The sequence below is a fragment of the Bradyrhizobium sp. LHD-71 genome (assembly GCF_031157255.1).
Taxonomy (GTDB): Bacteria; Pseudomonadota; Alphaproteobacteria; order Rhizobiales; family Xanthobacteraceae; genus P52-10.
Genome location: NZ_JAVIFX010000015.1, coordinates 1 through 178635 on the forward strand (window position 1 = coordinate 1; position 178635 = coordinate 178635).

The window sequence follows — 178635 nt, forward strand, 5'->3', positions numbered from 1 at the left end:
GAAAACGCCACTTCTGCAGGTAGTTGCGTTCGATCGTCCGGTCATAGCTGTTATCGCGCATCGGATCGTCCTCCAGCGGAGCGATCCAATCACCGATTTAGTGAACATGCACAATTGCGCTGATTGCGGTCGTCACGCTCAACGAAATCGTCTGGTTCAGCCTGGTGTCGCTGTTCTTTGGGGCTTCGCCGGTGCGCCGCTTCTACCTCGTCGCCAAACGCTGGATCGATCGCGCCACAGGCGCCTTCCTTGGCGCTCTCGGCGCCCGCCTGCTCTGGCGGGTCGGCGACGCCGCGTGAAATCGTACCCTTGCGGGTCCGGCCCGATGGGCCGTTGCCAGGAAATCTGCTCGTCGCTTGCGATGTCCCTTGCCCGGGATATCGGTTGACCACCGTGCCTCGCAGTCATACATCTTGAGCCGCGGTGCAAGCCGCCCCCGGGCCCGCGGGAAGGGTTGAACCCACTTGCAGCGTAGACTTGGCGCTTAGAGCCTTTGTGCAGCCGGTATTGCGGGCCGTCGGCGATCCCATGCACGGAGGTTTCGATGAACCGCTTGCCCGACCGGTCGAATCTCGACCATCTCAAGAAACAAGCCAAAGACCTGATCCGTCTGTACCGAAACCGCGATCGCGACGCGTTCGCGCGATTTCGTCATGCGCTGCCAGCGGCCATTGACCGGAGCGACGAGGAGATCGCCTCACTCAAACTCCGGCTACACGACGCGCAATCATGCGTGGCGCGCGAATATGGATTTGCATCCTGGTTGGACATGCGGACGTATGTCGAACTGCAAGCGGCGGCGCGCGACGACGGGGCAGACCGCGTGCTTCAGTGGCTCAGGCTCGTATATTCCGGCGAGATCGCCGGCGGGCTCAATCGCGAAAATCCGCGCATTGCGGCTCGAATGCTGGTTGAAGATCCGAATGTTGCAGCGGGCGGTCCCTATCTCGCCTGTGCAGTCGGGGATGAAGGCGCGCTGCGGCAGGCCACGCGGGCCGACCCCGCATGGGTCAACCACCCGGGCGGACCGCTGCACGTGCCGCCGCTGCTCGCAATCACTCATTCGAGCTTGCTGCGACTGCCGGAGTTTCGTGAGCGTCTTCATCGTAGCGCGCGGTATCTGCTGTCCGCCGGCGCCGATCCCAATCAGAGGACCGGCAATCGCTGGCCGCCGGGATCCTTGAGCCAGCCGGATGACGAGCATCCCTTGTCCGCGCTTTATGGCGCTGCCGGGAAGAACCACGACGTCGCGCTGACGACGATGCTGCTCGATACCGGCGCCGATCCAAATGATGGGGAATCGCTCTACCACTCTTTGGAAAGCCTCCCCTGCACCCGCGCGCTATTGGAGCACGGGGCCCGTATTGCCGAAACCAACGCGTTTTATCGCGTGTTCGATTTCGACAACCCGGACATGCTCGAACTGCTGCTGCAGAACGGCGCAGACCCGAACGAGCCCGCGCGCAATCCGCCCTTGACCGACTGGGGTTCGCCGCTGTTGTGGGCGATCAGGCGGCGGCGCTCGCGCCGGCACATCGAAGCGCTCTTGCAGGCAGGCGCCGATCCATCGGCGCGGACGCCGAGCGGTCTCAGCGCCTACAGGCTGGCGCTGCAGTTTGGTCTGACTGACGTGGCCGACCTCCTGCAAGCGAACGGCGCCGCAGAACCGACCTCGGAAGGCGAGCGCTTCATCGCGGCATGTGCGCGGAACGACGAGGCGGAGGCGCGACGCATTCACGCCCACCGCCCCGACCTGCCCGCTTCACTGCCGGACACGAGCCTGCGGATACTGCCCGACATGGTCGCAGAGGGCGGCGACGACGGGGCGAAGCTGATGGTCAGGCTCGGCTGGCCGATTGCGACGCGCGGCGGCGACTGGGACGCATCGGCACTCAATCTCGCGGTCTTTCGCGGCAACGCCGGATTAACGCGATTTCTTCTGGAACACGGCGCAAGCTGGACGGAAGAGCACGGCTATGGCGGCAATGTCTGCGGCACACTGGGATGGGCTTCGTGCAACGAACCGGTCGAGGGCGGAGACTGGGCGGAGTGCGCCCGGGCGCTGCTCGAGCATGACATGCCGGCAGCGAAGGCCGATCCCGACGCTCCGGAATGGCTTCTGCTGGACGGGCGACGGATGCGCTTTTCCGACGAGGTCACCGAGATCTTGCTTGGCGCTCGCAACCGCCCCTGAGCGGCGCGGCCCCATGACCGCGCCATCGCAAGCAGGCACCGCTTTCCCGAACATTGCGGCCGTTCCGGAAGGTCGCCTTGACAGGGAAAGCCTCGCCAGCGTCAATTTTCAGCGCGCCGCAAGTTGCTCATGCCGCTGACACGTTACACCTGCAGCATGCATGCTTCGCCAGAGGTGGAGGGGCCGCAATGCCGGAAGATGCGGAGAATGCGCGACTGCGCCGATGGCGAAGGCTGGCGATCGGGACATGGGCCGCCATGGCGGCCCTCGCCGCAGTCTCGTTCATGGCGATGTTCGTCATGGCCGCGACGGATCCCACCGAGAACATCGCGCTCAGCCGCAACGACGTGGTGAGCGCGCCTTCCGGCGAGCGCACCTGGCGCGGAACGTTCTGGAATCACTCCGACAGCCTCTACACGAACCTCGACGCGGTCATCCTGTTTCTCGACAAGGACGGTAACCCCGTGGGTCAGGCTCGCGGCGGCGCCGAGCGTCTCGAGCCCGGCGAAACGTTCAACCTGCAGGCCACGCTGCCTGCCGATGCGGTGAACATGCGGATCTATCAGCTGCGGTGGACGAGCGACGGCGGCCATCGCGCCGTGCTCGGACCTTATCGACCATGGCCGTTCGGTTACGTCATGGACACCGAATGCGGCGAGCTGCGGCTGAAGATCGGATCGTGCGTGCCGCAACGTGAACGTAGCTGAGAGACGGCGGCTTTCATGCGGCACAGCGCCCGCTCTTTAACTCAACGAGGATCTCTTCCAACCGAACGTCGCGCGAGTCGAGGCTGAAGAAACCCTACAAGGCTCTCAATCTCTGCGCCCAGACATTGGCCGGCCCATATGCCGTCTCGATCGATCGCGTCAGCCAAGCTCTCTGCTCAGGCGTAAGCAAAGGGAACGCGGCTTCGAAATCCAACTCGTCTTTCGCTCGCGGAGACTTGGCCTTGTAGAAGAGCTGAACCTCGGGGGCCAGAAAACGCACTCCTTGATCGTTGGCCGCTGCCAATTGCAGAAGCGGCTTCCTGACCTGCGAACAGCGACGGGACCGCCATTCCAAACCGTCGCCTTCATCCAGCATGATTTGAAAAGCCCATGCGGAGGACCTGTCTTGCCGGCACCAAACGTCGTGGACGTTCCCACCTAGCACTTCTTCGATGCGCCAGAACCGCAACTGGCCAGGCGGATCGGCGACCCAACAATCCCAGCCGGAGAGATAGCGTCGCAGTGTCGTGGAATCACTGCGAAGCGCAAGGATGTCCGTGTCCGCATGCGACCGTACCTGTCGTCCCACAAAGTGGTCGATGGCTTGCCCGCCGGCAATCCACCAGGGAAAAGTCGCGCCCCTGAACACTGTGGCAACTTCAACCGGTTTCAACGGCTTCCACGGCTTTTGATGTTCGTACAGCATGGACGTCAATGTAGCAGCAGTCCGCAACGGGAGCGCGCGGACTGTGGGATGGTCTTGCTCGATCGTCGCCGACCAGGCGCGCGAGCGTGCCGGAACTCAAGGCGGCGACCTCGGCCGCTACCTCACCGCGATCGGCGACACCGTTGAGCCGGAACCGCCCTGAATCTTGAGCGGCTGCATCACGAAGGCGAATTCTCCGACGCCCTTTTGCGCAAGCTCATCAAGCTTGAGGTTCTCCAGGAGGTGGATGCCGTTCACGACGAGAGCGATCTGGTGCACGGGAAGCGACAGTTGCTTATCGGGGTTGGGCGAAACCTCGACCGGCCAGTTGTCGGCGCCGAGCAGCATCGGGTCTTTTGCGGCAAGCCAGAGTGCGGCCTGGACACCGATCCCCGGGCAGGATTTCACATAGCGCGGGTTGTCCTTGCCGTAGAGCTTGCCCCATCCGGTGTGGATGATCACCGCGTCCCCGGGCTGCAGCGTCAGGTTTTGTTTTTTCAGGGCGCCCTCGAGGTCGTCCACAGTGATTTCGTAGTTGTCGCCGAGCATGTCGACGCCCTTGAACCCCGCGACATCGATCAGGACGCCGCGCGTGAACAGCGCGCCCACGTTATGGATGCCGAATTTCTTGAATCCGGAGCGCTCGACGTTCTCGTCGACCTTCTGGCAGTTGTACCAGCTGTTGAGATGGGTCTGGTGCGCAAAGCCGTCGAACTGTGTGCCGACCTGGCCGATCTCGGTGATGACGACTTCCTCGTTCGAGCCTCGCATGTTGGAGAACTGGTTCATGAAGGTGGGTTTGGCATGCACGTCGAAGCGACGCGTCCCAAAGAATGCCATGCTGGGGCCGAGCACATGCGCGAGCTCGATCACCTCGCCGGCCTTGATCAGCTTTGCGGCGTTCAACACCGCTGCAGACTTCTGATGATTCGCGGACCCCCGCTCGTCGGAGGCGCCCCATTTCGACGGACAGCGCTGGTTTTCCGCCGGCACGGTCCAGCTCGGGGCTTGCGCATTGGCAGCAGCGGAACACGCAAGCATGATCATCGCGCCCAAAGTGAGAGCTTTCATCTTTTGTCCCTCCCAAGAGAAGGTGCTCTGGAAACGGCACCTTGCGACGAATAATGCGGGCTCCATCCGAGCTGTTCAAGCTGCGGCGACATGCCTGAGACAATGCGCAGCGGGCATCAGGCTCGTTTGTTCATCTTACGCATGATCGCCGGGCTGGCTCGGATCGAGGGATCTCGAACGTCTCAGCTCGTGGCCGAGCACAAGTGTTTGCCTCTCATGCCGGGAGCATCTTGTTATCCGATCGGATAGCTGACCCGACTTCACGTCTGTCGACGCCTGCATACATGGATTGTGAAGCTCGCCGATGGCTCCCAGCTCTCTGGCAGCCGATAAATTATCGTGCTAGGACATGACCTTAAGCAGGATTTGGACGATGACCGCGCCGCTGAAAGCCATTGACGGCTCTGACGATCTTAACCTCCTGATGCACGACATCGGCCGGCGTGCGAAGGCCGCGGCGCGAATCCTAGCGCTGGCTGCGCCCGCGCAGAAGAACCGGGCGCTGGCGGCAATCGCTCGCGCGCTCCGCGCAGATGCGGCGGCCATCCTTGCCGCCAACGCCGAAGATGTTTCCGAGGCACGCGCAAACGGCACCACGGCCGCCTTCCTGGATCGACTGACGCTCGATCAAAAGCGCGTCGACGGTATCGCCGAGGCAATCGACACCATCCGCGAGATCGAGGATCCGGTCGGCAAAGTCACCGAACGCTGGACCCGGCCGAACGGCATGACGGTCGAACGCGTCCGCGTGCCGCTCGGTGTGATCGGCGTCATCTTCGAGAGCCGACCGAACGTCGCGGCGGACGCCGGCGCGCTGTGCCTGAAAGCCGGCAATGCCGTGATCCTGCGCGGCGGCTCCGACAGCTTCCGATCCTGCCGGGCCATCCACGACAGCATCGTCAAGGGCCTGCGCGAGGCGAACCTGCCGGAGGACGCGATCATCCTCGTGCCGACGCGCGACCGCGCGGCCGTCGGTCAGATGCTGGCAGGCCTCGATGGCACCATCGACGTGATCGTGCCCCGCGGCGGCAAGAGCCTTGTCGCGCGCGTGCAGGCGGAAGCGCGTGTGCCGGTGTTCGCGCATCTCGAGGGCTTGTGCCATGTCTATATCGACTGCGCGGCCAATCTCGATATGGCCAGATCCATTGTCGTCAACGCCAAGATGCGGCGCACCGGCGTCTGCGGTGCGGCCGAAACGCTGCTGGTCGATCGTGCCGCGGCAGACACCCATCTGAAGCCGCTGATCGATGCGCTGATCGCCGCCGGCTGCGAGGTGCGCGGCGACGCGGCGGTGCAGGCCGCTGACGCGCGCGTGAAGCTGGCGAACGAAGACGACTGGTCCACGGAGTATCTCGACTCCATCATCGCGGCCAAGGTCGTCGACGGCATAGGTCAGGCGATTGCACATATCGAGCGCTACGGCTCGCACCATACGGATTCGATCGTCACCGAAGACGCCGCGGCGGCGCAGCGCTTCCTGACCGAGGTCGACTCGGCGATTGTGCTGCACAACGCATCCACCCAATTCGCCGACGGTGGCGAATTCGGCTTCGGCGGCGAGATCGGCATCGCCACGGGCAAGTTCCACGCGCGCGGACCGGTCGGCGCCGAGCAGCTCACCAGTTTCAAGTACCGTGTGCTGGGAAGCGGCCAGACGCGCCCGTGAGTTCGAACGAACGGATCGCCTTTCCACCCGTTGCCGATGGGCTTCGCATCGGCCTTTTGGGTGGCTCGTTCAATCCACCGCATGATGCGCATCGCGCGCTCAGCCTGTTCGCGCTGAAGCGTCTGCGGCTCGACCGCGTGTGGTGGCTGGTCTCTCCCGGCAATCCGCTCAAGGACACGCGCGACCTGCCCAGCCTCGACAAGCGGCTCAGGGCTGCGCGCGCGGTCGCCGACCATCCGGCCATTCACGTCACCGGCATCGAAGCGGCGATCAAGACGCGATACACCATCGACACGATAACCGAGCTGCGACGCCGCTTCCCGAATGTGCGCTTCGTCTGGCTGATGGGAGCCGACAACCTGTCCCAGTTCCACCGCTGGCGCGACTGGCAGAGCATCGCCCGACAGGTTCCACTCGCGATCGTCGATCGCCCGTCCAACAGCCTGCGCGCACTTGCGTCGCCCGCCGCGCAGGCGCTGGCCAGGTATCGCCACCCTGAGAACGCGGCACCGAACCTGCTCGATTTCGGCACACCGGCCTGGGTGTTCCTGCACGGCCTGAAATCGCCCCTCTCCTCGACCGAACTCAGAAGCCACACAAAGCGGTCATCCTGATCTGGCAGATTGAAACCGTTAACCCTACATGAGTAGGATCACACAGGGGCGCTTTAAGGATTCGGCGTCCCCAGGATGAGGAAAGGAAAGGTCCTGACAACATCACCTGGTGCTTCTTCGGCTTTGAGCAAATCCGCAGTCACCCGGACCGGCACACCGCCCGCGTCCGCCACGGTCTCGAAATCCCGGCCTGATGCCGCTGAGACCCTGAAAATTGTCCTCTCGCGCCTCGATGACATGAAGGCGGAGGACACCGTCACCATCGACCTGCGCGGCAAATCCACCATCGCGGACTACATGGTTGTCACGACCGGCCGGGCAAACCGGCATGTCGGCGCGATCGCGGAAAACGTGGTGAAGGAACTCGGTGAAGCCGGCATGAAGGGCGTTCACATCGAAGGACTGCCGAACTGCGACTGGGTTCTGATCGACACGGGCGACGTCATCGTCCACGTCTTCAGGCCGGAAGTGCGCTCGTTCTACAGCCTCGAGAAGATGTGGGCACCGCTGCGGTCCAAGGCGAGCTGAGTCACGCCCGAGGTCGCAGCGAGCGGGTTGCCCGGATAAAGAAGGAGTCTATGCGCCTCCTTGTGATCGCGGTCGGCCGCTTGAAGAGCGGCCCGGAACGAGACCTTGTCGAACGCTACCGCGAGCGTTTCACCGACATGGCGCGCAAGCTGGGCTTCCGCGGCCTGACCATCAACGAAATTCCGGAGAGCCGCGCGCGCGACGTAGCGGCCCGCATGGCGGAAGAAGCCGCTGCAATCGCAACCCTTATTCCTGAAGGCGCGCTCACCGTCGCCCTCGACGAACGCGGCAAGGCAATCGATAGCGCGGCGTTCGCCCGGCAACTCGGCCGTTGGCGAGACGAATCGATCGCAACCGTTGTATTTGTGATCGGCGGAGCAGACGGACTTTCGCCTGAATTGCGGCGCACGATCAAAACCGTATTCGCCTTCGGCGCAATGACCTGGCCTCATCAACTCGTGCGGATCATGCTGATGGAGCAGATTTACCGGGCGGCGACGATCCTGGCCGGCCATCCCTATCACCGCGCGTGAGTTCCTGACCGTCTTGAGAGCCGACCTGAATGCTTGAGCTGAACCGATCCGCGGCAGAACGGCAATCGGACGCGCAACATGGCGCAAACCATCTGCACTTGGTCTTCGTTGCGCTGACGAGCCTGATCGCCATCGCTGCGGCGCAGGGTGCCAACGCGCAAGTGCCCGATCCCGCGCCAGCTGCGCAGGCCGCCCCGTCCGACCCCGTGACTGATGCCAAAAGCGATGCGAAGACCGATGCAAAGCCCGACGCCAAATCCGAAGTCTCGTCGATCGAGGACGTCATCAAGAAGCACGAGCAGGAGCTCGAACAGGCGCGCAACAGGCAGCGCGACGCGATCGAGGCCGAAAACAAGCTGAAAGCGGAGATCGCGTCGATCGGGCAGGATCGCAACAAGCTCAATCAGCAGCTGATCGACGTCGCAGGGCGCGTGCGCGCCGTCGAGGGCCGGATCGCCGACTCGGAGAACCGGTTGCGCACGCTCGACACCCGCGAGACGACGATCCGCAACTCGCTGGACGCGCGCCGCGCCGAGACCACCGAAGTGCTCGCGGCGCTCCAACGCGCCGGGCGGCGGGCGCCGCCGGCGCTGATGGTGCGGCCCGAGGATGCGCTGCAGTCGCTGCGCACGGCCATGCTGCTCGGCGCGGTGGTGCCTGAGATGCGTGCGCGCGCCGAGCGCCTGATCGCCGACCTCGGCAATCTCGTCAGCATCCGAAAAGAGGCCGGCGAGCAGAAGAACCGGCTGCTGGCCGACCGCGACAGCCTGACGAACGACCAGCGACGCCTTGCGGCGCTGATCGAGGAGCGCCAGCGGCAGCAGGCAAGTGCGGAAAAGGACATGGAGGCGGAACGCAGCCGGGCCGCTGAGCTGTCGAAAGAGGCCGACAATCTGCGCGACCTGATCGCGAAGATGGAACAGGATCTCAAAAGCGCAGCGAAAGCGGCTGCAGCGGCGAAACTCGCGGAAGCTGCAAAAGCGAACGCGAAAAGCAACGCAAAGGATCCGGGACGGCTCACCCCGGCGATCGCTTTCGCCTCGGCAAAGGGCCTTCTGCCGATGCCGGTTAACGGCCCCAAAATACGCAGTTTCGGGAGTTCCGACGGGACCGGCGGCGTGGAAAGAGGCATTTCGGTGGCGGCGCGGGCCGGCGCGCAGGTCACAACTCCGTGCGATGGCTGGGTTGTGTATTCAGGCCCGTTTCGGAGCTATGGACAACTCTTGATCCTCAATGCTGGTGGCGGGTATCATGTCTTACTTGCCGGCATGGAGCGAATTTCGGTCAACATCGGTCAGTTCGTACTGACGGGCGAACCGGTGGGGACGATGGGAACGGCATCTCAGGTTGCCTCGATGCTGGCGGCCGCTCCCAGTCAGCCAGTCCTCTATATCGAGTTTCGGAAGGACAACGCTCCTATCGATCCAGGCCCATGGTGGGCCGCAAGTGAAGGCGAAAAGGTTCGCGGATGATGCGCAAGACTTCCCTGGTTCTCCTCAGTGCGGCCGCCGGTGCCGCAGCCACGCTGCTGGTCACGCAGCCGCGGGTGACGCTGATCGGCTCATCGGCGCGCGCGGCGGCCTCGGACACCTACCGCCAGCTCAATCTGTTCGGCGACGTGTTCGAGCGCGTGCGCACCGACTACGTGGAAAAACCGAACGACTCAAAGCTGGTCGAGTCGGCGATCAGCGGCATGCTGCAGGGCCTCGATCCGCATTCGAGCTATATGGACGCCAAGAGCTTCCGCGACATGACCGTGCAGACGCGCGGTGAATTCGGCGGCCTCGGCATCGAGGTCACCATGGAGGACGGCCTCGTGAAGGTCGTCTCGCCGATCGACGACACGCCGGCATCCAAGGCGGGCATCCTCGCCAACGACCTGATCGTTTCGCTCGACGACGAAAACGTCCAGGGCCTGACGCTCAACCAGGCGGTCGAGAAGATGCGCGGCCCGGTCAACACCAAGATCAAGCTGAAGATGATCCGCAAGGGCCAGGACAAGCCGATCGAGGTCACGCTCACCCGCGAGAACATCCGCGTTCGTCCGGTGCGCGCGCGCGTCGAGCAGGACGACATCGCCTATATCCGCGTCACCTCGTTCAACGAGCAGACCACCGAAGGCCTGAAGCGCGAGATCAGCGCCCTGCAGACCCAGCTCGGCGACAAGCTGAAGGGCTTCATCATCGACATGCGCAACAACCCCGGCGGACTGCTGGAGGAAGCGGTGACCGTTTCCGACGCGTTCCTCGAGCGCGGCGAGATCGTGTCCACGCGCGGCCGCAACACCGAAGAGACGCAGCGCCGCGGCGCTAAGTCCGGCGACCTGACCAAGGGCAAGCCGATCATGGTGCTGATCAACGGCGGTTCGGCATCGGCGTCGGAGATCGTTGCGGGCGCCCTGCAGGACCACAAGCGCGCGACGGTGATCGGCACGCGCTCGTTCGGCAAGGGTTCGGTGCAGACCATCATCCCGCTCGGCCAGGGTAACGGCGCGCTGCGACTGACCACGGCGCGCTACTACACGCCGTCGGGCAAGTCGATCCAGGCCAAGGGCATCATCCCGGACATCGAGGTGCTGCAGGACGTGCCGGACGAGCTTAAGGCGCGAACCGACACCAAGGGCGAAGCCTCGCTGCGCGGCCACCTGAAGGCCGACGGCGACGAGCAGACCGGCTCGCAGTCCTACGTGCCGCCGGATCCGAAGGACGACAAGGCGCTGAAGATGGCCGCCGACCTGCTGCACGGCGTGAAGGTCAACGCCTCAACCGACAAGGCAGCGAACTAGGGATCGTTTCTACCTGCGATTGAGGGCGGCCGTTCGGCCGCCCTTTTTCGTTGGCGTATCGGTGCGCCACACGGCAAAGCCGCCTGCGCGGTCAGGAAATGCTCGTGATATTGTGCGCGGCAGCTGATTCGCGCACATTTTCAGGACGCCTTTGTCGACCGACGATTTGAGCACGCCTCTTGGACAGAGAACGGCGCGCAAGCGACGTTTTTCGCTGTCCTTCAACGCCAGGCATGCTCTCGCAGCAGTGCTGTCCGTGTTCCTCGTGGGCTTTCTCGGCGTCGCGATCTTCAACGACGATCCGCTGGGCGGCGAGCCGATGGCGCGGGTCGTGATCGATGCCGGCGCCTCGACAGCGGCGGCGAAGGCTGCGCCGGTCGCCATAAGCGATCGAAGTGACGCCGTTCTTCGAGCGGCGGCTATGACGCCACCACCAGCCACTGAGCCGGCCGCCGTCAAGCCGCCGGCATCGCCCGCCGAACACCGTACCGTCACCATCATCGACGGCTCGAGCGGCGCGCGCAAAGACTACAAGGTGCCTGGCACTGCGCAGGACGCGGCGCCTGCGGCCGAGCCGGGAACGACGCTGGCGGCGATCAATCCGCGGCTGCTCGAATCGTCCCGCTACGGGATGATTCCGGTTGCCGCTGACGGGCTCAGGCCCTCGTCGGTCTACGCTGGCGGCAACGACATGATGCGCGTACACGCCGCGACAATGCCGGCGATCGCCATCGTCGTGCAGGGCCTCGGCGTCGGCGCCGCGAAGACCAACGAGGCCATCGTCAAGCTGCCGCCGGCAGTGACGCTCGCCTTCACGCCCTACGGCACCGATCCGGCGAAGCTCGTCGAACGCGCACGCACCCAAGGACACGAGGTGCTGCTGCAGGTTCCGATGGAGCCGTTCGACTACCCCGACAACGATCCAGGCCCGCAGACGCTTCTGACGACCGCCAATGCGGAGCAGAACCTCGACCGCCTTTACTGGCATCTCAGCCGCTTCCAGGGCTACGCCGGCCTCGCCAATTTCATGGGCTCCCGCTTCGTCGCAACCGATGCGGCGATGCAGCCGGTGCTACGCGAGGCGGCCAAGCGCGGCCTTGCCTATTTCGACGACGGCTCGGCGGCGCGCAGCCTCGCAGGCAGCCTCGCGCAAAGCCAGGCGGTGCCGTTCGCAAAGGCAGACCTGACGATCGACGTGGTGCCGACTGCGCTCGAGATCGACCGCGCGCTGGGACAGCTGGAAACGTTCGCCCGCCAGCACGGCCTCGCCGTCGGTGTCGCGTCCGCACTGCCGATCTCGATCGAGCGCATCGCGTCCTGGGCCAAGGCCCTCGAAGGCCGCGGCATCCTGCTTGTGCCGTTGACAATGGCGATGCAGAAATCAAAATCGAGTTGAGATGCGATGCGTGAGTGATTGGCTACGAAGCTACCGGCAACTCTGACGCCGGGAAGATGAGAGGCGCCCGCGATGACTCGCTACGAGGACCTGCCTTATCGCGCTTGCGTCGGCGTCATGCTGATCAACAAATCCGGACTGGCGTTCATCGGCCGTCGCGCCGGCGGCATCGAGCATGTCGACGACAAGCATGTCTGGCAGATGCCGCAAGGCGGCGTCGATCCGGGCGAAGACACCTGGACCGCAGCGAAGCGCGAGCTGATGGAAGAAACCAACGTGCACTCGATCGAGAAGCTCGCCGAGCTTTCCGAGTGGCTGACGTATGATATTCCCCGCACCATCGCCGGCCGCGCGTGGAAGGGCCGGTATCGCGGACAGAAGCAGAAATGGTACGCGATGCGCTTCACCGGCGCGGATGACGAGATCAACGTCGTCAGCCCTGCCGGTCACAAGCAGGAGTTCATCGCCTGGCGCTGGGAGCCGATCAAAAACCTGCCCGAGCTGATCGTGCCGTTCAAGCGGCCGGTCTATGAGCGCGTGGTGAAGGAGTTCGCCCGGTTTGGCTGACGTGAAGGACGCTGGAGAGCAGCATGGATGAAGACCGGTTCAACATGGCGATCCGCAAGTTCCTGAAGGAGGTCGGGGTCACCTCGCAACGGGAGATCGAGCGCATCGTGCGCGACCAGGCGATTCAAAAAGGCAGCTTGCGGCTGCGCATGACACTCACCTCAGAGGATGTGCCCTCGTTTCAGCATGTGGTCGAGACGACGGTCGACCTTCGCTGAAACGACGCGCGTGAGGCCTCACTCCAGCGCCATCCGCAGAATGTGTTCACAGTAGGCGCGGCGGGTGTGATGGGCGAACACGTGCTCACGCGCGGCTGTCGCCATTCGCTGCAAGCGCTGCTTGTCGGCCAGCGCCGCGACCACAGCGCGCTCGAGCCCACCCGGCTCCACGTCGTAATAGATGCCGTGCACGCCCTCGCGCAGCGGCGCATGACGGATGATGGTCGGATGGTTCATCACCGGCACCGATTGAGCGATCGCCGCCTCATAATGACGATTGCAGTCCCATCCCATGCCTTCCGGCGACCAAGCCAGCCACGACCGTGACATGCGCTCGAGAAACGCATCGTAGGGCAGCCGCTCGTTCGGCTGGTCGATCCGATAGCCGAGCGCCTTCAGCCGCTCCAGCTCCGGCAGCCCGGCGTTGCGCACGGTCGAGTTCCCGCGGATGGCGCCGGAGAAGAAGATGTCGTGGGTCTTCTCCGGGAACGGCGCCGTGCGCCAGCTTTCGGCGTAGCGAAACTGCGGCAGCGAGATCGGCTGCAGCGTATCCATACGGCGCAGCCATGTGGCGCTGTTGCGGTATCGCAGCGTCGGCAGGTGCGGGTGGACCGAGCCGTAGAGCACCTGCCACTTATCCACCGGCAGCTCGCGCTTGAAGAAGATCTTCGCCTTGTCGAGCAGGAACACCGAGCTCTTGCCGATGCCGAACGCGTCGTCCATGTCGATGGCGACCAGCGGCACCGGAATCTTTGCCCAGCGCAGCATGCTGACGCCAAACGGGCGCGCGATCGACGCCCATGGATGGCGCGGCGTGTAGAACGGGCCGCGCGCCCAGTAGCGCGGATGCCATGGCGAGTAGCGCAGCGTGTTTGCGACGATGACGTCGTATTTGCCGGCGCGCGCGGCCTTCAGCTCCCGCAGAATCCGATCCGGGGTCGAGAAGCCGTCGATCGGCTCCCCCTCCTGCGGCAGCCGCGGCGTCGACCAGAGCGACGTCGTCTGCTCCGGATATTCAAGCTTGAAGTAGCTGCCGCCGATCTCGAGGATGCGGATGTGGGAGATGTCGACGGGACTGGCCATGAACGGGTTTCGAGCGGAGGGAAGGCGCCATTTCCTAACACTTCGACGGCGCCTGGCAAAATGCGGTCAGCCGCGCGAAGTGTCCCAATTTTGACGTTGGTATCAGCTTGCGGCGGCCTTGTGTGCGGACGTTAGAACCGAGACACTCGCGCCATGAGCAACGAAAAACCCTACCGCGCGAATGTCGGCATCGCCCTGTTCAACAGGCAAGGCCGCGTGCTGATCGCGCGACGTTTCCAGGACGACGGCCCGGAGATCATCCTGCCCGGGCACGAATGGCAGATGCCGCAGGGCGGCATTGACCCGAACGAGGACCCGCGCAAGGCGGCTTTCCGTGAACTGTGGGAAGAGACCGGCGTCGTCAGCGCCGAGTACCTCGGCGAGACCGACTGGCTGACGTACGAGTTTCCGCCCTATGTCGGGCCGGCGCATCGGCTCGGCATCTTCCGCGGCCAGCGGCAGAAGTGGTTCGCCATGCGCTTCACCGGCGACGAGCGCGAGGTGGACCCGCTGACGCCACGCAACGGTCAGCCGCCCGAATTCGACGCATGGCGATGGGAGCGCCTGGACCGCGTCGCTGACCTGGTGGTGCCGTTCCGCCGCGAGGTCTATCTTGGCGTCGCACATGCATTCGAAAGGTTCGCCCGGCAGGAGGCAGGCTGATGGCAAAGCTTCGCGCGGTTTTCTTCGATGTCGGCGAAACGTTGATCGACGAGACGCGGCTGCTGCACGGCTGGGCGGACGCGCTGGGCGTCGATCGCAACGAATTTCTCGCGGTGCTCGACGACGTGATCATGCGGGATGAGCCGATCCGCCAGGTGTTCGAGCGATTGCGGCCCGGCTTCGATGTCGCCGCCGCAAGAGCACAGCGCAAGCGCGACGGCACCGACTTCCTGATCGAGGTGCGCGACCTCTATGCCGATGCGCGGCCAAGTCTCTCGACGCTGGTGCAGAGCGGGCTGTTCGTGGGCATTGCCGGCAACCAGCCGCCGACGGCAAAGGCCGCGCTGCAATCATTCGGCCTCGATGCGCATCTGATCACCACATCGGCCGAGCTTGGCGTGACGAAGCCGTCTGCAGACTTCTTTCGGCAGATGCTCGAGCTGGGAGGCTTTCGACCTGACGAATGCGCGTATGTCGGCGACCGCGTCGACAATGACGTCATCCCGGCGCAGGCGGCCGGCATGACTGCCATCTTCATCGAACGCGGTCCGTGGGGCCGCGTGCATACGCGGCGCGGCGACGCCGCGCGCGCCGATATTCGTGTGACCGAGCTTTCGCAGATCGCAGCCGCCATTGCGGCATGATTTAGACCGTTCCGGACGCGGCGGTGCTGCGCCGCATGACATTCCGCCGCAGCTTTCGGTGTTGCGATTGCGCGCCGAAACACTGAATTAAGCCTGTCTACCCCACAGCTCAAAAAGGCTTGTAAATCATGTTCGATGCGAAGCGCCTGCTTGACCAGTTCCTCGGCAGCCAATCCTTCGGCAGCAATGCCGATCCGAGAAACCAGCAGCCGGGATCCTCGTCATGGGGCGACCTTGCGCGCGGCGCTGGCGACGCCTTGAACCGTGGCACCGGCGGCAATCTCGGCGGCGTGCTCGGCGGATTCGGAGGCGGCGCGCTTGCGGGCGGACTGGCATCCGTCCTGCTCGGCTCCAAGCAGGGGCGCAAGCTCGCCGGCAATGCTGTGATGCTTGGCGGCGTGGCCGTGGTCGGCACGCTCGCCTATCAGGCCTACAAGAACTGGCAGGCGGGCCAGGCTCCGCAGCCGCAGCAGTCATCCGTTCCGATGCTGCCGCCGCCGCGCGAGACGCCGTTCAATCCATCCAGCGAGGCGGATCAGCAGTCACTCAGCCGCAACCTCCTGCGCGCGATGATTTCCGCGGCCAAGGCGGACGGGCATGTCGATGCGACGGAACAGGCCAACATCTTCGCTCAGATGGACAAGATGACGCTGGACGCCGCGGACAAGGCGTTCGTGATCGACGAGCTGCGCAAGCCGCTCGACATCGACGCGGTGGCGGGTGCGGCGCGCACGCCGGAGGAAGCCGCCGAAATCTACGTCGCCTCATTGCTTGCGGTCGATGTCGACAACGCCTCGGAGCGCGGCTACCTCGACATGCTTGCGGCGCGGCTCAAGCTGGATCCGAAGCTGGTCGCGCATCTGCATGCGACCGTCGAAGGCGCGACGGAGAAGGTATCGGCGGCCACGAGCGGTTAGGTCTTCCCTAGCCCGGATAGAGAGCTGTAGCCCGGGTGGAGCGAAGCGCAGCCATAGCCGTTCGAAGAACGGCGTCGCCTTCGCTCGCCCGTAGCCGTTCGAAGAACCACACAGTCAATCCGTGTCGAGACGGCACCCGGGCTTCGCTCCGCTCCACCCGGGCTACGGGTTTGGCAATAACTCTCAGTGCAGCGCGGTGCCTTCGAGGTTCTGCAGCACAGCTTTGAAGTGGTCGAGCCGGGTGATTTCCTTGTCGAGCTCGCTGCCCTGCGCGAGTCGCGCGATGCCGGCTTCCATATCCTTGATGGTCTTCGCAAGAGCCGCGCGGTCCAGGTCCTCGACCGAGCTCGCGACGTCGGCCAGCACGGTCAGGCCCTTCGCCGACACTTCGGCAAGGCCGCCGAGCACCACGATCTTTTCCTGCTTGCCGCCCGAAAACACCGTGACGATGCCGGGCCGGATCGAGGCCACCAACGGTGCGTGGCCAGCCATCACGCCGAAATCGCCCTCGGTGCCGGGAATATCGACCTGATCGACCTCGCCGGAAAACACCAGCTTCTCCGGCGAGATGAGATCGAATTGAAAAGTGGCCATGGAAAACCTGCGAATAGCGAATGGCGAATAGCGAATGGCAAGCGGCGAGTGGAGCAGCGAACTATCCCTATTCGCTACTCCCTATTCGCCGTTCGCCTCTTAGGCCGCTTCGGCGGCAAGCTTCTTACCCTTCTCGACCGCCTCTTCGATGGTGCCGACCATGTAGAAGGCTGCTTCCGGCAGGTGGTCGTACTTGCCTTCGCAAAGGCCCTTGAAGCCCTTGATGGTATCGGCGAGATCGACGAACTTGCCCGGCGAGCCGGTGAACACCTCGGCGACGAAGAACGGCTGGCTCAGGAAGCGCTCGATCTTGCGGGCGCGGGCGACCGCGATCTTGTCCTCTTCCGACAACTCGTCCATGCCGAGAATGGCGATGATGTCCTGCAGCGCCTTATAGCGCTGGAGGATCTGCTGCACCTGGCGCGACACCGCGTAGTGCTCCTCGCCGACGACCAGCGGCGACAGCATGCGCGAGGTCGAGTCGAGCGGATCGACCGCCGGATAGATGCCCTTTTCAGCGATCGAGCGCGACAGCACCGTGGTGGCGTCAAGGTGAGCGAACGAGGTCGCCGGCGCCGGGTCAGTCAGGTCGTCGGCAGGCACGTAGATCGCCTGCACCGAGGTGATCGATCCCTTGGTGGTCGTGGTGATGCGCTCCTGCAGCGCGCCCATGTCGGTTGCGAGCGTCGGCTGATAGCCCACGGCCGAGGGGATACGGCCGAGCAGCGCCGACACTTCCGAGCCGGCTTGGGTGAAACGGAAGATGTTGTCGACGAAGAACAGCACGTCCTGGCCCTGATCGCGGAAGTGCTCGGCGATGGTCAAGCCGGTGAGGCCGACGCGAGCGCGGGCGCCCGGCGGCTCGTTCATCTGGCCGAACACCAGCGCGCACTTGGAGCCTTCGCCGCCGCCCTTCTTGTTCACGCCCGATTCGATGAACTCGTGATAGAGGTCGTTGCCTTCACGCGTACGCTCACCGACGCCGGCGAACACCGAGTAACCGCCGTGCGCCTTGGCGACGTTGTTGATCAGCTCCTGAATCAGCACCGTCTTGCCGACGCCAGCGCCGCCGAACAGGCCGATCTTGCCGCCCTTTGCATAGGGCGCGAGCAGGTCGACGACCTTGATGCCGGTGACGAGAATCTCGGCTTCCGTCGACTGATCGGTGTAGGACGGCGCGGGCTGGTGGATGGCACGCAGGCCTTCCGACTTGACCGGACCGCCTTCATCGACCGGATCGCCGACCACGTTGACGATACGGCCGAGGGTGCCGATGCCGACCGGCACGGCGATCGGCTGGCCCGTGTCGGTGACCTCCTGGCCGCGAACCAGACCTTCGGTCGTGTCCATCGCGATCGCGCGCACCGTGGACTCGCCGAGGTGCTGGGCGACCTCGAGCACGAGACGGCTGCCGCCGTTCTTGGTTTCCAGCGAGTTCAGGATCGCCGGCAGCTCTCCTTCGAACTGCACGTCGACGACGGCGCCCATCACCTGCGTGACGCGACCCACCTGATTTGCGGCTGCGGCCATTGATACGTTCTCCTCAACAAATGCGATCAGACGACGGTCAACGTGACAGGCACGTTGTTGCGCGTCGCCCGCGAATACGGGCAAATTCTGTGGGCGTCCTCGATCAGCGCCTTCACCTTTTCCTTGTCGGCGCCGGGGATCGCGACCTTCAGCTCGGCCTTGAAGCCGAAGCTGACATCATCCTTGTCCATCGTCACGGCGCAGGTGATGCGCGCGTCCTGGCCGTCGAGGCCGTGCTTCTTCGCCAGCGCCAGAATTGCCTGGCCAAAGCAGGCGGACCAGCCGAGCGCAAACAGCTGCTCGGGATTGTGTCCCTCGCCGTTGCCGCCGAATTCCTTCTGCAGACCCATGGCGAGCGCAAGCCCGTTATTATCCAGGATCGCACGCCCGTTGCGGCCGCCCTTGGTGGTAGCAGATGTGACGTAAGCCATCGCGAACCTCCTCTTGCTGTTAAACGGCCTCGGCGCCGGAGATGATCTCGATCAGCTCCTTCGTGATCATCGCCTGACGAGTACGGTTGTAGGTCAGCGTCTGCTTGCGGATCATCTCGCCTGCATTGCGCGTCGCGTTGTCCATCGCGCTCATCTGCGCGCCGTAGAACGAGGCGTTGTTCTCCAGCAGCGCGCGGAAAATCTGCACCGCGATGTTGCGCGGCAGCAGGGCGCCCAGAATCTCGTCTTCGTCAGGCTCGTAGTCGTAGGACGCGGCGGGCTCTTCCGCCTTGGTCTCGACCACCAGCGGAATAAGCTGTTGGCCGGTCGGGACCTGTGAGATCACCGACTTGAAGCGCGAGAAGAACAGCGTACAGACATCGAACTCGCCGGCATCGAAGCGCGCCAGCACCTTCTGCGCAATTTCTTCCGCGTTAGTGAAGCCGAGCTGGCGCACGCCGCGCAGATCCATGTGCTCGACGATCTGCTTCTCGAACAGGCGGCGAAGCTGCTCGTAGCCCTTGCGGCCGACGCAGAAGAACTTCACCTCCTTGCCTTCGCTCATCAGCTTCAGCGCACGATCGCGCGCCAGACGAACAATCGAGGAGTTGAATGCGCCGGACAGTCCGCGCTCGCCGGTGCAGACGAGGAGCAGGTGCACCTTGTCGTTGCCGGTGCCGGCAAGCAGCGGGCTGGCATTGCCGGAGGTGGCCGCCGCGGCCGCGATGTTGCCGATCACGGCTTCCATCTTCTCGGCATAGGGGCGCGCGGCTTCCGCCGCCGACTGCGCGCGACGCAGCTTCGAGGCTGCGACCATTTGCATCGCCTTGGTGATCTTCTGCGTCGCCTTGGTGGAGGCGATGCGGACGCGCATGTCCTTAAGTGACGCCATTCGGGTAGGGCCTTAACGCGCTCGTCAAAACGTGGATGGCCGGACGACTGCGCCCGGCCATGATGGAAATTTATGCGAAGCTCTTGGCGAAGCCGTCGACGACGTCCTTGAGCTTGGCTGCGGTCGCATCGTCCAGATCACGCGAGTCGCGGATGGTGTTGAGGATGTCGACATGCTTGCCGCGGAAAAGCGACAGCAGGCCGTCCTCGAACGCACGAACACGGCTGACCGGCAGCGGATCGAGATAGCCGTTCACGCCGGCGTAGATCACGACCACCTGCTCTTCCATCTTCAGCGGCGAGAACTGCGGCTGCTTCAGGAGTTCGGTCAGACGGGCGCCACGATTGAGCAGGCGCTGGGTCGAGGCGTCGAGGTCCGAGCCGAACTGCGCGAACGCCGCCATTTCGCGGTACTGCGCGAGCTCGCCCTTGATCTTGCCGGCGACCTTCTTCATCGCCTTGGTCTGCGCCGCCGAGCCGACGCGCGACACCGACAGGCCGACGTTCACCGCCGGGCGAATGCCCTGATAGAACAGGTCGGTCTCGAGGAAGATCTGGCCGTCGGTGATGGAGATGACGTTGGTCGGAATGTAGGCCGAGACGTCGTTCGCCTGCGTTTCGATCACCGGCAGCGCGGTGAGCGAGCCTGCGCCTTCGCTGTCATTCATCTTCGCGGCGCGTTCGAGCAGGCGCGAATGCAGATAGAACACGTCGCCCGGATAGGCCTCGCGGCCCGGCGGGCGGCGCAGCAGCAGCGACATCTGGCGATAGGCGACGGCCTGCTTGGACAGGTCGTCATAGATGATCACGGCGTGCATGCCGTTGTCGCGGAAGTACTCGCCCATGGTGCAGCCGGTGAACGGCGCCAGGAACTGCATCGGCGCCGGGTCCGAAGCGGTCGCGGCGACGACGATCGAATATTCCAGCGCACCCTGCTCCTCGAGCACCTTCACGAACTGTGCCACGGTGGAGCGCTTCTGGCCGACGGCGACATAGACGCAGTAGAGCTTGACCTTCTCGTCGCCGGTCGCATTCAGCGGCTTCTGGTTCAGGATCGTGTCGAGCGCGATCGCGGTCTTGCCGGTCTGCCGGTCGCCGATGATCAGTTCGCGCTGGCCGCGGCCGATCGGGATCAGCGCATCGACGGCCTTCAACCCGGTCGCCATCGGCTCATGCACCGACTTGCGCGGAATGATGCCGGGCGCCTTGACGTCGACGCGCTTGCGCTCAGTCGCCTGAATAGGACCCTTGCCGTCGATCGGATTGCCGAGCGCGTCGACCACGCGGCCGAGCAGGCCCTTGCCGACCGGCGCATCGACGATGGCGCGCGTGCGCTTGACCGTCTGACCTTCCTTGATCTCACGGTCGTTGCCGAAAATGACGATACCGACGTTGTCGGTTTCGAGGTTCAGCGCCATGCCGCGCACGCCGTTCTCGAACTCGACCATTTCGCCCGCCTGGACGTTGTCGAGCCCGTAGGCACGAGCGACGCCGTCGCCCACCGCGAGCACCTGGCCGACTTCCGTGACCTCGGCCTCCTGCCCAAAATTCTTGATCTGCTCCTTGAGGATCGCGGAAATTTCCGCGGCGCGGATGTCCATCAGCCTGCCTCTTTCATCGCGTGCTTGATCGAATTGAGTTTGGTGCGAAGCGAGGAATCGACCATTCGGCTGCCGACCTTTACGACAAGCCCACCGATGATCGCCGGATCGACCTTCACCTTCAGGTCGACGTCCTTCCCCGTAACTGACTTCAGCGCGCTCTTGAGCGCCTCGAGATTCTTGTCGCTGAGCTGCTCTGCAACCGTGACCTCGGCAGTGGCCTCACCCTTGAAGCGGGCGACCAGTACGCCGAACGCGCGGATCACATCCCGCACGGTGAACAGGCGGCGATTGGCTGTCAGCACTTTCAGGAATTTTGCACTCGTACCGCCGATACCCGCCTTGTCCAGGACGGCGGAAACGGCCTTCAACTGTTCATCCGCCGTGAACACCGGACTGCGGACGAGCCGGGCCAGATCGGCATTCTCGGCGATCATCCGATCGAACACATCGAGATCGGCCTTGACGGTATCGACGGATTTTTCGTCACGCGCCAGCTCGAACAGTGCCGTCGCATAACGACCGGCTACGCCCGAGACATTCGGATTTTCATCTGCCACGAAAGCGCTCTTTTAAGCTTGTCGAATTCGCAAGGAAAACGCCGCCGGGAGGCGACGCCAAGCCCTTGGAGTTCAATCGGAACTTCGATTTTGGGCTGGCCTGCGAGGATCGAGGCCAAAAATCGCCGGTTTGCTAACATAGTGAACGCGCAGGCGCAACATGACCATATCGCACAGGCACTTGCGTCATGACCGCGCGCAACGCGCGCTGCACGATCGACTCCGCGCACACAATGCACAATCATCTGCGATGTGCATGGCGCGCGAGATGAGCAACTCCCGCACCTCACGGTCACGAACACGCCGAAAGGTTCACTCTGAGCTGCCCGTTCAGATCAGGCAGACCGGCGCGAGGCGCATAGCGAGCGCCGGGAACGAATTCTTATGCCTGGGTGACGATAACTTCGTTTTACAGTAATCGCAGGAATCTAGTGTTTAATTATTCCTTAAAATCAAGCAATCGAAAGTAATTAAAGTACTTCCACAATCTTCGTCACAATTCGACAGATTCGAGTTTTCGCTAAACCTGTCACTTTTCAGCCCAATTCTGACGCGAACCCGCAAAGGCTTCGGGCACGGGGCGCATCTATTCAGTCGGGCTGACTGAAATACATAATAAGGGACAGGTGGATGCACCAAACAACTAGCCGCGCTCGCGCGCGGAAGCTTGCAGTTCGCTCAATGCTCACCATCGCCGCTGCGACTGCCATCATCGCATCGGGAGCGACAGCAGGCGAAGCCAAGAGCCGCAAGAGCTGGCGCAGCGCACATGCCGCAGCCCCGGCTTACGGCGGCAACTTCGCAGGCAAGGCGTCCTATTACGGTTCGGAATCCGGCCGGCGCACTGCATCCGGCGCCCGCTTCAACCCCATGGGGCTCACTGCCGCCCATCGCAGCCTGCCGTTCGGCACCAGGCTGAAGGTCACCCACGGCGGCCGCAGCGTCGTCGTGACGGTCAACGACCGCGGCCCGTTCATTCGTGGCCGTGTGCTCGACCTCTCCAAGGGCGCGGCCCACGCGATCGGCCTGACCGGCCGCGGCGTTGGTCATGTGGTGGCCGAGGTTCAGTAAGCGTTGCGTTCTTGAGTTACGAGTCGCGTTTCTGAGTTAAAACAAGAAGCCGTATGCGTACGGGCGAAAGCCCGAGAACTGCCGTGTCGTTCGAAAGGACGGCACGGCGTTTTCTTGAGAGGTGAGTAGTGAGCACCGCGACACTCACTTCTCTCTCCCTATGCGCCTCACACAAAGCTCTGCGGATCGACGTCAACCTCAAGCTTGAGGTTGCCTTTGGTCTTGGGTCCTGCCGCAAGCCAGTCACGCAGATAACCTGACAGGTCATAGCCACGCGCCGATTTGACCAGCAGGCGATAGCGGTAGCGGCCGCGCACCACCGCGAGCGGCGCCTCGGCAGGTCCCAGCACCTTCACCTGATCGTCCAACGGCGCTGTCGACGCGAGCTTCCGCGCGAAGCCTTCCGCCGTCGCCCGGTCGCCGGCCGAGACGATCAGGCTCGCAAGCCGGCCGAATGGCGGATAGCCCGTTCGCTCACGGGACTCGATCTCGCTCTGGTAGAATGCTTCGCGGTCACAGGCGATCAGCGCACGCATCACCGGGTGCTGGGGCTGATGGGTCTGCAGATAACCCGTCCCGTGCCCGCTCTCACGCCCGGCCCGTCCGATCACCTGATTGAGCAGTTGAAAGGTGCGCTCGGCCGCGCGTGGATCGCCGTTGCCAAGGCCCAGGTCGGCATCGATCACCCCAACGAGGTTGAGGCGCGGAAAATGATGGCCCTTGGCGACGAGTTGCGTGCCGATGATGATATCGACCCGGCCTTCGGCGATCTCGTTCAGTTCGCTGCGCATGATCTCGATCGAGGTGATGAGATCGCTCGACAACACCATCGTGCGCGCCTGCGGAAACAGCGCGGCGACCTCTTCCTGCAGGCGCTCGACGCCGGGACCGATCGCCGCCAGCGACTCCTCAGCCTGGCATTGCGGGCACACATGCGGCCGCGGCATCGAGAAGCCGCAATGGTGACAGACGAGCCGCTGCCGAAAGCGGTGATCGACCAGCCAGGCGTCGCAGATGTTGCAGGCGAAGCGATGGCCACAGGCCCTGCACAGCGTCAGCGGCGCATAGCCGCGGCGATTGAGGAACAGCAGCGCCTGCTCGCGGCGCTCGATGGCGTGACGAACGGCCTCGGCGAGCCGCGGAGCGATGAAGCGCCCGCGAGGCGGGCCCTCGATGCGCAGATCGATCGGTTCGATGTGCGGCATGTGCTGGCCGCCGAAGCGCTGCGGCAGCGGGATGCGCTGGTAGCGGCCGCGCCGCGCATTCACCTCGGTTTCGACCGAGGGCGTCGCCGATGACAGCACTACCGGAATCTTGGCAATGTGGGCCCGCACCACCGCCATGTCGCGGGCATGATAATGGGCGCCCTCATCCTGCTTGTAGGCCTGGTCGTGCTCCTCATCGACGACGATGAGGCCGAGATCGGCATAAGGCAGCATCAACGCCGAACGCGCACCGATCACCACACGCGCCTCGCCTGAAGCGATCGCCGCCCAATTTCGCGCGCGCGTGCGTGGTGTCAGCTCCGAGTGCCATTCAAAGGGACGGACGCCGAAGCGAGCGGCGAAACGATCGAGGAATTGCCCGGTGAGCGCGATCTCCGGCATCAGAATGAGCGCCTGCCTGCCCTTGCGCAGGACTTCGGCGACGGCTTCGAAGTAGACCTCGGTCTTGCCGGAACCGGTCACGCCGTCGAGCAAGGCAGCGCCGAACGCGTCCTTCTTTGCGAATGCGCGCATTGCCTCCACGGCCGCCTGCTGGCCCTGCGAAAACTCAGGGACCGCAAAGTCGGGATCAGGCGGCGGGGCCGGCATCGCCTTCGGCAGGGGCAGGACTTCCAGCGTACCCTCGTCGACCAGCCCGTCCACCACGCCGGTGCTGACGCCCGCCTCGGCGGCCGCCTCCGATTTCGGCCGCAGCATGCCGTCCGACAACAGCGCGATCAGCCGCCGCCGAGCCGGTGTCATCCGCTCAGGCGGCGGGCCGGAAAGCCGCACGCCGAGCCGGAGGCGTTCGGGACCCAGATCGCCCATGCGCAGTGTCATGCGCAAGACCATGCCGCGCGACGAGAGGGTATAATCGGCGATCCAGTCGACGAAGCTGCGCAATTCCTTCTTAAGCGGCGGGAAGTCGAGCTTCTCGTCGACATCCTTCAGGCGATTGTGCAGCCGCGGTTCCGGTTCCGCGTCGTCGGCCCAGACCACCGCCATGACGTCGCGCGCGCCCAACGGCACTGACACAATGTCGCCCGCCTTGAGATCGAAAGTCTCAGGGATGCGATAGGAGTAGGTACGATCGAGGGCGACCGGCGCGAGGACATCGACAAAGCGCGTGGGCATGCTCGCTAGATGCCTGAAGGGCCTGAATTAAGCTAGGTGCAAGGAAGGGGTGCGATAAAGCTCACCATGTCAAGCACCTCTCGATCACGGCCGGCACCTTCGGAGAACAGTGACGCCTTGGATGGCGAGGCTCTGGATGGCGAGGCTCTGGACCTCGTCTGCGTGGCTGCCGATCTTGCCGCAGAGATCCGTCGCTGGCTGTTGCACTTGCGCAGTGAACGCCGTCTTTCAGCGAAAACGCTCGAGGCCTATGAACGCGACCTGCGGCAATGCTTAAGGTTCCTGAGCGAGCATTGGGGCGGACGCGTTACGCTCAAGCAATTCGCGAAGCTGGAGACGACGGATATCCGCGCCTTCATGGCGATGCGCCGAAGCGACGATATTGCGAGCCGCTCGCTGATGCGCACACTCGCAGGCCTGCGTTCTTTCGGCAAGTTCCTCGAAGCCGAAGGCAAGGGAAAGCTTGGCGCGCTGGCGGCAATTCGCGCGCCGAAGGTCGGCAAGACGCTGCCCAAGCCGCTGACCGTCGAGAACGCCAAGCGAATGGCTGACGCCGATATGCGCGCAGGCGAAGCCCGCGAACCGTGGGTGCTGGCGCGCGACGCCGCCGTGATGGCGCTGCTCTACGGCTCGGGCCTGCGCATTTCCGAAGCGCTCGGCCTGAAACGTCGCGACGTGCCGGCGCCGGGCGCAGGCGACGTGCTGGTCGTCACCGGCAAGGGCAACAAGACGCGCATGGTGCCGGTGCTGCAGAATGTGCTGGCGCTGATCGCCGAATACGTCGCGATGTGTCCCTATGACCTGACCGCCGACAGACCGATCTTCGTCGGTGCACGCGGCGGGCCGTTGAGCCCGCGCATCATCCAGTTGGCGATGGCACGGTTGCGCGGCGCACTCGGCCTGCCGGACAGCGCCACGCCACACGCGCTTCGGCATTCCTTCGCCACGCACCTGCTCGGACGTGGCGGCGACCTGCGCGCGATCCAGGAACTGCTCGGCCACGCCTCGCTCTCGACCACCCAGATCTACACCGCCGTCGACACCGAGCGCCTGCTCGACGTCTACAAGACTGCTCATCCGCGCGCCTGAGCCTCGCCCGCGTTGGTTCAGTCTCTACACACCATGGCTGCTGATCCGAAGCCTGCCGACGGGATTGCTTCGCTTCGTTCGCAATGACGGGTATGATTTCGACGCCGTGGAACAACAAGGGAGCGACCCATGATCATCGCCATCGACGCCAGCGGCAAGGTTAGCTTGAACGAAGCCAGCGACTTCAAGGGCTTCAAGGTGACGGCGCCGAACAATGATGCAGCTTTCCTCACCGAGGCGCTTGCGCCTGCCGGCCGCTACGACGGCTCGCATGCGTGGATTTCGCAGGAATGGCTGATCAGCCAGGGCGTGGCGCATGGCGACGCATGGCGCGAAGGCTTTGACAAGATGGCGGCTTTCGCTCAGTCGAAAGGCTGGGTGGAGAACGGCGCAATCCGCGCCCATGTGGAGACGGTGGGCTGATCGCCTCGACAAAGCACGAGTCGAAACAGCATCGTCATTGCTGTGCGAAACCCCAGGCTCGTCATTGCGAGCGCAGCGAAGCAATCCAGTCTGAGTCTGCAGCAACCGCCGCGCTGGATTGCTTCGTCGCTGCGCTCCTCGCAATGACGGGTCACACCTCGATGATCCGCCCCGGATTGAGAATGTTGTGTGGGTCGAGCGCGCGTTTGAGTGTGCGCATGGTCTCGATCTCTTCTGCTGTACGGCTCATCTTCAGATACGGCCGCTTTGAAATGCCGATGCCGTGCTCGGCGGAGATCGAGCCCCCGAATTCACCGGTGATGCCGTAGACCAGCTTCTCGAACTCCTCGCGTCGCTCCGGCGTATGCTCGTGGTGTACGCCGATGTGCAGGTTGCCGTCTCCGGCATGGCCGAACACGATGGCAAACGCTTCCGGGTCGATCTTCTTGATGCGCGAGGCGATCTGGTCTGCGTAGTCCTCCATCCGGTCGATCGCGAGGCTGACGTCGAAGCCGATCCGCGCCGCGTAAGGAAAGCTGCGCCCCAGCTCGACGCTGGAATCGCGGATGCGCCAGATCGCGGCCGCCGAGGCATTTGAGGTCGAGATCGTCGCATCGAGGATCTGCCCCTCGCCCATCGCCATCTCCAAAAGCGCCTCGAGATCGGCACGGATGCGCTCCGCGTCGCCACCCGAGGCCTCCAGCAACACGTAGAATGGATGATGCGTCGGCAACGGTCCGGTGACGCCCTTCACACGCTCCACCGTCAAACGGTAATACTCGTTCCACATCACCTCGAACGCGGTGAGTTCGCCGCCGAGTTTGGCTCGCGCGAGCTTCAGGAACGACGCCACCTCGGAGAACGACGGCAGTGCGCACAGCGCGACCTGCTGCTCCGCCGGCGCCGGAAAAATCCGTAGCGCCGCACGCGTGACGACGCCGAGAATACCTTCCGAACCGATGAACAGATGCTTCAGATCGATACCGGTGTTGTTCTTGATGTATTTGCGCAAACCCTTCAGCACCGTGCCGTCTGCCGTGACGACCTCGAGACCGAGGATCATGTCGCGGGTCATGCCATAGCGGATCACACGGTTGCCGCCGGCATTGGTGGAAATGTTACCGCCGATGGTGCAGCTGCCGCGCGAGCCGAGGTCGAGGGGAAACATGAAGCCATCCTGCTCCACCCGCTCCTGGATCTTCTGCAGCGGCGCGCCGGCTTGGGCGACGGCGACGCCGGTTGCGACGTCCACCTCCTCGATGGCGTTCATTCGCTCCATCGACAACACGATCTCACTGGCGTTCGGCAGTGCACCGCGTACCAGCCCGGTCATACCGCCCTGGGTCGTCACCGGCACCTTCGCGCGATGGCACAGCCGCAGCAGCGCGGAGACGTCCTCAGTCGTCTTCGGCCGCACGACAGCGCGCGGCTTCGGCACGGGACTGCCTGCGAGATCGTGGTGATAGCGCGCGTCGATGTCGGCGCCGGCCAGCACCGAGCCCTCTTCCAGCGTGCTGCGCAGTTCTTCGATGAAGCCGTCCGCCATGTCCCTCCCTCTCCGCGCCTTGGAGACCAGAGCATTTTCCGGAAAGGTGGATACCGGCTTTCCGCAAGAAAATGCGCCCCTAGAAGAAATCTGGAACGTATTCCGTTCGACCTGAACGGAATACGTTCCAGGGACCAGCTTTACATATGAATGGCGCGCTTGGCGACGTTCATCGCGGCTTCCTTGACCGCTTCCGAGCGCGTCGGATGCGCATGGCAGGTGCGCGCGAGATCCTCTGAACTGCCGCCGAACTCGATCAGGACCGTGCATTCGTGGATCATCTCGCCGGCCTCGACGCCGACGATGTGGGCGCCGAGCACACGGTCGGTCTTCGCATCCGCCAGGAATTTCACGAAACCGTCGGTCTGCTGGTTCGACTTTGCGCGGCCGTTCGCCGTGAACGGGAATTTGCCGACGTTGTAGGCGATGCCCGCGGCCTTCAGCTCTTCCTCGGTCTTGCCGACCGAGGCCACTTCCGGAGAGGTGTAAACCACGCCCGGAATCGCGTCATAGTTCACGTGGCCCGCGTGGCCTGCGATGATTTCTGCGACCGCGATGCCTTCATCCTCGGCCTTGTGCGCGAGCATCGCCCCCCTGACCACGTCGCCGATGGCGTAGATGCCTTTCACATTCGTTGCGAAATGCGCGTCGATGTCCACCCGCCCGCGTTCGTCGAGCGCGACACCCGCTTCCTTCAAGCCGAGGCCCTCGGTGTAGGGTACCCGGCCGATGGCGACGAGCACGACGTCGGCCTCGATCGCTTCCACAGGCCCGCCCGCTGCCGGCTCAACGCTCACTTTGAGCATCTTGCCCGACGTATCGACTCCGCTCACCTTGGTGCCGAGCTTGAAGGTCATGCCCTGCTTTTCAAGCAGACGCTGAAACTGCCGCGCCACCTCACCGTCCATACCTGGCAGGATGCGGTCGAGAAACTCGACGACGGTGACCTGCGCGCCGAGCCTTCGCCAGACCGAGCCAAGCTCGAGCCCGATGATGCCGGCGCCGACGATCAAAAGCTTGCCCGGCACCTTCGGCAGCGTCAGCGCGCCGGTGGAGGATACGATCCGCTTCTCATCGATCTCGACGCCCTTGAGTCGTGCGACGTCCGAACCCGTGGCGATGACGATGTTTTTCGTCTCAAGCACCTGCGTCTTGCCTTCGCCGCTCTTCACCTCGACCTTGCCGGCCGAAAGGACGCGGCCCGTGCCCTGATACGCGTCGATCTTGTTCTTCTTGAACAGGAAGGCCACGCCCTTGGTGTTGCCGTCAACCGCCTGGTCCTTGAACTTCAGCATCGTCGGAAGATCGACCTCGGCCTTGCCGATCTTGATGCCCATCTTCGGAAAGTGATGCGCAACTTCCTCGAACCGCTCCGAGGCAAAGAGCAGCGCCTTCGACGGAATGCAGCCGACGTTGAGGCAGGTGCCGCCGAAGGTCGGCAGTTTCTCGACCACAGCCACCTTCATGCCGAGCTGCGCCGCGCGGATCGCACAGACGTAGCCGCCGGGACCAGTGCCGATGACAACGAGATCGTAGGACATGATGATGAACTCCAACTTGTTCGTAGTCGTGGCCACGCTTGTCCCGGCCACCCCGATCAGGACGGCACTGCGCCCTGAGCGGGATGGCCGGGTCACAGGCGAGCGAAGCGGCGCCTATGCCCGGCCATGACAATGGAAATCAAAGATCGAGCACCAGGCGTGCCGGGTCCTCGAGGCTTTCCTTCACCCGCACGAGGAAGGTCACCGCCTCCTTGCCGTCGATCACGCGATGATCGTATGACAATGCCAGATACATCATCGGCCGGATCTCGATCTTGCCGCCGACGACCATCGGCCGTTCCTGGATCTTGTGCATGCCGAGGATGCCCGACTGCGGCGCGTTCAGGATCGGCGTCGACATCAAAGAGCCATAGACGCCACCGTTCGAGATGGTGAACGTGCCGCCCTGCATTTCGTCGATCTTGAGCTGACCATCGCGCGCTCGCCGCCCGTAGTCGGCGATGTCCTTCTCGATCTGGGCGATGGATTTCTGATCGCAGTCGCGCACCACCGGCACGACCAGGCCTCGGTCGGTACCGACTGCGACGCCGATGTGATAGTAGTTCTTGTAGATCAGGTCGGTGCCGTCGATCTCCGCATTGACTGCCGGAATGTCCTTCAGCGCCTGCACGCACGCGCGCACGAAGAAGCCCATGAAGCCGAGCTTCACCCCGGTCTTCCTCTCGAACAGATCCTTGTATTGCTTGCGAAGCTCCATCACCTGGCTCATGTCGACCTCGTTGAAGGTCGTCAGCATCGCCGCGGTGTTCTGCACCTCCTTGAGCCGGCGCGCGATGGTCTGGCGCAGCCGCGTCATCCGCACGCGCTCCTCGCGTGAGGCATCATCGTGCGGCGACGGGGCGCGCACCTGAACGGCGGCCGCCGGCTGATTGACAGGCGTCGGCTGCGATGCCGCTTTTTCGATCGCCGCCAGCATGTCGCCCTTGGTGACGCGACCATCCTTGCCGCTTCCCGGGACAGTCGATGCGTCGACGCCACTCTCGGCCGAGAGTTTGCGCACCGATGGAGCAAGCGGCGCATCGGCAGCGACCTTGGCCGTCGAAGGCTGCGGCGCCGCCGGAGCCTGCGGTGCCGCAGCCGGCGCCGCGGCTTTCGCGGGAGCCGCGGGGGCGGCCGGCTTCGCGCCGCCGGCACCATCGGTGATCTGCCCAAGCAGCGCGCCGACCGCGACTGTCTCGCCGTCCTTGGCGACGATGTCGCCGAGCACGCCCGCAGCAGGGGCCGGCACCTCGATCGTGACCTTGTCGGTCTCGAGCTCGACCAACGGCTCATCCACGGCGACGGCATCGCCGGGCTTCTTGAACCACTTGCCGATCGTGGCTTCGGTGACGGATTCGCCGAGGGTCGGCACGCGGATTTCGGTCATGACATTTTCCCTGATCGCGTCATAGCCGGGCTCATCCCCGGCTGTTCACGCGTTGTTGGCTTTCCAAGTTCGAGAAGGCGTGAACGCCCGCGCATGGGCGATCGAAGGGAAGCACCGTTCTTCGAGACGGCCGTGCGCGGGCATGAGCCTTCCAAAAATTAACCCAGCGCTTCCTCTAGGAACGCCTTGAGCTGGGCGAGATGCTTCGACATCAACCCGGTCGCTGTCGCCGCCGACGCAGGACGTCCGGCATAGCGCGGACGCTTGTGCGTGGCGTGGATCTGGTTGAGCACCCATTCCAGATACGGCTCGATGAAGTGCCACGCGCCCATGTTGCGCGGTTCTTCCTGGCACCACACCATCTCGGCCTGCTTGAAACGACCGAGGTCCTGCACCAGAGCCTTCATCGGCACGGGATAAAGCTGCTCGACCCGCAGCAGATAGATGTCGTCGATGCCGCGCTTCTCGCGCTCCTCGTAGAGGTCGTAATAGACCTTACCCGAACAGAGCACGACGCGGCGGATCTTGTCGTCTGCAACGAGCTTGATCTTCTCGTTCTTGAGCATCTCCGCGTCGTCATAAAGGATGCGATGGAACGACGTTCCCGCGCCGAACTCCGCGAGTTGCGACACTGCACGCTTGTGTCGCAGCAGCGACTTCGGCGTCATCAGGATCAGCGGCTTGCGAATCTCGCGATTGAGCTGGCGGCGCAGGATGTGGAACAGGTTCGCGGGCGTGGTGAGGTTGGCCACCTGCATGTTGTCTTCCGCGCACATCTGCAGGAAGCGTTCAAGCCGTGCCGAGGAGTGCTCGGGGCCCTGCCCTTCGTAGCCGTGCGGCAGCATGCAGACGAGGCCCGACATGCGCAGCCACTTGCGCTCGCCCGACGAGATGAACTGGTCGAACACCACCTGCGCGCCGTTGGCGAAGTCGCCGAACTGCGCCTCCCAGATCGTCAGCGCGTTCGGCTCGGCCAGCGAATAGCCGTATTCGAAGCCGAGCACCGCCTCTTCCGACAGGCTGGAATTGAGCACCTCATAGTGCGCCTGCTCGCCGCCGAGATGATTGAACGGCGTGTAGCGGTTCTCGTCTTCCTGGTCGAACAGCACCGAGTGGCGCTGGGTGAACGTGCCGCGCTCGGAATCCTGGCCCGAGAGACGGACGCGATTGCCCTCTTTCAGGATCGTGCAGAACGCCAGCGCTTCGGCGGTCGCCCAATCGATGTCGCTGCCGGTCTCGACCGCCTTGCGGCGATTATCGAGAAAGCGCTGGATCGTGCGGTGAACGCGGAAGCCTTCGGGCACGGCGGTGATCTTCGCGCCGATGTCCTTCAGCTTGGCGATATCGACGCCGGTGTTGCCGCGGCGCGGATCTTCGAGCAGGTCGGCAGCCTTCAGCCCGGACCAGCGGCCGTCGAGCCAGTCCGCCTTGTTCGGCTTGTAGCCGCCGCCGGCCTCGAATTCCGCCTCCAGGCGCGCCCGCCAATCCGCCTTCGCCTTGGCGATCTCGCCTTCGCTCATGGTCCCGTCGACGATCAGCTTCTTGGCATAGATGTCCAGCGTCGACTGATGCGAGCGAATCTTCTTGTACATCAACGGCTGGGTGAAGCCGGGTTCGTCGCCCTCGTTGTGACCGAAGCGACGATAGCAGAACATGTCGATGACGACCGGCTTGTGGAATTTCTGCCGGAATTCCGTCGCGACCTTGGCGGCGAACACCACTGCTTCCGGATCGTCGCCGTTCACATGGAAGATCGGCGCGTCGATCATCTTCGCCACATCGGAGGGATAGGGCGAGGAGCGCGAGTAGCGCGGATAGGTGGTGAAGCCGATCTGGTTGTTGACGATGAAGTGCACCGAGCCGCCAGTGCGATAGCCCTTCAGGTCGGAGAGACCGAAGCACTCCGCCACGACGCCCTGACCCGCGAAGGCCGCGTCGCCGTGCAGCAGCAGCGGCATCACCGAAATGCGCATGTCCGGCGGATCGCCATGCTGGTCCTGCTTGGCGCGCACCTTGCCGAGCACGACCGGATCGACGATCTCGAGATGCGAGGGATTCGCCGTCAGCGACAGGTGGACGTTGTTGCCATCGAAATCACGATCCGACGATGCCCCGAGGTGGTACTTCACGTCTCCGGAGCCCTCGATTTCATCCGGCGTCGATGAGCCGCCCTTGAATTCGTGGAACAGGGCACGGTGCGGCTTGGCCATCACCTGCGTCAGCACGCTGAGCCGACCGCGATGCGGCATGCCCATGACGATCTCTTTCACGCCGAGATTGCCGCCGCGCTTGATGATCTGCTCCAGCGCCGGAATGAGCGACTCGGCGCCGTCGAGACCGAAACGCTTGGTGCCGGTGAACTTCAGGTCGCAGAACTTCTCGAAGCCTTCCGCCTCGACCAGCTTCTGCAGAATCGCGCGCTTGCCTTCCGGCGTGAAGCTGATCTCCTTGTCCGGACCTTCGATCCGCTCCTGAATCCAGGCCTTCTGCTGCGGATTGGAGATATGCATGAACTCGACGCCGAGCGTCTGGCAGTAGGTACGCTCGCAGATAGCGACGATCTCGCGCAGCGTACCGAAGTCGAGCCCGAGCACGTGGTCGAGAAAGATCTTTCGGTCGAGGTCCGCGTCGGTGAAACCGTACGACCGCGGATCGAGTTCCTCATGATCACGCGCCGGCTCGAGGCCGAGCGGGTCGAGCTTGGCGTGGAAGTGTCCGCGCATGCGGTAGGAACGGATCAGCATCAATGCGCGAATCGAATCGCGCGTGGCCTGCTGGATATCGGTTGAGGAAAGCTCGACGCCCTTCGCCTGGGCCTTTGCGCCGAGCTTGGCGCCGACCGACTTCTCGATCTCCACCCAGTTGCCGTCCAGCGCCGAGACGAGGTCGTCGCGGGGCGTGACCGGCCAGTTCGGCTTCGCCCAGGAGGGGGCTTCGGCGCACCGCTTCACGTCGGCCGGCTGATCCTTCAGGCTCCTGAAGAATTCCTGCCATTCGGCGTCGACCGCGCCCGGGTTCTGTTCGAACCGGGCGTACATTTCTTCAATGTAGGGGGCGTTGGAACCGTAAAGAAAGGAGGAAAGAGCGAAAGCTGCATTCGCGTCCTGACGAGACATGAGCACGTCCTGATTTTGGCTTTTACGTCGCGGCTAACGGCGACTCTCCCGGATTTGGGGAGCTCCGGGTGCTTCGGGACCCTCTTTAACCTATTTTTTTCAGGACGGGTGAGGAAACGACACAACAAATGAATTAGGACTTCAAAACTTCGGCAAGAGTCTTTCCGAGGCGCGCCGGCGACGGGGACACCCGGATGCCGGCCTCTTCCATTGCCGCGATTTTGGATTCAGCCCCACCCTTGCCGCCGGAAATGATTGCGCCAGCGTGGCCCATGCGCCGTCCCGGCGGGGCAGTCCGGCCGGCGATGAAACCGACCATCGGCTTCTTGCGGCCGCGCTTGGCCTCGTCCTTCAGGAACTGCGCAGCGTTTTCCTCGCCGGAACCGCCGATCTCGCCGATCATCACAATCGATTGAGTCTTGGGGTCGGCCAAGAACATCTCGAGGATTTCGATGAACTCGGTTCCCTTGATCGGGTCGCCGCCGATGCCGACAGCCGTGCTCTGGCCGAAGCCTTCCTGGGTGGTCTGGTAGACCGCCTCGTAGGTCAGGGTTCCCGAACGCGAGACGATGCCGACATTGCCCGGCTTGAAGATGTTGCCCGGCATGATGCCGATCTTGCATTCGCCGGCAGTCATCACGCCGGGACAGTTCGGTCCGATCAGCCGCGACTTCGATCCGGACAACGAGCGCTTCACCCGCTCCATGTCGAGAACCGGAATACCTTCCGTGATGGTGATGATCAGCGGCACCTCGGCGTCGATCGCCTCGCAGATCGCGTCCGCAGCGCCTGCCGGCGGCACGTAGATCACGCTTGCATCCGCGCCGGTCGCTGCCCGCGCCTCGGCCACCGTGTCGAACACCGGCAAGCCCAGATGCGTCGAGCCGCCTTTGCCCGGCGACGTCCCGCCGACCATCTTGGTGCCGTAGGCAATCGCCGCCTCGGAATGGAAGGTGCCGTTCTTGCCGGTGAAGCCCTGGCAGATGACCTTCGTGTTCTTATCGATCAGGATAGACATTACGCGACGTCCTTCACGGCCTTGACGATTTTCTGAGCGGCGTCGTCGAGGTCATCGGCGGGCACGACGTTCAATCCGGATTCCTTGATGATCTTCTTGCCGAGCTCGACATTGGTGCCTTCCAGACGCACCACCAGCGGAATCTTCAGGCCCACCTCGTTCACTGCGGCCACCACGCCTTCAGCGATGATGTCGCACTTCATGATGCCGCCGAAGATGTTGATCAGGATGCCCTTCACCTTCGGATCGGCAGTGATGATCTTGAACGCGGCCGTGACTTTCTCCTTCGTCGCGCTGCCACCCACATCGAGGAAGTTCGCCGGCGCGAGCCCGTAGAGCTTGATGATGTCCATGGTCGCCATCGCCAGCCCTGCGCCATTGACCATGCAACCGATCGAGCCGTCGAGCGCGACGTAATTCAGATCGTACTTCGAGGCCTCGATTTCCTTCGGGTCCTCTTCGGTTTCATCGCGCAGCTTGGCAATGTCGGGGTGGCGATAGAGGGCGTTGTCGTCGAACGCGACCTTCGCATCGAGGCAGAGCAGCTTGCCCTGGCGTGTGACGATCAGCGGGTTCACCTCGAGCATCGCCATGTCCTTGGCAACGAACGCGGTATAAAGCTTTGTCACAAGATCCTGCGCCTGCTTCGCAAGGTCGCCGGTCAGGCCAAGCGCCTTGGCAACCGTGCGGCCATGATGGCCCATGATTCCGGTCGCCGGATCCACGGAGAACGTCACGATCTTTTCCGGCGCGCTGTGCGCGACCTCTTCGATGTCGACGCCACCCTCGGTCGAGACCACGAACGAGACGCGGGAGGTTTCGCGATCCACCAGTGCCGAGAGATAGAACTCCTTGTCGATGTCGGAGCCTTCCTCGACGTAGAGACGGTTGACCTGCTTGCCGGCAGGCCCCGTCTGCACCGTCACGAGCGTCGCTCCGAGCATCTGCTGGACGAACGTCTTCACCTCGTCGACCGACTTGGCAAGGCGCACGCCGCCCTTGTCGCCGGCGGACGCTTCCTTGAATTTTCCCTTGCCGCGGCCGCCGGCGTGAATCTGGCTCTTCACGACCCAGAGCGGACCACCGAGATCCTTCGCGGCAGCTTCGGCGTCCGCCGCCATGAGCACCGGCACGCCGCGCGACACCGGCACGCCGAATTCCTTCAGGACAGCTTTCGCCTGGTACTCATGGATATTCATTGATCACCCCTCTTGCCCCGCATTTGCAACGCCAGAGCTCAAATCTGCCGTCATTTTCCGAGCAGGTCGGGCGCAATCTTCTTACAAGCATCGATCAGGCCGCGCACTGAATCGGCCGATTTCTCGAAAGCTGTGCGATCCGCACCGGCAAGCTCGATCTCGACGATACGTTCGACACCCTTCGAGCCGATCACGACCGGCACGCCGACGTAGATGTCCTTCATGCCATACTCGCCGTTGAGCCAGGCGGCGCAAGGCAGCACCCGCTTCTTGTCGCGCAGATAGCTCTCGGCCATCGCGATCGCGGAAGCCGCCGGCGCATAGAATGCCGAGCCGGTCTTCAGGAGGTTGACGATCTCCGCGCCGCCGTTGCGCGTGCGGTCGACGATCTCGTCGATGCGCGCCTGCGAAGTCCAGCCCATCTTGACGAGATCCGGCAGCGGAATCCCGGCGACCGTCGAATACTTCGTCAGCGGAACCATCGTATCACCATGACCGCCGAGCACGAACGCGGTCACGTCCTCCACCGAGACGTTGAATTCGTCTGCGAGGAAATAGCGGAAGCGCGCAGAGTCCAGCACGCCGGCCATACCGACCACCTTCTTTGCCGGCAGACCGGACGCCTTCTGCAGCGCCCACACCATTGCATCGAGCGGGTTGGTGATGCAGATGACGAACGCGTCCGGGGCATACTTCTTGATGCCTGCGCCGACCTGTTCCATCACCTTGAGGTTGATGCTGAGCAGATCGTCGCGGCTCATGCCCGGCTTGCGCGGCACGCCGGCAGTGACGATGCAGACCTTCGCGCCGGCGATCGCCTCATAGGAGTTTGCACCGGCATAAGCGGCATCGAAGCCGTCGACCGGCGACGATTGGGCAATGTCGAGTGCTTTTCCCTGCGGAACGCCTTCCGCGATATCGAACATCACGACGTCACCGAGTTCTTTGAGGCCGACGAGATGAGCGAGCGTGCCGCCGATCTGACCTGAACCAATCAAAGCAATCTTGTCGCGCGCCATGGGGGGACTATCCTTCTAAACCTGCGGGAAAACAGGGCGGTGGGAAGCGAAAACCTGCCCGGTCGATAGCCCTTTCAGGGGGCTCGTTCAAGTCGGCTGTGGCTCAATAATTGGACGCAACCTGAAACTGCTCAGGTTTCGATCAAACCTTCGCGCGAACCCATGCCGGGCTGCTGCTCACGGCCGCCATGAGGCAGCGCCAGATAGGATTCGGAGCTCATCTCGATCAGCCGCGAGGAGGTCCGCTTGAATTCGTTGGCCTCCACGCCCTCGGTGGCAAGGTAAAGCGAAAGCGGATCGGCGTCGGCGGAAGCCACGAGCTTCACGCAATTGTCGTACAGCGTATCGATCAGCGTTATGAAACGCTTGGCGAAGTTGCGGTGCTCGTAGTGCATCACTGGCACGCGATCGAGCACCAGCGTGTGAAAATCGTGCGCCAGCCGCAGATAGTCCGAGGCGCCGAGCGGCACCTCGCAAAGCTCCTTGAAGCTGAAGCGCGCAACGCCGCGGGCTGCGCGCGGCACGTGCAGCTTGCGTCCCTTGACGAGAAGGTCCCGCGGCTTGCCCGGCGCCCCGCCGGTCAACTTCAGCCACGCCTTGTCGAGGGCTGCGTCCGCCTGCTTGTTCGCCGGCACGTGCCACATCGTGACGCCAGCGAGTTTCTCAAGACGGAAGTCCGTGCGCGCATCGAGCCGCAGGATGTCCATCCGCTCCTGCAGCAGCTTGATGAACGGCAGGAACAGCCCCCGATTCAATCCACCCTGGTAGAGGTCGTCCGGCGCCACGTTGGAGGTCGCCACCACCACCGTGCCAAGTTCGAACAGCTTCGTGAACAGCCGGCCGAGGATCATGGCGTCGGCGATGTCGGTGACGTGAAATTCGTCGAAGCAAAGCAGCCACGCCTCGTCGAAGATGGTGGCAGCGGTGAGGATCACCGGATCGGTGTCGGAGATCGCACCGCTGGCGATCTTCTGGCGAAAGCCGTGCACGCGCTCGTGCACGTCCGCCATGAACTCGTGGAAGTGCGCGCGACGCTTGCGTCGGATCGGGCTGGACTGAAAGAACAGGTCCATCAGCATGGTCTTGCCGCGGCCGACCTCACCGTGGATGTAGAGTCCTTTGATCTGTTCGGTCTGCTTACCATTGCGAAGCAGACGACCAAGCAGTCCGGCCTTGCGCGCAGCCGGACGATAATGGGCAAGCCGCGCCTCGAGCGCGGCGAAACGATCGGCGGCCGCGGACTGCGCCGCGTCGGCTTCGATTTCGCCGGAGGTTACAAGCGTCTGATATTGGGAACGGAACGAGGCGGGCTTGGCAGCAGACATACAGCCTTAACGGCCGAAAATCGCGCCGAATGCAAGGGGCATCCGCCCGGCTCGTCTCGCAGTCTTAACGTCCGCATCACCTTGCGGTCGCCTTCGTCTGCGAACCTTGGAGCAAGAGTGACACCAGCAACTTTATGAAGCTAGTGCGCTTTTTTGGATTCGACGCTCGGTTACGGACGTCGTGGCGGATGCCAGCGCAAACGTCAGATCGAGCGCCAGCAGGCCGCTCAGGCGCTCAGCGCATAGGCGTCTTCGACGATATACGGCCCGCCGCCGACCGAGGCGCGGGAAGAGAACAACACGAAACGGTCCACCGTGAAGCTGCGGGCAGGGAAGTAGCCGCGCACGGACAGGTAATCGGCAACGTCCTGGTTTGACGCAGCACGCAGTCGCGCCAGTGTCACATGCGGTGTGAACTTGCGGCCCTCCGGATCAAGGCCCACCCGCTGCATCAACCGCTCCAGTTCCGCCTGCAGCTCCATCAACGGACGGCACGGCGCAACGCAGGCGACGACCGCACGCGGCTTCTTGCCGCCGAACGACGACAGGCCCTGCAGCTTGACCTCGAACGGCCTGCGCTTGATGCGAAGCAGCATCGACGCGATTTCGTTGGCCGAAATGCCGTCTATGTCGCCGATGAAGCGCAGCGTGACGTGATAGTTTTCGGGATCGATCCAGCGCGCCCCCGGCAATCCCCCGCGTAAGGTGGCCAGCGAATCGCTGATGTCCTCAGGGAGTTCCAGACCGGTGAACAGGCGGGGCATCGCACACTCCTCGATGCTGAAAAGCGACGAATCGCCGGTGAGTCTTTGATAACAAAACAGAGCCCCGCTGCGAAGCGCCCGCGACACCCGTGCGGTGGATTTGACGTTCGTACCGGCATTTGCGGCGAAGTCGCGCGCGCGAACGTCAAACCCAAAAAGCGCACTGGAAACATAACGTTGCTGGTGCTCCTCAGGTTTCCGAGCTTGCATATGAGGGTGCCCGCAAATGATGCAAACATCGGAAACGGCGCACGAGTTTTATGACGCTTTTTTAGCCGAAACTTTCGCCAGAAACGCTTCGACCGAGGGCAGGATGCGGGCGACGATAGCGTCGATCCCTTCGGCGGTCGGATGAATGCCATCCTGCAGGTTGAGCTTCGCGTCCCCCGCGACGCCGTCAAGAAAGAACGGATAGAGCGGCACGTCGTAGGCCTTCGCGAGATCGGCATAAATGGGATCGAACTTCGCCGCATAGTCCGGCCCGAAGTTGCGCGGCGCGTACATGCCCGCGAGCATCACCGCGATCTTGCGGGCCTGCAGCCGCTTGATGATGTCTTCCAACGCGGCCCTCGTCACCTTGGGATCAAGCCCGCGCAACGCATCGTTGGCGCCGAGCTCGACGATCACCGCGTCCGTCCCGTCCGGGATCGACCAGTCGAGACGATCGCGGCCGGCGGACGCGGTATCTCCGGAGACGCCGGCGTTCAGGACATCGACCTTGATGCCCTTCTGCCGCAGCGCCTTCTGCAGCCGTTCGGGAAACGCCGCATCGGCCGGCAGACCGTGACCTGCCGTCAGCGAGTCGCCCAGCACGGCGAGCTTGATCGGCGCCTGCGCCCACGCGGCCGTGATCATGCTGGACGACATCAGGACCAATCCTGCCACGATTGCGAGCGACAACATTTGTGTGAGCCTCTCGACCAACACCCCGAATGTCCCATATGACGGTTGCATGGATAGTCTCATCGATCCTCAATTGCGTGCCGGCGTGAGCGCCGACGCCATACACCTCGCCAACGTCAACCTGTCCCTCGGCTCCGGCGCGGCGCGCGTGCATATCCTGAAGGATATCAGTCTGCGCATCGCCTCGGGGAGCGCAGTCGGCCTGATCGGGCCGTCCGGCTCCGGCAAGTCGACCTTGCTCATGGTCATGGCCGGACTTGAACGCCCCGACGGTGGCGAAGTGGTGGTCGACGGCACCTCTTTCAATGCGCTGGACGAGGACGCACTCGCACGTTTTCGTGGGCGTAACGTCGGCATCGTCTTCCAGTCGTTTCACCTGATCCCGACCATGACGGCGCTGGAGAACGTCGCGGTGCCGCTCGAACTCGCCGGAAACGCTGAGGCCTATGCGCGCGCCGAACATGAGCTTGCATCCGTCGGCCTCGGTGGACGACTGCATCACTATCCGTCCCAGCTTTCAGGCGGCGAGCAGCAGCGCGTCGCGCTGGCACGCGCGCTCGCACCCGATCCGGCGATCCTTCTCGCCGACGAGCCGACCGGCAACCTCGACGAGACGACCGGCAAACAGATCATCGACCTGTTGTTCGCCAAGCATGCCGAGCGCGGCATGACGCTGGCACTGGTCACGCACGATCATGGGCTCGCGCAGCGCTGTGACCGCGTGGTGCGACTGCGCTCGGGCCGCGTCGACACGGAAACGGCCGGCACGCTCCGCGCGGGCGCAGCATAGCGATGACGACGCTCGCATCGGACGCCTCGCCATCTGCGCCTTCGCCGGCGCGCGACCGCGCCTCGTCGCAGGCGTTCCGTTATGCGATGCGCGAACTGCGCGGCGGCCTGCGCGGATTTTACGTGTTCGTCGCCTGCATCGCCCTTGGCGTTTTCGCCATTGCAGGTGTCGGCGCGTTGTCGGCGAGCCTCTCCGACAGTCTCGATCGCGAAGGCCGCACGCTGCTCGGCGGCGATCTCGCATTTTCGCTGATACAGCGCGAGGCTTCGCCGCAGGAGCGCGCCGTCCTTGGCGCGCACGGCCAGGTGTCCGCGGTCGCCACCATGCGCGGTATGGTGCGGGCGGCCGACGGACAGCTGGCCCTGGTCGAGTTGAAATCGGTGGACGGCGCCTATCCGACGCTGGGCAAGATCACCGCCGAACCGCAGTTGCCGATGAACGAGTTGCTGGGCGAACGCGACGGCGCATTCGGGGCCGCGGCTGATGCCGTGCTGCTGGCGCGTCTCGGACTGAAGGTCGGCGATCGCGTCAGCGTCGGTGCGGCATCGTTCAACATTCGTTCGGTCATCAGCGCCGAGCCCGACAAGCTCGCGGGCGGTGTCGGGCTCGGACCGCGCTTCCTGATCAGTGAAGCCGGATTACGGGCGACCGAGCTGTTGCAGCCGGGCAGCCTGGTCCGCTGGATCTACCGCGTGAAGCTGCCCGACGCTGCTGCGAGCGAAGCCGCCGTGCTGGCCGTTGCCGACGCGGTGCGCAAGCGGTTGCCGGACGCCGGCTGGGAAATCCGCAGCCGCGGAAATGCCTCGCCGCAGCTCGAGCGCAATGTCGATCGCTTCACCCAGTTTCTGACGCTGGTTGGTCTCGCCGCGCTGCTGGTCGGCGGCGTTGGCGTCGCCAATGCAGTCAAGAGCCATCTCGATCGCAAACGTGACGTGATCGCGACGCTGAAGGCGCTCGGCGCGACCGGCGACGGCGTGTTCACGATCTATCTCGTGCAGATCGTGATCCTGGCCTTGATCGGCTCGGCGATCGGGCTGGCATTCGGCGCGGCCCTGCCGTTCGCTGTGGTTGGCGTCCTGGGCAATCTGCTGCCGCTGCCGATACAGCCCGCCGTACACCTGAGCGACCTCGCGATGTCGCTCACTTACGGACTTTTGACGGCCCTCGCCTTTGCCTTGTGGCCGCTTGGGCGCGTGCACGACATTCCGGTCGCGACGCTGTTTCGCGAGACGACAGGGACGGAGTGGCGGTGGCCAAGGCGGCGCTATCTGGTGATGATGGTCGTGGTGATCGCGCTCTTGATGGCGGTCGCCGTCGGGCTTGCCTACGACCGGCGGGTGGCGCTCATCTTCATCGGCGCTTCGGCTGCGGTGTTTGCGCTGCTGCGGCTGATTTCCTTCGGCGTGATGGACGGCGCGCGGCGGCTGCCGCGGCCGCGCATGACCATGCTCCGTCTCGCGATCGCCAACATTCACCGCCCTGGCGCGCTGACGCCGTCGGTCGTGCTGTCGCTTGGGCTGGGGCTGACGGTGCTGGTGACGATCACGCAGATCGACCGCAACCTGCAGCGCCAGTTCATGGCGTCGCTGCCGGAGAAGGCGCCGTCGTTCTTCTTTGTCGATATCCCCGCCGCCGATGGTGAACGCTTCGATGCGTTCCTTCGCGAGCGCGTTCCGGACGGCAATGTCGAGCGCGTGCCAATGCTGCGGGGGCGCATCGTCGAGGCGCGGGGCCTCAAGCCGGACGAGCTGAAGCCGTCACCGGACGCAGCCTGGGTGCTGCAAAGCGACCGTGGTCTCACCTATACCGCCGAGATCCCCTCGGGCTCCAAGGTCGTCGAGGGTGACTGGTGGGGCGCAGACTATGCCGGCCCGCCGCTCGTCTCATTCGAGAAGAAGCTCGCCGACGGCCTCGGCCTGAAGGTGGGCGACAGCATCACCGTCAACGTGCTCGGCCGCAACGTGACCGCCAGGATCGCCAACATGCGGACGGTCGACTGGCAGAACCTCGGCATCAACTTCGTGCTGGTGTTCTCGCCGAACGCGTTCCGCGGAGCACCGCACACCCACATCGCGACCCTGACGGAACAGAACTCGAGCCCGGACGGCGATGCCCAAATCATCAAGGCGGTCGCCGAGGCGTTTCCGAGCGTCACGAGCGTCCGCGTCCGCGAGGCACTGCAGACGGTCGGTACGATGGTCGGCAACCTGGTGCTGGCGATTCGCGCCGCGAGCGCGATTACGCTCGTCGCCGCGATGCTGGTGCTCGGCGGCGCGCTGGCGGCCGGTCACCGCCACCGGCTCTACGACGCCGTCATCCTGAAGACGCTGGGCGCCACACGCGGCCGCCTGATCGGCGCCTACGCCCTCGAATATCTGATGATCGGACTCGCCACCGCCGTCTTCGGACTGCTCACTGGAACGATCGCCGCATGGCTGATCGTCTCGCGGCTCATGACTTTGACGTTCGTCTGGGACGGGCCGAGCGCGGCGGCAGTGGTTGCCGGCGCGCTGACCGTGACGATTGGTCTCGGCCTGATCGGCACATTGATCGCGCTGAACCAGAAACCCGCGCCCGTGCTGCGGAATTTATGACAAAATGTAGCAGCGGAATCGCGGCTTCGCGACATTCAGCCGCGCGTGGACCGTTGCAGCGAATGTGTTAGTTTCCCACATGTTCTTTCGGGTCGGATACCGCTTGAACTAGCCCGCAAGGGCGACGCAATCGGGGGTATTCGGGACAAATATCGGGCCGGCGACGCAGACCCTGCGCCATGCCGGACAACATTCGAGGTTTCGACCATGTCGGACTTGGACCGTAACTACGCATCTCCTTTCGGCCGGGCTGCCACCCGCGCGGATGCCGCGACCGTCGATGCCGGTCTGCGCGCCTACATGCTCCGCATCTACAACTACATGGTGATCGGCCTTGCGATCACCGGCTTCGCCGCGCTCGGCGTCTATATGGCCGCCGTGACCGGTGATCCGGCGGCGGCGGCCGGCCGGATCGCCAACACGTATCTGACGTCGTTCGGCGTTGCGATGTTCGTCAGCCCGCTGAAGTGGCTGTTCATCCTCGCGCCGCTGGCGATGGTGTTCGTCATCTCGTTCGGCATCCAGCGGCTGCGCCCGGCAACGGCGCAGATGTTGTTCTGGGTGTTCGCGGCGCTAATGGGCATCTCGCTGTCGTCGATCTTCCTCGTCTACACGCACACCTCGATCGTGCGCGTGTTCTTCATCACGGCGGCGGCGTTCGGTGCGCTGAGCCTCTACGGCTATGCCACCCAGCGTGACCTCACCGGCATGGGCTCGTTCCTGATCATGGGCCTGTTCGGTGTCATCATCGCGAGCTTGGTCAACCTGTTCCTCGCCTCGTCGATGCTGCAGTTCGTCGTCTCGGTGGTGGGCGTGCTGGTGTTCGCGGGCCTCACCGCCTGGGATACGCAGCGGCTGAAGAACGAGTACATCTACGGCTACGCCGGCGAAGGTGACGTCGCGGAACGCTCGGCGATTCTCGGAGCGCTGTCGCTGTACCTGAACTTCATCAACCTGTTCACGCTGCTGATGCAGCTGCTCGGACAGCGCGAGTAAGTAACCGGTCTCGCAATCAAGCGAACGACAGAGCCCCGGCCCAACGGCCGGGGCTTTTGTTTCTGTCGTCCCTGCGAAAGCAGGGATACACCTCGGCGGCGTGAGAGCGACGGGCGCCAGTCATCTTCACGAAACATGTGGATGCGCCCGACTTCATGATAGATACGAAGGCTATGGATCCCTGCTTTCGCAGGGACGACAGAGATTTCGCGTCACGCCATGTCCCCGCATATCAGACCCGCCACGCCGGCCGACCTTCCCGCCATTACCGCAATTTACGGCCACGCCGTTCGCACCGGTACCGCCACTTTCGAACTCGACCCGCCCGATCTCGCCGAGATGACGCGGCGGTACGATGCGCTGATCGCGGGCAACTTCCCCTATCTCGTGGCAACCGCCGACGGCGGCATCCTCGGCTATGCCTATTCCGGACCTTACCGGCCGCGGCCGGCCTACCGTTTCACCGTCGAAAACTCGGTCTATCTCGATCCGGAAGCGCAAGGGCGGGGCGTCGGCACGCAGCTGATGCAGGCGCTGATCAAGGAATCCGAGGCGCGCGGCTACAGGCTGATGGTGGCGGTGATCGGCGATTCGGCAAACGCCGCCTCGATCGGCATGCACGTGCGCACCGGCTTTCAGATGGTCGGCACCTTCAGCAACGTCGGCCTGAAGTTCGGCCGCTGGCTCGATACGGTGATGATGCAGCGGCCGCTCGGCGAGGGTGCGAGCACCATTCCGCTCGATAGTGAGCGGTGAACAAGGATTTCCCCTTCACTGCTCACTGAGCTCACACGACCGACAGCTTGCGGTCGATCACCAGCAGCACGCGGTCGAGTTCATGGCCGCGGCGCAGGATGTGGCCACTGGCCGAGATGACGCTATAGGCGCCCTGCTTGCGCGCAAGCCGTGGATCCTTCTCGATACGATAGAGCGGCATCTCCGAGGCGCGACGAAAGATCGAGAATACGGCGCGGTCTTTCAGGAAGTCGATCGCGTAGTCGCGCCATTCGCCGTCGGCGACCATGCGGCCATAGAGATTGAGGATACGATTGAGTTCGAGGCGATTGAAGGTGACACGTCCAGGAGCGGATGCGCTTGCGAGGCGCTCCGCCCCCCGGCTCTCGCTGGGATCACCATCGCCGATCGTCAAGCTCATGCGGCGCCTCCTGTCAGGATCTGGAGATTACGCCGGGCGTACGCCGCTGCAAGCATTAGTGACGGCGGCATGAAAATTGTCCGCAATCGGCGCCATTCCGAGCCGTCACGGGATCGTTAGGCCAAACCATAATCATGCCCAATTTCGGCCAACCCCCCGCCGCCCTGATTTGCGAAACAACAATCTCTGCGTTGGCCCGATTCTTTTGGCTTCGGATTCCTCAGCCCCCAGCCCCCCGGGGCTTTAAGGATCGGGCCCTTCGCAGAGACCTCAATGATCTCGAATATGATGACTGCGACTATGAACCGGCGCGAGCCGGTTTTTTGTTGCTTTGCGCAAACTTCGCAGACAATTGACGGGATTTTCCTGCGTCGGCGGAGCGGCCGTCCGGGGCGCCGGCCAGAGGCCGACTGTCAATCAGCGTAACGCCGAATAGGCGGCACCGAGCATCGCGCCAGGCCGTTCGCGGCTGCCTTCCTGAATGTAGACGACGGCGCCATCGACGCCCTGACTGTTGAGGTTCTCGATCGGCACGGTCCATGTCGCCGGCTTGCCGGTCCAGTCGCCGACCTTCAACCAGTTGCGCACAACGTTATGGTAGGTGATCTCCTTGCCGCGGTTCTCGCCGCGGCCGATCGCAACCGGCACCTGCTCCGCGACTGAGCAGATCCAGACCTCGCCCGCACTATCGCCGGATGGGGACTCCGGCACCGAAACCTTGATCTGTCCCTTTGCCACCGACACCTTGACCGGCACCGACATGACCCCGGATTTTCCGGAGCTCTCACTGATGGCGCGATCGATGCTCGCCCGATCGTTTCCCAGCGCATGCAGCTGGCCATTGACGACGACCTGCGGCGTGTAGATCTGGCGGTCGCCCCGAACCTTCGAATACGCCTTCTGCCGCGCCGTGAATTTCGGATCGGCGAGCGTGTCCTTCCAGCCGAGATAATCCCAGTAGTCGATCGGCAGGCTGATTGCGATGACGGTTGGATCCTTGGCAATCTCGCCGATGAGCTTGTCGGCCTCCGGACAGGACGAGCAGCCCTGCGCGGTGAACAGCTCAAGCACCGCGCGCGGCTCGGCGGCCGCCGACGGAGTAGCGAAGAGCAGACCCACGCCGGCGGCGACCGCGACCGACATCGGCGAGACGGACCCTGTTCGCTCTTTCAATTGCGGGAGTCCCTCCTGCATTGCACCGCTCATATTGGCGCCCCCGGCTAGTGTCCCGATTCTAACGTTCGAATCATCTTGCGACGACCTCGCATGTGATCGTTAGAACCAAGAGGGACTAGAACTCTATGATGCTGGTCCACTTTTGCATTTGACGTTCGTACGCTGGTACTCGCGGCAATGTTGGTACGAACGTCAAATCCAGCGCACCAGCGCAAGCTGCCTGTTGAAAAGGCGGCCTACTCATAGGCCGCCTTTCAATCACTGGCACCTCACATCGCAGTGAGACATCCAACTCTCACGCCGCCAGCTGCCGCAACACGTAGTGGAGAATGCCACCGTTGCGGAAATATTCGAGCTCATCGAGCGTGTCGATGCGGCAGAGCAACGGAACCCGTGTCAGGGACCCGTCACTGGAAACGATTTCGGCCGAAAGCATCTGCCGCGGCTTGAGATCACCCTGCAGGCCGCGAATGGTCACCTGCTCGTCACCCTTCAGGCCGATCGATTGCCACGACGTGCCTTCCTCGAAGGTCAGCGGCAGGACGCCCATGCCGACCAGATTGGAACGATGGATGCGCTCGAAGCTCTGGCAGATCACCGCGCGGACACCGAGCAGACGCGTGCCCTTCGCAGCCCAGTCGCGCGACGAACCGTTGCCGTATTCCGCGCCTGCGAACACGACCAGCGGGACCTGCTCCTGCTGATACTTCATGGCCGCGTCATAGATCGACATCTCCTCGCCGTCGGGCCAGTGCTTCGTCAGGCCACCCTCGGGGATGTTGCCGTCCGCGCCCTTCAGAATGAAGTTCTTGATGCGGATGTTGGCAAAGGTGCCGCGCATCATCACTTCATGATTGCCGCGCCGCGTGCCGTACTGATTGAAGTCGGCCGGGCGAACCTGCCGCTCGGAGAGGTAGCGTCCCGCCGGCGACGTGAGCTTGATCGATCCCGCGGGCGAGATGTGGTCGGTCGTGATCTTGTCGCCGAAGATGGCAAGGATGCGCGCATCGACGATATCGGTCACCGGCTCCGGCGTCTTCTTGATGCCTTCGAAGTAAGGCGGGTTCTGCACATAGGTCGAGCTCATGTTCCAGCGATACGTCTCGCTGTCGGTGGTCTTGATCTTGCGCCAGTTCGGATCGCCCTTGAACACGTCGGCGTAACGGGTCTTGAACACCTTCGAGGTCACGTACTTCTTGATGAAGGCGTTGATCTCCTTGGTCGTCGGCCAGATGTCCTTGAGGTAGATCGGCTTGCCATCCTTGCCCGTTCCGATCGGTTCGATCGCGAGGTTCTTCCGCACCGATCCGGCGAGCGCGTAAGCGACGACGAGCGGCGGCGACGCGAGATAGTTCGCCTGCACGTCCGGGCTGACGCGTCCCTCGAAGTTGCGGTTACCCGACAGCACGGCCGCGGCGATGATGCCGTTGTCGTTGATGGATTTCGAAATCTCCTCCGGCAGCGGACCGGAATTGCCGATGCACGTCGTGCAGCCGAAGCCGATCAGGTTGAAGCCGACTTTGTCGAGGTCCTTCTGCAGGCCCGAATTCGCAAGATACTCGGCGACCACCTGGCTGCCCGGCGCGAGCGACGTCTTCACCCACGGCTTCGCCTTCAACCCCTTGGCGGCGGCATTGCGTGCGAGCAGGCCGGCACCGATCAGCACGCTGGGATTCGACGTGTTGGTACAGGAGGTGATCGCCGCGATCACCACGTCGCCATGGCCGAGGTCGTCGGGACGCCCCTCGACGGCGTAGCGCTGCGACAGCTCCATTGCCTTCTTGTACTCGTTCTCCATCGCGGTCGTGAAGCCTTCCGCGACCGACGGCAGCGCGACGCGCCCCTCCGGCCGCTTCGGCCCTGCGAGCGACGGCACGACGTCGGCGAGATCAAGCGTCAACGTCTCGGTGAACACCGGATCCGGCGACGCCGAGGTGCGGAACATGCCTTGCGCCTTGGCATATTTCTCAACCAGTGCGACGCGCGCGGCAGCACGTCCGGAGGTCTTCAGGTAGTCGATCGCTTCCTTGTCCACGGGGAAGAAGCCGCACGTCGCGCCGTATTCGGGCGCCATGTTGCCGATCGTCGCCTTGTCGGCGACCGAGAGGTTGTCGAGACCGGGGCCGAAGAACTCGACGAACTTGCCGACCACGCCCTTCTTGCGCAGCATCTGCGTCACGGTGAGCACGAGGTCGGTCGCGGTCACTCCCTCCTTCAGCTGGCCCTTCAGCTTGAAGCCGATCACTTCCGGCAGCAGCATCGACAGCGGCTGGCCGAGCATCGCCGCCTCCGCCTCGATGCCGCCCACCCCCCAGCCAAGCACGGCGAGGCCATTGACCATGGTCGTGTGCGAATCAGTACCGACCAGGGTGTCGGGGTACGCCACCTCGAAGGTGCCGGTCTTCTTGCCGATGGTAAGCTTTTCCTTCTTCGTCCAGACCGTCTGCGCGAGATATTCGAGATTGACCTGGTGGCAGATGCCGGTGCCCGGCGGCACCACGGAGAAGTTGGAGAACGCGCGCTGGCCCCACTTCAGGAACTCATACCGCTCCTGATTCTGCTTGTACTCCTCCTCGACGTTCTTCTTGAACGCCTGGTTGTTGCCGAAGAAGTTCACGATCACCGAGTGGTCGATGACGAGATCGACCGGCACCAGCGGATTGATCTTCTCCGCGTCGCCTCCGAGCACCTGCATCGCGTTACGCATCGCGGCGAGGTCGACGACCGCAGGCACCCCGGTGAAATCCTGCATCAGAACGCGCGCAGGACGGAACGCGATCTCATGCTCGAGCTTGCGGGTCTTCAGCCATTTCGCCACCGCAACGATGTCGTCCTTCTTGACGGTGCGACCGTCCTCATTCCGCAGCAGGTTCTCCAGCAGCACCTTCATCGAGAACGGCAGCCTGGAAATGCCTTTCAGACCGTTTTTTTCAGCCGCAGGCAGGCTGTAGTAGACGTAGGTCTTGGCGCCGACCTTGAGGGTCTTGCGGGATTTGAAGCTGTCGAGCGAGGTCATGTAGTGGAATCCCCAAGTAAAGTCAGTTAGTTACCTCGGAGGAGAGGCATCTTGAAACCGCGAGCGCAGGCGAGGCAAGAGGCACTTCTGCGGAGAAGCGGTGCGGCATCCGGTTCCGGTTTATAGTCATTTTAAACTTCCCGCCAATCCGCAAATTGAGTTTCTGGGATGCATTTCAAACTGCATTCCCAAGCATTTGCAGGATAGAAGGCCCGCGAGAGGGTTGAGCGAAGATGCGGCTTGCGGGCAGCGACGTGACGTGCATTCGCGGGGGGCGCGAGGTTTTTGCCGCTCTCAATTTCACCGTGGGTGCCGGTGAGGCGCTGGCCGTCACCGGCCGCAACGGCGCCGGAAAATCCTCACTGCTGCGGCTGATCGCCGGACTGCTTCTGCCTGCCGGCGGATCAATCCAGTTGCACGGCGCCGAGACGGCCGGCCCGCTTGCCGAACAATGCCACTTTCTCGGCCACCGGGACGGCCTGAAACCATCGCTGACGGTGACGGAAAATCTCGAATTCTGGCGCGACTTTCTCGGCGGCGAGCGCGGCCTGTCGACAGAGGAAAGCCTCGACGCATCCGACATCGCCAATCTCGCCGACCTGCCGGCTTCCTATCTCTCCGCCGGACAGCGGCGACGGCTGGCGCTCGCGCGGCTGGTCGCCACGCGGCGGCCGATCTGGCTGCTGGACGAGCCGACGTCGACGCTCGATTCGCATGCGCAAGAGCTGCTCGCCGGGCTGATGACGAAGCACCTTCATTCCGGCGGCCTCATCGTGGCGGCCACCCATGACACGCTCGGCATCGCCACCCGCGAACTGCGAATCGGAGGCGGTCGTTGAGCGCGCTCGCAGCCCTGATACGACGTGACGTCCTTGTGTCGCTGCGGGTCGGCGGCGGGGCGCTGATCGGCGTGCTGTTCTTCCTCAGCGTCGTGGTGCTGATGCCGTTCGCGGTCGGACCCGACCTGGCGCTGCTGAAGCGCATCGGCCCCGCGATCCTCTGGCTCGGAGCGATGCTGGCGAGCCTGCTGACGCTCGATCGCCTGTTCGCCGCAGATCACGACGACGGATCGCTCGACCTCATCGTCATGAGCAGAACACCGCTGGAACTAGCGTGCATCGCCAAGGCGCTGGCGCACTGGGTGGCATCGAGCATTCCACTGATCGCCGCAGCGCCGGCCCTGGCGTTGATGCTCAATCTCGATGCGGCAGCAACGATCGGCGTCATGCTGACTTTGCTGGCCGGAACGCCCGCCCTGACCCTCATGGGCATGATCGGTGCCGCGCTTGCCGTCACGCTGAGGCGGGGCGGGCTCCTGCTCCCCGTGCTGGTGCTGCCGCTGTCCATTCCGACGTTGATCTTTGGCGTGATCGCCGCCAATGCCGCAGCCAGCGGACAGTCGCCGTTCGGGCCGCCATTCTCGATCCTTTGCGCGCTTTCATTGTTCGGCCTCGTGGTCGGGCCGTTGGCGGCGGCGGCGAGCCTGCGACAGGGGCTGGACTGATGCACAACGGCGGTAAGATAGCATCGCGCGAAATTGAGTTCCGCAACCGGGGGCCTGCATTGCCTGCATCGCCGCCCGCCTCTATCAGGACCCCATGAGCCTCATCGACCTCGCCAACCCATCGCGCTTTCTTAAGTTCGCCGAGCGCGTGCTGCCGTGGCTCGCAGCGGCGACCGCAGTGTTGATGCTGGTCGGCCTGCAACAGGTGTTCGCCGCGCCGGACGACTACCAGCAGGGCGCGACGGTGAAGATCATGTTCATCCATGTGCCGAGCGCGTGGCTGTCGATGTTCGTGTGGGGGGTGATGAGTCTCGCGGCACTGGGCACACTGGTGTGGCGGCATCCGCTCGCCGACGTGTCGGCGAAGGCCGCGGTGCCGATCGGCGCGGCCTTCACCTTCATTGCGCTGGTGACCGGTTCGCTGTGGGGACGTCCGATGTGGGGCACCTATTGGGAATGGGATGCACGGCTGACATCGGTGTTGATCCTGTTCCTGATGTATCTCGGGCTGATGGCGCTGTGGCGCGCGGTCGACGATCCCTCGCGCGCGGCCCGCGCAGCGGCGATCATCACCCTGGTCGGTGCGATCAATCTGCCGATCATCAAGTTCTCCGTGGACTGGTGGAACACGCTGCATCAACCTGCCTCGGTTCTTCGGATCGGCGGTCCGACGATTCACCCATCGTTGCTCGTGCCGCTGCTGATCATGGCCGTCGCGTTCTCGCTGCTGTTCCTGACCCTGCACCTTGCAGCAATGCGCAACGAGATCCTGCGCCGGCGCGTGCGCACGCTCCGCCTGTTGCAGGCCTCCGCGGCGCGGGCTTGACGAGGCGCGCATGACACTCGGTCAGCATGCGACCTTCATCATCGCCGCCTACGCGATCGCCGCAACCGTCGTTGCCGGCTTGATCGTCTGGGTCGTCGCCGATTATCGGCGCCAGCGCGCGATCCTGCACGATCTCGAGATCGCCGGAATGAAACGCCGCTCGGCGCCGCAGGCCAGCCGCTCATGAGCGCACAAGGCGATCCACACACCGTCACCCGCGCCTCGCGCAATCGTCACTGGCTTGCGCTGATACCGCTCGTCGTGTTCGGCGGCCTAGCCGTGCTGTTCTTCTTCCGGCTCGGCAGCGGAGACCCCGCGCAGATTCCGTCGGCGCTGGTCGGCCGTCCGGCGCCTGCAACGACGCTGCCTGCGCTCGAGGGACTAACCGACAACGGCCGCGTCATTCCCGGCCTGACGCCCGAGACGCTGCGCGGCAAGGTCAGCGTCGTGAATGTGTGGGCCTCCTGGTGCGTGCCATGCCATGAGGAAGCGCCGCTGCTGCACACGCTGAGCGCGGACAAGCGCTTCCAGATCGTCGGCATCAACTACAAGGATGCGACCGACAATGCGCGGCGTTTTCTTGGCCGCTACGGCAATCCGTTCAGCGCTGTCGGCGCCGATGCCAACGGTCGCGCATCGATCGAATGGGGAGTCTATGGTGTACCGGAGACTTTCGTCGTCGGCCGCGACGGCAACATCTCTTACAAGCTCATCGGTCCGATCACGCCGGCGAATTATGAGACAGTGCTGAAAGCGGAAATCGAGAAGGCCTTGCGCGCAAGCCCGTGAACGTCCGTTCATTAACTCCGCGACATCATCTCACGAAAATTTTTTGCGCGTTTATCTGACGTTCATTCGCCGAACAATTCTCCGCCACGAAGCGCGCGCTCAATCGCGCACGTCGTCGGTCGACGACAGCCATGACTGTCTCTGGAGGGACATACCTATGCGTCATCTTACGCTCGCAGCCTTGACCGCAATCGGACTCGTCGCAGCCACCCCGCTGCTCGCACAGACGCCCGCGCCTGCCACCGGCGGAAGCAGCGCGATGCACAAGTCGGCGCCTGCACCCGCGTCAGCGACGAAGGGGCCGACAACGACGGACGTCATGCACGCGAAACACGCCGAGCAGATCGACATCAACTCGGCGACCGAAGCTCAGCTCACCACGCTGCCGGGTATCGCCAAGGCGCGCTCGGAAGCGATCATCAAAGGCCGTCCCTATAAGGGCAAGGACGAGCTCGTGAGCAAGAAGATCGTGCCCGAGAACGTCTACAACGGGATCAAGGACAAGATCGTCGCCAAGCAGAAAAGCTGATCGCAATCGATGCTGAGGGGGTGCGAACGCGGGAGAAGTACCGGCTTCCGTGTCAGCTCCCCGCAAGATTGCACGGCTGAGTATGCCGACGGCGCACCGGTTTCCCCGGCCGGTGCGCCGGTTTTTCTTTGAGCCTCGTCGTCGATCGACGGCTACACATCGCCGCGCCGGGCGTCGCTGGTCTCGGCGGTTGCGGGCTGAATGCTGTGGCGATTGATTAGCGGCATCTGCAGCATCGCGAACACGGCCGTGATCGGCACTGCTCCGAAAGCTTTGAACGCGACCCAGAAGTCGGTCGATTGCGTTCGCCAGATGATTTCGTTCAACGCCGCCATCGCGAAGAAGAACATGGCCCAGCGAAACGTCAGCGCGCGCCAGCCCGCAGGCGTCAGGTTGAACATCTGGTCGAACATGATGGCGATGAACGACTTGTGGAACAGCAGACCGACGCCGAGAATCAGTCCGAACAGGCTGTAGATGATGGTCGGCTTCATCTTGATGAAGGTCTCATCGTGCAGCACCAGTGTCAGCGTACCGAACACGAGCACGATCACGGCCGAGACGATCGCCATCAGCGGCACGTGACGCACCACTGCATAGGAGACGGCGATCGCGACGACGATGGCAACCATGAACGCGGCGGTCGCCACGAACAGGTCGAACCTCGCGTTCGCGACGAAGAAAACGACCAGCGGCCCAAGCTCGGTCGCAAGCTTGAACAGCGGATGCGGCGCGGCCTTGTCCATGCGATCTCTCGTCCCTTGATCTTTTGTCAAATCGAGGCCTGCAGCTACTCGATGCCAGCAATGGCTCTCGCGAAATCCTTCGCCGTGAACGGAGCGAGATCATCGATCCCTTCGCCGACGCCGATGAAATGCACCGGCAAGGCATACTTTGCCGATAGCGCGACCAGGATGCCGCCGCGCGCGGTGCCATCGAGCTTGGTCATCACCAACCCGGTGACGCCGGCCGTCTTGCGGAAGGCATCGGCCTGCGACAACGCATTCTGGCCGACGGTGGCATCCAGCACCAGCAGCACGGCGTGCGGCGCCTCCGCATCCACCTTCTTCATCACGCGAACGACCTTTTCCAGCTCGTTCATCAGCTCGGCCTTGTTCTGCAGCCGGCCGGCCGTGTCGATCAAGAGCACGTCGATGCCGTCGGCCTTCGCCGCGATGAGCGCATCGAAGGCAAGGCCGGCGGCATCGGCGCCCTGCCCCCGCGCTATCACCGGCACGTTGGTGCGCTCGCCCCAGATCTTCAGCTGCTCGACGGCGGCGGCGCGGAACGTATCGCCCGCGGCCAGCATCACCTTGCGGCCCTCGGCGCGAAACCTTGAGGCAAGCTTGCCGATTGTGGTCGTCTTGCCGGAGCCGTTCACGCCGACGACGAGAACAACGAACGGCTTTCGCGCGTCGTCGATCGCAAGCGGCTGTGCGACCGCCGCCAGCACCTTCTCGACCTCGGTCGCAACGACCGCCTTGACCTCGTCGGCGGAGATCGACTTGTCGTAACGACCTTCCCCAACCGCCGCGGCGATCCGCGCCGACACGTCCGTGCCGAGATCGGCGCGCAGCAGCACATCCTCGATGTCGTCGAGCATGGCGCGGTCAAGCTTGCGCTTGACGACGAGATCGGCGACCGCGGAACCGAGCGAACTCGAGGTCCGCTTCAGGCCATCGGAAAGCCTGCGCCACCAGCTCCGTTTCGGTTGTTGCTCAGTGCTGTCGTTCATCTGGGGCGTGTGATAGCCGTTTCATCACCATGACGAAAGCGGCGAATGAACCGGGAACAAGCACAATCGGCCCCGGCGCGATCGATATAGTGTCGCGGGTGCTGCATCGCGACGGGCTGATGCTGGTTATCGACAAGCCCGCCGGCATTCCGGTTCACCGCGGACCGCGGAACAGTCGCGACAAGAGCGGCGCGGCGCTGGAGGATTACTTCGACGCACTTCGCTTTGGTCTGCCCCGCCAGCCGGTCCTCGCGCACCGGCTGGATCGCGACACGTCAGGCTGCCTTGTGCTCGGCCGGCATCGCAAGGCGACCGCATCGCTCGGCCTTTTGTTCAAGCACAACAAGATTTCCAAGAGCTACTGGGCCGTGGTCGAAGGCGGTCCCGAGGGCGATACCGGCACGATCGACATTCCGCTCGGCAGATTGAACGAAGAACGCGGCTGGTGGCAGAAGCCCGATCCGAACGGTCTCCCATCGACGACGAACTGGCAGGTACTGGGACGTTCCGCTGATCCGGACATGAAGCTCACCTGGCTCGCACTCGAACCGGTGACCGGCCGCACGCATCAACTGCGCGTGCACTGCGCGGCGATGGGCTGGCCGATCACAGGCGACAGCATCTACGGAACGGCACCACGCGAGGGCGGCGCCATGCTGCACCTTCACGCGCGCCAAATCTCGGTGCCGCTGTCGAAGAACAAACCGCCGGTCACGGTGGTCGCGCCGGTGCCGAACCATATGCGGCAGCGGTTGAAGCTGTGCGGCTGGCAGGACATGTCCGAAAGTGCCTAGGCCTCTGAGCGAACGGCAACTGCGCGCGACCGCGGGATCTTGTATCTGATATATGAGTACCGTAAGATGGGTGCATGTCCGTCCGAAGCCGTCAACTGCGCCGGCCGAAATCGCTCACCGAACAGGCGGCCGATGAAATCCGCCAGCGTATTGTCTTTGGCGATATTGCGCTCGGCTCCTCACTCTCTGAAAACATGCTCGCAGCCGAACTCGGCGTCAGCAAAACTCCGGTCCGCGAAGCGCTGCTGCAACTGAAGAACGAGGGTCTCGTTTCCATCCAGCCGCAGCGCGGCAGCTTCGTGTTCGACTTGAGCGCGTCCGAGATCGTGCATCTTGGCGATCTGCGGGAAACGCTTGAACTGGCGGCGCTTCGACTAGCGGCAAAATGCGACGCGCGCGGGCTGGTCGGCGACCTCGGCGCCATCCTCGACAAGATGACAAGGGCGCTCGATCGCAACGACGCCGCAACGTACCGCAAGCTCGACGCCGAATTTCACCGAGCGATGTTCGAACGCTCGGCCAACAAGTATCTGCTCGCCGCCTATCTCGGCATCGCTTTCCGAATACAGGCGTTGCGCACACGGCTTTCCACCAATCCCGTGCTCAACCGCTCGTCCTTCGAGGAGCACGCGAAACTCTGCAAACTCGTCGACACAGGCCGCGCCGAGGAGGCCGCCGCCCTGCTGTCCTCTCACGTGCGAGGCACCACGGAGAACTACGCAGCGAGCATCGACGCCCATCGCACCAAGGCATCCTGACGGACGTTGCGCGCGCCGGCCGCCTGTCGCCCGATCGCCGGCACGAAGACAGAAAGTCGACGGGATGGAATGCAAAGCAAGACGCTAACAAAAAAGACCGGGAGGACGACATGGCGAGGTTCAGCAAAGCACTCACGCTGCTCGGCACGTTGGTGGTGCTGACACAGTGGCCGATGCCGGCAGCAGCGCAGGACAAATTCACGCTGCGCTTCAATCACGTACTCGGACCCAGGGAGCCCTATCACGCAGGCTTCCTGAAATGGGCAGAGCGCGTGGACAAGCGCACCAACGGCCGTCTCAAGATCGAAGTCTTTCACAGCGCGCAGCTGGGCGTGGAGGAAGACATCGTCGAGCAGATCCGTCAGGGCGCCAATAACGGCCAGAACACCGACTCAGCGCGCCTCGGCAACTACATTCCCGCCATCGCGGTGATGAACGGTCCTTATTTCGCGGAAACGCTCGAAGACGTCGCCAAGCTCGCCAAGGCGCCAACCGTGCAGAAATGGGACCAGGAGCTTGCCGAAAAGCACGGCCTCAAGATCGCGTGCTTCAATTGGGTGCAGGGCTATCGACACTTCTTTACGAACAAACCGGTGCGCACGCCGGATGACTTGAAAGGCCAGCGCATCCGCACGCCGCCCGCGCCGATCTGGCAGGAGTCGGTTCGTGCGCTGGGCGCCGCGCCTGTCGCCATGGCCTTTGGCGACATGTATCCGGGATTGCAGCAGCGCGCGATCGACGGCGTCGAGCTCGTCTACAACAACATTCCCGGCCCACGCTTCTACGAGGTGCTGAAATACGTCAGCGAGACCGGCCACATCATGCTGATCAATTTCCAAGTCGTCAGCGCGAAATGGTTCAACACACTGCCGGGCGACCTTCAGGCTGCGCTGGTTGAGGAATGTCAGGCCGCGGGCAGCGAAACGTCGCAGCAAATTCTGGCTTCGGAGCAGGCCGTCAAGGCTGACCTGGTCAAGCGCGGCATGACGGTGGTCGACAAGGTCGATCTCGCCGCCTTCCGCAAGGCCGGCGAGGAGGCCTATCGCAAGCTCAACATCATCGAGGCCAAGCAAGCCCTGCACAGGGAAATCGGCAAGTAGATCCGGTTCGAGCGCGAGGCGGAAGATGCTGAAACGCTTCTATACCTTCGTTTGCGGCACAGAGGTCCTGGTCGCCGCTGTGCTGCTGATCGTGATGGTGGTTCTGATCTTTGTCGGCGGCGTCGCCCGCATGCTCGGCGAGCCGCTTGGCTGGACCACCGATTTTGCGACGTGTGCCTTTGCCTGGGCGTGTTTTCTCGCCGCCGACGTGGCCTGGCGAAGGGATACCTTGATGTCGATCCGGCTTGTTGCCGACCGACTATCTCCGCGCGGCCAACGCTGGCTCGCGGGACTGAACTATCTCATCATCTCGCTCTTTCTCCTGCACCTGATCGTTGCAGGCCTCTGGCTCTCCTGGATCAGCCGCGCCCGCAGCTTCCAGGGAATTCCGGACATCAGCTATTCCTGGATCACGCTGAGCCTGCCGGTAGGCGCCGTACTCCTGCTCATCACCACCCTGATCAAGGCGCATGCCGAGTTCAGCAACCGCCGCGCGGAGCCGGGATCAGAGCAGGTGATCGGCACATGAGAGGGCCAGCGAGCCGTGCAGCAGGCGTCACGCGCATGACAGCGGAGAGCGCATGCTCCTAGTCGCGATTGCCTTCACTGTCTTTCTGCTGATGGGTATGCCGGTCGCCTTCGCCATCGGCATCTCGGGCACGCTGTTCTTCTTCCTGCATCCGGAACTGCCCTTCACCATTCCCGTGCAAGTGACCGTTTCGCAGACCCAGAACTTCGCGCTGCTCGCGGTCCCGCTCTTCATCGTTGCCGGAAACGTCATGAACAAGTCCGGCATCACCGAACAGCTTCTCAACCTGGCGTCGGTCTTGACCGGCCGCTTACGCGGCGGCCTCGCGCAGGTGTCACTTGCGCTCGCCACCCTGATGGGAGGCGTCTGCGGCTCGGCGATCGCCGATGCGGCGATGCAGACCCGCATGCTCGGCCAAGGCATGATCAAGCGCGGGCTTTCGCGCGGATTTGCGGCGGGCATCCTGTCATTCGGGTCGCTGATCACCCCGATCATCCCGCCCGGCATCGGCTTTATCATTTACGGCACGATCGGCCAGGTTTCGATCGGCCGGCTGTTTGCTGCAGGGATAGCGCCCGGCCTGCTGATCTGGCTGGCGCTGGGCACCGCCGTGTGGATCGCCGCCGCGCGGCGCGGCTATGCGCCCGAGCGCACAACCCGTCCTTCGATCGGCGAAGTTGTCTCAGCGCTACGCGCCGGCATCTGGGCCATTCTCTTTCCGGTTCTGCTCCTGGTCGGCCTGCGGTTCGGCATTTTCACGCCGTCGGAGATCGGCGCGCTGGCGGTGATCTATGCGTTCGCCATCGGCTTCCTGGTCTATCGCCAGTTGACGCGACAGAGCTTCATGGAGGCGCTCGAGGGCAGCGTCATGGATGTCGGCGCGGTCATGTTCCTGATCGCGATCTCAGCGATCTTCAGTTACGGCATCGTGCTCGAACGCGTGCCGGAAATCATTTCAAGCTGGATCCTCGGCGTCACCGATAACCTGAACGCCGTCATGCTGCTGGTCGTCGCCTTCGTCGTGGTCGCAGGCTTCTTCATCGATGCGACCGTGCTCATCATCATGCTGACGCCGATCTTCCTGCCCCTCGTCCGGGAGCTGGACGGCGATCCGGTCCATTTCGGGCTCGTCTTCATCGTTGCCTGCACGATCGGCAACTTCACGCCACCGGTGGGAGCGGCGATGTATGCCGTGTGTTCGATCCTGAAATGCCCGATCGGCGAGTACGCACGCGAATCCGTTCCCTTCTTCGTCGCTGCGATGGCGGTGCTGCTGGTGCTGATCTTCGCGCCGGGCTTTGTGCTGTATGTGCCGGACCTGATCTTCGGCCCGTCGTAGCTGTCGCGGCCATAGGCCGCCGCGCTACGCCGGGATCAGGCGTTTCGCATCGTAACCGCCGATACCCAGCCGCTGCACAGAGCCGGGCACGCCGCCCGAAATGGCGACCGGCAGATAGTGCTCGGTCCTGCCCAACCGTTCGCTTTCGATCAGCACGTCGCGCGTCTTGCCGACTTCAGCTGCAAGCCTGCCGCTGAGCGCTGCCGCGCCCTTCTCGCGCAGGCTGCGCACACGCTGCCTGATGGCAGCGCCATTGACCTGCGGCATGCGCGAAGCCGGCGTGCCCGGCCGCGGGGAATAGGGGAACACATGCAGGAATGTGAGGCCGCATTCGTCGACGAGGTCGAGCGAGCGTTTGAACATCTCGTCAGTTTCGGTCGGAAACCCGGCGATGATGTCGGCACCGAACGCAACATCCGGTCGCAACCGGCGCACCTCGCTGCAGAACGCGATCGCATCAGCGCGCGCGTGGCGCCGCTTCATGCGCTTCAGCACGAGATCGTCGCCCGCCTGCAACGACAGATGCAGGTGCGGCATCAGCCGCGGCTCATTGGCGATCACATCCATGAGGTCGCGGTCAGCTTCGATGGAATCGATCGACGACAACCGCAGCCGTTTCAATTCCGGCACGTGCTTCAGAATCTGCTTCACCAGCAAACCGAGCTTCGGCGCGCCGGGCAGGTCGCCGCCGTAGCTCGTGAGATCAACGCCCGTGAGCACGATCTCGGCGTGGCCCGCCTCGATCAGTGCGCGCACTTGATCGACCACCGGGCCCATCGCCAGCGAGCGCGAATTGCCGCGGCCATAGGGGATGATGCAGAAGGTGCAGCGATGGTCGCAACCATTCTGCACCTGCACGAAGGCGCGCGACAGACCGCTCTGGAAGCCGTCCACCAGATGCGGCGCCATCGCCTTCACGGCCATGATGTCGGAAATGGCAAGCTTGCTCTGGGCCGATCCGAACGCTGCGCGAGTGTCGGCCCATGCGTCGAGGCGCAGCTTGTCGTCATTGCCGAGCACACGATCGACTTCATCCATCGCGGCAAACATGCCGGCTTGCGTCTGCGCCGCGCAGCCGGTGACGACGATGCGCGCCGTCGGGCGCTCACGCTTCAGTTTGCGGATCGATTGGCGCGCCTGGGCGACCGCCTCGCCCGTAACCGCACAGGTGTTGAAGATCACCGCATCGTCGACGCCGGCGGCCTCCGCCTTGCGACGGACGATCTCCGATTCGAACGTGTTCAGCCGGCAGCCGAACGTGATGACATCAACGCTCATGTCTTAAGCACGCTTTCAGGCGACGTCGGCAAACAGCGCCGGATCGAAGCGGCCTTCATATTCGAGCTCGGTCGGGCCGGTCATCAGCACATGGTCGTCGCTCGCGCGCCATTCGATCATGAGATCGCCGCCGGGTGGGGTGATCGTCACCTTGCGGCTGGCGCGCTTGAGCCGTGCAGCAGCGACGGCCACCGCGCAGGCAGCGGAGCCGCACGCCTTCGTCAGACCAGCGCCACGCTCCCAGGTGCGGATGACGATGTGGCCGGGATCGACGATGTGCGCCAGCGAGATGTTGGCGCGATCGGGAAAGATCGGGTGGTTCTCCAGCAACGGGCCGAAACGCGCGAGATCGTAGGCGCTCACGTCGTCGACCCAGAAGATCGCATGCGGATTGCCCATGTTGACGGCGGACGGCGTGTGCAGCACCGGCGCATCGATCGGGCCGATCTGCAGCTCGATCGCACGGGTGTCGTGAAATTCTTCGGCGAGCGGGATGTCCTGCCACCCCAGCTTCGGCTTGCCCATGTCGACTGTGAACGTCTCGGGCGTCGGCCCGCGCCAGCAGTTCAACAGCCCGGCCCTGGTCTCGAAGGTCAGGGCTCCCTCGAGGGATGTCGCGAACACCTGCCTGGCGACGCAGCGCATGCCGTTGCCGCAGGCGCCGGCTTCTGATCCGTCGTTGTTGAAGATGCGGATAAAGGCTTCGGTTCCGGCGAGCTTCGGCGGATAGAGTGCCATCAACTGATCATAGGGCACGCCCGTGGCGATGGCGCGCGCCTCGCCTGCGCTGATCGCAACCGGCGACGCACGCAGATCGACGACGACGATCTCGTTGCCGGCGCCGTTCATCTTGGCAAAGTTCTGGTTTGCGAGTGCACTCATCCTTCGGGCCCGTATGCCCGACTTATATGGCCAATGCCTTGCATTTTACCAGTCTTCTCCATTCGCACCGCGCCGCCTTCAAACATCCATGATCGCCGCCAATCATTTGCAACGAAGCGGCGCACGCTGTGTTACAGGTGCCGTGACCAGTGTACCCTTACTAAATTTTGGAGAATCCGATGATCCGCCTCGTGCCTCGCTCGTCGCGGTATTTTGCGGTTGGTCGCCAGCTTGGCGCGGCGCTGGCGATCTCGGTGACAGTGGCCACCTCCGCATGGGCTCAGACGCCACCCCCCGCAACACCGCCCAGCCCCGCAACGCCTGCGCCGCCGGCCACAACGCCGGCGCCAGCCGAGACCCCTCCCGCCGCTCCGGCTGCGCCGCCGGCAGCTCAGGCGCCCGCGCCGACCGTACAGGCCGCAGACCCGTTCGGCGAGGAACTGACGCTCGTGTCCAAGCCCGTCGTCTACATGAAGGGCAGTGCCAACTGGGACGTCGCGTTCGACACCATCACCAATTCGCTGAAGGCGCTGCAGGCGGCCCTCGACAAGCAAGGCATGAAGGCCACGGGGGCGCCGCTGATCGTCTATACGTCCACCGACGACACCGGCTTCGTGTACCAAGCCGAGCTTCCGGTCGCTGAAGCGCTAAAATCGTCGCTGGGCAAGGACGTCTTGAGCGGCAAGTCCCCCGAAGGCAAGGCGCTGAAGTTCGTCCATCGCGGCAGTTACGACAACATGGACAACACCTACGAAGCGATCACCAACCATCTCGACGAGAAGAAGCTGGAAGCCAAGGACTCGTTCATCGAGGAGTACGTCACCGATCCGTTGACGACGGCGGAAGACAAGCTCGTCATCAACGTGTATGTACCGCTGAAATGATGATTCGCAGAACAACTGCAGCGGCATTCGCCGCCATGCTTGCCACCAGTGTCGCAGCATCCGCACAAACCGTTCCGCCGCCGATGATTTCGGTCAGCGGCGAGGCGCAGGTTTCGGTCGCGCCCGACCTCGCGCAAGTCGACGGCGGCGTCACGACCGAGGCGAAGACTGCCCGCGAGGCAAGCGAAGCCAATAACCGTGCGATGGCCGCTTTGCTGCCAGCGCTGAAAAGCGCGGGCGTCGCTGAAGCCGACATCCAGACCTCGCGTCTGTCGCTGTTTCCGCAAAGCACGCAAGCGCGGCCGAACGGCCCGATGCAGATCACCGGCTATCGTGCCAGCAATCGCGTCACCGTCCGCATCCGCGACATGGCGAAGGTCGCGAGCACGATCGACGCGCTGGTGACGGCCGGCGCCAACGAGATCGGCGGCATCAATTTCATGGTGTCAAAGGAATCGAAGGCGCTGGACGAAGCGCGTGTGCGCGCGCTCGAGGATGCGCACCGCAAGGCCGAAATTTATGCGAAGGCCGCGAATGTCCGCCTCGGAACACCGGTCCGCATCAGCGAAGAAGGACACGGCGCGCCACCGGTGCCCATGCGGGCGACGTTCAAGGCCGACGCTGCAACACCGATCTCGCCCGGCGAAGAAATTTTGCGGGTCTCGGTGAACGTTTCGTACGAGATCGTGAAGTAGCGGACCGGGCCGTCATTGCGAGGCATAACCGTTCGAAGAACGGCATCGCTTTGCTCGCCCCTAGCCGTTCGAAGAACGGCGTCGCTTCGCTCGCCTATAGCCGTTCGAAGAACGGCGTCGCTTCGCTCGCCTATAGCCGTTCGAAGAACGGCGTCGCTTCGCTCGCCTATGGCGACGAAGCAATCCAGTCTGAGGCTGCGGCAAATGCCGCGCTGGATTGCTTCGCTCCGCTCGCAACGACGCTAAATCACGAACACCTCGCCGGGCTTTAGCACGCGGAACTTGTCGTGCGAGACATCCGCGGCCTTGAGCGCAGCGGCAAGGTCTTTGACCGGTGCGTCAATCGCCTCGTTGGTCAGCTGGAAGGTGCCGTGGTGATGCGCGAGCGCCCGCTCTGCGCCGCAGTCAGCCAGGGCTTTCACGGCCTCTTCCGGATTCATATGCTGGTCACCCATGAACCAGCGCGGCTCGTAGGCGCCGATCGGCAGAATTGCCGCCCGAAACGGACCATGCTTCTCGCGCGCGCGGCGGAAGTGAACGCCACTGCCGTAACCGGAATCGCAGACGATGTAGATTTTGCCTGCAGGCGTTTCGAGGACGAAGCTCGCCCACAGCGCCTTGTTGCGGTCGAGCAGCCCGCGCGCCGACCAGTGCCGCGTCGGCACCAGCGTCACTGCGACGCCGTGGCCGAGTTCGATCCGATCGTCCCAATCGAATGCATTCGCGCGAATTGCGCTGTTGTGGGCCTTCATCGTCAGGTCGTTGCCGAGCGGCGTGATCACGCGCGGTGAGAATCTCGCCTGCAGCCGCGACAGCGTCACGACGTCGAGGTGATCGTAGTGGCCGTGCGACACCAACGCTGCGTCGATCGATGGCAGTTTCTCAAACGCAATGCCCGGATCGTTGACACGCTTCGGGCCTGCGAATGCGAACGGCGACGCCCGCTCCGACCAGACCGGATCGACGAGAATGTTCATGCCGGCCACCTGGATCAACCAGGAGGCGTGGCCGACGAAGGAGAGGCGTATGCCGCTCGTCACGCGCTCGGGCGGTGTGTCCGCAAACGGTGATGGCACCCATTGTGGCCACGGGACACGGCCTCCCTCCCGCTGCCAGCGCAGGAGCTCGCCGAAGCCCTTTGGCGGGGATCCGTCGGGGTCGAAGAAGCGAACGCCGTCGAAATGATCGGAAACCGGACCCGTGTAATGAGGCATGTACCTTGACCAGAGCGCAGGGATGCCGGCCGCAGCCGCAAGGCCGGCAAAAACACCAAGAAAGCCACGGCGGGAAACTAACATCGAGGTGATCGGGGAACCGTAAAGCGGTCACAATAAGGCCGCCCCAGGCCGGTGTCCCGGCGATACGCGGCCTCCTTGCCGACGGATGCCTCCCGCCCCATTTCTTGACTTTCGGGACCTAAGAGGCTTTAAGTCCGTCCGAAATTCTCGGAAAGGCTTTACTTTTCCACCCGCCGACCGGTCCATCGAGGCCGGAGGTCAACGCCCGACAGCGCTGTGCGCCCTCGGGCGCAAACGTGTTTGGCAAAGGAAGACAGCGTTGTTCGACAATCTGTCGGAAAGGCTTGGCGGCATTCTGGATCGGCTGACGCGCCGCGGCGCGCTCACCGAGGCCGATGTCGATGCGGCCATGCGCGAAGTCCGCCGTGCGCTGCTTGAGGCAGACGTCGCGCTCGAAGTGGTGCGCTCGTTCACCGACAAGGTGCGCGAGCAGGCCGTGGGTGCGACCGTCGTCAAGTCGGTGACACCCGGCCAGATGGTCGTCAAAATCGTGCACGACCAGCTGGTCGAGACGCTCGGCTCCGACAGCCAGACCATCGATCTCAACGCGCCGGCGCCGATCGCCATCATGATGGTCGGCCTGCAGGGCTCGGGCAAAACCACGACCACCGCCAAGCTGGCCCGCCGCCTGACCGATCGCGACAAGCGACGGGTCCTGATGGCATCGCTCGATACCCGCCGCCCGGCGGCGATGGAGCAGCTCGCTGTGCTCGGCCGCGACGTCAATGTCGAGACGTTGCCGATCATGCAGGGCCAGACGCCGCCGCAGATCGCGCAGCGGGCGCTGCAGGCAGCTCGGCTTGGCGGTTACGACATCGTGCTGCTCGACACCGCCGGCCGTACCACGCTCGACGAAGCGATGATGGCGGAAGCCGCCGAAGTCAAAGGCGCCGCCAACCCGCACGAGGTGCTGCTGGTCGCCGACTCACTGACCGGTCAGGACGCCGTCAATCTCGCCCGCGCGTTCAACGAACGCGTCGGCCTCACCGGCATCGTGCTGACGCGCGTCGACGGCGACGGCCGCGGTGGCGCGGCCCTGTCGATGCGCTCGGTCACCGGCAAGCCGATCAAGCTGATCGGCACCGGCGAGAAGACCGATGCGCTGGAAGACTTTCATCCCGGCCGCATCGCCGGCCGCATCCTCGGCATGGGCGACGTGGTGTCGCTGGTCGAGAAGGCGGCGGCCAACATCGACGCCGAGAAGGCCGCGCGCGTCGCTGAAAAGATGCGCAAGGGCAAGTTCGATCTCGCCGACATGCGCGAGCAGCTCCTGCAGATGCAGAAGATGGGCGGGCTCGGCGGCCTGATGGGCATGCTGCCCGGCGTCGCGAAGATGAAAAACCAGCTCGCCACGGCCAACCTCGACGACAAGGTTCTCAAGCGTCAGGTTGCGGTGATCGATTCGATGACGCGTGAGGAACGGCGCAATCCCGATATCCTCAAGAACAGCCGCAAGAAGCGCATTTCCTCCGGCTCCGGCGTCAAGGTCGAGGAGATCAACAAGCTCCTGAAGATGCACCGGAACATGGCCGACATGATGAAGGCGATGGGACAGGGCAAGCGCGGACCGATGGCGGCGCTCGGCAACATGATGGGTTTTGGCGGCGGCGGCGGCATGCCGAGCCCGGAGCAGATGAAGGAGCTTGCCGAGAAGATGCCGGGCGGACTGCCGAAAGAGTTTCCAGGCACGCTTCCGCCAGGTGGCCTGCCCGGCCTTCCCGGTCTCGGCGGCAAGCCGACACTACCGGGCCTCGGCGGTTTCCCGGGATTGGGGAAGAAGAAGTGAAGAATTCGTCACGGCTGGCCGGGAGCGATGTCGCTTCGCTGGCAATGGCGGCTGAAAATTTGTGAACGCAACGAACTGACCAGGAGAACCAAATGTCCGTCGTTATCCGCCTCGCACGTGCAGGCACCAAGAAGCGTCCTTTCTACCATATCGTCGTCGCCGACTCGCGGTTTCCGCGCGACGGCCGTTTCATCGAGCGGCTCGGTTTCTTCAATCCGCTGCTGCCGAAGGACAACGAGACCCGCCTGAAGCTCGATTTCGAGAAGGTAAAGGCGTGGATGGCGAAGGGCGCCCAGCCGTCCGATCGCGTGATGCGATTCCTCGATGCAGCCGGCATCGCCAAGCGCACGCCGCGCAACAATCCGCAGAAGGCGGTTCCGCGCAAGCAGCGTGGCAAGGAAGGCGGCGCTGCGCCGGCGGCTCCCGCGGCGTAATCTGCAAGGAACGGCGTCGTGGGCAGTCGGATTTGCATCGCGAAATTCGGCGCCGCCCACGGCGTGCGCGGCGAAATCAGACTTTGGCCGTTCACCGAAGACCCGCTCTCGGTCGCGGATTACGGCCCGCTCGAAACGGAAGACGGCAAGCGGCGCTTTGAGATCGCTCACCTGCGAGCGGCCAAGGATCATCTCGTTGCCCGCATCGAGGGCATCGACAGTCGCGACCAGGCCGAGCAACTCAACGGGCTCGAGCTCTACGTTTCGCGCGAGAAGCTGCCGGCAACCGACGACGACGAGTTCTACCACGCCGACCTGATCGGCCTCGCCGCTGTGAGCGTGCAGAATGCCCCGCTCGGCCGCATCGTCGCGGTACACAACTTTGGCGCCGGCGATATCATCGAAATCGCTCTGGCTGGCGGTGGCGAGACGAAACTGCTGCCCTTCTCCAATGCGGTGGTGCCGACGGTCGATCTTGCGAACAGGCACATGGTCGTCGTGCTCCCCGATGAGGTTGACGGCGAGGAGTCCGAGAGCCCGCCGAACAGCGTGAACGTTTGACCATGTGGACCGCGACCGTTCTCACGCTTTTTCCCGAGATGTTTCCAGGACCGCTCGGCGCGAGCCTCGCGGGCAAGGCGCTCGCGGCCGGCCTCTGGCAACTGGAAGCGCGCGATATCCGCGATGCCGCCACCGACCGGCATCGCAGCGTCGATGACACACCGGCCGGCGGCGGTGCGGGGATGGTGCTGCGCGCGGACATCGTTGCGCGCGCGTTCGATGCCGTGCCGGCCGTGCAAGGCCGGCCGCGGCTACTGATGAGCCCGCGCGGCACGCCGCTGACGCAGGCGCGGGTTCAGGAACTGGCGGCGGGACCGGGCCCTGTCGTGATCTGCGGCCGATTCGAGGGCGTGGACCAGCGCGTCATCGAGGCGCGCAGCCTCGAGGAGGTCTCGGTCGGCGACTACGTGCTGTCAGGGGGTGAAATCGCCGCCCTGGTCCTGATCGACGCCTGCGTGCGGCTGCTGCCCGGCGTCATGGGCAATGCAACCTCTTCAGATTATGAGAGTTTTTCAGACGGACTGCTCGAATACCCGCAGTATACGCGTCCAGCCGAATTCGAGGGCCGAACCATCCCTGAGGTCCTGACGTCCGGTGATCACGCCAAGGTCGCTGCCTGGCGCCGCGCCGAGGCTGAAAAGCTGACGCGCGCCCGCCGCCCGGACCTCTGGACGCGGCATAAAGCCAAAACCAGCCCATCCAGGCCACCAAAAAACGCGACGGACGGGTGACAACGGCGATCCGATCCCTTATAGGAGCGCCAGCAATCCGCATTGAGCGCATTCCGCAAAAGTGGATTTACGGTTTTGCGCCCGGAAAGCGTACCGCTTCACCAAGGACACGACGTTTGCGCAGCCTCTTTGGCGCGCCGCCGATGGAGATTTCGATGAACCTCATTCAGACGCTCGAGCAGGAGCAGCTTGAGAAGCTGTCCGCCGGCAAGAACATCCCCGCTTTCGGCCCCGGCGATACGGTGATCGTTAACGTCAAGGTGAAGGAAGGCGAGCGCACCCGCGTGCAGGCCTATGAGGGTGTCTGCATCGGCCGGTCCGGCGGCGGACTCAACGAAAGCTTCACCGTCCGCAAGATTTCCTACGGCGAGGGCGTGGAGCGCGTATTCCCGCTGTATTCGCCGATGATCGACAGCATCAAGCTGGTGCGCAAGGGCAAGGTGCGCCGCGCCAAGCTCTATTACCTGCGCGGCCGCCGCGGCAAGTCCGCGCGTATCGTCGAGAAGCAGGACAAGCCGCAGGCCGCCACCGCGGAATAAGGGCGGCACGCGACGCAGGCCCCGTTGTCATGAAGATATTCGCCGGCGTCGAAATCCCTGAAAGCTTGCAAGACGCCGTCCGGCCAGACCGGGCGGCGCTTGTCGTTTACGACATGCAGGTCGGCATTCTGCGGCAGCTTCCGGACGGCGCGGCCGTGCTCGGAAAGGTGCTGACCGTCCTTGAAGCCGCGAGGTCCGCCGGCGTGCGCGTGATTTTCATGCGGCACATGTCGCTGCCGAAACGGCTTTCCGGCGCCTTCCAGCTGCGACAGATGATGGGCTGGCAGCGCAAGACGTCGCCGGACGACGTGCATCCCTGGTTCTTGCGCGGCAACCCGGCGTTCGAGCTCGCACCCGAACTCGGCGTCCGTGAGGATGAGGCAGTGCTCGACAAGATCACCATGTCGGCCTTCGAAGGGACGCCCCTGTCGATTGCGCTCCGCGATCTGGGCCTGACGAGTTTCGTTATCGCCGGCATCGCCACCGAAATCGGCATCGAACCGACGGTGCGGCATGGATCTGATCTGGGCTTCATCCCGGTCGTGGTGACCGACGCCTGCGGCGCCGGTCACGCCGAGGCCGGCGAGCGCGCCCTGGCCAACATGCGTTTCATGGGCGACGCCGTCCTGTGCACGGCCGACGAACTGAAAGCGGCCTGGGCGGGCTGAGGCTTTCCCCCGAAAGGCACGCCGAAGCCGCACGCATATCCGCTCCGACGGCAGGCTCGATTGTCGCTGCCTGCGGCCTTATGTTACAAAGTGGAATGGTTCCAGATTGCCATGAGATAGCGCGCCACCGCGCGATGAGGGTCGTCCTCGACGACCGCAGCCGTCTGCCGTGGCGCTTCTTCGGCCGGCTGACCACGGCTGCGCTCGCGGCCTGATTTTCTGCGCGGCACCCGCGGCCGTTCGCTGAACCTTTTCACGTTTCATAATTCCAAGGCCAAACACCAATGTCCGCACAAAAATCGTCCGCACCTACAACGTTGTACGACAAGATCTGGAACGACCATCTGGTCGATGAAGCGCCGGACGGCACCTGCCTGCTCTATATCGACCGTCACCTCGTACACGAGGTGACGTCGCCGCAGGCGTTCGAAGGTCTGCGTACCTCGGGCCGCAAGGTGCGCGCACCGGAGAAGACGCTCGCCGTGGTCGATCACAACGTGCCGACGACCGACCGCACGAAGCCGAATCCCGATCCGGAGTCCGCCGAGCAAATCAAGACGCTGGCGGAGAACGCCCGCGACTTCGGCATCGAGTACTATGACGAGTTCGACAAGCGGCAGGGGATCGTTCACATCATCGGCCCCGAGCAAGGGTTCACCCTGCCCGGCACGACGATCGTCTGTGGTGACAGTCATACCTCGACGCATGGCGCATTCGGCGCGCTGGCACACGGCATCGGCACCTCCGAGGTCGAGCATGTGCTGGCGACGCAGACGCTAATTCAGACGAAGGCGAAGAACATGCGCTTCACCGTCGACGGCAAGCTGCCCGACGGCGTCACCGCGAAGGACATCATTCTCGCCATCATCGGCGAGATCGGCACCGCCGGCGGCACCGGCCATGTGCTGGAATATGCCGGCGAGGCATTCCGAGACCTGTCGATGGAAGGCCGCATGACCGTCTGCAACATGTCGATCGAGGGTGGTGCGCGCGCCGGCCTGATCGCGCCAGACGAGAAGGCGTTCGAATTCCTGAAAGAGCGGCCGAAGGCGCCGAAAGGCAAGGCATGGGACGACGCGCTGCGCTACTGGGAGCGGCTTCGCAGCGACGATGGCGCGCATTTCGACACCGAGTACCGGCTCGATGCGGCCAAGCTGCCGCCGATCGTCACCTGGGGCACAAGCCCCGAGGACGTGATCTCGATCACCGGCAAGGTGCCGAACCCGGCCGAGATCGCCGACGAGGCGAAGCGGCTGTCGAAGGAGCGCGCGCTCTCCTACATGGGGCTGACCGCGGGCACGAAGGTCACCGACATCAAGCTCGATCGCGTCTTCATCGGCTCATGCACCAACGGCCGCATCGAGGATCTGCGCGCCGTGGCGAAGATCGTCGCCGGCAAGACCGTCAACGCCAACGTCAATGCGATGATCGTGCCGGGAAGCGGTCTCGTGAAGGAGCAGGCGGAAGGCGAAGGCCTGGACAAGGTCTTCCTCAAGGCCGGCTTCGAGTGGCGCGAGCCGGGCTGCTCGATGTGCCTCGCCATGAATCCGGACAAGCTGAAGCCGGAAGAGCGCTGCGCCTCGACGTCGAACCGCAACTTCGAAGGGCGCCAGGGCTTCAAGGGCCGAACACACCTCGTCTCACCGGCGATGGCAGCCGCAGCAGCGATCGCCGGGCATTTCGTCGATATCCGCGAGTGGCGGTAGGGAGCCAAGCTCTCCCGTCATTGCGAGGCATAGCCGTTCGGAAGAACGGCGTCGCTTCGTTCGTAGTCAACTTGGACTGGATTGCTTCGCTTCGCTCGCAATGACGGAGTGCTACTCATAGTCCCTGCTCTCCTCAACGGCAGACTATGGTGGCGTGATCCCACCATGGGTTGATGGCGAGCTTGGCATCCAGCACGTCAAATCCCGCATCAGTCAGTTCGCGGCAGAGTTCGGGCAACGGTTTCAGCGTTCGATAGGGATAGCCGCCTCTCAACAAACAGAGCGAGCGCGCATCGCAGCTGGCCTTCGCCTCTTCGGACTTCGGTTCTCCGCACATGCTGCTGACGACGAAAATGCCTTCCGGCGCCAAAATCCGTCGAATCTCCTTCAAGCACATCCCTCGATCATGCCCGATAGGCAGTGGAGACACTGTCCGTCCATCACGATATCAAACGACGCATCATCGAAGACCGACATGTTGCAGACGTCGCCCTGTCGGAACGTGCCCTCCAGGCCGGCTTCTGCAAAGCGCTCCCCGGCCCAGTCGATCGCGGCTTGCGAGATATCAACGCCGCAGACCTCATAGCCTCGTCGCGCGAGCAGCATGGCGAGAACGCCGTTGCCGTAACCGATTTCCAGCACGCGCGCCTCCGGTTGAGGCAGGGCGCCGCTCTGCGCGAGATTGTCGAGACTCGCCGTCAGGCGCGCGAGCGCTCGACGGAAGTCCCGTCCCTGCCACTCCGGCAGACCGGCCCGCTCTGAGCCGGAGATATTCAGCATCGTAGTCGTACATAGGTGCCGGCCCCGGCGCTTCAGCCTGGAATTATTTCAGTTCGAAAGACAAAGCTTGAAAGACTTCTAACTTGGGCCTGGATCCGGCCATTCGGCTTGATCGCACACGAACGCTCCTCCACAGACGTTAGACCAAGAAAATGTCCACATCGATGGGGCTTCGATGAACGATACGATCTCGCTACGTCAGCAGCTCACAGCTGCTCCTGACCGTGTGCTGGCGCGACTGCCGTCGATGGGCAAGGTCATGGTGGTGACGCAGGGCGGCGGCGTCACGCACGAGCGCATCGGGGTCGTCGAGAGAATCAAAAAGGACGAAAGCCGGATCACGTTCGCAGGCTCCGCACACGACTGCACCGTCGACATGGCGCATGTGGCCTCCGCGATTGCCGACCGGTCCGGGCGAATGAAGGACAAGGTCCTGCCAAAACTCGAGTTCGCAGATACCGACGGCAGGCTGATGTTCAGCGTCGTCGGCCTCGACGGCCTCGAGAAGTTCGACGACGCGCTGGCGCGGTTCGTCGGCGTCGCGGTGGCGCCGACGGTCAAGGAACAAGGCCCCTCGGTGACCTTGGACGGGCGGGACCCGGGCCTTGCACCGCTGGTGGCGGCGCACAAGGCCGGCGAAGAGATCGCGATCGAATTGCAGAAGCCAGGCGTGGTGCAGCGCTGGCGCGGGTTTGTGCCGCCCGTTAATCCGGCGATGGGCTTCATCAACGTCATCACCTCGGACTTTCACTTGCACTTGCGCGGCGGCACCGTGGCGCGCTGGGAATGTCAGGAGACCAACGTCATCGGCCACGTTCGCCTGAGAGCTTTCGATGCCGATGGAAACCCCGTCGGCCTGACCCTGCAGGGCCCGCAAAACGCCTTTGAAGCCTCATGACGGCCGATCCCGCTGCGCTGTCAATGATCGCGCAGGCGCGCGGCACCTGGCTGGACCCGTCGACCGGTCGTGCCATCAAGCAGCGCGAACTGCTGCGCACGCTCGCGGGATATCAGGTGGTCCTGCTCGGCGAGACACACACGGTCTACGAGATTCATCGCTGGCAACTGCATGTCGCAACCATGCTGCACGCCCTGCATCCGAAGATCGCCGTCGGCTTCGAGATGTTTCCGCGAGCCAAGCAGGACGTGCTGGATGAGTGGGTCGCCGGCAGGCATTCAACCGACACCTTCCTGCACGCCGTCGACTGGCCGGCAGTCTGGGGCTACGACGCAAATCTCTATCTCCCGCTGTTTCATTTCTGCCGCCAGCAACGCGTGAAGATGCTGGCGCTGAACTGCCGCCGACCGCTGGTGACGCGCGTCGGCAAGGAAGGCTGGGCCGCCGTTCCTGAACGCGAACGCGACGGCCTGACGCCGGCCGCGGAGGCAACTCCTGCTTATCGGCAGCATCTGTTCGAGATCATGGGCGGAACGGCGGCAGCAATGCAGCCCAAATCCCAGGTCAAGTCCGCCGGCGATCCGGCGCTCGACCGCTTCATTCGCGCGCAGCAAACCTGGGATCGCGCGTTCGCCTGCAACATCGCGCGGGCGCTGGAGCAGCCCGATCCGCCGCTGGTGATCGGCATCATCGGCTCCGGCCATCTGCGATATGGCCATGGTACGCCTTACCAACTGTCCGATCTCGGCATCGAGAGGGTATCCGTGCTGCTGCCGACCTCCGATGCTGAACACGATCCGCGCAGGATCGCAGGTCTCGCTGACGCGATCTTCCGTCTGGACGAGGTCGAACCGCAGGCGCCGATGCCGCCGCGGATGCAAGCGGCCATGACCGCGCGGCGCACTGATGCGCCATTGCAAGAAGAGCGCAGCAACCCAGTCTGAGCTTGAACGCGCTCGATTGCTTTACGCTTCGCTCCCCCAAAGGCGAGCAAAGCGACGCCGCTCTTCGAACGGCTATGCCTCGCAACGACGCACTTAGAATTCGACCAAGACAAAATACAAAAATTCTCCTTCGATGGGTTCTACTCGCGCCATGCGCGCAAACGCCTCACAATTGAGGCGTTTTAATTGACGATGGGAAACACGCCCGAAAAGAGTTCCCACCATCGATGGGTGGCATTGGGGACTGAAATGCGTCGTACACATAAGAACACTCGCGCGCCGCGTGGCCGCGCAGCGGTGCTCGCGTTGGCACTGCCGGTGGCCTTGAGCGCTTCTGCCGAAGCGCAAACCGCGACTGAACGGCAACAGCCGCAGCAGACGGAGCAAGAGCAGCGCGACGCCGCCGGACGGCGCGTTGCGGCGAGTTACGGCGTAACGCTCGAAGAGATAAGCGTGTATGCTGATCGCGGTCCGCAACCGTTCCTCGAGCAGACCCAGAACGTGACGGTGATCGATCGCAAGCAACTCGAAGAGCGCCAGGTGCGCGACGTGCAGGATCTCGTCCGCTATGTACCGGGCGTCACCGTGTCGAAGACGACGTCCAGCACCGACCCGTTCGGCAATCTTGCCGGCTTCACCATACGCGGCGTCTCGAACAATCGCGTGCTGCAACTGGTGGACGGCGCGCGCGTGATCGAAAGCATCGTCGACGGCAACCGCGATTTCGTCGGCATGGGAAACCTCAAGGCGGTCGAGATCATTCGCGGCCCGGCCGGCGTGCTCTATGGCGCGGATGCACTGGGCGGCCTCGTTGCCTTCGTGACCAAGGATCCGGAAGATTACCTGAAAGGCCGTAACTTCGGCGGCCAGATCGACACAGGCTACGACTCCTACGACAATACCTGGTCGAAAAGCGGCACCGCCGCCTTCCGCTGGGGCGAATGGTCCGCACTCATCGGCGCGTCGCAACGCTCCTACAATGAGGGCACGCTGAGCAATGCCGATCCGAATGGCGGCATCTGGCCCTGCCCGCGCAATCGGGAGGCTATCCGCTGCAACGAGCTCAATCCGCTCGACGGCAACGACTACGACCTTCTGGGCAAGGTGGTGTGGAATCCGAATGCCGAGCACGAGGTCAAGTTCATCACCCAGGTCTACAGGAGCGACAAAACTGTCGATCAGCGGGCCGACCTCGGCCTGCAGGCCGGCGGCATCCGCAACCTGAGCTACATCCGCAATCAGGTGCAATCGAGTGAGCGCTACCAGCTGATCCACCGCTACACGCCGCAGCTTGGCTGGATCGATCAGATCCGCTGGTTCGTCTCGCATTCGCCTTTTGAACGCGACTTCACCGGCGACCGTCGACGACGACTCGCGAACGGCCAGCTCGACCGGCTGGATTTCCTGCTGAACTACAAGGAGCAGTTCACCGAAGGCGACATCCAGTTCAATTCGTCGTTCGCCACACCATTTGCGACCCACAAGCTGACCTATGGCGCCTATGTCAGCGTGACCGAGACTGACTACCAGCGGCGCGATACCACCACGAATCTCGCCACCGGTGCCGTGACGACCGTCAACGCCGGCGGTTTCAATTTCGCGGACGCGACGACGAGGCGCGCTGATGGATTCCTCCAGGACGAGATCGGGCTGTTCGACAATCGCTGGATCCTGACGCCCGGCCTTCGCTACGCGACCTACGAGCTCGATCCACGGCCAAACCCGTTTTACCGGGCGGTACCAGGCAAGGAGCCACGCGAGACCCACAGCGAGGAACTGGTCAAACAGCTGGGATCGGTGTGGAGGATCAACGAAAACATTTCATTGGTCGGACGCTACGCTGAAGGATTCAAGATGCCGACCTCTCAGCAGCTGTTTACGTCGCTGCCGAACGGCGGCGGCACAAACAGCGACCTTATTCCCAATCCCGACCTCCGCCCTGAGCGGGTCAAGAGCTACGAAGCCGGTGTCCGGATCCAGGGGCCGTCAGGCTTCTTCTCGGTCACCGGCTTCCGTGCCGACTACACCGACTTCATCCAGAACTTCGTTCAAGTGCCGAGCGCCACCAATCCGGGCTTCTTCGACTTCACCTACCAGAACCTGTCGAAGGTGAACACCTGGGGTGTCGAGGTCGAGGGCGAGTATCGCTTCCTGACCAACTGGATCGTCTCGGCCTCGCTTGCCTTCATCGACGGCACACAGGTCGCAACGCCGGACGCCCAGGAAACCGCCTTCGATGGGACGACACCGTTCTCCGGCACGTTCGGCATCCGCTACGTCGACCCGGAGATCGGCTTCGATGCGCAACTTCTGACCACATGGGCGAGCCAGGTTCTGGAGCGCTCCAGCCCGGCGCTCTACCGGCCCGATGGCTATGTCGCCTTCGACGCGATCTTCGCCTGGTCGCCGCGCTGGGTGCCGGGGCTGACACTGCGCGCGTCGGTCCTGAACATCGGCGACGCACGCTACTTCCGCTCGTTGAACGGTGCCACGAGCTACCCGATCGTTCCGACGACCGCGGTGGCCAGCGCCAATCCGCTCGAGCTGCAAATCGCGCCCGGGCGAACGTTCAAGGTCGGTGCGAACTACCAGTTCTGAAAGCGCGAATCCCTCCAGCGAGCTGGACCGGATGCGTGGCGTTCGAAGAAAGACGTTGCTTCGTTCGTCGATTCCCGCATCCGGTCCAGCGTGCTTTCAGGGAGGCGGCATGACTGACGCGAAGGTGTTGAACCCATGCGTGACATCCTGAAACAGATCTGGCGCTTTCTGCGCATCGCAGCGAGCGGACCTGGAAAATGGGTGAGCCTTCTGCTGCTGGTCTTCGTGATCGGCTGTCAATATGCCGCCATCCAGGTCACCGTCCGCTCGATCCAATGGTACGCTGATTTCTACAATGCGCTGCAGAAGCTCGATGTGCCTGTCATCACTGGACAGATCGGCGTCTTCTTCGCGCTCGCCGGCGCTTCCGCCGCGCTCTACCTCGTCGGCCGATACGCGCGAAAGGTGCTGCAGATCCGATGGCGGCGGCGGTTAACCGACACGCTGGTCGACGGATGGTTGGCAAACAAAGCGTATTGGCTTCTCAGTCCGCCCCTGGTCGAACGGGCAATCGACAACCCCGACCAGCGGATCGCCGAGGACTGCAACTTGTTCTGCGAATTCATTCTTGGCAGAGACGAAGGCTTACGTTCCGGCGTTCTCGATTTCGTCATGAAACTCGTCGGACTCTACACCTACGCGACGCTGCTGTGGCAGCTATCGACGTTCACGCTGTCGTTCAACGCCTTCGGAATCGACGTCGAAATCCCAAAATACATGTTCTGGCTCGCGCCCGTGTACGTTGCTATCGCGGTCGGGCTGACTCACGCGCTCGGCCGTCCCCTGTCCGGCCGGCTTGCGGAAGAACAGAAGCGTGAAGCCGATTTCCGTTCTGCGCTCATTCACGTGCGTGAGAACGCACCGGCTATCGCGCTTTTGCGCGGCGAAGCAGCAGAACGACATCTTCTGTCAGGTGGTTTCGAGCAAGTTGCCCGCATCTGGTATCAGGTGATCCGGCGCGAATTCATCTTCGGACTGTTTCAACGCCCGTATTTCCAAACCGTGCTGCGGATTCCGATCTTCATCGCGCTGCCGGGATTTCTCGCCGGAAAAGTCACACTTGGCGGGCTGATGCAGCTTGCGAACTCGTTCCAACAGGTGGTGACGGACCTGTCCTGGTTCGTGTTCAACTACAAATTCCTTGCCGATCTCGTCGCAACGACCCGACGCATGCAGAGATTTCTCGACGCAGCGCAATCAGTGCCGGCAGACCCCGCAAATGTTGTGCGGCCGGCTCCGGCCGGCGACGAATTACGGGTCGGAAACCTCACGCTCCGTGCGCCGGATAACCGCGTGCTTCTGAAGATCAATGACCTGACGATCCGACGCGGCCAAACGGTCTGGCTCAGTGGCGCTTCGGGCCTCGGCAAGAGCACGCTCTTCAAAACGCTCGCCGGACTGTGGCCGTACGCGAGCGGCAAGCTCGAATTGCCGGCCGGACGCCTCTGCTTCCTGCCCCAGCAGGTCTACCTTCCGCTGGTTTCACTCGGCGCCGCAGCGATCTATCCGGCGCTGCCGGACTCGCTGCCGCGGCCCGAGATCGAGGACCTGCTTCGCAAGGTTGGTCTGGGCCACCGGCTCGGTGCCGAGGCGGATACGGCCGGCGGCCTTTCCGTCGGCGAGCAGCAGCGGCTCGCGCTCGCGCGCGTGCTGGCGGCAAAGCCGGACTGGGTGTTCCTGGACGAGGCCACCAGCGCACTCGACCTCGATTCCGAGCGCAAGTTGATGACGCTGCTGCGGACGGAGATGCCTGATGCAACGTTCATTCTCGTTGCCCATCGCGAGCCCCAAGGTCTCAGCAACGTGGTGAGGATCGAGCTGCCGGAGGCGAGCGTGGATACTGTAACACCGGCTGCGGAGGGCATAGTGCAAGGCAACCTTGCGCTTCGAATGGGTTAATATCGGGGCCGATCGCGGTAACGCTCAGAAAATTTTCAGATCGCCTTGCCGCTTGCCTTGTGCTAGCCACGACGCATGTCGGCACGATTCTGCGCGCAACTGTTCGGCTTCGTGGTCCTGGTGACCGCGCTGTTCGCGCTGCCGCAGATGGCCCAGGCGCATGCGGGTCACGCTCATACAATGCACGCCCATACGATGCACGTGCACACAGCGCATGGCCATGCAACACAGCCCGCGGAGATGGCTGGCGTCGACTATGAGGTCGTCGAGCAATCGCTGCACGCGGCAACCTCGAACGTACCCGGCCAGGCGGACGATCCGCCCTGCTCTGATCGCGACTGCTGCACCCTGGGCTCGTGTGCCGCATGCTTCAGCATCGTCGCCCCGCTGCCGCCGCTGATCGCGCCACCATCGCTGACATCCGAAATCAGCCTCCTCGCAAATCCTCCACCGCCCGGCATCGTCGGTGCGGCACTGCGCCGGCCTCCCAGATCCTTCGCCTGACCCGCGGTTCGCAGCGATGACGCCCGACGTGGCGCGCCGTTGCGGGCGTTGCCCGTTGTCTCGCGAAGGATACCATCCATGTTGTCGTCTCTGGCTTCCGCGCTCGCAGCGGGAGTATTGATTGCCGGCCTGCTGCTCGGCGGAGCATCCGCGCACGAGGGTCACGATCACGGCGAACCTGCCGTATCAGCCCCGGCCAGCGTCGCCATGCGCGGCGAAGCCACATCCGAAAATATCGAGCTTGTCGCTGTCGCGCAGGGCGAGGAGCTGATCGTCTATCTCGATCGTTTCGATACCAACGCGCCGGTTGCCAATGCCGTGATCGAGGTCGAAACGCCTGACGGCCCGGCGAAAGCCGAGGCGAAAGACGACGGCACCTATCGCCTGAGCGCACCTTGGCTCGCAAAAGGCGGTCACCTCGACCTGATCTTCACCGTCACCGTTGCTGGTGCCACCGACATTCTGCCGCTCGCCATCGACGTTCGCGCTGCCGAGGCGGGCGCCGAGAAAGGCGATGTGGCAGGTGGCCTTAAAGCTCGTGGTCTCCTGTCGTCGAATGTCGCAGGCGCCGCCCTTCTTGGCATCCTGATCGGCGCGTTCGCGATGGCGCTGGGCCGGCGACGCCGCACGACGGCAATGCTGGCGATCACCGCGGCGGTGGTGCTCGTCGCCCCTTCCCTCGCTCACGAAGGCAACGATAGCGACGAGTCGAGAATGGAAGCGCCGGCGACGGACGGCACCAAGCTGCCCGCGCCAGTCCTGGGCGACCGCGCCGCACGACTGCCGGACGGCACCATTTTCATTCCGAAATCCGTGCAGCGCATCTTCGGCCTTCGCACGGCGATCGCGGCGAAGCGCACGTACAAACCGTCGATTGAATTGCCCGGCCGCATCATTCCCGACCCGAACGCCAGCGGCTTCGTGCAATCCGCCATCGGCGGGCGGCTTGCTCCGCCGCCCGGCGGCTTTCCACAGCTGGGCCAGCGGGTGAAGCGTGGAGACGTGCTGGCCTATGTCACGCCCCCGATGCAATCCATCGACGTCTCTGACATGCGCCAGCGCCAGGGCGAGCTCGATCAACAGATCGCCATCGTCGAGCGCAGGCTGAAGCGGCAGGAGACGCTGGCCCCGAGCGGCGCCGTGGCACAGGCGCAGGTCGAAGAGACCAGGCTGGAGCTGCAGGGCTTGCGCGATCGCCGCGTCTCGCTCGACAGGATCCGTCGCGAGCCCGAGGAGCTCGTTGCGCCCGTCTCCGGCGTCGTTGCCGAAGGCCGGCCGGTCGCAGGCCAGATCGTGCAGAGCAACGCCGTAATCTATCAGATCGTCGATCCGGCCAAACTGTGGATCGAGGCGCTGAGCTTTCAGTCACTGCGCGACGTGAAGGACGCGTCCGCGCGAACTGGAGCGGGCACTGCACTGACGATCGCCTTCAAGGGCTCGGGCTTCGCCGACCGCAGTCAGTCGATTCCTGTGCACTTCGCCGTCGAACGCGGCGCGGAAGGCCTGCGCGCCGGAGAATTCGTGACCGTGTTCGCACATGTCGGGACGGGCAAGGAGGGCATCGCGCTGCCGCGCAGCGCGGTGATCCGCGCCGCAAACGGACAGGATTTCATCTATGAGCATGTCAGCCCCGAACGGTTCGAGGCACGGCCGGTGCGCACCGAACCGCTGGATGGCGATCGCGTGTTGATCGCAGCCGGCATCGATGCCGGCAAGCGCGTCGTCGTGCAAGGCGCCGAATTGGTTGGACACGTGCGGTGAGACGTCATTGCGAGGCATAGCCATTCGAAGAACGGCGTCGCTTTGCTCGCCTATGGCGACGAAGCAATCCAGTCTGAGCCGGACGCGGATGCCGCGTCTTTGTTTTGCGCGCTTCGCGCGCGGCTGGATTGCTTCGCTTCGCTCGCAATGACGGAACGCTGAGGAGCGATAATCGATGTTCACTTTCCTCGTCACCCAGTCGCTGCGCAACCGCCTGCTGGTGCTGGCGCTTGCTGCCAGCCTTATGGTGTTCGGCGCCTTCGCCGTCACCCGCCTGCCGGTCGACGTGCTGCCCGACCTGAACAAGCAGGTCGTCACCATCATGACCGAGTCCGAAGGGCTCGCGCCGCCCGAAGTCGAGCTTCTGGTCACATTTCCCATCGAAACGCAGATGAACGGCGTGCCCGGCGTGACCCGCGTGCGCTCGGTATCCGGCGTCGGACTGTCGTTCGTCTATGTCGAGTTCGAATGGGGCGGCGACGTCTACCGCAACCGCCAGCTCGTCGCCGAACGGCTGAACCTCGCGCGCGAGCAGCTGCCCGCCAACGTGCTGCCGAGACTCGGCCCGATCAGTTCGCTGATGGGACAGATCGTCATGGTCGCCGTCACCAGCGACAAGGCCTCGCCGATGGAGCTGCGCGAGGCGGCGGATTTCACCATTCGCCCGCGTTTGCTCAGCATTCCGGGCGTAGCCCAGGTGATTCCGATGGGCGGCGAAGTGCGGCAATATCGCGTCGCGCCCAATCCTTCGGCGCTCCGGGCGCTCGGCGTCACCTACCAGCAGGTGGAACTGGCGCTGCAGCAGTTCGGCACAAACGCCGGCGGCGGCTTCACCGATCTCGACGCGCGCGAGTATCTCATCCGTAACATCGGCCGCACCACCAGCCTGGACGATCTGCGCAACATGGTCGTCGCCACCATCGAGGGCCGGCCCGTGTTTCTGCACCAGGTCGCGTCGGTGGAGTTCGCCGCACGGGTCAAGCGCGGCGACAGCGGCTACATGGGCAAGCCGGCGGTGGTCGTAGCGGTCGAGAAACAGCCGAATGTTGACACCATCGCGCTGACGCACACCATCGAAGAAGCCTTGCAGGAGCTCAACCGCAGCCTGCCGCAGGGAATCAAGGCGGACAGCCTGATCTTCCGGCAGGCCAACTTCATCGAAACATCGATCGGCAATGTGCGCGTGGTGCTGCTGGAAGCAGCAGTCGTCGTCGCCGTGGTGCTGTTCGCGTTCCTTCTGAACTGGCGCACCACCGCGATCTCGCTGACGGCGATCCCGGTGTCGATCCTCGCGACTGCGGTCGTATTCTATTTCGCCGGCATCTCCATCAACACCATGACGCTCGGCGGTATTGCCATTGCCATCGGCGAGCTGGTCGACGACGCGGTGGTCGATGTGGAGAACATCTTCCGCCGGTTGCGCGAGAACCGTGCGCTGGGCAATCCACGCTCGACTTTCGACGTGGTGGTAAGCGCCTCACAGGAAGTCCGCTCCGGGATCGTCTATGCTACCGGCATCATCATCCTGGTGTTCGTGCCGCTGTTCGCACTGTCCGGTATCGAGGGCCGGCTGTTCGTACCGCTCGGACAGGCCTACATCATCTCGATCCTGGCGAGCCTCGTCGTATCGATCACGCTGACGCCGGTGATGGCCTACTACCTGCTGCCAAACTTGAAAGGCCATGCCGATCAGGAGAGCGGGCTGGTACGCCTGCTCAAGCGCGCCTACCGCTCCGGCCTCGAAGGCAGTTTTCGGCGCAGCCGCGGCATCCTCGGCGTCACGGCCCTGCTCGTCGCCGTGGCGACGTTCGCCGCGCTGCAGTTGCCGCGCTCGTTCCTGCCGCCGTTTAACGAAGGCACTTTCACGATCCTGGTCAACTTCAACCCGGGTATCTCGCTCGCGGAATCAAATCGCGTAGGCGCGATCGCCGAGCGCCTCGCGATGGAGGTGCCGGAGGTGAAAACCGTCGGCCGCCGCACCGGACGCGCGGAACTCGACGAGCATGCCGAAGGCGTGCACGTCAGTGAACTCGAGATCGATCTCAAGCCATCGAGCCGATCGAAGGCGGATATCGTCGCTGACATCCGCGCGCGGCTGTCGGTGCTGCCGCTGTCGATCAATGTCGGCCAGCCGATTTCGCACCGCCTCGACCACATGCTGTCCGGCATCCGTTCCGAAATTGCGCTCAAGGTGTTCGGGGATGATCTGGATGCGATGCTGCGCAAGGCCGAGGAGCTGCGTGAGAAGCTCACTCAGGTCGGCGGGCTGACCGACCTTCAGGTCGAGAAGCAGGTGCGAATTCCGCAGCTTGAGATCCGCATCGACTACGGTCGCGCGGCGCTCTACGGGATACAACCTGCCGCCGTGGTCGACCAGCTCAGCCGGCTGTCGAACGGTCGCGCCATCTCCCGCGTCGTCGACGGCTACCGCCGTTTCGACGTGGTGTTGCGGCTGCCTGACAATCTGCGGACCGCCCAGGGGCTTGGCGATCTGTTGATTGAAACGCCAAGCGGCTGGATCCCGGCGCGGCAGGTCGCGACCATCCGCGAGACCGATGGACCGAACCAGATCCTGCGCGAGAACGGACGGCGGCGGATCGTCGTGCTCGCCAATTCGGACGGCCGCACCGACATGGCGGCCATCATCCAGAAGATCCGGGAGGTGGTGCGAGATACGCAGGTGCCGGAGGGAATGTCGATCAGCGTAGAGGGCACATTCCAGGCACAGGAACAGGCTGCTCGCACCATCGGTCTTCTCTCGATCGTCTCGCTGCTGTTGATTTTTGCGATCCTCTATAGCCGCTACCGGTCGGCGGTGCTGGCGTTGATCATCATCGGCAGCGTGCCGCTGGCCCTGATCGGCTCCGTCGCGGCACTGTGGATCTCAGGCCAGCCGCTCTCGGTCGCGAGCATGATCGGCTTCATCACCTTGACGGGGATCGCTGCACGCAACGGCATCCTGAAGATCAGCCACACGATCAATCTGGCGCTGCACGAGGGGCTGCCCTGGGGCCGCGACCTGGTGACGCGCGGCTGCCTCGAGCGAATGACGCCGGTGCTGATGACCGCGCTCTCAGCCGGCGTGGCGCTCGTGCCGCTGCTGATTGACGCGGCGAATCCGGGAAAAGAGATCCTGCACCCGGTCGCCGTGACGATCTTCGGCGGGCTGATCAGCGCGACGCTGCTCGACGCCTTCGTAACGCCGCTTCTGCTGCTTGCCTTCGGCCGCAACGCCGTCGAGCGGCTGCGCCAGGCGGACGGCGAGACGACGCCTACGGCCGCGCCAACCCCCTCATACTGATTACCCCAACTGGAGAATGACCATGAGACTGAAGGCCTTGATCGCCGCCGCGGCGCTGGTTCTGGTAACGCCGGCCCTGGCTCACGCGCCGAAGAGCAAACACGGAGGGCGGATCGTCCTTGCGGGCGCCTTCCATGTCGAAATGGTGGCGGCGAATGGCGGGGTCGACGTCCACCTGCTCGATCACAACGACAAGCCGGTCGCGGTGAAAGGTTACAAGGGTGTCGCGATTCTCGCGGTCGAGGGCAAGAGCCAGCGCATCATGCTGGAGCCAGTGGGCGACTTGCGGCTGTCGGGCAAGGCGGCAGTCGCACTCCCCAATCAACCGAAGGGCGTGATCCAGATCATCCCGCCCGACGGCAAGGCGGTGAGCGCCAAGTTTGACTGATAGCGGCTCGCCGCGCGCCCACCTCCCTGCAATGCGCCGCTCTGCAGGAGAGGGAGCGCGGTCGGGAGCTGCTGCGCCAGCTGTTGAAACTGGCGGCTGCTGCCACCCTGAGACACGAATTCCGCTAAACTGGCGGCGCCATGTTGTCCCGCGCCGCTACCCTGCCCCTGACCAGCGCTGAGGCCCGCCGCATTTGGCTGCGGGCGCAGCGGCTCGATGTGCGCGAGCCGTTCGGCTCAGGCAGCGACGCCGTGGCCGCGGCAGTGAACCAGCTGGGCTACGTGCAGATCGACACGATCAACGTCGTCGAGCGTAGTCACCACCACATCCTGTTCTCGCGCATACCCTCCTATCGACGGACGGACCTGCGGCATGCGCAGACGGTCACCAAGAGCGTGTTCGAGTACTGGGCGCATGCGCTCGCCTATCTGCCGACGGAGACCCTGCGCTTCTTCATCGCCGACATGAAGCACTACCGGCTCAACCCCGGCAGATGGTTTGCATCCGTACAGCCGAATGATCTGCGAAGGGTGCTACGACTTGTCACCCGCGACGGCGCCCTGACCATCCGCGACATCGAGGACGATGTTCTGCAGGACAAGTTACACCCGTGGGCCAGCCGCAAGCCATCGAAGCGCGCGCTGGAGTACGCCTTCTTTCTCGGCAGGCTGGCGATCAGCGAGCGCAATGGCATGCTGAAGACCTACGAGCTGATGACGCGACATTTCGGCTGGGAGAAGCCGCCGAAGGCGGCATCCGCAACCGAGATCGCGGCCTACCTGCTCGATCGGGCCTTGCGCGCGCAGGGTATCGTCAGCCTCGATTCGGTCTGCCACCTCGATGCGCCGCGAAAGCCCGCCGTCGCGAAGCTGATCGGCGCACGCGTCCGGCGCGGCGAGCTCATCCCAGTCGCCATCGACGGCGCGGGCAAGCAGGAGCACTGGACAGCACCCGGGACGCTTGATGCCAGCGGAGGCATCGCACCCGAACTGGTGCATATCCTGTCGCCGTTCGATCCGCTGATCATCCAGCGCAAGCGCACAAAACTGTTCTTCGGCTACGACCACAAGTTTGAGGCCTACCTGCCGAAGGAGAAACGGCAGTTCGGCTACTTCGCGCTGCCGGTGCTGGTCGGCGACGGCATCGTTGCCGCCCTCGACATCAAGACCGATCGTCAGAACAGGCGGCTGCTGATGCAGAAATGGACCTGGGTCGGCAACGGAACGAAGAGGAGCGCGCGCAGGGAGCTGAAGCGCAACATCGAGGAGGAACTCGATCGCTTCGAGAAGTTTCAGCTCGGGGATTGAGGGTGACAGGGAAAATCGTCATTGCGAGCGAAGCGAAGCAATCCAGTCCGAGGTTACAGCAAATGCCACGCTGGATTGCTTCGTCGCCATAGGCGAGCGAAGCGACGCCGTTCTTCGAACGGCTATAGGCGAGCGAAGCGACGCCGTTCTTCGAGCGGCTATGCCTCGCAATGACGATAGGCTTAGCGCATCAACGTCTCAGGTCTTCAATTTGAGCCGTCCCATGAAATCGCGTTTTCCGAGCGGCACGCCCTTGTGGCGGAGGATGTCGTAGGCCGTGGTCGCATGGAAGTAGAAGTTGGGCAGCGAGAACGACATCAGGAAACCTTCCGCGGTGAACGGTAGCGTACGCTCGCCGATCTTGAACATGACGTCGCGGCCGATGAGTGCGTTGACGGCCTCGGGCGTCAGGCCTGAGAGCTCGCTGCGCGCCTCGGTGATCAGCGCCTGAAGCGCCGCGTAGTCGAGGCCGGGCTTGACGGTCGGAGGAACGAATATCCCGTTCCTTGCTGCCTCGATCGCGCCGCGCGAGTGGTGCGCGACCGAGACGATCTGGAAACGCAAGGGATGCATGTCGGCGAACAGGCGCGTCTCGACGATTTCCTCCGGATCGGTGCCATTCTCGCGGAAATGCGAGAGGCCTTTCTCAAGGAAACCGCTGACTGCACCGAGAATCTGCAGGTAGTGCGCGACGCTCGCATCGTAGAGTGAAAAAGCCATGCGGTCCTCCCGTCTCAATGTGTGTTGGACTTGTGGCGACACAGTTCCCAAAAATATTGCCGATTGCAATGACAGAAACTTTCGAAACGCGGCCTCGACCTTGTGTTTGCCGTCCCGACGCTCCATATTCCTGATCGTCGTCAACAACGAAAGGAGGTGATCCAGTGTCTCATTCGAAGCGCTGTCACCTCGCTGGGGTCGCCTGACAGCTTGACTTGAAGCTTTGGCGCCTCAGCGCCAGGACCAGCGAGTTCAAAGGAAAGGCGCACCGGAGGTTTCCGGTGCGCCTTTCTGCTGCTGGGGATGCCGGTTCTAGCGCTCGCATCCTCTTGCGGCGACCTCGTCTGAAAACCAAAAAAAGACACCGGCACCTCATAAAGCGAGCGGCGCTTTTCCATTTGGCGTCTGTGCGCAGGATTTTGGCGGCAAAACTGGTACGAACGGCTAATCCAGCGCAAGCGATACAGCAAATCTCGCGCGATACAGGCCTTCCACTTTCCCAATTCATGGCCTAAAACGCGCGCCCTCGGAGTTGGTTTAGACTTCGAGTCTCATATGTCTCGAAAGCTCTGGAGGAGCAAAGCTTGGCCAAGGCGAAAGCAAAAGCCGCCGTGAAACGCAAGCCTGCGACAACGCAGGCGCGCGCCGCTGCAACGCGTGCAGCGAAAGCGCCGAAGAAGGCTGCGGCCAAGCCCGTAAAGTCAGGCGTTGCGAAGCCGGTCAAATCGGCCGCCAAGACGCCTGCTGCCAAATCATCTGTCGTCAAGGCGGCAGCTGCAAAGACATCCGCTGCCAAGTCGCCTGCCGCCACCGCCGCCAAACCGGGCAAGGTAACACCCGTCGTCGCTGCGGAGCGAAAGGCCGAACAACTGACCCTGCCGATGGCGAAGCCCGTCGAAGCGCCGACGAAACCGGCTGCCGTGCCCACGAAGCAGGCTCAAACGCAGCCTGTAGTGGCGACAAAGCCGCTATCGATCGTACGCAAGCCACATGCTGCTTCGCCGCGTGCGGATCTTCCGCCGGACGCTGGATTCACGCTGCTGGTCGACGGCCATTTCAAAAACCAGTTCGACGATCTCAAGGACGCGAAGGCAGCCGCGTCTGATCTCAAGGGCAGGTTTCCAATGCTCAAGATCGAGATCTACGACGCCGCCACGAAGACAAGACTGCCGGCCTGACGTCGGCGATCGTGATCGCGGATGACGGCGTTTTCAGCGCTTCACGCCGCCGCGCTCTTTTTCGCCAACATCCACCGCTTCCTGCAATACCCCGAACAGCCACGCCAGGCCTGCATCCATCATGGCTGCCCTGGTCGCAATGGCGCGGATCGCATACTTGCGGAGGCGAAGCGGCACCTCCCGGCTCACCAGCCCGAAACGTCGTGCCTGCATCGCAACGAAGCGTCGTGGCATTGCCGCAATCAGATCAGTTTCCGCGACGGTAGCCAGAGCCATTGCGAAGTCCGGCACGGTCAGCGCGACGCGGCGCGCGAGGCCCTGCCCTTCTAACGCGCTATCGACAAAGCCATGCGCATCGCCGGTGAGCGAGACCACGAGATGCCGCGCCTTGCAGAACCGGTCCAGCGTCGGCCGGACGGCGAACGGGTGCCGCGGCCGGGCGACGACCACAAAGTCCTCCTCAAAGATCGTCCGACCGACGAAGCGCGTCGGCACGCTGTCGATAGGGGCAATGGCGATGTCCATGGCACCGGCTTCGAGATCACTCAGCACCGGCTCCCAGGCGCGGTCCGGCGAGCGACCTCCCTGTGGCGGCAGCAACTGGCGCAGCCCGATATCGATGCCAGGCGCGCGGCTCTGCAAAATCGACAGCAGCGGATACAGGATCACCGACGAGATTCCGTCGGGCGCGCCAATGATGAAGCGGCGCGACGATCTTGCCGGATCGAACGCCTCGGCAGAGGAGATGACGTGGCGCACGCGCGCCAGCACATCACTTATCGGCTCGGCCAACTGCGCAGCACGCGCGGTCGGCACCACGCCCTTCGGGGTGCGCAGAAACAGCGGATCATTCAGCAACAGTCGCAGCCGTCTCAGGCCGTGACTGACGGCGGACGGCGACAGGTTCAGTTGCGCAGCGGCGCGGCCGACGTGGCGTTCACGCAGCACCACTTCGAACAACGTCAGCAGGTTGAGGTCGGCGCGGGATAAATCAATTTCATTCAGCATAATCCTGAAATCATATCACTGGATTCATCATGTCCCAAGTGGGATCGGTTGGCGGCGGGCAGGCAGCATCAAGCATTCTGGAGAAAGACCCATGTCGTCCCCGACTTATCCGACCCTGGCGGCTACGAGCCGCGAAGCCTTCATCGAACAGGAATTCCACCTCGGCCGCGACCGACTGGCCCACCACCCGTCCGGCGACGCACTGGCTTCGGCGCAAGCCTTCAGCGTCGTCGAGTTCTGGCGCGAGGCCGGCCCGTCACTCTGGTTCGCGAAGGACAAGGACTTCGATCGGCGCTTTCGCGAACGCCTGCTGTCCACGCACGAGGCGGCGGCGCAGGGCCAACTTGACGGTTGGCTGGCGACGCCCTACGGCGCGCTCGCGCTAGTCCTGCTGCTCGACCAGTTTCCACGCAACGCCTTTCGCGGAACGCCGCGCATGTACGCGACCGACGCGCGGGCGCGCACCGTAGCCGCCGTCGCGATCGAGGCGGGTCACGATCAGGCGGTGCCGAAAGACCTGCGGCTGTTCCTCTATCTGCCGTTCGGGCATTCGGAAAATCTGGCGGATCAGGCGCGTTCGGTCGCGCTCGCCGAGGGCCTGGGCGAGCCCGACCTTTCACACGCAAAAAGGCACTGCGACATCATCCGGCGCTTCGGACGCTTTCCACATCGCAATCCGATCCTCGGGCGCAGAATGACGGCGCAGGAACAGGCCTATCTCGATCACGGCGGCTATGCCGGGTGACAGGTCCTCGTCATACTTCGCGCCGGCCTCAGGAGCGAATTCCAATTCGAGAAGGACACCAACAAAGTTACAATTCTCGCGGCGTTTATGGTCGCGGCAAAATGATGGAGCGAATTCTGAACCACGACACTGGTTCACGCATGGACGAATGCGCTGCGGCATGAGAAAATACGATACGAAGCTGGTGCACTTCTGCTTGACGTTCGCACGCAGGATTTGCGGCAATGAACATCAAGTCCAGCGTGCTGGCCGGCGCAGCGTGTCATGCTGGCGAGAGGGTCGATGCCTCAAACCGTCACCAGGCCTAGTACCAAAGTCAAGACGAAGGTCGAGCGGCCGCGGCTGCACAAAGTGATCCTCGTCAACGACGACTATACGCCGCGCGAGTTCGTCGTCATGGTGCTCAAGGCCGAGTTCCGCATGACTGAAGATGAAGCCTACAAGGTGATGATCACCGCGCATCGCCGTGGTGTGTGTGTGGTCGCCGTCTACACGCGCGACGTTGCGGAGACCAAGGCCACACGTGCGACGGACCTCGGCCGCGCCAAAGGCTATCCGCTGATGTTTACCACCGAGCCGGAAGAATAGCGGCGTCGGGTCCAGTGGCGCCTGCGGATGACGCTTTCTCCAAATTCCAGAAGCAGCGCAACGATTTGCGGAACTTTTCGTTTCCACATTCGTTGATCACAATATCTGCTTTGGATTGGATTTTGTCATGGCCGATGCGATCGAAATTGCCACGCGGCGGGTGCTTGAGACCTACACGCTGATGTTCAGTGCGGCGAAGGCGGAAGACGCGCGCGAAAGCTTGGTGGATTACTTGCAGAAGGTGTTTTCTGCCGGAGAAACCGATGAAGGTCGGCTCGCGGTCTGCGGCCTCGTTTACCTGCGCGAGCGGGAAGGACGCAGCGATCCTGTGGCCGAGGGATTCACCGGGCTGTAACGGAGCCCGCTGCCGCAGCTCCATTCCCTTCGCTTTCCGTCGGATAAACGCCGCTCAGCACCGCCTCGAAATGTCCCTTGACCTGCTCGTTGCAAAGGCACGACTTTGCCTCGAGCGCGCTTCTGTTCGTCACCAACAACGCGCCTCGGCGCGTTTGCAAAAGCCCTTCCCGCCGAAGCGACTGGATCACGCGACTGGCATAGGAGCGCCCGACACCGAGCATGGCCGCGAGTTGCTCCTGCGTGAGCGGCACGGCCGTATCGCCGGTGCGCTCCAGAGCCGAGACGATCCATTTCGCCGTGCGCTGCTCGATCGAATGGGTGGCGTTACAGGCCGCCGCCTGCATCATTTGCGCCAGCATGCAGTCGGCATAGCGTGCGAACATTCCGCTCAGCGTTGTCGATCTTTCCTTCGCGGCCTCGAGCACATCGAGACGCAGATGCATGAAGGGGCCGGCGAATTGCACGACCATCCGTGTAAAGGCCGGCAGGTTGCCGCGGCTGACGACGCCGCCCACCGCGCCTTCACGACCGACCAGCATTGTTTCGACTTCGCGACCGTCCTCGCTCGCCACGACGTAGGAGACGAGACTTGGCCCGCATGGAAAATACACGGTGCCGACGTGATCGCCCGGATTGTAGAGCAGATGCCGGGCAGGATAGTCCGCCGCTTCAAGAGCGGAAGCAATCAGGGCGTAGTCGACCGGCCGCAATGCACGCAATAGATTGTTCTGCGGCCGAGCGGCTGCGGCAGTCGATTCGGCAAATATCATCTTTTCCAAAAGATCGGTCCCCGTGGTGAATTTCACTACCAAATGCGGAACCGGCCTGTATGTTCACTCGTGCACACTTGTACTGGTGAAAGTTCCTTGCGCGCGGTTGATTTGCAAGGAGAAAATGGCGCCAGTGCATTTCTCTCGCCCCACGGATAGTCCATGACCACACCCCTCGCGCAGAAGATTGCCCGCGAATACGGCACGCCGGCCGCCGTGATCGACATGGATCGCGTCGAGCGCAACATCGCTCGCGTACAGGCCCAGTGCAATTCGGCCGGGCTCGCCAATCGCCCGCACATCAAGACGCACAAGAGTCCGCTGCTAGCGGCTCTGCAACGCGACGCTGGCGCGAAAGGCATCACCTGCCAGAAGCTGGGCGAGGCCGAAGTGATGGCTGACGGCGGTCTCGACGACATCCTGATCAGCTACAATCTCCTGGGCGAGGAGAAGATGGCACGGCTTGCCGCCCTGATGCGGCGCGTCAACGTCACGGTCGTGGCCGACAACCCTACCGTGATCGCCGGGCTGCCACGCGCCGCCGCGCAGGCAGAACGCACACTCTCCGTCGCCGTCGAGTGCGATACGGGCCGCAAGCGCGCCGGCGTGGAGACGCCGGCCGAGGCCATCACCCTTGCAAAGGACATTGCCGGCGCCAAGGATCTCTCGTTTGCAGGCTTCATGATGTATCCAACCGAGAGCGGCTGGGACGAGGCGCAGGCCTTCTATGACGCGGCACTGAAGGGCGTGCGGGAGGCGGGACTCGAACCGAGGCTGGTCTCGACCGGCGGCTCACCGAACCTGAAGAACCTCGGCAAGCTCAAGGGAGCGACCGAACATCGACCAGGGACCTACATCTACAACGACCGCATGCAGGTTGCGGCCGGCGTCGCCACGCTCGACGACTGCGCACTGCACATCTACTCGACCGTAGTCAGCCGCGCTGCCGCCGATCGCGGCATTCTCGACGCGGGGTCAAAGACACTGACGTCGGATCCTGGAGGCGGCCTCGACGGCTTCGGCCTGATCATCGAGCATCCGGAGGCGAAGATCGCCCGCTTTGCGGAAGAACACGGCATGCTCGATCTCTCGCGGAGCAACACGCGACCGAATGTCGGCGACGTCGTGCGGATCGTTCCCAATCATGTCTGCGTCGTCGTCAATATGGTCGACGAAGTCGTCATGGTGCGCGGCGACGAGATCGTCGGCACGCTGCCGGTCGCTGCGCGCGGCAAGCTGCGGTAGCGGATCGCGGCTCAAACGAGCGTCGAAGTCAATAACCTCCTCCGTCATTGCGAGGCGCAACGCGACGAAGCAAACCAGCGCAACAACTGTGGCCAATTCAAATTGGATTGCTTCGTCATGGGCGAGCGAGGCGACGCCGTGCGTCGAACGGCTATGACTCGCAATGACAATCATCGACTCATTGCCAAGAGCTAGTGACCCATGCGCGTTCCTTTCTTCTACGGTTGGATTGTCGTCGCCGTCACCTTCGTGACGATGGGGATCGGCGTCAACGCGCGGACCTTCTTCTCGCTGCTGCTGTCGCCGATCGTTGACGAGTTCGGCTGGCATCGGGGCGTGACCGCAGGCGCATTCTCGTTCGGCTTCCTCATGTCGGCGATCTTCAGTCCGCTGATCGGGCGACTGATGGACCGCACAGGACCACGAACCGTGATGGAATCAGGCGTCGCGCTGATGGCGGCGGGCCTGCTGCTCGCGCCGCTGACGAGCGAGCCGTGGCATCTCTACCTGACGATCGGCGTGCTGGTCGGCGCCGGCAGCGTCTGCCTTGGCTATTCCGGCCAGTCGCTGTTCCTGCCGAACTGGTTCGTGCGCAAGCGCGGGCTGGCGATCGGCATCGCCTTTGCCGGGGTCGGCATCGGTTCGATCACACTGTTACCCTGGATGCAGGTGTTGATCGAGCGGGCGGGATGGCGGACCGCCTGCTGGACGCTGGGCCTGTTGATTCTCGTCGTCCTTGCACCGATCAATCTGTTGCTGCGCAAACGGCCCGCGGACCTGGGATTGCAGCCCGACGGCGATGCCGCGCCGACGCTGGATTCTCAGCGCCCGACCAACATCGTCGATCGCGCCTGGGCATCGGTCGAGTGGACGCTGTCGCGCGCGCTGCGTACGCAGCGCTTCTGGTGGCTGGCGCTCGCGTACTTCTCCGGCCTGTACTCCTGGTACGCGGTGCAAGTCCACCAGACCAGATATCTGATCGAGATCGGATTCTCGGCGAGCGCTGCGGCCTGGGCGCTCGGCGCCGTCAGCCTCATCGGCATTCCCGGTCAGATCTGGCTCGGGCATCTCTCGGATCGGATCGGCCGCGAATGGATCTGGACCGTGAGCTGCCTCGGGTTCGCCATCTGCTTTCTCATGCTGATCGCGCTGAAGCACGCACCGTCCATGCCGCTGCTTTATCTGATGGTGATTGCGCAGGGCTTCCTCGGCTACGGCCTCACATCCGTCCTTGGCGCCATCGCGATGGAAATCTTCGAGGGCAAGCACTTTGGCGCCGTTTACGGCACGCTCACGCTCGCGGGGCTGGTGGGCGGCGCAGCCGGTCCATGGATCACCGGCGTGATCCACGACCAGACAGAGAGCTACGCGCTTGCGTTCTGGATCGGCATGATCGTTTCCGTCGTGTCGATATTCTCAATCTGGCTGGCGGGCCCGCGCCAGATCCGCGCGGTGGCAGGGCAGATGCACCGCGTGAAGCCGTCGTAAGGCCCGTCACTGCGAGGCCAGCCGTTCAACGCGCGACGTCGCTTCGCTCGCTTATGGGATGTGCCTTTCACAATGACGCCGCGCTTCCTCAGCGCCGCGGCGGCGGCGTGCCGGCGGGCGGCGGACCGACAGTCTGGTTCTGACCGGTCAGGAGCGGCGTGATGCGGCGGATGGTCGAACGACGGTTGGCGCGCTCCGGACCGTCCGTCGCCACCTTCAGATATTGCTCACCGTAGCCTTGCGACGTCAGATTCTCCGGCGGCACCTGGAATTGCTCGGTGAGCACTTGCGCCACGGCTTCCGCACGCCGATCCGACAGCGACAGGTTGTCGACATCGGGGCCGACCGCGTCGGTGTGTCCTTCGATCAGGAACACTTCTCGCGGATTGCGAGAGATCGCCTGGTTGATGCCCTGGGCGATGGCGGCAAGCTTCTGCGCCTGGTCCTGCGTGATCTCCCATGAGCCGGTCTCGAACGTGATCGTGTCGAGATCGATGCGCGGCATGCGATCACGCACCGCGGGGCTATAGCGGATCTCGTCGAGCGTATAGCGGCGATCGATGCGCTCGACCGGTGGTGCGATCAGCGTTTCGTAGATCAGCCCCGGATCCGCCTCTTCCGCCTCGACGATGTAGCGCTCTTGCGGGATGCGAACGACCGGCGGCGGCAGATCGACATAGTAGCCGCCGAAACCAGGCGCGAACCCCGGCCGCGGACGAGGCCGGAACGAGTTGTCGATGATGATGACTTCGCGCCCACGGTCGTCGCGGCGAATGCGACGAAGCAGCTGACCGTCGCGGTCGTTGACCGTGATGATTTGCGTACCGTCGGGACGAACGACGATCGTGCGCGTCTCAGCGCCGTGCTGGCGCACCTGCACATCGCGCGCGCCGTAGCGGAAGCGGTCGATTTCGTTGTGGCGCACAAACGATTGCCCGCTCGGATCGCGAATGATGACACGCCCGGGTTCGCGGATGATCGTGCGACCGCCTTCCTGCGTCTCGCGGCGTTCTGAGCGGAACCGCTCGATCTGCCGCGGCTCCGGCCTGTCGCTGCGCGAGATCGGCGCAACCGCAGTCGCAGGAGGCGGTGGCGGCAACGGAGCAGCGACCGTGGGCGGCGGAGGACGTCTGACTGCGTCGGGCGCCGCACGTGTGGCGGATGGCGCCTGCATGGCTCCCGCCGGAGCGCCAGGTGCTGCAGGCGGCGTCCCCGGAGCAACCTGCGGCGGCACCGCGGATGGCGCTGGCGCGCCCGGGGCATCCGGACGGGGGCCACCATCGCGCCGTTGCATTTGCCCGGAGGGTTGTCCCGCCGGCGGCGTGGTCGAAGGCGAAGGGGCCGCTGCAGGCGGCGGTGCTGCGGGCGCCGCAGCTGGGGGAGCCGCCGCCGGTGGCGCGGACGGCGCGGATTTCGTCGCAGGCGGTGGTGATGGAGGTGCCGATGGTGCGGACTTCGTCGCAGGCGCAGGCGGTGGCGGCACTGACGGTGCAGATTTCGTGGCCGGTGACGGCGCTCCCTTCTGCTGCTCCGACGGCGCGGATTTCTGAAGTTGCTGCTGTGGCGCCGGTGGTGGCGCTGACTTCTGCTGCAACGCGGGAGGCGGCGTCGGCGCAGGCCTCGGCTGTCGAGGCGCATCAGACGGCGGCGCCTTCGGTTGCTGAGGTGGCGGCGGCGGAGCTGCCTTCGGTTGTTGCGGCGGAGGAGCCGCAGCCGGCGGAGGCGCCGGACGCGGCGCAGGTGCGGCTGCCGGCGGAGCTGAGGGTGCCGGACGTGCAGGCGGAGCTGCAGTCGGTGGCGGCGGCGTGGCAGGCCGCTGCGGGGCGGCCGCGGGCGGCGGCGCAGGCCGTGCAGGCGCGGCAGCTGGCGGCTGTTTTGGCTCCGGCCTCTTCTGTTGTCCTGGAGGGCCCTTTGCGTCATCCGGCCCAGGCGCTTGGGCGATGATGCGACTTGTCTCCGCGCGGACGTGTTCGTGGGTCAACGCTAGTGTGGAGATCGCAGTCGTAGCCAACAACAGAAGACGAATTTTGGTCATAGAGTTTTCGGACCCCGGCAGCTTTTCGATATTTGGTTCCACTTAAGGAAACCGACGTATAGCCATGAATGGCAGTGTTGAGGGCCGGAATAAGGCGCCGCGCCTGCTAAATTTCGCGCTTGGCGATGCAACATTCAGCGCACATTCACACGCGACGCGGGTTGACATGGCCGTCCGTTGACGTTGACAGGCGCACAACGCGCCCGCACCGAGAAAGTCGATGCGGGTCACCGCTTTTGAGGGAGGACTTCATGCCGTTCGCTTACTGGTGTGTGCTGATCGCCGCACTGATGCCGCTCGCTCTTGTCAGCTACGCGAAATTCGGCTCGTACGACAACCACCATCCGCGCGACAACATCAGCGAGTTGCCGGACATGAAGCGGCGGGCCTATGCCGCGCACCAGAATGCCTACGAGAACTTTCCGTTCTTCGCGGTTGCTGTGATCACCGCCACGTTGTTCGGCGCATCCATCTCGACGGTGAACATCCTGGCGGCGCTCTACATCGTGCTGCGCGGCATACACGCGGTGCTCTACATCGCCGATGCGGCAACGGCGCGCTCGGCCGTCTATACGGCGGGCCTGCTGGTGACCATTGCCATCTTCGTGCTGCCGGCATTCGAGTGATTCTGTCTCGTCCTGTGGAGCGAAGCCGCGCATCTCGAAGGATGACTTTCGGGCCCCCACATAACCACCCCCCTGGCCTCATGGTTCGAGACGCCGCTTCGCGCTCCTCAGCATGAGGGTCAGGGACCCGGCTTGTGGCAGACGGCCTCGATGTTGTGGCCGTCCGGGTCCAGCACGAACGCGCCATAATAGTTGGGATGATAGTGCGCACGGATGCCGGGCGGACCGTTGTCTTTCCCGCCGGCGGCGATTGCAGCCGTATAGAACGCGTCCACGGCGGCGCGGTCGGTAGCGAGGATCGCGACGTGTACCGCCTTTTCGAGGCCGCCCTCGCCGCCAATCCAGAAATCCGGCTTGCCGTTGCGACCAAAGCCCGCAGCCGGTGCATCATGTTCGTGCTGCTGGACCTCCATGATCAGCGTGTAACCCAGCGGGGCGAGCGCCTGCGCATAAAAGGTCTTGGCGCGGTCATAGTCGGAAACCGGGAAACCGATGTGATCGATCATGCGACGCTCCAGGATGAGTTAGAGGCGCTAGTGTCCCGAATCCGACGTTCGCAATACTTCGCGGCACCCTCGGTGCGAACTTCGGATTCGATAAGGACACTAGCAAAATCATAATTCTAGTGTCGTTTATGGTTCAGAAATTCGCTCCTCGGAATGGCCGCACGCGATGGAGCGAATTTCTGAACCACGACACTAGTGTAGCGCAACCGGCGGTGAGCGGGTCCGCCGGGCGCCGCAAAACTGGACAAATCTCCTGACAGAAACTGACAGCATCCATGCTAGGGTAGTTCATCACAGGAGCCCCCGTGTCGCGCGCCGAACGCCTGCTCGAACTCTTGCAAGTCCTGCGCCGCTACCGGCAGCCGGTGAGCGGGCAGACGCTTGCCGACGAGCTTGGGGTCAGCGTCCGCACGCTCTATCGCGACATCGCGACCTTGCAGGGTCAGGGCGCAGCGATCGACGGCGAAGCCGGCCTCGGCTACGTGCTGAAGCCGGGGTTCATGCTGCCGCCGCTGATGTTTTCAGAGGAAGAGATCGAGGCGCTGGTGCTCGGTTCGCGCTGGGTGGCGAAGCGCTCCGATGCGCAGCTGGGCGCGGCGGCACGCAATGCGCTCGCCAAGATCGTCGCAGTGCTGCCGCCGGACCTGCGCGACGATGCCGACAACTCACCGCTCCTGGTGGCACCGGGCCAGATGATCTCGATCGGCGAGAACGAGCTGCCGACGATCCGGCGTGCGATCCGCGCCGAACGGAAGATCGCCATCGACTATCGGGACGACAAGGGGCGCGACTCGAAGCGCACGATCTGGCCGTTCGCACTTGCCTATTTCGATCGCGTGCGCGTTGTCGCAAGCTGGTGCGAGCTGCGTCGTGACATCCGCCATTTCCGGGTCGACCGCATCGTCGCGTTGAACGTGACCGACGAGCGCTATCCCCGCCGCCGCCACGCGCTGCTGAAGGACTGGCGCGATGCTGAAGGCCTCGCCGCGCCGTAGACCGGATTGCCGGCTTTAGACGCCGTCCGGCTTCGCCGCGCGACTGGCGCGTCATCAAACGATTGAGGCTCACAAACCGTCGCGGCCAGGCAAGCGCCATTCGGATGGCGCAGCGGCGATATCTTTGATGCTGACACTTTCTGGCAGCACTCCACTGGCTACTGCCACTTCCTGTCAGCATGATGCGCTATATCAATCTTCAAGATTGGGGAGATTGATATGAGAAAGCTGAACTTCATCCTGCTTTACATCTGGAGCGCGCTCGCATTCGCAGCCGCAAGCAAGGCCCAGGTCAACAAGCCATATGGCGAGTGGTTCAAGGTGGGCGTGCGCGTCGTACAGCAGCAGCCTTTACCGTTCGACCTCGGCCATGCGCTGCTGGCGCTGGATTCGGACGGGCGATGGCTGCACGCGGCCACCTCTATGGTGGCATGAGCGCCCAGCAAACCTTCGGAGATTGACAATCTGCCGCTTTGCTTGCCACTAGTGCCCCGGTTCTAACGTTCGCAGAACCTTGCGGCGACCTCGTCTGCGAACGTTAGAACCACAAGGGGCACTACCGACTTTATAAGCTCGTGCGCTTTTTGGATTTGACGTTCGCACGCAGAACTCGCGGCAATGCTGGTACGAACGTCAAATCCAGCGCACGAGTGCCGACGAGCAAGATCCAAGGGAGGCAAGCGGCCGATGATCGGATTCCAGATAATCCAGTGTACGCGCAAGGTCGACGCATCGACCGTCGCAAAGTTCCGCAACCTGCCGGTCGCCAACATCTCAGATTCGATGTCGCGGATGACCGCCGGTGGTGCGCGCCTGCGGCCGATGCATGCGGGCGGCGTGCTCGCGGGTCCGGCGTTGACGGTGAAGACGCGGCCCGGCGACAATCTGATGATTCACAAGGCCTTGGACATCGCTGCCGCCGGCGACGTCATCGTCGTCGACGGAGGCGGCGACCTGACCAACGCTTTGATCGGCGAGATGATGGTCGCACACGCAGAGCACCGCGGCATCGCCGGCCTCGTACTCAACGGTGCGATCCGCGACTATGACACCATCCATGCCGGCTCGTTTCCGGTATTCGCCGCGGGCATCACCCATCGTGGTCCGTACAAGGACGGCCCCGGCGAAATCAACGTGCCGATCGCGATCGATGGAATGGTGATCGAGGCGGGCGATCTCATCATCGGCGATGGTGACGGGCTGCTTTGCGTGCCCTACGCGCAGGCCGAGGACATCTACAAGGCCGCGAAAGCGAAGAACGACGCGGAACTCAAGCAGATCGCGGCGATCCGCAGCGGCACCAGCGACCGGGCCTGGGTCGACGCCACGCTGAAGAAGCTCGGTGTGATCGGCTGAGACAGGGTCTCTCGCAGTGACCGGTCGCCTGGGTGGCATAGGCGGCCGCAGGGCGCCGTTCTTTTCTTAAGAACGCCGATGCTTTGCATCGGCTATGGCGCAGCCCGGATGGCGCCTCGACACGGATTGACTCTGTGGTGTGCCGAGGAGCGGCCCATAGGCGAACGAAGCGACGCCGTTCTTCGAGCGGCTATGGCTTCGCGCCGCTCCACCCGGGCTGCCGCTACTGCGGCTAGACCTGCCGTTCGACCATCTTGAACTTGAGGTCGGCGATCGCCTTCGACGGGTTGAGTCCCTTCGGGCAGGCCTTCGCACAGTTCAAGATGGTATGGCAGCGGTAGAGGCGGAACGGATCCTCGAGGTTGTCGAGCCGTTCGCCGGTTGCTTCGTCGCGCGAATCGTTGACCCAGCGGTTCGCCTGCAGCAGCGCAGCCGGACCGAGGAAGCGGTCACTGTTCCACCAGTAGCTCGGGCACGAGGTCGAACAGCAGGCGCAGAGAATGCACTCGTAGAGCCCGTCGAGCCGCTGCCGATCCTCGTGGCTCTGCCGCCATTCCTTCTGCGGCGTCGGCGAGGTCGTCTTCAGCCACGGCTCGATCGAGGCATACTGCGCGTAGAAATTCGTCAGGTCCGGGACCAGGTCCTTCACCACCGGCTGGTGCGGCAGCGGATTGACCTTGATCGGACCGTCGCCCACCTCGTCCATCGCCCGCGTGCAGGCAAGCGTGTTGGTGCCGTCGATGTTCATCGCACAGGAGCCGCAGACGCCTTCACGGCAGGAGCGACGGAAGGTCAGCGTCGGATCGATGTTGTTCTTGATCCAGATCAAGCCGTCGAGAATCATCGGCCCGCAGTCGCTCAGATTCACATGATAGGTGTCGACGCGCGGGTTCTTTCCGTCATCGGGATTCCAGCGGTAGACACGAAACTCGCGCGTTTCGGTCGCGCCTTGCGGTTTCGGCCACGTCTTGCCTTCGGTGATCTTCGAGTTCTTTGGCAGTGTAAATTCGGCCATCGGACGTTCCTGACGAAAAAAGGCGCGCTTCAGTACACCCGCGCCTTCGGCGCGATGTACTGGATTTCATTGGTCAGCGTATAGCTGTGCACGGGACGATATTCGATCGTCACCTTGCCGGTGTCCTCGAACCACGAGAGCGTGTGCTTCATCCAATTGGTGTCGTCGCGCTCGGCGAAGTCCTCGCGCGCATGCGCGCCGCGGCTCTCGGTGCGGTTCGCTGCCGAATTCATCGTCACCACGGCCTGACCGATCAGGTTGTCGAACTCGAGCGTTTCGACCAGGTCGGAATTCCAAACCAGCGACCGGTCGGTGGTGGCGAGATCGCCGACGCCTGAATAGACCTCGTTGATCAACTTCACGCCTTCGGTCAGCACCTCGCCGGTGCGGAACACGGCGCAGTTATTCTGCATCACCCCCTGCATGGCCGCGCGCAGCTTTGCGGTCGGCGTGCCACCATGGGCATGGCGGTACCTGTCGAGACGGCTGAGCGCAAGATCGGACGCGCCAGCGGGAAGGTCCGGCTGCTTGGCGTTGGCCTCGAGCCGCTCGGCGCAGCGCAGCGCAGCCGCGCGGCCGAACACGACCAGATCGATCAGCGAGTTGGAGCCGAGGCGATTTGCGCCGTGCACCGAGACGCAGGCCGCCTCACCCACCGCCATCAGTCCCGGCACGACGAAGTTGTCGTCGCCGTTCTTGCGGGTGACGACTTCGGCATGGAAGTTGGTCGGGATGCCGCCCATGTTGTAGTGCACGGTCGGCACGATGGGGATCGGCTCGCGCGTCACGTCGACTCCGGCGAAAATCTTCGCCGATTCGGAGATGCCCGGCAGCCGCTCGTGCAGCACCGCCGGATCGAGATGATCGAGGTGCAGGAAGATGTGGTCCTTGTTCTTGCCGACGCCGCGGCCCTCGCGGATCTCGATCGTCATCGCGCGCGAGACCACGTCGCGTGACGCCAGGTCCTTCGCTGACGGCGCATAGCGCTCCATGAAGCGCTCGCCCTCATTGTTGACGAGGTAACCACCCTCGCCGCGCGCACCTTCGGTAACGAGGCAACCCGAACCATAGATGCCGGTCGGGTGGAACTGGATGAATTCCATGTCCTGCAGCGGCAGGCCGGCGCGCAGCACCATTGCATTGCCGTCACCGGTGCAGGTGTGCGCCGACGTGCACGATGCGTAGGCGCGGCCATAGCCACCGGTGGCAAGGATCACCGTCTGCGCACGGAAACGATGCAGCGTGCCGTCGTCGAGCTTCAGCGCGATGACGCCGCGGCAAGCGCCCTCCGAATCCATGATCAGATCGATGGCGAAGAACTCGATGTAGAATTCCGCCGAATGACGCAACGCCTGGCCGTACATCGTGTGCAGCATGGCGTGGCCGGTGCGGTCCGCAGCGGCGCATGTGCGCTGCGCCTGAGCCTTGCCGTAATCGATCGTCATGCCTCCGAACGGCCGCTGGTAGATTCGACCGTCTTCGGTGCGCGAGAACGGCACGCCCCAGTGCTCCAGCTCGTACACGGCTTCCGGAGCGTTCTTCACCATGTATTCGATCGCGTCCTGGTCCCCGAGCCAGTCCGATCCCTTGACGGTGTCGTACATGTGCCAGCGCCAGTTGTCCTCGTGCATGTTGCCGAGAGCTGCCGAGATGCCGCCTTGCGCCGCAACCGTATGCGAGCGAGTCGGGAAGACCTTGGTGATGCACGCGGTGCGCAGACCCGCCTCGCTGCAGCCGACGGTGGCGCGCAGGCCTGCGCCGCCGGCGCCGACCACCACGACGTCGTAAGTGTGATCCTCGAAGGTGTATGCGCCGCCGTTGATATGTGGCGCGCCGTTGCCTTGAGCCATGAGACTAGACTCCGAAGGATAGTTTCAAGATGGCGTAGATCGCAGCCAGCGCCACCGCCACCGAGAAGAAGTTGTTGCCGATGATCAGAGCCAGCTTCAGCTTCTCGTCATGGACGTAGTCTTCGATGATCACCTGCATACCGATCTTCATGTGCCAGACGCTGGCGATCGTGAACAGGGTCATGACAATAACGACGAAGGGCGAGCCGAGAATCTGCGTCGCCGCCGCATGATTGCGACCGAGCAGCATCATCACGACGACGATTACAGGTATGATCAGAACGATCATCGCGACGGCGGTTACGCGCTGCCGCCAGAAATCGCTGGTGCCCGAGCGCGCCGAGCCGAGGCCGCGTACGCGGGCGAGCGGCGTGCGTATCGAAGACATCGAAGAGTTGGGACCGCTCATCGCAGGCCTCCTGCGGCAAAGGCAATGATCCACAGGACGATCGTCAGAGAGACCGAGCCGATCAGCGCCGCGCGCGTCAGCCACTCGCGCTCGGTCGGGCCGAAGCCGTAGCCAAGGTCCCAGATCAGGTGGCGCACGCCACCCAGCAGATGATGCACGAGCGCGAAGGTGTAGCCGAACAGGACGAGCCGGCCGAACCAGCTGCCGATGAAGCCCTGGAATGTCGCGTAGGCCGCAGGTCCGGATGCGGTCGCCAGCAGCCACCAGACGAGCAGCAGGGTCCCGGCATACAGCACCATGCCTGTCCCACGGTGAACGACGGACATGGCCATCGTCAGAGTCAGGCGATAGGTCGACAGATGAGGAGAAAGCGGACGTTCGATATGCTGTGCCATCGGGTCTTCGTCTGCGGATCTTGGTCCGGCGTGATTCCGGCTGTGAAAAGCATTTTCTGGCCGCCGGGGGCGCCAAAAGCCGTGCCGAAGCGGCAGTTTGCCCTCCGAAACGGCAACCATCTCTTACGAATTCGAGGTAATCAGTGCAACGGCGATTTGAAGCCGTCTAAAGTCTGCCGGACCTGCAAATTCGCAAGGCCTGACGAGGCGTTGACAGCGCGTCGGCAAACGGGCACGGCGCGCCATGGTTTCTCTTCCCACCTCCGAATTGATCTGGCTGGGCCTCACACTGGTTGCGGCCGGCGTCGTCATGGGCCTGTTCGCGGGCCTGTTCGGCGTCGGCGGCGGGGCCATCGTCATCCCGGTTCTGTACGAGGTGTTTCGCATCGCCGGCGTGCCGGACGACGTCCGCATGCCGCTGTGCGTCGGCACCTCGCTTGCGATCATCGTCCCGACCTCGATCAGCTCATTCCGCTCGCACAACGCGCGCGGCGCGGTTGATCTCGACGTCCTTCGCCGGTGGGCGCCGCCCGTGGTGATCGGCGTCGCACTCGCAAGCGTGGTCGCCCGTCACGCGCCCGAACAACTCTTCAAGGCGGTGTTCGTCGGCATCGCCGGCTTCTCCGCCTTTCGCCTGCTGTTCGCGCCGGACGGATGGCGGTTTGCCGACACGTTGCCGGGGACGCTGCTGATGAGCGTGTACGGGCTGATCATCGGCGCACTTTCGGCGCTGATGGGTATCGGCGGCGGCCAGATCGCCAACCTGTTCATGACATTCCATGGCCGATCGATCCATCAGGCCATCGCGACGTCGTCCGGACTTGGGGCCGTGATCGCGGTCCCGGGTGTGCTGGGCTACATCTACGCGGGCTGGCCCCGCGCCGCGGAGTTTCCCGAGGTGGCCGCGCTGCAATTTCCGTTCGCGCTCGGCTATGTCTCGCTGATCGGGACGCTGCTCGTAGTCCCCACCAGCACGCTGGTCGCGCCGCTCGGCGCCCGCCTTGCGCACAAACTGACGAAGCGTCAGCTCGAGGTTGGCTTCGGACTATTCCTGCTGGCGGTGAGCCTGAGGTTTCTGGTGAGCCTCGCGATAGGCTGAGGCAGCCCTACTTTCCCGCATAGATCTTCGCGTAAGTGTCACGCAGGATATTCTTCTGCACCTTGCCCATCGTATTGCGCGGCAGGTCGTCGACGAAGATCACCTTCTTTGGCATCTTGAACTTGGCAAGGCGCCCATCCAGTGCCTTCATTACTGCGGTCTCGTCGAGTGGCGCTTGCTTGTCCTTGACGACGACCGCCGTGACGCCTTCACCGAAGTCCGCATGCGGCACACCGATCACGGCGCTCTCGATCACGCCAGGCAGCGCGTCGATCTCGCTTTCGATTTCCTTTGGGTAGACATTGAAGCCGCCGGAGATCACCAGATCCTTGCCGCGACCAAGGATGTGCACGTAGCCGCGCGCGTCGATCTTGCCGAGGTCGCCGGTGACGAAAAAGCCGTCGTCGCGGAATTCGGCTTTTGTCTTGTCCGGCATACGCCAGTAGCCCTTGAACACGTTCGGTCCCTTGACCTCGATCATGCCGATGGACTCGCGGCCGAGATCCTTGCCTGTCTCCGGGTCGGAGATCCGCACAGAAACGCCGGGTAACGGGAAGCCGACCGCGCCGGGCACGCGATCGCCCTCATAGGGGTTCGACGTGTTCATGTTGGTTTCGGTCATGCCGTAGCGCTCGAGGATGCCGTGACCGGTGCGCGCCGACCACTCGCGATGCGTATCTGCAAGCAAGGGTGCCGACCCCGAGATGAACACCCGCATGTGCTTGGTCGCCTCGCGTGTCAGCCCCGGTTGCTGCAGCAGGCGAACGTAGAACGTCGGCACCCCCATCAACGCGGTGGCACGCGGCATCAGGCCCAGCACCTGCGCTGCGTCGAACTTGTCGAGGAAGATCATCGAGGCGCGCGCGAACAGCGTGACGTTGCTCGCAACGAACAGGCCGTGAGTGTGATAGATCGGCAGCGCGTGGATCAGCACGTCATTTTCAGTGAAACGCCAGTAGTCGACCAGCATGAGCGAATTCGACGCCAGATTGTCGTGCGTCAGCATCGCGCCCTTGGAGCGGCCGGTCGTCCCGGACGTATAGAGAATGGCGCCGAGATCGCCGTCGCTGCGCTGAACCGTGGCAAACTCGTGCCCCTGCGTCGCGGCGCCGTCGGTCAGCGAACCCTTGCCCGTGGCATCGAGCGTATCGACCTTCGCATTGACCTTGGCGGCGATCGCGCCGATGCCATCGGCTTTCGACGGATCGCAGACGATCAGCGACGGCTCTGCGTCGGTGATGAAATACTCGAGCTCATTGAGCGTATAGGCCGTGTTGAGCGGCAGATAGACTGCGCCGGCACGGACCGTGGCGAGGTACAACACCAGCGCCGGCACCGACTTCTCCGCCTGGACAGCGACCCGGTCGCCGGTCTTGACGCCTCGCGCGACCAGATAATTCGCCATCCGCCCCGACTGCGCGATCAGGTCAGCATAAGACGCGCGCCGACCGTCGGAGGTCTCGATCGCGAGTTTGTTCGGGTCTTTCAGATCGGCGAACAGGCGGGAGAACAGATTGGCATTCATTGCAGGTTTTCTTCGAAACGGCGGCCACAAGGAAAGGCTGTGAAAGACGGAGCCGATTTTGTCGCGCATTCCTTTCGCGAGGGCAAGACACGTAAAGCGTGCGCGAAAGTTTCAGGTCTCACAAAAAATTATCGCCGAAACCGCGCAGGTGCCCGTGCCGTAGCTCCGCCATCGATCGCGCCTTGCCCAAGGGAAAGAGCGTGGCCGTGACCAGCCGGTGGATGGCCGCCGGCGCCAACCCTGTTTCGGAGACGATCCATGTCAAAACGCAATCGCCTGTTGTCAGCGGCCATGGTCGGCGCGCTGTTCCTCACCTCCGCAGTGATCGGCCCCGTGATCGCCCAGGACTCGAAGATGAGCGGCCAGAAGACGGTGATGGTCGGCGGCGCGCCGATGTTCCCATCCAAGAACATCGTGGAGAACGCGGTGAAATCCAAGGATCACACGACGCTGGTCGCCGCGGTGAAGGCTGCCGGTCTCGTCGACACGCTCGCCAGCACCGGTCCCTTCACCGTGTTTGCGCCGGTGAATGCCGCGTTTGCGAAGCTGCCGGCCGGTACGGTCGATACCCTGCTGAGACCTGAGAACAAGGGCACGCTGACCACCGTGCTCACCTATCACGTCGTTCCCGGGCGCCTCACCGCGGCAAACTTGATGAAGGCAGTCAAGGACGGCGGCGGCCAAGCGACGTTCAAGACGGTCGCAGGCGGCGAAATCACCGTGAAGTCGCCAACGGCCGGCAAGCTCACCATCACCGACGCGAAAGGTGGCTCCTCGACCGTCACCATCGGTGACGTGCTGCAGTCGAACGGGGTGATCCATGTGATCGACACCGTGCTGCTACCGAGTTGATACGATCAGGGACCGTTCAAGAGATACGAGCCGCAGGCCGGCTCGTATCTCGCCCGCGGCCTGCAGCACCGTCACGGAATTCTGATCCCCGCCAATGACTGATGGATGTGCGGTTCCCCGTAACAAGTGTAAATTCCGGCTCGTATCACTAGTATGAGCCGGTGCCCTTTCGGACTTGCCGTTCGTACGCGGAATTCGCGGTCACGAACGTCAGATCGAGCTCACCAGGTAGCAGATGGACACAGCGCAGCGGACGAAACCAATGTCGAGCCTCACAGCCGGTGAGCGGCAACACGGCGTCGCCGCCGATAGAACGGCAGGGAGAGTCGTTCATCCAGCGTGGGTCCGCATCTGCCATTGGATCAATGCCGTGGCGATGATCATCATGATCATGTCCGGCTGGCAGATCTACAACGCCTCGCCGCTGTTCGAATTCGTCTTTCCCCGATCCATCACCCTCGGCGGCTGGCTTGCCGGCGCACTGCTCTGGCATTTCGCGGCCATGTGGCTCCTGGTCATCAACGGGCTTGTCTACGTCATTCTCGGCTTCGCGACGGGGCGCTTTCGTCGCAAGCTGACGCCGATCACGACCGCCGATGTGATCGCTGATACCAGGGCGGCGTTCACCGGCAAGCTCAGCCACGACGATCTGGCCACATATAATGCGGTTCAAAAGCTGCTCTACGCCGGCATCCTGCTGGTCGGCGTGCTGATCGTGCTGTCGGGGCTCGCGATCTGGAAGCCGGTACAGTTCCAGTATCTCACCGCGCTGTTCGGCGGTTACGACTTCGCACGCTACGTTCACTTCTTCGCCATGGCGGCGATCGTGCTCTTCCTGATCGTTCATGTGGTGATGTCGCTGCTCGTACCGAAAAGCTTGCGCGCGATGCTGACCGGTCGCTGAGGAATGTGGGACCTGAAGCCATGAGCCTGTTTCGCAAACCCATCATCGGCGTCGACAAGCGGTTGCTTGTGAAGGACGCGACCAAGCTGATGCCGGAATTGTCGCGCCGGCGCTTCCTCTCCGGTGGCGCAAGCCTCGGGGCACTGACGCTGCTTACGGGTTGCGAGGTGTCCGAGAGCATGTCGGCGGAGAACCTTTTGACGCATATCTCAAAGTTCAACGACAAGGTTCAGGCAGCAATCTTCAATCCGAACGCGCTTGCGCCGACATATCCGTCGAGCGCAATCACCCGGCCGTTCCCGTTCAACGCTTATTACACCCTCGATGATGCGCCCGAGGTGGAGGAGAAGGACTGGCAGCTGGAGGTCACCGGCCTCGTGGAGAACACCAGACCCTGGAAACTCGACGAGCTTTATGCGCTGCCACAGGAGACACAGATCACCCGGCACATCTGCGTGGAGGGCTGGAGCGCGATCGGCAGCTGGACAGGCGTGCGCCTGAGCGAGTTCCTGAAGCGCGTCGGTGCGGACACCCGTGCCAAATATGTCTGGTTTCGCTGTGCCGAAGGTTACACGACGTCAATCGACATGCAGACTGCGCTACACCCTCAGACGCAGATGACATTCAAATTCGACGGCGAAATCCTGCCGAAGGCCTATGGCTATCCAATGAAGGTGCGGATCCCGACGCGATTAGGCTTCAAGAATCCCAAATATGTCGTCTCGCTGGACGTGAGCAACGATTACAAGGGTGGGTACTGGGAAGACCAGGGCTACAACGACTACAGCGGCCTTTGACCGAAGCCGCCGCGAAACGAAACCGGCGCGAGCGCGTTGATTTGCAACATCGTCTTCGCCGGGAGTTTACAATGCGCCTTTGGGTTCTGGCCACATCCGCAGCCGTGCTGACCACGGCGTGCTCAGCGGCGGTCGCGCAGGTGGCCAATCCGCCGGCGCCAAAATCCGATCTCGTCGCACGCGCCGTCATGGAAGACGCGACCGGCAAGAAGATCGGTCGAATCGATTTGAAGGAAACCTCGCGAGGCGTGCAAATCAAGCTCGATATCACAGGTCTGCCGCCCGGCGAGCATGCGATCCACGTGCACACATTCGGCACTTGCGAGCCGCCGTTCAACTCGGCGGGAACACACTTCAATCCCGGCGACAAGAAACATGGCACCAAGGCGCCGGACGGTCCGCATGCCGGCGATCTTCCGAACATCACGGTGACGGCGGCGGGTGAAGCCAAGTCCGAGCTCACAAGCAAATTCATCACGCTCAGGCAGAACCAGCCGAATTCGGTGTTCAAGCCGCAGGGTACGTCATTCATCATTCACGCCGCCGCCGACGATCACAAGACCGATCCGTCCGGCAATTCGGGCGATCGTATCGCCTGCGGCGTGATCGCGCCGATTGAGTGAGCTTACGCCTTCTCTCGCACCACCAGCGGCCTTTGGCAGGCTGCGACGATCGCGCCAAGCGCCAGCATCGCCGACGAGACCACAAGCATGTGACTGAGATTGCCGGTCGCATCCGTCACGGCGCCGGTGACGATCGGCCCGAGCATCGAGCCGACGCCAAATGCCATGGTGAGAATGCCGATCGCCTTCGGCCAGGCCTGCGGAGGGTAGTTGAATCGCACGAACGCAGTGGTCGACGAGGTGACCGCGAAGAACGCGCTGCCGAAGATGGCCGCTGACATCACAAGCGCGGCGGGCGAACTCGCAAAGAAGGGGATCAATGCGCCGACACTGGTGACGGCGTTGACGATCGCGGTGGCGCCGCCGGCGCGGCTGACGCCGATCACACGACCCCAGAGCCAGGGCGAAATGAACGAGCCGAGCGCGATGATCGTCCAGAACGCGCTTTGTGTAACGGCGCCGCCGCCGGCATCGCGCACGAACGCGATCATGAAGGTCATGTAGGCGATCGAACCGGCACCAGAGAGAAAGTATCCGATCAGGTAGACCAGCATCGGCGAGAGCGGCGCGTTCGCCGCGCCACCAAGCTTAACGCTGTTGTCCGGCGCAGTACGCGCCAGCGGCAGCACCACGGTCAACGCAAGCGCGATCGCCGCGAGCACGCCCCAGACGATCCACCACGATCCCGGACCAAGCCACTCCAAAAGGAATGGCGCGGTGAGGCCGGAAATGAAGATGCCGATACCCGGACCGGTGTACAGCAGGCCGGTCAGAAAGCCGAGACGCGCCGGATGCGCCTGCGCGATATTGGTGGCAAGCGCCGATGCGGCCACGAAGGCGACCGCCCCGGCAAAACCTGAGATGACCCTGGCCGTGCTCAACACGAGCATGTTTGGCACCATCGACAGGACCAGCGTCACGACGCAAATGGCTGTGGCGATCAAAACCGCGCGGAACAGGCCGATGCGGCGCGCGATTAGACTCGCGGCAAGAGCGCCCGAGAGGTATCCCGCGGCATTGACCGTGTTCAGGAAACCCGCGGTCGCATAGGACCAGGCCAGGCTCTCGCGCATGTCCGGCAGCACCAATGAATAGGCGAAGCGGCAAAGGCCGACACCAACCGCTGGTGCCAGCGCCAGCACAAGGATCAGCCGCGCGGCGCGCTGTTCCGGCGATTCGGGGCGGGACGAGTCCATCTCGACCTTGTGCCAGCGCACGGCATGCAAAGCCACCCGAATGGCGAACACCCGAGGTCCGACACGGGGTGCATTGCAACTCGCGCCCGGCCGCATCTTGCCAAGCCCGCCCGCGGGCTTTAGCAATCCGCGCAACCTTTCCTCTGCCCTGCCCCCGCCCTGGGGGCGTCTCGCAACAAGGCATTCGATTATGGCGACCCACAAATTGCTGCTTCTCGCCGGCGACGGCATCGGCCCCGAGGTGATGGCGGAGGTGAAGCGCATCATCGCCTGGCTCAACGAAAGCGCAGCCGCGCGCTTCGAGTATGAAGAAGGCCTGGTGGGGGGCGCCGCTTACGACGCGCACAAGGTCGGCATCACCGAGGAGACCATGGCGCTCGCGCACGCCTCGGATTCAGTGATCTTCGGCGCGGTCGGCGGGCCGAAGTGGGACAGCATCCCCTATGAGGTTCGGCCCGAATCCGGCCTGTTGCGGTTGCGCAAGGATCTCGGCCTGTTCGCCAACCTGAGGCCCGCGGTGTGCTACCCGGCCCTTGCGGAGTCCTCGAGCCTGAAGCGCGACGTCGTCGAAGGTCTCGACATCATGATCGTGCGTGAGCTCACCGGCGGCGTCTATTTCGGCGAACCGAAGACGATCACCGATCTTGGCAACAACCAGAAGCGTGCGATCGATACCCAGATCTACGACACCTACGAGATCGAGCGCATCGCCCGGGTCGGTTTTGACCTCGCACGCAAGCGCCGCAACAAGCTGACCTCGATGGAAAAGCGCAATGTGATGAAAACCGGCGTGCTCTGGCACGAGGTGGTCAATCAAGTGCACCAGCGCGAGTACAAGGACGTGACGCTCGAGCATCAATTGGCCGACGCCGGCGGCATGCAGCTCGTACGCTGGCCGAAGCAGTTCGACGTGATCGTCACCGACAACCTGTTCGGCGACATGCTGTCGGATGTCGCCGCAATGCTCACCGGCTCGCTTGGCATGCTGCCGTCCGCTTCTCTTGGCGACGTCGACCCGAAGACCAAGCGGAGCAAGGCAATGTATGAACCGGTACATGGCTCCGCCCCGGACATCGCAGGCAAGGGCGCCGCCAATCCGATTGCCATGATCGCATCGTTTGGCATGGCGCTACGCTATTCGCTCGACGAAGGCAAACTCGCCGATCTGGTCGATCAGGCGATCGCCGCCGTGCTGGCGAAGGGCCTGCGCACCGCCGACATCAAGTCGGAAGGCGCGACCATCGTGAACACGCAGCAGATGGGAGCGGCCGTGCTGAAGGAAATGCAGACGCTGGCAGGCTGACGGCGCCTCCACGTCATTTGCCTGCCGAGGCGGATGACGCTGGAAATGTCAAAACGGGCGCGCTCGACCTGAGCGCGCCCGTTTTTTATGCGGCCGGAGCGGCGACGCTTACCAGTAGCGCGGGCCGAAGCCGAAGTTGATGAACGGCCCCGGACCGTACGGTCGATAGTGGGGGCGATAATAATAGGGCCGCGGACGATAGTAGCCATACGCATACGGATGCCGGTACGGATATGGCCGGGCGTAGGGGTAGCGCCGCCAGTAACGGCGTTGCGAGCTCATTTCCGTGTCGCTGGCGACGTGATTCGTCTGCACACCGCTCGACGCATTGGCGGCGGCGCTGTTTGATGGCGCCGCCGTGGCAGGCGTCAACGTGATGCCGCCGGCGAAAGCCAAAGCCGCCGCAACGGCGATAGCGCCAAGGGTGTGCGTGCGGGGCATCTGCTTCATATTCGTCTCCTCACAGAGTTGGGGCCAGCGCAATAACGCGGCAACTGCACAGAGGTTTCGTCAAATGATCAGAAGTAGCCGCGATCCTGTGCGAACGGAAAGAAGGGTGGCACCGGATGATAATATGGACGGTTCGCGTCCGGCGGTTCCACGGCTCGGCGCGACAGTCTCGACACGCGAAGGCTGGTGCCACGATAAGATTTTGTTGGACGCCTGCGCGCAGAGGAGATTTCCACTGCTGCTTGCGTTGCTCGCGCCCGAAGGTCTTGCTCGGATGCCGCCGCCGGCGCACTCGCTCCCAACGTTCCGGCGACAACGGAAGCCGCGACGACCGCCGTGCCGACGATGATCTTGGTCGATAATCGCATGACCTGACGCTCTTCCAGTTGAACAACCGACTCAAGGCGCTTCGACGCGAAGCGCGATCTGCGCCACGGTTCTTAAGTGTCGCGCAGATCAGATAAGCCGCGATCCCAGAGCCGGCAAGTCAGCCGCAGCCACACCACGGTCGATCATATCGACTTCGCGGCGCAGTGGGATGTCAGCCCTCCTCAAACCCACCAGGGCCGATAGCGGCAGATGCGACGCGGGCCAAAGTCCGTCCAGACGCGGCGACAGAACAACCGCGGCTGGGCGTAGTAACGCGGATAAAAGATCGGGCGCGGCCGCCAGTAATGACGGTGAACGAAACGCCGATGAAAGTACGGGCGGTGGAAGTGCGGGCGATGGAAGTGCGGGCGATGGAAGTGAACGTGGCGATGGCCAAAGTGGCGATGGCCAAAATGACGGTGTCCAAAATGCCGATGCCCGAAATGACGGCCGCCGCCGCGGAATCCGCCTCGAAATCCACCGCCGTGACGGACTTGGACGACCAGATCGTTGGACAGGTACCCGGTCTGCGCTGCAGTCGTTGGATTGATCAGCGGCACGGCTTCGGCACGCTCGGTCGGCAACGCGAGTAACATCAGCCCCGTTATGGCGAGGAAGCCAAACAGTTTCGTCATCGGTTTACCCCTCCCGCGATCCAGGTCGCCCCGGTCCGACCACGACGTCCGGTTGCGACGGATTTCTACGTGTCGCGGAAAGGCTAGGAGCGACGACGTGAACACGCCATGAATGGTCGCGCCCCAATGATGAATGCGCAAACGCGAACGAGCTTCGCGCTTTCCGCCCGGTGCTTCGTGCGATTATCCGGCCACCCAGCGGCAACGCATGCGCGGGACGATCACGGTGCCGCTCGGGCGGAATTCCTGCTCATACCAGGCGTCGCACGCTCGCACGGCGGTCGGCGGCAGATACCTTTCGCGTTCGATACGAAGCCGGGTCGGTGCCCGGCGCCGCGACTGGGCCGAGGCTTCGATCGGTTGCGCCGCACCGACGCGCACGCTTGCGTCTCCTGCTTCAGCCGGAAGGCTGCCGAAAAGGCAAGTCGCGAGCAGTGCACCTGCGGCGCCCGCAAAGATCGCCAGCCTTGGAGTCTGCATCGCCCTCATCCTCATGCACCGCCGTTTTGCATCCGTACGCTCCCGCATCGCACGCTCAAGGTCAAGGCGTCCAGCCACCCCTTGGCCCGGCGCTTCCGTTCCCATAAACAAGTTCGAATGAGTAGAGCACCCGATCCGGACTGGGCCGACCTCAAGGCGCCGACGCTTGCCGACATGGAGGCGCTGGCGCATGCCGTGTTCGAGCGGCTGCCCACGACCTTCCGCAAGCTTTGCGAGGGTCTCGTTATCCGCGTCGACGACTTTGCCACCGACGAGGTGCTGGACTCGATGGGGATCGAAAGCGAGTTCGACCTGCTCGGCCTGTTTCAGGGCGTCGGCTTGCCGTTCCAGAGCCACACCGATCCAAGCCCGATGCCGAACATGATCTGGCTCTACCGCCGACCGATCCTCGACTACTGGGCGGAGCACGACGAGACCATAGGCCATATCGTCCGCCATGTGCTGATCCACGAAATCGGTCACCATTTCGGGCTTTCGGACGAAGATATGGAGCGGATCGAGGCCAGTGTTGCGTAGCACGCGGCCTCAACAGGCTTTCCCGCCGCCCGCAGCCGGGATAAACATGCCCGCAGCAAAGGACAACGGAACCCGCGTGATGGACAAGTTCACCGTGCTCGAAGGCGTCGCCGCGCCGCTAAAGATCATCAATGTCGACACCGACATGATCATCCCGAAGCAGTACCTGAAGACGATCAAGCGCACCGGCCTCGGCAAGGGCCTGTTCTCGGAACAGCGCTACAAGGACGACGGCAGCGAGAATCCGGATTTCATCTTGAACAAGCCGGCCTATCGCAACTCCAAGGTCCTGGTCGCCGGCGACAATTTCGGCTGCGGTTCGAGCCGCGAGCATGCGCCGTGGGCGCTGCTCGATTTCGGCATCCGCTGCGTGATCTCGACCTCATTCGGCGACATCTTCTACAACAACTGCTTCAAGAACGGCATCCTGCCGATCCGCGTCTCGCAGGAAGACCTCGACAAGCTGTTCGACGATGCAGACCGCGGCGCCAACGCCACACTGACCATCGATCTGGTGAACCAGGAAATTCGCGGCCCCGACGGCGGCAAGGTCAAATTCGACATCGACCCGCACCGCAAGCACTGCCTGCTCAATGGCCTGGACGACATCGGCCTGACGATGGAGAAGAAGAAGTCCATCGATACGTATGAGAGCAAGGCAAAAGAGTTGATGCCGTGGCTGTGACGGCCTAGGCCGGAGGCGCTCCCCGTCATTGCGAGCGAAGCGAAGCAATCCAGTCTGAGTCTGCCGCAACCGCTGCGCTGGATTGCTTTGTCGCCTCAGGCGAGCGAAGCGACGCCGTTCTTTCGAACGGCTATGCCTCGCAATGACGCTGACAGGCGCTTACGCCGTCATCGCCTCGATCGCATCGGCAATCTCCACCGTGCGCCTGGCGATTTCCGCATGCAGCCGCTCCACCATCTGTCCCTTGATCTGGATGGCGCCGCGGCCGTCGTTCTCAGGCTTGGCAAACTCAGCGAGAATTTCGCGCGCGGCGGCAACCTCGTCGGCCGCCGGCGTGAAAGCGGCATTACAGGGTTCGATCTGGCTCGGATGAATGAGCGTCTTGCCGTCGAAACCCATCTCACGCGCCTGCGCGCATTCGCGCGCAAAGCCTTCGGTGTCGCTGAAGTTATTGTAGACGCCGTCGAGAATATCGAGTCCATGCGCGCGCGCGGCGAACACGCATTGCATTAGCGCGGGCACCATCGGCGCGCGGCCGGCTGTCATGCGCATCCGCGTTTCGCGGGCGATGTCGTTCGGACCAATCACCAGCCCCGCAAGCCGCATTTCGGTGTCATGCGCGGCAGCGGCGAGTTCTTCGACACGCAGCACCCCGAGCGGGGTCTCGATCATGATCCAGATGCGGATGGTGTGGTCGGCGCCGATGTCGCTCAGGCGATCGGCGATCGCCGCCAGATCCGCAACGCTTGCAATCTTCGGCACCAGGATGCCGTCCGGCCGCGCCCTCGCCGCCATCCCGATGTCATCGAGCCACCACGGCGTATCGAGCCCGTTGACGCGCACGAGCACCTCTTTGCGCCCGAAGCCGCGGTCGGCGACCGCGGCCGCCACCTGGTCGCGCGCCACGGCCTTCGCATCGGCCGCCACCGAATCTTCCAGATCGAGGATGATGCCGTCGGCCGGCAACGTCCTCGCCTTCTCCAGCGCACGCGCGTTGGAGCCCGGCATGAAAAGGAGGCTGCGGCGGGGACGGATCATGACCAATCCTTCGAAAATCGTTATTGCCGGGCTTGTCCCGGGCTTCCACGTCTTCTAGTTCATTCACATCGCAGGACGCGGATGGCCGGGTCAAGCCCGGCCGTGATCGCCAACCCAGTTCATAGTCGAGTGCTCATGACCTCCTTTCCAGAGCGGCTGATCTCGGGCTACCGGACCTTCGCGACGCAGCGCCTGCCGACCGAGCAATCGCGCTATCGCGAACTGTCGGAGCGCGGACAGTCGCCGGAGGTGATGGTGATCGGCTGCTGCGATTCGCGGGTATCGCCGGAGGTGATCTTCGACGCAGAGCCCGGCGAGCTCTTCGTCGTCCGCAACGTCGCCAATCTGGTTCCGCCCTATGCGCCCGACGGCGCAGCGCATGGCGTCTCCGCGGCGCTGGAGTTCGGCGTGCAGGTTCTGCGCGTCAAGCACATCGTCGTGCTCGGCCATGCCCAGTGCGGCGGCGTGAAGGCGCTGGTGCAGGACGCCGCACCGCTGTCGCCCGGCGATTTCATCGGTAGATGGATGTCGCTGTTGACGCCAACGATGGAAGCGACGCCGCGCGTTGCAGGCGAGGCGGAGCACGAGTTCATCACCCGCATCGAGAAGGCCGCGGTCAAGCGCAGCCTCGCCAACCTGATGACGTTTCCGTGCATCAGCATCCTGGCGGACCGTGGCTCGCTGTCGTTGCACGGCGCCTATTTCGGCGTGGCGCAGGGATCGCTATCGGTCCTGAACGAGGCGAGCGGTGACTTCGACCAGGTGAACGGCGCGGGCTAGTCACTAGCCCGCACGGAGTGCGCGCGGGCCGGAAGGAAGAATGAAGATTATGCTGCCTGGCGCTTCGGCCGCAGCAGCTTGCGGTTGTTCAGGCACTCGGCGATCTGGATCGCATTCAGCGCGGCGCCCTTGCGCAGGTTGTCGGACACGCACCACAGCACGAGACCGTTCTCCACCGTCGCGTCTTCACGGATACGGCTGATGTAGGTCGCGTCCTCACCGGCAGCCTCGTACGGCGTCGCGTAGCCGCCGTCCTCGTGCTTGTCGATGACGAGACAACCCGGGGCCTTGCGCAGGAGGTCACGCGCTTCATCCGGCGTGATCGGCCGCTCGAACTCGATGTTGACGGCTTCCGAGTGGCCGATGAACACGGGCACGCGCACGCAGGTCGCCGTAAGCTTGATGGCGGGATCGAGAATCTTCTTCGTCTCCGCCATCATCTTCCACTCTTCCTTCGTGTACCCGTCCTCCATGAAGACATCGATGTGAGGAATCAGGTTGAAGGCGATGCGCCGCGGAAACTTCTTCGCCTCGATCTCGCCGGTCGTGTAGACGGCCTTGGTCTGCGCGAACAGTTCGTCCATGCCTTCCTTGCCGGCGCCCGACACCGATTGATAGGTCGAGACAACGACGCGCTTGATCTTTGCCGCATCATGCAGCGGCTTCAGCGCGACCACGAGCTGGGCCGTCGAGCAGTTCGGGTTGGCGATGATGTTCTTCTTCGTGAAGCCCGCGACCGCATCGGCGTTCACCTCCGGCACGATCAGCGGCACGTCGGCGTCATAGCGCCACGCCGACGAGTTATCGATCACCACCGCACCGGCCGCGGCGATCTTCGGCGACCATGCCTTGGACCCGGCGCCACCTGCCGACATCAGGCAGATGTCGATGTCGGAGAAATCGTAATTGTCGATCGCTTTGACCTTGAGCGTTTTGTCGCCGAAGGACACGTCCGTGCCCTGGCTCCGGCGGGATGCAATTGCCACGACCTCGTCCGCCGGAAACCGGCGTTCGGCCAGGATATCGAGCATTTCCCGGCCCACATTGCCGGTCGCTCCGACCACTGCGACCTTGTAACCCATCGTTGACTCTCCGGACGAAAATCCCTTTGCCGGCCACGGAGGGGCCCAGCCAAAAGCGTGCGTGCTTCTATGCGAGAACCCGGCGCAAGACAACGCCGGCGCTCGTCGCGACGCTCCGTAGACGTGAGTTGTTACCGCTTCGAGCCGAATGCAACTTTAAGCCGTTCACGTCATTATGTTTCAAGGTGTGGCCCGAATGACCTTGTGGCGTTGGGAGAGCACCTTGTATGGTGCCCGACGATTAGGGCTAATCCCTTGAGAGGATAAGATGAATTCGAGAATCGTGGCCACCGGCTTGAGACTTGCCGGCCTCGGGCTTGCGGCGATGTTGCTCACCATTAGCGTCGGCACGAGCCCGGCCGACGCCCAGAGCCGGAACAGCGTTCTCACCCGTAACCAGGTATCGCCCAACGTTTCCTTCCAGCAAGGTCCGCGCACCCGCATCTACGTCACCAAGCGCAGCTGGCTCGACGCCGGGACCGAGGTGTTGCCAGGCGAACGCAAGTACACCGACTACGCAATTCCGCCGGCCTATACCCAGACCACGATCGACCAGCTCACCGGCCGGCCCTGGACGCGCCAGCCGTTGATCGATCCCTGGGATCTGCCCGGCTATCCGAAGAGCGGCTTTGGCGGCTACTGAGCGTAAGCCACTGCTTTGGCGTTTTGACAGAGCGGTTCACGCCTGCGCTTGCGAGGACGCAAGCTGGCGCGGGTCATAGAAGAACCGCTCCTCGACCAGCTCCTCTCCGCGCCAAGTCTGCAGCGCAAGCTCCTCCATCACCCGCACCGGCCCATTCTCTGGCGTGAACTCGAAACGCCAATGAAGAACGGAGGTGTCGCCGTCCACGAGGATGGGACTGAGTCGCGTGGTCTTCACCGACTTGTACGACGCCAGCACCTTGCGCTCCTTGGCGATCAGCACGTCCTTGCCGACGGTGGGTGGCGCCAGGTTCTCACGGGTCGAGGCGTCCGGCGCGTAGTATCGCTCGATCGCGCCGACGTGGTCATTCGATTCCACTGTAATAACAAAGGCTTCGATCGTCTCCCGGCTTGGCATGGCGGCCCTCCTTAAATTACCGACTGACAGTCGATATTTATCCGACTAGCGGTCGGTAAGTCAATTCGATACAAGCCCCGGATGGCGACACAGGCGGATCGGCGAGCCGCGACGCAGGCAGCGATTCTGAAAGCGGCCCGCGCACTGTTTGGTAACGGCGGCTTTCAGGCAACGACGATGGATGACATCGCGGCGGCTGCGCGCGTCGCGAAGGGAGCGGTCTATCATCACTTCAAAACTAAGGAGGCTGTCTTCGAAGCGGTGTTCGAGGAGGCCTCGCGCGATCTCGTCGCGGAAATCGACAGCTTGCTGCGCGCGGAAAAGGACGTGCTGACGCGGATCGCGATCGGGACGCAGCACTATCTCGCCGCTTGCGCGAAAGGGCCGACCGGCCAGATCATTCTGCGCGATGGCCCGGCCGTGCTCGGCTGGGAGCGCTGGCGTGCGATCGACGCGCAGCATTTCGGTGGCAAGATCCCGCGCGCTCTCGAAGCAGCGATGGAGCGGGGCCTGATCGCCCGCCAGCCGGTGCAGCCGCTGGCGCGGCTCCTGCTCGGGGCGATGACGGAAGCAGCGGTTGCGTGCGCGGGCGCCGCCGACATCAGTGAAGCCGGCGCCGGCTATTCACGCGCGTTCAGCTCGCTGCTCGAGGCGATGCGGGTGAAGTGACTCTGCGGGTCACTTCCCCAGGCTCTTCTTCCGCTGACCGAGCGTGCGCAGGCGCAGCGCGTTGAGCTTGATGAAACCCGCCGCGTCCCTGTGGTCGTAGGCGACCGCGCCTTCTTCAAACGTCACGAGGTCCTGATCGTAGAGCGAGTTCGGGCTTTCGCGACCGATCAGGATGACATTGCCCTTGTAGAGCTTCAGCGTCACCCGGCCCGACACCAGTTGCTGACTGTGATCAATCGCCGCCTGCAGCATCTCGCGTTCGGGCGAGAACCAGAAGCCGTTGTAGATCAACTCCGCATAGCGCGGCATCAGTTCGTCCTTCAGATGCCCCGCACCGCGGTCCAGGGTGATCTGCTCGATGCCGCGATGCGCCTGCAACAGGATCGTTCCGCCGGGCGTCTCGTACATGCCGCGCGACTTCATGCCCACGAAGCGGTTCTCGACCAAATCAAGCCGGCCAATACCGTTGGCGCGGCCGAGTTCGTTGAGCTTCGTCAGCAATGCGGCCGGCGATAGCTTCTTGCCGTCGATGGCCGTCGCATCGCCACGCTCGAAATCGACGGTGATGATGGTGGGCGTGTCGGGCGCCTTTTCCGGATCGATGGTGCGCGAGTAAACATAGTCCGGCACCTCCTGCGAAGGATCCTCCAGCACCTTGCCTTCTGAAGACGCGTGCAGAAGATTGGCGTCGACGGAGAACGGCGCTTCGCCACGTTTGTCCTTGGCGATCGGAATCTGGTGCTGTTCGGCGAATTCGATCAGCTTTTCGCGCGACGGAAAGTCCCACTCACGCCACGGCGCGATGATGGTGATGTCGGGCTTCAGCGCGTAGTAGCCGAGCTCGAACCGCACCTGATCATTGCCTTTGCCGGTGGCGCCGTGCGAGACCGCATCCGCGCCAACCTTTTCGGCAAGCTCAATCTGCTTCTTTGCGATCAGTGGCCTGGCGATCGACGTGCCGAGCAGATACTGGCCCTCGTAGACCGCATTGGCGCGGAACATCGGAAACACGTAGTCGCGCACGAATTCTTCGCGCAAATCCTCGATGAAGACGTTCTCCGGCTTGATGCCGAGCATCAGAGCTTTCTTGCGCGCGGGCTCCAGCTCCTCGCCCTGGCCGAGATCGGCAGTGAATGTCACCACTTCACAGCCATAGGTGATCTGCAGCCACTTCAAGATGATCGAGGTGTCGAGCCCGCCCGAATAGGCCAGCACCACCTTCTTCACGTCGCCCTTGCTCATGGAAACCTTAGGGGTTTGCGCCGCGCCTCGCGCGGCCCTTGGAACTCGAAAATGCTCTACAGGCACAACGCCTTCGCGCGCAAGCCGCATTGCGCCCACCGGCAGCACCGCGTCTGTCCTTGGGCGGCCGACGACAGCCGGCCATCTACCTGGCGCATGGGCCAAGCGGCATGATGGGCCCGGCGGAGGCGCCCCGCCCTCCAAGCAGAAAAGCCCGGTAGACGCGCTGCGACGTCGGCCCGCTGCGGACGGTAAAATCACCCAGCGGCTTCACGTCCGGGAACTCGCGGACCAGACGCGCTTCGAATGGACATCCGGTGACGTACAGGATGGGCTCGGACGCGGTTCCCGTCAGCGGATGGCTCATGTCGAACTGGTTGTCGGGATTGTCGCCCACCGGCCATGAGCGGACCGGCTGCGGCGCATCGCGCAGATAGTAGACGAGCGATGCAAGCTCGTGCCGGCCGTCGGCAGCCACTGTTTTCGCACCCACGTCGCGCGCCTGTCGTTGCACGGCTTCGCCGAGCCCGCGCCAGCCGAGCGTCCGGCGGTAAAGATCACCTTTCTCGCCAAGGCCGGGGATCGCGGCCTGATAGGCGACGACGTCACCTGCCAGCAGCGCGACTTGCGCGACGAGGCCTATGGCGAGCGTCACGCCGAGCAGACGCATCCGGCCCTGCCTGATCCAGATAGCGACGACGACGATGGTCGCAGAAACGAACGCTGCGGCGGCCCAGTTCGCGTTGACGTTCCGCAAAAAACCCAGCGCCGTGATTGCAGCCAGTGGCGGAATCGCGAACGCCAGCATCAGCCTGTCCTCGCGCGTCACCATGTCGCTGCGAAAGCGCACGAGGGCAACAAGGAAGCCGCCGAACAGCAGCGGACCGACCACGCCGAACTGCGTTCCGATGAATTCAAGCGCGCCGAGTGGCGAAAGCCTGAAGCCGGAGCCCTGGATGTTGTCACCCGTGTGCTTCAGGGTGACAAAGCCATTCAGCATGTTCCAGAGCACGTTCGGCGACAGGATCAAGAGTGCCAGCGCCAGCGCAACCCAGGTCTGCCGCCGTCCAAGGACGTCGCGTGAGGCGCGATCAAACAGCGCAGCGATGGCGACACCGGCCAGGAAATAGGCCATGGCGTATTTTGCCAGCATGCCGACACCGACGGCCGCGCCGAGAATCACCGCCCACCGCCGGTCCGGCCCGCGCAACAGCTTTACCCAGGCCAGTAGCGCCAGGGACCAGCAGAACAGCAGCGGCACGTCGGTCGAGATGATGCGGCTGGAAAACACCACGCCCGGCAGCAACGTGAAGATCAGCGCCGACCAGAACCCGGTGCGCGCATCATAGAGCGTCTCAGCGATTGCATAGACCAACAGCGACGTGCCGAAATAAAGAATCGGACTCGCCGAACGCACGCACGATTCAGCGTCGCCGCAGACCGAGCTGGACCCGGCGATGATCCACGCCAGCAGCGGTGGCTTGGAAAAGTAACCGAACGCAAGATCGCGGGACCAGGACCAGTACTGCGATTCGTCAAAGAACAGATCGACGACGGAGTAATGCAGGCCGATCGTCCGAATGACCGTCAGTCCGCCGAGCAATAAGGCTGCAAGCGCGAGACTTGGCGCGAACGTTCGGTTCGATGCGGAAGCCGCGAGGGTCATTTCTCCGTCATGGCCTCATCATCAAGCCATCACGACATCCGCTGTTCCGCCTGAACGGCAGATGTTGCACTGGAAGCTCGCGGTGCCGGTTCCCGGCCCAGCAGCCTTTGGATGAACGCGTAACCCGGCCATGCCACCCACGCCAGCACCGCCTCTACGCGCTCGTCTGTCGTGCGCGTGGACGGCCAGCGATACAACAGGCCGTGCACCAGCCAGATCAGCAGGAACGTCACGAGACCGGCAACGAGCACGTCGCTGACGAAATGGCCGCCGAAAGCCACGCGCAAGCCGCCGGTGGCGAGACCGAACACCGTAGCGCCGAGATATGCGAGCGGCCGCCAGGCCGGCGGCGCGAGCGAGGCCGGCGCATAGGTCCAGAATGCGGTCGACGCCTCGCCCGAGAAGAACGAGCAGTTCTTCGGGCACTCGCCGCCCGGTTGCCACCAGTGCTTGAACTGCCACTGACCATTGAACTCGACGACAGACGCGGGCCTCGGCCGGCCCCACGTGCTCTTGAAAGTCAGATTGGTGACGATGCCGGCCGTCAGCACCATCGTGATCACGAAATATGCGACGGTGCGACCGCGCAACAACATCGGCTTGTCCGGCCGCACAAGCTTGACGGCAAGCGCCACCAGCGCCGGCATGCAGATCGCCCATGCGATGATCATCGCTGTTTCGCGCGCAATCAGCGCGACGAGATGTGATCGCAGCGGAAACGTCCGTGTCACGGCATCGTAGAATACCCCGCCGATCTGCAGGTCGAGTTCCGGAAAGATCAGGTACAGAACGACGAAAGCCAGCGACAACGACAGTGCAATGAAGAGTCCTGCGCGATTCATGGTTGTCGGTCTAGCCGACCTCGCCCGCGGTGGAAAGAGCGCAGAACGTCACGAAATCGTCGTTATGCGAGACGGTGGTATGTATGCTGGCAACATCAAGCTAACCGGGCAGGGATGGCTGTAATGTCAGGGGCAACGCTGGATTTCTGGTTCGATTTCGCTTCGACCTATTCTTATGTGACCGCGATGCGCATTGCGCCCGCGGCCGAGCGGGCAGACGTCGCTGTCCGATGGCGGCCGTTCCTGCTGGGGCCGATCTTTCAGGCACAAGGTCTCGACAACTCGCCATTCAACCTGTTTCAGGCGAAAGGCCGCTACATGTGGCGCGACATGGAGCGACTGTGCAGCGATATCGGCACACCGTTCCGCAAACCCGACCCTTTCCCGCAGGCGAGCCTGCTCGCCGCGCGGGTTGCGCTGGTCGGGTTGGATCAGGGCTGGGGCGAGGATTTCAGCCGTGGCGTGTTTCGTGCAGAGTTCGCCGAAGGGTTTGACATCGGCAAACCTGAGACGCTCGCCACTGTGCTCAAAAGTCTCGGAGTTGCTCCCGCGGAAATCTTCGACCAAGCGCAATCCGACGAAACAAAGATGCGACTGCGCGCACAGACCGACGCTGCGGCGGCGCGAAATATCTTCGGTGCGCCAACCTTCTCGACCGCAGGCGAGGAAATCTTCTGGGGCAATGACCGGCTCGAGCAGGCGCTCGCCTGGGCACGGCGTGAGTAAATGCCGGCTACAATTTCACGGTCGTCCCTGCTTTCGCCGGGATGACATAATTGCCGGTTTTGCAGGAACAACCTATTCCCGCCACGCACCGGCACGCCGGCCGGCAATGAACCAGTAGACGAGCCCCGCGACGACGCCCGCACCGATCATCACCTCGAGTTCGCGCCGATCGACGCCGACGAAGGTCATGGCCGAAGGATCGAACTGCGTGAATGCGAGGTAGACGCCCAGGCCGAACAACGCGCCACCCAAAGCGTAGAAGACGATGCTGCGGATCGAGAAGGCTTCCGTCACAAGCGCCATGACGGCCGCCGGTAACAGCGCAAAGCCGGAGACAAAGATGAAGCCGAAGCCGGCCATCACTGCAACCGCATCACGATCCGCCGGACCAAGATCGAGCCTGCTCCATTCCGGATACATCACCGAAGCGACCACGACCAATCCCGCCGCAAAGCTCGCGACAACGAACGCAAACAGAATGACGATCAGCCGCCAGAGCAAAGTCATCGTACGCGCCTCTCGTCGTCGCTGCGAGCCATAGCCTTCGAAGAACCGCGCCGGTTCACTCGCCCATAGCCGTCCGAAGAACGGCGTCGCTTCGCTCGCAATGACGCATTCCTAGTCGGTCATGGCCATCGCGCGCAGCGCCTGGCGTTCGCGCGCGGAAAGCTTTTCAGTTTCCGACTTGAGCTGACCGCAGGCGGCAAGGATATCGCGCCCACGCGGGGTGCGCACCGGCGAGGAATAGCCCGCGTTGAAGATATATTCGGAGAACTTCTCGATCTGGTCCCAATCCGAGCACTGATATGACGAACCCGGCCACGGATTGAACGGAATGAGATTGATCTTGGCCGGAATGCCCTTCAGTAGTTTCACCAGCCACTTGGCGTCATCGAGCGAATCGTTGACGCCCTTGAGCATCACATACTCGAAGGTGATGCGCCGGGCGTTCGACAGACCGGGATAGTTGCGGCACGCTTCCAGCAATTCGGCAATCGGATATTTGCGGTTGAGCGGAACCAGCTCGTTGCGCAAGTCGTCACGCACCGCGTGCAGCGAAATTGCCAGCATCGAGCCGATCTCTTCGCCGGCGCGCACGATGTTCGGCACCACGCCCGAGGTCGAGAGGGTGATGCGTCGCCGAGAAATGGCGATGCCTTCGTTGTCGGAGACGATCGCCAGTGCGTCGCGAACGGCGTCGAAGTTGTACAGCGGTTCGCCCATTCCCATCATGACGATGTTGGTGACCAGGCGGTTGCCGTTTGGCGTCTCGCGATCGATCCAGTCACCCAGGCGGTCGCGCGCGATCATCACCTGGCCCGCGATCTCGCCCGCGGTGAGATTGCGCACCAGACGCTGCGTGCCCGTGTGGCAGAATGAGCAGTTCAGCGTGCAGCCGACCTGCGAGGAAACGCAGAGTGTGCCGCGATCGGTCTCCGGGATATAGACGCATTCTACCTCGTGCGGCCGCTCGGCCGCGTGACCGCTCGGCAGCCGCAGCAACCATTTGCGGGTGCCATCCTCGGAAATCTGTTCGGCGACGACCTCCGGGCGATCGATGGTGAAATGCTTCTCCAGTTCCACGCGCAGCGCCTTGGAGACGTTCGTCATCTCGCCGAAGGTCCGCACGCCGCGCACGTAGATCCAGTGCCAGAGCTGCTGCACGCGCATCTTGCGCTGGTTCTCCGGCACGCCGGCCTGGCCGATGCAGTCGGCGAGTTCGGCGCGCGAAAGGCCGACCAGCGACGGTTTCGCCGGCGGCACATAGGTTTCCAGCGGCGTTTTCTCGACGAGAACGCCGCGCGCTTGCACACCAGTGGTAGGTTGCGGCTGTACCGCCATCTCTGTCATCGAAGGTTCCGCGCGGCCGGTCCGGACCGCGAATTCGCAGATATCAATTGAGGCGTCACTGAATACGCCAGACATGGCGCTTTACCGCGCCAGAATCAATAACTTCGGCCCAAGGGCACCCGACAAGGCACCCGGCCTGTCTAGCGCTTGCAGTCCTGGGCGAGGCGATCCAGGGCCTGCGACAGCCCCTTCAGCGAGTAGACGTCGATGCTCTCGGTGCCGCGCGACGATACGCCCTTGACGGTGACGTCGGAACCCTTGCGCAGCGCGTCGACCATCTTTTCCTCCTCGGCCGCGTTCTTGATCCAGAGACCGTCGCCCTGCGTGTACATCGCGTAGCGGCTGCCCGAGACTTCAAGACTGCCTTCGGAGCCAGGCTTCAGCGGATAGCCGATCATGATCGAGACCTCATTGCTCACCTTCTCCTGCGGCCGCGTGGAGATGAACGCGTAGGCGGGATCACGTGGGCGGTTCGGTGGATCGGTCTTCATCGACGACGGCTTGGCGAGCGCGAAGCAGACTTTCTTGCCACCGGGCGAGGCTACATACGCGCCCCAGCTGCCGAATTGACCGACCAGCGTCGGCTCGGCGCCGCCGGCAGCCGCAGCTGCCTCCTGCTTGGGGGACGACTTGGCAGCCTGTGTGTTGGCCGGCACGGCCCACACACAGGCGAGCACCGCGGCCATGTACGCTGCCAGACGGACAGTCCCTCGTTGCATCGTGAAAACCCTCGTTCGTTCAAGCACGTCCGGCATGGGAGAATCCGGAAAGGCGCGACTGGAATAGACGGGAAAGGCGAAATTGTGAAGGCAGTTCCGCCTTGAGCTGCACGCGCGTTGCAACCGCCTAACCGCCAGAATCGGCATTGTCGCCTTTGGCCAAATCCGCCATGAAAGCGGCCACTCACAACCACGCGCAACGGTGACCCTGATGAAAGCGATCATTTGCTCGCAATGGTGCGAACCCGAAGACCTCGTGCTCGGCAATCTGCCTGATCCGGTCGCCGGGCCCGGCGAAGTGGTGATCGCGATCAAAGCCGCGGCGCTGAACTTCTTCGACATTCTGATGGTGCAGGGAAAGTATCAGACCAAGCCGCCCTTTCCGTTCTCGCCAGCCGCGGAGATCGCCGGCATGATCGAGAGCGTCGGCGCTGGCGTGACCGATCTCAAGGTCGGTGACCGGGTCGTGTCCTCGATCGGCTTCAACGGCGCGCGCGAAAAGGTCGCAGCACCAGCGGCGATGACCGCGAAGATTCCGGACAGCCTCGATTACGATCGCGCCGCGGGCGTGATCCTGATTTATTCGACTGCGCTGCACGCACTGGAAGATCGTGCCGATCCAAAGCCCGGCGAAACGCTGGTCGTGCTCGGCGCTGCCGGCGGCACGGGGCTCGCCGCGATCGAGATCGGCAAGCTGATGGGCTTGCGCGTGGTGGCCTGCGCATCGTCGGACGACAAGCTCAAGTTCTGCAAGGAGCACGGCGCGGACGTTCTCTTCAACTATGCGAAGGAAGATCTCAAAGAAGGCCTGAAGAAGATCGGCGGCGCGAAGGGCATCGACATCGTGTTCGATCCGGTCGGCGGCGACTTCACCGAGCCGGCGCTACGCTCGCTTGGCTGGAAAGGACGGCTGCTGGTGATCGGGTTCGCGTCAGGACCGATCCCACGCATTCCGCTGAACCTTCCGCTGCTGAAAAGCTGCGACATCCGTGGCGTGTTCTGGGGCGGCTTCGCCAAGGCATTCCCGGACAAGAGCCGCGCCAACCTCGAGCGGATTGTGCAATGGGCCGCGGACGGAAAGCTTTCTTCCCACGTTCATGCGACCTTCCCACTGGCGAAAACGTCCGAGGCGATGGCCGTGCTGTCCAGCCGCAAGGCGATGGGCAAGGTGATTCTGCATCCCTAAGCATCACCGCGAGCGCCTCGCGGCCAGTGGAGGCGCAAAAGTCCGACGCGCTGGGAGCGCCGGAGTTACCCGCCGTTGAGCGCGGCGTCGAGGTCCTTGTCATCGACCCCGCGCACCAGCGCCCGGCGTGCGGCTTCGCGATGATCGGGGCGGATATTGCTGGCGACCATCCGGAGTGCTGACATGAGCACGGCGGCGTCGTCGGTAAAGCCCAGCACCGGCAACAGGTCCGGCATGAAATCCAACGGCAGCACGAAATAGGCGAGCGCCGCGAGCAGCGACAACTGAACACGCCGCGGCGTCGTGCGGTCGAACGCACAATAGTAAGCGGCGAGCAGATCCTCCGCGAACGGCAGCCGAGCGGCGAACCGCTTGAACTTGGCCTTGAAGCGCTTGCGAACGCTCTCGGAATCCTGCGCCAACTTCTGCGCAGGCTCGAAGTCGTCTGCGTTGAAATGCGTTGTGCTCATCATGGTCAAAAGTTGGTGACTCTGAGGTGCAATTGCAAGCGGCCCTACCGCCCGGCGATGGCGTCCATGGCCGCGGCAAGCGCCGTATCCTTGGCCGTCAGCCCGCCGGCATCGTGGGTCGACAGCACCACTTCGACGGTCTTGTAGACGTTCTTCCATTCGGGGTGGTGGTCGTTCTTTTCGGCCACCAGCGCGGCCCGGCTCATGAAGCCGAACGCTTCGTTGAAATCCTTGAAAACAAACGTCTTTGCGATAGCGTCGCGGCCCGGCACCTCGGCCCAGCCGATCAGCTTCGCCAGCGCCTGTTTGCGGGTCTCGCCTGCCAGTTTCTCGGCCATGAATACCTCCTCAAACGATATCAACGCCTTAGAATTACCATACCCCGCATTGCTGTTTGACGCGCAAAGGTCGGCAGATCGAACGGGCCGACCACCGGGTGCGTCGCCCGCAGTATCGGAACTGCGATTCGGCCGGAAAGTTGCTATGATGCGTAAGTTACACCGGCAGATCAGAGAGATGACACCCTGAACCTGCAACAGCTTTTTTCGCGGCCGATGAGCACAGATGGCATCAGCGGCACGACGCTGGCGGCGACGCGACGACGGCGTGGACCGAAGATCATGACGGTGCTGTCGCTGATCGCAGCGGCCATCGCGATCATAGCCGCGATCGCCGCTGCGACCTACTACTACAACCGTCCCGTCACTGTGCGCATTGCCGTCGGGCCTCCCAACAGCGACGACTTCAAGGTCGTGCAATCGATCGCCCGGGTCTTCGACCCACAAGCGGCTGGCCGGGACCGGAGCTCGATTAAGCTGCGAATCGTGCCGACCGAAGGATCGGTGCAGAGCGCCGTTGCACTGGACACAGGCCAGGCCGATCTCGCGGTGATCCGCGGCGACCAGCAGTTGCCGAAGGATGCGCAGACCGTCGCCACCATGCGCAAGAATGTCGTCGCCCTCTGGCTGCCGCCGGCCGCCCGACCGAGGGCAACGAAGAGAGCCGCCGAGCCAAAGATCGGGAAGATCGAGGATCTCGCCGGCCACAAGGTCGGAGTGATTGGTCGCAGCCAGTCCAACGTCAATCTATTGCGGCTGATCCTGCAGCAGTATGGCGTGCCGGAGGAACGGGTCGAGATCGTCCAGTTCGCGCCGTCCGAAGTGAACGAGGCGATCCGCGGCAACAAAGCCGATGCTTTTTTCGCCGTCGGCCCGGTCAACAGTCAGATTACCACGGATGCAATCGGAGCAACGGTGCGCGATGGTGGCGCGCCGACATTCCTGCCGATCGACCTCGCCGATTCGATCGAGAGCAGATATCCGATCTATGACGCCGCCGAGATCTCACCGGGCGCGTTCGGCAGCGCGCCCGCGCGCCCCGAGGAGACGATCAAGACCATCAGCTTCGGCCATCATATCGTTGCGCGGAAATCCCTGTCCGAAAGCACCGTGACAGCGTTCACGCGGCAACTATTCTCGATGCGGCAGGCCCTGATCGCTGCCAATCCCAGCGCTGCGAAGATCGAGGTTCCTGACACCGACAAGGACGCCGCGATTCCAGTGCATCCCGGTGCCGAAGCCTACGTCGACGGCGAAGAGCGGACATTCATGGACCGCTACAGCGATCTGATCTGGTGGACGATTCTTGGCATGTCGCTGCTCGGATCGGCCGGCGCCTGGGCGGCGAGCTATCTGAAGAAGGACGAGCGGACCAACAACACGTCTCTGCGCGAACGACTGCTGGTGATGTTGTCGCAGGCGCGCAAGGCCTCGAGTCATGAGGAACTCGACGAGATGCAAGCGGAGGCCGACGAAATCCTGCGCGATACGCTTGATTGCTATGAAAGCGGCGCGATCGAAGCCGGCACCCTGACCGCCTTTCAGATTGCGCTGGAACAGTTCCACAACGCCGTCGCGGACCGCCGCCTGTTCCTCGCCACTGAGCCTGCGCCGCTCGCACCGGTACGGCCAACCCGCGCCGCGGTTTGAGCGCCATTCAATCCCATACGATCACGCGTCACGCGCCAGTTACAGAGGCATTCTAAATCGGTCGTCCTTGGTACCGCATGCTGGAGCGGTTCGAGTTGGGGGAGGCGACAATGCGCAAGGTGCTGATTTCCCGGCGACACTTCCTGCAAACCTCCACTATCGGCGGCGCCACGGCGGCGACAGGGCTGTTCACTCCGTTCATCAGCCGCGCATCCGATCGGCCGATCGTGACGCACGGCGTCCAATCCGGCGATATTTCCGGTGACAGCGGCATGATATGGGCGCGCGCCGATCGCCCTTCACAAATGCTGGTCGAGATCTCAACGACCGAGTCGTTCCGCAATGCGTTGGCGCTGCCGCCTGTCGCAGCGATGCCCGAGAGCGACTTTTGCGTAAAGCGCTTGCTCGAGAATCTCCCTTCCGGTCAGACCATCTTTTATCGGGTGAAATTCCGCGATCTCAAGCAGATCAACGTCGAGAGCGAACCGGTGACCGGACGATTCCGCACGGCACCCGCCGACCGGCGCGACGTCAGCTTTGTCTGGGGTGGCGATGTCGCTGGCCAAGGCTGGGGCATCAACACCGACGACGGCGGCATGACAACGTTCGCTGCCATGCGCAAGCACAATCCCGACCTCTTCATCCATTCGGGCGACACGATCTATGCAGACGGCCCGATCCTGCCGGAGGTGAAGCTCGCGGACGAGACGGTCTGGAAGAACCTCACAATTCCCGAGAAGGCCAAGGTCGCCGAAACACTCGATGAGTACCGTGCAGCCTACAAATACAATCTGCTCGATGAACATCTGCGCGCGTTCAACGCCGACGTGCCGGTGTTCGTGCAGTGGGACGACCATGAGGTGACCAACAACTGGTCGCTGTCGAAGCAGCTCCCGTCGGCCTACAAGGAGCGCAACGTGATGCTGCTCGCCGCGCGCGCAGCCCAGGCGTTCCATGAGATGTTCCCGATCCGGACAAGTGCGACCGAACCCGGACGCATCTACCGCACCATCGCCTACGGTCCGCACCTCGACGTCTTCATGCTCGATGAACGCAGCTACCGCGGTCCGAACAACGACAACACCCAGACGAGCTACGGCCCTGATTCGTATTTCATCGGCCTCGAGCAGCTCGCCTGGCTAAAGCGGTCATTGGCTGCCTCACGCGCGACGTGGAAGGTGATCGCCTCCGACATGCCGATCGGCATCATCGTCGAGGACGACGCCGTCAATCATCGGGGCTCCGAGGCGATCGCCCAGGGTGACGGTCCCGCGCTCGGCCGCGAGCTGGAGATCGCCGACCTTCTGCGCTTCATCAAAAGCGCCGGCATCCGCAATACGATGTGGGTGACGGCTGATGTGCATTACGCCGCTGCGCATTACTACGATCCGAACAAGGCGCAGTTCCAGGATTTCGATCCGTTCTGGGAGTTCGTCTCGGGCCCGTTGCATGCGGGAACCTTCGGCCCCGGCAAGCTCGACAACACGTTCGGGCCCGAGTTGAAGTTCGTCAAAGCTCCGGGACCTGGCCGCCAGAATCTGCCGCCATCCGCCGGCATGCAGTTCTTCGGCCACGCGCGGATCGACGGCGCGACCGGGCAGCTCACCGTGACGATCCGCGATCGCGCCGATAATGCGCTCTGGTCGGTCACGGTTGATCCGAAATTCGGTTAATGCGCCGGATTTCGAAGGTTTCGCCACACATTCAGCCTGCGGTTGTCGTTGTTTTTTGAAGATTCCTGACTATATTGCGCCGCAACGCGTGCCCCGAATGCCCGGCCCATCGGCCGGGCACCGTGTTTTGAGGGGGCGCCCCGGCAAGCCCAATCGGTAGACCCTATGAATTTGCGCAACGTCGCCATCATTGCTCACGTCGATCATGGCAAGACCACCCTCGTGGATCGCCTGCTGCAACAGTCCGGCACATTCCGCGAAAATCAGCGTGTCGCTGAGCGGGCGATGGACTCCAACGACCTTGAGCGCGAGCGCGGCATCACGATTCTCGCCAAGGCCGCGTCGGTGCAGTGGAAAGACACGCGCATCAACATCGTCGATACGCCAGGCCACGCCGACTTCGGCGGCGAGGTCGAGCGCATCCTCAACATGGTGGACGGAGCGTTGGTGCTGGTGGATGCCGCCGAAGGGCCCCTGCCGCAAACGAAGTTCGTGGTCTCGAAGGCGCTGAAGGTTGGGCTGAAGCCGATCGTCGTCATCAACAAGGTCGACCGCCCCGACGCGCGCCCGACCGAAGTGATCAACGAGGTGTTCGATCTGTTTGCGGCGCTGGACGCCACCGACGAGCAGCTCGACTTCCCGATACTCTACGGTTCGGCCAAGCAGGGCTGGATGGCCGAGAGCGCGGAAGGTCCGAAGGAAGCGGGCATGCAGCCGCTGTTCGACCTGATCCTGCGCCATGTCGCACCGCCGGTGGTCGAGCAGGGTCCATTCCGCATGATCGGCACCATCCTTGAAGCCAATCCTTATCTCGGCCGGCTGATCACCGGCCGAATCACGTCGGGCACCATCAAGCCGAACCAGACGATCAAGGCGATCGACCGCGACGGCAAGCTGATCGAACAGGGCCGCATTTCGAAGATCCTCGCCTTCCGCGGGCTTGAGCGTACGCCGCTCGATGAAGCCGAGGCCGGCGACATTGTCGCCATTGCCGGGCTTACCAAGGGCACCGTCGCTGACACGTTCTGCGATCCGAGCGTCGAGGCGCCGCTGACCGCCCAGCCGATCGATCCGCCGACGGTCTCGATGTCGTTCATCGTCAACAACTCGCCGCTCGCCGGCACCGAGGGCGACAAGGTGACGAGCCGCATGATCCGCGACCGGTTGCTGCGCGAGGCCGAAGGCAACGTCGCACTGCGCGTGACCGAAGCCGACGACAAGGATTCGATGGAAGTTTCAGGTCGCGGCGAGCTGCAGCTCGCGATCCTGATCGAGACCATGCGCCGCGAGGGCTTCGAGCTCTCCGTGTCGCGTCCGCGCGTGGTGCTGCAGAAAGACGAGGCGACCGGTGGCTGGATGGAGCCGGTCGAGGAGGTCGTCATCGACGTCGACGAGGAGCACTCCGGCGTCGTCGTGCAGAAGATGAGCGAGCGAAAGGCGGAGATGATCGAGATGAAGCCGTCGGGCGGCAACCGCCTGCGGCTCGTGTTCTACGCGCCGACCCGCGGCTTGATCGGCTATCAGGGCGAGCTCCTGACCGACACGCGCGGCACCGCGGTGATGAACCGCCTGTTCCACGGCTATGCATCCTACAAGGGCGAAATTCCCGGCCGCCGCAACGGCGTGCTGATCTCCAACGAACAGGGCGAAGCGGTCGCCTATGCGATGTGGAAACTGGAAGACCGCGGCCCGATGATGATCGAGCCGGGCTGGAAAGTGTATCGCGGCATGATCGTCGGCGAGCATACGCGTGACAACGACCTCGAGATCAATGTGCTGAAGGGCAAGCAGCTCACCAACATCCGCACCACTTCGAAGGACGAAGCCGTGCGTCTGACGCCGCCGATCAGAATGACCCTGGAGAAGGCGCTGGCCTATATCGAGGACGATGAGCTGGTCGAGGTAACACCGAAATCGATTCGGCTGCGCAAGAAATTGCTCGACCCGAACGAGCGCAAGCGCGCTGAGAAAAGCAAGGAAGCGTTGGCGAGCTAGGTCTGCGCAAAAGACCGCCGCAAGCTCCGGCTTCCACCGTCCCTTGAGGGGAAGCTCGATCGCGAAGCGCTCGGGCGGGGTGACACACTCTCCGCACCGTGTGAGGCGGAGTGCGGCCAAGCCAGCGCGTGCAATCGCCCGCAAACCACACACCCGCCCCGCTTGCTTCGCAAGCGAGCGTCCCCTTGCGGCCTTTGACGGCCCCTCAGACCTTTCGAAAGGATGGCCGAAGCGAGCCCTGCCTGCTTTCGCAGCGGCGACTATATAGGTATGCATGGCATAGTGCCTGAAGCAACGGACGCTGGTCAGCATGCCCCTTTCCACCGACATCGACGTCGCAATCATCGGCGCAGGCGCGGCGGGCCTCGGTGCCGCCCGCGCGCTCGAGGGCACGGGGCTTCGCGTCAAGGTTCTGGAGGCGCGCGACCGGATTGGCGGACGTGCTTTCACGCGGCAGCTTGAGAACGGCATCGTCTTCGACGTCGGCTGCGGCTGGCTGCATTCGGCCGACCGCAACGAATTCGTGCGCATCGCCGGCGAGCTCGGCTTCGACCTCGACCGCGGCCGACCGCACTGGACCGAACAGACCTTCAACATCGGTTTCCCGCGAGAGGAGCGTCTGGCGTATCTGAAAGAAATGGACGCGTTCTACGACCGGGTCGAGGCGGCAGCCGAGTCCGACCCCGACCGGCCGGCGAGCGACCTCCTGAAACCGGGCAATCGCTGGAACGCGATGCTGAACTGCATCTCGACCTACATCAATGGCGCCGAGCTCGATCGCGTCTCGATTCGCGATACGAGCGCCTACGAAGACACCGAAATCAACTGGCGCGTGAAGCGCGGCTTCGGCGCGCTGGTCGCGGCCTACGGGGCGCCCTGCCCGGTCGAGCTCAATGCAAAGGTGACGTTAATCGACCATTCATCGACACCCATCCGCATTGAGACGTCGCGCGGCACGCTCACTGCCGCCAGGGTGATCGTCACCGTCCCTACGAACCTGATCGCCAACGAGACCGTGCGCTTCCTGCCGGCACTGCTGGCAAAGGTCGACGCCGCAACCGGCGTACCGCTCGGCCTGGCCGACAAGGTAATGCTGGCGCTTGATGGAGATGGCGACGCCCTGCCGCGCGACGGCCATTTGCGCGGCTCGACGACAAAAGTCGGCACCGGCAGCTATCATTTGCGGCCGCAGGGCTTTGCCAGCATCGAAGGTTTCTTCGGCGGCCGCCACGCGCGCGAGCTCGAGGATGCCGGCGAAGAAGCGTTCGCTGCTACCGCGATCGACGAGCTCGTGGCATTGCTCGGCTCGGACTATCGCCGCAAGCTGCGCCCGCTGTCGCTGTCACGCTGGGCGCACGATCCGTTCGCGACCGGATCCTACTCGCACGCCCTGCCCGGCCATGCGGACGCTCGCGCCAAGCTCGCCGCGCCGATCGATGACCGGATCTTCTTTGCCGGCGAAGCCACCTCGCCCAACTTCTTCTCAACCTGCCACGGCGCGCTGGAAAGCGGCATGCGCGCTGCCGCAGAGCTCACGGCAACGCCGGCGGCGTTGCGAGGTTCACACCACCAATCCTGACGAGTCGTCGATGATGTGCATATTGCTCAGATCGGCGGCGAACTGCATCGGTGCGCCGTCGCGCGCCCCCGCTTTTGGGCTGACCCGGCCGCACACCTCGCTGCCGTTGATCTTGAAATAGACCAGCGTCTCCATTCCCATCGGCTCGCTGACGTCAATCTGGGCTGTGAACGGCACTGTGTCCGGCCCGAGATGGGGGCGCATCTCGGTGACGTGCTCGGGACGCAGCCCCAGCGAAAGCTTCTCTTTGCCGACAAACGGCCGATAGCGAATCGCCCGATCGGCCGGAAGCGGCAACGCCAGCCCGTTGCCGAAGCTCACCTGCAGGCCGTCGCCAACCGGCTCGATGCGCGCCGGAATGAAATTCATCGCCGGCGAGCCGATGAACCCCGCCACGAACCGCGTCCGCGGCGCATGATAGAGCTCGTTCGGCGAGCCGACCTGCTCGATCACACCGTGGTTCATCACCACCACCCTGTCGGCGAGCGTCATCGCCTCGACCTGGTCGTGAGTGACGTAGACTGTGGTCGTGCGCACCTTCTGATGCACGCGCTTGATCTCGATCCGCATCTGCACGCGCAGCTTGGCATCGAGGTTGGACAATGGCTCGTCGAACAGAAAGACCTTCGGATTGCGCACGATGGCGCGGCCCATGGCGACACGCTGGCGCTGACCGCCCGAAAGCGCCTTTGGCTTGCGGTCGAGCAGCTCGGTGATGTCGAGGATGCGCGCCGCCTCGGAGACACGCGCCTTGATCTCCGCCTTTGGATAGTGCTTCAGCCGCAGACCAAATGACATGTTGTCAGCCACTGTCATGTGCGGATAGAGCGCGTAGTTCTGAAAGACCATGGCGATGTCGCGATCTTTCGGCGGCACGTCATTGACGACGTGATCGTCGATTGCAATCTCACCACCGGTGATGTCCTCGAGGCCTGCGATCATCCGCAAGGTCGTCGACTTGCCGCAACCGGACGGACCGACGAGCACGACAAACTCGTGGTCCTTGATCTCGAGGTCGATGCCGCGCACCGCCTCCACATCATCGTAACGTTTGACGATCTTGCGCAGCGATACGTTGGCCATGGTGCTCCTGGTCGATCAGCCTTTGGTCGCCCCCGCGGTCAGTCCCGCGATGTAATAGTCCATCAGGAAGGCGTAGATGATCAGTGGCGGCGCGGCGCCGAGAAGCGCGCCCGTCATGATCTGTCCCCAGTTGAAGACATCGCCCTTGATCAGCGACGTGATGATCCCGACCGGCAGCACGAGCTCGCTGGTCGAGGTCGTGAACGCAAGCGGATAGAGGAACTGCGCCCATGACACGGTGAAAGCGAAGATCGTCGCTGCAATGATGCCGGGCAGCGCGACCGGGATGAAGATTTTCGTCAGCGTCTGCATCCAGCTTGCGCCGTCGATGATGGCGGCTTCATCCAGCTCCTTCGGGATCGACGCGAAATAGCCGATCATGATCCAGGTGCAGAACGGCACCGTCAGCGTCGGATAGAGGATAAGCAGCACCCACCAGCGGTTGATGAGCTGGATTCCCGTCCAGTCATTGAATACGGCCATCATTTTGAAGAGCGGAATGAACAGCAGCGTTTCCGGAATGAGGTAGGTGAGGAACACACCGGTCGCGAGCGTTGCCGAGCCCCAGAACCGCATGCGCGAGAGCGCGAATGCCGCGGGCACTGCGATCAGCATCGTGATCGTCACGACGACGATCGATACGACTGCCGAGTTACGGAAGAAGATCTGATAGTCGCGCGACCCGATCAGATCGATATAGTTGGAGAGCGTCGGATTGGAGACCCACCACGGGTTGGTCGCCGCGGAGATCTCCGCGCTGCTCTTCAGCGAGGTGATCAGCATGTAGATCGGCGGCAGCAGGAAGAAGATCGCAAACAGGACCAGGAAGAAATACGACCACCGCAGGGCCCAGGTGCGGTCACGCTTCATGCTGCCGTACTTCGGCGCTGAGCGAGTGGGGCTGGAGGGACTGGCCGCGGTTACGACGGTCATCATACCTCGCTCCCGCGCTTGGTAATGTCGCGGAGGATGAAGATCGCAGCGACGGCCAGGATTGGCACCATGAACAGTGACACGCTTGCGCCGAGCGGAATGTCACCGCCTTCGATACCGACCCGAAAAGCCCATGTGCCGAAGATATGGGTCTTGTCGAGCGGGCCTCCGGCCGTGAGCACTCGCACGATATCAAAGTTCGCGAACGTGACGATGAGCGAGAACAGTGCCGTGATAGCGATGATGTTGCGCATCATCGGCAGCGTTACGTACCAGATGCGCTGCCACCAGTTCGCGCCGTCGATCTCGGCCGCTTCGTAGAGCTGCTCGGGAACGGATTTCAACGCCGCCAGATACATGATCATGAAGAACGGAGCACCGATCCAGATATTGACCAGGATCACCGAGAAACGCGCCCAGTCTGCATCGCCGGTCCACGGAATTGCGCCGAAGCCCAACTTCACCAACAACCAGTTGAAGGCCGAGTAAGATGGATCGAACAACCACAACCAGGCGAGACAGCTCATCGCCGGCGGGATCACCCAGGGAACGAGCAGCATGCCACGCCACTTGCGCTGCCCCTTGGCGGGAATGTTGTGCACGAAATGCGCGACGATGAAGCCGATGATCGCCTTGAACAGCACGGCGGTGATCGCAAACAGGCAGGACTGCCAGACCACCATCCAGAAGGTTTCGCGCTTGAACAGGAACGTGAAGTTGGAGAAGCCGACGAACCGCTCCATCGACTTGTTGAGCATCGCAAGATGGACGGCGTAGATGGCTGGATAGACGACAAGCACCGCAATCAGCGCGATCAGCGGCAGGGCCAGGAAGAACGCGATCGTCGATTTGCGGCCGAGCCATGTGCGCAAGCTGCGCCGCTGACGGCTTCGGGAGGCGATCAGGGAAGGCGGAGCTGCAACATCGACCATGTGATTTGCGACAGGCTCTGATGTGGATAGTGGCTGAAAGCGACTGCCCTTCCGGCGCCATGCGGCCGGAAGGGCAACAGATCAGGCGATCATCCGCGCATGAATCCTTCACACTCGGACTCGGCCCAGGCCAACGTCTTCTCCATTGGCTCGCCCTGCATGTGGCGGACGATCATCTTGGTCTGCAGGCCCTGCGTGTAGATCTGCACGGCGATCTTCGGCGGTGCGGGCGCGGCTGCGATCGACAGGATCTGGTGATTATGCGGGTTCGGATAATGGTACATCGTGCCCTGCGGCGGGCCGACTTCCGACCAGACCTTGAAGGTCGTCAGCTTCTCGAACGACGGGATGTCATACCCCTTCGAGGCCTCCACCATCTTTTGGGCCGATGACTCCTGCGACAGGTGCGTCAAGAGACTCTTCGCCGCCGGCTTGTTCTTGGAGAAGCTCCAGATAGCCCAGAAGTAGGGCAGGAATGGTCCGAAGCGGCCTGCCGGTCCCGCGGGCATGCCGTGGTGCCACATCTGCTCGGCAATCTGCGGCGCGTCGCGCACGGCGACCGCCCAGGTGCTCGGCGGATTCATGATGAGCGCGCCGCGGCCTGAGACCATCCACTTGTTGTTGGATGCATCATCCCATGCTGGTGCGTCGGCGGGATACTGCTTGCCAAGCTTGACGCAGTATTCGAGCGCCTTGCGGACAGGATCAGACTTCACCGTGATCTTTCCGCTGGCATCCACCAGCGCAGCTCCGAACGAATGGAACAGCGCGCCGGCCGTGTCGACGGAATCGCTCGTCGTGCCGAGGCCGATCCCGAATGGAAAGCCCGCCTTGTTGCAAGCTTCCGCGGCCTTCAGGAAATTGTCGAGGTTCCAGTCATCCGCCTTGGGCGCGGCGCCGACGGGATACATCGCCTTGATGTCGATGCCCGCATGCTGCTTCATCAGGTCGAGGCGCGAGGCGGGGCCCTTCATCTGGCTGCCTGCCGTCGCCGGCACGGCCAACCACTTGCCGTCCGTCTTGCCGAGATATTCGACCGTCTTGTTGACCGCACCGTATTTGGCGATCAGCGGCGCCATAATGTCGTCGACCGGCTCCAGGTTTCGCGCACGCTCGGCCGCTTGCCAGGTCGGCATCGCCAGAATGTCGTGGCCGGACTTGGCCTGCTCTTCGGCGGCGATGGTGACGAGTATCTTGTTGCTTTGCGAGGTGATGAAGTCGATCTGGACTTCGACCTTCTCCTTCGCAGCCCATTCCCTGACGAGCGCCTCGGTCGCCTTGTTCGCGTCGGGCACCCAGTGATCCCAGAAGCCGATCGAGAGCTTGCCCGCGGACTGCGCCGTCGAAACATGCGGCGCGGCGAGAACAACCGTCGACGCGGCGGTCGTGGCCATGAACTGGCGACGGGTCATATGCTTACGAGTCATTGAAGTCCTCCCAGCGTCGACGTTGTTTGAGATCGAATTTTTGACGTGCTTGGCGTTTCCCCGGATCTGTGGCCGTGTTTTTATTTATCTTCGGCGTCGCAAGTTAAGCGCACGTGCCGGCCACCTTTCAAGTGCAAAACGAAATTTCATCCAAAATGATAAAAAGCGATTGCTCTGGTCATACGACAACTTGCCGTATTGTGCGCTGCACGCAGCAGCAGGCGGGAATAGCATCCCATCCTGCTGCTGACGGATTGATCATTCGGTCCTCAAGTCAGACACCCCGTCGGGTGCTGAACGAGCGAACAAGCCCGTGAGAGTTGCGGCCTCAGTTGGGTCGCAGCGTCTGCCGCACCACGCTGCCGTCGGCGAGCTTGTCGAAGCCTTCATTGAGGGCGTCGAACGTCAGGTCGCCCGCGTGCAGCTTGTCGACCGGAAGCTTGCCGGCCATGTAGAGGTCGAGAAAGCGCGGGATGTCGCGGCGGGCGATGCAGCTTCCCATGTAGCTGCCCTTGATGGTGCGCTCGTCGGTCACCATGGCCGCGTGCGGATAGGCGATTGCAGCATCAGGCCGCGGCAGGCCGGCGCTGACGGTGGTCCCGCCGCGCGCGGTGATCGCGTAAGCAAAATCCATTGCCGGTAGCGAACCCGCCATCTCGAACGCAAAATCGACGCCGCCGCGTGTCAGGTCGCGCACCTCGCTGACCGCGTTCTTGCCGTTCGCCAGCACCGTGTGCGTCGCGCCCAAGGATTTCGCGAGTTCGAGCTTGGCGGGCAGCACGTCGGCGGCGACGATCGGATAAGCGCCAGAAGCGACGAGCGCCAGAAGCGAGTTGAGCCCGACGCCGCCGAGACCAACCACCGCTGAACTTCGGCCCGGCGCGACTTGCGCCGTGTTCACCACTGCGCCGACACCGGTCATCACCGCGCAGCCAAACAGCGAAGCGACATGCAGCGGCACTCGCTTGTCGATCGCTACCACCGAACTTTCCGCAACGACCGCATACTGCGCATACACCGACAGCCCGCTGTAGTGATGCAGGTCCGAACCGTTGTCGCAGAAGAGGCGCCGCGCGCCGGACTGCAGCGTGCCGGCTGCGCGCGAGGCGGTCGAAACCGTACACAGATTGGGTCTTGCGTCGGAGCAGTAGCGACAGGAGCCGCAGCTGGACACGAACGACGTGACGACGTGATCACCCGCCTTGAGTTCGTGCACGCCTGCGCCGACCTCACGAACGATGCCTGCACCTTCGTGACCGACCACCGTCGGCAACTTGCGCGGACGCACGCCTTCGATGGTGGACAGGTCGGAATGACAGAGACCGGCGGCCGCCACTTCGATCAGCACCTCGCCCGGACCAGGGCCATGCAGCTCCACCTGTTCGATTCGAAGCGGCTTCGACACGGTGAAGGGATGCGGCAGGCCTTGTTCGAACAGCAAAGCGGCGGTCATCTTCATGGCGGTTTTCTCCCTGTGTCATTTTCGGTCAGGATGCGCGGGAACACCGGAGATGAGCAAGAGCCGTGGCGCTGATGCCCTCCTCATCACCTGCAATCCTCAAGCATCCGTTCGCGAATCGACTGATAGTCGGCGCGATTGATGCGCAGTTGTCCGTTTTCGGTACAGCAAGCGCTACCTTCGCACCGGCAGTGATGCAGAAAATCCACATGTTAACCGATTATTAAGTAAAGCTCTTGAAGGCGCGCGTCTGTCTTGCTTTGATCTGCTCATGAGCACGATCCTGATCGAAGTCCGGCAAGCCAAGGCGTCCGACGCGGCCGCGGTCGCAGCGACTCACGATCAGGCATGGCGCGCAGCCTACCAGGGCATCATTCCTGGCGCCGAACTCGACAAGCTGATTAATCGCCGCGGCCCGCAGTGGTGGGATAGCGCGATTCGCAAAGGCAGCCGCGTCAGTGTGCTGGTGTTCGGAGAGCAGATCGCGGGTTACGCCAACTACGGTCGAAATCGCGCTCGCAGCCTGCATTTCGATGGCGAGATCTACGAGCTTTATCTGAGACCGGAATTCCAGGGCCTTGGCTTCGGTCGTCGCCTGTTCTCGGCGGCTCGCCGCGACCTCGCCCAAAGCGGTCTCAAGAGCATGGTGATCTGGGCGCTGTCGGACAACGAACCGGCGGTGGAGTTTTACCGCAATCTCGGCGGACGCATGGTCGCCCGCTCGTCCGAGCGATTCGGCGGCAAAAGCCTCGACAAGGTTGCGTTCTCCTGGACGCATTGAATTTTGCCACATAAGCCATGTTCGTCATGCCCGGCCCTCCCGGGCACCCGTCTTTTCGAGCCGCGCTTTCGCTAGCCGCGACGATGTGGATGCCTGGCACGATCCAAACATGACGGCCTAACGTCAACGAACCCTTCTGCGCGCACAATCCGGAGTTTTTCATGCGTATCGATGCGATCTCGATCGGGGTCAACCCGCCGCACGAGGTCAACGTCATTATCGAAGTGCCGGTCGGCGGCGAGCCGATCAAATATGAGATGGACAAGGCAGCCGGCACGCTGGTGGTCGATCGCTTCCTCTACACGGCGATGCGCTATCCGGGGAACTACGGCTTCATTCCGCACACGCTGTCGGGCGACGGTGATCCTTGCGACGTGCTGGTGGCCAACACGCGAGCGATCGTGCCGGGCGCAGTGATGAGCGTGCGGCCCGTCGGCGTGCTGTTCATGGAGGACGAAGCTGGCGGCGACGAGAAAATCATCGCGGTCCCGTCGCTGAAACTGACGCGCCGCTACGCCAGCGTGAAGAACTACGACGATCTGCCTGAGATCACGCTGCAGCAGATCCAGCACTTCTTCGAGCACTACAAGGATCTCGAAGCGAACAAGTGGGTCAAGGTGCTGCGTTGGGGCGGCGCGGACGACGCACAGAGGCTCATCCTCGAAGGTATCGATCGGGCGAAGAAGGCGAAGTGAGGAGGGTCGGTAGTGAGTAGAGCGCATCACGCTCCGCTTTCCTACTCACTACTTATTCTTACGACGACCTCTTCACACTTTCGGCGGCGGCAGGCGGTGGATCGCGGATGCCGCACGCAAGGTGTTTACCAGCAGGCAGGCCACCGTCATTTGGCCGACACCGCCAGGCACAGGCGTGATCGCGCCGGCGACCTGCAACGCCTCGTCATAGGCAACATCGCCGATCAGGCGGTCCTTGCCGTCTGCACCCGGCACACGGGTGATGCCGATGTCGATCACGGTCGCTCCGGGCTTGATCCAGTCGCCGCGCACCATCTCCTTCTGACCGACGGCCGCGTAGAGCAGGTCGGCGTTACGGCAGACACTTGCGAGGTCGCGGGTACGCGAGTGAGCGATGGTGACGGTCGCGTTCTCGTTCAGCAGCAGTTGCAGCAGCGGCCGCCCGACCAGGTTGGAACGGCCGATCACGACAGCGTTCATGCCTTGCAGCGACGCGTGCACGCTCTTGGTCAGGATGATGCAGCCGAGAGGCGTGCAGGGCGTCAGCGCCGGCAGGCCGGTCGCTAGCCGTCCGGCATTGATCGGGTGCAGTCCATCGACGTCCTTGGCGGGATCGATCGCTGCGACGATCTTTTGCGAATCGAGCGACTTCGGCAGCGGCAACTGCACGAGAATGCCGTGCACGGCCGGATCGCGATTGAGCTTGTCGATGACGGCGAGCAGATCGGCTTCGGAGACCTCCGCCGGCAGTACATGCTCGAACGAGGCCATGCCGGCGGCCCGGGTCTGCTTGCCCTTGCTGCGCACGTAGACCTGGCTTGCCGGATCGCTGCCGACCAGCACCACGGCAAGGCCCGGCGTCACGCCATGGTCGCGCACAAGGCGTGCCGCTTCCTTCGCGCAATCCTCGCGCAAGGTGGCGGCTATTGCTTTTCCGTCGATGATCTTTGCGGGCATTAACGTCGTCACGCTCCATTGATGGCCGCAGTTATCAGATGTCGCAGCCGTTCTCCAAGCCGGTTCGGGTCGCCGTCAACGGCGACCTGCTTCAGCCGCGACGTAGCGCCCGACAACGGGTGCACGTCGCCTTTCCGGACACCGAGTTCCTTCGCCAGCAGATCCGTCACCGCGCGATTGGCCGCGCCGCCTTCGGCGACGGCTCGGACGCGGATTTTCACCACGCTGCGGCCATCGGCGAGTGTCTCGAGCCCATCGATCCGGTCCTTTCCCCCGCGCGGCGTCACCCGCAACGCGATGCTGACGCCGTGAGCGGCATACCGCCAGGGTTCTACAGACAAGGCTCCACCAACACGCCTCCCCGGGGAAACGCGATCAGAACACGTTCGGGTAGATGTAGTAGCTGATGATCCGCTGGATCAGCAGGATGATCAGGATCAGGATGACCGGCGAGATGTCGAGGCCGCCGAAATTCGGCAGAAGCGAGCGGATCGGCCGCAACGCCGGTTCGGTGATCTTGTAGAGAAACTCGGCGACGCCCGCGACGAACTGGTTGCGGGTGTTCACGACGTTGAAGGCGATCAGCCAGGACAGGATCGCGGCGGCGATCAGCAGCCAGACGTACAGATCCAGCGCGATGAGAATGATATCGAGAATAGCTCGCATGGCTTGATCTGCTCGCGAAGGGCTGAATCACCGGTTAAATTGCTTCGGCAAAATATCGGTTTGGCCGTGGCGGAACAAGGGAAGCGGGCTGCTGATCGCCGGAAAAGACGCCCAAATGAACAGCGCAAGCGTTCTTGACTTGATCTCGGCTTAAAACGTAAATGACGGCACTTTCGGCGGTCCGGCCATCCAGTGGCTCGGACCTTCGGAGGGGCCGTAGCTCAGCTGGGAGAGCGCCTCGTTCGCAATGAGGAGGTCAGGGGTTCGATTCCCCTCGGCTCCACCACTTTCGGCTACGCGGCGCGGCCACAAACGAAGCGTGGTGCGCGGCGTAAAGGGCGAAGCCGGGCTGAAGCACCCCTCAAACCGAATGCCTGCCCTGCACGCGCCCGACCAGCGACACGACCCAGGCGCGCGGGACGAAGCGCAGCATGAACGGAATCATCTTCATGCCCACCCCGGGCAGCACGAGGCGTTTGCCAGCCATGAGACCCCGGTAACCGGCCATCGCGACATCGGCTGCTGAAATGCTCAGCACCTTGGAATCGAAGCCGGGAACGATTCCGGCTCGCGCCTGAAATTCGGTCGGCACGGCGCCCGGACACAAGGCGGTGACGCGCACCCCGCGCGGCGCAAGCTCGCAGAACAAGGCCTCGCTGTAGGAGATCACATAGGCCTTGGTGGCGTAATATACTGCCATCCGCGGTCCCGGCAGGAAGCCTGCCAGCGACGCGACATTGAGGATGCCGCCGCGGTGGCGCGCAAGGCAGTCGGCAAAGCGAAGCGACAAATCGGTGAGCGCGCGCACGTTGACGTCAACCATCGCCAGCTGCTCGGTGCGACCGAGCTGCAGCCATTCGCCGAACAGGCCGAAGCCGGCATTGTTGACGAGATATTCCGGCTCGACGGCTGCCGAGGCCAGTGCCGCGGAAATGACGTCGCCGGCATCGGGGCGCTGGAGGTCGCAGCAGATGATCAACGGTTCCTGGCCGCCGGCCGCCACGATCTCGTCCGAGAGCGCCTTCAGACGGTCGAGCCTGCGCGCGACCAGCGCGACATGGTGGCCGTTCCTCGCGAAGATCCTCGCGAGCTCACAGCCGATGCCCGCTGATGCACCCGTAATCAAGGCAACGCGGCCAGCCATTGTGAAACCTCAGTTCGCGGCTTTCGGCACGATCCTGTTGCCGGCGACACGATTTCTCAATGCAATGCGCTCATTGGACGACACGCCGAGCAAGTCGGCGGAACGCCACACCATGCTCTCTTCGAATTCGCTGATGTGGTCGTCCGCATAGACGAGCTCCCACATCATTTCGACGATCCGTGCCCGGCCCTGCTCATCGACGGAACGCATGATCAGGCTGGTGAAGCGATAGAGATCGACCGACTCGCCTTCCACCCGCTTGGCGGCCTCGATCAGTTCGCCGACTGCCGCATCATCGAGGTCGAAACGGCTCGCAAGCAGCGAGCGCAGCTTCTCCTGCTCCTTCGCAGACGCGTCCCCGTCGATAGAGATGAGGTGCACCAACAGGGCCGCCGCGGCCAGCCGGTAGTCATTGTCGTCGAACCTGCGGGGCACGGACCCGCTGGCAGACGCGAGTTCGGCGACGATCTGGCGAAGCTTGTCCAATATCAACGCGTGTACCAAAGCTTTCAAGGAGGCAGCCTCGCCGCCTCGCGTTTCCAAGCCGAAATTCGCGCCCCTTATGAAGAGGAATCGCGACAGCCGCAAGAATGCGAGAACCTCCTTCACGATCTCGTGGGCAAGACCGGGACCGAGGAGGCTCGAACGCCTGTGTGACATGCGTCACATCGAGTTGGAAAGGAGGCCGGTACAGTCCGGCCATTGGTGTTCAAGCCCGGTTCTGGGAGATTCGCATGAAGAAGCTCGTACTTGTGGCCGCGATGCTGATGGCCAGCGCATGCGCACATGCCGGCAGCTTCAACTTCAACGTCGAGGGACACAAGATTCGCGTGAATGTCCCGCGCGGGTGTGCCTCGCTGTCATGTATCAACGTCTCCGCGCCGACGATTACCGACAAGTTTAAGGATAAGGACGAGACCTCGCCCAGGGCCGGCGCGGCCACGACTGCACCCGCGGCAGCGCCGGCCGCTCAGGCTGCGACACCGTCTGCACCGACCGCCCCGACGCCCGCGCCTCCCGCCACCGCACCACAGGCCTCCACCAAGGTCACCGTGCTGCCCGCACCGGCGCCTGAAACCAAGGCAACGGATGCCACTGCTCCATCGGCATCGACGCCTGCGCTGACCGCGCCGGAGGTCTCGGCGGAGCCCGCGCCTGCTCCGGTCGCAACACCCGCCCCGGCTGCAGTGCAGGTGGCATCGGCACCGCCTGCGTCACTTCCGGCTCCGGCTCCTGCCGCTGTGCAGGCCGCCAACACGCCAATCGGGCTTTGGATATCGGAGAAGAAGGAGGGCAAAATCCGGATCGAGGACTGCAATGGCAATCTCTGCGGCTATGCCGTCGATGCCAAGACCGGGGCGAACGGCGCCAAGGTCCTGATCAACATGAAACCGCGCGGCGACAAGTGGAGCGGCCGCATCAAGGATACCCGCAGCGGCGGCGTATACGATTCAACTATCGCGCTCCGCGGCAGCGACAAGCTTCGCGTTCAGGGCTGCGCCTTCGGCGGCATGTTCTGCGGCGGCGAGACCTGGACCCGTATTCAGTAGGTCGCGCCCACCTGTTGTGCCTGCTCGCTTTTCGCGAGAACGGTCTTCAAAAGTAGCTTTGCAGTGTGCCGCGGCGACGAATGTCCAGCGTTGCACAGTGGAACGCGCCTCCGAACGCGGCGTAGTGCAGAAACTCACACGGAATGGGCTCAAGACCCCAAGCCTTCAGCGCGGCCATCATGCGCTTGTGATGCGGATCGACGATCACACGCGTCTCGTCGATCATCAGGATGTTCATGCTGAGCCACTTGCCGCACATTGACGTGACCTTCAGCAGCCGGCTGTCGATGGGATCCGGCTCCGGCGCAATCAGAATGTCCCACGTCTTTAGAATTGGCGGCAACCGTGCAACGTCGATGTACTCCGGATTGACGAGCAGCTTGCCTGGCCCGAGCGGCAGGATCGTCGTGTCGATGTGCATTGGATTGGGGCACCGGCTTTCGATCTCATGGACGCGGTAGCCTTCGCCGAGATGACGCCGCAGCCAGGCGATGCCCATCAGGTTTGTCACATTGCTGCGGGTGACGAAGATGTCACGGCCGCAGCGGAAAAAGTCGGCTGCGTCGAACACGGGCTCAAACTCAGTGAGGATATAGCTGATGGGCTCGCCCTTTTCGGGCAGGCGGAAATCAGGATCGAACAATTCGTCGGTCAGTTGCGGCTTTGGCGCCGATGTCCAGCGCGCTCCCTTCTGGAAGTACTCCTTCAGGATCGTGCGGTAGGAGTGCGTCTCGAAGTATCGGCACGGCCATGCCATCGGCGTCTCAATGATCTCGTCGCCAATCACCAGCATGCTGTCGCGGGGGCACGAGTTGCAAAAGCCGTGTGACGTCCAGCCCGGCGCACCGAACTTCCTCCGGTAGTCGACGGGATCGGGCCGGCGCACCGTGACGCCGAGCGACTGCAACAGCGCAATGAAGCCATCGAGCTCGCGCTGCGCAGGCTCAATCATGAAGGCAGGATAGCGGAAGCCGGCGACGAGCGACTGCGCGCGCGCGGCAAGGCCCGGAATGTTGCAGGTGACCACCGGATGGCTGGATGGGATCGTTGCACCTTCCAGTCGGCCGACGATGATTTCCTCCAGCGGGTCCCACTCGTTGTGCGAGTTGACGGGGCAGGTCGCGGACGCCGCCACAGCGTTCGCCGCGGCGTCCATTCTCATCTGCAGTTGCATTCCTCGCCTCGGATAGTTGCCTTGACGATAGACAAGCTCTTGAACTTGCTATCGTTCCGAGACCGGCGGCGCCGTCAATCGTTCAAAACACCGCAGCCGCCTTCGCGACGCAGCAAAGCCGTGTCGTTACGTGGTTGAGTTCACGCCAGCCGCTGGATCGCCGCGATGGTCTCGCGCGGCTTTTCCAGCAGCACCATGTGGCCGGCTTCCGGGATCGACACGAGCTGAGCGCCATTGATCAGCCGCTTGAATTCGTGCGCATAGACAGGCGACACCACCTTGTCGCTGTCGCCCCAGATGAGGATCGTCTTTGCCTTTACGCGGTAGAGGCGTTCCGACAATCCGCGTTCAGGAATCGGAAACAACAGACGACCGGCCATGCCGAGCTGCCGCGCGTTCGTCACCAGAAATCCTTGCAGAAACTTCGGGTCGTCCAGTGCAAGCCCTGTCGTCAGCCGCGCCTTTCCGACTTCTTCGTCGTGGTACAGCAGCGCCGGCATCTCGTAAGGCAGTTTGGTGAAAATGTCCGCGACCGGATGATCGTCGAGCCAGATGCCTGCCGGCGCAATCAGGCCAAGGCGCGAAACGTCGTTCGGGCATACCGCGGCCATCTCGGCTGCGATCATGCCACCCATCGAATGACCGACAAGAACGGGATCCTTCAGGCCGAGCGCATTGACCACGTCCCACGTGTGCAGCGTGAAATCCAGCATGTCGCGGATCTCGTGACACTCGTCACTATCCCCGTAGCCGGGGATCAGCGGCGCATAGACGTGAAAGCTTTCCGAGAGCTTGGCAAGAAAAGCGTCGTCTGCCGCAAGCCCGCCTGCACCGTGCAGGAACACCAGCGGCTGACCTCGACCACCTTCGAAGTAGCGCACCGGCGTGTAATGGGTCTTGATCGTCTTCAGTTCCATGATCGTTCGCCCTCGCCTACGCCAGCACGCGCGAAACGGCGTCTGCCGCATCGAGCTCGGACGGCAATCTGCCGGCTGCGACGCGCTGCTTCATCGGCTTGCACCAGAAGCGATCGTCATCCGCAAAGTCGGGGAACATGTTGCGCAGTTTCGGTAGTACTTTCTCGGCAAACAGTTTCGTCGAGTACATGCACTTTTCCTTCGGCATGTTGCCGACATGCATCAGGCAGAAGATGTTGCCGACGTGCAGCGACGTGATGAGATCCTCCATTCGCTGGCGCACCGTTTCCGGCGAACCCGCGATGACGTGACCGCCCTCGATCAAGTCCTTCCACGTCAGCTTCGCATAGCCTGCGCGCGGCGGCGCGTACTGCGACAACGCACCGGTCTGGATGGTCTTGATGGTACGGTAGCCCGGGGCGTCGGCGAAGCCCGCATAGACGTGCAGGCAGCGGTTGTAGAAATACAAAACGTGCTCCGCATAGAGCCGCTCGGCCTCCTCGTCGCTCTCGGCGACGCAGATCGTCTGCGCAAACCCTGCGCGGTACGGCGAAGTGTCGGAGGCATTGCGTGCGGTGACACGGTCCCAGTAGCCCTTCATCAGCGCCTGCGCGCGGATGTAGCCGGAGAACGAGAGGTAGGAATACGAATAGGTGTTGTCGATGCAGAAGTCGTACGTCTCGACTGAGCCGCCGCCCGGAATATGCACCGGCGGATGCGGCTGCTGGATCGGGCGCGGCCAGATATTGACGTAGCGCAACTTCGTGTAGCGGCCGTTGAAGGCGAACGGTTTGCGCTCTGTCCACGCCTTGATGATCAGGTCGTGCGCCTCCTGATATTTTTCTCGCGTGAGTGACGGGATCTGACCGTAGCAGTAGTTGGTGTCCATCGACGTGCCGACGGGAAAGCCCGCGACCAGGCGCCCGCCTGAGATGCAGTCGAGCATCGCGAATTCTTCCGCGACTCGCACCGGTGGATTGTAAAGCGCAATCGAGTTGCCGAGCACGACCAGCGCCACGTCCTTGGTGCGTCGCGCAAGGCCCGCAGAGATGATGTTCGGCGACGGCATGATGCCATAACCGTTCTGGTGGTGCTCGTTGACGCCGATACCATCGAAACCGACGGTGCCGGCGTATTCCAGCAGGTCCATGTAGGTGTTGTAGACTTCGTGGCTCTTCTCGGGATCGAACAGCGCCTGATCGATATCCACCCACACCGAGCGGTTCTTCTCCCGGAAGTCATCCGGCAGATACGGCCACGGCATCAGGTTGAACCAAGTGAACTTCATGGCGCGTTCTCCTCAATTCCCCAATATTTGATGCCTGCACGAGCGGTCAGGCTTGACGGGAATGATACCGGGCAGCACGACGATGGATAGAGCTTTGTTGCGGGAGACCTATGCGACCGGCAGCAATCTCGTGCCGGCCCGGCAATGCTCCATCAATGACGCCTAGCCGAAATCCTCCGACCTCAGCTCGATGGGCGAGCCGTGCGGGGTGCGGTCGGCAGCGTGGTCCCAAGCGTCGCGATAGCGATGCAGCGTCTCGCGCGAAGCGACGTTCTTTTCGGCAACCAAGTTCTCAAGCGTCGCCAGCCAATGCTTGTAGTAGGTCTCGCCAGTATCGGGGTCGCCGGCAGCCTGCGCGCGCTTGATCTCCCTCGCCAGCGCCGCCGCCCATTCCTGCCACGTGAACAGGCCTTTCTGGTGTAGCGCCAGCGCCATCGCGAACGCCTGCGCCTCCCACGGTTCGCGGAAGACCGGACCGTCAGCGTCGCGCGGAACACCAGGCACGGCGATCGCGGCATGCATCGCAGCGCGCGGATCGAGCGGCATCAGGCGCGCTCCGACGGAGATTCCAAATATGATTCCCACGCGTCCACCGACACCTTCATGGTCGGGTCGGCGTCCGCACCCCACAGCTCAGTGCCTGCGAAAGACACGGTGTAGAGCCATTGCGGCTTTTCGCCCTGTCCGAGCGAGTTGGTATCCGGAAAGACGTGGCAGCCGTGCAGAAGCTCGATCGTACCGACGCGGCCGCGTACATAGCGCGGCAGCCGCGTGTGAGTCGGCGGGTTGATGGTCTTCATACGTACCTGATCGCCGATCGCAAATCGTGCCGGCGCGGTCGGATCGCGCTCCGTCGGTCCGCCACGATGCAGCATCGCCATCACGTCATCGCGGCTCAGTGTCTTCAGGCCCGCCTTCGCCACCGTCAACACACGACCTGACGCGATCTCGTCTTCCGAGACCAGATCACGCTCGATCATCAGGCGTTCCAGGCCCGCAAGCCAGAGCTGGTAGTAGCTTTTGCTCAGATAGTCGGCATGCGGGCGGTTCTCGCGCGCAAAGCGTGACATGTCGATGTTCCAGCCGCCCGGCCGCGACATCGCCAGCGTCAGTGCGAACGCCCTGCGCTCCCACGCGGCATGGAAGACCGGTTCGTTCGGCTCGGGCTGTACCGGGCCGAACCCCTCCACGCCGCCCATGTCCTGTGCGCCGTCCATTTCAACCCAACTCGTTCGGATGCTTCGGCAGACCGCTACCGATCATGCTGTCGCGCGTCACGAGGTCAGCGAGCCGCTCTTCGCTCCAACCGTCGGTGCCCGCCGGGCGCATCGGCAACACGAAGTAGCGGATCTCGGCCGTTGAATCCCAGATGCGAATGTCCGTGTCTGGTGAAAGCTCGACACCGAAGTCACGCAGCACGCCGCGCGGATCAGACACCGCGCGCGACCGATAGGGCGCTGACTTGTACCACACCGGCGGCAAGCCGAGCACTGGCCACGGATAACAGGAGCAAAGCGTGCACACGACCATGTTGTGGGTTTTCGGCGTATTCTCCAACGCGATAATGTGCTCGCCCTGACGCCCGGCATAGTTCAGCTCGGCAATCGCAGGCGTTGCGTCGGCAAGCAGGCGCTTGCGGTATTCGGGATCGGTCCAGGCGCGGGCGACCACGCGCGCGCCGTTGCGCGGGCCGACCTTCTTCTCGTAGGTTTCGATCAGAAGATCGAGCGCAGCCGGATCGACATAGCCCTTCTCCGTGAGCACGGTTTCGAGCGCGCGCACGCGCAACTCGGTTTCCGACAGTTCGGAATGCTCGTGATCGTGGTCGTGTCCGCTCATGCGACTAGCATACGCGCGATCGGGACGATGTCGAGATGGGATTCGGAAGGAACGTAGCCCGGACGAGCTAGGCGCCGTTCCCATTGGCCTCGCGCAGCGACTTCCAGAAATCGTACACCAACAGCAGCATCACCAGCACGCAGATGAGGATCAGCGGCAGCGCCTTGATCCACCAGAGCAGAAGCCCAAGAAATGCAAACACACCGGCGATGCCGATGATTCCGGTGACCAGATTTGTCATCCGCTACTCCTCACCTTCGTGCGGGGGCAGGTGCAGCCGCACCACTGCGGCCGCGCTTGCCGCGTGCGAGATGTCCGACAAGCCAGCTCGCCGTGCGCAACAGCCGCGCATCATTGCCCCGGCGACCGACGAGCTGCACGCCCATCGGCAATCCCTCCTCGGAGCTAAGCAGCGGTAGGGTCACGGCCGGCGTGCCGAGATAGGTCCATAGCGTACAGAACGCCGGGTTGCCCGTAGAGTCCAGCCCGCGCGGTGCCGGCCCTGGCGCAGCGGGCGTCAGGATCGCATCATATTCGTCGAACACGCCATCAAGCGCCTGGTTCAGTGACGCGCTACCCGCAAGAGCACGCGTATATTCGACGGCTGGGACTTTCCGGCCGCGTTCGATCAGCGCGCGCAGCACCGGGCTCAACGCATCGCCGCCCTGCTCGAAATCGCGATGCAGGTTGTGCGCCATCTCCACTTCCATAATGGTGCGATGCATCTCGATGGCGCGGTCAAAGCCTTGGCCGATTTCGACTTCGGACACGTGCTCGCCGAGCACCCCGATCAGCTCGGCGAACGCCTCGGCCGTCACCTGTTCGGCGTATGTCCACGCGGGCGTGCGGATGAAGGCGAAGCGCGGCGGCAACGGCGGTTCGCTTGCGGCCACATCGGCGAAGGGCTGCCTGGCAAGCGGTCGCGTGTCCGGATCTTCTTCGTCGAAACCGGCCAGCATTTCGGCCAGCAGCGCCGCATCCGCAACGCTGCGGGCGAACACGCCGACATGGTCGAGTGCCCGCGACAGCAACAACGCGCCGCTACGCGGGATCAGCCCATGCGTCGGCTTGAATCCTACCACGCCGCAGAACGCCGCCGGGCGAATCACCGAACCGTTGGTCTGTGAGCCGATCGCTCCCGGGACCATCAGCGCCGCGACTGCCGCGGCCGAGCCTGAGGACGAGCCGCCCGGCGTATGATCGCGGTTGTGCGGATTTCTGGTCTTGCCCGGGTTGAAATAGGCGTATTCGGTCGTCACGGTCTTGCCGAGGATCACAGCGCCTGCCGCGCGCAACTGCGCCACCGCAGCCGCGTCGTGCCGCGGCGTCCGGCCTGCCCAGAGCTTCGAACCGAACTCGGTGGGCATGTCGCGCGTGTCGAAGATGTCCTTGATCGCCACCGGTACGCCGTGCAGCGGACCAAGCGACTTGCCCTGGCTGCGGTGATCGTCGGCCGCCTGGGCCTGCCGCAGGGCATGCTCACGATCAAGGAACGCCCACGCCTCAATATCGCGATCGGCTTCGTCGACGCGCTTGAGGCAATCGCCGACGAGTTCGGCCGAGGTCAGGCGGCCGTCGCGAATGCCGGCGGCCGCTTCAGTGAGGCTGAGCGTGCAAAGGCTCATGGGCACCTCTCAAGCGCAAGACGCTCGCTCATCGCGGCCCGTACAGGTAGCCCGGCAGCCACAGCGCGATGCCGGGAAAGATGTAAACCAATGCCATGGTGAAGAACACCAGGCCGACGAACGGTAGCGCGCCGGAGAAGATATCGGTGAGCTTGACCTGCGGTGGCGCGACGCCTTTCAGATAGAAAGCAGCCATGGCAACCGGTGGCGTGTTGAACGCGGTCTGCGTGTTCAGTGCGACCAGGATACCGAAGAAGATCGGATCGACGCCGTAGTTCGGAAGCAGCGGCAGGAAGATCGGCACGAAGATGATGATGATCTCGGTCCATTCCAGAGGCCAGCCGAGCAGAAAGATAATGAGCTGGGTCAGCAGGAGGAACTGGATCGGGGTGAGGTTCATCGAGGTGAAGAACTGCTCCACCACCGACTGTCCGCCCAGCAATGCGAACACCGCCGAAAAGGTCCACGAGCCGATGAACAGGTAACAGACCATCGCTGTGGCGCGCACCGTCAGGTACACCGACTCTCGCATCATCTCGAAGTTGAGCGAACGGTAGGCCGCCGCCAGCACGATGCTCATGAGCGCGCCGACGGCGGCGGCCTCAGACGGGGTCGCAAGCCCGAACAGGATCGCGCCGAGCACCGCCACGATCAACAGCGCAAGCGGCAGGAACGACGTCACGAGCGCCCAGATGACGGTGGTCAGCGGCACGTTGGTCTGTTCCGGCGGCAGCTTCGGCGCAAGCGACGGATTGATGACCGCACGCGTCATCGCATAGGCAACGTAGAGGCCTGCGAGCAGAAAGCCCGGAAAGAACGCCGCGGCGTAGAGCTTCACTGCGGAAACGCCGGCCGTCGCCGCATAGACGATCAACAGAATGCTTGGCGGAATGAGAATGCCAAGACAGCCACCGGCGCAGACGACGCCTGCCGACAGCTTCGTATCGTAACCCGCGCGAAGCATCGCCGGCAGCGCCAGCAGGCCCATCAGCGTGACGACAGCGCCGACGATGCCGGTGGCGGTCGCAAACATTGCACAGGTGATCAGCGTCGCGACCGCAAGCGCCCCTGGCACGTTCTTCATTGACAGCTGCAACGAATGGAACAGGCGATCGAGGATGTTGGCGCGCTCGACCAGGTATCCCATGAACAGGAATAGCGGCACCGCCACCAGCACGTCGCTGGACGTGACCTCGAACGTTTTCTGCACCAACAGCGTGAAGACGCGGTTCTGGAAGAAATCCTGGCCGGCCGTGTAGTAGGCGTAGTAGCCGAACGAAACGCCCATCGCCATCAGCGTGAAAGCGATTGGGAAGCCGAGCATGATGATGAAGATGAAAAGGAACAGCATCAACATGCCGATTTGTGGGTCGGTCATGCCTCTGTTCCTTTATTGGATTGCGCCACTGCGGCGAGTTCCTGCTGATGCTGATGCTCGCGGATGACGACGCTCTCGGTTTCCTCGACGTCGTGCAGCCGGCGCGGCCACTGACCGCTGCGGATGCACAGCACGCACCGGATGACTTCGGCGAGCCCCTGCAGGAACAGCAGGAAGCCTGTGATGGGGATCAGCGCCTTCAGCGGAAACACCGGCACGCCGGCAGGGCTGAAGATACTGACCTCGCGGAATTGCACAGACATCTTCGCGTAATTCCAGCCCGAATACATCAACGCCGCGATCGCCGGCAGGAAGAATAGGATGTAGAGCACGAGATCGATCGTCGCCTGGGTGCGCGGCGCCCACAGGCGATAGACCACGTCAGCGCGGACATGGCCGTTGCGCGCGAGGGTATACGCGCCGGCCATCAGGAACATCGCGCCATAGGTGATGTAGCTGATGTCGAACGCCCAGGTGGTCGGCGCGCGCAGCACATAGCGCACGAACACCTCGTAGCTGACTCCAAGCGTGAGGATGAGGATCAGCCAGGCGAACGCTTTGCCGACCCAGGTGCTGAGTTCGTCAATGAAAAAAAGAAACTTGGTCATGCGAGCTGCACCCGCGGCCGGACGCACATGCGCTTATCCCCCAATCTCTGTTCACAGCGTGGGCGTCGCCGAAACGAACGCGACGCCCACGTCGATGTCTCAAGTGAAAGAGCCAGCCGTCAGACCTTGAGCACACCCGGAAAGTGATGCTCGAAGGCGCCGCGATAGTCGGTCGCGTTGGTCATGTTGTAATAGACGACGCGCCGCACCCAGGCCTTCTGCGAATCCATCACCTTCTTCATGAATGGATCGGAGCCGAGCTGGGCGATCAGGCCGTCCCAGGCCTTGATCTGCGCATCGAACACCGACTTCGGCGTGCGCACGACGTTGACCTTGTCCTTGGTGATCAGCTCCTGCAGGTCCTTCGAATAGTAGTCCATGCCCTTCCACTCGTTGGCCGATGAAACGGCCTCCGCCGCATACTGCAGGATCGCCTTGTGCTCGGCGGGGAGCGCATCGAACTTGGGCTTGTTGAACATGATCTCGAAGTATTCGGTCGCCTGATGGTGGCTGCCGAGCATGTAGTTCTTGGCGACGTCCTGCGCGCCGAAGCGGCGGTCCGAGGTCGGGTTGTTGAATTCGAAGCCGTCGATCACGCCGCGCTCCATCGCCGGCACGATTTCACCACCCGGAAGCTGCGCAACGGACGCACCCATCGCCTGGAACAGGTCGGCCGCAAGCCCCACCGTGCGATATTTCAGGCCTTTCAGGTCCGCATCGCTGGTGATCGGCTTCTTGAACCAGCCGAGCGGCTGGGTCGGCATCGGCATCGCGAAGAAGCTCTTGATATTGACCTTCAGGATCTGGTTCTGCAGCTCTTCGAACAGCTCGCGACCGCCGCCATTGTGGATCCAGCCCAGGCCCTCATTGGCGTTGAAGCCGAACACGGGTCCGGTGCCGAACAGCGAAGCCGCCTTGTGCTTGCCGTACCAGTAGACCGTCACGGTGTGTGCCGCGTCGATCTGACCGCCATGCACGCCATCGAACACCTGGAACGGATGCACCACCGCGCCGCCGACCAGATAGTCGATGCGCAAGCGGTTGCCCGCCATCTCGTTGACGCGCTTCACATAGTCTTCAGCCATCTCGTTGAAGACGTCGGCCTTGCCCCACGAGCCCTGCATCTTCAGGGTCGCCGTCTGCGCCCGGCTGACTTGTGGCATCGCAATCGCCGCACCGCCAGCCGCTGCCACCGCCAGGAAACGGCGGCGCGTCGTTCTCGTCTCACTACGCTTGGTCATAATATCCTCCCGATTGAAATTCTTGGTCCCCGCTGTTTGCCGCGGGCTTGTTTGTCGTTGACGACAAGTCAACGGCTTGGCCGGGAATTTGGCAAGCAAGAAGTGGATGATGTGCGCTGCGCGCGCACTCAGATGCGGGTGGCATGATCGTTCGGGTTGGACGAGACGGCTCACGAGCAAGCCGCTCCTCCCGTTTGGCGGAACGAAAACACGCAACGGTCTTCAACTTTAGGCGTAGAAGATCGCCGTCCTGTAGCGGCGCAAACCATTGAATCGTCGCGGTGGAAATATTCCCCCGGCGACTCTGCGCCTAATTGCCGCGAGCCTTAAGCGTAGCCTGGATGAGCCGGGGGAATACTTGGCCCGACAGCCCCGGATTTCGCTTCGCTCCATCCGGGCTACGGTTCTTCGCTTTCCGGCGCTCGTCCCTCAGTCGGCCTCGCGCCTGATGATCGCAAGGTTCTGGTCGAGCTTCAGATCATATTTCTTGCCGTCAGCGGCAACCGCATCGTCCACTTCCCAGACACGCGCATCATCGAATTCAATCTTCTTCCACGCCGTGAAGCCCTGACCGCGCAAGACCTGCTCGATCTTCGCACGCTCATCCGCCGTGGGCGCACGATCAGCATGGGCGATCGTACCGAACACTACCGATAGCAACGCAGCCAAAAGAATTCGGGTCATGACCTGCAATCTTCCATTCGTTAAGACGCTTATCAACGACCGCGCAGCATCGACGTTCCTCGGCGGCAAACTGCATACGATTGACTCAAATGCAAACGAACGCCTGCGCCGACAATCCGCGTCGCAATCGAGAGACGTATGATGATGAAGAACTGAGATCGTGAAAAAGCCAGGAGGGAGTCGTCCAGGGCTGGGACAGGTGCTGCGTCCGTCTGAACCGGAGACAGCAAAGCCGGTCTCTCCCGCCCTTGCGCTTCCGCTGCGCCGCGCGTAACCGAAGCGTGGTGCCGCAAGAGGGATTCGAACCCCCGACCCCGTCATTACGAATGACGTGCTCTACCAGCTGAGCTATTGCGGCAAATGAGGTTTGGACGGGTCCTGATATCCGGCGAGGCTCCGGTTTGCAAGCTGCGAGTGCCGTCCAACATGGCGACTTGCGCGTTCCGATCACCTCAAGTCCGGATTACCCTACCCAGCGCGCCAGAAATCCCTTGAAACCGCCAGCCTGGGCAGAAGCAGGACGCTCTGCGAATTCATCGTTGTCGACGGTGTCGTCGGCCACCCCCGGATCGTCCGGCGCACGCGTCAGCGGGACCACGGCGGGAATTGCAGGCGCTGCAGCCGGCGGTGAGTTCGGAACAAGGCGTGGACGAAACACGGGAACCGGCACCTCGGTGGCCGCCGACGGCGCATGCGTCGCGGGGGCGGGCCCGGCTTCGGCCGGCGACTGCGCATCAATCGCAGTTTCCGAAGCAGGCGCCGCGGCCGGCACGACAGCGGGCCGTGGCGCAGGTCGCGTCGATGCGATCGCGATCGCATGCTCGAGCTCTGCGGCGGCTTGCGATGACGGCAGCGCCGCCACCGGCACCATCCACTGGAAAGCGTCGAGGCGGCCAGTAACCGGCGATACTGGCCGCCAGTGATCGGACACGTAGCCATCCGCGGTCCAGGCCGGATCATGGGCGGCGCGAACCGCGCGCAGCGTCCAGGCCCGCGCAGCGCCCTCGTCGTCGTGCTCACCCCGCTCGATTTCCGCCATCAACAGCGCGACGCGCTGCGTCGGCCGTTCGATCAGCGGCGCCAACGCCGCGCGCGCCCGGGCAAACTCGCGCGCATCGGCCGCGACCCGCGCGATGCCGAGCGCACCTTCCGGATCGCCCGGCGTCTTGTCCGCAAGCCGCTCGATCCGCCGCAGCCGCTCCAGCGCCGAATCGCCGAGCCGCACGTGCGCGTAGGCGTCGGCGAGATCGGGATGCGGCTGCGTCTGCCAAGCCGCTTCGATGACCTGCATGGCCCGACGGGTCTGCTGGCTTTCGCTCAGATATTTGGCGGTGAGCGTTGCAGCCGGAATCAGGGTCGGCGCGAGCTTGACCGCCTCCATGACGCTGTCACGGGATGCATCCCGGTCACTTCTTTCGAGCTCGAGCGCGCGCGCAGTCAGCAGCACCGCCCGCTGCCGGCGATACTCCGCCTTGTCGATAGCGCCCGAGGCGTAGTTGCGCTCGATGATCGACAGCGCACCGGACCAGTCGGCCCGGGCACAATGAAAGCCGAGCACTGCGTGGGAAGCCCAGGCGGCCCGCGGTGAAACCTTCAACGCCTCTTCCGCAGCGACTACGGCCTGCACCGGATCGTCGTTACGCTGCGCCTCGATGAACAGACCCCGCAGGCCCAACAGCCGCGTATCCGCCCGCTCGGCCATGCGATAGAACGCACGCCGCGCTCCCTCGCGATCGCCCGACATCTGCGCCGCCTGCGCCGAAAGCATCAGCATCAGCGGATCCTGCGCGGCATGCCGTTCGGCAACATTGGCATGACGGCGCGCCGCCTCCTGGTCGCCCGCGCCGATGGCGATCAGACCTTTGCTGATCGCATCACGCCCGCGCGCTTCACGGCGCGCGCGGGCGGCCATTCGCATCCGCCGCGGCAAGCGCGACAAAAACGTGACAACGGTCCAGAGCAGCAGGGCGGCCGCAACCGCAAGGCCGAAGCCCAGGATCGCGACCGGCAGTGTCGTCGAAATCCGCCAGCCGCTCCACAAAAGCTGGATGTCGCCGTGCTGATCGGCGATCCAGGCCGCCGCGAGCCCCGCCGCACCAGCCAGCACCAGGAAGACGATGATCCGGATCATTGCGGTCTATTGCCCGGATTTGCTGAATGCCGCCAGCGCATCGGTAGCGAATTTCTGAGCTGCCGCGAGAGCCGCCTCCCGTCCATCCACTGCGTTGAGCCAGGCCTGAATCTGCGGATCGCCTGCCTGCGGCAGCGTTGCGACGTCCTGCCGAGCTGCGGCGAGGTCGTCCCGGCGCACCGACCGTGCCTGCGCGGCGGGCGAAGGCGGGCTGCTCTTGGTGTCGGGCGCACCATCGCTGCGCTCGATCCGCACCAGTTTCGCAAGGCCTGACTGCAGACGGTCGAGCACGCCCACGCTCGCACTCGAGCTTTCGGCCGCACTCGGCTCGGTTCGTTTGGCCTTTGCAGCGTCGCTGTTTGCCAATCGTTGCAACACCGCAACGATCTCACGCATATACGTGGCCTCGGAGGGGATTCCTGTCGCCGCATGAGCTTCGAGCGGCGCCAGCGAAGCGGGATTCGTCGCGACCTGCTTGGCGACGGCGAGCGCCGCAGCGTATGGTTCGCCGCTCCGAACCGCGACATCGAGCGCGTTCGCCACCACGATGCGCCGCAGGCTCGCATCGTCCGCTGCGGAGGCGCGCGGCTTTGCAAGCTCGACCGACAGCGCCTTCGTCGTATCCTCAAGTCGCGTCAAGCGTTCACTCAAAGCTGCAAGATCCATCGTCGGCGCACTGTCACGCGGCGTCGACTTCGCCTCGTTGAGCGATGCGGTCAGATCGCGAAGCTCGTTGCTCAATTTCGCAACCTCGTCGCGCACGGCCGCGAGCGACGTCTCGAGCGCCTCGATGCGCGCCGGATCGCCAGCAGATGCGGCCGGGCGATTTGCAATGGCTTCAACCCGCGCGAGCCGCGCACCGAGATCGCCGACGCTGGCGGCGACATTGCCGAATTGTGCCGGCGAAACCGACGGCGGAGATATCTGCATTGGGGCGATCAGTCCGCCGGCCCAAAGCGCGGCGAGCACGAGCAAGGCGGCGACGGCGCCGCTTAGCAACGGCAGGAGCGCCGGCAGCACGGCGGCGCCGCGCGATTTCAAGGCAGAGAGACCATCGCCGGCACGCTTCGTGAACGTACCTGCGCCTTGCGTGTCACCGGACACCTCGGACGCATCGAGATCAATGGTTGGCGGCGCACGCTTCGGCGCCTCTTCGGCGGAAGCCTCATCCTTGCGCTCATCCGACATGCGACACCTGCTCCAATTCCATGGCGACTGTATCAGATTCTGTCGGCTGTAGCCCGCATAAGCGAAGCGCCATGCGGGACTCTACCTTCAGGCAAGGTCCCCGCATGTCGCTGCGCTCATGCGGGCTACAGCGCTACTGACGCGGCCGCAAGACCTCTTCCAGCGCGGCAAGCAGATCGGCTTCATTCGGCGCCCTGGCAACGATCAGCCGATGTGCCCCGGCATCGCGCAGAACATCCGCGATCTGTGCCGACAGGCAGAGCTGCGGCAGGGCCAGAGCGGAGACCTCGAGGCCCCCGCGGCGCACCGCCTTGACGAAGGCCGTCGCGCTGCGCCGGGAATAGTGCAATACCGCTTCGATGGCGTCGTGCGCAAAAGCTGTGCGGACCGGTTCGGCAAATTCGTCCAGCTCCGCCATGCGATAGACTGGAATCGACGCAACTTCGACGCCGCGCAAGCCGAGTTCGGAGACCAGATCACGGCTGACATCGGCGGCCGCCAGGTAAAGCAGTGCGGCCCGTTTGCGCGGCAGACCATGCGCAACGATCAACTCGCGCAGGGCCGCAGCGTCGCCTTCGGCCGAGCGAACCTTCCGAAATCCGGCATCGCGTGCGGCCTGTGCGGTGCGCGCGCCGACAGCGAAAGCCGGCAGGGTCTGCAGATGCTGCAGTAGGGGATGCGCGACGATGGCACGAATCACGTTCGCGCTGGTCAGAATCACGCCCGAATAGCGCTCATCGTTGTCGCTGCGGAACGGCAGCGGCTGGAAGGTGAGCATCGGTGCCAGCATCGGCTCAAGCCCTCGCGCGCGCAACGCATCCGCGGTGGCTTGATTGTCAGGCGCAGGGCGGGTGACGAGGACCGCCATGGCTCAAAATCCCTCCGAGCATCGGCGCGCCGCGCTCCGGATGCAGATGCCGCTGCCCAGCACTACGCGCCTGCGAACATCGTGAAGAACTTTTCGCCCGCCCGCTCACGCAGTTCGCGCGCAGCATCCGCGCCGAGCATCGCGGCGTCGCTGCGCACGCCCTCGCGCGCGGTCTCATAGGCTTCGCGGCCATCCGGCGACACGATCAGGCCACGAAAGCGCAGCCGCTCGCCGTCGACGATCGCGTGCGCGGCGATCGGCGTCCGGCATGACCCATCCAGCAGCGCCAGAAAACCGCGCTCGGCCGCCACCGCCGCTTCGGTATCCTTGTCGTCGATCGCCGCCACGAGCGTGTTGATGCGTTCGTCGTCACGCCTCGTCTCGATTGCGATGGCGCCCTGCCCGGCCGCTGGCAGGAACTCGTGCGGATCGAGGATCGCCGTCGCCTTGTCCTGCAAGCCGAGGCGCTTCAAGCCGGCGAGCGCAAGGATCGTTGCGTCGGCCTCGCCATTCTCGAGCTTGCGCAGGCGCGTTTCCACATTGCCGCGGATGCTGACGAGCTTGAGATCGGGACGCAGTTTCGCGATCAGCGCGCGACGGCGCGGCGAGGACGAACCGACGCTCGCGCCTGCCGGCAGTTCGCTCAAGCTTCCTGCCTTGAAGCTGATGAACACGTCCCGTGGATCCTCGCGCGGCAGCCACGACGACAGCGACAGCCCGTCGGGCAGAAACGTCGGCACGTCCTTGGCCGAATGCACCGCCAGGTCGATCCGGCCGGCAAGCAAGGCTTGCTCGATCTCCTTGGTGAACAGGCCCTTGCCTCCGGCCTCGTAGAGCGGCCGGTCCTGGATCGCATCGCCCGAGGTCTTGATCTCCCGGATCGGGAAGCTGTCCTCGGTGACGCCGTGCGCCGCCGCCAGCCGCCGCCGCACCTCGTGTGCCTGCGCCAACGCCAGCGGACTGCCGCGCGTACCGATCGTGGCCGCTAAACTTGCGGAAGACGCCTCCGTTGGCGATTGCACCTTTGGACCTCGCAATGCTACGCCGGACACTCCCGTCGGGCTCAGTTCGGGCACAGGGAAACGCCGGTTTGCCGGCGATGGCAAGTGCCAGTTTCATCGGATCTGGTTTCCGCGGAATTGCTTCAAATGCTGGTGCTGGGCATCGAGACCACCTGCGACGAGACCGCCGCCGCCGTCATCGAGCGGCGGCAGGACGGTTCCGGCCGCATCCTGTCCAATATCGTGCATTCGCAGATCAAGGATCATGCGCCGTTCGGCGGCGTGGTGCCGGAGATTGCCGCCCGCGCCCATGTCGACGTGCTCGACAGCCTCGTCACTGCCGCGATGCAGGAGGCGCAGATCCGCTACAATCAACTTGGTGGCGTCGCGGCCGCGGCAGGTCCCGGCCTGATCGGCGGTGTGATCGTCGGGCTCACGACTGCCAAGGCAATCGCGCTGGTACACGATACGCCGCTTTTGGCGATCAACCACCTGGAAGCGCACGCACTGACGCCGCGCCTGATCGCCCCGCTCGACTTTCCCTACTGCCTGTTCCTCGCGTCGGGCGGGCACACGCAAATCGTCGCCGTGCTCGGCGTCGGCGACTATATACGGCTCGGCACCACCGTCGACGACGCGATCGGCGAGGCGTTCGACAAGGTCGCCAAGTTGCTCGGCCTGCCTTATCCGGGCGGGCCACAGGTGGAGCGAGCAGCTGCGAATGGCGACGCCGGCCGCTTTGCATTCCCCCGGCCGATGCTCGGGCGAGCGGACGCGAATTTCTCGCTTTCGGGCCTGAAGACGGCTGTGCGCCAGGAGGCCGAGCGCAACCGGCCTTTAAGTGCGCAAGACGTGAACGACCTGTGCGCCGGCTTCCAGGCCGCGGTGCTGGACTCGACCGCTGACCGGCTACGCGTCGGCCTCGCATCATTCCGCGAACGTTTTGGAGCACCGACGGCGCTGGTTGCCGCCGGCGGCGTTGCCGCCAACCGGGCGATCCGCGCAGCACTGGAGCAGGTGGCGACGCAAGCCGGTACTGCGCTGATGCTGCCGCCGCCTGAGCTCTGCACCGATAACGGCGCGATGATCGCCTGGGCCGGCGCTGAACGCCTGGCGCTCGGCTTGAGCGACGCCATGGACGCCGCACCGCGCGCGCGTTGGAAGCTCGATGAACATGCGAGCGTGCCCGCCCAATTCGCCAACACCCGCGCGAACACCTGAAGGGCGGCAACGATGGCGGCGCACAAGACGATTGCAGTAATTGGCGCAGGCGCATGGGGAACGGCACTTGCCAACGCCGTCGCCAATCCTGAGCGTACGGTGATTCTCTACGCACGTGACGGAGCGGCGGCCGAGCGGATTGCGACGTCGCGCTTCAACCCGAAGCTGCCGGGCATTCGCGTCAATGACGACGTGATCCTCACCGCGGACATTGCCCGGGCCGCCACCGCAGGCACGATCCTCATCGCTGTTCCGGCGCAGAACCTGCGCGAAGCGATCGATGAAATGGCACCGCACCTGGCAGCGGGCACGTCGCTGGTCGCCACCGCCAAGGGCATCGAGCGAGGCACGCACAAGTTCATGACCGAGATCCTCGGCGAGACCGCCCCGCGCGCGGTTGCCGCCATCCTGTCGGGCCCGAGCTTCGCGCAGGACATCGCGCGCGGGCTTCCGACGGCGATCACTATCGCGGCAAAAGACGCACCGGCCGCTGCGGCGCTCGCGTACAAGCTCGGCACCCCGGCTTTTCGCCCGTATCACACCACCGACGTGCGTGGCGTCGAGATCGGCGGTGCGGCTAAGAACGTGTTCGCGATCGCGGCCGGTATCGTCATTGGTCGCAAGCTTGGTGCATCCGCGCTTGCGGCGCTGACCACGCGCGGTTTTGCCGAACTGATGCGCTTCGGGGAGGCGTTCGGTGCGCGACCGGAGACACTCACGGGCCTGTCAGGGCTCGGCGACCTGATCCTGAGCTGCTCCTCGCCGCAGTCGCGCAACCTGTCGTTCGGCATCGGGCTCGGCGAAGGCAAATCCCTGAGCGCCGCAACAGGCGGCAGGCTGGTGGAAGGCGCGTTCACGGCGCAGGTGCTGCTCGAGATGGCGAAGGCGCGCGCCGTCGACATGCCCGTCACTGAAGCGGTAACCGCGGTGCTGGGCGGACAGTTGAGCGTGAAGGACGCGATCGATATGTTGCTGATGCGGCCGTTCAAGGCGGAGGCTTAAGGCATGGCGTACTGGCTGGTGAAGTCGGAGCCCGGGTCATGGTCATGGGACCAGCAGGTCAAGGAAGGTGCCAAGGGCACGGCCTGGACCGGCGTCCGCAATCACACTGCGAAAGCCAACCTGGTAAAGATGAAGAAGGGCGACCGCGCCTTCTTCTATCATTCCAACGAGGGCAAGGAGATCGTCGGCATCGTCGAGGTGACGAAGGAGCACTATCCTGACCCAACCGACAAGGCCGGCACTTTCGTCGTTGTCGATGTCAAGGCGGTCGAGCCCCTGAAAAAGCCGGTGACGCTGGCGCAAGTGAAGGCCGACAAGAAACTGTCGGACATGGCGCTGATCAAGTTCTCGCGGCTGTCGGTGCAGCCGGTGACCGTCGACGAGTGGAAGTACGTCTGCAAGCTGGGCGGGCTTTAGTGCCCCTCACCGCGAGGACCCTCGTCATTGCGAGCGACGCGACGCAATCCAGTCTGGGGTTGCCGCAACGGTCGCACTGGATGCTTCGTCGCCATGGGCGAGCGAAGCGACGCTGTTCTTCGAACGGCTATGTCTCGCAATGACGGCGACGGTGGATCCGCAAAATTTCATCCGGGCCAACACGCGTTTGCGGCCGGTGCCGCTCGTTGGCGAAATCTCGCTGCATCTCGCCGACGAAGCGGTGCCGCTGTGGCAGAAGACAGAAGAGCAGCTCAGCGAAGAGGGATTGCCGCCGCCGTTCTGGGCGTTCGCCTGGGCAGGCGGACAGGCGCTCGCCCGCTACGTGCTCGATCATGCGGAAAGCGTTGCCGGCAGGCGTACGCTCGATCTCGCATCTGGCTCGGGGCTGGTCGCGATCGCGGCGATGAAGGCCGGCGCAAGCGAAACGACTGCCGCCGACATCGACGCGTTCGCGCTCGCCGCCGTCAAACTCAACGCCCGGGCGAACAACGTCGCATTGACATGTCTCGGCACCGATCTGCTCGGTAGCGACGCTGCACAGCGCTGGGACACGATTCTGGCCGGTGACATCTTTTACGAACGCGATACGGCGGATCGAGCGCTCTCGTTCCTGTCGCGGCAGGCCACGCGCGGCGCAACCGTCCTGATCGGCGATCCGGGTCGCAGCTACCTGCCAAAGGACCGGCTGATGAAGCTCATGGAGTACAGCGTGCCGGTGACGCGCGAGCTCGAAGACAACGAGATCAAGCGCACGGCCGTCTGGACGTTGCGCGGGTAACGAAGTCCTTCAATCTCCGTTCTCGCCCTCGCGAGGGGCGGCGGCTGTCGACAATTGATTCAATAAGTCGTCGCCGCCAAGCGAAGCGCAGCGCCGGGACCATGCGTCGTGCCGCGCATGAGCGACTTGCGTTTGCGGTCTTTTGCGCTTGCAGTCCCTGCTTTCGCAGGGACGACTCAGTATCTATGTGTTTTAATCGACCTGCGCGATGTTCAATCCCACCATGCGCAAATGCAGGAGGACGCCATGTCGATGCTTCCAACGACCATGAACTTCTTTATCATGCTTGGTGCGGCCGTCTGCGCGTGGCTGTTCGGGGCGATGTATTACGGCACGCTCGGCAAAGCTTGGGTCGCCGCCCAAGGCTCGACCATGGAGGAATTCAAGGCGAAACAGGCCGACAACGTCGGCAAGATCTCCGCACAGATCCCGTTTGTTCTCGCCCTCATCGCCGAGCTCATCATGGCCTATGTGCTCTACGGTCTGATGAAGCATGTAGCGCACACCGGACCACTCACTGTGTGGAACGGTCTGATCTCTGGTGCGTTCATCTGGTTGGGCTTCATCCTGACCTCGATCGCGGTCAATAACGCGTTCACCGGACGGAAGGTCATGCTCACCGTCATCGATGCCGGCCACTGGCTCGGCGTGACGCTGATCATCGGGGCGATCCTCGGCGCGTTCGCCAGTTAGGACTTCCCAAGAAAGCGACAAAAGTCATACGCATCCGTGCTTGTCGGGGAAAGCCCGGCCGTCGCATAATGCGGTGAAATTTCAAGAGTTATGCCGTCGTCGGCTGGCCGTTCGCGTGGAGGAACTGATGTCCGAGAAGATCTATGACGTGTCCGCGGAGTGGGCGAAGCGCGCCTTCATCGACGCTGCAAGATACAACGACATGTATGCGCGCTCGATCAAGGATCCGAACGGTTTCTGGTCCGAGCAGGCGCAGCGCGTCGACTGGACCAAGCCATTCACCAAAGTCGAAAACGTATCCTTCGCGCCCGGTAACATCTCGATCAAGTGGTTCGAGGACGGAGTGTTGAATGTCGCCTACAACTGCGTCGACCGACATCTCGCGAAGCGCGGCGACCAGACGGCCATCATCTGGGAAGGTGACGATCCGAAAGACGACAGGAAGATCACCTACAAAGAGCTGCATGCGGAAGTCTGCAAGTTCGCGAACGTGCTGAAGTCGCGCGGCGTCAAGAAGGGCGACCGCGTCACCATCTACATGCCGATGATTCCGGAAGCCGCCTACGCGATGCTCGCCTGTGCTCGCATCGGCGCCATCCATTCAGTGGTGTTCGGCGGCTTCTCGCCGGACTCGCTCGCTGGCCGGATCGAGGACTGCAGATCGAACGTGGTGATCACCGCGGACGAGGGCCTCCGCGGCGGCAGACCTGTGCCGCTGAAGGCCAACACCGACGCCGCGGCCGACAAGGCCGGCGGCGTGACAACGGTCGTCGTTGTCAGACGAACCGGCGCGCAAGTGGCGATGAAGGCGGGACGGGACATCTATTATGACGAAGCGGCCAAGAGTGTTCCCGCCGATTGCCCGTGCGAACCGATGAACGCGGAGGATCCGCTGTTCATTCTCTATACCTCCGGCTCGACCGGCAAGCCGAAGGGTGTGCTGCACACCACCGGCGGCTATCTCGTCTACACGTCCATGACCCATCAATACGTGTTCGATTATCACGACGGCGACATTTATTGGTGCACCGCCGACGTCGGCTGGGTCACCGGTCACAGCTACATCCTGTACGGCCCGCTTTGCAACGGCGCGACCACGCTGATGTTCGAAGGCGTGCCGAACTATCCGGACAATTCGCGCTTCTGGAATGTGATCGACAAGCACAAGGTCAACATCTTCTACACTGCACCGACCGCTATCCGCGCCTTGATGCAGGCGGGCGATGGTCCGGTGAAGAAAACCTCGCGCGCGAGCCTCCGCCTGCTCGGCTCGGTGGGCGAGCCGATCAATCCGGAGGCCTGGGAATGGTACCATCGCGTGGTCGGCGACGGCCGTTGCCCGATCGTCGATACGTGGTGGCAGACCGAGACCGGCGGAATCCTGATCACGCCGCTGCCGGGCGCGACGAAGCTGAAGCCGGGCTCTGCGACACAACCGTTCTTCGGCGTGGCGCCGGAGATCGTCGACGCAGACGGCAAGGTGCTGGAAGGTGCTGCGACCGGCAACCTCTGCATCGCCCGCTCGTGGCCCGGACAGATGCGCACGGTCTATGGCGATCACGACCGCTTCGAGCAGACTTATTTTGCGAACTACAGGGGCAAATATTTCACCGGCGATGGCTGCCGCCGCGACGCCGACGGCTACTACTGGATCACCGGGCGCGTCGACGACGTGATCAACGTCTCCGGCCATCGCATGGGTACCGCGGAGGTGGAAAGCTCGCTGGTCGCGCACGAGAAGATTTCCGAGGCCGCGGTGGTCGGCTACCCGCATGACATCAAGGGTCAGGGCATCTACGCCTATGTCACGTTGATGGTCGGCGTGCAGCCGAGCGACGAGCTCCGGAAGGAACTGGTCGCCTGGGTACGCAAGGACATCGGCCCGATCGCCTCGCCCGACCTGATCCAGTTTTCGCCCGGCCTGCCGAAAACGCGCTCGGGTAAGATCATGCGCCGCATCCTGCGCAAGATCGCCGAAGACGACTACACGTCGCTCGGCGATACCTCGACGCTGGCCGATCCGGCGGTGGTCGACGATCTGGTCAAGAACCGCCAGAATCGCAAAGGGGCGTAACTGGCGACCGGGGTTTTGCCTTCCAGGCTGGATCAGCGAGAAGTAGCTGCTGTTCTTTCGAACGGCGGCGGCGTGCCATGGCGCGAGACGCTTAGCCAAAATACCTGTCCCACAGCGTATTGCGGAATAGCAGGTTCGGGTCGAATCGGCGCTTGGCGGCGATGAACTCCTCCGCGCGCGGATAGGCGCGACGCACCTGCGCGCGAGTGGCGTGCAGCCGGTAGGGCAGATAGAAGCTCCCGCCGAGCGACAGCACGTGATCGATCAGTTTTGCCGTCATCGCCTGCATGTCTTGATTGGCCTCGGGCGTCATCGGCTGCACGAACAGCATCACCGCGGCGATGCGCGGTCCAGCAGCGTACGCAAGCACGCTGGATTCATCACCTCCGACATAGCGGAGCGTAACGCTCAACAGGTCCTGGCTGTGTCGTGGTATGATCTCGCGACAGCCGGCGAGAAAATCCTCGAGCCGTTCGGGCGGCACGAAATATTCGTGCAGGATGTCCGTGCGGCGGAAGTTGCTGTCCGCAAATTCGGCGACCGGGTGATTCAGAAGCTCGTTGCGCGTGACGGATGGCGATACAGTCGCCGTCAAGCGCGTCTCGACAAGCCAGCGCGGCTTCTTTCCCGTCTCTGAACCGGTCTGCGCGCGAAAGATGTTGCGCGAGAGGTAAGCGTAAGCTGCGGATGGCTTGCCTGCCTTCGCAACGGTGGGCTGAAATCCATCAGAACGATAGGCGACCATCAGCGCATCGCGCAGGAAATTGTCGCGCGAGACCGACAGGCGGCCATACAACATCGCGTTGAGCGGCTGGTTCGCCGCATCGATGAAAGCTTTGGTGAATTCATCCGACGGCAGTCGCGCCGGCCGGGCACGCAGACTCCAGTTCGAGGCCGCAGCGAGTTCCGCATCGATGATAACACCGAACAGGCCATAGCCACCGACGGCGAGGCTGAAGAGATCAGCATTCTGATCACGCGAACATGTGACAAGCTCTCCGTCCGCGAGCAGCATCCGAAATGATTTCACAGTGGTGCCGAAAGGCCCGAACGGCACTGGCCAACCGTGGGCGTTCACCGAGAGTGTCCCACCGATGCTGAAGTCGTTGTTGGATTGCATGACCGCCGGCGAAAGCTGCAGCGGATCGAGCGCGGCGAGCACCTCGCGCCAACGTGCACCGGCACCGACCCGATAGACGTTTGCCGCAACATCTGGTTTTACGATCGAGGTTTCGAGCGAGACCGCCGTGCCGCCCCGCGCGAGACTCTGCCCGCCCATGGAATGCCGCGCACCGCCGACGGCAACAGGCCGCCCCTCCTTTGCCGCTTCACGCAACTCGTTACGCAAGCTGGCGAGCAGATTTTCTTCGTCCCGGCCGGACAGGATCGCGACCTTCGCGACCGGTGTGGGGTTGAGCCTGCTGGCGTCATTGAGAACGATGGCATTTGCCGCCGTCGGAGCAGCGACGAGCCTTGCGCTCGGCAGCAGTGCGGCGGCGATTCCGGCTTGCAAAAAACTTCGGCGGCACAGACCCATGTTACGTGTTGGTCGGCGACGACCACGAACGGTTCAGTGTGTTTGGCCGTTCGTTATTGCAAGCCGGCTGCCGCTGGCGGAGCTCCCGAGATCAAGCCGCTTTTGGCTTGGCAAAAACGTCAAGGCCGCGGCCGGTTTCCAGGAAGGACTTCAGGCTGGAGAGAACGACCGGCCAGCCTTTTTGGATGCCGTTCGCCATCCCGCTACCGGCTTCGAGTTCGTCATGGGTGACAGTCAGCCGGACCATGTCCTCGTATTCCGCGATCTCAAAGGTGACCCGGCTGTAGCTGGCCGGGTCGGCGGCCTGTGAGGCGTTCGCCCAGGTCATGACCAGGCGGCTGGGCGGCGACATCTCAATGACCTGGCCTACGAGTTCGACGGTCCGTTGATCATTGGCGCGGATATGTTCCCACTTCGATCCGACTTTCCAGTCGGAGACGTTCTCGTGGCCCCAATAGCGTCGTGCGATCTCCGGCTTCGTGATGGCTTCGAACACCTTTTCAGGCTTCGACATAATGTAGGTCACGTAAACAAAGCTGGTCTTCTCTTTGGTCATCATGACCCTCCTTCGAGTTGTTTCTTCAGATCGTGCAGCAGGCTGAGCCGCTGACGTTCGAACTTCCGAACCCACCGCTCGTAGACCTCGTGGATCGGCACGGGATTGATGAAGTGAAGCTTTTCCCGGCCACGCCTCACTGTGCTCACCAGATTGGCCGCCTCCAGGATCTCAAGGTGCTGCGTGGCGGATTGCCTTGCCATGTCCAGGTTCTCGCAGAGCTGGCCAAGCGTCTGACCGTTCTTTTCACACAGGAGGTCGAGCAACCTTCTGCGCGTCGGGTCGGCCAGCGCCTTGAAAACCTGGTCGGCGTGCATCCGTCTCACTTTCGATGATGTGCAATATGCAGGTAAATGCCTGCATGTCAAGTCGCGCTCAAATTCGCGTCGCAACCAATGATTCAAGTACCGCTCAGCGCGTTTGCCGATCCTTTACCTCTTCCTCCATTTCCAGGTTCGACCTGCGCCGTTGTGCCGAAAGCTGCATCTCGCGTGTAACCAATTGGTGAGATGCAACGGCATAATCGAAACGCGCGCTGGAAAAGCATGGCGCGCGTGTGTGAGTAGCGTTGGAGTGCATAAAGATGTTCGGCCGCTGTCTTCTGGCTGCTTGTCTTGCTGTTGCAGGAGCCGCAGTCAGCCATGTCCCCGCCCGCGCCGCGCCCGAGATGGTCGCGTTCTCGGCAAGCTATCCTTCCGGCACCATCGTCGTGAACACCCGTGAGCGCCGCCTTTACCTCGTGCTCGGCGGCGGCTCCGCCATGCGCTACAGGGTCGGCGTCGGCAGGGCCGGCAAACAGTGGGCCGGCACATCGAGCGTCGACGGCAAGTATAGGTATCCAGCCTGGGCGCCACCGCCGGACATGGCGCGCGAACGGCGGATGTCTTCCGCGGTCGTCCCGGGCGGATCGTCACGCAACCCGATGGGCGTCGCGGCACTGACGCTCGCCGGCGGCGAATATGCGATCCACGGCACCAACACGCCGGGCTCGATCGGCGGTTTTGTCTCCGGCGGCTGCATCCGGATGTACAACCACGACATCACCGACCTTTATCAGCGCGTGGACATCGGCACACCCGTGGTCGTGGTGCGCTAGAGTCTGTCTGGAGGATGATCTTTTCGGGAAACCTTCCGAATCATGCTCTAGCGCAGCGGGCCATTGCACCAAGCCTGACGGCGACCGCCGAGATAGGCGCGCACGTGGCCCGCAGCAACGAGCGCCGAAGACACGTTCGGCGTGTTGCGCGTCGCGACGTCTGCCACCACCCGGCCACCATACTTGTCAGGTCCGATGTTGAAGATCGCTACGCCGCCTTCGGCGAGCATTGTACGCAGAGCCCTGGTTGAGACCTGCGCCTTGCGAAACTCCACCTCGCACGAGGCGTGGATTTCCGGCGCATCGATGCCGCGCAATCGCACGCGCGTGTCGAGTTCAAGTCCTGGCCACAGCACAACGCGTGCATCGAACGTATCGCCGTCGACAGTGCGCAGCACGTCGACTTCATGTCTGACGCTCGGGTTGCCAGCGCGTCGCCAGATCGTCTCGCTGTCGCGCTCGCGTTGGAGCTCCTCAGAACTTTTCCATGGCACGCCGAGCCGCGCGCTCCACTCGCCGAGAGGAAGCGTCGATCCCGCGGCGACGCAGAGGACGAACACCCAGGGCAGGACCGCGGTCAGCCGCCTGTGCCAGCTCCGGCCGATGTGGGGCGTATTCAATCCGCGGGTTAGGAACATAAGTCTATGTAGCCGCGAATCGCCGAGACAGGCAAGAACAATATAGGAACATCCGGCGATGATGTTTCTTGCGAACCTCCGGGGCTGGAGGCGCGGCGGCTGATCAGAGTTCAGAAATCTGAGGCGATGCCTTTCCGCTCCCAGTCGCCGAATCGGGTCGGCTCCGGTCCCTTAGGGCCCTGGAACTCGCGCGGCTTCTCGTCGACAGCGGCCTTTTCAGCCTGGGCGCGGCGTTCGGCAGCCTCAGCCAATGCACGTTGCGCAGCCGGCGGCAACGGCTTGCGCAGCGCCGGCGCGGCATCCGACGACGGTGCAGCGCGCGAGGCAGGCGCGCCCGGTTCGCGATCGGCATCATGCATCGTCATCACCTTGAGAAATCAGCATCGCAACATCGCTTTGTGCAGATTCTTATATTTGGCTCATTCGGCCGATATCAATCCCATCAGCGCGACCATCTCGCGCCGCTTTCAGTCCTCTGAAGTTCGAAGCACTTTATGCCGTCACCCAGACTAGCCCCGCAGATCGACGCGCCGGGTTTCGCCGCGCGGCGGATTGCGGCAGACATCATCGACAATGTGCTTGTGCGGCGTCGCGCGCTGGACGACCAGCTCGAAGGCCCCAGCGCACATCCGGCTGTGAAAGGCCTCAGCGACCGCGACCGGGCGCTGATGCGACGGCTGGTCGCGACGGTGCTGCGCCGCCTCGGCACGTTGCGATACGTGCTGTCGCGGCTGCTCGATCGCGGCATGCCGGCGGATTCGCAACGCGCGGAAACGGCGCTGCTGCTCGGCGCGGCGCAGATCCTGTGGATGGACGTGCCGGATCATGCGGCAGTCGATCTCTCTGTGCGACTGGCGCAGGCCGATCGCCGCGCGGCCCGATATGTCGGCCTCGTCAACGCGGTGTTGCGCCGCTGCGCGCGCGAGGGACAGGCGTTGGGCGAGGAGGCGGCGAAGCAGGCCGCCGACATTCCGGAGTGGTTGTTCAGCCGATGGAGCGCGCATTACGGTGACGCGACCACACGCGATATCGCCGCGGCGATTCGCCACGAGCCCGCGCTCGACATCACAGTCAAATCCGATGCGGCCGTCTGGGCCGAGCGGCTGCACGGCGAAGTGCTTCCGACGGGAAGCGTCCGCACGCCACTGCATGGCGCAGTGACGATGCTGCCGGGATTCGATGACGGCCAATGGTGGGTGCAGGACGCAGCGGCAGCGCTGCCTGCGACGCTGTTCGGCGACCTGCGTGGCAAGTCGGTGGCCGATCTCTGCGCGGCACCGGGCGGCAAGACCGCACAGCTCGCACAGGCGGGTGCCGCAGTCACCGCCGTCGATCGCTCGCCGGCGCGGATCAAGCGCCTGAAGGACAATCTCGCCCGATTGGCCCTGACCGCGGAGATCGTCGTCGCAGACGCCACGGAGTGGACCCACGCACCGTTCGACGCAGTGCTGGTGGACGCGCCGTGCACCGCGACTGGCACCATTCGCCGGCATCCGGACATTGCCTGGCTGAAACAAGCTTCCGATATCAACACGCTCACCGGTTTGCAGCATCGCCTGCTGCAGCGGGCGGTTGCAATGCTCAAGCCGGGCGGCACGCTGGTCTACTGCACGTGCTCGCTGGAACCGGAAGAAGGCGAGTTGGCCGTGCAACAGCTTCTGGAGTCCGAGCAGGCGCTGCGCCGTGCGCCGATCGACGCGTCGGAGGTCGCCGGCCGCCGCGAGCTGATCACAGTTGAGGGCGATCTGCGCACCCTGCCCTGCCAATTGCCGCACGCCGACCCGCGGATGGCGGGACTTGACGGCTTCTTCGCCGCCCGGCTGGTAAAAGCCTGACTCAACTAAATTATTTGCCGGCTTGATTTGGCCGGCGCGGTTCTCTCCGGTATATGTTGACCTGTCCGCTTCGGGCTTGAGTCTCCGGTCGAGAACATTCGCATCCTGGAGGTCGCGGGCTGCATCGCTCACACAGCGCGCTCAACTTGCGCAGGGGGAAGTTTTATAACGCCGATGGCGCGCCGATCCGTCGCCTACCACCGCCGTGTCTCCGGTCTGGTCGCTAGCCGCTTCGCCAGGAACATGCTGGCACGGGCGAGCTGGAACTCGGCCGCGTTGTGGCGCGTCTGGCCGGGGCGAACCGATCAGCTCCTGATCTCGCCGCAGGAGCTGCGCACCGCCGACGCCACCCGCGCCGCGGAGATCTACGCGGGGCGATTCGTCTTTGCCGGCAAGATCGTCACCTGCCACGGCCGCTCGGTGTTCTCGCTCGATCCGCCATCCGAGGATTGGGAGGTCGCGCTGCTCGGCTTCGGCTGGCTGCGGCACCTGCGCGCCGCCGATTCCGCCATCACACGCGCCAATGCGCGCTCATTGGTCGACGAATGGATGTCGTCCCAGCACCAGGCGAGCAAGACGGCATGGCGGGCTGAGGTGCTGGCGCGACGGGTCATCTCGTTGCTGTCGCAGGCGCCGCTGCTCCTCAGCGACACCGATGGCAGGTTTTATCGCCGATATCTGCGCAACCTCGCGCGTGAGATCCGCTATCTCCGCCACACCATGCTGAACATTTCCGACGGCGTGCCGCGGCTGCTCGTGCTGATCGCGCTTTGCTATGCGTCGCTGTGTCTCGCCAATCATGCGCGCCACATCCGCGCCGTGACCCGCCGCCTGTCGGACGAATTGCAGCGCCAGATCCTGCCCGACGGTGGCCACATCTCGCGCAATCCGTCGGCGCTGATCGAACTGCTGCTCGACTTGTTGCCACTGCGACAGACGTTTGCGGCTCGCAACATCCCTCCACCGCCGATGCTGTTGAACGCAATCGACCGGATGATGCCGATGCTTCGCTTCTTCCGGCACGGCGACGGCAACTTCGCGCTGTTCAACGGCATGAGCGCCACGCCGTCCGACCTGCTCGCCACGCTGCTGGCCTATGACGACACGCACGGAACGCCAATGGCGAGCATGCCGCATTCCGGCTTTCAACGGCTCGACGCAACATCGACCGCCGTGATCATGGATACCGGCGCATCGCCGCCGCCGAATGTCAGCCAGGACGCACACGCCGGCTGCCTCGCCTTCGAGCTGTCGTCAGGCATGAATCGCATCGTCATCAACTGCGGCATGCCCGCGGCCGGGCGCGACAACTGGCGCGCGTTCGCCCGCGAGACGCCCGCGCATTCAGTGCTGACCTTTCACGACACCTCGTCTTGCGAGTTTGTAGCGCAGTCGGCGATGAAGCGGCTGCTGCAGGGCACGCTGATCGTTTCCGGACCCGTCAACGTCGAAAGCTCTCGCGAGGTGTTGCAGAACGGCGTTCTGCTGACCGCATCGCATGACGGCTACCAGCGGCGCTTCGGTATCGTGCACCGGCGTGCGATCATGTTGTCGAGCGATGGCGGCCGTGTTGCCGGCGAAGATGCGATTGAAATCGCGCAAGGGGCGAACACCAAGCTCCGCGATAGCGACTACGCGATCCGTTTTCATCTGCATCCGTCGATCAAGGCCAGCCGGCTCAGCGACGCCCGGGGCGTGATGCTGGTCCTGCCCAACCGCGACGTGTGGACGTTCGAGACGCGTGACGACAAGGTCGACCTCGAGGACAGCGTGTTCCTGGCCGGGCCGGATGGGCCGCGCCGGACCTCGCAGATCGTGATTCGCAAGAATGTGCGCACCGCACCGAACGTGCAGTGGAGCTTTTCCCGTTCCGCTGGTGGCGTCGCAGCGACAGCCGCCCGGCGCAGCGCCCAACGGGAACCGGAGCTGCCGCTGTAAAATCCGCAGCCGGCTCCAGTCGGGCCCTTTTCAGGGAAGGTCGGTTTCGTCTGCTCCTGAATCATGCTACCGCACCCGCCTTTCCGGCAGGATACCTCTTATGACAGACCAGTTGCGCCGCGTGACGCGGGCCTTGCTTTCCGTTTCCGACAAATCCGGGCTGATCGAGTTCGCCCGCGCGCTCGCCGGGCGCGGCATCGAACTGGTCTCCACCGGCGGCACCGCGAAAGCGATCGCCGACGCCGGCCTGGCGGTCCGTGATGTCTCCGAGCTGACCGGATTTCCGGAGATGATGGACGGCCGGGTCAAGACGCTGCACCCGAAGGTCCATGGCGGGCTGCTTTCGATCCGCGGCAATGCGGAGCACGACAAGGCCGCCAAGGCGCACGGCATCGCGCCGATCGACCTCCTGATCGTCAATCTCTACCCGTTCGAAGCGACGGTGGAGAAAGGGGCCAGCGAAGACGACTGCATCGAAAACATCGACATCGGCGGCCCGGCCATGATCCGCGCCGCCGCCAAGAACCACAACGACGTCGCGGTGGTGGTCGAGGCGAACGACTATGCAGCCGTCCTCGCCGAGCTTGCCGCAAACAACGGTGCGACCACGCTTACGTTGCGGCGCAGGCTTGCGGCGAAGGCCTATGCGCGCACCGCAGCCTATGATGCGGCCATCTCGAACTGGTTCGCGGATCAGCTGAAGATCGACGCGCCGGATTTCCGCGCCTTCGGCGGCAAGCTTGCTGAAACGCTACGCTACGGCGAGAACCCGCACCAAAGCGCCGCATTCTATCGCACCCCGGAGCATCGCCCCGGTGTCGCGACCGCGCGGCAGGTGCAAGGCAAGCAACTCTCCTACAACAACATCAGCGATACCGACGCCGCATACGAGTGCATCGCCGAGTTCGATGCCGCACGCACCGCCGCCTGCGTCATCGTCAAGCACGCAAACCCTTGCGGCGTCGCCGAAGCCCAAGACCTCGTCAGCGCCTACCGCAAGGCGCTGGCCTGCGATCCGGTCTCGGCGTTCGGCGGAATCATCGCCATGAATCGTCCGCTCGATGCGGACACCGCACGGGCGATCACCGAGATCTTTACCGAGGTGATCATCGCACCGGATGCCACTGACGAAGCGATCGCGATCATCGGCGCCCGGAAGAACCTGAGGCTGTTGCTTGCGGGCGGCCTGCCCAATCCGCGCGCAGCAGGACTGACGATGAAGACCGTCGCCGGCGGCATGCTGGTGCAGACCCGCGACAACGCCGTAGTCGACGACATGAACCTCAAGACGGTCACCAAGCGCGAGCCGACCAGCGCGGAGCTGCGCGACTTGAAGTTCGCCTTCCGCGTCGCCAAGCACGTGAAATCGAACACCATCATCTATGCAAAGGACCTGGCCACCGTTGGCGTCGGCGCAGGTCAGATGAGCCGAGTCGATTCGGCGCGGATTGCCGCCCAGAAGGCGGAAGATGTGGCGCGCGCATCGAAGCTCGCTGAACCCATGACCAAGGGTTCGGTGGTCGCATCGGACGCCTTCTTTCCGTTCGCGGACGGATTGCTCGCAGCCGTTGCCGCCGGCGCGACCGCCGTGATCCAGCCCGGCGGCTCGATGCGCGACGACGAGGTGATCAAGGCTGCCGACGACCACGGCATCGCCATGGTGCTCACCGGCATCCGCCATTTCCGACATTGAGCATCGTCGTGCTAGCCGCTCCGAAGAACGGCTAGTGTCCCGAATCCGAAGTTCGCCGTACTTTGCAGCGAGCTCAGAGCGAACTTCGGATTCGATCAGGACACTAGCAAGTTTATGATTCTAGTGTCGTTTATGGATCAGAAATTCG

179 protein-coding genes and 2 tRNA genes are annotated in these 178635 nt (G+C 63.4%); 95 read left to right on the forward strand and 86 right to left on the reverse strand.

Annotated features, from left to right (window positions below):
* Positions 1–164 precede the first annotated feature (164 nt).
* The 3 genes from RCO31_RS17490 to RCO31_RS17500 all read left to right on the forward strand — a co-directional run bounded on the left by RCO31_RS17490 (position 165) and on the right by RCO31_RS17500 (position 2901).
* The gene (locus RCO31_RS17490) at positions 165–299 is read left to right on the forward strand and encodes a hypothetical protein (protein WP_308969714.1); all 135 of its coding nucleotides are present in this window, start codon (positions 165–167) and stop codon (positions 297–299) included.
* A 245-nt stretch (positions 300–544) separates the two neighbouring features.
* The gene (locus tag RCO31_RS17495; protein WP_308969715.1) at positions 545–2194 is read left to right on the forward strand and encodes a hypothetical protein; all 1650 of its coding nucleotides are present in this window, start codon (positions 545–547) and stop codon (positions 2192–2194) included.
* Positions 2195–2382: 188 nt separating this feature from the next.
* Complete coding sequence (locus tag RCO31_RS17500; protein WP_308969716.1) at positions 2383–2901, forward strand: FxLYD domain-containing protein; 519 nt, start codon at positions 2383–2385, stop codon at positions 2899–2901.
* 94 nt (positions 2902–2995) lie between these two features.
* On the opposite strand, the gene RCO31_RS17505 is transcribed toward RCO31_RS17500, so the two are convergent.
* Positions 2996–3607 carry a nucleotidyltransferase domain-containing protein gene (locus RCO31_RS17505; protein WP_308969717.1) on the reverse strand — a complete coding sequence of 204 codons (612 nt, stop codon included), beginning with the start codon at positions 3605–3607 and terminating at the stop codon, positions 2996–2998.
* A gap of 117 nt (positions 3608–3724) precedes the next feature.
* Complete coding sequence (locus tag RCO31_RS17510; protein ID WP_308969718.1) at positions 3725–4678, reverse strand: cyclase family protein; 954 nt, start codon at positions 4676–4678, stop codon at positions 3725–3727.
* A 373-nt stretch (positions 4679–5051) separates the two neighbouring features.
* On the opposite strand from RCO31_RS17510, the gene RCO31_RS17515 reads away from it, so the two are divergent.
* The 9 genes from RCO31_RS17515 (at position 5052) to RCO31_RS17555 (ending at position 12985) form a co-directional block, all read left to right on the forward strand.
* Complete coding sequence (locus tag RCO31_RS17515; RefSeq protein ID WP_308969719.1) at positions 5052–6344, forward strand: glutamate-5-semialdehyde dehydrogenase; 1293 nt, start codon at positions 5052–5054, stop codon at positions 6342–6344.
* Positions 6341–6958: a nicotinate-nucleotide adenylyltransferase gene (locus RCO31_RS17520; RefSeq protein ID WP_308969720.1), complete on the forward strand. Its 618-nt coding sequence runs from the start codon at positions 6341–6343 to the stop codon at positions 6956–6958. Before RCO31_RS17515 ends, RCO31_RS17520 begins: the two co-directional genes overlap by 4 nt.
* A 123-nt stretch (positions 6959–7081) precedes the next feature.
* The gene (gene rsfS, locus RCO31_RS17525) at positions 7082–7486 is read left to right on the forward strand and encodes a ribosome silencing factor (RefSeq protein ID WP_308969721.1); all 405 of its coding nucleotides are present in this window, start codon (positions 7082–7084) and stop codon (positions 7484–7486) included.
* A 50-nt stretch (positions 7487–7536) separates the two neighbouring features.
* Complete coding sequence (rlmH, locus tag RCO31_RS17530; RefSeq protein ID WP_308969722.1) at positions 7537–8019, forward strand: 23S rRNA (pseudouridine(1915)-N(3))-methyltransferase RlmH; 483 nt, start codon at positions 7537–7539, stop codon at positions 8017–8019.
* Between the two features lie 29 nt (positions 8020–8048).
* Positions 8049–9491: a peptidoglycan DD-metalloendopeptidase family protein gene (locus RCO31_RS17535; RefSeq protein ID WP_308969723.1), complete on the forward strand. Its 1443-nt coding sequence runs from the start codon at positions 8049–8051 to the stop codon at positions 9489–9491.
* A complete protein-coding gene (locus tag RCO31_RS17540) occupies positions 9488–10804 on the forward strand; it encodes a S41 family peptidase (RefSeq protein WP_308969724.1) in 1317 nt (438 codons plus the stop codon). Before RCO31_RS17535 ends, RCO31_RS17540 begins: the two co-directional genes overlap by 4 nt.
* A 151-nt stretch (positions 10805–10955) precedes the next feature.
* Positions 10956–12200, forward strand: a complete 1245-nt coding sequence (locus RCO31_RS17545; protein ID WP_308969725.1) for a divergent polysaccharide deacetylase family protein — start codon at positions 10956–10958, stop codon at positions 12198–12200.
* Positions 12201–12272: 72 nt separating this feature from the next.
* Entirely contained in the window at positions 12273–12767 is a 495-nt protein-coding gene (locus RCO31_RS17550; protein ID WP_308969726.1) for an RNA pyrophosphohydrolase, read from the forward strand.
* Positions 12768–12790: 23 nt separating this feature from the next.
* The gene (locus tag RCO31_RS17555; RefSeq protein WP_308969727.1) at positions 12791–12985 is read left to right on the forward strand and encodes a DUF6494 family protein; all 195 of its coding nucleotides are present in this window, start codon (positions 12791–12793) and stop codon (positions 12983–12985) included.
* A gap of 18 nt (positions 12986–13003) precedes the next feature.
* Here the strand turns inward: RCO31_RS17555 and RCO31_RS17560 are convergent, their stop codons facing one another.
* Positions 13004–14068 carry a glycosyltransferase gene (locus RCO31_RS17560; protein WP_308969728.1) on the reverse strand — a complete coding sequence of 355 codons (1065 nt, stop codon included), beginning with the start codon at positions 14066–14068 and terminating at the stop codon, positions 13004–13006.
* 153 nt (positions 14069–14221) lie between these two features.
* On the opposite strand from RCO31_RS17560, the gene RCO31_RS17565 reads away from it, so the two are divergent.
* The 3 genes from RCO31_RS17565 (at position 14222) to RCO31_RS17575 (ending at position 16292) form a co-directional block, all read left to right on the forward strand.
* A complete protein-coding gene (locus tag RCO31_RS17565) occupies positions 14222–14731 on the forward strand; it encodes an RNA pyrophosphohydrolase (protein WP_308969729.1) in 510 nt (169 codons plus the stop codon).
* The gene (locus tag RCO31_RS17570; protein WP_308969730.1) at positions 14731–15375 is read left to right on the forward strand and encodes an HAD family hydrolase; all 645 of its coding nucleotides are present in this window, start codon (positions 14731–14733) and stop codon (positions 15373–15375) included. The genes RCO31_RS17565 and RCO31_RS17570 overlap by 1 nt, the downstream gene beginning before the upstream one ends.
* Positions 15376–15503: 128 nt before the next feature.
* On the forward strand, positions 15504–16292 hold the full coding sequence (locus RCO31_RS17575; RefSeq protein WP_308969731.1) for a tellurite resistance TerB family protein: 789 nt from the start codon (positions 15504–15506) through the stop codon (positions 16290–16292).
* Positions 16293–16475: 183 nt separating this feature from the next.
* On the opposite strand, the gene RCO31_RS17580 is transcribed toward RCO31_RS17575, so the two are convergent.
* The 6 genes from RCO31_RS17580 to RCO31_RS17605 form a co-directional block, all read right to left on the reverse strand.
* Positions 16476–16886, reverse strand: a complete 411-nt coding sequence (locus RCO31_RS17580) for a F0F1 ATP synthase subunit epsilon (RefSeq protein ID WP_308969732.1) — start codon at positions 16884–16886, stop codon at positions 16476–16478.
* A 99-nt stretch (positions 16887–16985) separates the two neighbouring features.
* A complete protein-coding gene (atpD, locus tag RCO31_RS17585; protein ID WP_308969733.1) occupies positions 16986–18416 on the reverse strand; it encodes a F0F1 ATP synthase subunit beta in 1431 nt (476 codons plus the stop codon).
* A gap of 26 nt (positions 18417–18442) precedes the next feature.
* Positions 18443–18847, reverse strand: coding sequence for an organic hydroperoxide resistance protein (locus tag RCO31_RS17590; protein ID WP_308969734.1), 405 nt, complete (start codon positions 18845–18847; stop codon positions 18443–18445).
* A 19-nt stretch (positions 18848–18866) separates the two neighbouring features.
* A complete protein-coding gene (locus RCO31_RS17595; RefSeq protein WP_308969735.1) occupies positions 18867–19739 on the reverse strand; it encodes a F0F1 ATP synthase subunit gamma in 873 nt (290 codons plus the stop codon).
* 70 nt (positions 19740–19809) lie between these two features.
* Positions 19810–21339, reverse strand: a complete 1530-nt coding sequence (gene atpA / locus RCO31_RS17600) for a F0F1 ATP synthase subunit alpha (RefSeq protein ID WP_308969736.1) — start codon at positions 21337–21339, stop codon at positions 19810–19812.
* On the reverse strand, positions 21339–21899 hold the full coding sequence (locus tag RCO31_RS17605) for a F0F1 ATP synthase subunit delta (RefSeq protein WP_308969737.1): 561 nt from the start codon (positions 21897–21899) through the stop codon (positions 21339–21341). Before RCO31_RS17605 ends, atpA begins: the two co-directional genes overlap by 1 nt.
* Before the next feature lie 681 nt (positions 21900–22580).
* Between RCO31_RS17605 and RCO31_RS17610 the strand changes: the two genes are divergently transcribed.
* Positions 22581–22970 carry a septal ring lytic transglycosylase RlpA family protein gene (locus tag RCO31_RS17610; protein ID WP_308969738.1) on the forward strand — a complete coding sequence of 130 codons (390 nt, stop codon included), beginning with the start codon at positions 22581–22583 and terminating at the stop codon, positions 22968–22970.
* A 167-nt stretch (positions 22971–23137) separates the two neighbouring features.
* Here RCO31_RS17610 and RCO31_RS17615 read toward each other — a convergent pair whose 3' ends face one another.
* Positions 23138–25309, reverse strand: coding sequence for a primosomal protein N' (locus RCO31_RS17615; protein ID WP_308969739.1), 2172 nt, complete (start codon positions 25307–25309; stop codon positions 23138–23140).
* A 132-nt stretch (positions 25310–25441) separates the two neighbouring features.
* On the opposite strand from RCO31_RS17615, the gene RCO31_RS17620 reads away from it, so the two are divergent.
* Positions 25442–26398, forward strand: a complete 957-nt coding sequence (locus tag RCO31_RS17620; RefSeq protein WP_308969883.1) for a tyrosine recombinase XerC — start codon at positions 25442–25444, stop codon at positions 26396–26398.
* Positions 26399–26527: 129 nt separating this feature from the next.
* Complete coding sequence (locus RCO31_RS17625; RefSeq protein ID WP_308969740.1) at positions 26528–26821, forward strand: hypothetical protein; 294 nt, start codon at positions 26528–26530, stop codon at positions 26819–26821.
* Positions 26822–26972: 151 nt separating this feature from the next.
* Here the strand turns inward: RCO31_RS17625 and RCO31_RS17630 are convergent, their stop codons facing one another.
* From RCO31_RS17630 to RCO31_RS17675, 10 genes are all read right to left on the reverse strand, one after another.
* Complete coding sequence (locus tag RCO31_RS17630; RefSeq protein WP_308969741.1) at positions 26973–28367, reverse strand: FAD-binding oxidoreductase; 1395 nt, start codon at positions 28365–28367, stop codon at positions 26973–26975.
* A gap of 140 nt (positions 28368–28507) precedes the next feature.
* Complete coding sequence (lpdA, locus tag RCO31_RS17635) at positions 28508–29911, reverse strand: dihydrolipoyl dehydrogenase (protein WP_308969884.1); 1404 nt, start codon at positions 29909–29911, stop codon at positions 28508–28510.
* A gap of 136 nt (positions 29912–30047) precedes the next feature.
* On the reverse strand, positions 30048–31295 hold the full coding sequence (odhB, locus tag RCO31_RS17640; RefSeq protein ID WP_308969742.1) for a 2-oxoglutarate dehydrogenase complex dihydrolipoyllysine-residue succinyltransferase: 1248 nt from the start codon (positions 31293–31295) through the stop codon (positions 30048–30050).
* A 158-nt stretch (positions 31296–31453) separates the two neighbouring features.
* On the reverse strand, positions 31454–34411 hold the full coding sequence (locus RCO31_RS17645) for a 2-oxoglutarate dehydrogenase E1 component (protein ID WP_308969743.1): 2958 nt from the start codon (positions 34409–34411) through the stop codon (positions 31454–31456).
* 133 nt (positions 34412–34544) lie between these two features.
* Positions 34545–35429: a succinate--CoA ligase subunit alpha gene (gene sucD, locus RCO31_RS17650; protein WP_308969744.1), complete on the reverse strand. Its 885-nt coding sequence runs from the start codon at positions 35427–35429 to the stop codon at positions 34545–34547.
* Complete coding sequence (gene sucC / locus RCO31_RS17655) at positions 35429–36628, reverse strand: ADP-forming succinate--CoA ligase subunit beta (RefSeq protein ID WP_308969745.1); 1200 nt, start codon at positions 36626–36628, stop codon at positions 35429–35431. Before sucC ends, sucD begins: the two co-directional genes overlap by 1 nt.
* Positions 36629–36678: 50 nt before the next feature.
* Complete coding sequence (gene mdh / locus RCO31_RS17660) at positions 36679–37647, reverse strand: malate dehydrogenase (RefSeq protein WP_308969746.1); 969 nt, start codon at positions 37645–37647, stop codon at positions 36679–36681.
* A 131-nt stretch (positions 37648–37778) separates the two neighbouring features.
* Positions 37779–38972 carry a cell division protein ZapE gene (gene zapE / locus RCO31_RS17665; RefSeq protein ID WP_308969747.1) on the reverse strand — a complete coding sequence of 398 codons (1194 nt, stop codon included), beginning with the start codon at positions 38970–38972 and terminating at the stop codon, positions 37779–37781.
* Between the two features lie 227 nt (positions 38973–39199).
* Positions 39200–39736 carry an RNA 2',3'-cyclic phosphodiesterase gene (gene thpR / locus RCO31_RS17670; protein WP_308969748.1) on the reverse strand — a complete coding sequence of 179 codons (537 nt, stop codon included), beginning with the start codon at positions 39734–39736 and terminating at the stop codon, positions 39200–39202.
* Between the two features lie 258 nt (positions 39737–39994).
* Positions 39995–40603 carry an arylesterase gene (locus tag RCO31_RS17675; protein ID WP_374991500.1) on the reverse strand — a complete coding sequence of 203 codons (609 nt, stop codon included), beginning with the start codon at positions 40601–40603 and terminating at the stop codon, positions 39995–39997.
* A gap of 85 nt (positions 40604–40688) precedes the next feature.
* Between RCO31_RS17675 and RCO31_RS17680 the strand changes: the two genes are divergently transcribed.
* From RCO31_RS17680 to RCO31_RS17695, 4 genes are all read left to right on the forward strand, one after another.
* Entirely contained in the window at positions 40689–41429 is a 741-nt protein-coding gene (locus tag RCO31_RS17680) for an ABC transporter ATP-binding protein (RefSeq protein WP_308969750.1), read from the forward strand.
* 86 nt (positions 41430–41515) lie between these two features.
* Positions 41516–44023: an ABC transporter permease gene (locus RCO31_RS17685; protein ID WP_374991501.1), complete on the forward strand. Its 2508-nt coding sequence runs from the start codon at positions 41516–41518 to the stop codon at positions 44021–44023.
* A gap of 207 nt (positions 44024–44230) precedes the next feature.
* Entirely contained in the window at positions 44231–45019 is a 789-nt protein-coding gene (locus tag RCO31_RS17690; protein WP_308969752.1) for a Bax inhibitor-1/YccA family protein, read from the forward strand.
* A 219-nt stretch (positions 45020–45238) separates the two neighbouring features.
* Positions 45239–45775 (forward strand): N-acetyltransferase family protein, encoded by a 537-nt coding sequence (locus tag RCO31_RS17695; protein WP_308969753.1) that lies wholly within the window; start codon positions 45239–45241, stop codon positions 45773–45775.
* Positions 45776–45806: 31 nt separating this feature from the next.
* Here the strand turns inward: RCO31_RS17695 and RCO31_RS17700 are convergent, their stop codons facing one another.
* From RCO31_RS17700 to acnA, 3 genes are all read right to left on the reverse strand, one after another.
* Complete coding sequence (locus RCO31_RS17700) at positions 45807–46175, reverse strand: DUF2794 domain-containing protein (RefSeq protein WP_308969754.1); 369 nt, start codon at positions 46173–46175, stop codon at positions 45807–45809.
* A gap of 417 nt (positions 46176–46592) precedes the next feature.
* The gene (locus tag RCO31_RS17705) at positions 46593–47318 is read right to left on the reverse strand and encodes a DUF1223 domain-containing protein (protein WP_308969885.1); all 726 of its coding nucleotides are present in this window, start codon (positions 47316–47318) and stop codon (positions 46593–46595) included.
* Between the two features lie 328 nt (positions 47319–47646).
* A complete protein-coding gene (gene acnA / locus RCO31_RS17710) occupies positions 47647–50367 on the reverse strand; it encodes an aconitate hydratase AcnA (protein ID WP_308969755.1) in 2721 nt (906 codons plus the stop codon).
* Between the two features lie 233 nt (positions 50368–50600).
* Between acnA and ccmA the strand changes: the two genes are divergently transcribed.
* From ccmA to RCO31_RS17740, 6 genes are all read left to right on the forward strand, one after another.
* A complete protein-coding gene (gene ccmA / locus RCO31_RS17715; RefSeq protein WP_308969756.1) occupies positions 50601–51206 on the forward strand; it encodes a heme ABC exporter ATP-binding protein CcmA in 606 nt (201 codons plus the stop codon).
* Positions 51203–51871: a heme exporter protein CcmB gene (gene ccmB / locus RCO31_RS17720; protein ID WP_308969757.1), complete on the forward strand. Its 669-nt coding sequence runs from the start codon at positions 51203–51205 to the stop codon at positions 51869–51871. Before ccmA ends, ccmB begins: the two co-directional genes overlap by 4 nt.
* A 94-nt stretch (positions 51872–51965) precedes the next feature.
* Entirely contained in the window at positions 51966–52697 is a 732-nt protein-coding gene (locus RCO31_RS17725; RefSeq protein ID WP_308969758.1) for a heme ABC transporter permease, read from the forward strand.
* Positions 52698–52707: 10 nt separating this feature from the next.
* Entirely contained in the window at positions 52708–52884 is a 177-nt protein-coding gene (gene ccmD, locus RCO31_RS17730; RefSeq protein WP_308969759.1) for a heme exporter protein CcmD, read from the forward strand.
* Entirely contained in the window at positions 52881–53486 is a 606-nt protein-coding gene (locus RCO31_RS17735; RefSeq protein WP_308969760.1) for a DsbE family thiol:disulfide interchange protein, read from the forward strand. Before ccmD ends, RCO31_RS17735 begins: the two co-directional genes overlap by 4 nt.
* Before the next feature lie 157 nt (positions 53487–53643).
* The gene (locus RCO31_RS17740) at positions 53644–54015 is read left to right on the forward strand and encodes a helix-hairpin-helix domain-containing protein (protein ID WP_308969761.1); all 372 of its coding nucleotides are present in this window, start codon (positions 53644–53646) and stop codon (positions 54013–54015) included.
* Between the two features lie 152 nt (positions 54016–54167).
* On the opposite strand, the gene RCO31_RS17745 is transcribed toward RCO31_RS17740, so the two are convergent.
* Positions 54168–54761, reverse strand: coding sequence for a septation protein A (locus tag RCO31_RS17745; protein ID WP_308969762.1), 594 nt, complete (start codon positions 54759–54761; stop codon positions 54168–54170).
* 44 nt (positions 54762–54805) lie between these two features.
* A complete protein-coding gene (gene ftsY, locus RCO31_RS17750; protein ID WP_308969763.1) occupies positions 54806–55750 on the reverse strand; it encodes a signal recognition particle-docking protein FtsY in 945 nt (314 codons plus the stop codon).
* Between the two features lie 119 nt (positions 55751–55869).
* On the opposite strand from ftsY, the gene RCO31_RS17755 reads away from it, so the two are divergent.
* From RCO31_RS17755 to RCO31_RS17775, 5 genes are all read left to right on the forward strand, one after another.
* On the forward strand, positions 55870–56544 hold the full coding sequence (locus RCO31_RS17755; RefSeq protein WP_374991502.1) for an RluA family pseudouridine synthase: 675 nt from the start codon (positions 55870–55872) through the stop codon (positions 56542–56544).
* A 74-nt stretch (positions 56545–56618) separates the two neighbouring features.
* Positions 56619–57302: a GntR family transcriptional regulator gene (locus RCO31_RS17760; RefSeq protein ID WP_308969765.1), complete on the forward strand. Its 684-nt coding sequence runs from the start codon at positions 56619–56621 to the stop codon at positions 57300–57302.
* A 110-nt stretch (positions 57303–57412) separates the two neighbouring features.
* Positions 57413–58402 (forward strand): C4-dicarboxylate TRAP transporter substrate-binding protein, encoded by a 990-nt coding sequence (locus tag RCO31_RS17765; protein ID WP_308969766.1) that lies wholly within the window; start codon positions 57413–57415, stop codon positions 58400–58402.
* 25 nt (positions 58403–58427) lie between these two features.
* Positions 58428–58931: a TRAP transporter small permease subunit gene (locus RCO31_RS17770; RefSeq protein ID WP_308969767.1), complete on the forward strand. Its 504-nt coding sequence runs from the start codon at positions 58428–58430 to the stop codon at positions 58929–58931.
* A 52-nt stretch (positions 58932–58983) separates the two neighbouring features.
* A complete protein-coding gene (locus RCO31_RS17775) occupies positions 58984–60270 on the forward strand; it encodes a TRAP transporter large permease subunit (protein WP_308969768.1) in 1287 nt (428 codons plus the stop codon).
* A 24-nt stretch (positions 60271–60294) separates the two neighbouring features.
* Here the strand turns inward: RCO31_RS17775 and mtaB are convergent, their stop codons facing one another.
* Together mtaB and dapF are read right to left on the reverse strand one after the other, a co-directional pair.
* Positions 60295–61548, reverse strand: coding sequence for a tRNA (N(6)-L-threonylcarbamoyladenosine(37)-C(2))-methylthiotransferase MtaB (gene mtaB, locus RCO31_RS17780; protein WP_308969769.1), 1254 nt, complete (start codon positions 61546–61548; stop codon positions 60295–60297).
* Between the two features lie 15 nt (positions 61549–61563).
* Entirely contained in the window at positions 61564–62430 is an 867-nt protein-coding gene (dapF, locus tag RCO31_RS17785) for a diaminopimelate epimerase (protein ID WP_308969770.1), read from the reverse strand.
* A gap of 179 nt (positions 62431–62609) precedes the next feature.
* On the opposite strand from dapF, the gene RCO31_RS17790 reads away from it, so the two are divergent.
* The 3 genes from RCO31_RS17790 to RCO31_RS17800 are packed head-to-tail and all read left to right on the forward strand — an operon-like array spanning position 62610 to position 64281.
* Positions 62610–63314, forward strand: coding sequence for a GyrI-like domain-containing protein (locus RCO31_RS17790; RefSeq protein WP_308969771.1), 705 nt, complete (start codon positions 62610–62612; stop codon positions 63312–63314).
* Positions 63314–64009 (forward strand): SIMPL domain-containing protein, encoded by a 696-nt coding sequence (locus RCO31_RS17795; protein WP_374991497.1) that lies wholly within the window; start codon positions 63314–63316, stop codon positions 64007–64009. Before RCO31_RS17790 ends, RCO31_RS17795 begins: the two co-directional genes overlap by 1 nt.
* A gap of 50 nt (positions 64010–64059) precedes the next feature.
* Entirely contained in the window at positions 64060–64281 is a 222-nt protein-coding gene (locus tag RCO31_RS17800) for a hypothetical protein (protein WP_308969773.1), read from the forward strand.
* On the opposite strand, the gene RCO31_RS17805 is transcribed toward RCO31_RS17800, so the two are convergent.
* The gene (locus tag RCO31_RS17805) at positions 64252–65307 is read right to left on the reverse strand and encodes an MBL fold metallo-hydrolase (RefSeq protein WP_308969774.1); all 1056 of its coding nucleotides are present in this window, start codon (positions 65305–65307) and stop codon (positions 64252–64254) included. The genes RCO31_RS17800 and RCO31_RS17805 overlap by 30 nt on opposite strands.
* Before the next feature lie 259 nt (positions 65308–65566).
* Between RCO31_RS17805 and ffh the strand changes: the two genes are divergently transcribed.
* The 7 genes from ffh to leuC all read left to right on the forward strand — a co-directional run bounded on the left by ffh (position 65567) and on the right by leuC (position 71732).
* Entirely contained in the window at positions 65567–67093 is a 1527-nt protein-coding gene (gene ffh, locus RCO31_RS17810) for a signal recognition particle protein (RefSeq protein WP_308969775.1), read from the forward strand.
* A 92-nt stretch (positions 67094–67185) separates the two neighbouring features.
* Positions 67186–67527: a 30S ribosomal protein S16 gene (rpsP, locus tag RCO31_RS17815; protein WP_308969776.1), complete on the forward strand. Its 342-nt coding sequence runs from the start codon at positions 67186–67188 to the stop codon at positions 67525–67527.
* Between the two features lie 18 nt (positions 67528–67545).
* Positions 67546–68088, forward strand: a complete 543-nt coding sequence (gene rimM / locus RCO31_RS17820) for a ribosome maturation factor RimM (protein WP_308969777.1) — start codon at positions 67546–67548, stop codon at positions 68086–68088.
* Between the two features lie 2 nt (positions 68089–68090).
* Positions 68091–68819, forward strand: coding sequence for a tRNA (guanosine(37)-N1)-methyltransferase TrmD (trmD, locus tag RCO31_RS17825; protein ID WP_308969778.1), 729 nt, complete (start codon positions 68091–68093; stop codon positions 68817–68819).
* A gap of 155 nt (positions 68820–68974) precedes the next feature.
* Complete coding sequence (gene rplS / locus RCO31_RS17830) at positions 68975–69358, forward strand: 50S ribosomal protein L19 (RefSeq protein ID WP_308969779.1); 384 nt, start codon at positions 68975–68977, stop codon at positions 69356–69358.
* Positions 69359–69387: 29 nt separating this feature from the next.
* A complete protein-coding gene (locus RCO31_RS17835) occupies positions 69388–70026 on the forward strand; it encodes a cysteine hydrolase (RefSeq protein WP_308969780.1) in 639 nt (212 codons plus the stop codon).
* Between the two features lie 284 nt (positions 70027–70310).
* Positions 70311–71732 (forward strand): 3-isopropylmalate dehydratase large subunit, encoded by a 1422-nt coding sequence (leuC, locus tag RCO31_RS17840; RefSeq protein ID WP_308969781.1) that lies wholly within the window; start codon positions 70311–70313, stop codon positions 71730–71732.
* A gap of 133 nt (positions 71733–71865) precedes the next feature.
* On the opposite strand, the gene RCO31_RS17845 is transcribed toward leuC, so the two are convergent.
* Both RCO31_RS17845 and RCO31_RS17850 read right to left on the reverse strand, forming a co-directional pair.
* Positions 71866–72102 carry a hypothetical protein gene (locus tag RCO31_RS17845; RefSeq protein WP_308969782.1) on the reverse strand — a complete coding sequence of 79 codons (237 nt, stop codon included), beginning with the start codon at positions 72100–72102 and terminating at the stop codon, positions 71866–71868.
* A 17-nt stretch (positions 72103–72119) separates the two neighbouring features.
* A complete protein-coding gene (locus RCO31_RS17850) occupies positions 72120–72512 on the reverse strand; it encodes a class I SAM-dependent methyltransferase (RefSeq protein ID WP_308969783.1) in 393 nt (130 codons plus the stop codon).
* Between the two features lie 175 nt (positions 72513–72687).
* On the opposite strand from RCO31_RS17850, the gene RCO31_RS17855 reads away from it, so the two are divergent.
* The 9 genes from RCO31_RS17855 (at position 72688) to RCO31_RS17895 (ending at position 86112) form a co-directional block, all read left to right on the forward strand.
* Positions 72688–73410: a ChuX/HutX family heme-like substrate-binding protein gene (locus tag RCO31_RS17855; RefSeq protein WP_308969784.1), complete on the forward strand. Its 723-nt coding sequence runs from the start codon at positions 72688–72690 to the stop codon at positions 73408–73410.
* On the forward strand, positions 73407–74354 hold the full coding sequence (locus RCO31_RS17860) for a ChaN family lipoprotein (RefSeq protein WP_308969785.1): 948 nt from the start codon (positions 73407–73409) through the stop codon (positions 74352–74354). Before RCO31_RS17855 ends, RCO31_RS17860 begins: the two co-directional genes overlap by 4 nt.
* 249 nt (positions 74355–74603) lie before the next feature.
* Positions 74604–76952 (forward strand): TonB-dependent hemoglobin/transferrin/lactoferrin family receptor, encoded by a 2349-nt coding sequence (locus RCO31_RS17865; protein ID WP_308969786.1) that lies wholly within the window; start codon positions 74604–74606, stop codon positions 76950–76952.
* A gap of 135 nt (positions 76953–77087) precedes the next feature.
* Positions 77088–78851, forward strand: coding sequence for an SbmA/BacA-like family transporter (locus tag RCO31_RS17870; protein WP_308969787.1), 1764 nt, complete (start codon positions 77088–77090; stop codon positions 78849–78851).
* 75 nt (positions 78852–78926) lie between these two features.
* Entirely contained in the window at positions 78927–79355 is a 429-nt protein-coding gene (locus RCO31_RS17875) for a hypothetical protein (protein ID WP_308969788.1), read from the forward strand.
* Positions 79356–79433: 78 nt separating this feature from the next.
* Positions 79434–81116: an efflux RND transporter periplasmic adaptor subunit gene (locus tag RCO31_RS17880; protein WP_308969789.1), complete on the forward strand. Its 1683-nt coding sequence runs from the start codon at positions 79434–79436 to the stop codon at positions 81114–81116.
* A gap of 175 nt (positions 81117–81291) precedes the next feature.
* On the forward strand, positions 81292–84417 hold the full coding sequence (locus tag RCO31_RS17885; RefSeq protein ID WP_308969790.1) for an efflux RND transporter permease subunit: 3126 nt from the start codon (positions 81292–81294) through the stop codon (positions 84415–84417).
* Positions 84418–84439: 22 nt separating this feature from the next.
* Positions 84440–84805, forward strand: a complete 366-nt coding sequence (locus RCO31_RS17890) for a hypothetical protein (RefSeq protein WP_308969791.1) — start codon at positions 84440–84442, stop codon at positions 84803–84805.
* 143 nt (positions 84806–84948) lie between these two features.
* Positions 84949–86112 (forward strand): DNA glycosylase AlkZ-like family protein, encoded by a 1164-nt coding sequence (locus RCO31_RS17895; RefSeq protein WP_308969886.1) that lies wholly within the window; start codon positions 84949–84951, stop codon positions 86110–86112.
* Between the two features lie 198 nt (positions 86113–86310).
* Here RCO31_RS17895 and RCO31_RS17900 read toward each other — a convergent pair whose 3' ends face one another.
* Entirely contained in the window at positions 86311–86832 is a 522-nt protein-coding gene (locus RCO31_RS17900; protein WP_308969792.1) for a DUF1993 domain-containing protein, read from the reverse strand.
* A 584-nt stretch (positions 86833–87416) separates the two neighbouring features.
* On the opposite strand from RCO31_RS17900, the gene RCO31_RS17905 reads away from it, so the two are divergent.
* Positions 87417–88010, forward strand: coding sequence for a hypothetical protein (locus tag RCO31_RS17905; RefSeq protein WP_308969793.1), 594 nt, complete (start codon positions 87417–87419; stop codon positions 88008–88010).
* Positions 88011–88043: 33 nt separating this feature from the next.
* Here the strand turns inward: RCO31_RS17905 and RCO31_RS17910 are convergent, their stop codons facing one another.
* Entirely contained in the window at positions 88044–89018 is a 975-nt protein-coding gene (locus RCO31_RS17910) for a LysR family transcriptional regulator (RefSeq protein ID WP_308969794.1), read from the reverse strand.
* Between the two features lie 91 nt (positions 89019–89109).
* Between RCO31_RS17910 and RCO31_RS17915 the strand changes: the two genes are divergently transcribed.
* The 3 genes from RCO31_RS17915 to RCO31_RS17925 all read left to right on the forward strand — a co-directional run bounded on the left by RCO31_RS17915 (position 89110) and on the right by RCO31_RS17925 (position 90706).
* Positions 89110–89763: a DUF924 family protein gene (locus tag RCO31_RS17915; protein ID WP_308969795.1), complete on the forward strand. Its 654-nt coding sequence runs from the start codon at positions 89110–89112 to the stop codon at positions 89761–89763.
* A gap of 282 nt (positions 89764–90045) precedes the next feature.
* The gene (clpS, locus tag RCO31_RS17920) at positions 90046–90351 is read left to right on the forward strand and encodes an ATP-dependent Clp protease adapter ClpS (RefSeq protein ID WP_308969796.1); all 306 of its coding nucleotides are present in this window, start codon (positions 90046–90048) and stop codon (positions 90349–90351) included.
* Positions 90352–90478: 127 nt separating this feature from the next.
* On the forward strand, positions 90479–90706 hold the full coding sequence (locus tag RCO31_RS17925; protein ID WP_308969797.1) for a hypothetical protein: 228 nt from the start codon (positions 90479–90481) through the stop codon (positions 90704–90706).
* Here the strand turns inward: RCO31_RS17925 and RCO31_RS17930 are convergent.
* Positions 90693–91478 carry a Crp/Fnr family transcriptional regulator gene (locus tag RCO31_RS17930; protein WP_308969798.1) on the reverse strand — a complete coding sequence of 262 codons (786 nt, stop codon included), beginning with the start codon at positions 91476–91478 and terminating at the stop codon, positions 90693–90695. The genes RCO31_RS17925 and RCO31_RS17930 overlap by 14 nt on opposite strands.
* A gap of 162 nt (positions 91479–91640) precedes the next feature.
* Between RCO31_RS17930 and RCO31_RS17935 the strand changes: the two genes are divergently transcribed.
* Positions 91641–92723 (forward strand): D-TA family PLP-dependent enzyme, encoded by a 1083-nt coding sequence (locus RCO31_RS17935; RefSeq protein ID WP_308969799.1) that lies wholly within the window; start codon positions 91641–91643, stop codon positions 92721–92723.
* Positions 92724–92924: 201 nt separating this feature from the next.
* Complete coding sequence (locus RCO31_RS17940; protein ID WP_308969800.1) at positions 92925–94211, forward strand: MFS transporter; 1287 nt, start codon at positions 92925–92927, stop codon at positions 94209–94211.
* Between the two features lie 88 nt (positions 94212–94299).
* Here RCO31_RS17940 and RCO31_RS17945 read toward each other — a convergent pair whose 3' ends face one another.
* On the reverse strand, positions 94300–95385 hold the full coding sequence (locus RCO31_RS17945) for an OmpA family protein (RefSeq protein WP_308969801.1): 1086 nt from the start codon (positions 95383–95385) through the stop codon (positions 94300–94302).
* A 20-nt stretch (positions 95386–95405) separates the two neighbouring features.
* Here RCO31_RS17945 and RCO31_RS17950 point away from each other — a divergent pair, with 20 nt between their 5' ends.
* Together RCO31_RS17950 and RCO31_RS17955 are read left to right on the forward strand one after the other, a co-directional pair.
* Positions 95406–96155, forward strand: a complete 750-nt coding sequence (locus RCO31_RS17950; RefSeq protein ID WP_308969802.1) for a hypothetical protein — start codon at positions 95406–95408, stop codon at positions 96153–96155.
* A gap of 342 nt (positions 96156–96497) precedes the next feature.
* Complete coding sequence (locus RCO31_RS17955; protein WP_308969803.1) at positions 96498–96872, forward strand: MAPEG family protein; 375 nt, start codon at positions 96498–96500, stop codon at positions 96870–96872.
* Positions 96873–96991: 119 nt separating this feature from the next.
* On the opposite strand, the gene RCO31_RS17960 is transcribed toward RCO31_RS17955, so the two are convergent.
* Positions 96992–97378 carry a VOC family protein gene (locus RCO31_RS17960; RefSeq protein ID WP_308969804.1) on the reverse strand — a complete coding sequence of 129 codons (387 nt, stop codon included), beginning with the start codon at positions 97376–97378 and terminating at the stop codon, positions 96992–96994.
* Between the two features lie 305 nt (positions 97379–97683).
* Here RCO31_RS17960 and RCO31_RS17965 point away from each other — a divergent pair, with 305 nt between their 5' ends.
* From RCO31_RS17965 to RCO31_RS17975, 3 genes are all read left to right on the forward strand, one after another.
* Positions 97684–98373, forward strand: a complete 690-nt coding sequence (locus RCO31_RS17965) for a YafY family protein (RefSeq protein WP_308969805.1) — start codon at positions 97684–97686, stop codon at positions 98371–98373.
* A gap of 219 nt (positions 98374–98592) precedes the next feature.
* A complete protein-coding gene (locus RCO31_RS17970; protein WP_308969806.1) occupies positions 98593–98808 on the forward strand; it encodes a hypothetical protein in 216 nt (71 codons plus the stop codon).
* A 252-nt stretch (positions 98809–99060) separates the two neighbouring features.
* On the forward strand, positions 99061–99729 hold the full coding sequence (locus tag RCO31_RS17975; RefSeq protein WP_308969807.1) for an RraA family protein: 669 nt from the start codon (positions 99061–99063) through the stop codon (positions 99727–99729).
* Positions 99730–99961: 232 nt separating this feature from the next.
* Here RCO31_RS17975 and RCO31_RS17980 read toward each other — a convergent pair whose 3' ends face one another.
* From RCO31_RS17980 to sdhC, 4 genes are read right to left on the reverse strand one after another with little or no spacing between them, the layout of a single operon-like run.
* Positions 99962–100744 carry a succinate dehydrogenase iron-sulfur subunit gene (locus tag RCO31_RS17980; RefSeq protein WP_308969808.1) on the reverse strand — a complete coding sequence of 261 codons (783 nt, stop codon included), beginning with the start codon at positions 100742–100744 and terminating at the stop codon, positions 99962–99964.
* 29 nt (positions 100745–100773) lie between these two features.
* Entirely contained in the window at positions 100774–102594 is a 1821-nt protein-coding gene (sdhA, locus tag RCO31_RS17985) for a succinate dehydrogenase flavoprotein subunit (protein WP_308969809.1), read from the reverse strand.
* Between the two features lie 4 nt (positions 102595–102598).
* On the reverse strand, positions 102599–103003 hold the full coding sequence (gene sdhD / locus RCO31_RS17990; RefSeq protein WP_308969810.1) for a succinate dehydrogenase, hydrophobic membrane anchor protein: 405 nt from the start codon (positions 103001–103003) through the stop codon (positions 102599–102601).
* The gene (gene sdhC / locus RCO31_RS17995; RefSeq protein ID WP_308969811.1) at positions 103000–103398 is read right to left on the reverse strand and encodes a succinate dehydrogenase, cytochrome b556 subunit; all 399 of its coding nucleotides are present in this window, start codon (positions 103396–103398) and stop codon (positions 103000–103002) included. Before sdhC ends, sdhD begins: the two co-directional genes overlap by 4 nt.
* A gap of 244 nt (positions 103399–103642) precedes the next feature.
* On the opposite strand from sdhC, the gene RCO31_RS18000 reads away from it, so the two are divergent.
* On the forward strand, positions 103643–104497 hold the full coding sequence (locus RCO31_RS18000; protein WP_308969812.1) for a sulfite exporter TauE/SafE family protein: 855 nt from the start codon (positions 103643–103645) through the stop codon (positions 104495–104497).
* 7 nt (positions 104498–104504) lie between these two features.
* On the opposite strand, the gene RCO31_RS18005 is transcribed toward RCO31_RS18000, so the two are convergent.
* Positions 104505–106022 carry a malonyl-CoA synthase gene (locus RCO31_RS18005; RefSeq protein ID WP_308969813.1) on the reverse strand — a complete coding sequence of 506 codons (1518 nt, stop codon included), beginning with the start codon at positions 106020–106022 and terminating at the stop codon, positions 104505–104507.
* A gap of 258 nt (positions 106023–106280) precedes the next feature.
* Between RCO31_RS18005 and RCO31_RS18010 the strand changes: the two genes are divergently transcribed.
* The 4 genes from RCO31_RS18010 to RCO31_RS18025 all read left to right on the forward strand — a co-directional run bounded on the left by RCO31_RS18010 (position 106281) and on the right by RCO31_RS18025 (position 109198).
* Positions 106281–106874 (forward strand): fasciclin domain-containing protein, encoded by a 594-nt coding sequence (locus RCO31_RS18010; RefSeq protein WP_308969814.1) that lies wholly within the window; start codon positions 106281–106283, stop codon positions 106872–106874.
* A gap of 262 nt (positions 106875–107136) precedes the next feature.
* A complete protein-coding gene (locus RCO31_RS18015; protein WP_308969815.1) occupies positions 107137–107778 on the forward strand; it encodes a cytochrome b/b6 domain-containing protein in 642 nt (213 codons plus the stop codon).
* Between the two features lie 20 nt (positions 107779–107798).
* Positions 107799–108575, forward strand: coding sequence for a molybdopterin-dependent oxidoreductase (locus RCO31_RS18020; RefSeq protein WP_308969816.1), 777 nt, complete (start codon positions 107799–107801; stop codon positions 108573–108575).
* Positions 108576–108646: 71 nt separating this feature from the next.
* A complete protein-coding gene (locus RCO31_RS18025; protein WP_308969817.1) occupies positions 108647–109198 on the forward strand; it encodes a superoxide dismutase family protein in 552 nt (183 codons plus the stop codon).
* A gap of 2 nt (positions 109199–109200) precedes the next feature.
* Here RCO31_RS18025 and RCO31_RS18030 read toward each other — a convergent pair whose 3' ends face one another.
* The gene (locus RCO31_RS18030; RefSeq protein WP_308969818.1) at positions 109201–110394 is read right to left on the reverse strand and encodes a YbfB/YjiJ family MFS transporter; all 1194 of its coding nucleotides are present in this window, start codon (positions 110392–110394) and stop codon (positions 109201–109203) included.
* A 190-nt stretch (positions 110395–110584) separates the two neighbouring features.
* On the opposite strand from RCO31_RS18030, the gene leuB reads away from it, so the two are divergent.
* Positions 110585–111697: a 3-isopropylmalate dehydrogenase gene (gene leuB, locus RCO31_RS18035; protein WP_308969819.1), complete on the forward strand. Its 1113-nt coding sequence runs from the start codon at positions 110585–110587 to the stop codon at positions 111695–111697.
* Between the two features lie 108 nt (positions 111698–111805).
* Here the strand turns inward: leuB and RCO31_RS18040 are convergent, their stop codons facing one another.
* Entirely contained in the window at positions 111806–112147 is a 342-nt protein-coding gene (locus tag RCO31_RS18040; RefSeq protein ID WP_308969820.1) for a hypothetical protein, read from the reverse strand.
* A 674-nt stretch (positions 112148–112821) separates the two neighbouring features.
* On the opposite strand from RCO31_RS18040, the gene RCO31_RS18045 reads away from it, so the two are divergent.
* Complete coding sequence (locus RCO31_RS18045; protein ID WP_308969821.1) at positions 112822–113109, forward strand: hypothetical protein; 288 nt, start codon at positions 112822–112824, stop codon at positions 113107–113109.
* A 225-nt stretch (positions 113110–113334) separates the two neighbouring features.
* Here the strand turns inward: RCO31_RS18045 and RCO31_RS18050 are convergent, their stop codons facing one another.
* The gene (locus RCO31_RS18050) at positions 113335–113631 is read right to left on the reverse strand and encodes a hypothetical protein (RefSeq protein ID WP_308969822.1); all 297 of its coding nucleotides are present in this window, start codon (positions 113629–113631) and stop codon (positions 113335–113337) included.
* A 117-nt stretch (positions 113632–113748) separates the two neighbouring features.
* Between RCO31_RS18050 and RCO31_RS18055 the strand changes: the two genes are divergently transcribed.
* The gene (locus tag RCO31_RS18055) at positions 113749–114168 is read left to right on the forward strand and encodes a metallopeptidase family protein (RefSeq protein WP_308969823.1); all 420 of its coding nucleotides are present in this window, start codon (positions 113749–113751) and stop codon (positions 114166–114168) included.
* A 79-nt stretch (positions 114169–114247) separates the two neighbouring features.
* Positions 114248–114853 carry a 3-isopropylmalate dehydratase small subunit gene (gene leuD / locus RCO31_RS18060; protein ID WP_308969887.1) on the forward strand — a complete coding sequence of 202 codons (606 nt, stop codon included), beginning with the start codon at positions 114248–114250 and terminating at the stop codon, positions 114851–114853.
* Positions 114854–115012: 159 nt separating this feature from the next.
* On the opposite strand, the gene RCO31_RS18065 is transcribed toward leuD, so the two are convergent.
* Complete coding sequence (locus RCO31_RS18065) at positions 115013–115891, reverse strand: CoA ester lyase (RefSeq protein ID WP_308969824.1); 879 nt, start codon at positions 115889–115891, stop codon at positions 115013–115015.
* Between the two features lie 135 nt (positions 115892–116026).
* Between RCO31_RS18065 and RCO31_RS18070 the strand changes: the two genes are divergently transcribed.
* Positions 116027–116671 carry a carbonic anhydrase gene (locus RCO31_RS18070; protein ID WP_308969825.1) on the forward strand — a complete coding sequence of 215 codons (645 nt, stop codon included), beginning with the start codon at positions 116027–116029 and terminating at the stop codon, positions 116669–116671.
* A gap of 47 nt (positions 116672–116718) precedes the next feature.
* Here the strand turns inward: RCO31_RS18070 and RCO31_RS18075 are convergent, their stop codons facing one another.
* Positions 116719–117753 carry an aspartate-semialdehyde dehydrogenase gene (locus RCO31_RS18075; protein WP_308969826.1) on the reverse strand — a complete coding sequence of 345 codons (1035 nt, stop codon included), beginning with the start codon at positions 117751–117753 and terminating at the stop codon, positions 116719–116721.
* Between the two features lie 268 nt (positions 117754–118021).
* On the opposite strand from RCO31_RS18075, the gene RCO31_RS18080 reads away from it, so the two are divergent.
* A complete protein-coding gene (locus RCO31_RS18080; RefSeq protein ID WP_308969827.1) occupies positions 118022–118396 on the forward strand; it encodes a hypothetical protein in 375 nt (124 codons plus the stop codon).
* Between the two features lie 36 nt (positions 118397–118432).
* Here the strand turns inward: RCO31_RS18080 and RCO31_RS18085 are convergent, their stop codons facing one another.
* Entirely contained in the window at positions 118433–118813 is a 381-nt protein-coding gene (locus tag RCO31_RS18085; protein ID WP_308969828.1) for a nuclear transport factor 2 family protein, read from the reverse strand.
* 81 nt (positions 118814–118894) lie between these two features.
* On the opposite strand from RCO31_RS18085, the gene RCO31_RS18090 reads away from it, so the two are divergent.
* Entirely contained in the window at positions 118895–119482 is a 588-nt protein-coding gene (locus RCO31_RS18090) for a TetR/AcrR family transcriptional regulator (RefSeq protein ID WP_308969829.1), read from the forward strand.
* Between the two features lie 9 nt (positions 119483–119491).
* Here RCO31_RS18090 and RCO31_RS18095 read toward each other — a convergent pair whose 3' ends face one another.
* The 3 genes from RCO31_RS18095 to RCO31_RS18105 all read right to left on the reverse strand — a co-directional run bounded on the left by RCO31_RS18095 (position 119492) and on the right by RCO31_RS18105 (position 123232).
* Positions 119492–120724 carry an argininosuccinate synthase gene (locus tag RCO31_RS18095; protein WP_308969830.1) on the reverse strand — a complete coding sequence of 411 codons (1233 nt, stop codon included), beginning with the start codon at positions 120722–120724 and terminating at the stop codon, positions 119492–119494.
* A 145-nt stretch (positions 120725–120869) separates the two neighbouring features.
* Positions 120870–122390, reverse strand: coding sequence for a glycosyltransferase family 39 protein (locus RCO31_RS18100; protein ID WP_308969831.1), 1521 nt, complete (start codon positions 122388–122390; stop codon positions 120870–120872).
* 29 nt (positions 122391–122419) lie between these two features.
* Entirely contained in the window at positions 122420–123232 is an 813-nt protein-coding gene (locus RCO31_RS18105) for a phosphatase PAP2 family protein (RefSeq protein ID WP_308969832.1), read from the reverse strand.
* A gap of 123 nt (positions 123233–123355) precedes the next feature.
* Between RCO31_RS18105 and RCO31_RS18110 the strand changes: the two genes are divergently transcribed.
* On the forward strand, positions 123356–123958 hold the full coding sequence (locus tag RCO31_RS18110; RefSeq protein ID WP_308969833.1) for a 2-hydroxychromene-2-carboxylate isomerase: 603 nt from the start codon (positions 123356–123358) through the stop codon (positions 123956–123958).
* 72 nt (positions 123959–124030) lie between these two features.
* Here the strand turns inward: RCO31_RS18110 and RCO31_RS18115 are convergent, their stop codons facing one another.
* The 3 genes from RCO31_RS18115 to RCO31_RS18125 all read right to left on the reverse strand — a co-directional run bounded on the left by RCO31_RS18115 (position 124031) and on the right by RCO31_RS18125 (position 126495).
* Positions 124031–124465, reverse strand: coding sequence for a hypothetical protein (locus tag RCO31_RS18115; RefSeq protein WP_308969834.1), 435 nt, complete (start codon positions 124463–124465; stop codon positions 124031–124033).
* A 111-nt stretch (positions 124466–124576) separates the two neighbouring features.
* Positions 124577–125800 (reverse strand): 23S rRNA (adenine(2503)-C(2))-methyltransferase RlmN, encoded by a 1224-nt coding sequence (gene rlmN / locus RCO31_RS18120; protein WP_308969888.1) that lies wholly within the window; start codon positions 125798–125800, stop codon positions 124577–124579.
* Between the two features lie 149 nt (positions 125801–125949).
* Positions 125950–126495, reverse strand: a complete 546-nt coding sequence (locus RCO31_RS18125; RefSeq protein WP_308969889.1) for an invasion associated locus B family protein — start codon at positions 126493–126495, stop codon at positions 125950–125952.
* Between the two features lie 244 nt (positions 126496–126739).
* Between RCO31_RS18125 and RCO31_RS18130 the strand changes: the two genes are divergently transcribed.
* Positions 126740–127714 (forward strand): NADPH:quinone oxidoreductase family protein, encoded by a 975-nt coding sequence (locus RCO31_RS18130; RefSeq protein ID WP_308969835.1) that lies wholly within the window; start codon positions 126740–126742, stop codon positions 127712–127714.
* A gap of 65 nt (positions 127715–127779) precedes the next feature.
* Here the strand turns inward: RCO31_RS18130 and RCO31_RS18135 are convergent, their stop codons facing one another.
* Complete coding sequence (locus RCO31_RS18135; protein ID WP_308969890.1) at positions 127780–128184, reverse strand: YkvA family protein; 405 nt, start codon at positions 128182–128184, stop codon at positions 127780–127782.
* A 44-nt stretch (positions 128185–128228) separates the two neighbouring features.
* Positions 128229–128522, reverse strand: a complete 294-nt coding sequence (locus RCO31_RS18140; protein WP_308969836.1) for a 4a-hydroxytetrahydrobiopterin dehydratase — start codon at positions 128520–128522, stop codon at positions 128229–128231.
* Between the two features lie 216 nt (positions 128523–128738).
* Here RCO31_RS18140 and RCO31_RS18145 point away from each other — a divergent pair, with 216 nt between their 5' ends.
* The 4 genes from RCO31_RS18145 (at position 128739) to RCO31_RS18160 (ending at position 135419) form a co-directional block, all read left to right on the forward strand.
* A complete protein-coding gene (locus tag RCO31_RS18145) occupies positions 128739–130172 on the forward strand; it encodes a TAXI family TRAP transporter solute-binding subunit (RefSeq protein WP_374991498.1) in 1434 nt (477 codons plus the stop codon).
* Positions 130173–130282: 110 nt separating this feature from the next.
* On the forward strand, positions 130283–131845 hold the full coding sequence (locus RCO31_RS18150) for an alkaline phosphatase D family protein (RefSeq protein ID WP_308969837.1): 1563 nt from the start codon (positions 130283–130285) through the stop codon (positions 131843–131845).
* A 165-nt stretch (positions 131846–132010) separates the two neighbouring features.
* Entirely contained in the window at positions 132011–133840 is a 1830-nt protein-coding gene (gene typA / locus RCO31_RS18155; protein ID WP_308969838.1) for a translational GTPase TypA, read from the forward strand.
* 310 nt (positions 133841–134150) lie between these two features.
* Positions 134151–135419, forward strand: coding sequence for an NAD(P)/FAD-dependent oxidoreductase (locus tag RCO31_RS18160; protein WP_308969839.1), 1269 nt, complete (start codon positions 134151–134153; stop codon positions 135417–135419).
* Here RCO31_RS18160 and RCO31_RS18165 read toward each other — a convergent pair.
* The 5 genes from RCO31_RS18165 to RCO31_RS18185 all read right to left on the reverse strand — a co-directional run bounded on the left by RCO31_RS18165 (position 135402) and on the right by RCO31_RS18185 (position 141253).
* Positions 135402–136502 carry a sn-glycerol-3-phosphate ABC transporter ATP-binding protein UgpC gene (locus RCO31_RS18165; protein WP_308969840.1) on the reverse strand — a complete coding sequence of 367 codons (1101 nt, stop codon included), beginning with the start codon at positions 136500–136502 and terminating at the stop codon, positions 135402–135404. The genes RCO31_RS18160 and RCO31_RS18165 overlap by 18 nt on opposite strands.
* Positions 136503–136517: 15 nt before the next feature.
* Positions 136518–137435, reverse strand: a complete 918-nt coding sequence (locus RCO31_RS18170; RefSeq protein ID WP_308969841.1) for a carbohydrate ABC transporter permease — start codon at positions 137433–137435, stop codon at positions 136518–136520.
* Positions 137435–138367, reverse strand: coding sequence for a sugar ABC transporter permease (locus RCO31_RS18175; protein ID WP_308969842.1), 933 nt, complete (start codon positions 138365–138367; stop codon positions 137435–137437). Before RCO31_RS18175 ends, RCO31_RS18170 begins: the two co-directional genes overlap by 1 nt.
* A gap of 89 nt (positions 138368–138456) precedes the next feature.
* A complete protein-coding gene (locus tag RCO31_RS18180) occupies positions 138457–139794 on the reverse strand; it encodes an extracellular solute-binding protein (protein WP_308969843.1) in 1338 nt (445 codons plus the stop codon).
* Positions 139795–140122: 328 nt separating this feature from the next.
* Positions 140123–141253 carry a zinc-dependent alcohol dehydrogenase family protein gene (locus RCO31_RS18185; RefSeq protein WP_308969844.1) on the reverse strand — a complete coding sequence of 377 codons (1131 nt, stop codon included), beginning with the start codon at positions 141251–141253 and terminating at the stop codon, positions 140123–140125.
* Between the two features lie 271 nt (positions 141254–141524).
* Here RCO31_RS18185 and RCO31_RS18190 point away from each other — a divergent pair, with 271 nt between their 5' ends.
* A complete protein-coding gene (locus RCO31_RS18190; RefSeq protein ID WP_308969845.1) occupies positions 141525–142034 on the forward strand; it encodes a GNAT family N-acetyltransferase in 510 nt (169 codons plus the stop codon).
* A gap of 161 nt (positions 142035–142195) precedes the next feature.
* Positions 142196–142729 carry an inorganic diphosphatase gene (ppa, locus tag RCO31_RS18195; protein ID WP_308969846.1) on the forward strand — a complete coding sequence of 178 codons (534 nt, stop codon included), beginning with the start codon at positions 142196–142198 and terminating at the stop codon, positions 142727–142729.
* Positions 142730–142801: 72 nt separating this feature from the next.
* On the opposite strand, the gene folD is transcribed toward ppa, so the two are convergent.
* From folD to RCO31_RS18210, 3 genes are read right to left on the reverse strand one after another with little or no spacing between them, the layout of a single operon-like run.
* Positions 142802–143686, reverse strand: coding sequence for a bifunctional methylenetetrahydrofolate dehydrogenase/methenyltetrahydrofolate cyclohydrolase FolD (gene folD, locus RCO31_RS18200; protein WP_308969847.1), 885 nt, complete (start codon positions 143684–143686; stop codon positions 142802–142804).
* Positions 143687–143694: 8 nt separating this feature from the next.
* Positions 143695–144027: a DUF167 domain-containing protein gene (locus tag RCO31_RS18205; RefSeq protein ID WP_308969848.1), complete on the reverse strand. Its 333-nt coding sequence runs from the start codon at positions 144025–144027 to the stop codon at positions 143695–143697.
* 34 nt (positions 144028–144061) lie between these two features.
* The gene (locus RCO31_RS18210; RefSeq protein WP_308969849.1) at positions 144062–144352 is read right to left on the reverse strand and encodes a YggT family protein; all 291 of its coding nucleotides are present in this window, start codon (positions 144350–144352) and stop codon (positions 144062–144064) included.
* A 210-nt stretch (positions 144353–144562) separates the two neighbouring features.
* Here RCO31_RS18210 and RCO31_RS18215 point away from each other — a divergent pair.
* Positions 144563–144638: transfer RNA gene (locus RCO31_RS18215), tRNA-Ala, on the forward strand.
* Between the two features lie 75 nt (positions 144639–144713).
* On the opposite strand, the gene RCO31_RS18220 is transcribed toward RCO31_RS18215, so the two are convergent.
* A complete protein-coding gene (locus RCO31_RS18220) occupies positions 144714–145496 on the reverse strand; it encodes an SDR family oxidoreductase (RefSeq protein ID WP_308969850.1) in 783 nt (260 codons plus the stop codon).
* Positions 145497–145505: 9 nt separating this feature from the next.
* Positions 145506–146156: a TerB family tellurite resistance protein gene (locus RCO31_RS18225; protein WP_374991499.1), complete on the reverse strand. Its 651-nt coding sequence runs from the start codon at positions 146154–146156 to the stop codon at positions 145506–145508.
* Positions 146157–146230: 74 nt separating this feature from the next.
* Here RCO31_RS18225 and RCO31_RS18230 point away from each other — a divergent pair, with 74 nt between their 5' ends.
* A complete protein-coding gene (locus RCO31_RS18230) occupies positions 146231–147046 on the forward strand; it encodes a DUF2147 domain-containing protein (protein WP_308969851.1) in 816 nt (271 codons plus the stop codon).
* A 46-nt stretch (positions 147047–147092) separates the two neighbouring features.
* On the opposite strand, the gene RCO31_RS18235 is transcribed toward RCO31_RS18230, so the two are convergent.
* The 17 genes from RCO31_RS18235 to hemC form a co-directional block, all read right to left on the reverse strand.
* Positions 147093–148208, reverse strand: a complete 1116-nt coding sequence (locus tag RCO31_RS18235) for an amidinotransferase (protein WP_308969852.1) — start codon at positions 148206–148208, stop codon at positions 147093–147095.
* Between the two features lie 152 nt (positions 148209–148360).
* Positions 148361–149137 carry an alpha/beta hydrolase gene (locus RCO31_RS18240; RefSeq protein ID WP_308969853.1) on the reverse strand — a complete coding sequence of 259 codons (777 nt, stop codon included), beginning with the start codon at positions 149135–149137 and terminating at the stop codon, positions 148361–148363.
* A gap of 16 nt (positions 149138–149153) precedes the next feature.
* Positions 149154–150425: an LLM class flavin-dependent oxidoreductase gene (locus RCO31_RS18245; protein ID WP_308969854.1), complete on the reverse strand. Its 1272-nt coding sequence runs from the start codon at positions 150423–150425 to the stop codon at positions 149154–149156.
* Between the two features lie 162 nt (positions 150426–150587).
* Positions 150588–150971 (reverse strand): nitrile hydratase accessory protein, encoded by a 384-nt coding sequence (locus tag RCO31_RS18250; RefSeq protein ID WP_308969855.1) that lies wholly within the window; start codon positions 150969–150971, stop codon positions 150588–150590.
* On the reverse strand, positions 150971–151642 hold the full coding sequence (nthB, locus tag RCO31_RS18255) for a nitrile hydratase subunit beta (RefSeq protein ID WP_308969856.1): 672 nt from the start codon (positions 151640–151642) through the stop codon (positions 150971–150973). Before nthB ends, RCO31_RS18250 begins: the two co-directional genes overlap by 1 nt.
* Before the next feature lies 1 nt (position 151643).
* Positions 151644–152264, reverse strand: coding sequence for a nitrile hydratase subunit alpha (gene nthA / locus RCO31_RS18260; RefSeq protein WP_308969857.1), 621 nt, complete (start codon positions 152262–152264; stop codon positions 151644–151646).
* A gap of 67 nt (positions 152265–152331) precedes the next feature.
* Positions 152332–152505, reverse strand: coding sequence for a hypothetical protein (locus tag RCO31_RS18265; protein WP_308969858.1), 174 nt, complete (start codon positions 152503–152505; stop codon positions 152332–152334).
* A 10-nt stretch (positions 152506–152515) separates the two neighbouring features.
* On the reverse strand, positions 152516–153889 hold the full coding sequence (locus RCO31_RS18270; protein ID WP_308969859.1) for an amidase: 1374 nt from the start codon (positions 153887–153889) through the stop codon (positions 152516–152518).
* 28 nt (positions 153890–153917) lie between these two features.
* On the reverse strand, positions 153918–155267 hold the full coding sequence (locus RCO31_RS18275) for a TRAP transporter large permease subunit (protein ID WP_308969860.1): 1350 nt from the start codon (positions 155265–155267) through the stop codon (positions 153918–153920).
* Positions 155264–155875, reverse strand: a complete 612-nt coding sequence (locus RCO31_RS18280; protein ID WP_308969861.1) for a TRAP transporter small permease subunit — start codon at positions 155873–155875, stop codon at positions 155264–155266. Before RCO31_RS18280 ends, RCO31_RS18275 begins: the two co-directional genes overlap by 4 nt.
* Before the next feature lie 119 nt (positions 155876–155994).
* Positions 155995–157116 (reverse strand): TRAP transporter substrate-binding protein, encoded by a 1122-nt coding sequence (locus tag RCO31_RS18285; RefSeq protein WP_308969862.1) that lies wholly within the window; start codon positions 157114–157116, stop codon positions 155995–155997.
* Positions 157117–157545: 429 nt separating this feature from the next.
* A complete protein-coding gene (locus RCO31_RS18290; protein WP_308969863.1) occupies positions 157546–157800 on the reverse strand; it encodes a PepSY domain-containing protein in 255 nt (84 codons plus the stop codon).
* A 282-nt stretch (positions 157801–158082) separates the two neighbouring features.
* A tRNA-Thr gene (locus RCO31_RS18295) sits at positions 158083–158158 on the reverse strand.
* Between the two features lie 105 nt (positions 158159–158263).
* Entirely contained in the window at positions 158264–159931 is a 1668-nt protein-coding gene (locus RCO31_RS18300) for a heme biosynthesis HemY N-terminal domain-containing protein (RefSeq protein WP_308969864.1), read from the reverse strand.
* 6 nt (positions 159932–159937) lie between these two features.
* On the reverse strand, positions 159938–161119 hold the full coding sequence (locus tag RCO31_RS18305; RefSeq protein ID WP_308969865.1) for a hypothetical protein: 1182 nt from the start codon (positions 161117–161119) through the stop codon (positions 159938–159940).
* A 133-nt stretch (positions 161120–161252) separates the two neighbouring features.
* Positions 161253–161987 carry a uroporphyrinogen-III synthase gene (locus tag RCO31_RS18310; protein ID WP_308969866.1) on the reverse strand — a complete coding sequence of 245 codons (735 nt, stop codon included), beginning with the start codon at positions 161985–161987 and terminating at the stop codon, positions 161253–161255.
* A gap of 62 nt (positions 161988–162049) precedes the next feature.
* Complete coding sequence (gene hemC / locus RCO31_RS18315; protein ID WP_308969867.1) at positions 162050–163009, reverse strand: hydroxymethylbilane synthase; 960 nt, start codon at positions 163007–163009, stop codon at positions 162050–162052.
* Positions 163010–163135: 126 nt separating this feature from the next.
* Between hemC and tsaD the strand changes: the two genes are divergently transcribed.
* The 6 genes from tsaD to acs all read left to right on the forward strand — a co-directional run bounded on the left by tsaD (position 163136) and on the right by acs (position 169194).
* Positions 163136–164209, forward strand: coding sequence for a tRNA (adenosine(37)-N6)-threonylcarbamoyltransferase complex transferase subunit TsaD (tsaD, locus tag RCO31_RS18320; protein ID WP_308969868.1), 1074 nt, complete (start codon positions 163136–163138; stop codon positions 164207–164209).
* Positions 164210–164221: 12 nt separating this feature from the next.
* Positions 164222–165211, forward strand: coding sequence for an NAD(P)H-dependent glycerol-3-phosphate dehydrogenase (locus RCO31_RS18325; protein ID WP_308969869.1), 990 nt, complete (start codon positions 164222–164224; stop codon positions 165209–165211).
* Positions 165212–165214: 3 nt separating this feature from the next.
* Positions 165215–165628, forward strand: a complete 414-nt coding sequence (locus RCO31_RS18330) for an EVE domain-containing protein (protein ID WP_308969870.1) — start codon at positions 165215–165217, stop codon at positions 165626–165628.
* Positions 165629–165767: 139 nt separating this feature from the next.
* Positions 165768–166427, forward strand: coding sequence for a methyltransferase (locus RCO31_RS18335; protein ID WP_308969871.1), 660 nt, complete (start codon positions 165768–165770; stop codon positions 166425–166427).
* Between the two features lie 246 nt (positions 166428–166673).
* The gene (locus tag RCO31_RS18340) at positions 166674–167120 is read left to right on the forward strand and encodes a DUF1761 domain-containing protein (protein WP_308969872.1); all 447 of its coding nucleotides are present in this window, start codon (positions 166674–166676) and stop codon (positions 167118–167120) included.
* Between the two features lie 127 nt (positions 167121–167247).
* Positions 167248–169194: an acetate--CoA ligase gene (gene acs / locus RCO31_RS18345; RefSeq protein WP_308969873.1), complete on the forward strand. Its 1947-nt coding sequence runs from the start codon at positions 167248–167250 to the stop codon at positions 169192–169194.
* Between the two features lie 91 nt (positions 169195–169285).
* On the opposite strand, the gene RCO31_RS18350 is transcribed toward acs, so the two are convergent.
* The 3 genes from RCO31_RS18350 to RCO31_RS18360 all read right to left on the reverse strand — a co-directional run bounded on the left by RCO31_RS18350 (position 169286) and on the right by RCO31_RS18360 (position 171604).
* Positions 169286–170707 (reverse strand): FAD-binding oxidoreductase, encoded by a 1422-nt coding sequence (locus RCO31_RS18350; protein WP_308969874.1) that lies wholly within the window; start codon positions 170705–170707, stop codon positions 169286–169288.
* Between the two features lie 115 nt (positions 170708–170822).
* The gene (locus RCO31_RS18355; RefSeq protein WP_308969875.1) at positions 170823–171287 is read right to left on the reverse strand and encodes an SRPBCC family protein; all 465 of its coding nucleotides are present in this window, start codon (positions 171285–171287) and stop codon (positions 170823–170825) included.
* Positions 171287–171604 carry a helix-turn-helix domain-containing protein gene (locus tag RCO31_RS18360; protein ID WP_308969876.1) on the reverse strand — a complete coding sequence of 106 codons (318 nt, stop codon included), beginning with the start codon at positions 171602–171604 and terminating at the stop codon, positions 171287–171289. Before RCO31_RS18360 ends, RCO31_RS18355 begins: the two co-directional genes overlap by 1 nt.
* Before the next feature lie 266 nt (positions 171605–171870).
* Between RCO31_RS18360 and RCO31_RS18365 the strand changes: the two genes are divergently transcribed.
* Positions 171871–172383 carry a L,D-transpeptidase gene (locus tag RCO31_RS18365; RefSeq protein WP_308969877.1) on the forward strand — a complete coding sequence of 171 codons (513 nt, stop codon included), beginning with the start codon at positions 171871–171873 and terminating at the stop codon, positions 172381–172383.
* A gap of 47 nt (positions 172384–172430) precedes the next feature.
* Here the strand turns inward: RCO31_RS18365 and RCO31_RS18370 are convergent, their stop codons facing one another.
* The gene (locus RCO31_RS18370; RefSeq protein WP_308969878.1) at positions 172431–173021 is read right to left on the reverse strand and encodes a thermonuclease family protein; all 591 of its coding nucleotides are present in this window, start codon (positions 173019–173021) and stop codon (positions 172431–172433) included.
* A 110-nt stretch (positions 173022–173131) separates the two neighbouring features.
* On the reverse strand, positions 173132–173380 hold the full coding sequence (locus tag RCO31_RS18375) for a DUF1674 domain-containing protein (protein ID WP_308969879.1): 249 nt from the start codon (positions 173378–173380) through the stop codon (positions 173132–173134).
* Positions 173381–173515: 135 nt separating this feature from the next.
* Here RCO31_RS18375 and RCO31_RS18380 point away from each other — a divergent pair, with 135 nt between their 5' ends.
* From RCO31_RS18380 to purH, 3 genes are all read left to right on the forward strand, one after another.
* A complete protein-coding gene (locus RCO31_RS18380) occupies positions 173516–174856 on the forward strand; it encodes a transcription antitermination factor NusB (RefSeq protein WP_308969880.1) in 1341 nt (446 codons plus the stop codon).
* Positions 174857–175030: 174 nt separating this feature from the next.
* On the forward strand, positions 175031–176794 hold the full coding sequence (locus tag RCO31_RS18385) for a heparinase II/III family protein (protein ID WP_308969881.1): 1764 nt from the start codon (positions 175031–175033) through the stop codon (positions 176792–176794).
* 100 nt (positions 176795–176894) lie between these two features.
* Positions 176895–178487, forward strand: a complete 1593-nt coding sequence (gene purH / locus RCO31_RS18390) for a bifunctional phosphoribosylaminoimidazolecarboxamide formyltransferase/IMP cyclohydrolase (RefSeq protein ID WP_308969882.1) — start codon at positions 176895–176897, stop codon at positions 178485–178487.
* The last annotated feature ends 148 nt before the right edge of the window (positions 178488–178635 follow it).

Bases quoted from the DNA above. Each gene is read 5' to 3' on its own strand.
- RCO31_RS18110 (WP_308969833.1), top strand. From the start codon at position 123,356: ATGTCAGGGGCAACGCTGGATTTCTGGTTCGATTTCGCTTCGACCTAT.
- RCO31_RS18340 (WP_308969872.1), top strand. From the start codon at position 166,674: ATGTCGATGCTTCCAACGACCATGAACTTCTTTATCATGCTTGGTGCG.
- RCO31_RS17835 (WP_308969780.1), top strand. From the start codon at position 69,388: ATGAAGATATTCGCCGGCGTCGAAATCCCTGAAAGCTTGCAAGACGCC.
- RCO31_RS17645 (WP_308969743.1), bottom strand. From the start codon at position 34,411: ATGTCTCGTCAGGACGCGAATGCAGCTTTCGCTCTTTCCTCCTTTCTT.
- RCO31_RS18025 (WP_308969817.1), top strand. From the start codon at position 108,647: ATGCGCCTTTGGGTTCTGGCCACATCCGCAGCCGTGCTGACCACGGCG.
- RCO31_RS17590 (WP_308969734.1), bottom strand. From the start codon at position 18,847: ATGGCTTACGTCACATCTGCTACCACCAAGGGCGGCCGCAACGGGCGT.
- RCO31_RS18380 (WP_308969880.1), top strand. From the start codon at position 173,516: ATGCCGTCACCCAGACTAGCCCCGCAGATCGACGCGCCGGGTTTCGCC.
- RCO31_RS17880 (WP_308969789.1), top strand. From the start codon at position 79,434: ATGTTGTCGTCTCTGGCTTCCGCGCTCGCAGCGGGAGTATTGATTGCC.
- RCO31_RS18210 (WP_308969849.1), bottom strand. From the start codon at position 144,352: ATGCGAGCTATTCTCGATATCATTCTCATCGCGCTGGATCTGTACGTC.
- RCO31_RS17945 (WP_308969801.1), bottom strand. From the start codon at position 95,385: ATGCAGGCGCCATCCGCCACACGTGCGGCGCCCGACGCAGTCAGACGT.
- RCO31_RS18185 (WP_308969844.1), bottom strand. From the start codon at position 141,253: ATGAAGATGACCGCCGCTTTGCTGTTCGAACAAGGCCTGCCGCATCCC.
- rpsP (WP_308969776.1), top strand. From the start codon at position 67,186: ATGTCCGTCGTTATCCGCCTCGCACGTGCAGGCACCAAGAAGCGTCCT.
- acs (WP_308969873.1), top strand. From the start codon at position 167,248: ATGTCCGAGAAGATCTATGACGTGTCCGCGGAGTGGGCGAAGCGCGCC.
- RCO31_RS18275 (WP_308969860.1), bottom strand. From the start codon at position 155,267: ATGACCGACCCACAAATCGGCATGTTGATGCTGTTCCTTTTCATCTTC.
- RCO31_RS18010 (WP_308969814.1), top strand. From the start codon at position 106,281: ATGTCAAAACGCAATCGCCTGTTGTCAGCGGCCATGGTCGGCGCGCTG.
- ccmA (WP_308969756.1), top strand. From the start codon at position 50,601: ATGCGGCTTGCGGGCAGCGACGTGACGTGCATTCGCGGGGGGCGCGAG.
- RCO31_RS17760 (WP_308969765.1), top strand. From the start codon at position 56,619: ATGTCCGTCCGAAGCCGTCAACTGCGCCGGCCGAAATCGCTCACCGAA.
- sdhC (WP_308969811.1), bottom strand. From the start codon at position 103,398: ATGGCACAGCATATCGAACGTCCGCTTTCTCCTCATCTGTCGACCTAT.
- RCO31_RS18050 (WP_308969822.1), bottom strand. From the start codon at position 113,631: ATGCAGACTCCAAGGCTGGCGATCTTTGCGGGCGCCGCAGGTGCACTG.
- RCO31_RS17595 (WP_308969735.1), bottom strand. From the start codon at position 19,739: ATGGCGTCACTTAAGGACATGCGCGTCCGCATCGCCTCCACCAAGGCG.
- leuC (WP_308969781.1), top strand. From the start codon at position 70,311: ATGTCCGCACAAAAATCGTCCGCACCTACAACGTTGTACGACAAGATC.
- trmD (WP_308969778.1), top strand. From the start codon at position 68,091: ATGTGGACCGCGACCGTTCTCACGCTTTTTCCCGAGATGTTTCCAGGA.
- RCO31_RS17570 (WP_308969730.1), top strand. From the start codon at position 14,731: ATGGCAAAGCTTCGCGCGGTTTTCTTCGATGTCGGCGAAACGTTGATC.
- zapE (WP_308969747.1), bottom strand. From the start codon at position 38,972: ATGTCTGCTGCCAAGCCCGCCTCGTTCCGTTCCCAATATCAGACGCTT.
- RCO31_RS18075 (WP_308969826.1), bottom strand. From the start codon at position 117,753: ATGGGTTACAAGGTCGCAGTGGTCGGAGCGACCGGCAATGTGGGCCGG.
- RCO31_RS18220 (WP_308969850.1), bottom strand. From the start codon at position 145,496: ATGGCTGGCCGCGTTGCCTTGATTACGGGTGCATCAGCGGGCATCGGC.
- RCO31_RS18115 (WP_308969834.1), bottom strand. From the start codon at position 124,465: ATGACTTTGCTCTGGCGGCTGATCGTCATTCTGTTTGCGTTCGTTGTC.
- RCO31_RS18140 (WP_308969836.1), bottom strand. From the start codon at position 128,522: ATGGCCGAGAAACTGGCAGGCGAGACCCGCAAACAGGCGCTGGCGAAG.
- RCO31_RS17685 (WP_374991501.1), top strand. From the start codon at position 41,516: ATGCGCGAACTGCGCGGCGGCCTGCGCGGATTTTACGTGTTCGTCGCC.
- RCO31_RS17540 (WP_308969724.1), top strand. From the start codon at position 9,488: ATGATGCGCAAGACTTCCCTGGTTCTCCTCAGTGCGGCCGCCGGTGCC.
- RCO31_RS18080 (WP_308969827.1), top strand. From the start codon at position 118,022: ATGAATTCGAGAATCGTGGCCACCGGCTTGAGACTTGCCGGCCTCGGG.
- RCO31_RS18330 (WP_308969870.1), top strand. From the start codon at position 165,215: ATGGCGTACTGGCTGGTGAAGTCGGAGCCCGGGTCATGGTCATGGGAC.
- dapF (WP_308969770.1), bottom strand. From the start codon at position 62,430: ATGAGTGCACTCGCAAACCAGAACTTTGCCAAGATGAACGGCGCCGGC.
- RCO31_RS18305 (WP_308969865.1), bottom strand. From the start codon at position 161,119: ATGTCGGATGAGCGCAAGGATGAGGCTTCCGCCGAAGAGGCGCCGAAG.
- RCO31_RS18065 (WP_308969824.1), bottom strand. From the start codon at position 115,891: ATGATCCGTCCCCGCCGCAGCCTCCTTTTCATGCCGGGCTCCAACGCG.
- RCO31_RS18325 (WP_308969869.1), top strand. From the start codon at position 164,222: ATGGCGGCGCACAAGACGATTGCAGTAATTGGCGCAGGCGCATGGGGA.
- RCO31_RS18105 (WP_308969832.1), bottom strand. From the start codon at position 123,232: ATGAATCGCGCAGGACTCTTCATTGCACTGTCGTTGTCGCTGGCTTTC.
- RCO31_RS18175 (WP_308969842.1), bottom strand. From the start codon at position 138,367: ATGGTCGATGTTGCAGCTCCGCCTTCCCTGATCGCCTCCCGAAGCCGT.
- sucC (WP_308969745.1), bottom strand. From the start codon at position 36,628: ATGAATATCCATGAGTACCAGGCGAAAGCTGTCCTGAAGGAATTCGGC.
- RCO31_RS18365 (WP_308969877.1), top strand. From the start codon at position 171,871: ATGTTCGGCCGCTGTCTTCTGGCTGCTTGTCTTGCTGTTGCAGGAGCC.
- sucD (WP_308969744.1), bottom strand. From the start codon at position 35,429: ATGTCTATCCTGATCGATAAGAACACGAAGGTCATCTGCCAGGGCTTC.
- RCO31_RS18310 (WP_308969866.1), bottom strand. From the start codon at position 161,987: ATGGCGGTCCTCGTCACCCGCCCTGCGCCTGACAATCAAGCCACCGCG.
- RCO31_RS17680 (WP_308969750.1), top strand. From the start codon at position 40,689: ATGGATAGTCTCATCGATCCTCAATTGCGTGCCGGCGTGAGCGCCGAC.
- RCO31_RS18000 (WP_308969812.1), top strand. From the start codon at position 103,643: ATGGTTTCTCTTCCCACCTCCGAATTGATCTGGCTGGGCCTCACACTG.
- sdhD (WP_308969810.1), bottom strand. From the start codon at position 103,003: ATGAGCGGTCCCAACTCTTCGATGTCTTCGATACGCACGCCGCTCGCC.
- RCO31_RS18100 (WP_308969831.1), bottom strand. From the start codon at position 122,390: ATGACCCTCGCGGCTTCCGCATCGAACCGAACGTTCGCGCCAAGTCTC.
- RCO31_RS18280 (WP_308969861.1), bottom strand. From the start codon at position 155,875: ATGACCAAGTTTCTTTTTTTCATTGACGAACTCAGCACCTGGGTCGGC.
- RCO31_RS18285 (WP_308969862.1), bottom strand. From the start codon at position 157,116: ATGACCAAGCGTAGTGAGACGAGAACGACGCGCCGCCGTTTCCTGGCG.
- typA (WP_308969838.1), top strand. From the start codon at position 132,011: ATGAATTTGCGCAACGTCGCCATCATTGCTCACGTCGATCATGGCAAG.
- RCO31_RS17690 (WP_308969752.1), top strand. From the start codon at position 44,231: ATGTCGGACTTGGACCGTAACTACGCATCTCCTTTCGGCCGGGCTGCC.
- RCO31_RS17890 (WP_308969791.1), top strand. From the start codon at position 84,440: ATGAGACTGAAGGCCTTGATCGCCGCCGCGGCGCTGGTTCTGGTAACG.
- RCO31_RS17790 (WP_308969771.1), top strand. From the start codon at position 62,610: ATGATCCGCCTCGTGCCTCGCTCGTCGCGGTATTTTGCGGTTGGTCGC.
- RCO31_RS18030 (WP_308969818.1), bottom strand. From the start codon at position 110,394: ATGGACTCGTCCCGCCCCGAATCGCCGGAACAGCGCGCCGCGCGGCTG.
- RCO31_RS17915 (WP_308969795.1), top strand. From the start codon at position 89,110: ATGTCGTCCCCGACTTATCCGACCCTGGCGGCTACGAGCCGCGAAGCC.
- RCO31_RS17705 (WP_308969885.1), bottom strand. From the start codon at position 47,318: ATGTCGGTCGCGGTCGCCGCCGGCGTGGGTCTGCTCTTCGCTACTCCG.
- rlmH (WP_308969722.1), top strand. From the start codon at position 7,537: ATGCGCCTCCTTGTGATCGCGGTCGGCCGCTTGAAGAGCGGCCCGGAA.
- RCO31_RS18005 (WP_308969813.1), bottom strand. From the start codon at position 106,022: ATGAATGCCAATCTGTTCTCCCGCCTGTTCGCCGATCTGAAAGACCCG.
- sdhA (WP_308969809.1), bottom strand. From the start codon at position 102,594: ATGGCTCAAGGCAACGGCGCGCCACATATCAACGGCGGCGCATACACC.
- purH (WP_308969882.1), top strand. From the start codon at position 176,895: ATGACAGACCAGTTGCGCCGCGTGACGCGGGCCTTGCTTTCCGTTTCC.
- RCO31_RS18145 (WP_374991498.1), top strand. From the start codon at position 128,739: ATGAGCACAGATGGCATCAGCGGCACGACGCTGGCGGCGACGCGACGA.
- rplS (WP_308969779.1), top strand. From the start codon at position 68,975: ATGAACCTCATTCAGACGCTCGAGCAGGAGCAGCTTGAGAAGCTGTCC.
- RCO31_RS17795 (WP_374991497.1), top strand. From the start codon at position 63,314: ATGATTCGCAGAACAACTGCAGCGGCATTCGCCGCCATGCTTGCCACC.
- RCO31_RS17805 (WP_308969774.1), bottom strand. From the start codon at position 65,307: ATGTTAGTTTCCCGCCGTGGCTTTCTTGGTGTTTTTGCCGGCCTTGCG.
- RCO31_RS17865 (WP_308969786.1), top strand. From the start codon at position 74,604: ATGCGTCGTACACATAAGAACACTCGCGCGCCGCGTGGCCGCGCAGCG.
- RCO31_RS18300 (WP_308969864.1), bottom strand. From the start codon at position 159,931: ATGATCCGGATCATCGTCTTCCTGGTGCTGGCTGGTGCGGCGGGGCTC.
- tsaD (WP_308969868.1), top strand. From the start codon at position 163,136: ATGCTGGTGCTGGGCATCGAGACCACCTGCGACGAGACCGCCGCCGCC.
- nthA (WP_308969857.1), bottom strand. From the start codon at position 152,264: ATGAGCGGACACGACCACGATCACGAGCATTCCGAACTGTCGGAAACC.
- RCO31_RS17615 (WP_308969739.1), bottom strand. From the start codon at position 25,309: ATGCCCACGCGCTTTGTCGATGTCCTCGCGCCGGTCGCCCTCGATCGT.
- RCO31_RS17755 (WP_374991502.1), top strand. From the start codon at position 55,870: ATGCTGGTTATCGACAAGCCCGCCGGCATTCCGGTTCACCGCGGACCG.
- ppa (WP_308969846.1), top strand. From the start codon at position 142,196: ATGCGTATCGATGCGATCTCGATCGGGGTCAACCCGCCGCACGAGGTC.
- RCO31_RS18045 (WP_308969821.1), top strand. From the start codon at position 112,822: ATGACGGTGAACGAAACGCCGATGAAAGTACGGGCGGTGGAAGTGCGG.
- RCO31_RS17510 (WP_308969718.1), bottom strand. From the start codon at position 4,678: ATGAAAGCTCTCACTTTGGGCGCGATGATCATGCTTGCGTGTTCCGCT.
- RCO31_RS18230 (WP_308969851.1), top strand. From the start codon at position 146,231: ATGAAGAAGCTCGTACTTGTGGCCGCGATGCTGATGGCCAGCGCATGC.
- RCO31_RS17495 (WP_308969715.1), top strand. From the start codon at position 545: ATGAACCGCTTGCCCGACCGGTCGAATCTCGACCATCTCAAGAAACAA.
- RCO31_RS17560 (WP_308969728.1), bottom strand. From the start codon at position 14,068: ATGGCCAGTCCCGTCGACATCTCCCACATCCGCATCCTCGAGATCGGC.
- RCO31_RS17740 (WP_308969761.1), top strand. From the start codon at position 53,644: ATGCGTCATCTTACGCTCGCAGCCTTGACCGCAATCGGACTCGTCGCA.
- RCO31_RS17770 (WP_308969767.1), top strand. From the start codon at position 58,428: ATGCTGAAACGCTTCTATACCTTCGTTTGCGGCACAGAGGTCCTGGTC.
- RCO31_RS17955 (WP_308969803.1), top strand. From the start codon at position 96,498: ATGCCGTTCGCTTACTGGTGTGTGCTGATCGCCGCACTGATGCCGCTC.
- RCO31_RS18335 (WP_308969871.1), top strand. From the start codon at position 165,768: ATGACGGCGACGGTGGATCCGCAAAATTTCATCCGGGCCAACACGCGT.
- RCO31_RS18290 (WP_308969863.1), bottom strand. From the start codon at position 157,800: ATGACCCGAATTCTTTTGGCTGCGTTGCTATCGGTAGTGTTCGGTACG.
- RCO31_RS18055 (WP_308969823.1), top strand. From the start codon at position 113,749: ATGAGTAGAGCACCCGATCCGGACTGGGCCGACCTCAAGGCGCCGACG.
- RCO31_RS17515 (WP_308969719.1), top strand. From the start codon at position 5,052: ATGACCGCGCCGCTGAAAGCCATTGACGGCTCTGACGATCTTAACCTC.
- RCO31_RS17745 (WP_308969762.1), bottom strand. From the start codon at position 54,761: ATGGACAAGGCCGCGCCGCATCCGCTGTTCAAGCTTGCGACCGAGCTT.
- RCO31_RS18385 (WP_308969881.1), top strand. From the start codon at position 175,031: ATGGCGCGCCGATCCGTCGCCTACCACCGCCGTGTCTCCGGTCTGGTC.
- RCO31_RS17610 (WP_308969738.1), top strand. From the start codon at position 22,581: ATGCTCACCATCGCCGCTGCGACTGCCATCATCGCATCGGGAGCGACA.
- RCO31_RS17675 (WP_374991500.1), bottom strand. From the start codon at position 40,603: ATGTCGTCCAGCATGATCACGGCCGCGTGGGCGCAGGCGCCGATCAAG.
- RCO31_RS18235 (WP_308969852.1), bottom strand. From the start codon at position 148,208: ATGAGAATGGACGCCGCGGCGAACGCTGTGGCGGCGTCCGCGACCTGC.
- RCO31_RS18085 (WP_308969828.1), bottom strand. From the start codon at position 118,813: ATGCCAAGCCGGGAGACGATCGAAGCCTTTGTTATTACAGTGGAATCG.
- RCO31_RS17900 (WP_308969792.1), bottom strand. From the start codon at position 86,832: ATGGCTTTTTCACTCTACGATGCGAGCGTCGCGCACTACCTGCAGATT.
- folD (WP_308969847.1), bottom strand. From the start codon at position 143,686: ATGCCCGCAAAGATCATCGACGGAAAAGCAATAGCCGCCACCTTGCGC.
- leuD (WP_308969887.1), top strand. From the start codon at position 114,248: ATGGACAAGTTCACCGTGCTCGAAGGCGTCGCCGCGCCGCTAAAGATC.
- ccmD (WP_308969759.1), top strand. From the start codon at position 52,708: ATGACACTCGGTCAGCATGCGACCTTCATCATCGCCGCCTACGCGATC.
- RCO31_RS18125 (WP_308969889.1), bottom strand. From the start codon at position 126,495: ATGGCCGCGGTGCTCGCCTGTGTGTGGGCCGTGCCGGCCAACACACAG.
- ftsY (WP_308969763.1), bottom strand. From the start codon at position 55,750: ATGAACGACAGCACTGAGCAACAACCGAAACGGAGCTGGTGGCGCAGG.
- RCO31_RS17575 (WP_308969731.1), top strand. From the start codon at position 15,504: ATGTTCGATGCGAAGCGCCTGCTTGACCAGTTCCTCGGCAGCCAATCC.
- RCO31_RS17555 (WP_308969727.1), top strand. From the start codon at position 12,791: ATGGATGAAGACCGGTTCAACATGGCGATCCGCAAGTTCCTGAAGGAG.
- RCO31_RS17970 (WP_308969806.1), top strand. From the start codon at position 98,593: ATGAGAAAGCTGAACTTCATCCTGCTTTACATCTGGAGCGCGCTCGCA.
- RCO31_RS18180 (WP_308969843.1), bottom strand. From the start codon at position 139,794: ATGACTCGTAAGCATATGACCCGTCGCCAGTTCATGGCCACGACCGCC.
- RCO31_RS17975 (WP_308969807.1), top strand. From the start codon at position 99,061: ATGATCGGATTCCAGATAATCCAGTGTACGCGCAAGGTCGACGCATCG.
- RCO31_RS18355 (WP_308969875.1), bottom strand. From the start codon at position 171,287: ATGACCAAAGAGAAGACCAGCTTTGTTTACGTGACCTACATTATGTCG.
- RCO31_RS17565 (WP_308969729.1), top strand. From the start codon at position 14,222: ATGAGCAACGAAAAACCCTACCGCGCGAATGTCGGCATCGCCCTGTTC.
- RCO31_RS17580 (WP_308969732.1), bottom strand. From the start codon at position 16,886: ATGGCCACTTTTCAATTCGATCTCATCTCGCCGGAGAAGCTGGTGTTT.
- RCO31_RS18270 (WP_308969859.1), bottom strand. From the start codon at position 153,889: ATGAGCCTTTGCACGCTCAGCCTCACTGAAGCGGCCGCCGGCATTCGC.
- RCO31_RS18135 (WP_308969890.1), bottom strand. From the start codon at position 128,184: ATGAGCACAACGCATTTCAACGCAGACGACTTCGAGCCTGCGCAGAAG.
- RCO31_RS18190 (WP_308969845.1), top strand. From the start codon at position 141,525: ATGAGCACGATCCTGATCGAAGTCCGGCAAGCCAAGGCGTCCGACGCG.
- RCO31_RS17925 (WP_308969797.1), top strand. From the start codon at position 90,479: ATGGCCGATGCGATCGAAATTGCCACGCGGCGGGTGCTTGAGACCTAC.
- RCO31_RS18090 (WP_308969829.1), top strand. From the start codon at position 118,895: ATGGCGACACAGGCGGATCGGCGAGCCGCGACGCAGGCAGCGATTCTG.
- RCO31_RS17860 (WP_308969785.1), top strand. From the start codon at position 73,407: ATGACGGCCGATCCCGCTGCGCTGTCAATGATCGCGCAGGCGCGCGGC.
- RCO31_RS17775 (WP_308969768.1), top strand. From the start codon at position 58,984: ATGCTCCTAGTCGCGATTGCCTTCACTGTCTTTCTGCTGATGGGTATG.
- RCO31_RS17630 (WP_308969741.1), bottom strand. From the start codon at position 28,367: ATGGCGGACGGCTTCATCGAAGAACTGCGCAGCACGCTGGAAGAGGGC.
- mdh (WP_308969746.1), bottom strand. From the start codon at position 37,647: ATGGCGCGCGACAAGATTGCTTTGATTGGTTCAGGTCAGATCGGCGGC.
- RCO31_RS18370 (WP_308969878.1), bottom strand. From the start codon at position 173,021: ATGTTCCTAACCCGCGGATTGAATACGCCCCACATCGGCCGGAGCTGG.
- RCO31_RS18170 (WP_308969841.1), bottom strand. From the start codon at position 137,435: ATGACCGTCGTAACCGCGGCCAGTCCCTCCAGCCCCACTCGCTCAGCG.
- acnA (WP_308969755.1), bottom strand. From the start codon at position 50,367: ATGACCTCGCTCGACAGCTTCAAATCCCGCAAGACCCTCAAGGTCGGC.
- RCO31_RS17885 (WP_308969790.1), top strand. From the start codon at position 81,292: ATGTTCACTTTCCTCGTCACCCAGTCGCTGCGCAACCGCCTGCTGGTG.
- nthB (WP_308969856.1), bottom strand. From the start codon at position 151,642: ATGGACGGCGCACAGGACATGGGCGGCGTGGAGGGGTTCGGCCCGGTA.
- RCO31_RS17855 (WP_308969784.1), top strand. From the start codon at position 72,688: ATGAACGATACGATCTCGCTACGTCAGCAGCTCACAGCTGCTCCTGAC.
- clpS (WP_308969796.1), top strand. From the start codon at position 90,046: ATGCCTCAAACCGTCACCAGGCCTAGTACCAAAGTCAAGACGAAGGTC.
- RCO31_RS17535 (WP_308969723.1), top strand. From the start codon at position 8,049: ATGCTTGAGCTGAACCGATCCGCGGCAGAACGGCAATCGGACGCGCAA.
- RCO31_RS18160 (WP_308969839.1), top strand. From the start codon at position 134,151: ATGCCCCTTTCCACCGACATCGACGTCGCAATCATCGGCGCAGGCGCG.
- atpA (WP_308969736.1), bottom strand. From the start codon at position 21,339: ATGGACATCCGCGCCGCGGAAATTTCCGCGATCCTCAAGGAGCAGATC.
- RCO31_RS18095 (WP_308969830.1), bottom strand. From the start codon at position 120,724: ATGAGCAAGGGCGACGTGAAGAAGGTGGTGCTGGCCTATTCGGGCGGG.
- RCO31_RS18020 (WP_308969816.1), top strand. From the start codon at position 107,799: ATGAGCCTGTTTCGCAAACCCATCATCGGCGTCGACAAGCGGTTGCTT.
- thpR (WP_308969748.1), bottom strand. From the start codon at position 39,736: ATGCCCCGCCTGTTCACCGGTCTGGAACTCCCTGAGGACATCAGCGAT.
- RCO31_RS18225 (WP_374991499.1), bottom strand. From the start codon at position 146,156: ATGTCACACAGGCGTTCGAGCCTCCTCGGTCCCGGTCTTGCCCACGAG.
- RCO31_RS17500 (WP_308969716.1), top strand. From the start codon at position 2,383: ATGCCGGAAGATGCGGAGAATGCGCGACTGCGCCGATGGCGAAGGCTG.
- RCO31_RS18360 (WP_308969876.1), bottom strand. From the start codon at position 171,604: ATGCACGCCGACCAGGTTTTCAAGGCGCTGGCCGACCCGACGCGCAGA.
- RCO31_RS18375 (WP_308969879.1), bottom strand. From the start codon at position 173,380: ATGCATGATGCCGATCGCGAACCGGGCGCGCCTGCCTCGCGCGCTGCA.
- RCO31_RS17765 (WP_308969766.1), top strand. From the start codon at position 57,413: ATGGCGAGGTTCAGCAAAGCACTCACGCTGCTCGGCACGTTGGTGGTG.
- RCO31_RS18040 (WP_308969820.1), bottom strand. From the start codon at position 112,147: ATGAAGCAGATGCCCCGCACGCACACCCTTGGCGCTATCGCCGTTGCG.
- RCO31_RS18070 (WP_308969825.1), top strand. From the start codon at position 116,027: ATGACCTCCTTTCCAGAGCGGCTGATCTCGGGCTACCGGACCTTCGCG.
- RCO31_RS17940 (WP_308969800.1), top strand. From the start codon at position 92,925: ATGCGCGTTCCTTTCTTCTACGGTTGGATTGTCGTCGCCGTCACCTTC.
- RCO31_RS17930 (WP_308969798.1), bottom strand. From the start codon at position 91,478: ATGATATTTGCCGAATCGACTGCCGCAGCCGCTCGGCCGCAGAACAAT.
- RCO31_RS17960 (WP_308969804.1), bottom strand. From the start codon at position 97,378: ATGATCGATCACATCGGTTTCCCGGTTTCCGACTATGACCGCGCCAAG.
- RCO31_RS18250 (WP_308969855.1), bottom strand. From the start codon at position 150,971: ATGCCGCTCGATCCGCGCGCTGCGATGCATGCCGCGATCGCCGTGCCT.
- RCO31_RS18150 (WP_308969837.1), top strand. From the start codon at position 130,283: ATGCGCAAGGTGCTGATTTCCCGGCGACACTTCCTGCAAACCTCCACT.
- RCO31_RS18130 (WP_308969835.1), top strand. From the start codon at position 126,740: ATGAAAGCGATCATTTGCTCGCAATGGTGCGAACCCGAAGACCTCGTG.
- RCO31_RS17550 (WP_308969726.1), top strand. From the start codon at position 12,273: ATGACTCGCTACGAGGACCTGCCTTATCGCGCTTGCGTCGGCGTCATG.
- RCO31_RS17980 (WP_308969808.1), bottom strand. From the start codon at position 100,744: ATGGCCGAATTTACACTGCCAAAGAACTCGAAGATCACCGAAGGCAAG.
- RCO31_RS17910 (WP_308969794.1), bottom strand. From the start codon at position 89,018: ATGCTGAATGAAATTGATTTATCCCGCGCCGACCTCAACCTGCTGACG.
- odhB (WP_308969742.1), bottom strand. From the start codon at position 31,295: ATGACCGAAATCCGCGTGCCGACCCTCGGCGAATCCGTCACCGAAGCC.
- RCO31_RS17505 (WP_308969717.1), bottom strand. From the start codon at position 3,607: ATGCTGTACGAACATCAAAAGCCGTGGAAGCCGTTGAAACCGGTTGAA.
- RCO31_RS17700 (WP_308969754.1), bottom strand. From the start codon at position 46,175: ATGAGCTTGACGATCGGCGATGGTGATCCCAGCGAGAGCCGGGGGGCG.
- mtaB (WP_308969769.1), bottom strand. From the start codon at position 61,548: ATGAGCGTTGATGTCATCACGTTCGGCTGCCGGCTGAACACGTTCGAA.
- RCO31_RS17725 (WP_308969758.1), top strand. From the start codon at position 51,966: ATGAGCCTCATCGACCTCGCCAACCCATCGCGCTTTCTTAAGTTCGCC.
- RCO31_RS18165 (WP_308969840.1), bottom strand. From the start codon at position 136,502: ATGGCCAACGTATCGCTGCGCAAGATCGTCAAACGTTACGATGATGTG.
- atpD (WP_308969733.1), bottom strand. From the start codon at position 18,416: ATGGCCGCAGCCGCAAATCAGGTGGGTCGCGTCACGCAGGTGATGGGC.
- RCO31_RS17850 (WP_308969783.1), bottom strand. From the start codon at position 72,512: ATGCTGAATATCTCCGGCTCAGAGCGGGCCGGTCTGCCGGAGTGGCAG.
- RCO31_RS18245 (WP_308969854.1), bottom strand. From the start codon at position 150,425: ATGAAGTTCACTTGGTTCAACCTGATGCCGTGGCCGTATCTGCCGGAT.
- RCO31_RS17735 (WP_308969760.1), top strand. From the start codon at position 52,881: ATGAGCGCACAAGGCGATCCACACACCGTCACCCGCGCCTCGCGCAAT.
- RCO31_RS18265 (WP_308969858.1), bottom strand. From the start codon at position 152,505: ATGACAAATCTGGTCACCGGAATCATCGGCATCGCCGGTGTGTTTGCA.
- RCO31_RS17935 (WP_308969799.1), top strand. From the start codon at position 91,641: ATGACCACACCCCTCGCGCAGAAGATTGCCCGCGAATACGGCACGCCG.
- RCO31_RS18015 (WP_308969815.1), top strand. From the start codon at position 107,137: ATGTCGAGCCTCACAGCCGGTGAGCGGCAACACGGCGTCGCCGCCGAT.
- RCO31_RS17625 (WP_308969740.1), top strand. From the start codon at position 26,528: ATGATCATCGCCATCGACGCCAGCGGCAAGGTTAGCTTGAACGAAGCC.
- RCO31_RS17870 (WP_308969787.1), top strand. From the start codon at position 77,088: ATGCGTGACATCCTGAAACAGATCTGGCGCTTTCTGCGCATCGCAGCG.
- RCO31_RS17695 (WP_308969753.1), top strand. From the start codon at position 45,239: ATGTCCCCGCATATCAGACCCGCCACGCCGGCCGACCTTCCCGCCATT.
- RCO31_RS18240 (WP_308969853.1), bottom strand. From the start codon at position 149,137: ATGGAACTGAAGACGATCAAGACCCATTACACGCCGGTGCGCTACTTC.
- leuB (WP_308969819.1), top strand. From the start codon at position 110,585: ATGGCGACCCACAAATTGCTGCTTCTCGCCGGCGACGGCATCGGCCCC.
- RCO31_RS17875 (WP_308969788.1), top strand. From the start codon at position 78,927: ATGTCGGCACGATTCTGCGCGCAACTGTTCGGCTTCGTGGTCCTGGTG.
- rlmN (WP_308969888.1), bottom strand. From the start codon at position 125,800: ATGGCGGTACAGCCGCAACCTACCACTGGTGTGCAAGCGCGCGGCGTT.